Source organism: Pseudomonas sp. PME37.24/006 (assembly GCF_055556635.1).
Window position 1 is genome coordinate 1 of sequence record NZ_JBVHNL010000006.1, and the last position, 206,772, is coordinate 206,772.

Here is a 206,772-nt window from a genome sequence, read left to right on the forward strand (position 1 = left end):
AGGAGTTTTCAGATCAGGCTGCGCCGGAAGTGGTGCGCATTATAGGCAGCCAGAATCTCAGGTCAATGGTTTATTTCGTTTTTGTTGCCGATTCCACCCTTATCCCTGCAATCCGCGGGATTCGGCGCATTACCGGGGGAATCCGCAGCACCAGCAACAGTCCCCCTATAAGTGCATAGACAGCCCATTCTTCAAGATCCGCACGCACAATCCACAACATATGTAGCAATCCTAGGGGCAGGATCAGATAGATAAGGCGATGCAGCTTCTTCCAAGACTTGCCCAGACGTCGCTGGCTGTATCGATTGGAGGTGACTGCCAATAGCAGCAAGCCGAACAAGGCGATGGCGCCGACGATTATATAAGGCCGCTTACGCAACTCGACGGCTAGTTGCGACCAGTCCAGGCCGAGAATGAATACCGCGTAGGCGATCAGGTGCAGTACGCCATAGGTAAAACACCAGAGCCCGAGCTGGCGACGCACGGAAATCCAGCCAGACCATCCACTCACTTTCTGCAAAGGCGTCATGCTCAAGGTGATGAGCAATAGAATCAGCGTTCCCAGCCCGAGACGCTCAACCAGCACTTTGCCCGGATCGGGCCCCAGGGCGAAGAGCCAGGCTTGGTACAACCAATAGAGCGGCCAGACCGCAACCAGCAAGAACACACAAAGCCGCCAGTACGGATGACGCATCAATAGTTCTTCCGCAGATCGAGGTTGCTATAGAGCCCGGCAACTTCTTCCGCGTAGCCGTTGAACATTTGGGTTTCGCGCACATTGGGACTGAACAGCCCACTGGGCAGACGCCGCTCACGAGCCTGCGTCCAACGTGGGTGGTCGACAGTGGGGTTAACGTTGGCGTAGAAGCCATACTCCTGCGCGGCGATGCTTTGCCAGGTGGTCTGCGGCTGCTCGCTGACCAGACTGATGCGCACGATGGACTTGATGCTCTTGAAGCCATACTTCCATGGCACCACCAACCGCAGCGGCGCGCCGTTCTGGTTAGGCAGTTCACGGCCGTACATGCCCACGGCAAGGATGGCCAGCGGATGCATCGCCTCATCCAGACGCAGCCCTTCCACATAGGGCCAATCGATCAAGCCGAAACGCGAGCGCTGCCCCGGCATGCTGTCCGGATCATTGAGGGTTTCGAAACGAATGAATTTAGCCGCGGAGGTTGGCTCGACTTTATTGAGCAACGCAGAGATAGGAAAACCGATCCAGGGAATCACCATCGACCAGGCCTCGACACAGCGCAGGCGGTAGATGCGCTCCTCTAACTGATAGGGCTTGATGAAGTCTTCCAGCGCGTAACGCCCTGGCTTGCCAACCTCACCATCAATTACTACCGACCATGGTTCGGTTTTCAGGCTACCGGCATTTGCCGCGGGATCCGACTTGTCCGGGCCGAACTCATAGAAGTTGTTGTAGTGGGTGGCATCACGAAACGGCGTCACTGGTTCGTCCTTGACGGTCACCGCCTCCCACTTGGTGGCAGCGATACGCTCGCTCAGCCAGGCCGGCGGCTGACCAGCCTCGACATCCGCATAGCGCTCAGCAGTGGCTGACTGCGCCCAAGCTGGAACGCTGCCGAGCGCCACACCGGCGGCAGTAGCTGACATAAAGGTGCGGCGAGAGAGGTAAACGGACTCGGAGGTAACATCCGACGCGTTGCACTCAGATGCCTGGGGGAGCTTGATTAGCATGATGACTCCGCAGTATCGGGACAGACTTACCCAATAGACTACGGAGTCTGGAGGAAATTACATCACTCGTTGGTCTGACGACGACGCAGACGCAGCAGGTACTGGATTGGACCAGAAGCGGCATAAGCGAGGAAAATCAGCAGCAGAATTCGCGGCGGGTCACTGAACACGACAGCGAACACCAGCACGACAGCGAGAATCGCAACAAAGGGCACGCGCCCCTTCAGGTCGAGATTCTTGAAGCTGTTGTACTTGATATTGCTGACCATCAGCATGCCCGAGGCTGCGACCAAGATGGCCACGACAAAGGACATGTTCGAGCCCTGGATACCGTAATCACTGAACGCCCATACGGTACCCGCCACCACACCAGCTGCAGCCGGGCTGGCGAGACCGATGAAGTAGCGCTTATCGACACTGCCAATCTGCGTATTGAAGCGCGCCAGGCGCAACGCAGCACCTGCTACATAGATGAAGGCGACCATCCAGCCGACCTTGCCCATACTGCCGAGTGCCCACTCGAAAGCCAGCAGCGCCGGCGCCACACCAAAGGCGACCATGTCGGACAGCGAGTCGTATTCGGCGCCGAAGGCACTCTGGGTATTGGTCAGACGTGCGACGCGACCGTCGAGGCCGTCCAGCACCATGGCCACGAACACCGCCGCTGCAGCCACGTAGAAATTGCCGTTCATCGCGTTGATGATGGCGTAGAAGCCGGCGAACAGGTTCGCGGTCGTGAACAGATTGGGCAACAGGTAGATGCCGCGATGGCGAACCTTGCGCCCCTCGTCGTCATGCCCTTCCTCAATATGCTCGTCGATGGGCAGTAAGCTCTCATCGTCCTTGGACGATTTTGGCTCTTGCGGACGCTCGCTCATGAACAACACCTTGTTGCGGATTTGAATTTTCGACCGAGTCGCTGGGCAAGCGTTCGCCCTAACGTCGGCATTAGCGTCCGGGCTTTATACCAGAAGCCTGGCCCATAACGAAAAAACGCGGCCAGGGCCGCGTTCTTTCTTGATCGAATCGGACTCAGTTCTTGGACTTGTCGACGATCTTGTTGGCACCGATCCACGGCATCATCGAGCGCAGTTGCTCGCCGATGATTTCGATACCGTGAGCGGCGTTGTTACGACGCTTGGCGGTCATCGACGGATAGTTGGTGGCGCCTTCACTGATGAACATCTTGGCGTACTCGCCGTCCTGGATGCGCTTGAGTGCATTGCGCATGGCCTGACGGGACTCGGCGTTGATGACTTCAGGGCCGGTCACGTACTCGCCGTACTCGGCATTGTTGGAGATCGAGTAGTTCATGTTGGCGATACCGCCTTCGTACATGAGGTCAACGATCAGCTTCAGCTCGTGCAGGCACTCGAAGTAAGCCATTTCCGGCGCGTAGCCAGCTTCAACCAGGGTTTCGAAACCGGCTTTGACCAGCTCGACGGTACCGCCGCAGAGAACGGCTTGCTCGCCGAACAGGTCGGTTTCTGTCTCGTCCTTGAAGGTGGTTTCGATGATGCCGGTACGGCCACCGCCAACGCCCGAAGCGTAGGACAGGGCGACGTTCTTGGCGTTGCCGGAAGCGTCCTGGTAAACCGCGATCAGGTCAGGGATACCGCCGCCTTTGACGAACTCGGTACGCACGGTGTGGCCCGGTGCTTTCGGCGCGATCATGATCACGTCGAGGTCGCTGCGCGGAACAACCTGGTTGTAGTGGATCGCGAAGCCGTGGGAAAAGGCCAGGGTGGCACCTTGCTTGATGTTCGGCTCGATTTCGTTCTTGTACAGCTGTGACTGGAACTCGTCCGGAGTCAGGATCATGACCAGATCGGCGGCGGCAACGGCAGCAGCAACGTCGGTCACTTTCAGGCCATGGGCCTCAGCCTTGGCAACGGTGGCCGAACCTTTACGCAGACCGACAGTGACGTCGACACCGGAGTCTTTCAGGTTGCACGCCTGAGCGTGGCCCTGGGAGCCGTAACCGATGATGGCAACTTTCTTGCCCTGGATGATGGAGAGGTCACAATCTTTGTCGTAATAAACTTTCATGTTCTTGGCTCTTGTGAATCGAAAGGGAGGGGGTGCGAGCACCGCGACGGAGCCACCTTAAGTGATCCGTCCCATTGCGTAAAATGATATATTTGCAACACAACATGCCGATATATGAAACACCAATGGATAGCCACGCGCTTACACTCTTTCTTTCTCTGGCAGACAACCTGCACTTCGGCAAAACCAGCCGCGAGCTGCACGTCAGCCCATCTGCGCTCAGTCGCAGCATCAAGCAACTCGAAGAGGAGCTTGGTGCGCCGCTGTTCATCCGCGATAACCGCTCAGTGCGGCTGACTCGCGAGGGGCAGCAGTTCCGTGAGTACGCCAACGATGTCATGACCGGCTGGCAAGCCATTCGCCAAACCTTCAAGGAAGATCAACTGGTGCTGCATGGGGAGCTCTCCCTGTATTGCTCGGTGACGGCGAGCTACAGCTTCCTCTATGACATCCTGAGCAGCTTCCGCCAGGACTACCCACGCATCGAGATGAAGTTGCACACAGGCGATCCGGCAAAGGCTGTCGAACGCGTGCAGCAGGGGCAGGAAGATCTTGCCATCGGCGCCCTCCCCGACAGCTTGCCAGCCGGCGTCGTCTTCCAATCGATCACCCGTTCGGAGCTGCGCTTCATCGGCCCTCAGTCCCCGCAGCTGTTGAGCGACGAACAACTTAGGCGTCCCGGCGCACAAAGCTGGGAGGATGTGCCGATGATTCTCTCGGAAGAAGGCCTTGCCCGCACTCGCACCGACCGCTGGCTGAAAAGCCACAACATTAAACCGCATATCTATGCCCAGGTGAGCGGCAACGAAGCCATCGTCAGCATGGTGAGCTTGGGGTTCGGTATCGGTGTAGTGCCGCAGATCGTGCTGGACAACAGCCCGCTGGCCGCACGCATCCGCCTCTACGATATCCAGCCGCCACTGACCGCATACGACATCGGCCTGTTCGCGCTGGAAAAGCGCCTCAAGGATCCGCTGATCGCAGCCTTCTGGAACCGCCAACGGTAAATTCCAGGCAAAAAAAACCCCGCACAGGGCGGGGCTTCTTCAGTGCTGCGATCAGATGCTCAGTACCTTATCGCCGCGAGCGATACCGGTGACGCCACTGCGTACGGTTTCCAGGATCAGCGCGGTGCCGATGCCCTGAATGAAACTGTCCAGCTTGTCGCTGGTACCGGCCAGCTGGATGGTGTAGACGCTCGGTGTCACATCGACGATCTGGCCACGGAAGATGTCAGTGGTGCGCTTGACCTCGGCACGCTGGGCGCCAGTGGCCTTGACCTTGACCAGCATCAACTCGCGCTCGATATGCGCGTTTTCCGACAGATCCACCAGCTTGACCACTTCGATCAGCTTATTGAGGTTCTTGGTGATCTGTTCGATCACGTCATCATGGCCAATGGTGGTCAACGTCAGACGCGACAGGGTCGGGTCTTCGGTTGGCGCCACGGTCAGGCTTTCGATATTGTAGTTGCGTTGGGAGAACAGGCCGACCACACGCGACAGCGCTCCCGGTTCGTTTTCCAGCAGCAGGGAAATGATATGACGCATATCAGGTACGCTCCGTCTTGCTCAGCCACATGTCGCGCATCGCCCCACCCCGAATTTGCATCGGGTAGACGTGCTCGCTGGTATCCACGGCGATGTCGAGGAACACCAAGCGATCCTTCATCGCAAAGGCCTCTTCCATCTTCGGCTTGAGGTCTTTCAGGTCAGTGATGCGCATGCCCACGTGCCCGTAAGACTCAGCCAGCTTGACGAAATCAGGCAACGATTCCATGTAGGAGTGCGAGTAACGGCTGCTGTACTGCATGTCCTGCCACTGGCGAACCATGCCCAGCGCGCCATTGTTCAGGTTGATGATTTTTACCGGCAGGTCGTACTGCAGGCAGGTCGACAGTTCCTGAATGTTCATCTGGATGCTGCCCTCACCGGTGACGCAGGCTACGTCGCTATCCGGGAAGTTCAGCTTGACGCCCATGGCCGCCGGGAAGCCGAAGCCCATGGTGCCCAGGCCACCGGAGTTGATCCAACGGTTTGGCTTGTTGAAACGATAGTACTGGGCGGCGAACATCTGGTGCTGACCGACATCAGAGCTGATGAAGGCATCGCCCTTGGTCACTTCAGACAAGGTCTCGATCACGGTCTGTGGCTTGATGATGCTGCCGTCACCCTCGTTATAAGGGAACAGGCGACCACCGCCGCGCCATTCTTCGATCTGCTTCCACCAGGTGGCTTGCGACTCGCTGTCCGGACGCAGCTCGATTTCCTTGAGTGCTGCGACCATCTCGATCAACACGCTATCGACCGGGCCGACGATTGGGATATCGGCCTTGACCGTCTTGGAAATCGACGCCGGGTCGATATCGATATGAATGATCTTCGCATTCGGGCAGAACTTGGCCGCGGTTTCACCGTTGATGACCCGGTCGTCGAAGCGCGCACCGACTGCCAAAATCACATCGGCATGATGCATGGCCAGGTTGGCAGTGTAGCTACCATGCATGCCGAGCATACCGACGAACTGGCGATCATCGCCTGGGTAGGCGCCAAGGCCCATCAAGGTATTGGTGACCGGCACGTTCAGCGCGCGAGCCAGTTCGGTCAGGTGCGCAGACGCGCCACCGAGAATCACACCGCCGCCAGCATAGATGATCGGCCGTTTGGCCGCGATCAGCATTTCTGCGGCTTTGCGAATCTGCCCGGAGTGCCCACGAACCGCAGGGCTGTAGGAGCGCAGCTTGACCTTTTTCGGGTAGCTGTATTCGAACTTCTGCGTCGGGTCGCCCATGTCCTTGGGAATATCCACGACCACAGGGCCGGGACGCCCGGACTCGGCAAGATAGAAAGCCTTCTTGATCACTTCGGGGATTTCCGAAGGATGCTTGATGATGAAGCTGTGCTTAACGATCGGGCGAGAAATACCGACCATGTCGACTTCTTGGAAGGCATCAGTGCCAACCACGGTGCTGGCCACCTGACCGGAGAGGATCACCATCGGGATCGAATCCATGTAGGCGGTGGCGATACCGGTAACGGCATTGGTTGCACCTGGACCGGAGGTAACCAGTACCACACCGGCTTTGCCAGTGGCACGGGCATAACCGTCTGCCATGTGGGTCGCCGCCTGCTCGTGACGAACCAGGATGTGCGTCACTTCCGGCTCTTTGAACAAGGCATCGTAAATGTGCAGGAGGGCACCGCCCGGGTACCCGTAGATGTACTTAACGCCTTCGTCACGCAATGAGCGGACGACCATTTCAGCGCCGGATAAAAGCTCCACGTTGTTCACCTCTAAAACGCCAGAAAACCGCCCTTTTGCAGGTACGGCCCGAGTAGGTTTACTGTCAGCAGAGCATGAGCGACTGTGGTCGCCGACTACGTCAGCTACAACTGAGCAAGTATTGGGACAATCCCTGATGTGTTGCGGGACTTTCCCACCCAGCGCGAGGTAACGCGTTGCGGGTGTAACGAAGGGTCGGCACGGGTAGCGCCTCATGTCTACTGAGCTGGAGCCAGCTTGCGGCTGACCCCACTGCAGCGAGCATTCGATTGTTGTTATTCGAAGACGGCAAGTCAAGTAATCCGTGATGGAATATGCGATTCGCAGGGGATATCCACGCTCGCCGCAGCCAAAGAGTGCCGTGAACCACGAAAATCCCATGCCGATGTGAAGCAGCGCAGGATGGACAACCAACCGATTTGGTTATAGTAATCAGCAGAGACTCCGCACTGCCGCCATGTGCGTCCGCTGCGCGAGGCACTGCCCCTGAAATCCCGTTCCGGCCCTGCAAGGTTCGGCAAAACTGCCCTAAAAGGAATTCCCATGCGCCGCATGCTCATCACCACCAGCTTGGCGCTCGCGCTGAGCACCACCGCCATGGCCGGCCAGGTATACAAGTGGGTCGACGCCCAAGGCGTCACCCATTTCAGCGAACAACCGCCGCAGGGTCAGCAAGCCAGCACCGTCAATAAGGCCACACCGCCACCACCGTCCACGGAGTCGAAGCCAGCACCGACCTTTCAGGACATAGCCGACCCGGAACAGGCAGCAGCCGACGCCAAGGTCAAGAAGGAAGTGGCCGAGCAGCAAGCGCAACTACGCAAGTACTGCGAGAACCAGCGCAACAATCTCGCACAGCTGGAGAACAACCCGCGGGTGCGCGTGGAAGATGGTGGAGAGATGCGCCGTCTCGGCGAAGATGAGCGTCAGCAGCGCATAGCCGATAGCAAGAAAGCGATCGGCGAGAACTGCAAGTAACGAGAAAGGCTGCGGGCTTCAGCCCGCAGTAATCAGCCGGTCGAAATCGCCGAGCGCCTTGAGCAATTCGGCTGCAGCACGGCTGTTCGCACCATAGACCTGCTCAGCCATGGGCAGAATGCCGGATACGGCGGGCAGATCGGCACCAGATTCGATAATGGCCTTCATGCGTGGCAGGAAGATCCACTGCAGCCACTGAGCGAAGTCCAGCGTGTCTACACAGAACGGCTGCTCACTGGCCAGCGCCTCCTCGCTCGGCGGTGCTACGTCCCAACAGCCCTGCACCCGCAACGCGCGCTCGACCAGCAACAGCTGATCGGCGATATGAGTTATTGGTGCAGCCGTCACAGATTGACTCGCGCACGCTCACGAGCCTGGGCCGCACCTGCTGCGTCACCCTGCTGCTCACGGGACTTGGCAATCAGATCCCACAAGCTGGCCTGCAGAGCCGGACGACCGCTGGCGTAGCTAAGGCCACGACGGGCGAACTGCTCGGCTTGAGCGGCATCGCCCTGGGCCAGACGCACCTCGGCAAGACGATAGAGAACCTGCGGTTCACGCGGGGCAATACGCTGCGCGCGCTCCAGACTGGAAGCGGCGCCATTGAGGTCGCCGCCAGTCTGCTGCTGTTGCGCACTGGTCAGCAGTGCCAGTACCGGGCCATCCAGTTGTTCATCGGCAGCCAGGCCACCGCTATTAGCACTGGGGATGCCGCTCGGCGTCGACGGCTGAGACGGCGGCGCACTGCCGTAAGTCGTCGAGCCCAACGGTTCGCTACTCAGCGGTGGCTCGTCGAATGTCAGCCCGCCTCCGCTGGCGGAAGCCCCAGCCGGCGCCGCATAGGTATCGATTGGCGCCGACGGGTTACCGCCGCCTGGCACCATCACCACCACGCCGGCATCATCCGACGAGGGCTGAGCCGGTTGCTGCGTCGCTGCAGGCGCATTGCTGTAGCCATTGCCGGGTCGATCGTCCTGCTCATACGCAGATGTACCGGAATCCACGACCGGAATGGAACCACGCGGCACGCTGGCACAACCTCCCAGCACCACCGAGGCAGTCAAAACGGGAATCAACCACTTACTCACGTCAAACCTCTCTCTATTCCAACCAGCCTTTCACCCAATCCATCACCGAGTCGACGGGGGCCTGAATACCACAACCTGACCCAGGAGCCGGCTCGCTGCCGCGAATATACGGCATCTGTACGGCACCCGGACAATTCTCTGCCGAGCCCTGCCCGGTCGCTGCATCCACCCATGCCTGCACCACGTTGTCCGGCATCGGCATGTCCAGCGGCAGCGGATCGGCGCGGCGCATAAAGCCGGTCCAAGCCTGCAACGCACCGGTAGCACCAGTGAACGGTGTAGGCCCGTTGTCATCACGGCCCATCCACACCACAGCCAGGATGTCTTGGCTGAAACCAGCAAACCAGCTATCACGTGAATCGTTACTGGTACCGGTCTTGCCCGCCAGCGTCAGCGAACTTGGCAGCTGGCTGTACACCGAGCGACCGGTGCCTTCACGCATGGTGCGCTGCATGGCGTTCTGCAGCAGGTAGATCGAACCTGCGTCGAAACGCTGCTGAATCTGATACGGGTAGCGTTTGAGCGGCTCGCCTTCGGCGGTCAGCACGCTGCGGATACCGCGCAACGGCGTATTGAAACCACCGCTGGCCAGCGTCTGGTACATGCCCGTCACTTCCATGGGCGTCAGCGCGCCGGCCCCCAGCAACATCGACGGATAGGCTGGCCACTGTCGCGACACGCCCAAGCGCTCGAGTGTTTTGAGCACGTTCGGTACACCCAGTTCCAAGCCTAATTTGGCGGTGGACAGGTTGTAGGAGTTGGCCAGGCCCTGATACAGATAAATGCTGCCGTGAGCCTTGCGATCGTAATTCTGCGGCTTCCATACCTGACCATCCTGCCCCTTCACCGAGAACGGCTCATCCAGCACGCGACTGGTCAGCGTGTACTGGCTGGGGCGTTCGAGGGCAGTCAGGTAGATGGCCGGTTTGATCAGCGAACCAATCGGCCGCACGGCATCCAACGCGCGGTTGAACCCGGCAAAACGCGGCTGACGACTACCAATCAGCGCCTGAATTTCTCCGGTTTCCGGGTTGGTGACCACCATACCGGCTTCGACCTGATCGGAGCCCTTGCGCCCGGACTGGCGCTTGAAGGTTTCAGCAAGGGCCTCTTCGGCCTTGAGCTGCAGGATCGGATCGAAGCTGGTGAAGATGCGCAGACCTTCTTCGGTCAAATCCTCGTCCTTATAATCCTGACGCAACTGACGTTTAACCAGATCGAGGAAGGCCGGGAACGAACCGTTGGCCATGCTGCCACGCTGGGTCACGCCCAGCGGACGCTCCTTGGCGGCGGCGGAGTCTTCTGGGGACACCACGCCCTGCTCGGCCAGCAGGTCGAGGATCAGGTTACGACGGGCCAGTGCCCGCTCAGGGTTGCGACGCGGGTTATAGAAGGTAGGTCCCTTGACCATGCCCACCAACAACGCGACCTGGTCGAGCTTGAGCTCGGACAGCGGCTGGCTGAAAAAATACTGGCTGGCTAGCCCAAAGCCGTGCACCGCACGCTGGCCATCCTGGCCAAGGAATACCTCGTTGAGGTAGGCCTCGAGAATCTCGCGCTTGTCGTAATGCAACTCCAGCAACACCGCCATCATGGCTTCGGTGATCTTGCGGGTCAGGCTGCGCTCGTTGGTCAGGTAGAAGTTCTTGACCAACTGTTGGGTCAGGGTACTGCCGCCCTGGCGCAGTTGGCCGGCGGATGCGTTGATCCACACGGCGCGAGCGATGCCTTTGGGCGATACACCGAAATGGTCGAAGAAGTCACGATCCTCGACCGCCACCAGGGTTTCCACCAGATAGGCAGGCACCTGATCGAGCTTGATCAGCACGCGGTCTTCCTGATGCGCCGGGTACAGGCCGCCGATCAGCATCGGCTCCAGACGCGCCACGGCCAAATCCTTACCGTCGGCCTTGGTCAACGCGGCGACGTAATCGCCCGAGAAACGCACATTGACCTGCTGAGCCTGTTCAACGCTCTCGTAGAACTGAAACCCACGCGAGTGCAAGGAAATATTGTTACCCGAGACGGCAACGGCGCCTGGGCCATTCGCCGTGCTTTCGCGGCGATAGCCGAGGGCATCCATTTCCTTGAGCAAATCGTCCTTGGCGAGTTTCTGGCCGACGAACAGCTCAAGTGGCCGAGCATAGACCTTGGCCGGAACGGTCCAGCGCTTACCGGAGAATTTCTCTTGGACGATGGCGTCGAGGTAAACCGCGAAACCGGCGAACAGCACCAAGCCAACCAGGCCAAGCTTTACAGCCCAGCCCAGCAAGGGGCGCATGCCACGGGGGCGGCGTTTGGAACGGGAGCGGGAAGATCGGGTACGAGTCATGGCGCGGCATTATACGCACTTTGCGAAACGTCGGCAGGCACTGCCGAGAGGCTGTTCACGTTTCGCAACAGCACTGCAGGTCGCGCTGAAACAGGATTGCCGCCTATCGATTTGCACCCTTGCAGCGAGGCGCCATAATGCGCGCCTGTTCTCCTCCTATCCAAGTCAAGGATCACCCGTGAGCCAAGCCCTGATTACCGCCTTGCAGAACCCGGCCCTTTATCCGCACCCGGTGGACGGTTTCAGTGTCATCGAGACCCATATTTCCTGGGTCGTACTGACCGGCCCTTACGCCTACAAGATCAAGAAACCGGTGGATTTCGGCTTCCTCAACTTCACGTCCCTGGAGTCCCGCCAGCACTTCTGCCAGGAGGAGCTACGCCTCAATCAGCGCCTGACTCAGGATTTGTATCTGGAGGTGCTGCCGATCAGCGGCAGCGCCGATGCCCCACGACTGGATGGCGAAGGCTCAATCATCGAATACGCCCTGAAGATGCGTCAGTTCCCCCAAGAGCAACTGCTGGCTCAGGTACAAGCTCGGGGAGAACTGAACGAAACGCATATCGACGCACTGGCCAAACAGATCGCCGACTTTCACCAGGAAACGCCTCAGGTCGCCAGCGACCACTCGCTGTGCAATGCCACGGCCATCGTTGCGCCGTTACGACAGAACTTCGAGCAGATCCGCCCGATGCTCAACGACAAGGCCGATCTGCAGCAATTGGACGCCCTGGAAAGCTGGGTGGAAACCAGCCTCGAGCGCCTGTGGCCAGATCTTGAGGCCAGAGCCCGCGATGGTTTCATCCGTGAGTGCCACGGTGACATTCACCTCGGCAATGCCACGCTACTGGACGGCCAGGCCACGCTGTTTGACTGCATCGAGTTCAACGAGCCTTTCCGCTTGACCGACATCGCACTGGATACCGCCTTCTTGGTCATGGATCTTGAAGACCGCGGCCTCAAGTGCCTGGCACGGCGCCTGCTCAACGGCTGGCTGGAGCACACTGGCGATTACGGCTCTCTGAAGGTGTTCAATCTCTACAAGACCCACCGCGCGCTGGTACGCGCCAAGGTCGCGCTGTTCCGCCTTGGCCAGGAGCAGGATGCCGTGCAACGAGCGGTGATCCTGCGCCAGTACCGCGGTTACGCCAGCCTGGCGGAAAGTTACAGCGCCATTCCGGCGCGCTTCCTGGCCGTTACTCATGGCGTATCGGCGGTCGGCAAGAGCCAGGTCGCGCTACGCCTGGTCGAGGCCCTCGGCGCAATACGCATCCGTTCGGATGTCGAGCGCAAACGCCTGCTGGGCGAACAAGAGGCGAATGCCGACGATCAGCTGAATACCGGCATTTATAGCGACGATGCCAGCAAGTCGGTGTACGAGCGTCTGAATCAACTGGCCGATCTGGCACTGCATGCGGGTTACCCGGTGGTGCTCGACGCCACCTACCTCAAACGCCCGCAGCGCCAGGCAGCCCAACTGATCGCCGAAGAGACCGGGGTGCCCTTCCTAATCGCCGACTGTCAGGCGCCCGATTCGGTCATCAACAGCTGGCTGCAGCAGCGTCAGCTACAGGGCGATGACCCTTCCGACGCCACGCTGCAGGTGATCGAAGCCCAGCGTGCCGGGCAGGACGCTCTCGACGAAAGCGAACTGGCGCATAGCAAGCGTGTAGACACCCACGACAGCGCTAGCCTCAACGAACTGGTCAACGTCATTCGCCTGCGCTTCCCAAACCTGTAAACCTGTCGAGCAACGCCGCCAAGCCGCTCTATACTGGCAGTGAGCCCCCATCGGATCACTGCCATCATGAGTCAACCCAGCCAGCTGGATAGTCCCCTCTACCGCCTTCTGCATAACGATGATGTCGCCGCCTTCAACGCGCAGCGGCCGCAAGGCGTTGACATCGACCTGAGCGGTGGCGATTTTCGCGGCCTTGATCTGCGTACCCTTAACGCCGAAAGCATCGACTTTCGCAATGCCTACTTCCGTGGGGCCGACCTGCGCGGCGTAGACCTACGTACTGCACAGCTCGAAGGCGCCAGCATTGCCCATGCGCAAATATCCGGCGCCTATTTCCCTGCCGAGTTGAGTGCCGATGAAATTCTCATGTCGATGAACTTTGGCACACGCTTGCGATACCGCACGCATCCCAACCACCTGTAGCAGCGTGTAACGCACCATTCGAGCACCTGCCCCAACGGCCGCTACACTTTCTCCCAATAGGGCGGCCATGCAGCACCCATCTGCAGAACGGCTGCGAAAAGGAGATTCAGTGAACGACGAACTGCAGCATCTTAAAAACTTGGGCAAGACCTCGTCGCAGTGGCTTCACGCCGTCGGCATCCACAATCCAGATGACTTACGCCGCTACGGCGCGGTCGATGCTTATAGAGCCGTCCGGGCACGCGGGTTCAGGGCTTCCAAAGTTCTGCTCTATGCTATCGAAGGCGCCCTGCTGGACGTTCACTGGAGCGAGTTGCCGCCAACCCGCAAGGCGAGCCTCAACCTGCAACTCGAAGAAGCGGCTAACGACGGCAAGATCTAGCGCTGCTGCCACAGGACGTTTCATCGGTGATGATTTGTTTCTCGCCACTCCCGCAACGATCAGTTTGACTGATGCAGCTCGTCAACACGAACGGGGTCTCATAGCAACGATAACGCGGGCTTCGGCACCACGGTGGTGGTGTAGAATACGCGCTGGATCACAACCTCTAGCGAGAGCGATTTACCTGGAGCGCGGTGCAGATTATCGTCTCAGGGATTTTCGTGCGCATCCAGCATGAGTAGCTCAAGGAATCATCATGTATTTACTCGGGGAACAACCGGCCTACGCCGACCAACTGATCAGCCGATTGCAGAGTATCCCCGGGAAATTACTCGACGGGCTAAGCCCATGCGGCGTATCGCTACAAGTCGAGCGCAGCGAGGATCTGGCGAGCGAACTGCCGGGCAACCAATTATTCATCATCGACAACGGCTTGCTGCATGCCCTGGTCGATGAGCGGCCGCTGTTCTACTTGCAGGAAGGCGACCTGGTTGGCTTGCGCCAAGGTATTGATCTACCAACCTGCCGCTATACCAGCGACGAACCAGTGACGCTGATTCCCTATTCGCGCAGCGAAGTGTTCAAGCACATCTATGCCAGCGAGCCTCGTCAGGAACTGTTCATTCAATACCTGGTGGGCCACACCGCCCTGCTTTCAGACGCGCTGGCGCGCATCAAACAGCCGGAAGTACGGCCTGCCACCGGCTTCAAGCACTTTGGCAAAGGCGACTCGCTGATCCATCAGGGCGACGAGGCAGATCACGTATTCATCATCATCGAGGGGCATGCCGAAGCCTTCGTAGACGGTTTGAAGGTAGGCGACGTGCAGAAAGACGAGATTTTCGGCGCCATGGCCGTGTTCACCCATGAAAAGCGCAGTGCCACGGTGGTTGCCAGTGAAGCCTGCACGGTGATGGTGATCCCCAAGGATCAGTTCCTCAGCCTGATGGAAAGCAACCCGCGCATCGCCCATAGCCTCGTCGAGAGCATGGCGCGGCGCATCGACCTGCTCAACAAGGAAGTCACCGGACTGCGTCAGCCTGGTTGAGCCGAAAAGCTGTTATCCAACCCCGGCCAAGTGCCGGGGTTCGTGGTTTCAGCGGCAATAAAAGGCTATCGCTGCGATGAATGAAAATAATTTCCAATCAGCTGTTGACTAAGAAATGAGAATTGCTATTATTTGCATCAGCTGGTCGCGAGATCAGCCGATAAGCTAAAGAGACCTTAGGTCGGACTCTTCAGATTATCTCCTCATCAGGCTAATCACGGTTATTGACCCGGCTCTTTGCCGGGTCTTTTTTTGCCTGCAGGAAATAGCGCTATGACGCCCGTCGCCTCATTGATCCAGTTCCAGCAGTAGCGACTAGACTGTTCGCACGCTCACTGGGAGTCACCCTCATGAATATCCGGACACGTGCGTTAAAAGGCCCTCTCGGCATTCACTGGCAAGTGAGCCTCGGCAAGCATCAGGTCAGTTTTCGCAGCGAAGGAGAAGCGCGCCAGTTCGTGGCGACCCTCGAAGCGAGAGTGCAGGCCCCCCACGCGCTGCCGGAGAGGCAACGCATGGCAAGCTGAACATCGGGTCAGCCGTGGGGGTGCCCAGCGCGCTTCTCAGCCCAGCGGGTGAAGCGCGAAGCCAGCACTGCCAGCACGCCGCAACAGAAGATCACCAACGCCATCGGTACGGCGCTGCCGTCGTGCAGCACGCCGACCATGGACGCGGCAGTGGCGGCGATGGTGAATTGCAGGCTGCCCATCAGTGCCGATGCGCTCCCCGCATGACGCCCCTGCCCTGCCATGGCGCACGCGGAGGTGTTCGGCAGCAGGATGCCCAGCGACGCGATGCAGCCGAACAGTGGCACCATCAGCGGCCACAGCGACGGGGTATGCACCCAGGACAACAGCAGCAACAGTGCGCCACAGCCCAGATAGAACCAAACGATGCGCCTGGCCCAGTAGGCCGGCCCCTGGCGTGATACCAGCCAGGCGTTGACCTGTGCCGCCAGGATGAAGCCAGCGGCGTTGGTACCGAACAGCCAGCCGTAGTGTTCTGGCGCAATGCCATAGAGTTCGATGAACACGAAGGGCGAGCCGGCGATGTACGCAAACATGCCGGCAATCGCCAGCCCCCCCGTCAGGGCATGGCCGATAAAGGGCAGATCGGCGAACAGCCGGCGATATTCACCGAGCGCGCCGCGCAGCGGAGCCGGTTCGACATTGGGGTTCAGGGTTTCCGGCAGCCACAGATACAAGGCGACCAGGCAAGCCGCGCTGAACAGCGTCAGGCAAACGAATATCGATGGCCAGCCGAACAGGTTGAGCAGCAGCCCGCCCGCCACGGGCGCGAGGATCGGCGCTAGCCCCATCACCAGCATCAGTTGCGAGAACACTTTAGCCGAGCTGATCGGGTCACACAGGTCGCGCACCACGGCGCGCGACACCACCATGCCGGCGCAACCGCCCAAGGCCTGCACGAAGCGCGCGACGATCAGCCACTCCAGGCTGGGCGCCACGGCGCAGGCCAGCGAGGCGAGAGTGAACAGTGATACCCCGACGAGCAGCGGAATGCGCCGCCCGAAACGGTCAGCCAACGGGCCATAGAGCAACTGCCCGATGGCCAGACCAGCGAAGTAGGAGGCCAGGGAAAGCTGAACATGCTCGGTGTCAGTATCGAAGGCCAGCGCCAAGGCGGGAAAACTGGGCAGGTAGAAGTCGATGGCCAAGGGGCCGAAGGCACTGAGTGCGCCAAGGATCAGTAACAGGCGAAACGTCATTTGCAAGGTACTCGACGAGAGTCCCGGCTCCGGGCCGGGTCAACGGGCGGAGCGCTGGAGGCTCCTTAAAGAATGGATGCCGACAATTACATACAAGTTCGTCTGTAAAACAAACCTTGGGACAAAAAAATAATTACACTCGCCATTCCTGAACCGATTTGATTCCTGTCGTATGCGTCGAACCAAAGAGCAAGCAGAACTGACCCGCAACACCATTCTGGCATCCGCCGAGATGCTGTTTCTGGAAAAAGGCGTCGCCCACACCAGCCTTGAGCATATCGCTAAGCATGCGGGCGTGACCCGCGGCGCGGTCTATTGGCACTTTCAGAACAAGGCTCATCTGTTTCACGACATGCTCAGCCAGGTGCGCCTGCCCCCGGAGCAACTGGCCAGGCACCTGCAAGAGAGCCAATCCGGCGACGGCTTGCAGTCACTGCGCGAGCTTTGCGTGGAAGGTATCGCGGGTATCGCGCTGGACGAGCAGAAGCGGCGCATCTTCACGATCCTGCTGCATCGCTGCGAGTTCACCGAGGAGCTGCGCGAGGCCGAAGAGCGCCACGAAGCCTTCATCAATCAATTCATCGACCTCTGCGAGGCGATTTTCGCGCATCCGTCCGCGCAGCCTCGGCTTCGACCGGGCATGACGCCGCGTCTCGCAGCGCGCACCTTGCACGCGCTGATCGTCGGCATGCTCAGCGACTGGTTGCGCGACAACAGCCTGTTCGACCCGCAGAACGATGGGCCGGTGATGATCGATGGGCTGTTTCGCGGCCTGATCAGCGATTGGAACTAGCAGCGACTGACAGTGCGACCTGACCTGGCATCACTGTTTGCAGGCCTAGGTTCGCCCCGTAGGCAACGCTTCGGCCTTATAGCCCGAGTCGATGATCGCCTTGAGCACCTGATCGACCGGATGCGAGGTCTGCACCCTGACCTCGCCTGCGCTCAGATCCACCTGCACCTGCGCCGAGGCATCAATCGCCTGTACGGCATCGGTGATCGAGCGCTCACAATGGGCGCATGTCATGCCATCTACCTTGAATATCTGCATCGTCATCTCCTCTGCCCTCGTGGGCAATCATTCGATTAGTGGAAAAGTATCGAGCTTGCCATCGGGTCAAGGTCAACCCTCGAACTTGTTGAACCGGCCAACCTCGGCCAAGCTCTGAAAAACCCCATAGCCATCTGGTCTGACCATGCGCCGCCTCCTCTTCTCATTGTTTCTCGCTCTGCCTTTGCCAGCCCTCGCCCAGGTACTGCCATCGCATACCACCCTGGGAGATGGCTATGCCGTACTGATCATCTCCCGCGAGCGCCTGGAAGTGGCATCGCCATGCGAGTTCGGCGTCTACCTGCAGGATCAGCTGGCCGCACGGCTGTTCCAGGGCCAGTCGGTGTCCTTCAACCTGCCGCCCGGCGATGTGTCGGTGCGCCTGGGCATGATCGGCACCGAAAGCTGCCAGGCCGGTATCACCCCGCTCGACAGCCAGCGGCTGAGCCTGACTGCCGGCGAGATTCGTCGCTATCGCATCGGCCTAAGCCCATCCGGCCCCTACCTGACTCCGGCACCGTCCAGCCAGTAATCCTGCCTGCCACATGAGCATCTCTGGGGCTTGACCTTCCCCATAGGTCAAGGTTGATCCTGTACATACCCGCCAGGATTCGCCGGAGATGATCATGCCCACGCCGCCCACCCTCGACTTGCCGATCGCCGGTATGACCTGCGCAACCTGCGCCGGTCGGGTCGAGCGCGCCTTGCGAGGTGTCCCTCAGGTCACTGAAGCCAGCGTCAACCTGGCCAGCGAGCGTGCGCGTGTCGAAGCACCTGCCGAGCAACTACCGGCATTGGTGGCGGCCGTACAGAAAGCTGGCTACGAGATACCCAGTGAAAGCCTGGATCTGGCTATTTCCGGCATGACCTGCGCCAGTTGCGCGGGTCGCGTCGAGCGCGCGCTGAGCAGGCAGCCCGGCGTGCTGGCGGTCAGCGTCAACCTGGCCACCGAGCAAGCCCGCGTGCAGGTGGTCATCGGTGTCGATACCCAGGCGCTGCTGGCGGCGGTGTCGGCCGTCGGCTATTTGGCCAGCACAGTGGATGCACCAAAGGCGCATGGCGACGCCAACGACCGCCGCTTGCAGGCCGAGCGCTGGCGACTGGCACTGGCCTTGCTGCTCGCCGCGCCGCTGGTCTTGCCGATGCTGCTGGTGCCCTTCGGCGTGCACCTGATGCTGCCAGCCTGGGCACAATTCCTACTCGCTACACCGGTGCAGTTCGTCCTCGGTGCGCGCTTTTACCGAGCCGCCTGGAACGCCCTGCGCAGCGGCTCCGGCAATATGGATCAGCTGGTCGCCCTGGGCACCAGCGCCGGTTACGGCCTGAGCCTCTATCAGTGGGCGATCACCCCGGCGGGGGGCACACCCCATCTGTATTTCGAAGCCTCTGCAGTGATCATCGCCCTGATCCTGCTGGGCAAATACCTGGAAAGCCGCGCCAAGCGTCAGACCACCAGTGCCATCCGTGCGCTGCAGGCGTTACGCCCCGATGAGGCCACGCGCCTGCAGGGCGGCATCGAGCAACGAGTTGCCGTCAGTGCACTGAGCTTGGGCGACCAGGTACTGGTCAGGCCGGGCGAGCGATTTCCGGTCGACGGCAAAGTGCTCGAAGGCGACAGCCACGCCGACGAGGCACTGATCAGTGGTGAAAGCCTGCCGCAAGCCAAGGCACCGGGCGACTCGGTAACAGCCGGGGCGATCAACGGCGAGGGTCGTCTGCTGATCGAGACCACCGCTCTGGGTGCAGAAACCGTGCTTTCACGGATCATCCGCCTGGTCGAGGACGCCCAAGCCGCCAAGGCGCCGATCCAGAAGCTGGTGGACAGGGTCAGCCAGGTATTCGTGCCAGTGGTGCTGCTGATCGCGCTGCTGACCTTGATCGTCTGGCTGAGCCTGGGGGCGGGCCTGGAAAGCGCGCTGCTCAATGCCGTGGCCGTTCTGGTGATCGCCTGCCCCTGCGCCCTGGGCCTGGCAACGCCAACGGCAATCATGGCCGGCACCGGCGTGGCGGCCCGGCACGGCATCCTGATCAAGGATGCCGAAGCCCTGGAGATCGCCCATGGCGTGACGGTGGTGGCGTTCGACAAGACCGGTACCCTGACCTCCGGCGCACCGCGTATCGCCCACCTGCAAACCGTCGACCTCGATGCCGACCAGGCACTACGCCAGGCCGGGGCGCTACAGCAAGGCAGCGAGCACCCACTGGCCAAGGCGGTGTTGCAGGCTTGTCAGGAGGCAGCGTTGACGCTTGCGCCTGTCAGCGCCAGCCAGGCACTGGCCGGTCGCGGCATTGCCGGTCTGGCCGAGGGCCGGTCGCTGCAACTGGGCAATCGTCGCCTGCTGCAGGAAAGCGGCGCCAGCGAGCCACACGAACTGGCCGCGGCGGCCCAGGCCTGGGAAGCCGAGGGGCGCACCTTGTCCTGGCTGATCGAACCGGGTTCCAAGCCGCATGTGCTTGCCCTGTTTGCCTTTGGCGACACCTTGAAAGAAGGTGCCCGTGAAGCGATCGGAGCGCTAAGCAGCCGGCATATCGCCAGCCACCTGATCAGCGGCGACAACCAAGGCAGTGCACACGCTGTCGCCAGGCAGTTGGGGATCGACTCGGTTCATGCTCAGGTTCTGCCTGCGGACAAAGCGCGGATCATCAGTGAGCTGAAAGCCGCTGGTGTGGTGGCCATGGTCGGCGACGGCATCAACGACGCCCCTGCCTTGGCTGCAGCGGATGTCGGCATCGCCATGGGCGGCGGCACCGATGTGGCGATGCAGGCGGCCGGCATCACCCTGATGCGCGGTGATCCGCGACTGGTACCCGCCGCCCTGGATATCGCCCGGCGCACCTACGCGAAAATCCGCCAGAATCTGTTCTGGGCCTTCATCTACAACCTGGTGGGCATTCCCCTGGCCGCCTTCGGGCTGCTCGACCCGATGCTCGCGGGCGCGGCCATGGCGCTGTCGAGCGTCAGCGTTGTGAGCAATGCCCTGCTGCTGAAAACCTGGCGGCCCAAGCACCTCGAGGAGTAAAACGATGAATATCGGCCAGGCGGCCAAGCACACCGGGCTCAGTGCCAAGATGATCCGTTACTACGAAGCCATCGGCCTGCTGCCCAGCGCCGGGCGCAGCGAAAGTGGCTATCGCCAGTACGGCGACGATGACCTGCAGCGCCTGCGCTTCATCCGCCGAGCTCGTGACCTGGGCTTCTCGTTGGCCGAGTCGGGCAAGCTGCTGGCCCTGTGGCACGACCGCGAACGGGCCAGCGCCGATGTAAAAGCCCTGGCAGTGGAGCATATTGACGCGCTCAACGGCAAGATCGCTGAGCTCGAAGCCCTGCGCGACACGCTGCAGAGTCTGGTGGATCACTGTCAGGGCGACCACCGCCCCGACTGCCCGATTCTCGATGACCTGCAGGCTGGTGATGCCTGTTGTCAGACGGCCGGAGCGCCCACGGCCAGACGCTGAAGAGCCGTGCAATCGGCGACGAAGTGATCGCTCAATTCCGGCCAGGAATTGGTCGGCAGATTCACCAGCACGGTAGCGCTGCCGGCGGCACGGCCACAGGCCAGATCATGGCGATGGTCGCCGACCATGACCATGTCCTGGGGCGCCACCTGCCAGCGGTCAGCCAAGTGCAGCAGGCCGCCGGGGTCGGGTTTCGGCGGTGCTTCGTCGCGACCGAGAATGTCGGCCGGTGCGAAGCAGTCGTCCACGCCAATGGCCTGCAGGGTCAACAGCGCCAGCTCACGGGCATTGCGAGTCAGGATGCCGAGGCGCAGGCCACGCGCATGCAGGCCGCGCACCAACGCAACGGCCCCTGCCGCTGGCCGCGCGGCGACGGCCAGTTCGCGCTCATGCTCGAGCAGCCAGGCGTGCTTGGCCCGAGATACATCCGCGGGAAGCGCGGCCAGGTGATGAAGAATGTCGTCCTCTGGCGGGATATCCAGCGCCACGCGGATGGCGGCGAAATCATGCACGGCGATGGTCAGGGTGCCGTCCATATCGAAAACCCAATGGGTGTAGCGCTGCAGACTCATCGCCCCTCCGGCAACCGCAGAATCGAGAGCGCAGCATACCTGCTCAATACATGATGATCACCGTCACGTTATCGGTGTAGGTGCCGACCGGTACGTTGGCCTGGGTGGGGTCGATGATGCCCAGGAACGGCACGCTCTGTTGCAGGCCGTTGCCGACCATCGGTTGCGTCTGGCTGGTAGTCCAGACGGTGGTGGTATTGGGGAAATACAGGTTGTAGTTGAGCCGATTGCTGCCGCTGGCCATGCGCCGCCAAGGCGCCTGGTAGTTCTGGCCGTTGTCGAAGCCCACGGTGTAGCCCTCGGTATTGGTGCAGGTGACACCGATGTTGCGGGTAACCGGCGCGAACTGACTGACCAGCGCCTGGGTACCGAAATCCATCACCAGCTCGCTGTTGCTGATCACACAGGCCTTGGTGACCACCAGGCTGACCGTCACCGTAACCGGGCTGCCCGTTCCCCAGGAGGCCGGCGGGTTGCAGACCAGCACCACACAGGTTGGCAGTGGCACCCCTGGGCTGCGACTCCAGTTCGTGCATATACCCAGAGCGCTGAGGCCTGTGCACACAGCGTACTGCCAGGTCAGGCTCAGGGTGGCGGTATAGGTGCCGGCCGGTACGTTGGCGCCAGTGGCGGTACGGAAATACAGCGGCACCGTCGCGCCACTGCCACCCAGGCTCAACAGGGTCGCGCCATTGAGGGTAACGGGCTGGCCAGGCTGCAGGGCGTTGGTGTAACCGGAGTTGGTGAACACCTGCAACGGAATCTGCCGGCCATCGCGGCTTAGAACCGCTGCGCTGTTGAGAGTGGCGCGCATGAAGTTGTTGGCCAGCAGCGTCAGGCTACCCGTACACAGAATGCCACCGCTACCGGCTGCCTGGGGTGCGGTGGTGATCAGGCTCAGGGAGTTGGTGGTGCCCAGCGACACCGTCGATCCCGGCGCGGTGCATTCCGCCGCGGCAAGCCCCGGCAACGTCAGCAGTAACGCCAGCAGAATCGCTCTCACCTTCGCCTCCTTCAACGACATGTCAGTGGCCCCACCAGGGACATTTCCTCATCGAGGCTTTCCAGTTCAAACCCCGCGGCGCACTGACCGCCATCGGGCAACGCCACCTGCAAGCGATTGTTTTTCTGCAGCCCTTCAAAATACACCAGGCCGTCCCAGCCAACGGTGGCCTGCCGGTCACTATCCTGCAAAGTCACCTGACTGCCACGGGGTAACACTTCACCGCGACTGTCGATCAGCACGATGCTCGCCGCCACCACCCGGCGCAGCTCGAAGTCGAGCATTGCACCGCTGCCCTCGTGCACCGCGATGCTGCGCTCGACCTCCGGGGTGCGAATATTGGCCGGCAGCCCCAGTGAATCGATGGCGTACTGGCCCGGGTAGTAAGAAGGCACCCAGGGCACCAGCAGATGCCCTCGGGAATTGGTTTCGCCGAGCAACTGGTGCTCGAAACTCACCGGCACCCCGGCATAGCCATCGGTGCTGACCAGTACGAAGGCGTCGTCGATGCGGTTGCTGGCATACACCCCGCCGCCCATTGCCACCACGGAGCCGCTGACATCGCCCCAGTAGGTGCGCCGCCCGCCATCGTCGTAGACGCCAGCCTGATACTGGGCATGCCGCGCGCGCCAGGTCATGTCGGCCTGGGCGTAGCGGTCGCCGTTGCCCGCAGCATAGGCCAGGTTGTAGCCCACGCCACCCTCGCTGGGTGCACTGCGCCCGAAGTTGCTGCGCTGCCGATAGCCACCGTTACGATCACGTTCCACGCCGACGCTGAGGGTCGAGCGCAGGTCGAAGGGAATCATCCACTGCAGCAGCGCGGAATAGCCGGGCTCGCCGATTTCGCGGTTGAGCGACAGGAACAGGTTGCTGTTGCCAGGCAGCCCACGTGACCAGGACAAGTTGATCAGGCGGCTGCGGGTACCGTCATGCATCTCGCTGGCAAAATAGCCGATGCCGATATTGCCGATGCGCCTAGGGTTCAGCGACAAGGTCACCTGATCGGTGGTCTTTGCTAGCTCCGAAATCCCACGGCTGCTCTGCAGGGCGCTGATCACGCTGAGGTCGGCATAGGCTTCGTCGCGCTGCACGCGCTGCATGGCGAGGCCGAACAACGGTGAGTAATAGCTGTAGCCCAGGCTCAGTTGCTGGCCGCGCTGGCCGGCGTGCTCGCTGTAGGAAAGTGAGGTTCCCAGGGTGCCCCAGGTGCCTACCGCGAAGGTGCCGCCCAGACCGCCGAGGCGCAGGTCATCACCGCTTTCACCATGACTTTCCAGGGTGAAACCGTCGCTCACGCCATAGCGGAACGTGCCGCTGGCGGCCTGGCTGCCGTAGGCGAAGTTCTCCACACCGTAGTCCTGACGCAGCTTGCCGGCGGACAGCGAGTAATCGTAAAGCCCCTTCTGCAGTAGCGTGTTGGTCACGTAGAACGGCACCTCCGTGGCCACCTGACGTCCCAGTGCATCGGTGGCGACGACAGTCGCGGTGCCCGCGCCGCTGATAAAGGGCACGCTGCTGATGGTGAAGGGGCCGGGGTTGAGCATTTCGCTGCTGACCCGACTGTTGTTGATCAGCAGATCCACCGAGGTCGGTACCGCGGCATCGCCGCTGAAGCTGGGCAACGGATAGGTGATCAGATCCGGGCGCAGACCGAAATTGCGTGACAGCTGCACCCCGCCGATACGCACCGCACGGTTCCAGGTCAGCGCACCGGTGATCAGGTCACCGGCCTCGTAGCTGAGCATCCGCTGCTGGTCGTTGTAGCGCCAGAAGGTGTCGTAGCGAATGTAGCCATCGCCCTGAGCACTGTTGCCTGAGAAGGCATGGCGATATACGCCGCTGTTGCTGAGCCGCCCCATGCTGCCGAACACCCGCTGCTCCAGCCAGCCGTTAAGCAGGCGCGAGCCTTCGTCACTGTCGCTGTAGTAGAAGTCGTAGTTGAGCAGCGCACCGAACGAACTCTGCGCCGCTACCCCGTCATAAACCTGGGTCTGCCCCACCGCCTGGTCAGGCAGCCAATCGCTGGGCAGGGTCAGTTTCAGTTGCTGAAACTCCTGTTGATAGTCGCTCTGCAGCCCCTGGATGTCTGCCAGATCCTGCAACCCGCTGGCATCCTCGGCCAACGGCACGCCGACAGCGCGCAACTCGTCGCTGTCGAGCAGATAGCGGCCGGCGCGATAGGTCACCGGCACGATCCGCTCGGTCGACAGTTCATTGACCACCAGTTCCAGATAGAGAACGTATTCATCGGGCATCTGCTGCGCCTGCAGCCCCTGCCCCACCAGCAACAGCAAAGCGCCGAGCCAATGGGCCAGGGCAACACGCATTCCAAAGGGCATCGTTCAATGACCACCGAACCGCATGATCACTGCCGTGGTATCGACAGGGGCTCTTTGCGGTCATTGACCATGGCCTCCAGCACCGCGCCATCAGCACCCGGGGGCAACGGCCAGCGCATTTGCGCACCGGGCAACACGTAACCGAGCAGACCCTCGGCGATCACCTGCTGTTTGCCGCTGCCAGCGAACCTCACCGCCGACAATCGCGCATGGGCAGTACCGTCGTTGCGCAGTTGCAGGAAGCGTGTGCTGCCTTGCTGCTGAATCTGGTAACCGAGTTTTGGCGCCAGGGTCTGCACGGTCTTGCCCGCCTGTTCGGCGGCGCCCTCCGGCGCGGCGCCGCTACCGAACACGAACAGCGGGATGGAATAGCGCATCTGAAACTTCACCCCCAATTGCGGATCAGGGGCCGCATTGCTGTCGAGCATCTCGTCGATCAGCACCCGGTAGGCTCGCTGCACCCCGGCCTGCGGCGCCTGCATAACCATCAGGCGGATCATCTGCCGCTTGCCCGGAGCGATGGTCACCACCGGTGGGCTACCGACCACTTCACGCTGCGCGTCCAGGCGATCCTCGAAGTCCGACTGTTTCCAGTCCATGACCCGTATCTGCAGATTGACCGGTGCCTGGCCACGGTTTTCCAGCCACAGCGCCACTGCTTTCTGCTCGGCCTCGATCACCGGATTGATCGGCCAGATCAACACCGAACTGGCCGCGGCCGCATGGCCCGCGAACATCAGTAGTAAAACTAAAGCCCCTGCTCTGGCATGAAGAAAATCGAGGTGCTGCCATGCCGCTCGGGCCATGTGGATCTCCCTGTTCAATAACTGACGGTAACGGTGACTACATCGCTGTAAATACCCGCGCTGGGCATGGGGGTGACGCTGAACAACCGGGCATAAACCGGAAAGCTTTGAGTACCCCCAGCAGAGGGAAACGTCGCGCTGAGAGCGGTGGCACCGTTGTTGCCGTCCCCCCAGACATCGCTGAAGGCACTGTCTTTATATAGTTGATAACGCAGACGTTCGCTGCCTTTGGCCAGAAACCGCCCGCCTGTCACGCTGCCGGTGTTGGTCCCGGAACCGATGCCGATGGTCAGCGCGATGCCCGGCGTGCACTGCAGCACGATGGTGCCGCTGCCGGGCGTACTGGTGCGGCTCACCGGGTTGCCGAGGCTGCTGATCTGGCCGAAGTTGATGTTGCCGTAGCTGGTCACATCGCTGCCGCCGCTGCCGAGCAGGCAACCGGCGGTGATCACCGCACGAACCTGAAATTGCCGGTCGACACGTAGCTCGTTGGTGCCGGTATCAGCGAGCGCATCCAGTGCGGCGAGCAGAATCGCGAATGGCCAGGCGCGTCGCATCGACGTCACCACTTCACCGTGACGGTTACCGTATCTCGGTAGATGCCCGCCGCAGGGGAACGCTGCGCCGGTACCCGGCCATAAACCGGCAGCCATTGATCCTGCCCGGTACCGGTGCGGCTGATGCCCACCGTGTTATCCCAGACGGTCTGGTAGCTTGCCGAGGTGTAGAGGTTGTAGGCGATCTGCGCGCTTGGCCCCTGCAGGCGCCGGGCATTGACGTTGCCACTGCTACCGGCGCTGATCAGCACTTGATAGGGCGTGTTGCTCAGGCAATTGACCCGCAATGCGCCATTGCCCGGCTGGCCGACAACGTCGAGTTGGCTGCGCAGAATGGAGTGGGTGCCAAGGTCGAAGGTGCCGAACTGGCCAAGGTCGTTCGCAGCCGTACTGCCCGCGCTGCAGGCCGGCATCACCTCGGCGAATAGGCCGATGGTCGCGGTCTTGGTCGCGGCAGTGAGCAAACCGGGGGCGAGCGCCAGCAGCGCCACGAATTGAACGGGCCGGTAGCCGGTCATGGCAGTTTCCAGACAGAGGGCGGGTTCGCAGGCGATTGGGCGAATCGCCTGCAGGCGTTTACCAGGCCACCGTCACCTGCACGGTATCGGTGTAGGTGCCCACCGACGGCACGGCAGCGCGAGGCGGCACCTGGCCATAGACGACGATCTCCTGCACTTCGCCGTTGCCGGTCGAATCCAGCGTGTCGCCGCCGTTGCTACCGTCGCCCCAAGGCGTGGTGCGGCCGGCATCCTGGAACAGGTTATAGGCGATCAGATCGGTGCCATTGCTCATGTTGCGCTGGCCACCAGCGGGGTTGCCGCCACTGTCTAGGGTCACGCTGTAATCGGTACCGTTGTTGCAGGTCACGCTAAACGAGCCACCGCCACCGGAGCCCACGGACTGCGCCTCCAGCGGCGCAGTGATCGCCGCGACGCTACCGAAATCGATGTTGCCGAAGGTGCCTCCAGCGGCACCACCGTTGCCCACGGTACAGCCATCGGTGATGACCAGTTGAATGCCAAGCTGACCGGTAACGGTACCGGCTGCATGTGCCGTCGAAGCTACGGCCAAGGCCAAAAGGGATGAAACCAGTAGCGCTGAACGCCGCATAACCGTCTCCTGCAGACTCGAGAAACTCCCATGCTCAGAGACCCGGACAGTCACATCCGGGCGTTAAGGGGGAGACAGGACAAGGGTCGATCACGTTCAGGCAATTGCACACGTCAACAAAGCAGCCTTATTTTCGACAGCCGTCCAATATGGCCACCAAAATACTGATTCAAATGGATAATATTTTTTGACGTGAGAGAAGAGCGAGTAAGCCCTGAGCAAATGTCCTACAGAAAAAAAGGACACCCGCTATCAGCGACGATGGAAAAACTGTCCACCAGGTCAAGATTTTGGCGTCATTTCCACATCGCTTCAGCGCCAGTCTTCACGCAGACGAATCAGGCCTTCCTGAGCCACCGAGGCGACCAGTTGCCCCTGGCGATTGAACACGCTGCCGCGGGAAAAACCTCGGGCGTTACCGGCCCAGGGGCTGTCCATGGCGTAGAGCAACCAGTCGTCCATGCGCAGGTTGCCGTGGAACCAGATGGAGTGATCGAGGCTGGCCACCTGCATGAATTTCTGCCACACCGATACGCCGTGGGGCAGCATCGAGGTGGTCAGCAGATTGAAATCCGAGGCATAGCCAAGCAGGTACTTGTGGATGGCAGGTGTGTCCGGCAACTCACCGTCAGCGCGGAACCACACGTACTTGACCGGCTCGCTGACCTTGGGCGCGAATGGGTTATCGACGGTTACCGGGCGAATCTCGATGGGTTTGTCGAACAGCACACGCTCGCGCACCCGAGGCGGCAACGAGTCGGCTACCAGGCTGGCCAGTTCGGTTTCCGAACGCAGCCCTTCAGGGCCTGGGACGTCAGGCATCTGCGCCTGATGGTGAAGCCCTTCCTCGAGGTACTGGAACGAGGCGCTGCAGGTGAAGATCGCCTTGCCCTTCTGCACCGCCGTTACTCGGCGGGTGCTGAAACTGCCGCCGTCACGCACGCGGTCGACCTGATACACCACAGGCAGAGCAGCATCGCCTGGGCGCAGGAAGTAGCCATGCAGTGAATGCACATGGCGATCGGCCTCGACCGTCTGAGTGGCCGCCGACACGCACTGGCCCAGTACCTGACCGCCGAAGAGTTGGCGAAAACCGAGATCCTGGCTGACGCCACGGAACAGGTTTTCCTCGATGGCCTCGAGGCTCAGCAGCGCCACCAATTCTTGCAGGACTTGACTCATACGGCTCTCCAGAACCCCTATCCAGGGCAATACTGCGACACGCGCGGGGTGCGCGGAGGGTGAATGGTAATGCCTTTGCCGCCTGTCAGGAATCGTGGGATGGCGACGGAGGCGACAGGCTCAGCCACGCTTCGGCCATTCGCTACGCGTGATCCGATACAGCAGGTGCTGGCGTAGCCGGTGCCCAGGCGCCAGCGCCGGGTGTTCGAAGCCGCCGGCCGACTGCATGCCGAGCGCCTGCATGACCCGCTGCGAAGGCACATTCACTGTGGCCGTGAAGGACACAACTTGCGGCAGCTCCAGGCGCTCGAAAGCGCAATCCAGTGCCGCACGAGCAGCCTCCTGGGCGTACCCCTTTCCCCAGTGCTCCGGCAGCAAACGCCAGCCGATTTCCACCGCCGGTGTGAAGGCGGCCTCGAAGCCGACATGGGCCAGCCCGGCCATGCCGATGAAGCGCCCGTCCTCTCGAAGCCGCAGCGCCCAGAAACAAAACCCATGCTGGCTGAAGTGCTGCTGCAGGCGCACCAGCAACGCCTGGCTCTGCTCAAGATTCAAGGGCGCCGGAAAATGGCGCATCACCTGCTCGTCAGCGCACAGGGTCGCCAGGTCATTGAGGTCTTCATCATGCCAGGCGCTCATTAGCAGACGCGGCGTCTGCAGCTCGATCACATCCATTTAGCTTCTCGTGCATACTGCCCAGGGTTCACCAAACGCCGCCATTGTATGCCCCTGCCGCTGATCTACCACGACGACTACAGCCCGCCCTTTCCGGAAGGTCACCGCTTCCCGATGGAGAAATTCCGTCTGTTGCGCGACCACCTGGTGGACAGCGGCCTGACCCAGGATGCCGACCTGCTGCGGCCGCAAATCTGTCCTGCGGACATCCTCGCCCTCTGCCACTGCCCCGCCTATATCGAGCGTTATCTGAGCGGCGAGCTGAGCCACGAAGACCAGCGCCGCCTCGGCCTGCCATGGAGCCCGGAGCTAGCGCGCCGCACCGTACGGGCAGTGGGTGGCTCGCTACTGGCAACCGAGCAGGCGCTGCAGCACGGCCTGGCCTGTCACCTGGCAGGCGGCACCCACCACGCCCACTACGACTACCCGGCAGGTTTCTGCATCTTCAACGACCTGGCCGTGATCGCCCGCTACCTGTTGGAAAGTGGCCAGGCGCATCGCGTACTGATCTTCGATTGCGACGTTCACCAGGGTGACGGCACCGCGCGGCTGCTCGAACACGTGGACAACGCCGTTACCGTATCGCTGCACTGCGAGCAGAATTACCCGGCGCGCAAGGCCAACAGCGACTGGGACATCCCACTGCCTCGTGGCATGGGCGACCGCGACTACCTGAAAGTCGTCGACGACACCCTCGACTACCTGCTGCCCCTCTATCAGCCGGATATCGTGCTCTATGACGCCGGCGTCGACGTGCACCGCGACGATGCCCTCGGCTATCTGCAACTCAGCGACGCCGGCCTGGCCGCCCGCGACGAAGCCGTGCTGCATCATTGCCTGGGACGCGACATTCCAGTGGTCGGCGTGATCGGTGGTGGGTACAGCAAGGATCGCCACGCCCTGGCCCGCCGCCACGGCATTCTCCATCACAGCGCCACGCGGGTATGGCAGCAACGAGGGCTCGGGTAAACTTCCCCCTTTGCCCAGCTGACACCGCCATGACCGATATCCCCACGCCCACCTCCCACTCGGTCGCCATCATCGGCGGCGGCCCAGCCGGCCTGATGGCTGCCGAGGTGCTGGCGAGTGCCGGCCTGCGGGTCGACCTCTACGACGCCATGCCCTCGGTGGGCCGCAAGTTCCTCCTGGCCGGCGTCGGCGGCATGAACATCACCCACTCCGAAGCCTACCCGGCGTTCATCAGCCGTTACGGCGAGCGCCAAGGGCAGATCGACAGACTGCTGCAAGGCTTCGACGCCGATGCCCTGCGCGCCTGGATTCATGGCCTGGGCATCGAGACCTTCGTCGGCACCTCGGGCCGCGTGTTTCCCACCGACATGAAGGCAGCGCCGCTGCTACGCGCCTGGCTCAAACGCCTGCGTGAAACCGGCGTGCACCTGCACACCCGGCAGCGCTGGCTGGGCTGGAATGGCGACGGTAGCCTGCGCGTGGGCACCCCCGAAGGCGAGCGCACGGTGCACGCCGATGCGATCTTGCTGGCCCTGGGCGGCGGCAGTTGGCCGCGGCTCGGCTCCGACGGCAGTTGGGTCGCCCACCTGCAGCAGGCCGGCGTACCCGTTGCGCCGCTGCAACCGAGCAACTGCGGTTTCGACGTAGCCGCCTGGAGCCCGCTGCTGCGCGAGAAATTCGCCGGTGCGCCGCTGAAGAACGTGGCCCTGGGGCTGAGCGGTGAGGCGCAGCGCCAGGGTGAGTTCGTGCTTACCGCCACTGGCATCGAAGGCAGCCTGGTGTACGCCCTGTCCGCCGGCATTCGCCAGCGCATCACCCGTGACGGCAGCTGCACGGTGCACCTCGACCTGCTGCCGCAGCGCAGCGAAGACGCCTTGAGCAAGGCCTTGAGCAAGCCCCGTGGCTCACACTCCATGGCCAAACACCTGCACCGTCAGGCCGGGCTGGATGGTGTCAAGGCTGCGCTGCTGCGCGAGCTGACCCCAGCCGAACACTACGCCGATCCACAGCGCCTGGCCGCCTCGATCAAGGCCCTGCCCATCGAACTGCGCCAACCGCGCCCGCTGGAAGAAGCGATCAGCACTGCCGGTGGCGTGCCCTTCGAAACCCTCGATGAAGGCTTGATGCTGACCGCTGTGCCCGGCACCTTCTGTGCGGGGGAAATGCTCGACTGGGAAGCGCCCACCGGCGGCTACCTGCTCACCGCCTGCTTCGCCAGCGGCCGCGTGGCCGGCCAGGGCATCGTCCGCTGGCTACAGGCGAAAACCCGATAACCACGGATCAGGAGGATCCCATGCTGACCAGCGTCGAACTCAAGACCTTCATCCCGGCCAAGGACTACCCGCTCAGCCAGGCCTTCTACACCGCACTGGGTTTCAAACCCGGCTGGCAGTCGGATGAAATGAGCTACTTCAGCAACGGCGAACACAACGCTTTCCTGCTGCAGAATTTTTACGTCAAGGAGCAGGCAGACAACTTCGTCATGCACCTGCTGGTCGATGACGTCGAAGCCTGGTGGGCCAACGTGCAGAAGGAAAACCTCGCCGAACGCTTCGGTGTGCGCACCATCGAACCCCAAGACCAGCCCTGGGGCATCCGCGAGTTCATCATCTTCGACCCGAGCGGCGTGCTGTGGCGGATCGGGCAGAATATCTGAGCGGAAAACAACACGTAGCCTGGATTGAGCACAGCGATACCCAGAAGCTGTTTAGTAATGCACCGTCTAGCTTTCGGGCGAAATCGCCTTTCGAAAGAACACCCGGGCGTAACCGTCCTCAACTGCCCGGCGCGTTTCCCGGTACCCCAAACGCGGGTAGAAGAGGATGTTCTCGGTCATCCGCTCGTTGGTGTACAGCTCGATGGCCACGCAACCCAGTTCCCGAGCCTGGTCTTCGGCGAAGCCCATCAGTTGCCTGCCCAGCCCCTGGCCACGGGCCTGATTGCAGACCGCGACGTTCTGCACATGCAGCACATCGCCCCCATGCTCCAGCACCAAAACGCCCCTCACCGCACCGTCCAATTCCAATACGAACACCCTGCATTGCTCAATGACCTGGCGATAGTCATCGAGCATCGGCGCCGGCTCTTTGCCGATCCGCGGAATGTAGGGGGCGTAGGCTTCGTGAACTGTCGCGGTTATCGCGTCGACATCCACCTCGCTGGCGCGGCGTATCAGCACTAACGCCCGCTCTTCGGCTTACCGCCGAAGCTCGGCACCTTGCGGATGGCCTTGACCGGCGGTGCGGCGGGCTCGTCGTTTTCCATCCAGCGGCCCAGGCTGCCGGATTTACCACCGCCCACCACCTTGGACTTTTTCGGTTTCTTCGGTTTCTTGACTACCTGGCCGCCAGCAAGCGTCTGCGGCACACGGTGATCGGGAATGAAATCCGGCTCGTCGACACGCTGCAGCACCTGCTGGATCAGTGCCTCGATGGCCGAGAGCAACTGCACCTCGTCGGCGCAGACCAGCGACACCGCCTGGCCCGTGGCGCCAGCACGCCCGGTACGGCCGATGCGGTGCACGTAATCTTCGGCAACGATGGGCAGATCGAAGTTGACCACCATCGGCAGGTCGTCGATATCCAGACCACGAGCGGCCACGTCGGTGGCGACCAGCACGTCGACTTCGCCGGCCTTGAAGCGCTGCAGTGCGCGCAGGCGAGTCGGCTGTGGCTTGTCGCCGTGGATCGCGTCGGCGCGAATGCCCGCGGCCAGCAGTTCCTGCTCCAGCTCGTCGACGCCCTTGCGGGTCTTGACGAAGACCAGCACCTGCGACCATTTCTTGCTGCGATACAGATGCAGGAACAGCTCGGCCTTGCGCTTCTTGTCGACCGGAATCAGCCACTGTTTGACCGACTTGGCGGCGGCATTACGCGGGCTGACTTCGATGCTCAGCGGGTCGTGCAGCATTTCGCCGGCCAGGGTGCGAATGGCCTCGGAGAAGGTCGCGGAAAACAGCAGGGTCTGGCGCTTCTTCGGCAAGGCGGCGAACAGGTCATCCAGTTCGCGGGCAAAGCCCAGGTCGAGCATGCGATCGGCTTCGTCGAGCACCAGCACCTGCAACTGGGAAAACTTAACTGCGTTCTGGCGGTACAGGTCGAGCAACCGGCCAGGGGTGGCAACCAGTACGTCGAGGCCTTTGCGCAGTTTCATCATCTGCGGGTTGATGCTCACGCCGCCGTACACCGCGTAACTGCTCAGGGGCAGAAACTGCGAGTAGGTCTGCACGCTCTGCTGCACCTGCTCGGCCAGCTCACGGGTCGGTACCAGCACCAGGGCGCGCACCGAATTGCTGGCGACGGTCGGGCCTTCCATCATCAGGCGCTGCAGGATCGGCAGGGTGAAGGCGGCGGTCTTGCCGGTACCGGTCTGCGCCGCGGCCATCAGATCGCGGCCCTTGATGATCGGGCCGATGGCCTGGGCCTGGACGGGCGTCGGGGTCTTGTAATCGAGGCCGTCGAGGCAGCGCAGCAGGGGTTCGATCAGGCCGAGGGAAGCGAAGGTCATGGCGGGCAACGTGGTGGGCAATGGAGATGCCGCACAGTTTATCCTGTCCGGGTAGCGGCCGCTCAGCAGTTGCAGCGCGGCGATACCCGGAGTGGACATCCTGGGTATCGCTTCGCTCAACGCCAGGCTACGTGTTCCAGCACGCGGCTTAGAACTCGCCGCGCAGGGTCAGCATGTAACTGCGTGGATCGCCGTAGTAATTACCGCGACGCAGCTCACCCACGGACTTGTAGTACTTCTTGTCGAACAGGTTCTTGGCGTCGAGGCCGATAGTCCAGTGCTGGTCGATTTTCCAGGTGGCCAGTGCATCGTAGACCGCACGGCCGGCGTTGCTTACCTCTGGGCCGTAGGTATCGGTGCTGTAGCCGCTCTGTGCGGAAACGGCGCCACCAACGGTCAGGCGATTAAGCGCGCCGGGCAACTGGTAGGTGGTGGAAGCGCGCAGCAGGTGCTTCGGAGTCTGATAGTCGGTGGGGCCACCGCTGGCCTTGCTGGTCTGGTTGAAGGTGTAGCCAGCAGCCACCTGCCAGCCGGACAGCAGTTCGCCGCTGGCCTCCAGCTCGTAACCCTTGCTGCGTTGGATCTCGGCGTTGAGGTAGCAAAGGCCATCGATGTTCGAATCGCAGAGCGCGCCACTGGGGTCTTCTGCCGCCACGTCATCCTGCTTGATGTAGAACAGCGCGGCGGAGAGGTTCAGGCGTCCGTCATACAGCTCGCCCTTGATACCGGTTTCGTAGTTGACGCCAACAGCTGGCTCCAGCAGCGAGCCCGCTGCCGTGCGGTAATCGCTTTGCGGCTGGAAGATATCGGCGTAGCTGGCGTACCAGGACCACTGGTCATTGAGGTCGTAGATGATGCCGACGAAGGGCGTGAATTCATGATCCTGACGATTCGCCGCCTTGACTCCACTGATGGTCTCTTCCGTTTCGTACTCGTACCAGCTCAACCGCCCCCCCAGCACCACGCTCAGTGGCTCGCTCAGATACAGCCGCGTGTTGGCATAAACCCCATAACGCGTCTCGGCGCTGTCGTTGATCGCCGTCCAGCCATTGCGTGTCGGCCTGGTCAGTGCCTGATGATTCGGGTTGAAGACGTCGATGGCGCCAGCACCAGCAGCGGTATTGATATTGGCGTTCTTGCTGTACTGGTTCTCGCGGGACCAGTTGGCGCCAACCATCAGCGTGTGGCGCAGGCCGAAGGCCTCGAAGTTGCCGGATAGGTTGCTGTCGATGCCGGTGTTGGTCACGTCATCGCTGCGGTAAAGCGTTCGAAACAGCCGCGAGCCCGTGTTGGTGGCCGGGTTGATCGCGCCTTGCGGCAGTGCCGAACGCTGATCGAAGCCCCCTTCGGCACGGGTCAGCGAGGTCTTGCTGGTCCAGTCCTCGTTGAGACGATATTCCAGGTCGGCGAAGACTTCCGTCTGCTCGCTTTCGTGGCGGTTCCAGTCCTGCGCCAGCGAGGTGGAACGGGAAACGTCGAGGGCCTTGCCATTGCTGTAACGCGGCAGGCCGAAGATCGAATAGCCACTGGTGACACCCGTCTGCCGACGCAGGCCGACGGACAGGGTCGAGGCATCATTCAGATCGGCTTCGACGATGCCGTAGAACAGCGGCTTGCGGCTGGCTTCGCGGTCGTAGAAATACTGACGATCCTCATAGGCCACCAAGGCACGACCGCGCAGGGTGCGGGACTCGTTCAGCGCACCGCTGCCGTCCAGGTCCATGCGGTAGAAATCATCGGAGCCGGCGCGGGTGGTCACCGAAAAGTGTGGCTCGGCAGTCGGCCGTTTGCGCACCAGATTGACCGCTCCGCCTGGGTTGCCGTTGCCGACCAGCAGGCCGGCGGCGCCGCGAAGAATCTCCACGCGGTCGTAGACGGCGGTGTCCGGAGTCATCCAGCCAGTGGGGCTGTGGATCACGCCAGGCATGCCATCGACCAGATAGGCATCGGCGCCCAACTCGAAGCCCCGGGAGTTGTACTGATGGTCGCCGAAGTTGCGCGTCTGCAGGGTAATACCCGGTGCGCTGTAGAGCACCTGATCCAGGGAGGTGAAGTTGCGGTCGTCCATCTGCTGGCGGGTGATCACGCTCACCGACTGCGGGGTTTCACGCAACGACTGCGCGCCCTTACCCAGGGTGACCGCACGGGTGGTGTAGGAACCGGTACCCTCGGTAGCGCTGCTCGCCAGATCACTGCTGATGGTGGTGGCCTGCAGGTCGAGCGCGGCGGACGGCGCGCGCTCCATGATCAGCCAGACGTCGCCGCTGCGTTGCACCACTAGCCCCGAACCGGCGAGCAAACGCTGCAACGCTTCATCGACGGCGAAGGTGCCCTTCAGCGCAGGCGCCGAGCGGCTTGCGACCAGCCGATCATCGACGGCGAGGGTCACCCCGGCCTGGCTGGCGAGCTGCTTCAAGGTTGCGGCCAGTGGCTGCGCCGGCAGATCCAGTTCGACAGGGGCGGCCTGTACGCCCAGTGCCAGCGTCAGGGCGCTGGCGGTAACCAGTGTTCTCAGGGATGTGCGCAGCATGATGGGTCTCGTGATGATCTCGGATACCCCTTGACGGAGCAGGCCCCGAAAAGCCCAACCTGGAACGCGAAAATTTTTAGCGCGGCAGCAAGAGGGTGCTGTCGGCACGCTCCTGCAGGCGTACCCCGGCAAGCTGCGGCAAGGCCTGAACGAATGCCTCGATATCGGCGATTTGCACAACGGCGGTGATGGTCTGCGGCATGACAGGCTGCTCGAGGTGCAGCGGCTTTTCGCGATAACGGGCAAGACCGGCCACCACCTCGCCCAGGTCGGCCTGTTCAAAAACCAGGCTGCCGCTGCTGAAGCCGAAAGCGCCCGCCGCCTTGCGATCGGAACGCCGCAGCCCGACAGACTCACGATAAAGGCCGACCTGATCAGCACCCAGCTCGATGCGCTGCTCGCCGCTGGTCATCGCGACCCGGCCACGGGCCACGCTGACCTGCACGCGCCGGTCGAACGTCTCGACCACGAAACGGGTTCCCAGCACCCGCACTTGTGCCGCGCCGGCATCCACCACAAAGGGGCGTTGCGGGTCGTGACGCACGTCGAAGATGGCCCGCCCACGCAACAGCGTCAGATGCCGCACGCGGTCATCGAAGAGCACCTGAATGCGTGTATCGGCATCCATCTGCACCTCGCTACCGTCGGCCAGTTGCATGCGCCGCAACGCACCGATGCCGGTGAACAGTTGCAGTTCCTGGCGCGCGGCATTGCGGGCCAGCAGCCAGGCACCCAGGCCGCCGAGCAGCAAGCCGCCGAGCACGCCGTTGCGCAGGAAGCGCCGACGCCCGACATTCTCCATGGCGCCCGCCAGGGCACGGGTCTGGTCGGTGCTGGAGAAGTCGCCCCACAGGCGCTTGAAGCTGTGAAATTCCTGAGCATTGCGCGGGTCGGCGGCCAGCCAGTTGGCGAAGACCTGCCGCTCGGGGTGATCGTCCGGCAACTCGAGCAGCCGCGCGAACCAGTGCGCCGCCTCACGACGCCGCGCGCTCATGGGCAGAGCAGCTCGCGGGCCTCGTGCAGATCGAGCAAGGCACGCACCAGGTGGCGCTCGACCATCGTGGTGCTGATCTGCAGCATCGCGGCGACTTCCACCTGGCGGTGCCCTTCGATGCGCACCAGCCAGAACACTTCACGACAGCGCGGCGGCAGGCAATCGAGAATGCGCTGCAGGGCGTCCAGGCGCTGCTGGATATCGGCCAGATGCTCAGCCGAAGGGACGAACGATGCGCCATCGTCCAAATCCATGCGCGGCTCGCTACCAGCCTCGGGAAACGGCTGATAGCGCGAGGCGTCGCGGTAATGGTCGATCAGTACAGAATGGGCGATGCGCCGCAGGTAGGCATTGGGCTGTTCGATGACGCCACGCTGGTTGGCGAGCACGAAGCGAATGAAGGCATCGTGCAGCACGTCATAGGCGCGCTGCACGCAATGGGTACGCCGGCTCAGGCTCAGCAGCAGGTCGGTGTAGGCCCAGCGCAAATTGATTCCGCCCCACTCCATCATCCACCTCGGCCATGTTTCGACGGCGTCAGCCATCAGGGGGCGGGCAGTATAGAGAGCGGCTCCAGACAAAGTAAATGAGAACTATTAGTAGCCGACTGACTGCTCGACCGGCACTCAGCTCGCTGAGCCGAGCAGCGCGCGTACCTTGGCTGCGGACATGCCCTGCAGCTGGCGCAGAAAATCATGATCGACCACGCTGCGGCCATACTGCTCGCGTAGCAGGCTGCACAGGTGCAGGGTCAGGTTGGCGGCCATTTCCGCGTCGGCCAGCGCCCGGTGAGCCTTGCCGGTATCCGGCAGGCGCGCCCAGCGATTGAGGTTGCCGAGCTTGTGGCTCGGTGCGCCAGGCAGCAGACGCCGCGACAGCAGCAGCGAGCAGGCGAACTGCTGGACACGCGTGCGACCGATCAGGCCCAGCTCTGCGTCCCAGAACTTCTGATCGAAGGAGGCGTTGTGCGCGAGCATCGGAACGTCGCCAACGAACTCGGCGACCTCGTGCATCACCTCGGCTGCCGGGGGTGCGCTGCGCAGCATGGCGTTGCTGATGCCGGTCAGTTGCTCGATGAACGGCGGCACCCAGGCACCGCTGTTCATCAGGCTCTGGTAGCGCGCGGTGATCTGCCCGTTCTCGATGATCACTACACCAATTTCGGTGGCGCGCGCCTGCTGGGCCGGCGACATGCCGGTAGTTTCGAAGTCGATGACAGCAATGGGTTTCACGTAAAGCCTCAGTGTTTCAGCAACAGATGCCCCTCGATGGGCACATAACGAGTGGCCGCGCGCACCAGCGACTGCGCGGTGAGCCCGGGAACGCCGTAGGCCACGGCTTCGACGCCATGACGTTGGCGAATGCGTTCGAGCAGCAGGTCGAAATCACCATCACCGGAAGCCAGCACCACGCTGTCGACGTTCGCCGCCGTATCCATCACGTCGATGGTGATGCCCACGTCCCAGTCGCCCTTGGCCGAGCCGTCACTGCGCTGAATGTACGGCTTGAGCTTCACGGTGAAGCCGAGGTTACGCAGGATCTGCTGGAACTGCTGCTGCTTGGGATCACCGCGGTCGATGGCATAGGCGTACGCCTCGACGATCTCGCCGCCGCCGGCCAGCTCGCTCCACAACGCCGTGTAATTGAAGTGACAGCCATAGGCCTGGCGCACGGTGTAATAGAGATTCTGTACGTCGGCGAACACGGCTATTTTCTTCACCGGACATCCTCACAAGGGCTCGCGCGGTTTGCACGGCGGCCAGTATGCCAGTCTCGCGCCCTTCGGGTCGAAAGCCATTACCCGATGGTAATCGGATCACTGGTCGAGAAACCGACGCCCTCGTATGATGACGGCCTGTTTTTCTGGCCGCGATTTTCCATGAATCCCCTCGACGCCCTGCGTGACGCTTTGTTCTTCTTCAAGCAAAACCTGCTGCAGATCATTCTCCTGTGCCTGCCCTTCCTGCTGCTCGAAGCCGCGCTGAGCATGCAGCTAGAAGGTCTGGTCGCAGCCGCCAAGGTACCGCTCTACGATGTGCTGCTCGGGCTGCTCTTCTATCCGCTGTACAGCGCCGCGCTGATCCTCTTCATCGACGCACGCAGCCGTGGCGAGCAGCCGGCCAGGGGCGCGCTGGTCGCCATGAGCCTGAGCCTGTGGCCGCGCTTCGTGCTGCTGGCCGGCATCGGAACCCTGGCGATCATGCTCGGCGCCTCGCTGTTCATCCTGCCGGGGCTATGGCTGATGGTGCGCCTGGTGTTTTCCGACTACCTGCTGGTGCTGCGCGGGATGTCGCCACTGCAGGCGCTGCACCAGAGCCTGCAACTGACCCAAGGGCATTTCTGGCCGATTCTCACCTGCGTGATGCTGGTCATGGTGCCGCCGTGGCTGGTTGGTTTCTGGGCCGGCGATATCGCGGCAGAGCCTGCCGGGCGCCTGCTGCTGGATCTGCTGCTTGGCCTCTTTCAGCTATTCACCACCGTGGTGGTGTTCCGCCTGTACATGTTGCGCACGGGCGACAACGCCGCGCCCCTGCCGTAACCTGCCGGACAATCCACCGTTCAAGACCGAGACGACCCCGTGGCAAGAAAATCGCGCAGAGAGCTGGCCAAAGACCGCGGAGACCTCAGCGCCCTGCCGATCACGGTCAAGGACGTGGCGCTCAAGGCCGGTGTGTCGCCGATCACCGTGTCGCGGGCGATCCAGCGCCCGGAGCTGGTCAGCGATGCCACCCGCGAGCACGTGTTGGAAGTGGTGCGAGCCATGGGTTACGTGCCCAACCTGATGGCTGGTGGCCTGGCGACCAGCAAAAGCCGCCTGGTGGCCATCGTGCTGCCGACCATCGCCAACTCGATCTACGCCAGCGTGGTGCAGGCAATCATGGATCGCCTCGCCGAAGCCGGTTATCACACCCTGGTCGGGCCAAGTGGCTACACCCCCGAATATGAGGAAGCCTTGCTCGCGGCGATTCTCGGCCGCCGCCCTGACGGCATCGTGCTCACCGGCACCTTTCATACCCAGGCCAGCCGCGAGCGTCTGGCGGCTGCCGGGATTCCGGTGGTCGAAGCCTGGGATTTAAGCGATGACGGGCTGGGTATGCAGGTGGGCTTCTCCCACGAGCGGGTTGGCGCCGCCGTGGCCGAGCACTTCTTCGCCCAAGGGTATCGCCGCTGGGCAGTAATCGGCGTCGATGATCCTCGTGCCTTGCGACGCTGCAACGCGGTGATCGAACGGCTTAGCACCCTGGGCGCCGACACTGTCGCGGTGCAGACACTGCCGCTGCCCGCCACCTGGGAAGTCGGCCGTAAAGGTCTGGCCAACTTGCTGGATGCCGGTGAAACGCCGGACTTCATCTTCTGCAGTTCCGATACCGTAGCCCTCGGCGTGCTGGCAGAGGCTGCGAGCCGAGGCCTGAGTGTGCCCGGCGACCTCGCAGTACTGGGCTTCGGCGACACCCTCAACGGCCAGTTCGCCAACCCCGCGCTTTCAACAGTGAGCGTCAATGCCACGGAGATGGGCCGGCAGGTCGCCGAAGCCCTGCTGCGCCGCTTCGACGGCCAAAGCGCCGAGGCGCCAATGGACACCGGGTTCGCAATCATCGAACGCGGCAGCACGGCCTGACGGGAAGCCGCCTCTCGTAGCCTGGGTATCGCGCGGCTCAACCCAGGCTACGGGCTATCGCATGCGACCACATCTTGAACACTACCGTGAGCAAAAATCACAAAGTTCGTGCTTGAATGATAACGTTATCTGTTTATGATGATAACGTTATCTTTTTCACCACCTGCGACACCGTTACTGCTGCCCGGCGAGGCAGCCAGACCATCCGCAACGCCGACCACGGCAACAGGAGTCAAGCGATGAACAATAACAACACTCATACAGGTACCCCGGTCATCACCTCCCTCGAGGTCATTCCCGTCGCCGGGCACGACAGCATGCTCCTCAACCTGAGCGGTGGTCACGCGCCCTACTTCACCCGCAACCTGCTGATCCTGCGCGACAACGCAGGCCACGTCGGCGTCGGTGAAGTGCCGGGCGGCGAGGCCATTCGCCAGACCCTGGAAGACGCCCGCCAACTGCTGATCGGCCAATCCATCGGCCAGTACCAGAAGCTGCTCGGCCAGGTGCGCCAGGCCTTCGCCGACCGCGATTCCGGCGGCCGTGGCCTGCAGACCTTCGACCTGCGCATCACCATCCACGCCGTCACCGCCGTGGAGGCCGCCCTGCTCGACCTGCTCGGCCAGCACCTGGAAGTCCCGGTGGCCGCCTTGCTCGGTGAAGGCCAGCAGCGCGATGCCGTGGAAATGCTCGGCTACCTGTTCTATATCGGCGACCGCAAGAAAACCGACCTGCCCTATCGCCAGGAAGCCGATGCCGACAACGCCTGGTTCCAGGTGCGCAACGAAGAAGCGCTGGACGCCCAGGGCGTGGTGCGCCTCGCCGAAGCCGCCTACGAGCGTTATGGCTTCAAGGACTTCAAACTCAAGGGCGGCGTGCTGCGCGGCGATGAGGAAATTGAAGCGGTCACCGCATTGGCCGAACGCTTCCCGGATGCACGCATCACCCTCGACCCCAACGGCGCCTGGTCGCTGAAGGAAGCCATCCGCCTGTGCCGTGACCAACATCACGTGCTCGCCTATGCCGAAGACCCTTGCGGCGCCGAAAATGGCTACTCGGGCCGTGAGGTGATGGCCGAGTTCCGCCGTGCCACCGGCCTGCCGACCGCGACCAACATGATCGCCACCGACTGGCGCCAGATGGGCCATGCGATCCAGCTGCAATCGGTCGACATTCCCCTCGCCGACCCGCACTTCTGGACCATGCAGGGTTCGGTGCGTGTGGCGCAGATGTGCAACGACTGGGGCCTGACCTGGGGCTCGCACTCGAACAACCACTTCGACGTATCGCTGGCCATGTTCACCCACGTGGCTGCCGCCGCGCCGGGCAAGATCACCGCCATCGACACCCACTGGATCTGGCAGGACGGCCAGCGCCTGACCAAGGAACCGTTCCGTATCGAAGGCGGCCTGGTCAAGGTGCCTCAGAAACCGGGCCTCGGCGTGGAGCTGGACATGGACGCCGTGGCCAAGGCCCACGAGTGCTACAAGGGCATGGGCCTGGGCGCGCGCAACGACGCCGTGGCCATGCAGTACCTGATTAGCGGCTGGACCTTCGATAACAAGAAGCCCTGCCTGGTGCGCTGAGCAGCCTCCTGAGCGATCGTGATACCCGGGGATATTGCCCTGGGTATCGCTTCGCTCAACCACAGGCTACGGTTCTAAGCGACATTCGCTCTTGTAGCCTGGGTCGAGCGCAGCGACACCCGGGGAATCGCAATCCTGGGTTTCGCTGCGCTCGACCCAGGCTACGTTGCGGAAGTCCCCTTTTACGGGGATCGTCTTACTGAATTTTGTAGGTGAACGTGTTCCTCACGCTCGCCACGGCGACCGCCTGGCCGTTGACCAACTTCGGCTGGTAACGAAAGGTCTTCGCCGCGGCCAACGAAGGTTTGACGAACAGCGGGTGGCAGTCGCCTACCACCTGAGGGTCTTCCACCCGGCCCTGGACGTTCACTCGATAAGCCACGGTGCACTCCCCTTCGATCTTGCGATCCAGGGCGCGCTGGGGATAGTCCGGGGCATCCTTGGCGATCGGCAGGTACTGACGGCTGGCAGCAGCGGCTGCTTCGGCACGCGCGGCCGCGGCGGCTGTTTGTCGCTGCGCCTCAGCCTGCCGGGCCTGGGCGAGTTGCTGTTCCTGCAGGCGCGTCTGACGCTGCTGCTCCTCTCGCACAACCTGCTCTTGGCGCAGGGCTTCGTCACGGCGTTGCTGCTGGCGATCACGTTCGATGCGCTGCTGCTTTTCCTGCTGTTCCTGTTGCACACGCTTGAGCGCCAGATCCGCCTTCTGTACCTGAGGCTTCTCGACCACCGGTTCCGGCATTGGCGCCGGTTCTGGCGCTGTCACTGTCGGCATGGGTGCAGCGGCTGGCGGCGGTGGTTGCACGGCCGGCGCGGGCAGCGAGACCAACTGAGTGGTGATCACCGCAGAAACCACAGGCGGCATCGGTGCGTTGTGCGACAGGTTGAGCAACACGAACGCCAGACCGATATGCAACGCCACCGCCACACCCAACGCGAAACTGTGCTCGCGCCAGGCAGGCCAGGAGAAACGCGGCTCGTGCAGTTCCAGGGTCTGGGTATTCATCTCAGGGCGCCTCGGTGATCAGCCCGAGACGGCTGACGCCGCCACGCTGCAGTTCGGCGATACCAGCGACCACGGCGCCATAGTCGGCATTCTGGTCGGCACGGATATACACCTGGGTCTCCGGGTTTTCGGCAACGATACTGGCGATCTTGGCGCCCATCTGCGCCTTGTCCACTGCGCTGTCGGTTTGCGACTCGGTGTCCACTTCGCTGCCCAGGTTCCAGTAGTAAGTGCCGTCATCCTTGACCGAGAGCGTGACGATGCGCTGCTCGTTCGGCGTCGGCAGCGCTTCGGCGGCCACCTTGGGCAGTTCGATCTGTACACCCTGCACCAGCATCGGCGCGGTGACCATGAAGATCACCAGCAGTACCAGCATCACGTCGATGTAAGGCACCACGTTCATTTCGGCTTTCAGGCCGTGTTTTTTCGTCGGTCTAACCAGCATGGGAAAATCCCTCCTCAGGCAGCGGCGGCCATGCTTGGCGCCGTACCGTTAAGACGACGGTGCAGACGGCCCTGCAGTTCGTTGCCAAAGGCGTAGTAGCGGGCGATCAGGGTCTGGGTGCGCGCCGAGAAACGGTTGTAAGCCATCACCGCCGGGATTGCAGCGAACAGGCCGATGGCAGTGGCGATCAGCGCCTCGGCGATACCTGGCGCCACGGTCGAGAGGGTCGCCTGCTGCACCTGGGACAGACCGAGAAATGAATTCATGATCCCCCACACGGTGCCGAACAGGCCGATGTACGGGCTGACCGACCCCACGGTGGCAAGGAACGGCAGACCTTTTTCCAGGCGCTCCTCCTGCTCGGCGATGGCCACGTGCAGGCTGCGCTCCACGCCGTCGAGCACGCTGTCCGGGTTGTTGCCGGCATGCGGCTGCAACTGGTTGAAGGTCTGATAACCGGCGAGAAAGATACGCTGCAGGGCGGCGTCCGCCGGTAGTTCCTGCTGTGTGCCTTCGCGGTAGAGCCCGCCGATTTCATCACTGCGAAAACGCTTGAGAAAGGTCTTCGCCAGACGCTCGCTACGGCGCAGCACCGCGCCGCGCTGAACGATCAGGTACCAGCTGATCAGCGATGCCAGCACCAGGCAGAGCATCACGGCCTGCACCACGATGCTGGCCTCGGTGATGAGGCCCCAGACGGTCATGTGTTCGAGGTGGGGTTGGTTTTGCATCATGGATTCCTTCGGTTGCACGAGCACCATGGCTCACATTGGAAGACAGGGACGTTGCGCGCTGATGACAGGCGCGACGTCCGGCACCTCATTCCAGCCCCAGCGCGTCGGCGACCGCCGACCAGGGCACGTATTTGTAGTTCTGATTACCTTCGGGCATGCGCTTGCGACCGTCCTGCACCACCAGCAGGCCGGCGCTCCATGGCCCACCAAGGTTGGCCGAGGTGACTTCCAGGCCGTCGGTTTCCGAAGCGCCGTCGATGCCCAGCTCGGCATTCAGGCCAACCTTGAAACTGCCGCGTAGCGTGTAGGGCGCCTTGGCCTCGACCACTACGTAGCTGTCGTTGCCCTGGCTGGAAATCACCAGGTAGTCGCGCTGCTTGCCGTGATAGAGCCCTAGCCCCTCGATGTCGTCCTTGAGCGGGCCACCAATGGCGATGACTTTCTCCAGCGAGGTCTGCGCATCGCCGCGGGCATCCAGCGCCCACACCGCCACGTCTTCCTCACCGATGTACAGGCGCTCGTTACGGTCATCGGCCACGCAGCCTTCCGGCTGGGTCTCGGTCTTGAAGCGCCTCACCAACTGGCCGGTCGCCTTGCCGCTATTACCGGCGAGGCGGTATTGAAGGAAGGTACCGTCCTTGTCGTTGGCGATAGCGTGGATGGCGCCCTGGCGATCCTTGAAAAGACACAGCCCGTAGATTTCCTCGAGCGGCGTGGCGAGCTGGCCGATATCGCTGAGCTCGCCGCTGGCCTGATCGATGGCGAACAGGTGCAGGCTGTTGTGATCGCGGTTACTGGCCACAGCCAGATCCACCTGACGATTGCCAAGCTGGAAGCCGGGACGGATATCGACGTTGTTGAGGCGGCCTACGCGCAGGTTCTGCACCTGCTTGCCCGCCAAGTCATAAGCCAGCAAGCCACCTTTCTTGTCGGTGCCCAGCACGCGGCTGCGTTCGGGATGAAGGGTGTTGACCCAGATCGCCGGATCATCCGCTGCATCGCCAAGGCTGGGCACGCCATCGGTCTGAACCAGCGGGGCGATCTGCGCGATGACTGTCGCTTGCGGCGTCACTTTCGGCGCCCAATTCAGGGTTGCGCTACGTGTTCCGTCATCATCGATCAGTAGTAGCTCAAGGCCCTTGGCCGTGGCCCGGGCGCTGACCTGCTCAGGCTCCTTGAGGCCATCTAGCTTCACCACACCAGCACGCTGCCACTGCTCGGCACTGCGCTGATACAGATGCAGGTTCGCCGCTGCAGAATCGAGCAGCAACAGGGCATCGGGCAGCACCGCCATGCCCGCTGCACTTTCAGCCAGCGCACCAAAAGGTGCGAGCAGCTCGACCGGCTCACGCACTAGCGGCGCTTCGGCGCCAGCCTGGTAACGCCAGACACCGACATTTTCCTCGTTGACGTACAGGCTTTCGCTGCGGTCATCGACCTGACAGAAGCCGCTTTCCGGCGGCAGGCTCAGGGCGCGAACCTGGCGCGCGTCATTCAGCGGCCGGCCGTTCTCGGCAACCAGCCATTGCTCGCCGATGCCCTCCTCGCCCACCAGAAACAGGTAGTCGTTGCGCGCGCTGTCGCGGTAAAGGCACAACCCTTCGATGGCGAAGCGGGTTTTCGGCAGGTAATGGGCGTTGCCCCACGCATCGCCTTGCAGCCTTGCCACCAGCGCCTGCTGACGCTTCTTGTCGAGGGTGGCGACCAGTAGACCGCCGTCATCCGCCCGATGGTCGAGGGTTTCGAAACGGCCGGGCAATTCGCTGAGCACCTGCGCGTTGCGGTCGATCACCTGCAGTGCCTTGGGGCCGACCTGCAGGCGTTCGGCGTTTGCCAGGAATGACTGCGGTGCGAGCCACTGGGTGCTTTCGGTCTCTATCAACACATCGTTGGTAGAGACCGTTGGCGCCAGGGTAGACACCGGTTGTGTCGCGGTCGTGCTCTGGCAAGCGGCCAGCGCAACGCACAGCCCCAACAGGGACAGATTGAACATACGCATGGGAACAAGGAGTCCTTGAGAGGGCGCACCGGGCGCCCTCGATGATCATCAGAAATGCGTTAGGGTCAGGCCAACCTTGTAGGTCGGGCCGTACTCTTCGTACTGGGCGTTGTAGCCATGGCGCCCGGTGTAGACGTAGTAGGACTCGTCGGTGATGTTCTGCGCTTCGAAGGTCAGTTGCAGATCCGGCGTGAGGAAGTAACCGGCCTTGAAGTCGACGAACAGTTGGTCGTCGACATACAGATCCTGATTCTTGTCTTCGATGGAACCGATCTCGTACAGGTAGCTGGACTTGTAGTTGGCCGCCACGCGCATGTTGAAGCGATCGTTCTCCCAGCCGAGCATGACGTTGCCGACGGTATCGGACTGATTCGGCATCTCGATGGAGCGCTTGGCGCCCTGCCCTTCGATGCTCGCGTCGGATTTGCTCATGGTCAGGTTGGCGCCTGCCAGCACGCCATTCCAGGGCTCAGGCAGCCAGTCGAATTTCTGCGAGTAGGCCAACTCGACGCCGTAGAGCTTGGCGCTGCTGCCGTTCTCGAAGCTCAGCGCTTCATCGAAATCGGCCCAGGCTCCGGTGCCGGCGAGGTCGGTGTTGTAGATGAAATTGTCGATGTCCTTGTAGAACACGAACCCGGACAGCACGCCGGCGCGGCCCATGTAATGCTCGATACCAAGGTCGAAGTTCATCGACTCCAGCGGTTTTAGATCCGGGTTGCCGAAGGATGCATCGCCACCATCGATGGCGAAACCCGGCGCCATTTGGCCGAAGGTCGGTCGCACCACGGTATTTGTCCAGGCAGCCCGAATGGCCGTAGACGGCGACAACTGGTAGCGCGCATGCAGGCCCGGCAGCCAATGGTCGTAGCGGTTCTTGCTCTGGGTGCTTTCGTACACCCCGTCGCGCAGGCCGGTGCCCTTGGCTTCGAACTCGGTACCTTCGTAGCGCAGCCCGGCGATGAAGCGCCAGTCATCGACGTCGAGGCTGTTCATCAGGTAGGCGGCGTTGATGTCTTCGCGCATGTCGAAGTCATTGATGCGCGAGTTTTCCTCGTCATAGAACTGGTCGCGATCGAGGCCGCCGATCAAATCCTTGATTGCCCCGGCGCTGATGCCGTTGCCGAAGTTACCCAGTGAGTAATCGACATTACCGCTCTGGAGGCCATCCAGATCGATGCCGGAGAAGTCATCGTAGACCCAGACTTCGGTATCGCTGGTCTTGTCACGCCGGCTGAGCTTGCCGCCGAACTTGACCTGTGCGGCGTTGCCACTGAGGTCGTAATCACGGGCGAGATCGAGACGGATGTTCTTTTCCTTGTCCTTGCCGTCGACTTTTTCCACCTCCACTTCATCGAGGGTGAAGGCGGCAGGATCGTAGAAAGCGCCACCGGCGCTGACCACCGGTTTGCGCGTGCCGTCGAAGCCAACATCGGTGAAATCGCCAACGAATTGCGCACCCGCGATACCACCCGGATCTTTTTCGGTGGCCTGGCTGTAACCGGCCTGGCCACTGAGCGTCCACAGGTCGATCATGCGTTCACCGCCGATCACGTAGGACTGGATCTCCTGAGTGTCCTGGCGCGATTTCAGGTCGCGCCAGCCCTCGGCATCGCCGCGTTCGCCGGAAGCTTGTGGGTCGGCGAACTCGACACCTGCCGCGTTGCGGGTCTCGGTGTCCTTGAACTTGCTGTACAGGGTGCGCAGGTAGTAGTTGGAGTAGTCGTCCGGCTGGTAGTCGAAGTTCAGACCGAAGCCAGTGCGCTCACGGGTGATTTCATAATCACGCTGCTCAACCTCATTGAGCCGGGCGCCATCGGAGAAATCCCAGTTGCCGCCGGTCTCGACGTTTTCCGAGCCGAACTTGCGCTTCTGCCAGCTGAACGCCGCAGCCACGCCAAAGTTGTCGGTGCCGTCACCGAGGCTGAAGCGGTCGCTGATCGCGCCGGAGAATTTCGGGCTGTTCTCGCTGACGTTGGTGTCGTGGCTGCCTTCGGCGGAGAAGGTGTAGAACAGGCCGTCGTGGTCGAACGCCGAGAGACTTTCCACCTCGATGGTGCCGCCGAGGGAGTTGGCATCCATGTCCGGAGTCAGGCTCTTGACCACCGACAGCGACTGCACCAGTTCGGCCGGCAGAACATCGAGCGCCACGGCGCGACGATCGCCTTCCGGGGCAGGTACCAGGGTGCCATTGATAGTCACGCTGTTCAGATCCGGCGCGATACCACGCACGCTGACGAAACGGCCTTCGCCCTGATCGCGCTCGACCGACAGGCCGGGGATGCGTTGCAGCGCTTCGGCGGCGTTGTCGTCCGGCAGCTGGCCCACGCCGTCGGCATGCACCACGCTCTTGATGCTGTCGGCGCTCTTCTGCTCGCGCAGTGCCTTGTCGATACTCGCGGCCTGGCCGATCACCTCGACACGCTCGACCGCTTCTTCCTCTGCCCAGGCTGGCGCAGCGCTTATGGCGATGGTCAGTAGGCTGACCCTGAATCCGGCATTACGGATTTGACGAAAAGGCATTGCCACCTTGAATCCCTCGTTCCAATGGCCCCTGGCGATACCAGGAATGGCTGCGGACGTTAGAAATTATTTGTGGCACTTGCATGACACACGGCGTGGCAATGCCTCTAAAGCGGTATTTTCAAACGCAATTCAGCGCGTTTTGAGCTCGATTGACCCCCGACTCCCGCAGGCGAGCGTGACCTCTCGACGACTGAGCAGCCTTTCATCAACGAGGGATGACAACACCCACAATGCTCGCGAACGGGCGGGCTCGACGCATCTCCCATCAAGAAACATGAGCATCTAACCTTGCCCACGATGGGCCATCCACCTCGCTATCGCCGTGCAGGTGCACACGCGCCAAGCTGAATTCATCCTGAAAAAAGTGCCCTCGCCTGCAGCGATCAGATGAGCCGAATCGACCCCCCATGAATTCACCGAACCGTCATGTGGCTTTGTTTCCGTGACGCCCCATCACGCCGAACGGCTCATGAGGAATCGCGAATGTCTCGCCCCCTGTTGTATGCATCATTGCTCGCCTGTGCACTGGCCGCCTCGTCAACGCTTGCCAACGAGGCCGTACCGCGCTCCGTAGGCCAGCCCTATGCAGCGGGCAATCTCGCCGACCGCATCGTGCTAACGCCCGGCCAGAACGCAGCCGTGCAAATGGCGGTCAGCTTCCGTACGGATGTGCAGCAAAGCGAAGCACTGCTGGAGTTCGGGCCGGCGCTTGCCGGGCCGCAACTCACCGCCCAGGCCAAGCAGCTCAGCGGCACCACCCGCCGCCTGGACAGCGACAACGGCCCGTCCAATTACCACCAGGTGCGCCTAGAACAACTGACGCCCGATACTACCTACGTGTACCGCGTGAAAGGCAGTGCTGGCTGGAGCGAGTGGCAACAATTTCGCACCGCGCGGGAAGACTTCGCGCCGTTCACCTTCCTGTATCTGGGAGATACCCAGAACAACATCCTCGCCGTCGCCTCGCGCACCATTCGCCAGGCGTTACGCAGCGTGGCGCGTCCTGCGCTGGTAGTGCATGCCGGTGACCTGGTCGCCTCACGGGAAGAGCTTGCCCACGACGACGAATGGGGCGAATGGAACCAGGCCGGTGGCTGGGCTTACGCGGCCATTCCGCAGGTGACAGCGGCCGGTAACCACGAATACATCGACACCTTACTGGCCGACGGCAGCGAAAGCCGAACCCTCGGCCCGCACTTTCCCGCCCAGTTCGCCCTGCCACGCAACGGCGCGCAAGGTGTCAGCGACACCAGCTTCTTCACCGATTATCAGGGGGTTCGTTTCGTGGTGCTCGATGGCACCTCGGCACTAGACCTCGGCACGCTCGACGCACAAACCAGTTGGCTGGAGAGCGCGCTGAAAAGCAGCCAGGCAACCTGGAACATCGTGGTCATGCATCAGCCGATCTACACCTGCGCTCGCCCCGAAGACACCGAAGAACTCAAGACTGCCTGGAAGCCGCTGCTCGACCGTTACCAGGTGGACCTGGTGCTGCAGGGCCACGACCACTGCTACAGCCGCCTGACCCACGAAGCAGGCCGCGAGGCCAGCGCCAAGGCACAGCAGACCAATCAGCCTATCGGCCCGGTGTACATGGTCTCGGTTACCGGCTCGAAAATGTACGGCCTCAACGACCGCGCGCATACGCAGCCTGATCGCACTGCCGAAGACACCCAACTGTTCCAGACCATCAGCGTCGAGCAGAACCGCCTGAGCGTGCGCGCCTATACCGCTGACGACCGGCTCTACGACGCCTTCGATATACAGCGCGATGCCAGCGGCAACAAAACCCTGCACGAGCCACGGCTGCAAAAGCAGAACGAGCGCTTCTGCCAGGGCGAGACCGGGCCGGATGGTTTGCCCTGCTCTGCCAAGGACAAGTGAGCGTCATCGTTCTGAGATATTCGCCGGGCATGCTCGGCGCACCCGCAATCGGCGGCAGGAGACGCACCATGAAGTCGCTGTTGAAAATGCATGGCATGACCCTTGGTGGTTTATTCCTGGCGGCCAACGGCGGCCTGCTGATCTACCTGGCGGCCGGCAACATCAAGTACTGGGCCGAGATCAACTGGATGGATGTGGCCGGTGAAGGCGGCACCTGCGTGATTCTCTGTGGCTGGCTGTACATGCTGCTGCATGGCCGACCTGCCGGGCGGGTGACCCGTCTGCTGTCGCTGGGCCTGTGCTGCACCGCGTTTTCAATGTGGATGGACACCTTGGACGAGTTCATTCGCCTGCCATCTGAAGCCGTGTGGGACAACTGGTTGGAAACCGCCCCCATGCCGGTGGGCATGCTGTTGCTGACTCTGGGCATGTATCACCTGCAACAGGAACAACGCGCCATCAATGCGCAGATGAGCAAGCGCGAACAGCTGTTCCGCGAGCATCGTCTGTTCGACACGCTCATCCCCCTCGCCGGCGCTCAATACCTGCGCCAGCACTTGCAACAGGCGCTTGAGCAGGCAGAGGCCGAGCAGCGCCCGTTGTCGCTGATCGCTATCGACCTGGACGATTTCAACCAGATCAACCAGCGCTACGGCCAGGAAGAAGGCGACCAGGTGCTGCAGGTGATGGCGCAGTTGCTGCTGTTCAACCTGCGCCAGCAAGACATGCTCTGCCGACTGGCCGGCGACCGCTTCGTCGCGGTGCTGCCGGACACCGGCGAGAGCCAGGCAAGGATAATGGCCGACGACATGCGCCAGAGCATCGCCAACCTTGCTCATCGCACTCAACGCCACGGTGAGCGCCTGTACTTGCAGGCCACAACCGCTGTGGTAATGGCGCTGGACGAAGACGAAGCGCAGTTGCTCAAACGCCTTAATACCTCCCTCGCTCAGGCCAAACCTCGCCTGGCGCGCAGCGCATGAGCCTGCCCCCGCTGCACGGCGGCTATGACGCCGATAACCGTTTCATCGCCGCGCACCATCTGCCCGCGGTGTTGATAGACCTGGCCAGGTCGCGACGCATCGACACGCATAACCTGTTGCGTGGCTGCGAGCTGTTCTATGACGATGTGGTCACCGGTCGTGCGCTGATCAGCCCGCAACAATTCCTGCGTTTGATTGACAACGCAAGGCGTCTGCTCGGCTCGCCCGACACCAGCTTTCTATTCGGTCAACGTCTGTGGCCCGGGCATTACGGCGCAGGTAGCCAACTACTCGAACAGGCTGACAATCTGCTGCAGGCACTGGATCGGATCAGTGAATACCGGGCACTGCTTTCACCGCTGCTGACGCCCGTCATGCACCTGGACGAGCACTATCTGCACCTCTACTGGCGCGACAGTTGCGGCGCTGGCGAGCTGACCACCTTCTTGCTCGAAGCGAGCATGACCGCAGTGGTCGCCCTCGCCCGACGCCAGCAGCACGAACGCCTGCCATGGCGCTTCCAGTTTGCCTACATGGAGCCTGCCTACGTCGAGCAGTATTGGGTGCACCTGGGCGATAGCCTGAGCTTCGAGCGCCCATCGACCGTCATGAGCCTGCCTCGCGAATACCTGCTGCGCGCCTGGCCAGCCGCTGGTTCCACTGGCGCCTTGGTGGCTCGTCACAGCTGCAGCGAGCAACTGCATGCCTGGGGCTGGCAGGCCAGTTTTCTTGATCGCTTGCACGAGCACCTCAGCCAGCACATCCGCCATCCACTGAGCCTGGAACGGGTCGCCGCAGCCTTCGATACCAGCCCGGCGTCCTTCAAACGCCGGCTCGGCAAACACCACACGCACTTTCAGGAGCAACTCGACCACACGCGTCGCGACCTCGCTCTGTACCTCTACCAGGTAAAGGGCTACAGCAACGAAGAAGTCGCCCAGTACCTGGGCTTCAACGACATCACCAACTTGCGCCGCTCATTCAAACGCTGGACTGGGCGCGTGCCAAGCGACCTGGGCGGGCTGCTGTGTGGGTGAGGATCAAGCCGCGCGACTTCGGCTGACAGAGCCCCGCCAGGTGACCCGAATCCCGTAGCCTGTGGTTGAGCGAAGCGATACCCGGGAAATCGCAACCCTGGGTATCGCTTCGCTCAACCACAGGCTACGAAGCGGCGGTCGCTCTGAATAAAGGCTCGGGCCGCGTGAGTAAAGCTCTCGGCCAGATTGCCCTAGCGCCTAGGTTGAGCCGCACAGTTACTTACGCGGTTTGACCCGCGCCGTGGGCTCGGCGATCAATGGATCGTCCGGCCAGTAGTGCTTCGGGTACCGCCCCTTCAAATCCTTCTTCACCTCGGCATAGGTGGTGCGCCAGAAGTTGGCAAGGTCCTGGGTCACCTGCACCGGTCGGCGTGCCGGGGATAGCAGATGCAGCAGTACCTGCTGCCGGCCATTGGCGATGCGCGGCGTCTCGCCCAGGCCGAACAGTTCCTGCAGGCGCACCGCCAAGACCGGTGGGTGTTCGCTGTAATCCAGGCCGATGCGCGAGCCGGAGGGCACCGGCAGGCTGCGCGGTGCCCATTCGTCCAGGCGCTGGGGCAACGGCCAGGGCAACAGGGTTTGCAGCATCGACGGCAGGTCGAGGTTACCGAAGTGGCTCAGCCGGGTGACCTTGCCCAGGTAGGGCGCCAGCCAGGCATCCAGGCTGGCCAGCAGCGCCGCGTCCGAGACGTCCGGCCACTCGCTGCTTGCCTGGCTCTGCAGATCGAGCCCGCGCAGCAGCATGACCCGCGCCTGCCACTGACGCAGCTCAGGCGTCCACGGCAACAACGCCAGGCCCTTGCGGCGTACCAAATTGACCAGCGCGGCGATGCGCGCTTCAGCACTCAGCCCTGCCAGCGCCTCGCTGGACAACACCAGATCGCCCACCTTGCGCTGCCGCTCGGCACGCAACACACCTTCGCGCTCATCCCACTCGAGCAGATCCTGCTTGGCCACCTGTTCGGCCAGCACTGAATCGAACAACGCCGGCTCCAGTTCAGCGGCCAGGTAGATGCGCTCTTCGCGCTGGCCCTGGCGGCTGCCCAGGTCGGCGACCACCAGCCAGGCGTGCTTCATCAGCGCATCTGCTTCGTTGAACAGCGCCGCGCGGCCATTGGCCAGGCGGTATTCGGCGCCGCCCTCGCGACGCTGCCGGGCGACACGATCCGGGTAGGCGAAGGCCAGTAACGCACCCAACCAGCGGCCATGCTCGGGGTCACTGACCGCCTCGCTGACCGGCACACGGCGCAGGTAACCCTGAAACTGCCGGGCCAGTTGCCGGGCTCGCTGCACGCCACCCCGTGCGGCGCCTCCCCCTGCGCTGCGCTCCCCAGAGAGCAGCACCAGGCGACTGTGCAGATCGGCGCCAGCTCCGCGCAGTATGTCGCGCTCGCCCAGCAGCGCCGCCAGATCACAGGCCAGTTCGCCCAGACCTAGGGCCTGCCCACGCAGCAACAGATGAGCGATACGCGGATGCGCTGGCAGTTCCGCCATGGCCTGGCCGTGGGCGGTCAGCGCGCCACGGGCATCGAGTGCGCCGAGGCGTTGCAGCAGCTCCCGGGCCTGGGCGTAAGCAGCGGCTGGCGGCGGGTCGAGCCACACCAGTTCGTCGACTTCGACGCCCCAGCGCGCCAGTTGCAGCGCCAGCCCCGCCAAGTCGGCCTGGAGAATTTCCGCCGAGGAGTACGCAGACAATTGCTCGTGCTGAGCCTGCGACCACAGCCGGTAGCACACCCCCGGCTGCAGACGCCCGGCACGGCCGGCGCGCTGGGTGGCTGACGCCCGGGAAATGCGCCCGGTATCCAGGCCGGTCATGCCGCTGCCCGGGTCGAAACGCGGCACTCGTGCCAAGCCGGCGTCCACCACCACGCGCACGCCGTCGATGGTCAGGCTGGTCTCGGCGATATTGGTCGCCAACACCACCTTGCGCAGCCTGGCCGGTGCCGGTTCGATGGCCGCACGCTGGGCCGAGAGCTCCAGCTCACCATGCAGCGGGCAGACGAGCACATCAGATCGACCGGCCAGCACCTCACCCAGTTGTTCGGCCACCCGCCGGATCTCTGCCTGGCCGGGCAGGAACACCAGCAGGCTGCCCGGCTCATCGGCCAGCGCCTGCAACACGGTTTGCAATACTTTCGGTTCCAGCCATTCGCCGGCCTGCCAGGGTGCGCCCCAGCGGGTATCCACCGGGTACATACGCCCTTCGCTGCGCAGCACCGGGGCATCGTCGAGCAACTCGGCCAGGCGTTCGCCCTCCAGGGTGGCCGACATCAGCAACACCTTGAGCGGCGCCTCGCCACTGTCGGCGCCGCGAAACATCGCTCGACCGTTGAGGGTCAGCGCCAGGGCCAGATCAGCGTCCAGGCTACGCTCGTGGAATTCGTCGAAGATCACCAGGCCAACGCCCTCCAGCGCTGGGTCATCCTGCAGGCGCCGGGCGAGGATGCCCTCGGTGACCACCTCGATACGCGTGCGCGGGCCGACCTTGCTGTCCAGGCGAATGCGATAACCCACGGTCTCGCCGACCGCCTCGCCAAGCTCGCTGGCCAGCCGCTCGGCAGCGGCACGCGCGGCCAGACGACGAGGTTCGAGCATGATGATGCGCTGCCCGGCCAGCCACGGCTGATCGAGCACAGCCAACGGCACGCGGGTGGTCTTGCCGGCGCCAGGCGGCGCTTCGAGCACCACCTCATCGCGGTCGGCCAGGGCGCGGCAGAGGTCGGGCAGCAGGGAATCGATCGGCAGGTTATTCATCAAGGCTCCATCATCGGCCGGCGATTATACGGCGAACCGCCTCCTGGCTTCGCCGGTCAGATGGCATCGGAAGCTACGTGTTCGCAGCGCCACAGCAGCTTTGCAATCAGTGCCTTGCTATAGTGGCGTCCACTTTTTCTGGAGGTGCTCGATGCGCACGAAATCCCGTGTTATCGGCGGCGTTCTCGCCGTTACGTTGTTCACTCAACTTACCGCCTGCGGCACCCTCTTCTATCCGGATCGTCGCGGGCAGATCGAAGGCCGTGTCGACCCGCTCATCGTCGGCCTCAACGCCATCGGCATCCTGTTCTACGTGATCCCCGGCCTGATCGCCTTCGGTGTCGACTTCGCCACTGGCGCGATCTACCTGCCAGGTGGCCTCAGCGCCCAGGTCAGCCCAGACTCCCTAAAGGACGTGGTCGATGCCGATGGCAAGGTCGACACCGCCAAGCTCAAGGCCCTGATCGAAACCCAAACCGGCCACAGCCTGCCGCTCGACGATCCGCGCCTGATCCAGCACAGCGGCAGCAGCGAACAATTAGCCGCTTACGGCCTGCGCCCCGCTGCCTGACCTGCCTGCGGCCCGTTGCAGACGACGGGCTCGCCCTCCGCTTACAGCATGGATAACCCATGAGCGTCGACCGCCAGCACGCCCGCCTGATGCGTCAAGCTACTGCCGCCGCACTTTGCGTAGCGCTGACGCTGGTGCTGTGCAAGGCCGTCGCCTGGTGGGCCAGTGGCTCGGTCAGCTTGCTGGCCGGCCTCACCGACTCGCTGCTCGACAGCGCCGCCTCACTGCTCAATCTGATCGCTGTAAACATCGCCCTGCGTCCCGCCGATGACGATCACCGTTACGGCCATGGCAAGGCCGAAGCCCTCGCCGGATTGGGCCAGGCACTGTTCATCGGCGCCAGTGCGATACTCGTCGCGGTACAGGGCGTCGACCGCCTGCGCCACCCCGAGCCGCTCAATGCGCAGGCGCTGGGTATCGCGGTGATGCTGCTGTCCATGGCGCTCACCGTGGCCCTGCTGCTATTCCAACGCCATGTGGTACGGCACACTGGTTCGACGGCGATTCATGCCGATTCACTGCATTACCGCTCCGACCTGCTGCTCAACGGCGGCATCCTTCTCGCCCTGCTGCTCGCCTACCTCGGTTGGCAACAGGGCGACGCGCTGTTCGCCATCGGTATCGCCGCCTATATCCTGTGGAGCGCCTTCAGCATCGCCCGCCAGTCGGTCAGCGTGCTGATGGATCAGGAGCTCGACCCCGACGTCAGCACGCGCATGAGCGAACTGGCCTGCGCGGTGCCCGGCGTCATCGGCATCCACGACCTGCGCACGCGCCTGTCCGGCACCCGCTGGTTCGTGCAGTTGCACGTCGATCTGCCGGGCAGCCTGAGCCTCAATGAAGCCCATGCGCTGTGCGAACAGGTCGAGGATGCTATCCGCAGCGAATTCGCCCAGGCAGAGGTGCTGGTACACGCCGATCCACTGGATTTATCTGCACCAACTTGATGCAGGCCATGCGCCACCAGAAAAACACTGAACCCTCGTCACGAAAGGCCAGTCAGCTTCAGTAAGCCCAAATGATTTGGGTTGGTCGCTCCCGGCTCTCCTCACCCTCAAGCAGGGCGGCACCGGGAACCTATTCGTGATGAGAGGATTACCACATGAAGCGCGTATCCATGTTCGTCATTGCTGCCGTACTGGCCGCACCAGCCTTCGCAGCCGATGACCTGTGCACCGTCAACCTGCAGAAACTCGACAATGCCGTGGCCGCCAAAGCCACCATCGCCGACCCGCTGAAATCCCAGGTTGAAGAAGCCAAGAAGCAAGCCACCGATGCTCAGGCTGCTGGCGACCTGAAAGCCTGTGGCACTCACGCTGAGCGTGCTCTGCAACTGCTCGACGCCCCAGGCGACGACGGCAGCGGCGCAACCAGCTGATGAGAACCAGGCCAGCCGTAACGCTGGCCTGATTCAGCAGGGGCAGTGCATGCCGGTCGACTCCACCTGACCTTTGGCGTACACTGCACGCCTTGCACGCTTTTGGGGCCGATTAGGATTCGACGCCGGTAGCGAAGCTCGAGGTGCATGCCGACTTGGTAACAGAAGTCGTAAATCCACTGTTGCAACTTTCTATAGTTGCCAATGACGAAAACTACGAGGGCTACGCTCTCGCTGCGTAAGCGGCGCGACTAGTCCTTCTGGTAGCTTCGGCTCCAGCGATCACTAGGGGATGCCTGTAAACCTGAAGTGATTGTCATGCAGAACAGGATCGCCGCGTAGTACGTTGTGGACGAAGCGGCTAAAACTCACACAACTCGTCCAAAGCACCCTGCCCGTCGGGCGGCTGAGGATTAACTTAATAGACACGGCTAAGCATGTAGTACCGACAGTGGAGAACTGGCGGACGGGGGTTCAAATCCCCCCGGCTCCACCAAATAAACCCCTGATTTTCCTAGCGAAAGTCAGGGGTTTTTCTTTGGGTGTCGAAAAGTCGTCGTAACCTCACTACAGCCGTACCGGTATGCAAGTCATTGTCCAGCAGATCATTGACGCGGGGTTGCCCGCACAACCTCAGTAGACATTACTCGACAAGTACCTGACCTCCCTCTCAAACGTCAGCCCCACTGCGACCTTAATGCTGGCGTTCGCAAGACTGGCAGTGGTGCGAAGTCCCTCACACCATCGCCGTATAGGTTTACGCGGAAAGTCTCGCCATGTGTCGTAGGAAGACTTGGCAAGGGAAAACCCGGGCACTTATCCCTTGCCAGCATGCTGCGCCAAACCAGTCGCCCCCCGGCACGGAGAGATTGCGCAGAGCAACACGACTTACGCTGGAACGGTAACAGCGCTGGCGAAGCACCGTACGACCAAAGTCGTACCTGCATAAAACCGCATGCCTGCTAGTTTCATAGTGCCATAACAAAAATAACAACCTATGGAGGCTCACATGGCCCTGTCCAAGCAAGAGGCTGCCACAGCCTATTGGAAAGAGAACCTACGGCTGATGCTCTGGCTGCTGGTGATCTGGTTCGCCGTATCATTCGGCTGCGGAATACTCTTCGTCGATCAGTTGAACACCATCAATGCGTTCGGCTTCCCCCTGGGATTCTGGTTCGCTCAGCAAGGCTCCATCTACGTGTTTGTGCTCGAGATCTTCTTCTATGTCTGGAAGATGAATCGCCTCGACCGCAAGTACAACGTACACGAAGAGTGAGGCCGCCAATATGAGTACTCAGTTTCTAATCTATTTGTTCGTTGGCGGCACTTTCGCGCTCTATATCGGTATTGCTCTCTGGACCCGAGCAGGCTCCACCAGCGAGTATTACGTCGCCAGCAAAGGCGTGCATCCCGTACTCAACGGTATGGCCACCGGTGCGGACTGGATGTCCGCCGCCTCCTTCATTTCAATGGCGGGGATCATTGCCTTTGCCGGTTACGATGGCTCGGTCTACCTGATGGGCTGGACCGGCGGCTACGTGCTGTTGGCCATGTGCCTGGCGCCCTACCTGCGCAAGTTCGGCAAATTCACCGTTCCAGAGTTTATCGGTACACGCTACTACTCCCAGACGGCACGGATGGTGGCGGTGGTGTGCGTTATCTTCATTTCGTTCACCTATGTTGCCGGACAGATGCGCGGCGTTGGCATCGTGTTCTCGCGCTACCTGGAAGTGGACATCGAAACCGGCGTAATCATTGGCATGGCTATCGTGTTCTTCTACTCCGTGCTCGGCGGTATGAAGGGCATCACCTATACCCAGGTGGCGCAATACTGCGTGATGATCTTCGCCTACATGGTTCCAGCGATCTTCATTTCGATGATGATCACAGGCAATCCGATCCCACAACTGGGTTTCGGTAGCGAGGTTACCGGTACCGGCCAGAGCGTTGTCGAACGCCTCAATGGCCTGGGCGCCGAGCTGGGCTTCACGCCCTACACCGATGGCAGCAAGTCCACCACCGATGTGTTCTTCATCACCATGGCATTGATGGTCGGTACCGCTGGCCTGCCACACGTCATTGTGCGTTTCTTCACCACTCCGACGGTGAAGGATGCGCGCAAGTCAGCGGGCTACGCCCTGCTGTTCATCGCCATCCTCTACACCACGGCGCCAGCGGTTGCGGCATTCGCCCGTATCAACCTGCTGAACAGCGTGCCCAATACAAGCTACGAAGAAGTCCCTACCTGGTTCAAAACCTGGGAAAACGCCGGGCTTATTGGCTGGCTGGATAAAAACAACGATGGCGTCATCCAGTATGGCCCAGGTGCCGCCTTCGCAGGCAAGCCGACCTACACCGCCGAACGAGGCGACGTAGGTCAGCGGTTACTCACCAACGCACCAACTGCGGCTACCAATGAGGTGTATGTCGATAACGACATCATGGTACTGGCCAACCCGGAAATCGCCGGGCTGCCGGGCTGGGTGATCGCACTGATCGCCGCGGGCGGCTTGGCGGCGGCGTTGTCCACCGCTGCCGGTCTGTTACTGGTGATATCCACGTCAATCTCTCATGACTTGCTCAAGAGCAACCTGATGCCTGGCATCAGCGAGAAAAAGGAGCTACTCGCCGCACGTATCGCTGCGGGTGTCGCGGTGGTGATTGCCGGTCTGTTTGGCATCTATCCACCGGGCTTCGTGGCGCAGGTGGTGGCGTTCGCCTTCGGCCTGGCTGCGGCCTCGTTCTTCCCTGCCATCGTCATGGGGATATTCTACAAGCGCATGAACAAGGAGGGTGCAATCGCCGGGATGGTGGTCGGTCTGGCCTTCACCTTCGGCTACATCGTCTACTTCAAGTTCATCGACCCGACGGCAACCGCCGCCGACTGGTGGTTCGGTATTTCGCCAGAAGGGATCGGTACTCTGGGGATGATCTTCAACTTCGTCATCGCGTTCGTGGTTTCGCGCATGACAGCACCGCCGCCGGAGCACATCCAGCACCTGGTGGAAGACATCCGCGTACCACGTGGCGCTGGAGCTGCAGTGGATCACTGAGGTATCTCGAGAAATAAAAGACGCCGGAGAAATCCGGCGTTTTTTTTCGTACCAATTACGCAAAAACGCGTTACCGGACATCGACACGCACCGCACGTGTGGCGACAGCGACTGGCGAAGCCACCGATTCCGGGTTAGTTTGGCCGCCCGTTATCCATGACGATTTCTGCCATGTCTCTACGCAATCTTCATCGCCTGACCATTCTCGGCCTGGTGTTCTTCATCCTTGGCCTGATCGGCGTCGTGTATGCCCTGTACGCCATCTACAACGGGCCGAGCCCGACTGACCCGGATCTGACCCGTAGCCTGATGATAGCTGCGGGCATGCAACTGACCGGTTACGTGCTGCTCAACCGCAACCGCTGGCGGATGATGGTCGGCAAGTCGAAGAAGTAGCTCCAAGCCCACCTCGCTTGAGCCTGGAGCCTTCGGCAACCTTCAGCGGAACGGCGGCTCGTCGAAGCTGCGCAGCTTGCGCGAGTGCAGCGAGTTGAGTTGCCCGCGCAGCAGATCCAGGGCGGCGATACCGATATGCAGATGCTGAGTCACCGCCCGCTCGTAGAAAGCCCCCGCCGCGCCCGGCAGCTTGATCTCGCTGTGCAACGGCTTGTCCGACACGCACAGCAAGGTGCCGTAGGGCACGCGCAGGCGATAGCCTTGCGCTGCGATGGTGCCGCTTTCCATGTCCACCGCCACGGCCCGTGACAGGTTGATCAGCGGACGCTCCTGCGCCCAACGCAGCTCCCAGTTACGGTCGTCGTAGGTCAGTACGGTGCCGGTTCGCAGCCGACGTTTGAGATCATCACCACGCTCGCCGGTCACCTGCGCGGCGGCATCCTGCAGCGCCTGCTGCACCTCGGCCAGCGCCGGCAGCGGAATGTGCGGAGGCAGCACCCGGTCGAGAATGCCGTCGCGACGCATGTAGGCGTGAGCCAGCACGTAGTCCCCGATGGTCTGCGACTGACGCAGGCCACCGCAGTGGCCGATCATCAGCCAGCAATGCGGACGCAGCACGGCCAGGTGGTCGGTGATGTTCTTGGCGTTGGACGGGCCGACGCCAATATTGACCAGGGTGATGCCATCGCCATCGGCGGCCTGCAGGTGGTAGGCCGGCATCTGGTAGCGGTGCCAGACCACGGTCTCGATGATCGCCTGCATCTCGCCTTCGGGCATGCCCCGCTCGATCACCACGTTGCCCGGCAGCACCATGCGCTCGAAGCGCGACTCGCCATTGAGCATGTCCAGACCATTGCGAATGAACTGGTCGACGTAGCGGTGATAGTTGGTCAGCAGAATCCATGGCTGCACATGGCGCCAGTCGCTGCCGGTGTAATGCACCAGGCGACGCAGGGAGAAGTCCACCCGGGCGGCGTCGAACAGCGCCAGCGGCAGCGGGTCGGTATTTTCCCAGTCGTAGAGGCCGTCGGCAGTGCCATCGGTGGCGGCCGACAGGTCGGTGCTGGGGAATACCCGCGCCAGCTCTGCCGCGGTCACGCCGGAGCCGGCCAGCTCATCGCCCTGCTCCACCACGTACGGATAGGGAATGTACTGCTGGCTGACACCCACTTCGACGGTCAGGGTGAAATCCGCCATCAACGGCCGCAGCTGCTCCAGCAAGTATTTGCGGAAGGCAGCCGGATGGGTGATGGTGATGCTGTAGGTGCCAGGTACCTGCACCTTGGCGTAGGCGCGCACCGTGGTCGGCACCTCGCCTTGGCAATCGTAGGTCACACGCAGTTCGGGGTAGCGAAACAGCTCTTGCTGCTCAGCATCAGGACGGATGCGATCTTTCAGGTAGCGCTTGAGCGCCTGGCTCAGGCCTTCGGTGGCACGCTGGTGCAGCTCGGCCAGACGGTCGACGGCTTCTTCGGCAGAGTTGACGACGATAAAAGCACCGTCTGTAGAAAGGGACATGCATGGATCCTTATCGTGGAATTCACGCAGCATAGCTGACACGCATTACAGCCAGGGTGCAAGTGCGCTAGCGTCGCTCATTGCGGCCATGCGCCGACGATGCACTCCAGTGCCTGTTTGAGCTCCACGCGGCTGCGGGCAGCAGCCAGGCTGATGCGAATCGCGCTGGCCGCAGCCGGGCCAACGGCGAACACCTCGGCGGGCACCACGTCGACACCTGCGGCTCGGCAAGCGGTAGCCAGGTCAAGGCTATCGGGCCCCTCCAGCCACAGGTGCGGGGCGACCTCGCGCCCCTGAGGCATACGTGCACCGAGCACCCGCGCGGCGAGCCGCCAGCGCTGCTGCAACTCGTCACGTTGCCAGGCCAGTTTGCGCGCCGCAGTGCCGTCCTCTATCCACTCACAGGCCAGGGTCAAGCACAACGGCGAGACCGCCCAGCCGGTGGCGTGCCCTTGCGGATCGATGCGTTTGAGCAGCGCTTCCGGACCATGCACGAACCCCAATCGCAGCCCCGGCGCAACAGTTTTCGACAGGCTGGTAATCAACAGGCTGCGCGCCTCTATTGCTGCGGTCAGCGGCGCCTGATTGCCCAACGCGCCGTAGACGTCATCCTCGATCAGCCACAGGCCGTGGCGCTCCACCAGTTCGGCGATACGCTGGCGTCGTTCGGCGTCCATGCTGCTGCCCGTGGGGTTCTGCAGGCAAGGCGTGAGCACCAGCACCTTTGCGCCTGTGGCGCGGATCTGGCGATCAAACTCTTGGGGCACAATCCCGCGCTCATCCATTCCCACACCGTGCAGCGGCAGCCGTAGCTGACGCGCGGCGGCTTTGATGCCTGGCGCAGTGAAGGCTTCGACCAACACCGGATCGCCCGGCTCACACAACGCCAGTAGCGCCGCCGTGACACCTTGCTGAGCGCCGGCACAGAGCAGCACCTGCGACGGCGGATAGTGCAGACCGCGCTGCTGCAGCCACAGGCTGCCAGCCAGCCGCCCACGTAGTTCCAGTTCGGCCGGCGCGTAGGCCTGCAACGCATCAATGCGGCCCTCCACGATAAGGTGCTGCAAGGTGCGCGACAGGTCATCGCTGTCGCCGTCGTGCACAGGCACGTTGGTCGACAGGTCGATGCCCTGCGCCGGCTGGCCGGGCTGCTTGAGGTGGAACAGGCTGGCTTCGTGGCTTTCCGCCAATACGTAGGTGCCGCGCCCAACCTCGCCGGACACCAGGTGCCGCCGCGCAGCTTCGCGATAGGCCTGCATCACCGTGCTCGGGTTGATGCCCAACGTCCAGGCGAGCCGGCGCTGCGGTGGCAGACGCTCACCGGGTTTGAGTTCGCCCTTGCCGATGGCGCTGGAAATCGCCTCGACCAGTGCCAGATAAGTCGGCAGCGAGCTGCCTTGCAGATCAGGTAACCACATTGCTTGCCATGCAATATAAACATTTACCCATACAATGACAGGGCCGTAGCATCGGGTCAAAGCCACCCCGGAGCTCCCAGATGTTCGACCTTGCAGCGCTACGCCAAGCCGCCACCCTGATTCGCCCGAACGTCCCGGCGACGCCGCAGTTCGCCTGGCCGCTGCTGGCCGAACGACTGGGCTGCGAAGTGTGGGTCAAGCACGAGAACCACACGCCGACGGGCGCCTTCAAGGTACGCGGCGGGCTGGTCTATGTGGATGCGCTGCTGCGCCGCGAACCGGCAATCGTAGGGCTGGTATCGGCCACCCGGGGCAACCACGGGCAAAGCATGGCCCTGGCCGCCCGCAAGGCCGGGCTGTCAATTAGCATCGTGGTACCGCAAGGCAACGCCCGCGAGAAGAATGCAGCCATGGCCGCCTTGGGCGCCGAGGTGATCGAATACGGTCGCGACTTCGACGAGGCCCGTGCCAAAGCCGCTGAACTGGCAGAGCAGCGCGGCCTACACTTTGTACCCTCGCTGCACCCGGATCTGATCCGCGGTGTGGCCACCTACGCCCTGGAATTGTTCGAGGCCGCACCGCCACTCAAGCGCATCTATGTGCCAATTGGCCTGGGCTCAGGCATCTGCGGGGTAATCCGCACCCGTGACCTGCTCGGCCTGGATACCGAAGTGATCGGGGTGGTGAGCAGTGCCGCCGATGCCTACGCGCAGAGTTTCGCCGCCGGGCGGGTCATCTGTACCGACAGCGCCGACACTATCGCTGATGGCATGGCCTGCCGCATGCCACAGCCAGAAGCGCTGGAGATCATCCGGGCCGGTGCCGCACGCATCGTGCAGGTCAATGACGACGAGATCCGCCAGGCAATTCGCATTCTCCACGAAGACACCCACAACCTCGCCGAAGGCGCTGGAGCGGCCGCCCTGGCGGCACTGATCCAGGAGCGTGAAATAAACCAGGACGCGCGCGCGGCGGTGGTGCTCAGCGGTGCCAATATCGACCGCGCAGCCCTGGCCTCGATTCTCGCGTAACCCGCAGCGGAGCCAGAACTACCGCTGCGACTCAAACGCTGATCGACACCGTCGAACCGACAGAAACCGAAATGGAAACGCCGCCACCACCCATGTCGCTGGCGGCCTTTTCGACGTCGGCTAGCTGCTTGTCGATATCGCCGAGCAGCTTCTTGCTCTCCTCGTCCGGCGCGGCGCTGAGCTGCGCCTTGACCATGGCCAGCAGTTGCTTGAGCTGGCGGGCGACCTTTTTCAGTTCTTCGGCATCTGCGCGGCGTTGCTGATCGTCGCGGTCATTGCGGGTTCGCTCCATGGGGGTTTGCGCCTGCTCATCGCCGTCGGCTTCACCCTCGGCATCGCCATCCTCGGTAGACGGCTCTTCGGTTGCAGCAACAGTAGCCGTAGCGGTTTCGGGGTTGGCGTCGACGTCTGGCTGCACCTCGCTAACCGCCTCTACAGGCGTGGCCGTTTCGGTTGCCTGAGCACCTTCGGCAGCGCTGCTCGACGCCTGAGCGGCGCCAGCATTCAGAGTGCCAGTGCTTCCGCCGGAAGGCTCTTTGAGCACCGAAGCGGCCTGGCCGAGTTCCTGAGCCAGTTGCTTGATCTGCCGCAATGCGCCCTTCGCTGCGGCCGGGCCAAGGGCCATTACCAGTTGCTTGAGCATTTCGATGCGTCTCTTGATGTCTTCGAGGCGCTGCCGGGCGGCTTCCTTGCGAGACTCCTGCTGATTAGCCTGCATGTCGCGCAACTTGGCTGACGCTTCGCGCATGGTTTTCATGCGCTTTTTTGCGTAGTCGCTCAAAGTAACGGTTACTGAGGGCTGCTGCTTTTCGGGCTCGCTGGCAGCGGTCGGCGTTGCCGCGGAAGTGTCACCACTGGCACGAGTTGCCGACGTCTTGACGGGCGTTGTGGTGGTGGGCGTGATAGTCGACATGCGACGTCCTGTGCCTGGCGAATGTGCCAATGTTATCGGCTCATTGCAGGCAAACTTGAACCTGGGGCTCAATCAGGCGACGGCAGTCATCACGCCTGAAAACAAAAAGCCCCGGCATCGCGGCCGGGGCTTTTTGTGAAAACGGTGGCGTATCGAGCGCCAGCGGCAAGTCAGTACTTGCTGCGGAAATCGCGCAACTCGTCTTCTGCCTTTTCCTTGGTCCAGCCGTAGCGTTCCTGCAGCTTGCCAGCCAGGTATTCGCTATGGCCTTCGGCGACATCCACGTCGTCGTTGGTCAGCTTGCCCCAGCGGGTTTTGATATCGCCGCTGAGCTGCTTCCACTTACCTTTGATAATGTCGGAATTCATGATTCAGCTCTCCTGTATCCAGGGAAGAAAGCAGACTCATACGAGCCTGCTCGAAAACATGATCAATCGGCAGATTTCAGGCCATCAGCGGAAACCGCTTGTACGCCTTTGATTTCTTTAGCCTTGGCTACAGCCAGGTCACGCTCAGCATCGGTCTTGACTACACCAGACAGGGAAACCACACCTTTGTTGGTTTCAACCTTGATGTCCAGAGCGCTAAGGCCGTCATCTGCCAGGAATGTGGACTTCACTTTGCTGGTGATCCAGGTATCGGACACAGCTTCTTCAGCTTTGTCCATGGTATTGGCGGCCAGCATGGTTGGCTGGGTGCTGCTGTAGGTATCGGCGAAAGCGGTACCCGCCACGGACAAGCTCAGGGCGGTCGCAGTGATAGCGGCAAAAGCGAACTTATTGATTGGCTGTTTCATGGGTAACACTCCTGATTATTCGAGTTGGCCACATCCAACTACCGGCTGTGGCTTCCCCTTAGTTATCGCAAGTGCTGTGCCACTTTCTATAAACAAAAATAAACCTTAAAAAACAAATACTTATAAAATAATCACAGACTCATTTCCCGTGCAAACTGCATGTTCGAACCAAACAGCTCAGGCAGATTGCACGAAATTTCAAAGCACGCTTACTGCGCTTGATACAGCATGGATAGCAGCCATAAAAAAGCCGATCAATTGACCGGCTTTTCGACTCAAGCACGAGCGCTTCTCTTACTTGACGACCTTGAGGCTCGGTCGTCCGCTGGGCCGTGGCGGCTCATCGTCAGGTGGCCCCTGCTCGTCCTCCACATCTTCGACCTCGGGTTGCGTAACCGGCGGCTCCAGGTCAAATACCATGCCTTGGCCATTCTCCCGCGCATAAATGGCCAGCACCGCAGACGATGGCACGAACAGGCTATGCGCAACGCCACCAAAGCGGCCCTCGAAACTCACTGCTTCGTTTTTGATGGCCAATTCGCGTATAGCGCTAGGCGATACGTTGAGCACGATCTGCCCGTCGCTGACGAAACCCGTAGGTACCTTGACGCCCGGATACTCGGCGTTAACCAGCAGATGAGGCGTGCAATCGTTGTCGACGATCCACTCGTAGAGTGCACGAATCAGATAGGGACGACTGGAGTTCATCAAACCTCCTGGGCTTGGACACGCCGCCTGCGGCGCGCACAGAAAATGGGTTAACGCATGTCACGTTCGACGTCGGACAGGCTCTGGCGAAAACTCTCGCGGGCAAACTGCCGATCCATGTAGTCGAGCAGCGGCTTGGCCGGCTTTGGCAATTCGATCCCCAACACCGGCAGGCGCCAGAGAATCGGTAGCAAGCAGCAGTCTACCAAGCTCAACTCATCACTGAGAAAAAATGACTTCTCGGCAAACAGCGGTGAGACGCCAGTCAGGCTCTCGCGCAACTCCTTGCGCGCCTGCACGCGGGCGGCTTCCTTGCTGCGTGGGTCGAGGATAAGGTCGACCAGCGAGCACCAGTCACGCTGAATGCGGTGCATCAACAGTCGCGTGTTGCCGCGGGCCACCGGATATACCGGCATCAATGGAGGATGAGGGTAACGCTCATCCAGGTACTCCATGATCACCGTCGGCTCGTACAGCGCCAGGTCACGGTCGACCAGAGTCGGCAGGCTCGCGTAGGGATTGGCCTCCAGCAACTTGGTCGGGGAACGCCCCCGCTCGACACTGATGATCTCCGCGGCGACGCTCTTTTCGGCGAGCACGATACGTACGCGGTGGGAATAGTGGTCGGCAGAGTCGGAATAACAAGCCAACCTATTGGTCGCAGCCAAGGCGATCCTCCAGTTTTTAGAGCACAAAAAATCGCCGGGAGAGACGTTCGAAGTCACTCGCGACGGCCCGTAAGGGCGACCGCCAGGGATGGTAGGTCATAACAAATCGCCAGGAGCGTTTTTGACGTTACTCGCGACGGCCTCAAAAGTGGCCAGCGTAAATGGCAGGCCACAAAAAACCTGCGCAACCCCAGAGGAATCGCGCAGGTCGGCCATGATACCGGATGCGGTCAGTGCACGTCTTTCCAGTACTCGCGCTTGAGCAGATAGGCAAAGACGAAGAAGAAGGCCAGGTACAACAACACATAGGTGCCGATGCGCTGCATGTGCAGTTTGTTGGGGTCTGCCGAGTAGGCGAGAAAGGTCACCAGGTTGCGTACTTTGTCATCGAACGCCTGCGGGCTGAGCTTGCCGCTGTTCGGCTCGAGCACCAGTTGATCGCAGGCCTCAATGGTGAGCGGCGTACCGGTCAACGGGTCGTACTGCTTCTTGCCGTTGTCCACCATCTGCACCTGCTTGCAGCCCATGTGCTGACGCCCTTGCAGGCGGCCCAGCACGTTAGGCATGCCAACGTTGGGAAATACCAGGTTGTTGGCACCCAGCGGCCGCTCCGGGTCGTCATAAAAGGTACGCAGGTAGGTGTACAACCAGTCGTTACCGCGCACCCGAGCGACCAGCGTCAGGTCGGGCGGTGCGGCACCGAACCAGCGCTTGGCGTCTTCGGTTTTCATGCCGATGTTCATGTGATCGCCAATCTTGGCATCGGTGAACACCAGGCTTTCCATCATCTGTTCTGCGGAAACGCCAATGTCCGCAGCGACGCGCTCGTAGCGCTGGAACTTGGCACTGTGGCAACCCATGCAATAGTTGGCGAACGTACGCGCGCCATCCTGCAGCGCCGCCTTGTCGGTCAGGTCGATATCAGCCTTGTCCAGCGTCACGCCATGACCACCGGCCGCCAGAGACAGAGCCGGCAGCAATGCGACCACACATGCAGCAAATAGCTTTCTCATCAGCCTGTCACCCTTTCAGGAACCGGTTTGGTCTTTTCCATCCTGGTGTAGAACGGCATCAGGATGAAGTACGCGAAGTACAGGAAGGTGCACACCCGCGACAGCAACGTACCGCCCGGGCTCGGCGGCAAAACGCCCAGCACGCCGAGGATGACGAAGGACACGCAGAACACCAGCAACCAGACCTTGCTGAGCCAGCCCTTGTAACGCATCGAACGAACCGGGCTGCGATCCAGCCAGGGCAGCACGAACAGCACGGCGATGGCGGCGCCCATGGCGATCACGCCCATGAGCTTGTCGGGGATCGCCCGCAAGATTGCGTAGAAGGGTGTGAAGTACCAGACCGGGGCGATGTGCTCGGGCGTCTTGAACGGGTTGGCCTGTTCGAAGTTAGGCTTCTCGAGGAAGTAGCCGCCCATTTCCGGGAAGAAGAACACCACGAAGCAGAACACGAAGAGGAACACCACCACGCCGACGATATCCTTCACCGTGTAGTACGGGTGGAAGGGGATGCCGTCGAGTGGAATGCCGTTCTCGTCCGTGTACTTCTTGATGTCGATGCCATCCGGATTGTTCGAGCCGACTTCGTGCAGCGCCAGAATGTGCAGCACTACCAGCCCGAGAATGACGATCGGCAGGGCCACCACATGCAGGGCGAAGAAACGGTTCAGGGTGATACCGGAGATCAGATAGTCGCCACGAATCCACTCGGTCAGCGCATCGCCGATGAACGGAATGGCGCCGAACAGCGAGATGATCACCTGGGCGCCCCAGTAGGACATCTGCCCCCATGGCAGCAGGTAGCCCATGAAGGCTTCGGCCATCAGCATCAGGTAGATCAGCATGCCGAAGATCCACACCAGCTCGCGGGGTTTCTGGTAAGAGCCGTAGAGCAGACCGCGGAACATGTGCAGATAAACGACGATAAAGAACGCCGACGCGCCGGTCGAGTGCATGTAGCGCAGGATCGCGCCGTGCGGCGTATCACCGGTGCGCACATCACGCATCAAGCCTTCAACCGAGGCGAAGGCACCTTCGGCGGTGGGCGTGTAGCTCATGGTCAGCCACACACCGGTGAGCAGCTGGTTGACCAGCACCAGTAGGGCCAGGGAGCCGAAGAAGTACAGGAAATTGAAGTTTTTCGGTGCGTAGTACTTGGCGAGGTGGTCGTTCCACATCTTGGTGGCGGGAAAGCGTGCGTCCACCCACTCCATGAATTTGCTCATCATGCTTGCTCCTGATCCACGCCGATGATGATCACGTCAGCCGACTCGTAGGTATGCGGCGGCACCGGCAGGTTCAGCGGCGCCGGCTGCGACTTGTAGACACGCCCGGCGAGGTCGTAACGGGAACCGTGGCACGGACAGAAATAGCCACCGACCCAATTTTCGCCGAGCTCGGCAGGCGCTACCTCAGGGCGGAATGACGGTGCGCAGCCCAGGTGCGTGCACAGCCCGACCAGCAGGAGGATTTCCGGTTTTATCGAGCGGGTCTTCGGATCGACGTAGGTGGGCTGCACCGAGCTTTTCGAGTCCGCGTCAGCCAGTTGCCCCTCGATCTTGCCGAGGTTGCTCAATATCTCCTCGGTGCGCCGCATGATGAATACCGGCTGCCCGCGCCACTCGGCGACCATCTGCTGGCCAGGTTCGATCTTGCCAACATTCACCTTGACCGGAGCACCTGCGGCTTTGGCCTTGGCGCTCGGATACCACGACCCCACAAACGGAACTGCAGCCCCCACCGCTCCAGCAGCCCCAACCACTGAAGTGGCTGCCACCAGAAAGCGACGCCGGCCCGCATTCACGCCGTCATTGCTCATTCAGTCGTCTCCCATCGGCTTTCCAGCCTGTTTTTCAGGCCTTTAATAAGTAAGTGTTGGGTGCGCAGAAAAGCGGCCAGACGGTAATGAAGAAGCCATCCAGAAAATGCTTATGCCCGCTTTCAAGAAGCTGAAAACAGTGCAGAACAGAGCGTCACGCGGCCGTATCCATTCAGGGGTCATCGCAGACTTTAATCCATTCCCAGGTCTCAGCCGCTGAAGCAGGTTATTACCTGCTACGTCACTCAAGGGAATTGATGTAAAAGTCCAGATGGTCGCGTACATCGATAAGCCTGACTGCAACCCGGCGCGAGATTCGCACAGGCAGGCACGCTGACTCATGACGCGCATCAACGAAGCGATAGGTAGGCCGAAAACGCAGCGCTCGAGCGGAGCAGGCAAGAAAGCCTGGCCGAAAGTAGAAATGAAAAACGCCCAGCTCCGTGAGGAGACTGGGCGTTTTCGAGTACCGAAGCGAATTAACGCTTGGAGTACTGAGGACGCTTACGTGCTTTACGCAGACCAACTTTCTTACGTTCTACTTCACGAGCATCGCGAGTCACGAAGCCTGCTTTACGCAGAGCTGGACGCAGAGACTCGTCGTAGTCCATCAGAGCGCGGGTGATACCGTGACGGATCGCACCAGCTTGACCGCTCACACCACCACCGACAACGGTGACGTAGATGTCGAATTTCTCGACCATCTCGGTCAGCTCCAGCGGCTGGCGAACTACCATGCGGGCAGTTTCACGACCGAAGAAGGTGTCCAGGGTGCGGTTGTTGATGGAGATCTTGCCAGTGCCCGGACGCAGGAAAACGCGTGCGGTTGCAGTTTTGCGACGGCCAGTGCCGTAATTTTGAGTCGCCGACATAATGAACTATTCCGTTAAAACTTCAGTTCTTGGGGCTGCTGAGCAGTATGAGGGTGAGCAGCGCCCGCATAGACTTTCAGCTTACGGTACATGTCGCGACCCAGCGGGTTTTTCGGCAGCATGCCTTTAACCGCGGTCTCGATCACGCGCTCAGGCGCCTTGGCGATCAGCTTGTCGAAGCTGATCGACTTGATGCCACCCGGGAAACCGGAGTGAGAGTAGTACATTTTGTCGGTGGTTTTAGCACCGGTCACACGAACCTGCTCGGCATTGATAACGACGATGTAGTCGCCGGTGTCAACGTGAGGGGTGTACTCAGGCTTGTGCTTGCCACGCAGGCGGCTAGCGATTTCAGTAGCCAGACGACCCAGGGTCTGGCCAGCAGCGTCGATCACAAACCAGTCGCGCTTTACTGTTTCTGGTTTAGCGGTAAAAGTTTTCATTCTTTATAGCCTCAGGGGCCGCCCTGCAAAATTAGACGGCGGATCTTACTGAATAGTGCTTACTTTGACAAGTCAAAGGCAGCCGAATTCGGGCGCTATCGGGGGCTCGGGTCAGCGCGACCGCGTACGGCAAGATTCTTCGGCAGGCGGCGCATCACTTCCACCGCAGAAAGAGGTGCGGAATTATGACGATTGCGAAAAAAATTTCAACCTGCTTGTATGCGCTTTTTATCAGAGGGCTCTCCAATGGAATACCGCCAGCTCGGCCGAACCGATCTCAATGTCAGCGCCCTTTGCCTGGGCACCATGACCTGGGGCGAACAGAACGACGCCCCTGAGGCGTTTGCGCAGATTGATCGCGCCAAGGCCTACGGCATCAATTTCATCGACACTGCGGAGATGTACCCGGTCCCGCCGCGTGCCGAAACCTACAGCAAGACCGAACAGATCATCGGCGAATATTTCAAGCAGCGTGGCGACCGCGCCGACTGGATCCTGGCCAGCAAGATCGCCGGCCCCGGCAACGGCATCACCCATATCCGCGACGGCCAGCTCAAACACAACCGCCAGCACATCGTTGCTGCCTTGGACGCCAGCCTCAAGCGCCTGCAGACCGACTGGATCGACCTTTATCAGTTGCACTGGCCAGAGCGTCCGACCAATTTCTTCGGTCAGCTCGGCTACAACCATCAGGACAGCGACTTCACGCCCATCGAGGAAATTCTCGATGCCCTGGATGAGCAGGTCAAAGCCGGCAAGATCCGCCACATCGGCCTGTCCAACGAAACGCCATGGGGCACCATGAAATTCCTGCAAGCCGCAGAACGCCGCGGCATGTCCCGCGTGGTCTCCATCCAGAACCCCTACAACCTGCTCAACCGCAGCTTCGAAGTGGGCCTGGCGGAAGTGGCGATTCGTGAACAGTGCGGCCTGCTGGCCTACTCGCCCCTGGCGTTCGGCATGCTGTCCGGCAAATACGAAAACGGCGCTCGTCCGGAAAACGCCCGCCTGACCCTGTTCAGCCGCTTCGCCCGCTACAACAGCCCAGAAACCGTAGCAGCCTGCTCGCGCTATGTGGCCCTGGCCCGCGAACATGGCCTGGATCCAGCACAGATGGCCCTTGCGTTCGTCACCAGCCGCCCGTTCGTGACCAGCAACATCATCGGTGCCACCTCGTTGCAGCAACTGGAGTCAAACCTGGCGAGCAGCGAGCTGACACTTAGCGATGCCGTTCTGGAGGGTATCGAGGCGATCCACAAGACCCAGCCAAACCCGGCGCCATAAAAACTGCGGGCGATGTACCTTCGGGCACATCGCCCCGCCTTCGTAGCCTGCGGTCAACGCCGGGCTACTTGCGCGTATTCAGCTCCTGCGGCTGACATCGCGGCGCGATGCCAAGCGGTCGGCTAGGCGGGTTGGTTCAGGCAGCCGATAACCTTTATCCCAGCTCATCACCAGCTCCACGGCTCGATCCATGCTGACCCGGTGACCCGGCGAGACGATAAGTGGCCGCACCTTGCGCTTGCTGCGCAGCATCCAGGCGATCTGCCGCCCCTGACGGTCGAGCAATTCGACCTTGTCGCCCCGCTCTTCCCCCAACTCTGCGTGATGGCCGGTAAGAATCTTCTTCGCCACGCCGATGGTCGGCCGGCCGCTGACCACCCCTAGATGCGCTGCGATACCCAGCCCCCGAGGATGGGCGATGCCATGACCGTCGACTACGATCAGATCCGGCTCCTGCGGCAAGCCCGCCAGCGCCGTGATCAACGCCGGCAGTTCGCGAAAGGACAGCAGGCCCGGCACGTAAGGCATGCTGGTGGGAATGCGCGCCACGCACTCGGCAAGCGGCTGCAAGGTGTCGGCATCCAGCAATATCGCCGCAGCGCGAGTGATCTCACCGCCGTCCTCGAAGCCGACATCGACACCCGCCAGCAGCCGCAGCGGCGGGTAGTCATCCTCCAGACGAACCTGCTCGGCCAGTTGTTTCTGCAGGGTTCTCGCAGCAGCCGGCGTGCCATCCCAGTCGGCGAATGGCGAAGCGGCAAGTTCGGAAAAGGCAATCATGTCGACGGCTCCCTGGACGAAGATTACAAAACCAGACTGGACGCAGCCGGAATAAAAGAAGACGATTCAGCCACAGCCTGACGGCTTTACCATCAGCTGACCCAATCACTAGAACAAGAAAAACAGCCATGCCCAGCCTGCCCTCCACGCTCACTCGCGTGAGCATTCTCGCCACGCCCGGCGTATTTGCTTCGACCCTCATGCAAGCCAGAGATTTCTTTCATATGGCCGGCCTGCGCCACGGCAAACAGCAGGGACTGGGGTTGGTACCGACCTTCGAGGTTCGCCTGGTCAGTCCGGACGGCTTGCCAGTGCGCAGCTTCAGCGATGTGCAGCTACCCGTCGATGGCCCACTGGACGACAAGGCAGAGCTGATTATTCTGCCGGCATTCTGGGACGATTACGACGCGCTGTGCGAGCGTTACCCGCAGGTGTTCGACTGGCTGCGCGAACGTCATGCCGCGGGCGCCAGCCTGTGCGGGGAAGCTAACGGGGTATTCTGGATGGCGGCCAGCGGCCTGCTCGACGGCAAGGAAGCGACCACCTGCTGGCGCTTCTTCAGTGAGTTCACCACGCGTTTTCCGGCCGTGGTACTTAACCAGGACAAACACCTGACCGACGCCGACAATCTCTATTGCGTGGCTGGCCCGACCTCGGCCTGCGACCTGTATATCTACCTGATCGAACGCTTCTGCGGCACCAGCGTGGCACAGAGCGTAGCCCGCGACATCCTTTACGAGGTGCGCCGCAACTACACGCCAGGGCGCATCGGCTTCGGCGGCCAGAAGCAGCATCAGGATCCAAAGATCCTGCAGATCCAGCAATGGCTCGAAGATCACTTCGCCGAGCGCTTTCGTTTCGAAGACATGGCCCGCGATCACGGCATGAGCATCCGCAATTTCATGCGCCGCTTCCACGCCGCCACGGGTGACAAACCGCTGTATTACCTACAACGGCTGCGCATCGAAACGGCCAAGGGGCTGTTGTCCTCGTCACCGAAAAGCATCAAGACCATCAGCTACGAAATCGGTTACGACGACGCCAGCTTCTTCGCCCGACTGTTCCGACAGCACACGGGCCTGTCGCCGAACCATTATCGCCAGCAGTTCCAGCAACAGGCACAGCAGGCCAGCAGCACCTGAAACGAAAAGGCCGCGAGCCGTGCTTCTAGTCCAGAAGCGGGCTTGCGGCCTTTGGCATTGCAGTCAGCCGATCAGGGCTTGTGCGGGCGTGACAGGAACTCGTGGGACTGCATTTCCAGCAGACGGCTGAGGGTACGCTGGAACTCGAAGCTCAGCCGACCACCGGTGTAAAGATCCTTGAGCTCCACTTCGGCGGAGATGATCAGTTTGACGTTGCGGTCGTAGAACTCGTCCACCAGGTTGATGAAGCGGCGCGCCATGTCTTCCTTGGCTACGCTCATCTGCTCGACGTTGGAAAGGATCACCGAATGGAAGATCTTGCCCAGCTCGATGTAATCGTTCTGGCTACGCGGGCCGTCGCACAGCTCGCGGAAGTCGAACCAGCCCACGTCGCCACCCACACGCCGAGCGGTAATGGCGCGATTCTCGATCATCAGCGCTTCATTTTCCTGCACGCTGGCGTTTTCGTGCAGCAGGCTCTTGAAGCTTTTTTCCAGCCCTTGCTCAGCCGCCTCGTTCAACGGGAAGTGGAACAACTCGGCCTGCTCCAGCGCGCGCAGACGGTAGTCGATACCGCTGTCGACGTTGACGATCTCGGTGTGCACCTTGAGCAGCTCGATGGCCGGCAGGAAGCGAGCACGCTGCAGGCCGTCCTTGTAGAGACCGTCCGGAACGATGTTGGAGGTCGATACCAGGGTCACGCCGTTCTTGAACATTTCCTCAAGAAGGGTCGCCAGGATCATCGCGTCGGTGATGTCGGAAACGAAGAACTCGTCGAAGCAGATCACCCGGAACTGCTCGGAGAAGCGCTTGCCGATCACGGTCAGCGGGTTCTTGACGTCCTTGAGAGTGCGCATCTCTTCGTGCACGCGCTTCATGAAGCGGTGGAAGTGAGTACGTTCCTTTTCCTTGAACGGCAGTGCGTCGAAGAAGGTGTCGACCAGATAGGTCTTGCCGCGGCCGACGCCGCCCCAGAAGTACAGGCCCTTGACCGGGGTGACGGTCTTCTTGCCGAACAACTTGCCGAGCACGCCGGGCTTGCTGCGATCATCAGCGATCAGCTCGTCGTACAGACGCTGCAGGTGGCGCACGGCCTTTTCCTGAGCGGCATCGTGAAAGAAGTCCGGACGTTTGAGGTCGGCCTGGTAGCGTTCGAGCGGAGTCATAGTGCGTAAACCGGGCAAATGAAGCGGGGGCGACACTTTAACGACGCCCCCGAGGATTGGCAAATTGGCCCTATCAGCAGCGGGGCTATGGTCTCAGACCGCCCGACTGCTTATAGGTGTCAGGCTTCTTCCGGCGCCAGCGCTTCGCGCAAGCGCGCGACAGCAGCTTCGGCGGCTGCCGCATCGGCGAATGCGGGGCTTTCGCCGACCCGTTGCTCATCCAGCCACACGCCAAAGGTGTTGCCCTGCACGCGAATATCCAGCGGTTCGCCGGCCTGCAGGCGTTTGCTCACCTGGCCTGCCGCCTTGCCATCGGCGAAGGATGGCGACAGCAGCAGCTGCTCGCCGTCGGCATCCAGCAGACGGAAACGGAAGCTGCCGTCTTCGTCGCGGAAGCTGACGAAACGGGCGCGCTTGGCAGCCTTCTTCTTCACGCTCTCGCTACCTGCTGCCTGGCTACGGAACGAGCGCAGGCCAACCGCTTCGCGCAGCTCACCGAGGAACGGCGTCGCGGTACGCCGAGCCTTGGCGGCGCCAGCCAGCAGAATGTCCTCGAGGTCAGCCGGGCGGGCGATCAGCGTGTGGTAACGCTCGCGCGCTTCACCCAGCTCGGCATCCAGCAGCTCATAAAGCGCATGCTTGGCTTCGCCCCAGGCCAGCCCGCCGATCAGCGCGGCACGGAAGTCGGCCTGCTGGGTCGGTGCGGCAAAAGCTTGGTAGAGGGTGAACAGGTGAGAGTTGTCCGGATCTTTCGCCTCGCCGGGCAGCTTGGAGTCGGTGACGATGCGCGCCACGGCGTCCTTCAACTGCTTGGGGCTGGAGAACAGAGGAATGGTGTTGTCGTAGCTCTTCGACATCTTGCGGCCGTCGAGGCCCGGCAAAGTCGCCACGTCTTCCTCGATCACCGCCTCGGGCAGCTTGAACAGATCCTTGCCCTGGCCAAACAGGTGGTTGAAACGCTGGCCAATATCGCGGGCCATTTCCACGTGCTGGATCTGGTCACGACCGACCGGCACCTTCTGCGCGTTGAACAACAGGATGTCCGCCGCCATCAGGATCGGGTAGCTGAACAGGCCCATGGTCACGCCCGCATCCGGGTCTTCACCGCTCTCGACGTTCTTGTCGACCGAGGCCTTGTAAGCGTGGGCACGATTGAGCAAGCCCTTGCCCGCGACGCAAGTCAGCAGCCAGCACAGCTCGGGGATTTCCGGGATATCGGACTGCCGATAGAACGTCGCCTTGTCGGTATCCAACCCCAGCGCCAGCCAGGTGGCCGCAATTTCCAGACGCGAACGCTGAATGCGCGCCGGGTCATCGCACTTGATCAGCGCGTGATAGTCGGCGAGGAAATAGAAGGAGTCCATATCGGCACTGCGGCTGGCAACGATGGCCGGGCGAATGGCGCCAGCGTAGTTACCCAGGTGCGGCGTGCCGGTGGTGGTGATACCGGTAAGGATACGAGTGGTCATGAAGATCGCTTAAATCAAAAGGGGAAGACGGCTGCGCCTCACAGACGCGGCAGCAGTAAATCTTTGAGATCAGTCAGCTTGCCGTGGAAGAAGTGTCCGCATTCTGCCACTTTCAACAGCTCGTGGGCACGCCCGAGGTTGGCTGACCAGTCGTAGACCAGCTGCGGCTCGACCACTTCGTCGGCATCCGGCTGGATCACCACCAGCGGGCAGCGCTCGGCAGGCGGATTGTCGTCACCCAGGCGCATCACCGCCGGAGCGATCATGAACAGTTGCGCGGGCTCGATGCCCTGCTGTTCCAGGCGCGCGCCGAGGCTGGCGGCGACGAACCCTCCAAAGGAAAACCCGAGCAAGGTCAGCGGCAATTCGGGATAACGCGCGCGCAGCCAGTGAGCGACAGCTTCAGCATCATCGACCTCACCCGTACCCATGTCATGGCTGCCAGCACTGGCACCGACACCACGGTAGTTGAAACGCAGAGTATGAAAGCCCGCATCACGAGCGGTACGCTGCAACGTCGACACCACTTTGTTGAGCATGGTGCCGCCCTGCACGGGATTCGGGTGGCAGATCAGCGCGACACCGCGCGCTTCGGCCACCTCCAGGCAAAGGGCTTCCAGCTGGCCACTCGGGCCATCGATCATTACGGGGGTTTCGCGGATGAGCAACAGTGAACTCCGTGACCTCGAACAGGGTCGACTCGTCTAGCATTTATCCTGCGCACACCAGCACTTAGCGGTGTACAGCGCAGGTTCCAGCCGTTAACGTAAAGCAAAGCCGTTTAGAGAGGAAGGACTCGTGGAACAGACGCTCACCGCCTGGTTGCTACCGGCACTTACCCTGGTCGCTGGCATTGCCATCGGTTTCCTGATCGCTCGCGTGGCACCTCACGCTGCGCCCAGCCGCACCCAGCGCCAACTGGACGAAATGCAGGAACGTTTCGAGGCCTACCAAAGTGAAGTAGTCACCCACTTCACGACCACCGCTAATCTGGTAAAAAAACTGACCCAGAGTTACCACGATGTACAGGAGCACCTGTCCCACGGTGCAGATCGCCTGGCCCTCGACGAAGTGACCCGTCAACGCCTGCTCGCCACCCTGCATGCCGAGCCAAGCACCGAGAAGCGCGAACGCCTGACGCCGCCGCGCGACATGGAAATGCCCAAAGACTACGCACCTAAAACTGCCGACGTTCCCGGCATGCTCGACGAAGGTTACGGCCTGAAGAACCGCCACTAAGTGGCGGCGTGAGCACTCCGAACCCCGCCGCATGGCGGGGTTTTGCTTTACGATTCCGAATCGAGCTGAACAGGGAAGCGATTCGATGGCAGCAAACAGTTCACACCACCCTACCCGCCAGGCGCTGATGGATGCAGCCCGTCAGTTGCTGGACAGCGGCCGCGCCTTCAGCAGCCTCAGCCTGCGCGAAGTGACACGCGTCGCCGGTATCGTGCCGACCGGCTTCTACCGGCACTTCAAGGACATGGACGCCCTGGGCCTCGCCCTGGTGGCCGAAGTGGGCGAAACCTTCCGCATCACCCTGCGCCAGGTACGGCGCAACGAATTCGAGCTGGGCGGCATCATCGACGCCTCGGTGCAGATCTTTCTCAGCGCCGTGGAGCAGAACCGTGGACAGTTCCTGTTTCTCGCCCGCGAGCAGTTCGGCGGCTCGCTGCCCGTGCGCCTGGCACTGGCCACCTTCCGTGAAGACATCGCCGCCGACCTGGCCAGCGACCTCAGCCTGATGCCCAAGCTGCAGCACCTCGATGAGCCGGCGCGCAGCATGCTGGCGGATCTGGTGGTGAAAACCGTGTTCGCCACCCTGCCGGAACTGATCGACGCGCAGTCTTCTTCTCTGCCCCTGCACAAGCGCCCTGAGACCAAGATGATCGAGCAATTGCGCTTCATCCTGATCGGCGCCAAACGCTGGCGTGGGCTGGGCCTGAGCGACTCTGCTGAAGACTGAACCGGCGCCTGCCGCGATTGGCTGAAAAAACATCAGCCCGCGGCAGGCGCCAGATCCATTGGCCTGCACCAGGCTACTCCCACTTTATCCACAGCTTGCTCCACAACTGTCGTGGATAACCCTCCGCTCATCGCTAGATGGTTTTACTCAAGCAGCTGAAATCGTTGAAGTATTTCTTGACTTCGAAAGCCTGTCGCCAGGCTTTTTCCAGCCGCCATGCAACTGATCAGATAATGATCATCGCGCTACAAGCCACGTCGCTCGTGCTCTGCAGACAAGCATGCTCATCTTATCCACAGCCCTGCCCACAGGAGTCGTGGACAATCTGACGCGCATCCGGGCGATGAATATAAGCATCTGTTTTTGATCAAAAAAAATCCTGATCAAAAAAAGCGCTAAAGGCTACAGCCCAGGCGCGAGCGGCGCTACGTCGTGTTGCTCACACCTTCGAAACAGGCTTATCAACAGGCTTTGTGTGTAACTCTGCGGCAGCAAGACTTTTTACACAGATGAAAAAAAGCCGCTGACGAAGCAGCGGCCTTTGCTGTACTCGGGGTGCTTAGTCGACCAGGGTCAGCGCGCCTTTCATCAGTGCCGCGTGGCCTGGGAACGAGCAGAAGAACTGGTAGCTTTGCGCTGCATCCAGCTTGCTGACGTCGAAGGTCACCGAATCCGACTCGCCACCGCCGATCAGCTTGGTATGCGCGATCACACGCTCGTCGCCTTCCTTCAGGTAACCCTTGTCGACGCCGGCCGCGATGCCATCGGTGCTGACGCCTTGTACGTCAGCGGTTTTCGCCAGCACCAGGTTATGGCCCATCACATGCTTGGGCAGATTGCCGACGTGCTTGAGCTCGATGGTGAAGGTCTTGCAGCTCTTGCTGACTTCGATCTCCTTGGTATCGAAGGTCATCTGGTCGGTGGAGTGCACTTCCACCGAACACTCGGCAGCCAACAACGGAGCACTGGCGAGAACCAGCACGGAGGCGACGACAAACTTGCGAATCATGGGAGTCTCCTTGGCAGTAGATGGGTGCAGCGTGCCCTATCGGAACGCAATTGCCCATGACCTGAGGCAACAGACCGCAGCGTCATCCGCAAAACCTATCGACGCGATCCAGACAAACAAACGGCCAGAACGCGTGCGCAGGCTTACCTTGAGGCCGTGTTCGAGAGGAGAAATGTCATGACAATGATGGAAAGCCTGCAGCAGTGGTTTGCCGTTTACGCACAGGGTGCAAGCGGTAGTTCCGATTAAGCGTTTCTTGTGGATGATGCGAGCATGGGCAAACGATGGCATCCATTCAGCAAACAGCGTCGTACCCATCATTCGCCGCGAGGGCGCGGCTCCTACGGGGATTGCGTATCCCGTAGGAGCGTCGCCCTCGGCGCGAAGGGGTTTGGCTAGCCTGCGATGATGCTCAGTGCCCACCTAAATAGGCGTTACGTACTTCCTGGTTGCCGAGCAGCTCCGGCCCTGTACCGGTCATGCGGATTTCGCCGGTGACCATCACGTAGGCGCGGTCGCTGAGGCGCAGGGCGTGGTTAGCGTTCTGCTCGACCAGGAAGATGGTCATGCCGGTTTGCGCCAGCTCGCGCAGCGTGGCGAAGATCTGCTTGACCACAATGGGTGCCAACCCCAGCGACGGCTCGTCGAGCAGCAGCAGCTTGGGTCGGCTCATCAGCGCCCGGGCGATGGCCAGCATCTGCTGTTCGCCACCGGACATGGTCATCGCCCGCTGATTACGCCGCTCCTTGAGCCGTGGGAACAGCTCGAACATGCGCTGCATGTCCTCGGTAGCATGCTGCGTGCCGATGGGGATGGTGCCCATCAGCAGGTTCTCTTCCACGCTCATGTCGGGAAACACCCGGCGCCCTTCCGGGGACTGGGCGATACCGTTGGAGGCCACGAAGTGAGTGCTCTTGCGGGTGATGTCTTGCCCTTGATAGAGAATCTGCCCGCCACTGGCCCGCGGCTGGCCGAAGATCGACATCAGCAGCGTCGACTTGCCCGCACCGTTGGCGCCGATCAGACTCACCGTCTCGCCTGGATTGATGTGCAGGTTGACCTTCTTCAGCGCCTGGATCTGCCCGTAATGCACGTCGACGTCCTTGAACGCCAGAATCGGAGCCATGTTGATGTCGGTCATGCCACCTCCTCCTCGTCCGCACCGAGGTAGGCGGCGATCACTTTCGGGTCGTTCTTGATGGCGTCCGGGCCGCCCTGGGCGATGACTAGGCCATGGTCGAGCACGATGATGTGGTCAGAAATGCTCATCACCATGCCCATGTCGTGCTCGATCAGCAGCACGGTCAGGCCGTGTTCATCACGCAGCAGGCGGATGATCTGACTCAGCGCATGGGTTTCCGACGGGTTGAGGCCCGCGGCCGGTTCGTCCAGGCAGATCAGTTCGGGGCCGGTGCACATGGCCCGGGCGATTTCCAGGCGGCGCTGCTGGCCGTAGGAGAGTTCGCCGGCCAGGTGATTGGCGTGCTCGACCAGGTTGACCACCTCCAGCCAGTAGAACGCCGTGTCCAATAGTTTGCTTTCGCTGCGCCGGTAGCCGCGAGTGTTGAGGATGCCGGCGATCAGGCTGCGCTGGGCGAGCATGTGCTGGGCTACCAGCAGGTTCTCCAGCACGGTCATTTCCTTGAACAGGCGAATGTTCTGGAAGGTGCGCGCCAGGCCGGCGCGGTTGACCAGGTGGGTGCCGCCGAACATCTTGTACCAGAGCCGAGAACCGAACTGCCGGGGCTTGATGAAATCGTCCGCGGCGAAGGGCTCGCCGAGGATGCGGATCACATCGGTCTGCTTGCTCTGCGCATTGAGCAGGATCTTGCCGCCAGTAGCCGAATAGAAGCCGGTCAGGCAGTTGAATACCGTGGTCTTGCCGGCGCCATTGGGGCCGATCAGCGCCGAGATGGTATTGCGCTTTATGGAAAAGTTGACGTCGTTGAGCGCCTTGATGCCACCGAAATGCATCATCAGGCTGTCGACCGAGAGGATGTTGTCGCTCATGGCGCGACTCCTTTACGCGGGGCGATGCCGATGCGGTTGATGCGGATCAGCCCGCGTGGCCGCCAGATCATCATCACCACCATGAGAATGCCGAACAGCAGCACCCGGTAGTCGGCGAAGCTGCGCAGCAGTTCCGGGGTGATGGTCAGCACGAAGGCGGCGATCACCACCCCGACCGTCGAACCCATACCGCCGAGCACCACGATGGCGAGAATCAGCGCCGACTCGAAGAAGGTGAACGAGGTCGGGTTGACGAAGCCCTGATAGGTGGCGAAGAACACCCCGGCGATACCGGCGGTGGAGGCGCCCAGGGTGAAGGCCGAGAGCTTGACCAGTACGTGGTTCAGGCCCATGGAGCGACAGGCGATTTCATCCTCGCGCAGCGCTTCCCAGGCGCGGCCGACCGGCATACGCGTGAGGCGATGCTTGACGTACAGCACCAGCAGCACGACCAGCACCAGCACCGCATAGATGAACAGGAACTTCATGTTGGGGTTGTAGGCCACGCCAAAGAACTCGTGGTACGGCACGCCACCATCCTTGGCACGCCGGGCGAACTCCAGACCGAAGAAGGTCGGAGCCGGCGCGCTCATGCCGTTGGGGCCGCCGGTGAGCTCCAGCCAGTTGGTCAGCACCAGGCGGATGATTTCGCCAAAGCCCAGGGTGACGATGGCCAGGTAATCCCCATGCATGCGCAGCACCGGAAAGCCCAATATCGTCCCGGCGAAGGCCGCCATCAGCGCCGCCAGCGGCAGCATGCTCCAGAAGCCCAGGCCCAGGTACTCATAGCCCATGGTCAGGCCGTAGGCACCGATGGCGTAGAAGCCGACGAAGCCCAGATCGAGCAGCCCAGCGAGGCCGACCACGATGTTCAGGCCCAGGCCGAGCAGCACGTAGATCAGGCCGAGAATGATCACCGTCAGCAGGTACTTGTTGGCGAAGAACGGAAAGATGATCGCCAGCACGATCAGCGCCGGAATGATCCAGCGCATCCGCGACACGTAGCCCGGTGGCTGCACCCCGACACCACCGCCGGAGCGCTCGAAGCCCTCCAGCACCGTGCGCCCCTTGCCGGTCTGCAGAAACAAACTGAGCAGCAGGCGGCCGACCATCACCACGCCGACCATCCACGCCACGCGGTCGATCCGCATGTTGAAGTCATACCCCTGCAGCACTACGCCGACCACGGGGCCAAACACGATGAGCGCGATCAGGCCAGCCATCAGGCTGTCGATCAGGCTCTTTTTCACATCGATAGAAGAAGTCGTACTCACGGCTTACACCTTGGTTACCTGAGGACGGCCCAGCAGGCCCTGGGGACGGAAGATCAGGATCAGCACCAGCAGCGAGAAACTGAACACGTCCTTGTAATCGGAATTCACCATGCCGGAGAACTGCGCCTCGGCCACGCCGAGAATCAGCCCGCCAAGCATCGCGCCGGGCAGCGAACCGATGCCGCCGAGCACCGCTGCGGTGAAGGCCTTGATGCCGATGATGAAGCCGGCGTAGAAGTCGAAGGTGCCGTAGTTGAGGGTGATCAGCACCCCGGCCAGCGCGCCCATGGAAGCGCCAATGACGAAGACGTAGGAAATCACCCGATCGGTATTGATGCCCAGGATCTGCGCCATCTTGCGATCCTGCTGGGTAGCGCGGCACATACGCCCCAGGCGGGTGTTCTGGATGATGTAAGTCAGCGCCAGCATGCCAATGATGGCCGCCGCGATGATGAACAGCTTGGTGTAGGTGATCATCACGTAACCATCACCCACATGCAGACGCAACGCGCCTTCGAGCATGGTTGGAATGCCCTGCTGCCGCGCGCCCTGGCTGAGCTGCACGTAGTTCTGCAGGATCAGCGACATGCCGATGGCGCTGATCAGCGGCGCCAACCGTGTGGAGTTGCGCAGGGGTTTGTAGGCGATGCGTTCGATGGCGAAGCCGTACACCCCGGTGACCACGATGGTGAAGACCAGCGTGCCGAGGATCACCAGCGGGAAGGAATGCACACCGAAGAAACCGAGTAGCGCGATGGCGATGGCCGCCAGGTAGGCGGAGACCATGTACACCTCGCCGTGGGCGAAGTTGATCATGCCGATGATGCCGTAAACCATGGTGTAGCCGATGGCGATCAAACCGTAGACCGAACCGAGGGTCAGGCCGTTGACCATTTGCTGCAGGAAAATACCGTCCATTGAGAAATCTCTGAGTCAGTGACGGAAAAAAGCGCGCAGTCGCCAGGCGACCGCAACAGCCCCGGCAGGCCATGACCCACCGGGTTTGGAGTTTCGTTCACGGGTGACAGGGGCGATGTCCGGAGACCTTTTCGTGAGCGCGCGCTCACGTTCGTCCTCCACTGCGGTCGCATCTGTAGGGTGGACAACGCTCTTTTTGTCCACCATTGCGCTCGCAGAACGGTGGACGGATAGAGCGCCGTCCACCCTACGCGCTAGCGCCCTGAAGACCGTGAACTGGCTCTCTCTTAAAGCTGCTTGTATTTGCCGTCAGCGCCCCACTGATACATCACGTAGTCAGAGACTTTCAGGTCGCCCTTCTCGTCGAACTCCTTCTTGCCCATTACGGTGGCGACTGGGTTGGCCTTCAGCCACTCGGCGGCCTTGACGCCGTCGGTGCCCTTGATGCCGGTGAATGCGGCGGCAACCACTTGCATGGAGGCGTAGGAATACAGGGTGTAACCCTCTGGCTCGTAGCCGTTGGCGCGGAATTTCTCGAGCACTGACTTGCCATCAGGAATCAGACGCGGGTCGGCGCCGAAGGTCATCAGCACGCCATCGACGTATTGCGGGCCGCCAGCGGTGCCGACCAGTTCGTCGGTAACGATGCCGTCGCCGGAGACGAACTTGGCGGTCACGCCCTGCTCGCGCATCTGCCGAACCAGCGGGCCGGCCTCGGCATGCAGGCCACCGAAGTAGACGACCTCGGCACCGCTCGCGCGGATCTTGGTGACCAGGGCGTTGAAGTCCTTCTCGCCACGGGTCAGACCTTCGTACATCACTTCCTTCACGCCACGCTTGTTGAGCTGCGCGCGGGTGGCGTCGGCCAGGCCCTGGCCGTAGGTGTCCTTGTCGTGCACCACGGCGACCTTGGTAGCCTTGAGCTGATCGACGATGTAATCACCGGCGACGATGCCCTGCTGGTCGTCGCGGCCGCACATGCGCAGCATCGCGGACAGGCCGCGCTCAGTGACCTGCGGGTTGGTCGAAGCCGGAGTGATGGCAAGAATGCCCGCCTCGTCATATACCTCGGAAGCCGGCATGGTGGAGGACGAGCAGAAGTGCCCGATCACTGCGACCACCTTGTCGGAGTCGACCATACGGTTGGCTACGGAAACGGCCTGCTTCGGCTCACAGGCGTCATCGCCCTTGACCAGCTTGATCTGCTCGCCATTGATGCCGCCCGCCGCGTTGATATCCGCCGCCGCCTGCTCGGCGCCACGCCACAGCTGATCACCGAAAGCCGCGTTGCCGCCGGTCATGGGGCCGCCCACACCTATAACGATATCGGCATGCGCGAGAGAGGAAAAACCCAATGCGCCGGTAACCGCTAGCGCCAGGAAAGCTTTCTGAAAAGACTTGTGAGGCATGGACGTGCTCCTGAGGAGTTTTAGGATTGGCCCTCCTGCAAGAGCAAGCCCTATGCCACTTCCACGTCCGGCGGCCGAAGGTATAACTGAAATGCGTGCTGGGAATGCCCAACGGCATAAGCCTGAAGAGTCGTCTCAAGGAATGCGTCATTTTCGATTAAAAAGGCGCCACGATCGCTGCAGACTGCTACCAACTGCGCACCTTGACCGAGCAAGGCATCGTCCAAGCTGGTGCAACAATCCGAAACACCGGGTTTATACGTGCACGGTTGGTGAGCGTCAGCTGGGATCGTGTTTGGGAGGTCGGAGGTTGATTCCAGAGCGGTCGCGATGCTGACTGGGCTGCGATAGGGAAAAGCCGCACGTTGTAACCGGTAACAACGCGAAATCGCCCTGCACCGTTGCCGGGCAGGGCGATTTCGTTTCGGTTCAGGCGGGGCTTATTGCGGCCACTTCATTTCGCCCTTGATGACCTTGGCGCTCAGCTCCAGCGATGACTCTTCCGCGAGATTCGGGTAGCGCTCGCGCATCGCTGCGATCAGCTGCGCCGAGTCTTTGGCCTTTTTTGCTTCTTGCTCGAAAGCCAACAGATAGTCGCGGGTATCGGTAATCGCTTGCGGCGAATCCGGCACGCTGCCATCGGCATTGTTCAGGTAATGGCCCGGTACCACCTTGGTCAGCTTCAGCGCAGTGATGGCGTCCAGGGTGCCCAGCCAGTCGCGGCGCGATTGTTCGGTCTGGGTATCGGCCAGCCACACATGGATATTGGCCGACACCGGAATGCCGCCCACAACGGTCTTCAGCGACGGGATCCACACGAAGGTACGCTTCGGCTCCGGCCCACGAATCTCCAGTACCTGACCGTCCACCGTCAGCTTCGGCTCGCTCAGCGCCTGCGGCACCACCAGGGCTTTTGGCGCGTTGTCCTTGAGGATCGGCCCCCAATGCGCCAGCTTGCCGTCCTTGTTCGCCTCGATGGCCGTCACGGTGTCGGCGGTGGCAACGATCTTCGCGTCCGGGAAGGCGCGGTGAATCACATCCAGGCCAAAGTAGTAATCCGGGTCACTGTGGCTGATATAGACAGTGGTCAGCTTCTTGCCCGTGGCACGCACCTTGTCGACCAGCGCCTGCGCATCGTTGCTCTGGAACTGCGCATTGATCAGCACCGCTTCGGTCGGTCCGGAAACGATCTGCGACGACACCGGGAAAATCGAGCGCTCGCCCGGGTTGTACAACTCCAGCTTCAACGGCCCGGCCGCCAACGCATGGCCAGCCAGAGACAACACGACACTACCGAACAACAACGGGCGCAACAGACGTAGAGCACTCATGGCATAGCCTCGGAGAGAAAGATTCTGGGCCATCATAGGGCGGCAGATTGATTCGAAATACGGCCTTATCTGCAATGCTTTGTTGCTTATACCAGAGCAAATTACAGCCCAGCGGGAGCACTCTCGCTCAACCTCTTGCAACGCTCTGCGACCAAAAGCCATCAGCAGCTAGTGGCGCACCGCCAGTATTTCGCAGTAAGGTCGGCCATCGCCTTTCAAGGAAGAACCATGGCCAGCAAGAACGCACCTGCCGCCCACCAGTATTTGTTGAAAAAACATCTCTCCGCAGACGAAGAAAGCTAGCTGTTATTCATAAATTCAAATAACGATTAACAAAAGACAGTTTTGGAAAGATTTTTAGTCCTCTAACACTTGAACCAACAACAGGGAACGTCATGATTGAATCAATAAATAGCTTAAAAGGATTTGGCATATTCAACAATTACCAAAAAGCCCCAGAACTGAAAGACTTGAATAAATACAATTTAATTTACGGCTGGAATGGAAGCGGAAAATCTACACTATCAAAAATATTTGAATGTATTTCAAAAAAGAACATCATTGATGATTTTCCTGAAGCAGATTTTGAGATAAAGTCCAGCAAAGGGAAAATAACATCAAAAAATCTAGACTCCTCAGGGCTAGATGTATGCGTATTCAATAGCAATTTTATAAAAGAAAACATAAACTGGGACTCAATCGTAAAAAGCATCCTCTTAATCTCCCAGGAAAAGATAGCAGACAAACAACTATTAAAGGAAAAGCTTGCACAATTCAAAACAGAGAACGCCAAGCTAGGCGCTTCAATAGAAAAGAAGAATAAAACAGAAGAAGACAAAGCTAAAATCTTAAGCTCAATTGCAAAAAACATTAAACAAAGATTTGAAATACTAGACAGCTCTGACTCTTACTATGTCAGCTACAATCGCACCAAGGTTCAAACAAGGCTCAACCTTCTCAACAACCAAATCAAAGAAAAATCCTTGCTCTTATCGAAAGATCTCATAGAGGACATGAAACAGAGCGCTTCTCCAAAATTTAAGAACACCATCAGCCACACCTTCAACATGTTGAATCCTGAAGTTTATGAAGAAGCAGCAAAGCGCCTTAACAACTTACTCTCCCAAACAGCAGCATCTAAAACCATTGATTCGTTGAAGGAAAACCCTCCTATACAAAGCTGGATTGAGACTGGTTTAGAGCTGCACAAAAACCACGACAACTGTTTATTCTGCGAGGGCGACTTAAAAGCAGAACGGCTGCAGGCTCTCAATGAGCATTTCAGCCAAGCATTCCGCGAATTGAAAGAACGACTTGAACGTGCCAAGTCATGGCTCAGTTCTCAAGAGTTACCCACGCAACCGAACCTGACTGAAGCCGACTTTTACGATGAATTCTACAAAACAATCCCAACATCTTTAGAAGAAATGCTCCAGGCTAAGATTTCAATAGAAAGCTCTATTAACTCATGGAAACTAGAACTTCAAAAGAAAATAGAAAATCCATTCGACGCTGAAGAGAGAATCCAATCGCTTCCTGCAGAAGCGATAAATAACTACAACACCCACTGTACGCATATCAATTCAAAAATTGCCGCTCACAACATTAAAGCCAGCAACTTCAAAGACCAAGTAGATCGTGCAAAGAAAAAGCTCGAAGATCACTTTCTTACAGAAGAATACAACGACAGCGACTATGAAGAATTATCCTCAACATTAAAAAAACTTGAGCCCGAAATTACTATCCAAACCGGGCTAACGAAAGCGCTCACCTCAGAGATCAATGCTTTAGAAGCCTCATTAAGTGATGAGGCGATCGGTGCGGACAAATTCAATGGACTGCTACACAAATTCTTAGGCAGAAACCACATCGAACTGAAGTTCGACGAGACACAAAAAGGGTATCGGATCGTCCGGCAACCTGAAAGCAAGGTTGCAAGAAATCTCAGTGAGGGTGAAAAGAATGCAATTGGCCTGATCTATTTCTTAACAAAACTGGATGAGAATGATAGAGACATAGAAAACTGCATTATTGTGATGGATGACCCTGTTTCAAGCTTCGACTCTAACAACCTATTCAACACGCACTCGTTTTTAAGGAATCACTGCCAAGCAGCTCAACAACTAATTATTCTCACGCATAACTTTAGCTATTTTAAGCTAGCGAGAGATTGGCTGATCAATAAAAACAAGAAACGCGACTCTAACGGAAACCCGATTATCAGATCTCACTTCTATAATATTGAAGCCACCACTACCACACCAAGATCATCTTCAATCAAAAATGCTCCATCAAGCTTGCTTGAGCACAACTCCGAGTATCACTACACATTTAAGATGCTCCAGCAGTACATAGAAAAACAAGAGTTAAACATTGAGGAGTCATTTGCGGTAGCAAATATAGCAAGAAAACTAATGGAGGCATTTCTGACCTTCAAGTATCCAGACGCACGCGGAGACTTTAATAGCTTAATGGCAAAAGCCATTAAAGATGAAGCTCTGCGAGAGCGCATTTACAGATTTATAAATAAATACTCCCATAATCAAATCATAGAATTCGATAGCATTGGCGCCGACAACGTACTCCATGAAACGCAGTATATTGTTAGAGATATATTCCAAGAAATTGAGCGACTGGATAAAAGCCATTATGATGGAATGATCTCATCTGCTAAAGATTAGCAAGTAGGGTGGACAACGCGAAGCTTGTCCACCATTGGGCTAAACGCAATACATTAGGCATACGCCAATCGCCCCTTCATAAGGCCGAACCGAATCGTTGTGTAGAGGGTTGAGCGGCATGGATGCCGCGAGAGCCGCGATGGGCCGGGGATGGCCCTTCGCGGCGGGCCCTCGGAGCAATGATGGAGTGAGGGAGTAAAGCGTAGCGAGACCCGGATGCAGGGGCACAGACCTTTTGGTTCCTTTTGGGGCGCTTGCCAAAAGGGACTCGCCGTAAGGGCGAAACCAGTTTGGCAGGCGATAAATAGGCGGCGCCGGAGTGCGATCCCAAGTAGAGTGGATACAACCGCAAGAAATGCGTCGCTGCTGATAGAGATTCGCGGGCATGGCCCGCTCCCACAAGTTGCCGCTCCACACTTTATCTCCCCCAGGAATAGGCTATACGCCGACTTCCCGGGCACCAATAAAAAGGCCGATCAACTGATCGGCCTTTTCGTTACCTCACATCCCCTCAGCTATTACTCGGAAACGCGAATTGCGCGGCCTCATGGCTCTTGCGCTGCGGCCAGCGCTGGGTGATGGATTTGCGGCGGGTGTAGAAGCGCACGCCGTCGGGGCCGTAGGCGTGCAGGTCACCAAACAGCGAGCGCTTCCAGCCGCCGAAGCTGTGGTAGGCCACCGGTACCGGCAGCGGTACGTTGACGCCCACCATGCCGACTTCGATCTCGTCGCAGAACAGCCGCGCCGCTTCGCCGTCTCGGGTGAAGATGCAGGTGCCGTTGCCGTACTCGTGATCGTTGATCAGTTGCATGGCCGCCTCCAGGCTGTCCACACGGACGATGCACAGCACCGGGCCGAAGATCTCGTCGGTGTAGATGGTCATGTCCGCCGTCACCCGGTCGAACAGGGTGCCGCCGAGGAAGAAGCCATTTTCATTGCCGGACACGCTCAGGCCACGGCCATCCACCACCAGCTCGGCGCCCGCCTGCACGCCGGCGTCGATATAGCCGGTGACCTTGTCCTTCGCCGCAGCGGTGACCAGCGGGCCCATGTCGAGGCCGCACTGGGTGCCGGCGCCGATCTTCAGGGCCTTGATCTGCGGAACGATCTTGTCGACCAGCGCATCTGCGATCTGGTCGCCCACGCACACGGCCACGGAGATGGCCATGCAGCGCTCGCCGCAAGAGCCGTAGGCGGCGCCCATCAGTGCGCTGACGGCGTTGTCCAGGTCGGCATCGGGCATCAGCACCGCGTGGTTCTTGGCTCCGCCCAGGGCCTGCACGCGTTTGCCGCGCTTGCTGCCTTCGGCATAGATGTATTCGGCGATCGGCGTGGAGCCGACGAAGCTCAGGGCCTTGACCTCGGGCGCCTGGATCAATGCATCCACTGCGGTCTTGTCGCCGTGCACGACGTTGAGCACGCCGTTGGGCAGGCCGGCTTCGTGCAGCAACTGGGCGATGTAAAGGGTGGAGCTGGGGTCGCGCTCGGAAGGTTTGAGGATGAAGCAGTTGCCGCAGACGATGGCCAACGGATACATCCACAGCGGCACCATGGCCGGGAAGTTGAACGGGGTGATGCCGGCGACCACGCCCACTGGCTGGAAGTCGCTCCAGGCGTCGATGTTGGGGCCGACGTTGCGGGTGTATTCACCCTTGAGAATTTCCGGCGCAGAGCAGGCGTACTCGACGTTTTCGATACCGCGCTTGAGTTCGCCGGCCGCGTCTTCGACGGTCTTGCCGTGCTCTTCGCTGATCAGTTTGGCGATCGCGTCCTCATGCTGCTCGAGCAGTTGCTTGAAGCGGAACATGACCTGGGCGCGCTTGGCCGGCGGCGTGTTGCGCCAGGCCGGGAACGCCTCCTTAGCGGAGTCGATGGCCTGCTGCACGGTGGCCACATCGGCCAGGGCGACGCGGCGTACCGCTTCCCCGGTGGCGGGGTTGAAAACGTCGGCGCTGCGGCCGCCCTGGCCATCGGTGAGTTCGCCGTGGATCAGGTGCTGGATGGTGGTCATGGAGCGTCCTCGATTGGAGACGTTGCGTAGGAGCTGGCTTGCCGGCGATCAATCCTGCAAGCATCGCCGGCAAGCCGGCTCCTACAGAAATGGGTTCAATGCGCTTTGATTTCGGTTTCGACGAAGACCACTTCATGGTCGCTGGCATTGATCACGTTGTGTTCCACCCCCGCCTTGCGGAAGTAGCTCTGCCCGGCCACCAGCGGGGCGTGCTTGTCGCCCTCCGGGGTTTCCAGCAGCAGCGTGCCGTCGGTCATGGGCACCACCACGTAATCGTAACCATGCCGGTGGCGACCGGTTTCGCTACCCGGCGCGAACCGCCATTCGGTGACGATCACCTCGTCGTTATCCACCTGCACGGTGGCTACCGCCTGCTGTCGGACAGCCATCAGTCGATCCTTTGCAGGACATCGCCCACGGCGCTGAACACGCGGTCGAGGTCTTCGATCTTGGCGTTGAACATCGGCCCGAACTGCAGGCCGTCGCCGCCGAAACGGACATAGAAGCCGGCTTTCCACAGTGCCACACCGGCCTCGAAGGGACGGATCGACGGGTCGCCATCACGGGGCGCCAGCTGGATCGCGCCAGCGAGGCCGCAGTTGCGGATGTCGACGACGTGCTTGGCGCCCTTGAGGCCATGGATGGCGTTCTCGAACTTGGGCGCCAGCTCGGCGGACTGCTGCACCAGGTTCTCGCGTTTGAGTAGCTCCAGCGAAGCCAGGCCGGCAGCGCAGGCTACCGGGTGGGCGGAGTAGGTGTAGCCGTGGGTAAATTCGATCATGTGCTCGGGCGTCGGCTGGCCCATGAAGGTCTGGTAGATCTCGCGGGTGGCGATCACCGCGCCCATGGGCACGGCGCCGTTGGTGATCTGCTTGGCGACGTTGACGATGTCCGGGGTGACGCCGAAGTACTCGGCGCCGGTCCATTTGCCCATGCGCCCGAACGCGGTGATCACTTCGTCGAAGATCAGCAGGATGTTGTGCTGGGTACATATCTCGCGCAGGCGCTGCAGGTAACCGGCAGGCGGCACGAGGACGCCGGCCGAGCCGGACATTGGCTCGACGATCACCGCGGCGATATTGGAGGCGTCATGCAATTCGATCAGCTTGAGCAGCTCGTTGGCCAGTTCGACGCCGCCGGTTTCGGCCGCGCCTTTGGTGAAGGCCATGCCCGGCTGCAGGGTGTGCGGCAGGTGGTCGACGTCCATCATCTGGCCATACATCTTGCGGTTGCCGGCGATGCCGCCGAGGCTGGTGCCCGCGATATTCACGCCGTGATAACCGCGGGCGCGGCCGATGAACTTGGTCTTGCTGGCTTGGCCCTTGAGGCGCCAGTAGGCCTTGGCCATCTTCACGGCGGTATCGGCGCACTCGGAACCGGAGCCGGTGAAGAATACGTGGTTGAGGTCGCCCGGCATCAGGTCGGCCATTTGCTCGGCCAGCTTGAACGACAGCGGGTGGGCGTACTGAAAGCCCGGCGAGTAATCGAGGGTACCGAGCTGCTTGGCCACGGCCTCCTGAATCTCCTTGCGGCAATGACCGGCGCCGCAGGTCCACAGACCGGACAGGCTGTCGTAGACCTTGCGACCGGAGTCGTCGGTCAGCCAGGAGCCTTCGGCGCTGACGATGATCCGCGGGTCGCGCTGAAAGCTACGATTGGCGGAAAACGGCATCCAGTGGGCGTCCAACTTGAGCTGGCTGGCCAGGGGCAGCGTGGCGGTCTGCGGCATGTTCATGGCGATGGCCTCGGCAATGGCGGCGTGATCGGGAGTAACGTGGGAGGGGCTTTAGCCGCGAGAATCGACAGCAATCGCGGCTAAAGCCGCTCCCACAAGTAAGTGCATCAGTTGCCTGGAAAGGTGCCACAGGCATAAAGTCACTCAAACCCGACTCTTCTTATCCTCAGTTCACTGGTGACTAAACAATGAGCGTTCGACGCCCGGAGCCCCTGGCCCAGGTCAGCGATTTCGATATACGCCTGCTCAAGCTGTTTCGCAGCGTGGTCGAGTGCGGTGGTTTTTCCGCTGCGGAGAGCGCGCTGGGCATCGGTCGCTCGGCGATCAGCCAGCAGATGAGCGACCTGGAGCAGCGCCTCGGCCTGCGCCTGTGCCAGCGCGGCCGCGCCGGCTTCGCGCTGACCGAAGAAGGGCGCGAGGTGTACCAGTCGACCCAGCAGTTGCTGGCCGCGCTGGAGAGTTTTCGCACCGAGGTCAACGGCCTGCACCAGCACCTGCGCGGCGAGCTGAATATCGGCCTGACCGACAACCTGGTGACGGTGCCGCACATGCGCATCACCGGCGCCCTCGCCCGCCTCAAGGATCGCGGCCCGGACGTGCGCGTGCATATCCGCATGACGCCCCCCAGCGAGGTCGAACAGGGCGTGCTCGACGGGCGCCTGCACGTGGGCGTGGTGCCGATGGTCGGCGGCCTTTCCGGCCTCGATTACCAACCGCTGTACGATGAGCGCTCGCTGCTCTACTGCGCGGTCGGCCACCCGCTGTTCTATGTGGATGACAATGAACTGCCGGACGAACGCCTGAATGCCCAGGACGCCATCGCCCCGACCTTTCGCCTGCCACCGGACATTCAGAACCACTACCAGGCCCTGAACTGCACAGCCAGCGCCTCGGATCGCGAAGGCATGGCCTTTCTGATCCTCACCGGGCGCTATATCGGCTACCTGCCGGATCACTACGCCGCCGCCTGGATCAAGGAAGGCCGCCTGCGTGCGCTGAAAGCCGACACGCGCTTCTACGACCTCAACCTGGCCTCGGTGACGCGCAAGGGCCGCCGCCCGCACCTGGTGCTGGAGACCTTTCTCGAAGAGCTGGCGGCGAGCGCGTGAGAGGTCGTTTTTGATCAATTAGATGTGCGTTTGAATTGGCTGCTACAAGGCGAAAGCGGCCGTTCGTGATCTCGTGGGAGGGGCTTTAGCCGCGAGCTTTTTATCAAGGCAAACAAAGAGCTCGCGGCTAAAGCCGCTCCCACAAAAGCAGCAGAGCTCTATGTCCGCCCCCGCCACCACCCTGCCATGCAGCGCTTAATCGATTTTCTCGTAGCTGCCGCCACATGTGACGAAGCAGTTCTTGTAGACCTCCGAGCAGGTTCGGTAGTCAGGCCCGTCGATTGCCGTGGGCTTCGGGCACAGCGTTTTGAGATTGGGATCTTCGGTGGAATGCAGGCAGTTCTGGTAGCTCTGGTTCTGGCTGTCATAGATGACTTTGAAGCCTTGGTAGGACTCATCCTCACTGCGCTCACAGGCCCGCTGCGTTTCGTTGCACTGCTGGACGCAGGCCTGGCCTTCGGCAGTTTGCGGGGGCACTTCGCGGTACTGGGTACAACCGCCCAGCAGTGTCAGCAGAGCAAATACGGGTAAAAACAGATGGCGAGACAACACGGGTTGCAGGATCCTTCGGCAACGGTTCAGGCAGGCAACCTAAACATTCCAGACGTATCAGAGAAGCTGATGGGCTCTGCTGTGATGGCCTTCGCAAAGGTTGGTTCCCTCTTCGCAGGCCAATCGCTAGCGACATACTCGGTAACAGGCTGTCGACAATCCATGAGGCTGGGCGTCTAGTCTCAAGCCATCGTCTCTTCGATCAGCCAACGGAGCACGTCATGCCCAATCGTCGCCATTTCCTGCAGGGCAGCGCTGCCCTGATGACCCTCGCGGCCGGTAGCCAGTTGTTGCCGGGTTTCGCTTTCGCTGTGAATCCGGCCCCGCTGCTGCAGCGCAAGATTCCGTCGAGTGGCGAGGCGCTGCCGGTGATCGGCCTCGGCACGTCGCAAACCTTCAACGTAAGCCTCGACGACGCCAGCCTGAAACCGCTGGACGAAGTGGTACGCGCCTTCATCAATGGCGGCGCCACGCTGATCGATACCGCGCCCAGTTACGGCTCTGCCGAGGCGGTGACCGGCGAGCTGCTCAAGCGCACCAACACCCAGGGCAAGGCATTTCTCGCCTCCAAGCTGTCGAGCACCGGGCGCGAGCGCGGCCTGGCGCAGTTCGAGGCGAGCCTGAAAGCCCTGCAGACCGACAAGATGGACTTGCTGCAGGTGCACAACCTGCAGGACACCACCACGCAGTTGGCGTTGGCCCGTGAGCTGCGCGAACAGGGCAAGGTGCGCTACATCGGCATCACCCATTACATCGAGTCGGCCCACGACGACCTGCTCGAGGTGCTGGCCAAGGAGAAGGTCGATTTCGTCCAGCTCAACTATTCGGTGGCCGAGCGCAATGCCGAGAAACGCCTGCTGCCTTACTGCGCCGAGCACGGCATCGCCACGCTGATCAACCGCCCGTTCCAGCGGGCGCAATTGCTCAGCCGGGTCAAAGGCAAATCGCTGCCGGAGTGGGCCACCGAAATCGACGCGACTTCTTGGGCGCAGTTGCTGCTCAAGTTCATCCTCGCCAACGAAGCGGTTACCGCAGTGATTCCGGCCACCTCGAACCCGCGTTACGTGGTCGACAACCTCAAGGCAGGCCAGGGCCGGCTGCCCAATGCCGAGCTGCGTGAGCGCATCGTCCAGGCCTTCAGTTGAGCGAATACAGTGGCCGGCAGTGAGACCGGCCAGATATTTTCGGCGGCAAGCGCTTGTCACGTCGGCGGGTTCTGGAGTATCTGTTCTTGCGCTGTGCCCTCTGACCAGAACGGAAGCCTCCGATGTCCCTCGACGCCCCCGCCAATAGCGCCACCTCCGGCAAGCCGAATGGCCGGATCCGGCAGAAGAACATAGAAGCGATCATCACCGCTGCCGAAGACGAGTTCGCCCGGCACGGCTTCAAGGGCACCAGCATGAACACCATCGCCCAGGCGGTGGGCCTGCCCAAGGCCAACCTGCATTATTACTTCAGCAGTAAGCAGGGCCTGTATTTGGCGGTGCTGAACAACATACTCACCCTGTGGGACAGCGCCTTTAGCAACCTGCGCGCCGAGGATGACCCGTCCGAAGCCCTTGAGCGCTACATTCGCGCCAAGATGGAATACTCGCGCCGCTACCCCAAGGCCTCACGCATCTTCGCCATGGAAGTGATCAGCGGCGGCGCATGCCTGTCGCAGCATTTCGGCAAGGATCACCAGAGCTGGTTTCGCGAGCGTGCGGCCGTGTTCGAAAGCTGGATCGCCGCCGGCAAGATGGATGCGGTGGATCCCATGCACCTGATTTTTCTGCTCTGGGGCAGCACCCAGCATTACGCCGATTTCGCCTCCGAGATCTGCCGTGTCAGTGGCCGCTCGCGCCTGACCAAGCAGGATTACCAGACAGCTGCCGATAATCTGGTGCGCATCATCCTCAAGGGCTGCGGACTGAAACCGAGCGTCTGATGTCCTTTCTGTTACTCGCTCCTTGCGACTACCGCGAGGAAATACGCAAGAGCCGCTTTCTCGCCCAGGCTCGCGCCATCAACAATACAGCGGATGCTCAGGCGTTCATCGAGCAGCTCAGCGACCCGAGCGCATCGCACAACTGCTGGGCCTGGAAGCTCGGCCAACAGTATCGTTTCAGCGACGACGGCGAGCCCGGTGGTACCGCAGGCCGACCGATCCTCGCCGCCATCGAAGCTCAAGGTTTCGATGGCGTGGCCGTGGTGGTGACGCGCTGGTACGGCGGCATCCAGCTCGGTACCGGCGGCCTGGCCCGCGCCTATGGCGGCAGCGCCAACAAATGCCTGCAGAACGCCGAGCGCCAGGAGCAGGTTGCGCGCCTCTCCTGCGCCTGCCATTGCGGGTTCGCCGAACTGGCATTGCTCAAATCGCGCCTCGGCGAATTCGACGCCGTACTGGAGCAGGAAACCTTCGACGCCCATGGCGCCGAACTGCACCTGGCCGTACCGCAGGCGCACATCGAGGCCCTGCAGCGTCTGCTCGCCGACATCAGCCGTGGGCGCAGCCGCCTGCAATTGCCTGATTGAGGCTTGACCTCGCCGCGCATGACGCGACATGGTTGTGGCTTTGCACCGGGAGCCGCCCCATGAGCCTGCAATCCGTTCGTGCCTTCTTCGCCGAGAAGGCGCCAGACCTGCACGTCATCGAACTCGACACCAGCACCGCTACCGTGGCCCTGGCCGCCGAGGCCCACGGCGTGGAGCCCGGGCAAATCGCCAAGACCCTGGCCTTTCGCATGGGCGAGCGCAATCTGCTGATCGTAGCCCGCGGCGATGCGCGCATCGATAACCGCAAGATCAAGGAAACCTTCGGCAGCAAGGCCAAGATGCTCGATGCCGATGCCGTACTCGCCCTGACCAGCCACCCGGTCGGCGGCGTCTGCCCGTTCGGCCTCGCCACGCCACTGCCGGTGTATTGCGACGTGTCGCTGCGCGCGTTCGAGGAAGTGGTGCCGGCTGCTGGCAGTATCCACAGCGCAGTGCGTATCAGCCCGACGCGCATGGCCGAGCTGGTCGGAGCCGAGTGGGTGGACGTGTGTCAGTCGCTGCCCGTCGAAAGCCACGAAGTCGCGTCCCCTTGAAACTGGAGAAACCATGAAGCCGCATCTGCTGATTCTCAACCCGCTCAGCGAGGCCAGCCTGGCGCGTATCGCCGAGCGCTTCGAGGTAACCCATGCGCCGGACGCCATAGCGCGGGAAGCGGCCATCTCGGAGCACGCCGACAGCGTGCAGGCGGTACTGACCATTGGCACCATCGGCCTGACCGGCGCAGAAATCGCCCGCCTGCCGAAACTGGGCTTCGTCGGCACCCTTGGTGTGGGCTATGAAAAGGTCGACCTCGAGGCAGCCCGTGCCCGTGGCATCGCCATGAGCAATGGCGCCGGCAGCAACGCCGACTGCGTCGCCGATCACGCCATGGCTCTGCTGCTGGCCGCCATTCGTGATGTGCGTCGCCTGGACGTCGCCTGCCGCGCCGGCATCTGGCGCGATGCGCTGCCGATGACCGATGGTGTGTGCGGCAAGCGCCTGGGCATTCTCGGCCTCGGTGCCATCGGCGAAAAACTCGCCCGCCGCGCCGCGGCCTTCGACATGCCGGTGGGCTATCACAATCGCTCGGCCAAAGCTGACAGCCCACACAGCTACTTCGCCAGCGCCCTAGAACTGGCGCGCTGGAGCGACTGCCTGGTGGTGGCGATTCCCGGCGGTGCCTCAACCTTCCATCTGGTCAACGCCGAGGTGCTCGACGCACTGGGGCCGCAGGGTTATCTGGTCAACGTGGCGCGCGGCAGCGTGGTGGACACCACAGCGCTGGGCAGCGCACTGCGCGCAAAACGCATCCGTGCAGCGGCGCTGGATGTCTACGACAGCGAGCCGCTGCCGCCCAGCGAACTGCTCGACCTCGACAACCTGATCGTCACCCCTCACGTCGGCGGCAACTCGCCCCAGGCGCTGGAACAGTCATTGACGCTGTTCCTCGAAAATATCGACCGGCACTTTCGCGGCGAGCCACTGCTGACGCCGATCTGAGCCTGAAGCGAGCGCGGTCTCACACCAATTCATAGGGTGGATCGGGGCGCGTAGCTGACGCTTCACCCATCCACCGTTTCTATGACCGCAATGGTGGACAAAAGAGCGTTGTCCACCCTACGGGTCGACAGGCCGTCTCCGCCTGTAGAGAGTTGTGCGAGCGGGCGGGGATGCCCAGTCCATGCCCGCGAAAAATCACGGGCATGGCCCGTTCCCACAGGTGATCCACTCCGGCCGTAGGATGGGTCGGGCCGCGTAGGTGCAACCCATCAAAAACCACTCTCGCCCAGGAAAAACGCCCTACCCACCACCCCTGACCTGCAAACCAATGCCTAGGGCCTTGGCGAGCGAAAGCGGCAACAGCAGGGTATCGAGCAAGGCGCTGGCCGGAAGGTCTACGGCGGCATAGGCAGGTGCTTCGGCACCGAAACGCTCGACCGGGCAGCAACCACCCTGCAGCGCGTACCAGTCCAGCCGAGTACCGGCGTAAACCACTGGGGCACCGGGTTTGGCGGCGTCCAGCGTGCGCGCGGTGGCGCAGCCGCCCACCTGCAGGCAGGCCAACAAGACTACGCAGAGTGCGGGCTTATTCATCGCCACTGTTGAGGTGATGCTCGCCCCAGCGCGGCAGCATGTCCTGAGGGATATTCAGGCAGTTGAGAATCCGTGCGACCACGAAGTCGACCAGGTCATCCACCGTCTGCGGCTGGTGATAGAAACCTGGCGAGGCCGGCAGGATGGTCACACCCAGGTTGGAAAGCTTGAGCATGTGTTCCAGATGAATGCTCGAGTACGGCGCCTCACGAGGCACCAAAATCAGCTGGCGGCGCTCCTTGAGGGCAACGTCGGCGGCACGCTCAATCAGGTTGTTGCAGGCTCCGGTGGCGATCGCCGACAGGGTGCCGGTGCTGCACGGCACCACCACCATGGCCGAGGGTGCGCCGGAACCGGAGGCCACCGGGGCCATCCAGTCTTCCTTGCCGTAGACACGAATCTGCCCGTCGGTCGCGCCGGTATATTCGGTGAGAAACGCCTGCATGGCCTGGGGTTTGGCCGGCAGGCTGACGTCCGTTTCGGTGGCCATCACCAACTGCGCAGCCTTGGAGATCAGGAAGTGCACTTCCCGATCCTCACGCACCAGGCAGTCGAGCAGCCGCAACCCATACTGCGCGCCGGAGGCGCCGGTCATGGCGAGAGTGATGCGCTCCGGGCCAGCCACGCTCATGCCTCCAGCGCCGCGGCCAGCTTGCCGTGCAAGCCGCCGAAGCCACCATTGCTCATGATCACTACTTGGGTGCCGGGACGCACCAGCGCCTTGACCCCCTCGATGATCGCCTCCAGCGAATCACAGACCTGAGTCGGATTGGAAGCGCCAGCCACGGTGGCCGCCAGATCCCAGCCCAGATTCGGCGGTGCGTACCAGAACACCGCATCGGCCTGCAGGGCAGATTCCGCCAGGCCATCGCGATGGGCGCCGAGTTTCATGGAATTGGAACGCGGCTCGATGATCGCGATGACCTGCTCATCGCCAACCCGCTTGCGCAGGCCGTCGAGGGTGGTGGCGATGGCTGTCGGGTGGTGGGCGAAGTCGTCATAGACGGTCACGCCCTTCACGTCGGCGACCTTTTCCATACGCCGCTTGGCATTGATGAAACGCCCCAGCGCCTCGACGCCCAGCGCCGGCACGACACCGACATGCCGCGCCGCAGCCAGCACAGCCAAGGCATTGGCGACGTTGTGCTGGCCGGTCAGGCCCCACTCCACCACACCCTCGACCTTGCCATCGAAACTCACCTCGAACCGAGAGCCGTCGACAGCCAGCAGGCGCGCCTGCCACTGACCACCCTCGCCAGTGGTCTGCACGGGCGTCCAGCAGCCCATGCCGATCACCCGCGCCAGCGCGGCTTCGCTGGCCGGATGGATGACCAGGCCTTCGCCGGGAATAATCCGTACCAGGTGATGGAACTGGCGCTCGATGGCCGCCAGATCAGGGAAGATATCCGCGTGGTCGAACTCGAGGTTGTTGAGGATCGCGGTACGCGGGCGGTAGTGGACGAACTTGCTGCGCTTGTCGAAGAACGCGCTGTCGTATTCATCGGCCTCGACCACGAAGAACGGCGTATCGCCCAGACGCGCGGAAATGCCGAAGTTCTGCGGCACGCCACCAATCAGGAAGCCCGGCGCCATGCCCGCATGCTCGAGCACCCAGGCGAGCATGCTCGAACTGCTGGTCTTGCCGTGGGTGCCGGCAACCGCCATCACCCAACGGCCCTGCAGCACATGGTCGGCCAGCCACTGCGGTCCGGACACGTAGGGCAGCCCCTTGTTGAGCACGTACTCCACCGCCGGGTTGCCGCGGCTCATGGCATTGCCTACCACCACCAGATCGGGAGCCGGCTGCAGGTGGGCGGGATCGTAGCCCTGCATCAGCTCGATGCCCTGAGCTTCGAGCTGGATACTCATGGGCGGATAGACGTTGGCATCGGAACCGGTGACGCGATGGCCCAGCTCCTTGGCCAGTACTGCCAGCGACCCCATGAACGTGCCGCAGATGCCGAGAATGTGGATATGCATGAAAACCTCGAAAACAGGCGCGCCGAAAGCCGGGCGAACCGAGTGAAAACATGGCCGCAGATTAGCACAGCAGCGCCCCGCATCCTGCCTGCCAGGAGTCCCCAGGCGAGCAAGACTCAGTCGCGTGGCGCTGCCAGGTGCACCTGTCTGGCAAACAGGCATCCCTTTGCCCTTCAACAGCGCGTAACGCCTGCGCGCTTGCGGTAAGCGGATGGCCTGCTTAAGGTGACGCCACCCTGCAACCGAGCTTTTGTCATGTGGTCGTTTAGCGCCTGGCGCCGTCGGCGCATCCTCTCCCGCAACCCTGTCAGCGACAGCAGCTGGGCCGTCGTGCGCCAGCGCCTGCCGATTCTCGACGGACTCAGCGAAGAAGAGCAGCAGCGCCTGCGCGAGCGCGCCGTGCTGTTTCTGCACAACAAACACCTGACTACCCTGCCCGGCCTCGAACTCGACCACGACGACCGCCTGGCCCTGGCGGCCCTGGCCGAATTGCCGCTGCTCGGGCTGGCCGAGCTGAACTGGTACCAGGGCTTTCACGAGGTCATCCTCTATCCGGACGACTTCGTCAGCCCGCAACGCCATCGCGACTCAGGCGGTATCGAACATGAATGGGATGGCGAACACAGCGGCGAAGCCTGGCAACAAGGCCCGGTGATTCTCGCCTGGCCCGGCGTGCAGGCCAGCGGCGGCTGGGAAGGCTACAACCTGGTGATCCACGAACTGGCGCACAAGCTGGACATGCTCGGCGGCGACGCCAACGGCCTGCCGCCGCTGCACAGCAATATGGATATCCAGCAGTGGGCCCTTGCCATGCAGCAAGCGTTCGACAGCATGAACGCCGAGCTGGACGCCGATGAGGAGGCGCAGACCGCTATCGATCCCTATGCAGCGGAAAACCCCGCCGAGTTCTTTGCGGTGACCAGCGAGTATTTCTTCAACGCTCCCGACCTGCTCGAAGAGGCCTTTCCAGCGGTCTACGCGCAGTTGCGTCTGTTCTATCGACAGGATCCGCTGGCACGTTTGCGCCGCCTGCAGGTCGAACACCCGGACTATCAGGAACCCAACCCCGCCCAGCCGGATACGACCAATGGCTGTAATGGCAACGACGCGGGAATCCACCTATAATCGCGCCACTTTTTTTGGCGCACATCAGGGAGTCACCCATGAGCTACAGCAAGGTTCCGGCCGGTAAAGACCTGCCGAATGACATCTACGTCGCTATCGAGATCCCGGCCAACCACGCGCCGATCAAATACGAAATCGATCACGACACCGACTGCCTGTTCGTCGACCGTTTCATGGCCACCCCGATGTTCTACCCGGCCAACTACGGTTTCATCCCGCACACCCTGGCCGACGACGGCGACCCCCTCGACGTGCTGGTCGTGACGCCGTACCCAGTAGCACCAGGCTCGGTGATCCGCGCCCGTCCGGTCGGCGTGCTGCACATGACCGACGAAGCCGGTGGCGACGCCAAGCTGATCGCCGTCCCGCACGACAAGCTGACCACCATCTACAAAGACATCAAGGAATACACCGACCTGCCCCCGCTGCTGATCGAGCAGATCAAGCACTTCTTCGAGAACTACAAAGATCTCGAGAAAGGCAAATGGGTCAAAGTCGAAGGCTGGGGCAACGCAGAAGCCGCCCGCGCCGAGATCACCAAGGCAGCTGCTGCTTACCAAAAATAAGCACAACCTGCCTTACGAAAGCCGGCCACAAGCCGGCTTTTTTATGCCTGCGTTTTGATCTATACAAATTCGGGACACTGCATCCCCCCTGTAGCACCATCAGCGCCAATGATGGCAATATGCCAAAAAGCATGGATCGCGGAGGTAATCATGGCAGCCGAAACAGTCATCAACATCCCCATCTCGAACCCTATTCGTCGAGATATCGATTGGAAACAAACCTGGCAGGGCTCCGACCAAGGGCTAATCAAATGCTGGGAAACAGGTCGCAAGCTCGCCGAATCAAATCCTGGGCTGGTTGATCACTGTAAAGCAGGGGCGCTACCTCTTCTTAATTGGAAAGGTGGAGTCAGCCGTGCGCTGAAGAAGAAAGAAAAGTTTGGCGCCTTGCAGTACTTGGCACAGTGGCAGGGCTTGCGCGGCGAAGATCTGCTCATAGATTTGTCACTGGAGTTGGTACTTAACTGCAGCGCCACGGGGATGGTTGTCACGTTCACCCCGGACTTGGGCAAGCTAGGCGTAGCCGATCAGGGAGAAGCAAATGGCTGATCTTCACGAAGAGTTCAAAAATAGCCGCTTCTTTCACGAGGCCCGTATTGATAAGCGCTCCGCTGATGCCTTGTCAGGGCTGGCTACAGGAATCATTGCAGACGGCCTAGTCAATCAGCGGGAAGCCGAGTTTCTGGAAAGTTGGATCGTCCAGAATCTATCCCACCTCGAAGATCCTGTGATCAACCTGCTCTACCGACGCCTTTCCGATATGCTCGCTGACGGCATCTTGGATGCCGAAGAGTCTGAAGAACTGCTTGGCATGCTGCGCTGCTTCAGCGGCATGAATAAAGGCAGGACTAATCCTCGAGACAATGCCTTCACAACACCGAATTCACTTCCACTCAATCATCCGGCTCCCGCAATGGAGTGGAGTGGTCGCCTGTTCGTATTCACGGGAGTGATGGCTTACGGCCCCCGTAAGAACTGCGAAACCCTTGTCCTCGAACGTAATGGACAAATCGGCTCAAGCATCAGCAAGAAAATCCACTACTTGGTGGTCGGTAGCATCGGCAACGAACAATGGCTGCACAGCACCTATGGCACCAAGATCAAGAAAGCCGTCGAATTAAGAGAGGCCGGTTCTCCTATCGCCATCGTCAGTGAAGAGCACTGGCAAAGCGCGGTATTCGGATAGCACGTGGCTCATGACCGATATCATCGGCCCTAAATAAAAAGGCCCGGGGCACTTCCAAGTGCCCCGGGCCTTTTCAGCTATGAATATGGTGACTACACCGCTTTCAGGCGCAGCTCCTTGGGCATGGAGAAGGTCACGTTCTCGGGGCGGCCGTCGAGTTCCTGGACGTTGCTGGCGCCCCACTCGCCAAGCTTGTCGATCACACCGCGCACTAGCACTTCAGGGGCAGAGGCGCCGGCGGTGATACCGATGCCCTTGGCACCCTCGAACCATTCGCGCTTGAGGTCATCGGCGCCGTCAATCAGGTAAGCAGGCGTGCCCATGCGCTCGGCCAGTTCGCGCAAGCGGTTGGAGTTGGAGCTGTTGGGGCTACCGACTACCAGCAGCACATCGCACTCGTCGGCCAGTTGCTTGACCGCATCCTGGCGGTTCTGGGTGGCGTAGCAGATGTCGTCCTTACGCGGACCGCCGATAGTGGGGAAGCGTGTGCGCAGGGCATCGATGACCTTGCTGGTGTCGTCCATCGACAGCGTGGTCTGGGTGACGAAGGCCAGGGAGTCGGGGTCGCGCACCTGCAGCTTGGCGACATCCGCCTCGTCTTCGACCAGGTAGATGGCGCCGCCATTGCTGGCGTCGTACTGGCCCATGGTGCCTTCGACTTCCGGGTGACCGGCATGGCCGATAAGGATGCACTCGCGGCCGTCTCGACTGTAGCGCACCACTTCCAGATGCACCTTGGTGACCAGCGGGCAGGTGGCGTCGAACACTTTCAGGCCACGGTTGGTGGCTTCGTTGCGCACGGCCTGGGATACGCCGTGGGCGCTGAAGATGACGATGACGTCATCGGGCACCTGATCCAGCTCTTCGACGAATATGGCGCCGCGGGAGCGCAGATCCTCGACCACGAACTTGTTGTGCACCACTTCGTGACGCACGTAGATCGGCGGACCGAACACCTCGAGGGCGCGGTTGACGATCTCGATGGCGCGGTCGACACCGGCGCAGAAACCGCGGGGATTGGCGAGTTTGATATGCATGGCACGCTCGGCACGGAAGCTTGAGTGGAGAGTGTATCGCGTAAGCCCAAAAGACCTTACGCGATAGACAGCGCGTTCACGAGGAATGTCCGTCTGATCCGCTGGCGTCTCGTCAGATCGCCTGGACGTCGATGATCTCGACGTCGAACGTCAGCGTCTTGCCAGCCAGCGGGTGATTGAAGTCGATGGTCACCTGAGCGTCATCGAAGGCTTTGACCACACCGGGCAGTTCGGTATTGGCGGCGTCGTTGAAGATCACCAGCAGCCCCTCGGACAATTCCATGCCCTGAAACTGCGAACGCGGCATGACCTGCACGTTCTGCGGGTTCGGCTGACCGAAGCCCTGCTCCGGTAGCACGGTCACGCTGCGCTTGTCGCCGGCCTTGAAGCCGTACAGCGCGGACTCGAACCCCGGCAGGAGGTTGCCATCGCCGACCTTGAAGGTGGGTGGCTGCTTGTCGAAGGTGCTGTCGACGACATCGCCGTTATCCAGCTTCAGCGCGAAATGCAGGGTTACCTGCCGATCCGGGCCGATACGTACATCAGTCACGTGCCACCTCTTCTTCCGATTTCTTGCTCTTGAACATGTCCAGCGCCAGCAGCACGGCACCGACGGTGATCGCGCTATCGGCCAGGTTGAACGCCGGGAAATACCAGCGGTTCTGCCAGTGCACCAGAATGAAGTCGACCACGTGGCCGAACACCACGCGATCCACCAGGTTGCCCAGCGCGCCGCCGAGTACCAGGGCCAGGCCGACGGCCAGCCAGGTTTCGTCGGACTTCAGACGCTTGAGCCACACCACCAGCACCACGCTGACCACCAGGGCGATCAGGGTAAACAGCCAGCGCTGCCAGCCGCCCGCACCGGCCAGGAAGCTGAAGGCAGCGCCGGTGTTGTAGGCCAGCGTCCAGCTGAAGTAGTCGGGAATGACCACGATGCGCTCGTACATCTGCAGGTTGTTATCGAACCAGTACTTGGTGATCTGATCGACCACGAAGATCACCACGCTCAACCACACCCAGCCGAGCTTGCCGAAACGCGCGCTCATGAATGCATCTCCGCGATGCGGGCCAAAGCCTTACGCATGGTGGCGCACCTCGCCCTTGCCTTCGATGTTGTCCACGCAACGGCCACAGATCTCCGGGTGGTTGGCATGGGTACCGACGTCGGCGCAGAAGTGCCAGCAGCGCGCGCACTTAGTCAGGCCGGATTTGACGATCTTCAGCTTCAGCCCGCTGACTTCGGTCTGCACCGCATCAGCCGGCGCGGCGGCCAGAGGTGCCAGACTGGCACCGGAGGTGATCAGCACGAAGCGCAGTTCATCGCCCAGACGGGTCAGGTCGGCAACCAGCGACTCTTCACCGTACAGGGTCACTTCGGCCTGCAGGTTGCCACCGATCAGCTTGGCGCTGCGCTGGTTCTCCAGTTCCTTGTTGACCGCGGTCTTGACCGCCATGACGCGATCCCAGAAGGCGCGATCCAGCTCGAAACCGGCTGGCAGCTCGCTCAAGCCTGCGTACCAGGTATTGAGCATTACCGACTCGTTGCGCTCGCCCGGCAGGTACTGCCAGATTTCGTCCGCGGTGAACGACAGGATCGGCGCGATCCAGCGCACCAGCGCTTCGGCGATATGGAACATGGCGGTCTGGCAGGAGCGACGCGCCACGCTGTCGGCGGCGGTGGTGTACTGGCGATCCTTGATGATGTCGAGGTAGAAGCCACCCAGCTCCTGCACGCAGAAGTTGTGCACCTTCTGGTACACGTTCCAGAAGCGATAGCTGGTGTAAGCCTCTTCGATCTCGCGCTGCAGCAGCAGGGCGCGATCCACAGCCCAGCGATCCAGGGCCAGCATGTCTTCGGGGGCCAGCAGGTGCTGAGCCGGATCGAAGCCGCTGAGGTTGGAGAGCAGGAAGCGTGCAGTATTGCGGATACGCCGGTAAGCATCGGCGCTGCGCTGCAGGATCTGGTCGGAGACCGCCATCTCGCCCGAGTAATCGGTGGAGGAAACCCACAGGCGCAGGATGTCGGCGCCCAGGCTGTCGATGACCTTCTGCGGAGCGACCACGTTGCCCAGCGACTTGGACTGCTTGCGGCCCTGCTCGTCGACGGTGAAGCCGTGGGTCAGCAGTTCCTTGTACGGCGCGTGACCGTCGATGGCACAACCGGTCAGCAGCGAGGAGTGGAACCAGCCGCGGTGCTGGTCGGAGCCTTCCAGATAGAGGTCGGCGGCCGGGCCATTCGGATGCGCCAGCTCGGCATGGGAGCCGCGCAGCACATGCCAGTGAGTGGTACCGGAATCGAACCAGACGTCCAAGGTGTCACGACTCTTGTCGTACTGCCCGGCTTCGTCACCCAGCAGCTCGGCGGTGTCGAGCTTGAACCAGGCTTCGATGCCTTCCTGCTCGACGCGCTGCGCCACCTGCTCCATCAGCTCGGCGGTACGCGGGTGCAGCTCGCCGCTTTCCTTGTGCGTGAAGAACGGGATCGGCACGCCCCAGTTACGCTGACGCGAGATACACCAGTCAGGGCGGCCAGCGATCATGCTGTGCAGACGCGCCTGGCCCCAGGCCGGTACGAATTGGGTTTCTTCGATGGCTGCCAGCGAGCGCTCACGCAGGGTGGAACCCTCGTTCGGCTGCTTGTCCATGCCAATGAACCACTGCGCGGTGGCGCGGTAGATCAGCGGCGTCTTGTGGCGCCAGCAGTGCATGTAGCTATGGTTGATCGCTTCGTGCTTGAGCAGCGCGCCAACTTCTTCGAGCTTGGCGACGATGGCCGGGTTGGCCTTCCAGATGAACTGGCCACCGAAGAACGGCAGCGACTCGACGTAGACGCCGTTGCTCTGCACCGGGTTGAGGATGTCGTCGTTGCTCATGCCGTAGCGTTTGCAGCTGTAGAAGTCGTCCTCACCGTAGGCTGGCGCGGAGTGCACGATACCGGTGCCGGCACCCAGTTCGACGTAGTCGGCCAGGTAAAGCGGCGACAGGCGATCGTAGAACGGATGACGGAAATTGATCAGTTCCAGCTTGGCGCCCGCCGCGATGGCGACGACTTCGCCCTGCAGGCCATAACGTTGCAGGCTGCTCTCGACCATTTCTTCGGCCAGCAGCAACAGGCGATCACCGACGTCCACCAGGGCGTAGTTGAACTCTGGGTGCACGTTCAGCGCCTGGTTGGCCGGGATGGTCCAGGGCGTGGTGGTCCAGATGACGATGCTGGTCGGCTTGCTCAGGCTGGCCAGGCCGAATGCGGCGGCCAGCTTGTCGGCGTCTTCGATCGGGAAGGCAACGTCGATGGCATCGGACTTCTTGTCCTGATACTCGACCTCGGCCTCGGCCAGTGCCGAACCGCAATCGAAACAGAAGTTGACCGGTTTCAGGCCCTTGAACACGAAGCCCTTCTTGACGATCTCCGCCAAGGCACGGATTTCACCGGCCTCGTTGGCGAAGTTCATGGTCAGGTAGGGGTTGTTCCACTCGCCCAGCACGCCGAGGCGGATGAAGTTGCCCTTCTGCTCTTCGACCTGCTCGCCGGCGTAGGTACGGCAACGCTCGCGGGTCAGATCGGCCGGCTGGTTCTTGCCAAAGGTGGTTTCAACCTTGTGCTCGATCGGCAGGCCATGGCAATCCCAGCCCGGTACGTAAGGCGCATCGAAGCCCGCGATGGTCTTGGAGCGGGTGATGATGTCCTTGAGAATCTTGTTCAGCGCGTGACCGATATGAATGCTGCCGTTCGCATAGGGCGGGCCGTCGTGCAGGACGAACTTCGGCCGGTCGGCGCCAATCTCACGCAGCTTCTGATACAGACCAATGTCGTCCCAGCGTTGCAGGATTTGCGGCTCGCGCTGCGGCAGGCCAGCCTTCATCGGGAACTGGGTATCAGGAAGATTCAACGTGGCTTTATAGTCGGTCATCTCGGCTCTTCACTTAAGCGGTTGGCCGTGCCAATGGGCGCGGGCGGCGGCAATATCGGCAGCAATTGCCGTCTTCAGTGCCTCGAGTGAGGCGAAACGCTGCTCATCGCGCAGCTTGTGGTGGAATGCCACCGTCAAACGCCGGCCATACAGGTCGCCGGCAAAATCCAGCAGGTGCACCTCGAGGTGGGCGCTCCCGTCACCGGCCACGCTGGGGCGCACGCCAATATTGGCGACGCCAGGCCATGGCCGGCCATCTATCTCGGCGCTGACCAGGTAAACCCCGGTCAGCGGCGCGCGCTTGCGCTTGAGCTGCACGTTGGCGGTCGGCGCATTCAATTGACGCCCAAGCTTCTGCCCGTGCAGCACCCGCCCGACGATCCGGAAGGGCCGCCCGAGCATGCCTTCGGCAACCTTGAAATCACCGTTGGCCAGGGCCTCACGCACGCGCGTACTGCTGACCCGCTGACCATCGACCTCCACGGTCTTGGCCGCCTCGACAGTAAAGCCTTCGCGCTGTGCGGCCTCGGCCAGAAAGGCGAAATCACCCGCGCGGTCGCAACCAAAGCGGAAATCGTCACCCACTTCCAGATGCAGAACACCCAGGCCGTCGAGCAATACGCGCTGCACGAACTCCGCCGCGCTCAACTCACGCAAGCGTGGGTTGAAGGTCAGGCACAGCACGCGGTCGACACCTTCGGCAGCCAGTAGCGCGAGCTTGTCGCGCAGGCGGCTCAACCGGGCGGGTGCGCCATTGGGGTCGAAGTATTCACGCGGCTGCGGCTCGAACAGCACCACGCAGCTCGGTACGCCAAGCTCCGCCGAACGCTCACGTAAACGCGCCAGAATCGCCTGGTGGCCACGATGAACGCCGTCGAAATTACCGATGGTGGCGACGCAGCCCCGATGCTGGGGCCGCAGATTATGAAGGCCTCGAACCAGCTGCATAACGCACTTCTTGCTCACAAAGTGGCCAATTATACGCACAGCGGCTGGCGCCGGGTAGGTTGATACGGTGCTCTATTACTGGCACCACAGATTAGCGCGGCACACTCACTCAACCAACCGAACGACGGGCGAAGTCGCGCAGACGGAAACCGAGAATGCCCAGCACCGCGAAATAGCTCAACGCCCCAGCCGCAACCAATGCGCCCAGCCGCAGCAAGCGCTGCAACATATTGCCATCGGCCCAAGCCGGCATCAGCCACAGCATGCCGCTCAGCACCACAACCATCACCAGCACCGCCGCCAGCAGCTTGCCGGCAAACAAACCCCAGCCAGGCTGCGGCTGGTAGAAGCCGCGAGAACGCAACTTCCAGAACAGCAGCCCCGCATTCAGGCAAGCAGCCAGGCCAATGGACAAGGCCAGCCCGGCATGCGCCAGCGGGATAACGAAGACAAATAGCACGTTCATCACCTGCGTCATCAGCAGGGTGAACATGGCGATGCGCACGGGGGTGCGAATATCCTGACGAGCATAGAACGCCGGGGCCAGCACCTTGACCAGCAGCATGCCGAGCAGGCCTACCGAATAGGCGAGCAACGCGCGCTGGGTCATATCGGCATCGGCGGCAGTGAACTTGCCGTACTGAAACAGCGCCACCACCAGCGGCTCGGACAGCAGCGCCAAAGCCAACGCACAGGGCAGCGCGAGCAGGACGCAAAGGCGCAGGCCCCAGTCGAGCAGTTTCGAGTAGGAAGCTGGATCTTCGGCGGCATGGGTCTTCGCCAGCGACGGCAGCAGAATCGTGCCCAGCGCCACGCCCAGCACACCGGCCGGCAACTCCATCAGGCGGTCGGCGTAATACATCCACGACACCGAGCCGGCCACCAGAAAGGAAGCAAACACGGTGTTGATGATCAGGGAAATCTGCGCCACCGATACGCCGAGGATCGCCGGCCCCATCTGCCGCAGCACACGCCACACGCCACTGTCGCGAAGATTGAGGCGCGGCAGCACCAGCAGACCGATCTTGCGCAGGTGCGGCAGTTGATACAGCAACTGCAGCAACCCGCCGACCAGCACCGCCCAACCCATGGCCATGATCGGTGGATCGAAATAGGGCGTCAGGAACAGCGCAAAGAAAATCATGCTGACATTGAGCAGCGTCGGCACGAAAGCCGGTACGGCGAAGCGGTTCCAGGTGTTGAGCAACGCGCCGACGAAGGACGACAGCGAAATCAGGAATATATAAGGAAAGGTCACTCGCAAAAGATCGCTGGTCAGCTCGAAGCGCTCGGGGTTATCGCTGAAGCCCGGCGCCGATGCCCAGACGATCCACGGCGCGGCCAGCACGCCGAGCAGCGTCACCAGAGCCAGCACCAGAGTCAGCTGACCAGCCACATAAGCGACAAAAGTGCGGGTTGCTTCCTCGCCCTTCTGCGTCTTGTACTCTGCCAGGATCGGCACGAAGGCTTGAGAAAAGGCGCCTTCGGCAAATATACGACGCAGCAGGTTAGGCAGCTTGAATGCCACCACGAAGGCATCCGAGGCGATACCAGCACCAAAGATCCTGGCCATGATGGTGTCGCGCACGAAACCGAGAACCCGCGACAGCATGGTGATCGAGCTGACTGCAGCCAGCGACTTGAGTAAGTTCATTCAGCGAAAGCGCCCTGATTCAGGTTCGAAGCGTTGGTCAACGCCATGCACACCGACCAGAGGCGGTTGCTGCATTGCGCCAGACACAGACCACAAAATTTCCTGCTCGTGCGGCATTCACCTGCACGGGCGGCGAGTGTAGAATCCCCACGCCGAGAAAGCACCCTTCCCGTCCGGCAGTTCGTAATGATCGAGCAGTGATCCGCCTTGACAAGCACGCCACTCGCCTGCATGATTCGCGGCCTTATTTGTTTGTAACCCATAGTTTTCGAGGAGCTTGACGGTGGCCAATACACCTTCTGCCAAAAAACGCGCAAAACAGGCTGAGAAGCGTCGTAGCCATAACGCCAGCCTGCGCTCCATGGTTCGTACCTACATCAAGAACGTAGTCAAGGCTATCGACGCCAAAGACCACGAGAAAGCACAAGCTGCTTACGTTCTGGCTGTGCCTGTTATCGACCGTATGGCCGACAAAGGCATCATCCACAAGAACAAGGCTGCTCGTCACAAGAGCCGCCTGAACGGTCACGTAAAAGCACTCAGCCAAGCTGCTGCTTAAGCGTCCCGTTTCGTGAAAAACCGACCTCAGGGTCGGTTTTTTATTGCCTGTAGAAAAGTACAGCCGACCAGCCCCCGAACCACTTCAAGCCCAAGATCGATCTGCCGATATCCTGACATCGTCCGCTGCATGGTGCGCGGATAACGAAAGGGATGTCCGTTATGTGGCTGAGAGGATTGAATATAGGAAAGCGCGCTGGCCTGGCGTTCGCATTACTGGCAGCCCTGCTGCTGGGGCTTGGGGTCTTTGCGCTGTCACAGATGAACCGCATGGACACCGCGTCGGATCAGATCCGCGATAACTGGCTGCCATCACTGATCACCGCCGAAGGCCTGGCCACCAACATAGGCCGCATCCGCGCCCTGACACTGCGTAGCGTTTTGTTGACCGACGAAGCCGAACGACAAAGCACAGTCAACACAATCGACGGCCTGGTAAAGGCGGTTCCGCAACAGTTCGACGCTTACGCCAAGCTGGTCGGCTCGCCGCAGGAGCAGGCACTGCTCGATCAACTTCACAAGGCCTACGACGAATACGCCAACCTGCAGCAGCAGGTGACAGGCGCGGCACGCGCCGGACGCCTCGACGAAGCCACTAGCCTGGCCAACGGCCCCTTGTCCACTTATGCCGACGGGTTGGCGGCGGCCATAAAGAACATTTCCAGCTTCAACAATGACGGCGCCATAAAGTCTACGGACGCCAGCCAGGCTGCCTTCGACAACGCCGAACGGATGGTCATCACCACGCTGGTCATCAGCCTTGCCCTCACCGCGCTACTGGCCGTCGTACTGACCCGCAGCATCGTCGGACCACTAGGCGAATCCCTGCGCGTCGCCGAGGTCATCGCCGCCGGCGACCTGACCCAAAGCATTCAAGTGAAAGGCACGGACGAGCCGGCTCGCCTGATGACCGCCCTGCAGGTTATGCAGAAGAACCTGCACGCCGCCATCCAGAGCATTTCCGACTCCTCGAACCAGCTGGCGTCGGCCTCCGAAGAACTGCATGCGGTTACCGAGGACTCCACACGCGGCCTGCATCAGCAGAACACCGAAATCGAACAGGCCGCCACCGCCGTCAACGAGATGACCGCCGCCGTGGAAGAAGTGGCGCGCAACGCAGTGAGCACCTCGGAAGCCTCCCAGGCCTCGAACACCACGGCGCTGAGGGGCCGCGAGCAGGTACGCGAAACCGTCGAGTCGATCAGCCAGCTGACCCGGGATGTAACTGCCACCTCCAGCGAGGTCGAGCAACTCGCCGAGCGGATTCGTGAAATCAGCAAGGTGCTCGATGTGATTCGCTCGATTGCTGAACAGACCAACCTGCTCGCCCTGAACGCCGCCATCGAAGCGGCACGGGCCGGCGATGCCGGGCGCGGATTCGCGGTGGTCGCCGACGAGGTTCGCGCTCTGGCGCATCGCACTCAGCAGTCGACCCAGGAAATCGAGGGCATGATCGGCGGGATTCAGGCGGGCACCGAGAAAACCGTCGTCGCCATGCAGAACAGCAATGACCGGGCACGCTCGACACTGGAAGTGGCAAAAGGCGCCGGTAGCGCACTGGAGCAGATCACCGAAGCGATCGCCATGATCAACGAACGCAACCTGGTGATCGCCAGCGCCTCGGAAGAACAGGCTCAGGTAGCCCGGGAAGTCGACCGCAACTTGGTGAACATTCGCGACCTGTCGCTGCAGACATCCGCTGGCGCCAACCAGACCAGCGCCGCCAGCCAGGAGCTCTCGCGCCTGGCCGTCGACCTCAACACACTGGTCGCGCGGTTCCGGATCTGAAGCTCGCCAAGGGAAAGAGGTTCGCGGGCAGACGCTCACGAACCCAAAGCGCCGCGACGAAGGTCGCGCGCTCGGAGACTTACTGCGCCTTCTGCCAAGGCAAAATCGGAATGGCGGTCACCGCATTCTGTGGACTGCCTTCGATGATCCGGTCGCTATAGACCAGATACACCAGGGTGTTGCGTTTCTGATCGAAGAACCGCACCACCTGCATGGTCTTGAACACCAGCGAGGTACGCTCGCGGAAAACTTCTTCGCCATCCTTGAGCTCACCCGCGAAGCTGATCGGGCCGACCTGCCGACAGGCAATCGATGCCTCGGCACGGTCTTCCGCCAGACCGAGACCACCCTTCACGCCACCGGTCTTGGCGCGCGACAGGTAACAGGTCACGCCCGCCACCTTCGGATCATCAAACGCCTCGACCACGATTTTGTCGTTCGGCCCCACCCATTTGAAGACGGTAGACACCTGCCCGATCTCTTCGGCCACAGCCCCCAGGGGTAGAGCCATCAATGTTGCTGCAACCAACAGAAGCCTACGCATCGCAACCTCCAAAGCAGCCATTTACACCAGAATCAGATTATCGCGATGCACCAGCTCGGTTTCATCGACGTACCCCAGCAGCCGCTCGATTTCATCCGAAGGGCGGCCAATGATCTTCTGCGCCTCGAGCGCACTGTAGTTGGCCAGGCCGCGGGCGATCTCACGACCGTCCGGCGCCACGCACACCACCATCTCACCGCGGCGGAAACTGCCCTGCACCGCCTTCACGCCAACCGGCAGCAGGCTCTTGCGATCAGACACCAGCGCCTTGACCGCACCGGCATCCAGCACCAGAGTGCCACGCGTCTGCAGATGCCCCGCCAGCCACTGCTTGCGCGCCGCCAGCATGCCGCGCTCCGGCACCAGCAGCGTGCCGAGCAGCTCGCCAGTTTTGAGCCGCGCGAGTACCTGCTCGATGGCGCCACCAACGATCACCGTGTGTGCACCGGAACGGGCCGCCAGTCGCGCAGCGCGGAGCTTGGTCTGCATGCCACCGCGCCCCAGCGCGCCGCCGACACCGCCGGCAACGGCATCCAGCGCCGGATCATCGGCGCGCGCCTCGTGGATCAGCTGGGCATCGGGGTTGCTACGTGGATCAGCATCGAACATGCCGTCGCGGTCGGTAAGGATCACCAACAGGTCGGCTTCCACCAGGTTGGCCACCAGCGCCGCCAGAGTGTCGTTGTCACCGAAACGAATACCGTCGGTCACCACAGTATCGTTCTCGTTGATCACCGGCACCACATCGAGATCGATCAGGGTACGCAAGGTGCTGCGTGCATTGAGGTAGCGCTTGCGATCGGACAGGTCGTCATGGGTCAGCAGGATCTGCGCTGTGCGTCGGCCATGCTCGCCGAAACTCGACTCCCAAGCCTGCACAAGCCCCATCTGCCCGATGGCGGCCGCAGCCTGCAGCTCGTGGATGGCACTCGGTCGCGCAGTCCAGCCGAGACGGCTCATGCCCGCCGCCACCGCACCGGACGATACCAGCACCAGCTCGACGCCCTGCGCACGCAGCGCCACCATCTGCTCGACCCACACCGCCATGGCGCCGCGATCCAAGCCTTTGCCATCAGCAGTCAGCAAGGCACTGCCGATCTTCACCACCCAGCGCTGCGCACCACTTACCTTGTCACGCATGTTGTCCAACCCTAGCCAGAAGCACATTTTCGCAAGCCATCGCCGACGGCAACAGCCGAACTTACAAAAACGCCGCTAAAAAGCGGCGTCTGTCGTCCCATCAGTCCCGGACGTAAATGATTTCCGGGCCATCCTCTTCATCTTCCTCATCCCAGAAGCTGTCATCCTCTTCAGCCTCCGCGACAGGCCGGACACCGGAGCGGCGCAGGGCACGCTTATCATCCAGCGCCTGCAACTGAGCGCGGGCCTCATCTTCGATTCGGGTATCGAGTTCAGCCAGCTCAGATGCATATTCCGGATTTTCCTGGATGCGCTCAGCGCGCGCCTCGAGGAAATCCATGATGTCATAGCACAGCTGCTCAGTGCCCTCTCGCGCCAGCGCAGAAACCACATACACAGGACCGGCCCACTCGATCCGCGCAACGATTTCAGCGACCCGCGCCTCCTGCTCCTCATCGAGGATCTGGTCGGCCTTGTTCAGCACCAACCAACGCTCACGCTCCGCCAGCGACGGGCTGAACTTGGTCAGTTCGGCAACGATGACGGCAGCCGACTCTGCCGGATCGGTCAGATCCAGCGGCGCCATATCGACAAGATGCAGCAGCAAGCGAGTACGCGACAAATGCTTGAGGAAACGAATCCCCAGGCCAGCACCGTCGGAAGCACCTTCGATCAGCCCTGGAATGTCGGCAACCACGAAGCTCTTGTAGCGGTCGACACTCACCACACCCAGATTCGGAATCAAGGTGGTGAAGGGATAATCAGCGACCTTCGGCTTGGCCGCCGAAATCGAACGGATCAAGGTGCTCTTGCCGGCATTGGGCAGGCCAAGCAGGCCAACATCCGCCAGCACTTTCAATTCCAGCTTGAGGTCACGCGCATCACCCGGCTTACCTGGCGTGGTCTGCCGCGGCGCACGGTTGGTACTGGATTTGAAGCGGGTATTACCCAGACCATGCCAGCCACCCTGAGCGACCAGCAGCCGCTGCCCGGCTTTGGTCAGGTCGCCAATCACTTCCTGAGTGCCAGCATCGATCACCGTGGTGCCAATCGGCACCGGCAGAATCAGATCCTCACCCTTGGCCCCGGTGCAATCGGTGCTACCACCCTTGTCACCATTGGGCGCCTGGAAGCGACGGGTATATCGGTAGTCCACCAACGTATTGAGGTTCGCGGCAGCCTCGATAAAGATCGAGCCGCCGTCACCACCATCACCACCGTTGGGGCCACCGTTCTCGATGAACTTCTCGCGTCGGAAGCTCATCATGCCGTTACCACCATCACCAGCCTTTACAGAAATCGATACTTCATCGACGAATTTCATGGATACGCCTCCCGCTTAAAACGCGGGTCACTGAAACAAGAAACACCGGGTGCTTGCAAAATTGCCCTGAAACCGCCCGCGTTAACCCAGGACAGTTTGGCAAGAACCCACGAAGTACGTGCCTTGCAGCCACTTCCCAAACAGGAAAGCAGAGCCAAGCCACGCCATAGGATACAGAAACAAAAAAGCCCCGTCGCAGGACGGGGCTTTTCCAGCAACGTCGCGATTAAGCTGCGACGACGCTCACGTAACGGCGGTTGAACGCGCCTTTTACTTCAAACTTGATCACGCCTTCGATTTTCGCGAAGAGGGTGTGATCTTTACCCATGCCAACGCCGTAACCAGCGTGGAATTGGGTACCGCGCTGACGCACGATGATGTTGCCAGGAATGATTTTCTGGCCGCCATACATCTTCACGCCAAGGCGTTTGGCTTCTGAGTCGCGACCGTTGCGGGTACTACCGCCAGCTTTTTTGTGTGCCATGAGTTCAATACTCCTATAAAGGGCTCAGACGAGACGTATCAGGCCTGAATACCGGTGATTTTGATCTCAGTGAACCACTGACGGTGGCCCTGACGCTTCATGTGGTGCTTACGACGACGGAACTTGATGATGGTAACTTTATCGTGACGACCTTGCGAAACGACTTCAGCTACAACCTTGGCGCCGTCAACGACAGGTGCGCCGATGGTCACGTCATCACCGTTGCCGATCAGCAACACGCGGTCAAAAGTCACTGCTTCGCCAGTGGCGATTTCCAGTTTCTCGACCTTGAGGTATTCGCCTTCGGTGACTTTGTATTGCTTGCCACCAGTAACAATTACTGCGTACATGGTAAATCTCCGTTAATCCTGCTCACCCAGCGCTTTATAGGAATAAGTGTCGGCTGGCATGGCTGCTTGGGGCCGGAAGGACACCCTTGCAATTGCGTAAGGCAGGGAAATACCCAGGGGGAAGTTCAGGGTGCGCGATTGTACGCAAGCCCCCAGGGCTGTGCAAGCGCCATAAGCGCTCACCTTGACGCCACCACCGCGCCACATAGGCTTTGCCGCCTTTATCAGAGCGCCCCAGTTGCCCTTCGGCTTGCACTGAAACCTCAACAGCACCTAACATGCCGCGCAACCTAGAAGGAGCACGTGTCGCTGATGCAACCCCAGGCTTTTTACAGTGTGGTAGCGGATGACTTTATCGCCGTGGACGGCATTATCCGTCAGCAGCTGGTTTCCCGCGTCCCGCTGGTCGAGAAGATCGGCGACTACATCATTTCCGCTGGTGGAAAACGCCTGCGCCCATTGCTCGTGCTACTCAGTGGCAAGGCTCTGGGCATGAGCGACGACCGGCTGCGCTTACTGGCCGCCACCATCGAGTTCCTGCACACCGCCACCTTGCTGCACGACGATGTGGTCGACATGTCCGACATGCGCCGCGGCCGCAGCACGGCCAACGCGCAATGGGGCAACGCACCGAGCGTGCTGGTCGGCGACTTCCTCTATTCACGCTCGTTCGAGATGATGGTCGAACTCGGCTCGATGCCGGTGATGAAGATCCTCTCCAAGGCCACGCGGGTGATTGCCGAAGGCGAAGTGCTGCAGCTGTCGAAGATCCGCGATGCCAGCACCACCGAAGAAACCTACATGGAAGTCATCCGCGGCAAGACCGCCATGTTGTTCGAGGCCTCGACCCAGAGCGCTGCCGCGCTGGCCGAGGCCACGCCCGAGCAGAACGAAGCACTGCGCACCTTCGGTGACCACCTGGGCGTCGCCTTCCAACTGGTCGACGATCTGCTCGATTACAAGGGCGATGCGGCCACCCTGGGCAAGAACGTCGGTGACGACCTGGCCGAAGGCAAGCCCACCCTGCCGCTGATCTACACCATGCGCGAAGGCCAGCCGGAACAGGCTGCCCTGGTACGCAAGGCGATTCAGAAAGGTGGCCTGGAAGACCTGGAAAGCATCCGTAATGCCGTGGAAGCGGCTGGCGCCCTGGATTACACCGCCAACCTGGCCCGCGACTACGCCGAGCGCGCCATCACCTGCCTGGAAGTCCTGCCAGCCAGCAAGTACCGCGACGCGCTGGTGGAGCTGAGCCACTTTGCGGTAGCTCGCACGCACTAGCTAGCAAGAGCAGCGTACCGAAGCCCGTCTACATGACGGGCTTTTTTGTGGCCCGCGCTCTGAGTTTGCCGTCCGCCGCACATCATCAGAGACTGGAAACCACTGCTGACGATTGGATCGACGAAAGGCCACGATTAAAGCTTGCTATTAACGTAATAAGAATTATTCTCATATCTACCACTGACTCAGGGAGATGATGAGCATGACTTACTTGATAGATGCCTGGCTGGATCGCCCTCATCCCTATCTGCGCATCCTGCACAGGGAAACAGGCGAAGTCTGCGCCGTTCTCGAGGAAGAGGCGCTGGATGAACTGCGTAAACAGGGTGACCTGGATCTGCACGAACTGAGCTCCAGCGAGCCGCTGGTACTCAAGGAGCTGGTTCGTAGCCTGTTCCTGTACTGCTATGCACGAGCCTTGCGCCCGTGACAGGTGGCGATAGTCGCCTCAAAGCTTAAGGTGGACGTTTCACCGCCCACCTTGTGCCATCGCGATGGTGGGCGGAAGGAACGGGCCAAGCGCCCGATCCGCCCCATGCAACGATTACAAAATGTCGAGCAGCTCGACATCGAAAACCAGCACGCTGTGCGGTGGGATGCTGCCAACGCCCTGGGCGCCGTAGGCCAGTTCGCTCGGCACGTACAGGCGCCATTTGCTGCCGGTACCCATGAGTTGCAGGGCCTCGGTCCAGCCAGCGATCACGCCACCGACCGGGAATTCGGCCGGCTGGCCGCGCTCGTAGGAGCTGTCGAATACGCTGCCGTCGATCAGGGTGCCATGGTAGTGAGTGCGCACGCTGTCGTCACGCGATGGCTTGGCGCCCTCGCCTGCGGTCAGTACTTCGTACTGCAGGCCGGACCCCAGCACGGTGATGCCCTGACGTTTTGCGTTCTCGGCCAGGAAGGCCAGGCCTTCACCGGCAGCCGCGTCGGCCTTGGCCTTGGCTTCAGCCTGCATGACATCGCGGATCACCTTGAAGCTGGCCGACAGTTCGGCTTCGCTGACACGGCTTTCCTGACCGGCGAACGCATCGGACAGACCAGCCAATACTGCGTCAAGGCTGACGCCCGGCGGCGGGTTGTCACGCAGCTGGCCACCGAGTTGACGGCCAATGCCGTAGCTGACGCGCGCTTCGTCAGTAGAAAGATTGAGTTCGGACATATTGCCGCTCCGCAAGCTGGGAAAAAGGCCGGCTAGCCTAGCACGGCTCACCAGCTACTGCGCAGGCTGACAGGCACGCGTAGCGCGTCGCGGGTTCCGCCTGGCAGGCCGCACATTTCGTCGTAGGCCGACGCATGCACCAGGAACAACGGCACCTCCGGCAACTCCTGCAGCAGATCCCTGGCGTGCTCAACCGAACGCAGGCGCAGATTGCGGCCGGCGTCATCGACGAGGTGACAACGCCGCTGGGCACCAATGATCTGCAGCAGGTAGATGCCGCCTTCCAGGGAAATCAGTTCGAGTTCGCTTACCGCGCCACTGCGAGCCGAGCGCAGCAATTCGGGCAAAGTCATGGCATGTCCTCGATAGCGGGAGCAGCCACTATACGATTACTGCCACACAGATAACAAAACGCCCGGCCTTCCAGTGGAAAGCCGGGCGTCCTTGACCATGTCAACGATCAGTCGTGCTTGGTCAGTTTGTCTAGATAACCCATGGCGAAGGCTGAAACGACGAAGGTCATGTGGATGATCACATACCACTTCAGGTGCTCGGGATCGTGGTTACGCGCATCCATGAACACCCGCAGCAGGTGAATCGAGGAGATCGCCACGATGGAGGCCGCCACCTTCATTTTCAGCGAGCTGGAATCCATCTTGCCCAGCCAGCTGAGCTTTTCCTTGCCTTCGTCGATATCCAGCTGCGAAACGAAGTTCTCGTAGCCGGACATCATCACCATCACCAGCAGACCACCGACCAGGGCCATGTCGACCAGCGACAGCAGCACCAGAATCAACTCGGCTTCAGCCATGGCGAAGATGTTGGGCAGGATGTGGATGATTTCTTGGAAGAACTTCAATGCCAGCGCCAGCAGGCCAAGCGACAGGCCGAAATAGATGGGGGCCAGCAGCCAGCGCGATGCGTACATCGCGTTTTCGATAAAGCGTTCCATGGACTCTCACAGATGATTGAAACAGCGCGCGAGTATACCCAGCGCTGGAGCGCAGGCAAGCCACCACCGGCAGTCGCAAAGACGCCCATATAACGCAAAGCGTGGCTGTCATGCAGATTGTGGATAAAAACTGCGACGCAACGCCGCAGCAGACCGTTTGCCGCCCCGAAAAGGTGCCTGATACGCCTTGCGGTCAGTTATCGGGCCCGGACAAGTGGATGACACTTGAATGGCTACTGTCACCATTGAGGCGGCGTAACTCCGCCTGGGCATGCAGGCGCCAGATAAGCGGTTCGTTGCAGGCACCGTAGCCTTGCACAGCCAGGCTTTCGGCGATCTCATCAAGCAATTCTTCGACCACCAAAGGCCCGTGGAATGGGCCTTGCGCCTTGACAGCGGAGGGTTGTCTGGCAGACATGCCGGCGATGCAGATCAATGTCCACAGCCCGCGCTCACCCGCCAGCGGCAGCACCGCGCATTCGATGCGGGTGGTTACGCCCAGGTACTCGCGGGTCAGGCAGAGGCTACGCGACATGGCGGCAATCCTCGCGGGAACAGACTTGCAGCCTACACCCGTAACCCTCATCGGCAAAGGTAGCTTTATTCACAGAACCTGTGGATAACTCTGTGCATGACAGGTGAGCAAGCGCGGCCATCTAGCAGACTGGGTAGCCGCGGGCGAGGCGTTCATGAATTGATCAACTTGCCCGCGTCCCCACTCACTCGACCGACGGCTTTTTCACCCGCGGCTTCTTCGGCGCCTTCTCTGGCAGCGCAGCGGTCAGCGCTTCCTTGGCCTGCTCGGGTTTGTCTTCCTCGCCCATGCCGATTTCGGCGATCTCACGCAGGCGCTCGACCACTCGGGCATTGACGCTGCCTTTTGGGAACACACCCTTGTCGTCCGGCGTACCCGCATCTTCGCCGACCAGCAGGCTCAGGGCCTCGTCGACATGGCGCACAGAATAGACATGGAATTGTCCGGCACGCACGGCCTGCAGCACGCGCTCGTCGAGCATCAGGGTGGAGACGTTCGAGTGCGGGATGATCGCCCCCTGCTCACCGGTCAGCCCACGCGCCTCGCAGAGACGGAAGAAGCCTTCGATCTTCTCGTTGACCCCACCGACCGCCTGCACTTCGCCGAACTGGTTGATCGACCCGGTGATTGCGAAACACTGCTTGAGCGGCGTGCGCGAGAGGGCCGAGATCAGCGTGCAGACTTCGCCGAGCGAGGCGCTGTCACCGTCCACATAGCCGTAGGACTGTTCCAGGGCAATGCTCGCGGAAATCTCCAGGGGGAATTCTTGGGCGTAACGGCTGCCGAGGAAGCCGGTGAGGATCATCACCCCCTTGGAGTGGATCGGCTGACCGAGATTGACCTCACGCTCGATGTCGACGATACCCGAACCACCCGGATAGACGGTCGCGGAAATACGCGCCGGCACGCCAAAGGCCGAGTCGCCAACTTCGAGCACGGTCAGGCCGTTGCACTTGCCGATGGCCGCACCGGCGGTGTCGATGAGAATGATACCGGCCAGCATGTCGTCGATGATCCGCGCGGAGACCCGCCCGGTGCGCGTGGCCTTGGCCTTGAGCGCGCGCTCGATATGATCGGCGTCGGTGACGGCTTCACCCGCCAGGTTGCGGATGAAGTCGGCCTCGCTGACCAGTTGGAACAGATCACCGATGCGCGCCGACAGCCGGCCCTGATGTTCTGCCAGGCGTGCGCTGTAGGTCGCCAGACGAGCCACGGCCGCGGCGCTCAACGGCGCCATGCCCTCCTCGTTGGTGCGGGTTTTCATCAACTGGGCGAACTGCTCCAGGCTGTCGTCTGCCAGGGGAATGTCCTCGTCGAAATCGACCAGCACCCGGAACATCTCCTGGAAGTCCGGATCGGCGTCCTGCAGCGCGTAATAGAGCTGACGCGAGCCGATGATCACCACCTTGAGCTGCAGCGGGATGGTTTCCGGGTTGAGGGTGACCGTGGCGATACGGCCCAGATCGGCCAACGGCGATTCCATCTTCAGTTTGCGTGACTGCAGGGCGCGCTTCAGGGCCTCCCATACGAACGGCTCGCTGAGAAACTTCTCCGCTTCGAGAATCAGGAAGCCGCCATTGGCACGGTGCAACGCGCCCGGGCGCAGCTGACGATAGCTGGTGTAGAGCGCCCCCTGATCGGTGTTGTATTCGATACGGCCGAACAGGTTGTCGTAGGTCGGGTGGGGTTCGAACACCACCGGCGCACCGCCGTTAGCGTGGTGGCCGACGATCAGGCTGGGGGCGTACAGCTCTTCGAGCATCTTGCGGGTCTGCGCGTCGGCTTTTTCCACTTCGATGAGCAGGTCGACCACGCTTTTCAGCAAGTCCACCTGCATCGCTTGCAGGTAGGCACATACGCCTGCGTTCTCGGCGTATTTCTGCGAGAGCGGCGCCAGCAGCGGCTGCAGCGCGACGGTGATGGTGTCCTCGTTGAGCTGGCGCAGCTGGTTGCTCGATTCGCGCTTCCATTGCGGCAGGCTGGCCAGCTCCTCGTTGAGGCGCTCCTCCAGCATGGAGATATCGGCGTGAAAACGCTCGCGATCCGCTTCCGGCAACTGGGCGAATTCGGTCTCGTCCACGGATTTGCCTTCGAGCATCGGCGTGAAGGCGATGTTGGTGCTGTCCCGGTACAAGGCAATGCCGCGCTCCAGCGACAGCCGCTCGATCACATCCAGTGCCTGGTCGTAGCGCTTGTTAAACGCGCGGTCGATGGCGCTCTTTTTCTGCTGAAACGATGGGTGCTCGAACACTGCGGGAAAGGTCGCCAACAGGTTGTCGATCAGCACGTTGATATCAGCGATGAACTCCCCGGCGGTACCGGCAGCCAGTTCCACGGCACGGGGCTCGCGGGGCTCGTCGAAGTGATTGACGTAGACGCGGTCCGGCGGGGTTTCCAGGCGCTTGCCCTCGGCCCGCAGGTAGCGCTTGACGAAGGAGAACCGCCCGGTGCCCGGCTCGCCCATGACGAATACGTTGTAACCGGGGCGCGGCATAGCCACGCCGAACTGCAGCGCCTGGACGGCACGTTCCTGGCCAAGCACGCCACGGAAAGGTTCCAGATCATCGGTGGTGGTGAAGGCGAACTGCTGAGGCGAGAAGGGACGAGTGAGTGCATCGGGCGCCAGGCGCAGGCCGGCTGCAACGGGATCGGGCATCGGAGATCCTTAATTACCGCAGAGAAGTGTCTGCATTCTCGCGCCGCCCGCTTCCCCCTGGCAAGGCACCGATGCCAACCGGTATCGACCTGCCCCGCAGAAACCAAAACGCCCGCAGCAAGTGCGGGCGTCTGGTGTCAGCGTAAGGCTTACAGGTAGAAGGATTTCAGCGGCGGGAAGCCGTTGAACTCCACCGCGCTGTAGCTGGTGGTGTAGGCGCCGGTGGAGAACCAGTACAGGCGATCACCACTGGCCAGGTTCAGCGGCAGGCCGTACTTGTAGTGCTCGTACATGATGTCGGCGCTGTCGCAGGTCGGCCCGGCGATGACCACCTCTTCCATCTCGCCCTTCTTCTCGGTCCAGACCGGGAACTTGATGGCTTCGTCCATGGTTTCGATCAGGCCGCTGAACTTGCCCACATCGGTGTACACCCAACGCTCGACGGCGGTACGCGACTTGCGCGCGACCAGCACCACTTCGCTGACCAGGATACCGGCGTTGGCGATCAGCGAGCGGCCTGGCTCGAGGATGATTTCCGGCAGTTCGTCGCCGAAATCGTCCTTGAGGAAGCGGATGATTTCTTCAGCGTAGGTTTCCAGGCTGTTGGTACGGGTGATGTAGTTGGCCGGGAAGCCGCCACCCATGTTGATCATCTGCAGCACGATGCCGTCTTCTTCCTTCAGGCGCTCGAAGATCACTTTGACTTTGGCGATGGCAGCGTCCCACACGTCGATGTCGCGCTGCTGCGAGCCCACGTGGAAGGAGATGCCATAAGGCACCAGGCCCAGTTGCTTGGCGAGGATCAGCAGGTCCATGGCCATGTCGGTCTGGCAGCCGAACTTGCGCGACAGTGGCCAGTCGGCCGAGGTCGAGCCTTCGGTGAGGATACGTACGTAGATCTTCGAGCCCGGCGCGGCCTTGGCGATGTTGCGCAGGTCGGCTTCCGAGTCGGTGGCGAACAGGCGCACGCCCTTCTCGTAGAAGTAGCGAACGTCACGGGCTTTCTTGATGGTATTGCCGTAGCTCATGCGATCCGGGGTGACGCCAGCCGACAGCACCTTGTCCAGCTCGTAGATCGAGGCGATGTCGAAGTTCGAGCCTTTGTCGCGCAGCAACTCGATGATCTCGATCGCCGGGTTGGCCTTGACGGCGTAGTACACCTTGGCGAATTCGAAACCGGCGCGCAGGTCATCATAGGCCTGCTTGATGATCGCGGTATCGATCACCACGAACGGGGTTTCATGCTGGTCTGCGAAGTTCTTCATGCGGTTGAAGGTTTCGCGTGGGTAGTAATCTTCGACCTTGATCGACATGCGGGGCTCCAAATGGCTAAACCATGAACACTATGATTCGGGCAGTTGAACCGGGCACAGGTTCAACCGGGTGTCGGGGGCGGCCATTAACAGCAGGCCGGAAAGCCTGTTGCCAGGCCTGGAACGTCTGATCAGTTTCCCCACTTTGGTTCGCCTACTTCCCAAGGCATGTCGCCGAGAATTGCCGTGCCTGGAATCAGGCGCCGCAACCTCTCGTCGTCAGTACTTGAGCCGGATGGATCGTTGCCAGCATGGACGTTCGGCCGCGGACTTTAAGACCATGCCCCGCTCAGATCAATCAAAAATTGTCCCTGAGGGCACTGTCGTTTCCCAAGCGTTTTGGATTCCACACGAAACACAGCGAAATGCTGCACAGCCGCGGCCCCCACACGAAAACCTCGTGCCCGGCATTGAGCCTGGCACAGAGTGCTTTCACGACGATGACAGCGGGGTTTCAGATGCCCAGAACAGGGCAGCAAGGTGGCAAACGCAACTGCCAGACAGTTGCGCGTGCCGTAGCGAGCGCTTAGCGGAAGCGCTCGACTTCGCGGTGCAGATCGGCGGCCAGGGTCTCCAGTTCCTTGGAAGTGTGGGCCAGGTTGGCAATCACTTCACGCTGCTCGCCGTTGGCCTGGGCGATGCTCTGCAGGTTGCTGCTGAGCACCGTAGCGGTGCTGCTCTGCTCGCTGGTGGCGGTGGTGATGGCGGCGAACTGCTCGCCGGCGGCGTTGGTCTGCTCGGCGATATGGGTCAACGCCGCGGCGACCTTGGCGTTCAGCTGTAAGCCGTTCTGCATCAATTGGCGGCCCTGCTCCATGCTGCTGATGGCGCTGCTGGTTTCGCCCTGGATGCTACCGATCATGCTGGAGATTTCGGTGGTCGCTTCACGGGTACGACCCGCCAGGCTGCGCACTTCGTCGGCGACCACGGCGAAACCACGGCCCTGCTCACCGGCTCGGGCGGCCTCGATGGCCGCGTTGAGCGCCAGCAGGTTGGTCTGGTCAGCGATCGAGGTGATGACGCTGAGGATGCCGCCGATCTCCTGGGAACGCTGACCCAGGCTGTCGATGACCTTGGCGGCGCTGTTCAGCGAGGTAGAAATCTGCTCCAAGGCGTTGGACGCCTCATCCATGGAGGTACGCCCGATACGGGTCTGGCTGGCGTTCTCGCTGGCCATGCGTTCGGTGCTGCGCATGTTGTCGGCGATGTTCAGCGAGGTGGCGCTGAACTCTTCCACTGCACCGGCCATGCTGCTGATCTCACCGGACTGCTGTTCGATCCCTTCATAGGCACCGCGCGACAGACCGGACAGCGCCTCGGCGCGCTGGCTGACATTGCCGGCGGAGCTACGGATGCGGGCGACCATGGTCGACAGCGCTTCGCTCATCTGGTTGAAGCTGCGCGACAGCTCACCGATCTCGTCATGGCTGCTGACTTGCAGACGCACGCTCAGGTCGCCGGCGCCCAGCGCCTGAGCCTGACGCACCAGATCGCCAAGCGGGCGCAGCTTGCGACGCAACAGCCAGATCACCGCGAGCACGGCGAGTACCAGGGTCACCAGGCTGCCGATCGCCAATTGGCTGCCGACGCGCCAGGTCACCGCCTGGATTTCCTCTTCCGGCATGCTCGCCACGACCGTCCACGGGCCACCGGGAAACGGCACGGCGACGCTGTAGAACTGCTGCTCGCCATCGCTCCAGAAACCACCTTTGCCCGGTTTGCCCAGCACGCTGGCCATGTTGGCGGTCAGTTGCTCGGGGCGCTGTGCGGCATAAGGGGGAACCAGCCACTTGCTCTGATCGTCGAGCAGCGCCAGGGAGCCGGTGCTGCCAATACGGAAGCGCTGCAGGTTGGCGAACTGGGCGTTCTGCGCATCGGTGTAATCGAAACCGACGAACAGCACGGCGATCACTCGACCCGCGCTGTCACGCACCGGGGTGTACTGGGTCATGTAGAAGCGCTCGAACAGCAGCGCCCGGCCAACATAGTTGTTGCCGGCCAGCAGCCGTGCGTAGGCTGGATGATTGCGGTCAAGCACGGTGCCGATGGCACGGCCGCCGTCCTGCTTGGTCAGCGAGGTGGTCACACGGACGAAATCATCGCCGTCGCGCACGAAGATGGTCGCCACACCCGCGGTGAGCTGGCGGAACTCGTCGACTTCCGTGAAGTTGTTATTCAACAACGTGCTGCCCAGGTACAACGCTGGAGCCTGCAGTGAACCGACCGCAACCCGCTCGTCCGGGCTGACGTTCAACCCGCTGCTGAAGCGCCGCTCGAACAACCCGGCCAGCCGCTGTGTGCTCTCGCGCAGGCTGTCGTGAAAGGTGCTCAGTTGGTCAGCCAGCAGACGCGCTTCGCTGCCCAGGTGTTCTTCACGGGTAACGAGGTTGGCGCTGCTCAGCGAGCGCAGGGCGAACAGCGTGCTGACGCTGATCAGTAGCACCAGCATGGCGGCAAGGGCCGTCGCCAGTTGCCAGGCGATACGGGAACGAGGTTGGTTCATGAATATCTCCGAGCTCCATCGTCCCTGTATGGAGTAATTGAATAAATTGTGATCAGCCTGTACGTCGGCGAGCGCGGAGAATACTTGAGAGTTTTAGTGCGTCAATGGCCATCATGACGCTATCACCCCATTTTTTACGTGGAGTAATAAAAACGTCTCGTCGATGAAAGTTTTCAGCGTTTACTAGGCTCTGTTGCCGTTTCACGCACGGCCGCGCCGGAACCCGTTTTGCCGCGAGGCAAGGTACGAGCCGCGAAGTTTAGTGAGCTAAATGAGCCGGCGAGAAACGCTGCATCACGGCAAAACGGGCCCGGCCCTGCGGGTTGCGCGTTAAATCTCGCCATGCGTCGTTGAAGGACTTGAAAAGGGAACGCCATTCCCTACGTCCTCCGCCTCGCCTGGCGAGATTTAACGCGGCAACGCGGCTCGCGTTGAAACGGCAACAGACCCTTAGCGGCGCAACTCGACCTCGGGCAATTGCATGGCCGCCACTTCGGCGAGCAGGAACTCGGCCAGCCGCTCGAAACGCTCCTGACCGCGGCGGGCTTTGGGCCACACCAGATAATAGCTTTCGCCGCTGGACACGGCGGTCGGCCAGGGCAGCGCCAGGCGGCCCAGCAGCACGTCCTCGGCGACCATGGCCAGATCGCCGATCGACACGCCGTAGCCACGGGCGGCAGCGACGATGCCCAACTCCAGGGTGTCGAACACCTGGCCGCCCTTGAGCGACACCTGGTCGGTCAGGCCCATGGCCTGCAGCCAGCGGCGCCAGTCACGCCGATCGGGCGTCGGGTGTACCAGCTCGGCCTGCTGCAGGCGGCTGACGTCCCACGGCTTTTCGCCAGAGGCGCTGGGCGCGTAGACCGGGATCAACCATTCTTCGAACAGTCGCACGCTATGCCATTCGTTGCTGAAGGTGCCTGCACTGAGTAACACGGCGCAGTCAAAAGGCTCATGGAGAAAATCCACACGATCGAGATCCATCCATGCGCTGGTGAGTTGCACCTCGAAGCCTACATGCCGGGCGCGAAACAGCGACAGGCGCGCCAGCAGCCAGCGCATGGTCAGGGTCGAAGGCGCCTTGAGACGCAAGGTGCCATCCTCCACGAGCAGGGTCGCGCAGGCCCGCTCCAGGGACTCGAAACCTTCGTGTACACCCGGCAACAGCAGACTCGCCGGCTCGGTCAGGTGCACCGCCCGGCCGCGGCGCTCGAACAGCCGGCAGGCGAAGTAATCCTCCAGGCTGCGAATGTGCCGGCTCACCGCGCTCTGGGTGATCGCCAGCTCATCAGCGGCACGGGTGAAAGAGCAATGCCGCGCCGCGGCCTCGAAGGCGCGCAGGGCATAGAGAGGTGGCAGGCGCCGCGTCACTGCATTGAACCATGAGTTTTAATCATGCTTGGCATCGCTATTTTCCTTTTGTGGGCACTGGCTACAAACCGGAGAATAGCCGTCATTGATCATCTCCCGACAGTCTGGGGATGCTTACCCTACCGAAGTTTTACTCATCATGAAAAACCCCCTTGGTCACGAGCTGCGTGCGCTGCTGCGCCTGGCAGGCCCGCTGATCTCCGCGCAGCTGGCCCATGCGCTGATGATCTTCACCGACACATTGATGATGGCCATGCTCGGCCCCGGGCAGTTGGCCGGCGGCGCGCTGGGCGCGACCTGCTACTTCATTTTCTCGATCTTCTGCACGGGGGTGATCGCCGCCGTGGGCAGCATGATCGCCATTCGCCACGGCGCTGGCGACCCTGAGGGCGTCACCCGCCTGCTGCGCAACGGCCTGTGGCTGGCCCTGCTGCTGGGCGTCATCAGCGCGCTGTGCCTCAATGGCCTTGGCCCGCTGCTGCCGCACCTGGGTCAGGATCCCGACGCCGCCAGTCAGGCCATGAATTTCCTGCGCCCGCTGTCGTTGGGCCTGCCCGCTTACCTGTGCTTTATGGCCCTGCGCGGCTTCACCAGCGCCATCGGCCGTCCCGGCCCGGTGATGACCATCAGCATCGTCGGCACCCTTGCCAACTTTGTCATTAACTATGCGTTGATCAAAGGCTGGTTGGGCGTAGACCTGGGCCTGAGCGGTATCGGTCTGACCACCGCGCTGGTCAGCAGCGCCATGGCGCTGGCCCTGGGGCTGTACATTCTGATGTCGCCGAACTACCAGCGTTACAAGCTGCGCGGCGGCCTGGGTCGCCCGCAGCGCGCCGAGATCCGCGCCCTACTTCACCTCGGCCTGCCGATTGGCGGCACCTATGCCGCGGAGCAAGGCCTGTTCACCTTCGCCACCCTGTGCATGGGCGCCCTGGGCAGCGTGCAGTTGGCGGCGCACCAGATCGCCATGCAGTCGGTCGCCCTGGCCTTTATCGTGCCCCATGGTCTTTCTTATGCGGTGACCTTTCGGGTCGGCATGCATTACGGCGCCGACCGCCTGCACATGTCGCGCCTGGCCGGCCACCTGGGCATGGGTATGGGCGCTGCGCTAATGCTGCTGTTCGCCCTGGCGTTCTGGCTACTGCCGGAGTGGATCATCGGCCTTTTCCTCGACCGCCACGATCCGGCGTTCGCCGATATCGTCACCCTGGCGGTGAGCCTGCTGGCGATCGCCGCCTGGTTCGAGCTGTTCGACGGCCTGCAGAGCATCGCCATGGGCGCGATACGTGGTCTTAACGACGGCCGTCTGACCCTGGTGATCGGCCTGACCGGCTACTGGTGCATTGGCGCGCCGCTGGCCTGGCTGCTGGCCTTCCCGGCCGGCTGGGGCGCCCACGGCGTGTGGTGGGGCTTGGCTGCGGGCCTGGCGGTGACGGCCAGCGGCCTGGTGCTGGGCTTTCGCTGGAAGACTGCGCGCCTACAAAGGCCGAAAGCCATGCAGGCCTACCTGTCATAAGCGGCTGCCTGCGAATCCGGATTGCAGCGGCTAGGGTCGACCGCAGCGTAGCGACTGGTGCACGCCCGCCGACAGAAAGCGCGCCAGCTCGGCCAACGGCATCGCCTTGCTAACCAGATAACCCTGCACCTGATCGCAGCCGAACTCACGCAGCAGTTGCAGCTGCTCGGCATTCTCCACGCCTTCGGCCACCACCTGCAGATCCAGGTTGTGAGCCAGGTTGATCATCGCCTGCACCAGTTGCTGGCTCTGCGGGCGCAACTCCATGCCGGTGACGAAACTACGGTCGATCTTCAGCAGGGCGATGGGCAGATTGCTCAGGTGTTCGAACGACGAGAAGCCGGTACCGAAATCGTCCAGGGAAAAGCGCACACCGAGATGGCCAAGGCGCCGCATGGTCTGCTGCACGTATTCGCTACGGCGCATCACGGCGGTTTCGGTAAGTTCGAACTCCAGCCAACTACTGTCGATGCCACAGCCCTCGATCAGACGCTCCAGGGTCGGCAGCAACTGGCTGTCCTGAAACTGGCGAAACGACAGGTTGACGGCCATGTGCAGCGCCGGGTGGCCGCGCCCGTTCAACCATTGCATGTCGCGCAGCGCACGGTCGATCACCCAATAACCGAGCGGCACGATCAGCCCACACTCCTCGGCCTGCGGGACGAACTCGCCAGGCATCAACAAACCGTGCTGCTCATGCTTCCAACGCACCAGCGCTTCCAGGCCGACGATTTCGCCCGTATGCAAGCAAAGCCTAGGCTGATAGTGCAGCTGCAACTCCTCACGACGTAGCGCCCGACGCAACTCACGCTGCAGATCGGCCTTGCTGCGCATGTCGCGATCCAGGCGCTCGTCATATAGGTGAAAGGTACAGCCCTGGCGGCTCTTGGCCTGTTGCATGGCAACATGGGCATGCCACATCAGGGTATCGGCATTGCTCTCCGGTTTGGCGTGAACCACGCCGAGACTACACCCCAGCAGCAGGCTTTCTCCCTCAAGCCAATAAGGCTCACCCAAGGCGTCGGCTACCCGCTGCACCCAGCGTTTAGCACGCGCGGGATCGTCCCGGGTATCGAGCAGCAGAGCGAATTCGTCACCACCGAGCCGTGCCAGTTGATCGCCACGCCCGAGGTGCCCCTTGAGGCGCGCGACCACCTGCAAGATCAGATGATCACCAGCACGGTGCCCAAGGGTGTCGTTGGCCTGGTGGAAGTTGTCCATATCCAGATGCACCAGCGCCAAGCCGCGACGACGGTGATCAGCGAGGCGAGTTGCCAGCAGGGTATGGAAACCCTGGCGGTTGGCGATCCCGGTTAGCGCGTCCAGCTCGGTCAGGTGCTGCAGGGTGGCCTGCAAGCGACCCTGCTCGCGCACATAGCGTAGGCAGCGACGCACAACGTCATCGCTCAGTTGATCGCGCACCAGCCAATCACACACCTGAGTCGGCGCGTGTTCGGGCTCGCTTTCCAGTAACAGGATAATGGGGGCGCGACATTGCTGCGGGGCAGGCAGATGAGCCGCAGTGGTCAGCAATACCACGTCATGGCTCTGCTCGAGTAACGCTACGGCGGCAGGCCAATTGGCGGCACATATTAACGTGGCTGTGGCGCCCAGAGCCACCAGGCGCTCGTGCAGCAACTCGCTCCACTGCGGCGTTTCAGCCAGCAGGATCAGGCGCGATGGCTCGACGAATGCGCTCAAGAAACTCCCCCGTTGCACGAAAGTACGGACGAAAAAATCGCCTCTAAATGCGCCATATCCGGCGTCAAATCAAGCACTTCCATGTGAAACGCGGGACATCCTGCGACAAACGCGCAGAGCCGACAAGCCCAGCGGCGAAACTCGCCGCAAACCCGGTCACATAAGCGCAAGGGATCGAGCACCGTAAAAGCGCGGCCGTCGGCGGTGGCTAACTTCCGTCATCAAAGCCACGAATGACATAAGACTTTCAGCTAAAATGCGCGGCCATTTCCCTTAGCGGTAGCCTCGATGTCCCGACTCAATCCCCGGCAGCAAGAAGCCGTGAACTACGTCGGCGGCCCTCTTTTGGTGCTTGCCGGCGCAGGCTCCGGCAAGACCAGCGTGATCACCCGCAAGATCGCCCACCTGGTGCAGAATTGCGGTATCCGTGCCCAGCACATCGTCGCCATGACCTTCACCAACAAGGCCGCTCGCGAGATGAAAGAGCGTGTCGGCACCCTGCTCAAAGGCCCCGAGGCCCGCGGCCTGACCGTGTCGACCTTTCACAACCTGGGCATGAACATCATCCGCAAGGAATACGCGCGCCTGGGCTACAAACCCGGCTTCTCGATCTTCGACGACGGCGACATCAAGGCGCTGCTGACGGACATCATGCAGAAGGAGTACGCAGGCGACGACGGTGCCGATGAGGTGAAAAACACCATCGACAGCTGGAAGAACGACCTGATCCTGCCCGACGAAGCCCTGGCCAATGCCCGCGGCCCCAAGGAGCAGACGGCCGCCATCGTCTACCTGCATTACCAGCGCACGCTCAAGGCGTACAACGCAGTGGATTTCAACGACCTGATCCTGCTGCCGGTGAAGCTGTTCCAGGAGCACACCGACATCCTTGAGAAGTGGCAGAACCGCATCCGCTACCTGCTCGTCGACGAATACCAGGACACCAACTCCAGCCAGTACCTGCTGGTGAAGTTGCTGGTGGGCATGCGCAACCAGATCACCGTGGTGGGCGACGACGACCAATCAATCTACGCCTGGCGCGGCGCACGACCGGAGAACCTCAACCTGCTCAAGGAGGATTACCCGTCGTTGAAGGTGGTGATGCTCGAGCAGAACTACCGTTCCACCAGCCGCATCCTCAAGTGCGCCAACACCCTGATCGCCAACAACCCTCACGCCTTCGAGAAGCAGCTGTGGAGCGAGATGGGCATGGGCGACGAGATCCGCGTGATTCGCACCCGCAACGAAGACGCCGAGTGCGAGCGCGTGGCGCTGGAGATTCTCACCGAGCACTTGCGCACCCAACGCCCCTACAGTGATTTCGCCATCCTCTATCGCGGCAACTACCAGGCCAAGCTGATGGAGCTGAAGCTGCAGCACCACCAGATTCCCTATCGCCTCTCGGGCGGCACCAGCTTCTTCGCCCGTCAGGAGGTGAAGGATCTGATGAGCTACTTCCGCCTGCTGGTCAACCCGGACGACGACAACGCCTTCCTGCGGGTCATCAACGTGCCGCGCCGGGAGATCGGCTCCACGACCCTGGAAAAGCTCGGCAACTACGCCAACGAACGCAAGATCAGCATGTACGCCGCCAGTGACGAAATCGGCCTCGGCGAACACCTGGACAGCCGCTACACCGATCGCCTGGCGCGCTTCAAACGCTGGATGGATGGCGTGCGCGAACAGTGCGTGGTCAACGAGCCAATCGCCGCCATCCGCAGCATGGTGATGGACATCGACTACGAGAACTGGCTGCGCCAGAACGCGTCCAGCGACAAGGTCGCGGACGCGCGCATGGGCAACGTCTGGTTCCTGGTCGATGCATTGAAGAACACCCTCGACAAGGACGAAGAGGGCGACATGACCATCGAGGACGCCATCGGCAAGCTGGTACTGCGCGACATGCTCGAACGTCAGCAGGAAGAGGAAGAAGGCGCCGACGGTGTGCAGATGATGACCATGCACGCCTCCAAGGGGCTGGAATTTCCCTCGGTGTACATCATCGGTTTCGAGGAGGAGATTCTCCCCCACCGTTCCAGCATCGAAGCCGACACCATCGAGGAAGAGCGGCGCCTGGCCTACGTAGGCATCACCCGCGCCAAGCGCAACCTGGCCCTGACCTTCGCCGCCAAGCGCAAGCAGTATGGCGAGATAATCGACTGTTCGCCGAGCCGTTTCCTCAACGAACTGCCACCCGAAGACCTTATCTGGGAAGGCATGGAAGAGGCGCCGGTGGAGGTCAAAGCCGCTCGCGGCAACGACGCCCTGGCCAGCATGCGCGCCATGCTCAAGCGCTAAGCCGCCTGGGTCGAGCGCAGCGACATACGGTTAGATTTACCTGGGTATCGCGCAGCTCAACCCAGGCTACGTTTTCACCGAGCCCACTACCTCGACGGGCACCTGCGTAACATTTCGTAGTCAGAGTGAGAGGCCGGCCATTGCTGCCGGCCATCCGTTATCGTCCAGCTATTTTTTGCAAGAGGCCCGGAACCATGCGCACGCTCACTCTCGACCTCGACACCCTGACCCAGTTGATCAATGGTCGCGAAACCCTGGAGCACTGGCTCGACCTGGAGGCCGGTACCGTGCTGACCTTGTCACCGGAAGATCAGGGCAGCGATGAACATCAGCAGATCCAGCTGAACCCCGAGCGCTACGCCGCCGTGCCCAACCTCGACGGTGCCCAGCGCGTGGCCATGCGCGAGTCCTTTCTGTTCACTCTCAACGACCTCAACGCTCACCCGCTGCTCAGCGCTGCTCTGACCGGGCGCAAGCCGCTGCGCGCTTTCGATTACGAAATCGACTATTTCCCTGCGCTGCGCCAGCAATGGCACGGCTATGAACAGAAGCAACTGCGCGAATACGCCCTCAACTGGCTGTTCGAACTGGGCCTGGAACCGGCGCCGGACAAGTTGCCACTGGACACCCGCGGCATCCCCACGGATATCCTGCGGCGGCTGACCAAAAGCGCATGAGCGCTGAACGCATGCCTGCAATGGATGAACGGAGCACTGCGCATGCGGTTTCGCTACAAATGATCGGCAATTTGAGGGAAAATCCGCCGCTTTGCTCTTGAGCCCAGAGGATCGATCGTGGAGTCGTTGAAACAGAAGATATGCAGTGAAGGTACCGTCCTGTCCGATCAGGTGCTCAAGGTCGATGCCTTTCTCAATCACCAGATCGACCCACAGTTGATGCAGCAGATCGGCCACGAGTTCGCCGAGCGCTTCAAAGATCAGGGCATCACCAAGATCGTCACCATCGAGGCCTCCGGTATCGCCCCGGCGGTGATGGCTGGCCTGGAGCTGGGTGTGCCGGTGATCTTCGCCCGCAAATACCAATCGCTGACGCTCACCGATAACCTCTACATCTCCAAGGTGTTCTCGTTCACCAAGCAGACCGAGAGCACCCTGGCGATTTCCTCCAAGCACCTGAACGCCAATGACCACGTGCTGCTGGTCGACGACTTCCTGGCCAACGGCCACGCCGCCAAGGCGCTGATCGATCTGGTCGGTCAGGCCGGCGCCAGCATCGCCGGGATTGGCGTGGTGATCGAGAAGTCGTTCCAGAGCGGCCGAGCCACGCTGGACGCCGAGGGCTATCGCATCGAGTCCCTGGCGCGCATCCAGTCCCTGGCCGGCGGCAAGGTTACGTTTCTCGAGTAACCGTCGCTTTCAATCCTGAGAGCAGCAGCCGTTGGTACAGCTCCTCGCGCAAGCCGTCGGGCTGTTCCAGCCCCATGCGCTGCAGATGGGCGGGAAAGTCTTCGGCAGGCGGTGGATCGAGCGCCGCCTTGCCCAGTTCCAGCACTTCGCTTAGCCGGAACTTGCCCTTCAACCAGGTCAGCGCGCGCAACAAGTCCTGCTCCTCCGGGCTGAAATCGCTGCCCAGCGGATACTCCGCGAATGACGCCCCATGCCGATTGGCAATCGCCTGCAGGCGCTCGGGTGTGTTGTCTGTGAAGCGCGGGTCGAGCCGGAAATCCTTCGGCAGCTTGCCGGCCTCGATGGCTTGTTCCATCAGCTGCGCCTGAAAGCGTGAGTCGCTGACGCCCAGCAGGGCTTCGATTACTTGGGCGTCGGTCTTGCCGCGCAGATCGGCGATGCCATATTCGGTGATCACCACGTCGCGCAAATGCCGTGGGATGGTCACGTGACCATATTCCCAGACGATGTTCGAGCTCACCTCGCCTGCGGATTCGCGCCAGCTGCGCAGCAGCAGAATCGAGCGTGCATCCGGCAACGCGTGGCCCTGGGCGACGAAGTTGTACTGCCCGCCCACGCCGCTGAGCACGCGACCGTCTTCCAGCTGATCGGCCACCGCCGCGCCAAGCAGGGTGACGGTGAACACGCTGTTGATAAAGCGCGCCTCGACGCGCTGCAGGCGCTTGAGCTCCTCCTCGCCGTACAGCTCGTTGATGAAGCCGATGCCGGTCATGCCGAAGCGACTGCGCTGCCCGGCATCCATATCGGCGAGACGCTGATAGAACGACTGCGGGCCCAGAAAGAAGCCGCCATGCACCCACACGCCATGCTTGGCCGGCGTCAGGTAATCGCGCAGGGCCGCTTGACTGAGCGGGTCGGAGAGTTCGGTGGAGCATTGCTGATCGGTCGGCAACAACAGGTTCTCGCCCTGCAGCTTGAGGTTGGCATCCAGCAGCCCGCCCTCCTGCATCCAGTTCAGGATCGCTTCATCCAGGCGCTCCGGCAGCCCGGCGTCGAGCATGGCCTGCACGCCGCGTGGATGACCATTGGCATCCAGCGCACCGGCGCTGGCCAGGCGCTGTACCCGCACATCCGGGTAAACGACACGACGGATCACGCCGGCGTCGGTCAGCGCCAGCAGGCCGTTGACGAACATTTCGCTGCAGCCGTAAAGCCCCACGTCGAACGGTTGCTGATCGCCAAGCAACGCGGTCAGCGGATGCGCCTGCCCTTCCTGTAGATCGGCCAGCACCGCGCGGTAGCTGGGGTTATCGGCGTGGCGGCTCAGCAAGGCAGCGCTGACCGCATCGCCCATCGCGCCAATACCGATCTGCAGGGTGCCGCCATCACGCACCAAGCTGCTGGCGTGCAGGCCGATACAGTGATCCTGCACCGTCACCGGCATGTTCGGCGTGGAGAACAGCGTGCTGGCTTCGCTTTCCTGCAGCTGAATATCGAAGGTTTCCCGGGGCAATTCGGCATCGCCTGGCATGTACGGCAGATGCTCGTGAACCTGGGCAAGGCAGAGGATGGTTTCGCCGCGCTCGCGCCTTGCCTGCAGCAGGGGCAAAAGATCGAGGGTGATATCCGGGTTGCAGCTCAGGCTGAAGTGGCCGGGCCGGCTGGCGTCTTCGGCAACCAGTTGCGCCACCACGTTGACGCCCTTGGCGTTGATGTCGCGGGCGGCGTGGCTGTAATTGCTGCTGGTGTAATCCTGCTGCGCCGAGGCGCTGTCGAGCAGGCTGCCGGGCTGCAGAAAGAACTGCTCTACGCGCACGTTGGCCGGCAGCGTGTCGCCCTGCAGGTCGGTGAGAAAATCCAGCTCTAGGTAATCGCCATATACACGCTCGACGAAGGGGTCGAGAAAGCGTCGCTGCAAATCCTGCCCTGCCCGAGGCCGTCCCAAACAGAGCGCGGTGTAGATGGTTAGCTCGCGCTCCGGCATGTCGCGCACCCTTGCATAGAGTGCATTGACCCAGCGATTGGGTTTGCCCAGGCCGAGTGGCAAACCCAGATGGATAGGCCCGTCAATTTCGTCCAGAACGTGGTCAACGGCTTGCTCGATAGAACACTGTTGGGGCATGCAGCTCTCCAGGCAAATGGTCACGGCAGTGTGCGTTGGACTGCCTGATCTTGCCTTTTGCTGCAATTTTGTCATCACGCTGAAACAACAAAGCCGCCCTGGGGCGGCTTTGAGCTGTGCGCAAATCGCCGTTTACAGCCCGGACATTTTTTCGATGGCGCCGCGCAATTCGTCGTCCGAACAGTCGCCACAGGTGCCCCTAGGCGGCATGGCGTTGATGCCGGCAATCGCCTTGGCGAGGATGCCGTCGACACCACCCTGCTTGTCCGCGAGGACTTTCCAAGCGGCCGTATCGCCAATCTTCGGCGCACCGAGCAGCCCCGGCGTGTGGCACGCTGTGCAGTGCCTGGCGATGATGTCATCGGCGCTGCGTGAAGCACCGCCAGTAGCAACCGCAACAGCCTCGATACCTTTGCATTCCTGCCCGGAGACACACACCTGGCCGACGGGCTTGATCCGCTCGGCTATCGCCTCGTCGGTAGTCGCCTGGGCATTCAAGGCCCATAGCGCCAGGGCAAGTGCCGGCACCGCCAGCATGCTTCTAATTGGGTTCACACAGATGCCCTCATGGGTGGCTAGTCACGCTTGCGGCCACGGTTTCGCAAGCCTGCGAATTATAACGACTGGCCCAGATGGCGGAAATGACCCAACTTGTCGCAGGGATATTGAACCCATGACGTAGATCAACGGCAGCGTGAATTGCCACGCTGCCGCTCACGGTTTTAAAAGTTTGCCGGGGTGGTGGCACTGATCAACCGGGCCGGTTGATCGAAGGGATTGCGAAAACGATGAGGCTTGCTGCTCTCGAAGTAATAGCTGTCGCCGCTCTCGAGAACGAACACTTCATCACCGACGGTGAGCTCAAGGCGACCCTCGACCAGCATGCCAGTCTCCTCGCCCTCGTGGGCGTACATCTCCAGGCCGGTGTCGCTGTGCGGCGGGTAGGTTTCGTCGAGAAAGGAAATGGCCCGGCTGGGGTGCGCCTTGCCGATCAGCTTCATGGTGATCGCACCACTGTGGATGTCGGTCAACTCGCTGGCGCGGTAGACCACCTGTATCTGATTGTCCTGCTCAGCTTCGGGAGAAAAAAACTCCACCAGCGACATGGGAATGCCAGCCAGTACCTTCTTCAACGAGCTGATCGAGGGGCTTACGCTGTTCTTCTCGATCATCGAGATGGTGCTGTTGGTAACCCCCGCCCGCTTGGCGAGTTCGCGCTGGGAAAGCCCTTTGAGCTTACGGATCGATTGCAGGCGTAGACCGACGTCCAATGTTGGATGCCCTCAGGAAAGACATGGAATTGGCCGCATCATGGCAACAGTGTTCAGTATTTACAACAGCCTGAACACTTTGAAACAGCCTAGCCTTCGCTGTAGATGAGCGGCACGCGCCGCACGTTGCAGAACAACTGATAGGGAATGGTGCCTGCGGCGATGGCGACATCGCTGGCCAGCACGCCGGAGCCCCAGAACTCGACGCGACTGCCCAGCCCGGCAGCGGGCAGATCACTGAGGGCGACGGTCAGCATGTCCATCGACACACGGCCGATGATCTGCGAAGGCTGACCATCGATAAGTACCGGTGTGCCGGTAGGTGCGTGACGCGGGTAACCGTCGGCATAGCCCATGGCGACCACACCCACGCGGGTCGCGCGTTCACTGGTGAAGCGCGCGCCGTAGCCGACCGGCTCGCCAGCGGGCAGGTCGCGCACGCTGATAACCCGCGACTCCAGCGTCATGACCGGCTTTAACCGGGCAGCGATATCGTGAGCCTGCTCAAAAGGCGTGGCGCCGTAGAGCATGATGCCGGGGCGCGACCAGTCGCTGGGAATGCTTGGCCAACCGAGCAGCGCTGGCGAGTTGCGCAGGCTGACCTCGGCAGCAAGCCCTTCGCGGGCCTTGAGGAACACCGCCAGTTGCTCGTCGCTGCGGACGTTGTCGAGTTCGTCGGCGCGGGAGAAGTGGCTCATCAGCACGATCTTCGCCACCTTGCCGCTGGCCAGCAGGCGCCGGTAGGCCGCCTGATAATCCGCAGGATGAAAGCCGACGCGGTGCATGCCGCTGTCGAGTTTCAGCCAGACGTTGAGCGGGCGCTTGAGCGTCGCCTGCTCGATGGCTTCGAGTTGCCACGCTGCATGCACTACGCACCACAGTTCGTGCCTGTCGATCAGCTCCAGCTCGGCCGCTTCGAAAAACCCTTCGAGCAGCAGGATGGGCCCGCTGATCCCCGCCTCACGCAGTTGCAAGGCCTCTTCGATGCAGGCCACGGCGAAACCATCTGCATCAGGTTGCAGCGCCTGGGCGCAGCGCACCGCCCCGTGCCCGTAGGCATCAGCCTTGACCACCGCTAGCGCGCGCGCGCCGGACAGTTCACGAGCCAGTTGATAGTTGTGACGCAGGGCTTGCAGATCGATCAGGGCACGGGCGGGACGCATGGTTATCTCGAATAACGGAAGAAGACACACTACAAGGCGGTGGCGGTCATTTGTAGGGTGGACGACGCTTCATCCGTCCACCGCTCTGCGATGGCAATGGTGGATGAAAAGAGCGCCATCCACCCTACGTCTGCTTCCGCCTTATTGCAGTCGGGACATCTCGGTAGATCGTGAGCCGGCCCTTAGGGTAAAGCAGCAATCACGGTCATCTCCACAAGCACATCCGGCGAATACAGTTTGGCTTCGACGCAGGCGCGGGCCGGAGACTGGCCAGCCGGTACCCAAGCGTCCCAGACCTTGTTCAGGCCTTCACGATCATCGATGTTCTTCAGGAAGATGGTGATCGACAGGATGCGCGTCTTGTCGGTGCCGGCTTCGGCAAGGAACGCGTCGATGCTGTCCAGGGTCGCCTTGGTCTGGGCCTCGATGCCTTCGCTGTGGTCTTCATCCAGCTGGCCGGCCAGGTAGACGGTGCCATTGTGAATGACGATTTCGCTCAGGCGCGGTTCAGTTCGCAGGCGCTGTATGGACATGGGTGTTCGACTCCTTGGTTGTGCCATAACGGGAAATATCCAGGCCTTCGCTGCTGATCTGCGGGCGCTTTCTGGCGATGATGTCCGCCAGGAAACGTCCGGAGCCGCAGGCCATGGTCCAGCCTAGGGTACCGTGTCCGGTGTTCAGAAACAGGTTTCGATAGGGTGTTGCGCCAACGATCGGCGTGCCGTCCGGGGTTGCCGGGCGCAGGCCCGTCCAGAAATCGGCCTGGCTCAGGTCACCGCCCTGCGGATACAGGTCACCGACGATCATCTCCAGGGTTTCCCGGCGACGTGGATCGAGGCTGAGATCGAAGCCAGCGATTTCGGCCATGCCGCCAACGCGAATGCGCTGGTCGAAACGGGTGATCGCCACCTTGTAGGTCTCGTCGAGGATGGTCGAGGTCGGCGCCATGTCCGGGTTGGTGATCGGCACGGTCAGCGAATAGCCCTTGAGCGGATACACCGGCGCGCGCACGCCCAGCGGCTTGAGTAGTTGCGGGCTGTAGCTGCCCAGCGCCAGCACGTAACGGTCGGCGGTTTCCAGCTTGCCGTCGATCCACACGCCGTTGATGCGGTCACCTGCGAAATCCAGGCGCTGGATGGTCTCACCGAAACGGAACTGCACACCCAACGCAACTGCCATCTCGGCTAGCTTGCGGGTAAACATCTGGCAATCGCCAGTCTGGTCGTTGGGCAGACGCAGGGCACCAGCGAGCTTGTCGGTGACGCCGGCCAGCGCCGGCTCGACCTTGGCGATGCCGGCCCGGTCGAGCAACTCGTAGGGCACGCCGGACTGCTCCAGCACGGCGATGTCCTTGGCCGCGTTATCCACCTGCGCCTGGGTGCGGAAGATTTGCGTGGTGCCCAGCTGACGCCCTTCATAGGCAAGACCGGTTTCCGCACGCAGCTCGTCGAGGCAGTCGCGGCTGTACTCGGACAGGCGCACCATACGCTCCTTGTTCACCGCGTAACGGCTGGCGGTGCAGTTGCGCAGCATCTGCGCCATCCACAGATACTGGTCAATATCGCCGGTCATCTTGATCGCCAGTGGCGCGTGCTTCTGCAGCAGCCACTTGATGGCTTTGAGCGGCACACCTGGCGCCGCCCACGGTGAGGCATAGCCCGGCGACACCTGGCCAGCGTTGGCGAAGCTGGTTTCCATGGCAGGGCCATTCTGGCGATCCACGACCACCACCTCGAAACCCTGACGGGCCAGGTAATACGCACTGGCCGTACCGATCACACCACTACCAAGCACCAGAACCCGCATATTTTCTCCTCGCCGCGACGATGCACTGGCGTATTACGTTCTGAGAAGTCGATGCGTACAGTATAGAAAGTGAATAGCAGTGCTTTTCACTGTATATAGGCCTATATTCAAAAGGAGTTCTTGGTTTAATTGCCTTTCATGGAGGAGGCCGACCATGCGCACCCAACACCAGAGCCGCCGCGAGCTGGACAAGATCGATCGCAACATCCTGCGCATCCTCCAGGAGGACGGCCGCATCTCCTTCACCGAGCTGGGCGAACGGGTCGGCCTGTCCACCACACCCTGCACGGAGCGGGTACGCCGCCTGGAGCGCGAAGGCATCATCATGGGCTACCACGCCCGCCTCAATCCGCAGAACCTCAAGGCCAGCCTGCTGGTATTCGTGGAGATCAGCCTGGACTACAAATCCGGCGACACCTTCGACGACTTCCGCCGCGCCGTGCTCAAACTGCCGCACGTACTGGAGTGCCACCTGGTCTCCGGCGACTTCGACTACCTGGTAAAGGCGCGCATCAACGAAATGGCCAGCTACCGCAAACTGCTCGGCGACATCCTCCTCAAGCTGCCCCATGTGCGCGAGTCGAAGAGCTATATCGTGATGGAAGAAGTGAAGGAGAGTTTGGCGCTGCCGGTACCGGAATAAGCAGCGGCAAGTTGCTAGGCGAACGGCAACAGACCGTAGGGTGGAAAACCGCGAAGCGTTTTCCACCGGTTGACCCAACGTCGGCACAGCCTTATGCCGTGATGGGTGGATAAGCTTCGCGTTATCCACCCTACTTGATGTCCGACGCAGCGCCCCCGGTTAAAGTTCTCACACGGGAGCGTGGGTACCATCAGAGCCCCGCCAAATGCCTAGACCAACACCTGCCGCGTACTGGCGATGAGCTGGTGCACCTGGCGCTCGACGCTCGCCTCGATAGGCTGCTCGGGGCCACGCCCATGGGGGCACGGCAGGCTGGCGGTAGTGCCGAACAGGCGGCAGATCAGCGGGCGTTGGTCGTAGACCTGGCAGCCCTGAGGCCCGAGATGGACGCAGTTGTACTCGGCCAGTGCGGCCTCCTGCTCGGCGGCGGTCTTGCGCGGCAGCCGTGACATTTCTTCCGAGGATGCGGTCACCGGGCCGCAGCAATCGTGACAACCCGGCACGCAGTCGAAACGCGGAATCTGTCGGCGCAGCAGGTCGATCTTACGGCTGGTGCAGCTCATGGTCACGGCTCGGAAATGGATGGCGCGCATGGTACAGGCGAGCCCGCCTGCGGCAAAGGATGCGACGCCAGCATCCTCTGCGCGCCATCGCGGGTTGGCGCAGGGCAAAGTCAGCGCTTATGCTTCGTCAATTTTTACAAACACAAAACTCAGGATTTCGCACATGACCGCCCGTGCCCACCCGCCGGTTCATAGCGCCGAGCATGCCCCGTCCTACTACGCCGCGAGCGCCAACCTGCAGGTCGATTATCCGCCGTTGCAGGGCGAGCAGCGCGCCGATGTGTGCATCGTTGGCGGTGGTTTCTCCGGCCTGAACACGGCCATCGAACTTGCCCAGAAGGGCCTGTCGGTGGTGTTGCTGGAGGCCCATCGGATCGGTTGGGGCGCCAGCGGGCGTAACGGCGGGCAGTTGATTCGCGGCGTCGGCCACGACGTCGAGCAGTTCGAGTCGGTGATCGGCGCCAGCGGCGTGCGCGAACTAAAACTGATGGGCCTCGAAGCGGTGGAGATCGTGCGCCGCCGGGTCGAGCAGTTCGGCATCGCCTGCGACCTGACCTGGGGGTATTGCGACCTGGCCAACAAGCCCCGCGACCTCGCCGGTTTCGCCGAGGACGCCGCCGAGCTGCAAAGCCTCGGCTATCGTCACGAACTGCGTCTGCTGCAACCGGAACAAATGCACGAAGTGGTCGGTTCGGGCCGCTATGTCGGCGGACTGATCGACATGGGTTCGGGGCACCTGCACCCACTCAACCTGGCCCTCGGCGAAGCCGCTGCGGCGCACAGCCTGGGCGTGCGGCTGTACGAGCATTCGGCGGCCACACGCATCGACTACGGCAGTGAAATCCGTGTGCACACGGCTCAGGGCGTGGTGCGTGCCGGGCAACTGGTGCTGGGTTGCAATGCCTATATCCGCGACCTGAACCCGACCCTGGGCGGCAAGGTGCTGCCGGCCGGTAGCTACATCATCGCCACCGAGCCATTGAGCGAAGAGCAGGCCAGCGCGCTGATCCCGCAGAACATGGCGCTCTGTGATCAACGGGTGGCGGTCGATTATTACCGCCTGTCCGCCGATCGCCGCCTGCTGTTCGGGGGCGCCTGCCATTACTCCGGCAGTGATCCTGCGGATATTGCCGCCTACATGCGGCCAAAGATGCTGGCCGTCTTTCCGCAGCTGGACGATGTGCGTATCGACTTCCAGTGGGGCGGGATGATCGGCATCGGCGCGAACCGCCTGCCGCAGATTGGTCAACTGAAGGATCAGCCCAACGTCTTTTATGCCCAGGCCTACGCGGGCCACGGCGTGAACGCCACGCACCTGGCCGGCAAGCTGCTCGCCGAGGCCATCACCGGGCAGGCTGGCGGCGGCTTCGAGCTGTTCGCCAAAGTGCCGCACATGACCTTTCCTGGCGGCCGCTACCTGCGCTCGCCACTGCTGGCGCTGGGCATGCTCTGGCACCGACTAAAAGAGCTGGCCTGAGCGCCAGCGCTCCAAACGCGGGTGGTGATTGTTGTCCGTAGCCTGCGGTTGAGCGCAGCGATACCCAGGGCATCCCATCCCGGGTATCGCTACGCTCAACGCCGGGCTACGTGACCTACTCAGAGTTTCCAGAACGGCAGCGAAGCTTCTCTGCGGGCTTGATCCTGGGTCAGACCGATATCGCGAAGTTGCGCATCGCTCAGCTCGAGCAGCGCGCGGCGGGTCACCAGGCGGCGCATGAACAGTTTCCAGCGATGGGTCAGCACCTCATGTGATGGCACCAGCGCCGCCACAGGTTGCCGTGCCGAGCCATTCAGTTCGCTGCTACTGAGGGTCAATCGCACATCGCTTAATCCGTTCATCTTGCTCTCCTGCACCGGGTGGTCATGGGAGATCATGATGGCAAGTGATGAAAGTGCATGACAGATCCAAAAAAACGGAATTAAATCCATACAGATCTCAGCGAAACCCAACTGAATGGTTGGTTGCGCGGCCATCTGTACCGGTCTCCGATTCACTTTCTGCATACAGGCGCTGCCCATGACCCTCTATACCAACCTGGCCGAGCTGATTGGCGAGCGGATCGAACAGGGGCTGTATCGCCCGGGCGATCGCCTGCCGTCGGTACGCGCCCTCAGCCAGGAGCACGGGGTCAGCCTGAGCACCGTGCAGCAGGCTTATCGGCACCTGGAAGATCGCGGCCTCGCCCTGCCGAAGCCGAAATCCGGCTATTTCGTCCCCCAGGGCCGTGCCAAACCAGCGCTGCCGAAGATCAGTCGGGCACCCCAACGACCAGTCGAGGTGTCGCAGTGGGATCAGGTGCTGGAGCAGATCGCCTTTGCACCGCGCAACGATTTCATCCAACTGGGTCGCGGCCGACCGGACATCGACAGCCCGACCCTCAAGCCACTGCTGCGCTCGCTGTCGCGCCTGAGCCGCAAGCAGGATCTGCAGACCCTGACCTACGGCAGCATTCACGGTGACCAGCGCCTGCGCGAACAGATCGCCCGCCTGACGCTCGACTCAGGCTGCCAGCTGAGCCATGAAGACATCGTCATCACCACCGGCTGTCATGAAGCGCTATCCGCAGCGATCCGCGCGATCTGCGAGCCTGGCGATATCGTCGCCGTCGACTCGCCGAGTTTCCATGGCGTGATGCAGGCGCTCAAAGGCTTCGGAATGAAGGCCCTGGAGCTGCCGACCGACCCGCTCACCGGCATCAGCCTGGAAGCGCTGGAGTTGGCTCTGGAGCAGTGGCCGATCAAGGCCATACAGCTCACCCCCACCTGCAACAACCCGCTGGGCTATATCATGCCGGAGGCCAACAAACGCGCACTGCTGGCACTCGCCCAGCGCCACGACGTGGCGATCATCGAAGACGATGTATATGGCGAGCTGGCCTTCCACTACCCGCGCCCGCGCACCATCAAATCCTATGACGACGACGGCCGGGTACTGCTCTGCAGTTCGTTCTCCAAGACCTTGGCGCCGGGCTTTCGGGTTGGCTGGATCGCGCCAGGCCGCTACCTGGATCAGGTGCTGCACATGAAGTACATGGGCACCGGCGCCACCGCCCAGTTGCCGCAGCTGGCGCTGGCCGAGTACATCGAAGGCGGTCATTACGAGCCGCATCTGCGCCGTATGCGCGCGCAATACGCCCGTGGCCTGGATCAGATGAGCGACTGGGTAAGCCGTTACTTTCCGCCTTCGGTACGGGTCAGCCAGCCCCAGGGCGGTTTCATGATCTGGGTGGAGATGCCGGAAGGCTTCGACAGCCAGCGCCTGAACCGCGAACTGGCGGTGCACAAGGTGCAGATCGCGCCGGGCAGCATCTTTTCCGCCGCCGGCAAATACCGCAACTGCCTGCGCATGAACTTCGCCTCACGGCATACCGCGAGCATCGAGGCGGCCGTGCGCAAGGTCGGCGAAACCGTGGCGGCCATGTTGGAAGAATCTAGAGACTGAATCTTTTCAAGCGCAGCGGCGTCCTATCAGCACTCCCCCAGACAGCCGATGGAGGCTGCGACTGTGCCCTTGCGCTTGCTCTTTATTCTTCTGCTGAGCCTCGCTGGCTGCGCCAATCAGGTGCCCATCGTGCCCAGCCAGGCCATCCCCGCAGCCGACTCCTCGTTCGGCGCAGCGCTTGAAGCACGTGCAGCCGAGCATCAGGGCCACTCGGGGTTTCGCCTGTTGCCGGCGAGCAACGAGGCCTTCGCAGCCCGCGCCGAACTGATTCGCGCGGCGCAGCACAGCCTCGATCTGCAGTACTACATCGTGCATGACGGCTTGAGTACTCGGGCCTTGGTCAAGGAGTTGCTGCAAGCGGCGGATCGTGGCGTGCGGATTCGCTTTCTGCTCGACGACACCACCAGCGACGGCAAGGATTATCAGATCGCCCTGCTGGCGGCTCACCCGAACATCCAGATCCGCGTGTTCAACCCGCTGCACCTTGGCCGCATGACCGGCGTCACGCGCCTGCTCGGCCGTGGTCTGAACCTGTCACAGCAGCACCGGCGCATGCACAACAAACTGTGGCTGGCCGACAGCGCCGCGGCCATCGTCGGTGGCCGCAACCTGGGCGACGAATACTTCGACGCCGAGCCGAACATGAACTTCACCGACATCGACATGCTGGCCGTCGGCCCCGTGGCGCATGATCTGTCGCAGAGTTTCGACCAGTACTGGAACAGCTCGCTGAGCAAACCCATCGAGCAGTTCGTCTGGCAGCAACCTTCGCAAAAGGATCTGGACAAGGCACGCAAGGGACTGCGTGATTACCTGGACACCGCCCGCGTGGAGCAGCCGACACTCTACAAGCGCCTGCTCGCCTATCAGCAGGAACCACAGTTGCAGAAGTGGCTGGGGGAGCTGATCTGGGCGCCCGGCTTCGCCCTGTGGGATGCGCCAAGCAAGGTGCTGGCCAGCGGCGAGCCGGCCCCGCACCTGCTGCTGACCACCCAATTAGGCCCCCATCTGCAGGCCACCCAAAGTGACCTGGTGATGGTGTCGGCCTACTTCGTACCGGCCCAGGCGGGCTTGGAGTTCCTCACCGGCCTGGCCGACCAGGACGTGGATATCCGCTTGTTGACCAATGCCCTGGAGGCCACCGACGTACCCGCCGTGCACGGTGGCTACGCGCCCTACCGGCAGGCAATGCTCGAGCACGGCATCCGCCTGTTCGAGCTGCGCCGTCAACCGGGCGCCGACTCACCCCCGGCTTACAGTTTCAGTGGCGGTTCCGATTCCAGCCTGCACAGCAAGGCGCTGGTGATCGACCGGCAGAAATCCTTCGTCGGCTCCTTCAACGTCGACCCGCGCTCGGTGCTCTGGAACACTGAGGTGGGCGTGCTGGTGGACAGCCCCAAGCTGGCGGCCTACCTGCGTGAACTGGCCCTACAGGGCATGAAACCCTCGGTCAGCTACGAAGTGCGCCTGCAGCCTGACGGCGACGGCACACGCATGGTCTGGGTCGGTGAGGACGACGGCAAAACCTTCGAGCTGCACGAAGAACCCGGCAACCGCTGGCAGCATTTCAACGCCTGGTTCTCGCGGGTTATCGGGCTGGAGAAGATGCTATAGGGTGACGCGCTCGTCGAACGCATCAGGCCGCCAGGCCAGCCACACGAACCCCGCCGCGCCGAGCGCCATGAGGATCGGCAAGGCATGCCCGCTGACCCACTGGCTAACCGCCCCGGTCGCCAGCGGGCCGATCAGGCAGCCGATGCCCCATAGCTGAGCCACGTGGGAGTTGGCTCGAACCAATTGATCATCTCGAAAGCGCTCGCCGATCAGAATCAGCGACAGGGTGAACAGGCCGCCAGCACTGGCGCCGAACAGCACCAGCACCGGCCAGATCAGCGGTGTATGCAGGAGCAGCGGAATGCCCAGGCTGGAGAACAGCAGCACCACGCCGCAGCCACGGAACAGCGTGACCCGCGAGATGCGATCGGCGAGCAGGCCGATGGGTAACTGCAACGCCGCATCACCAACCACCACCACACTGGCCATGAACAGCGCGACTTCCTGGGTGAAGCCCTGACGCAGACCGTAGATCGGCAGCAGGGTGAGCATCATCGCCTCGAAGGCCGCGAACAGCGCCACCGCCCAGGCGATTGCCGGCATACGCTGGCAGAACACCAGCAAACCGCGCCCCGAAGCGCTGTGGGCATCGACCACGGGTGCGCCGGTACGGCCGAGCAGCAACAGTGACCCGCCGATCAGCAGGGTAATACCGAACCAGAAGCCCAGATCCGTATCGGTGCCGAGCACGCTCAGCAGCAACGGCCCGCAGAGCTGGCTCAACGCATAACCGGTGCCATACAGCGCGACCAGACGGCCACGCCACTTCTCCACGGCCAACTGGTTGATCCAGCTTTCACCGAGGATGAACACCACGGTCAGGGTCACGCCCAGCAGCAGGCGCAACAGCAGCCACACGGCGTAGCTCTGCATCAGCGCCAGCCCGGCGACCGACAGCGCACCGACCAGCAGACACAGCTGCATCAGCCGCGGCGTGGGGCACCTCGAAGCCAGCCGCCCGGCCAGCGAGGCGCCCAGCAGCACGCCGATGGCCGGCGTGGCCGCCATGATGCCGATGGCGAACGAGCCATAACCCCAGCTCTCCAGACGCAAGGACACCAGCGGCATGGTGGTGCCCATCGCCAGGCCGATACTGATCACCGCCGCGCAAACGGCGAAGTAGGTTCCCCAACGCATTGCTGACTCCAGAGACAAAGCACAGCGGCCGGGCTCCATGGAGCCCGGCCGCCGAGTCGATCGAGCCCGCCTGCTGGCGAGCTTACCCGTGGAGGATCAGAGTTTGATCCAGGTGGCTTTCAGTTCGGTGTACTTGTCGAAGGCGTGCAGCGACTTGTCACGGCCGTTGCCCGACTGCTTGAAGCCACCGAACGGTGCGGTCATGTCGCCACCGTCGTACTGGTTGACCCACACGCTGCCAGCGCGCAACGCACGAGCCGTCAGATGCGCCTTAGAAAGATCCGCCGTCCACACCGCCGCGGCCAGGCCGTAAACGGTGTCGTTGGCGATCTGCACGGCCTGCTCGGCGCTCTCGAAACCGATCACCGAAAGCACCGGCCCGAAGATTTCCTCGCGGGCGATGGTCATGGCATTGGTCACGCCGTCGAAGATGGTCGGTTCGACATAAGTGCCGCCGCTCTCTTCCAGGGTGCGTTTGCCGCCGATCACCAACTTGGCGCCGTCCTTGTGGCCGGCCTCGATGTAACCGAGCACGGTATTCATCTGCTGGGTATCGACCAGCGCACCGACATTGGTATCCGGATCGAGTGGGTTGCCGGCCTTCCAGCCTTTCAGGGCCTCGACCACCATGGGCACGAAGCGCTCCTTGATGGAGTTTTCCACCAACAGACGCGAGCCTGCAGTACACACCTCGCCCTGATTGAAGGCGATGGCGCTGGCGGCGGATTCGGCCGCGGCCTGCAGATCCGGCGCATCGGCGAAGACGATGTTCGGGCTCTTGCCGCCGGCCTCCAGCCACACGCGCTTCATGTTCGATTCGCCGGCATAGATCATCAGTTGCTTGGCGATCTTGGTGGAGCCGGTGAACACCAGGGTATCGACGTCCATGTGCAGCGCCAGGGCCTTGCCCACGGTGTGGCCATGGCCGGGCAGCACGTTGAGCACACCAGCCGGAATACCTGCTTCCACAGCCAGAGCCGCAACACGAATGGCGGTCAACGGGGATTTCTCGGACGGTTTGAGGATCACCGAGTTACCGGTGGCCAACGCCGGACCGAGCTTCCAGGAAGCCATCGTCAGCGGGAAATTCCACGGCACGATGGCGGCCACTACGCCGACCGGTTCACGGGTGACCAGACCGAGCTGATCGTGGGGCGTCGGCGCGACTTCGTCGTAGACCTTGTCGATAGCCTCGGCGCTCCAACGGATGGCACTGGCCGCAGCAGGAATGTCGATGTTCAAGGAGTCGCTGATCGGCTTGCCCATGTCTAGGGTTTCCAGCAATGCCAGTTCCTCGGCATTGGCCAGCAGCAGTTCGGAGAAGCGGATCATCTTCTGCTTGCGCTTGGCCGGTGCTAGGCGCGACCAGGCGCCCGAGTCGAACGCCGCACGCGCCGACTTGACCGCCAGCTCGGCGTCAGCCAGATCGCAACTGGCGACCTGGCCCAGCACCCGGCCGTCGACCGGGCTGATGCACTCAAAGGTTTCGCCACTCTGGGCAGCCTGATACTTACCCTGCACGAAGGCACGGGTCTCGATCTTCAGATCCTTGGCACGCTGCTCCCAGTCGGCACGAGTCAAACGGGTCATTCGGTCATCCTCATTCGTCGGTAAAGGCGCCTAACGCCTTGGAAACTGCGAGCCACACTAAACCAGCGCCCGCAGGATTTTCAATATTCTTGACACTTCGTCGGGGAATCCCCTTGTTACGTTCAATTTATTAAACATAGACTCGAGCAAATCGTTAGCGGCCCGTTGAAAAGCGCAGGTGGTTTTCAACAGCCTGTTACGCCGCGCCGCCCCGGGCCGTCGATGGGCATGGGATGATCGCTGCACGTTCTCGGATTGACCACGGAAGCGAATATGAATATCCAACAGATTGTCGATTTCGCCCAGGGCGGCAGCAGCGCCGAAGAGTACCGCCCCGCCCCTGAAAAAATCCTCAAGGGCGACCCGCTGCAGCAGGTACGCAACCATTACGCCAGCCCTTGCGGCCAGTTCAATGCGGGCGTCTGGGAGGGCGACGTCGGCCAATGGACGGTGAGCTACACCGAGCACGAATACTGCGAAATCCTCCAGGGCGTTTCCGTGCTGCGCGACGGCGAAGGCAATGCCAAGACCGTGCGCGTCGGCGACCGCTTCGTGATCCCGGCCGGCTTCGTCGGCACCTGGGAAGTGCTGGAGCATTGCCGCAAGGTCTATGTAATCTTCGAGCAGGCCTGACTACTGCCGCTGGTTGAAGCGGAGCCTTAAACGGTTACCGCTCGATCCGCCAGCACCAGCGGCCAGCCGGCGGAGCAACGCTCGATACGCGCCTCGACGCCATATGCCAGCCGTAGCCAGTCGGGATCCAGTACTTGATCTGCCGTGCCCAGCCGATAGTGGCCGCCGGGCGCCAGCAACAGCAGGCGATCACAATGGCGCAGCGCCAGGTTGAGGTCATGGCAGGCGACCAGGGCGATGCAGCCTTGCTCCTGAGTGAGTTCACGTACCACCTGCAACACCCGCAACTGCCAGCGCAGATCCAGGGCGCTGGTCGGCTCGTCGAGCAATAACAGACGTGGCTCGCTGACCAGCACCTGGGCCAGGCCGACCAACTGGCGCTGCCCGCCGGACAGCTCACTGAGGCGCCGCAACGCCAGCGACTCGATGCCCAGCCGTGACAGCACGGCGGAAATGCGAGCGTCCGTATCCCCTGCTGCGCCGCGAGCCCGGCAAGCGCCCTGCAGCAGTTCATAAGCCAGCAGCGAGGTCGCCTGGGGCAGATGCTGCGGCAGATAGCCGACGCGCGAGCTCTGTCGCCAGGGCGCAATACCGAGCAGCGCCTTGTCTCCCAACAGCGCCTCTCCTGTCGCCTTGTGCATGCCCGCCAGGGCTCGGATCAGGGTCGACTTGCCCACCCCGTTCGGCCCCAACACCGCCACCATGGCGCCGGGTTCGATAGGCGCCAGGCTGAGGTTTTCCATCACCAGTCGCTTGCCGTGGGCCAGGCGCAGATTGCGAATCAGCAGGTTCATCCACTCACACTCCGCCCACGAGCCAGGATCAACGCCACGAACAGCGGCACCCCGACCACTGCGGTCACCAGGCCGACCGGCAAGATGACACCGGGCAGCAAGGCGCGACTGGCCAGCGATGCCAGCGACAGCAGCAAGGCGCCGGCCAGGGCGCTACCAGGCAGGAAGAAGCGGTGATCCTCGCCCAGCAGCAGGCGTGCCACATGGGGCCCGACCAAGCCGACAAAGCCCACTTCACCAACGAAGGCCGTCGCCACCCCGGTCAGCAGGCTGACCCGTAACAGCGCCAGCGCGCGCAGGCGCTCGACACGAATACCCAGGCTGCGCGCCTGCTCCTCCCCTGCTCGCAGGGTGGTCATCGCCCAGGCCTGACTCATGGCCCACAACAGGCACAGCGACAACACCCCGGCAACCAGCGCGACCCGCTGCAGATCGGCACGCGCCAGGCTGCCGAGCGTCCAGAAGACGATCTGCTGCAGGGCGTCGGCGCTGGCTAGAAACTGCAACATGCCGACCAGCGCGTTGAGCCCGAACAACAGGGCAATCCCGAACAGCACCAGGGTGTTCAACGCGGGGCCAAGCAGGCGCGCCATCAGTAGTAGCAGCAGGCAGGCGAGCAAGGCGCAGACGAACGCTGCCAGCGGCAACAGCACCTGCTGGCCCAGGCTGCCAAGCGACGGGTTGAACACGATGACCAGCGATGCACCCAGTGTTGCGGCGGCGCCAACGCCCAGGGTGAAAGGGCTGGCCAGGGAGTTATTCAAGGCGGTCTGCATTTCCGCGCCGGCCAGCCCGAGGCTGGCACCGACCGCCAGGGCCATCAACGCGTACGGTACGCGTACTTCATGAATGATCACCCACTGCGCAGGCGCCAGACTTTCCGGCTGCAGCAACCCCTGCAGCACCTGCCACCAGCCGAGGCCCGCCGGGCCGGTGGCCAGGTCGCTGATGAAGGACGCGCCAAGCAGCATGCTCAGAATCCCCAGGCAGATCACCCGGCGCCAGGCCAGTCGCCGATAACCACGGCGCAGTTCGCTGGCACTCACAAGCTGATCCAGTAGGTGCCTTGCAGCGGCACTGGTTGAAACTCGGCGTACAACTGCGCGAGCGTGACTTGAGGGTCGAGGTTGACGAATACGTCGGGATACAGCCAGCGGGCGAATACCTGCACCGCCACCACATTGAAGGGGCTGTTGTAGAAACCGTGCCAGATGGCATGGGTCTGCCCATTACGGATCGCCGCCAGGTGGCGGATGCCGCCCTTGCTGACCAACCGCTGCAACGACTCACGGGCCGGCTCGGCTTGCACGCCAGGCCCCAGGGCAATGTAGGGCGCGCCCTCGGCCAGGCTGTTCGCCGAACCCACCGCGCTGGCCACGTAATGATCCACCGGCTGGCTGAGCAGCAATTCGAGACTCAACACACCGGCATGCCCCGGCAGATAGTCCGTTGCCAGGCTACGGCCACCGGCTGCTTCCAGCAGGCCGGCGAGCATGCCGCGCGCCATGCTTTCGCAGCAGCCATCGCCCAGCCCGGCTCGGCTATGCAGAAACACCTGGGGGCCGGGCAGGCCGGGCAACGCATCGCTGACAGCGGCAAGCGCCCTGGCGTGGGCGGCGACGAATGCCTCTGCACGTGCTTCGCGCCCCAGGGCCTGGCCGAGCAGGCGGATGCTCAACGGGGTATTGATCAGCGGCTGCTCGCGGAAATCCACGAACAACACCGCGACGCCTGCGCGCTGCAACTGCTTGGTAAGACGCTGCTGGTGGCTGCCGGGGCCATGACCGGACAGGCTGAAGATCGCCAGATCCGGCGCCAGGCTCAGCACCTGTTCCAGGCTGAAGGTATCGGCCGAGCCCTGGCCAATGCGCGGCACCTGCTGCAACGCCGGAAAGGCTTCGCGGTACTGCCGGTCGGTGCCGGGATCGATCAGCGCCAGGTCAGCCGGCATACCCACCAGACGGTCGAGCACCTGCTGGCCCTCGAGAATCCCCAGCACCGGCAACAGGCGCCCCTCGCCGAGGACGATGCGCTGCACCTGCGCGGGCACTTCGACCTGACGCCCGGCGATATCGGTGAGCACCTGCCCGGCGCTAGCCAAGGTGGACTGCAGTGCCAGCAAGATGAGCAAAACGCCCGGCATCACACCGGGCGCACGGATCGACCAACCCATCAGATACGCAGCGCCACACCGAGGCGCACTTCACGACCTGGCTCGTAGGAACCACGAACGCCCTCGAAGTCGGGTATGTGGGTGAAGTCTTCGTTGCTGGCGTGATCCAGGTACTGCTTGTCGAACAGGTTCTTCAGGGTCAGGGTCAAGGTCAGGCGATCCGCCGCCAGCGGCAGCCACTCCGCGTACAGGTCATGCACGCCATACCCCGGTTTGCTCACCGTGCCCTCCCCGGTGTGCAACGAGTCGATGCTCTCCACGAAACGGCCCTGCCAGCCAACCGTGAGGTTCTCGGTGGCACGGTAGTCGGCGAAGGTCGTCCAGGTATCACCGAGGCTGGTGCCCTGGCCGTTGTGTTCGTAGACGTTCAGGCGGCGGCCATCGAGCCGGGCATTGTTGTGGTGATAGCTAAGGCCGGCACTCACGCGCTGCCAGTGGTAGGCGGTCTGCAGCAGCACGCCTTCGCTCTTCAGGTCACCGATGTTGCCGTAAACGTTGGGCGCGCCGATGGGGTCGGCGACGGCGTCCTTGATGCGCGTCTCGTAGAGTTTGCCGGACAGCTCCCAGCTGGCCAGCCGATACTCGAAACCGACCTCGCTGGTGCGAGCGCGCTCGGCCTTGGTGTTCGGGTCATTGCGCGAGGAGTCCATCTTGAAGGCATCGCGTACCTGCGGGCCACGCAGGGCGCGAGTATGGCCGGCAAGCAGGGTCAGCTCCGGAGTCAGCGCATAGCGCGCACTGAGGTTGGGGCTGACGCCGTCTTCGCGGAAGCGCTGGTCGTCGCGATCATCGAGCTTGTAACGGTCGTAGCGCAGGCCGGCACCGATCTGCAGGCGCTCGGTCAGTTGCAGGCTGTCCTGCACATAGAGGCCGAGAATGCTGCCATCTTCGCTGGTCTCTTCACGATTACCCTCTGGGCCGAGGGTGCCGCGGTCGTCGCGATAATCGACGCCGTAGGTGAGTGTATGACGCCCCAGGTGGCTGGTGTTGCGCAGGTCGAAACCGCTGCTGCGCGTGCCGCCGAAGTACAGGCCGAAACGCCCGTCCTGCTGCAGCTCGACTTCGTTATGGAAGGTGGTCAGCTCGACATCGACGAGGTCGTTGTCCAGCGGTTTGAAGGCGTAGTTGAGCGTCCAGGTTTCCCGCTCGCTGCGCATCGGATACAGCCGGTTGAAGCCGCTGGGAATCCACTGCGGGCGCTGGCTGCGCTCGCCGTCGTCAGTGCGCTGCTCGTAGCTCAGACGCAGGGTCTGGGACTCGCTGAGCTTGCCCACCAGCTTGGTGAAGCCGAGCTTCTGCCGCGCGCCGGTACCCAGCACGTCGTCATTGTTGCCGTCCTCGTAATCGTTCTGATCCTGATAACTGGCCACCGTCAGCGCCGACCAGTTCTCGTTGAAGCGCCCGTACAGGCTGGTGCTGCTCTTGTAGCCTTCGCCGTTGCTGAAGTAACCGCCCTTGACCAACGCGCCAAAGGACTCGCCCTCGCGCAGCAGATCGTCCGGATCCTTGGTCACGAAACGGATGGAGCCGCCCAGCGCACCAGGCCCAGCGGTGGCGTCGCCGGTACCGGCCTGCACCTCGGCGCGCTTGAGCAGCTCGGGCTCGATGCCGATGCGACCGGTGTGGTGGAAGGTCTGCCCGGCCTGGCTGGCACCGTCGATGGTGATGTTCAGTTGGGTATCTTCGAAACCGCGCAGGTAGAGCTTCTGGGCGATCCCTGCGCCGCCACCGACGGTGACTTCCGGGTTGCTCTCGAACACGTCCTGCAGATCATTGGCTTGCAGGCGCTCGATCTGCTCGGCTTCGACGATTTCAGCGCGCTCGCTGGCCACCGCCGTCACCGAACTGGGTGCCAGCTCCAGCGACGAAGCAGTGCTCTGCGCCTGGGCATTGCCCAGAAAACCGCCGGTGACCAAGGCGCCCAGCAATGACAGTCGATAAGGACAACGGTGCATGAATGATCCCTCCCCAAGAAAGATGCAAATATTTCGTATTTGCAAATTCTTATCGAATACAGCGTTGGGGACGTACAACTTTTACAACTGTTACGACTGGCCGTTCGGCTGCTGCGGCAGGCAGATGGTCATCTGCAGGCCGCCGCACTCTCGATTGCTCGCCTGAATGCTGCCGCCAGTGGCACGAATCTGCCGTTGCGCCAGCGCCAATCCGAGGCCGTAACCGGCACGCTCGCTGCCCGCCCGGAAGAACGGCTGGAAGATCCGCTCCAGCCACTGTTCGTCAACGCCCGGGCCCTGATCACGGATCTGCAACTGCCAGGCCTGCTCATCGGCCTGCAGGTCGACCTCGACCACCCCACCTGACGGCGTGTGGTCGAGGGCATTGCGCACCACGTTCTCGATGGCCTGGCCAAGCGCTCGATGGCTGCTGCCGCCCAGCACCGCCTGCCCCGGCAGATGCGCCAGCAGTTGGCGATCCGGGTACTCGAAGCGGGCATCATCGAGAATGCTGTCGAGCAACTCGGTGAGATCGAGGGTTTCGTCACGTAACTGCGGCCGTTCGTTCTCCAGCCAGCTGAGGGTCAGGGCATCCTCGACCAACTGGCGCATGCCGTTGCAATCGTCACGGATGCGCTCGAGCAGCACGCGGCTGTCGGCGCCCTGCTCAGCCAGGCTGACCGCCATTTCGATGCGGGTCAGCGGCGTGCGCAATTCGTGGGACATGTCCGCCAAGCGCTGGCGCTGGTCGATGATCAGTTGCCCGGTGCGCTCGGCCATGGCGTCGAAGGTATCTGCCAGACTGGCCAGCTCGTCGTTGCGCGAGCCGAGCAACGAGCGCACCCGTACGTCGTAGCGGCCCTCGCTGAACTGCCGTGTGGCCTGCTCCAGCCGCCGCAGGGGCTGCATCAAGTGGCGGTACAGCACCAGGCAGACGATCAGCAGCAGCACCAGCGGCACCACCAGTTGCAGCAGCAGTTTGGCGTAGTGCCAGTTGAGGCCGGGGCGCATGCGCTGGGGCAGCTGGATGAGAAAGCTGGCACTGCGATCACTGAAGGGAATATCCATGATCGGGTTTTCAGCGAAGTACAGATGGATCTTCCAGCTGACATCACGGCCCAGGCCGAAACCCTCGAGAAACCGTGGCGACAACTCGCCGACCAGCGGGCGTACCTCGGCTTGTACCACGGCGGCCCAGGTCTGCTCCTGCTGCTGCAGCGTGTTGAGCCAGCGCTCCAGCGCCTGATGATCGCCACCGCGATACAGCGACTCGGCCTGCTCGCCGTAATGGCGCAAGGTGCGCTGGTGCTCCGCGTCGATAAAGCTCATGCGCTCTTCGGTCTGCCAGGCGACCCGGGCGATGATCCAGAACAGCCCGACGCTGCCCACGGCGATGACGACGCACAGTTTCCAGAACAAACGCCGGTTCATTGGAATACGTAACCCCGCCCATGCAGGGTTTGCAGACGATCCGTCGCGAGGCCCGCCTCCCCCAGCAGGCGACGGATGCGGCTGATGTGCATGTCCAGGCTACGGTCATAGCTGCTGTATTCGCGCTCCAGCACCGCGCGATACAGGTAGGGCTTGCTGAGCGCTTCACCACGGTGAGTGACCAGGTGCCAGAGCACACGAAACTGGATCGGCGTGAGGCTGACCTCGCGCTCGTTGACCGTGACCCGCTGGGCGTGACGTTCGAGCCGCAATTCGTCGATCTGCAGTTGCTGCACATCTGCCGGGCGCACGCTGTCGGTCACCCGGGTACGCCGCAACACGGCATCGATGCGCAGTTGCAGCTCGGTGATATTGAATGGCTTGGGCAGATAGTCATCGGCACCATGGCGCAGGCCACGAATGCGTTCTTCCTCGGCGCCGCAGGCGGTCAGCATGATCACTGGCGTCTGCTGTTGCTCACGCAGGCGACGCAGAACGGAAAAGCCGTTGAGATCCGGCAGCAGCACGTCCAGCAGCACCAGATCCGGCGCATCACTGATCGCCATGCCAAGCCCCGCTTCGCCCAAGTGACTGGAGCTGGTGGCATAGCCCTGGCCGCGCAGCAACTCACCAAGCTGTGCGCACAGGGTACGGTCGTCCTCGATGATCAGAATGCGTGCCAGGCTGGCCGACATGGGCCCCTCCCAGGGGCCGGGAGCGGCACCCATCAAAGATAATAATTCTCAGATAGATTACGCGAGTTGCGGTCACGAGGTAATGGCATCATCAGGAGACCAAGCCATTGCAGCTACGCCGCTCTGCGCAACGATGGCAGGCGTGCCTTGAGTTTCGCCGAGCATCGTCAATCGCTTCGCCCCGAGGTCGGGGCTCCTACGGAGTTGCGGATACTCAAGATCCTGTAGGAGCCGCGACCCCGCGGCGAATAATGGGCATACCGTGATTTCGCGGAGCGGCCACGGCCACTGCGCCCCAAGGCAGGGCGCCACCACCCTGTTTAGACCGCCACCTGCTCCGCCGGCGAAACGATGCTGCTCTTGCCGCGCGAGCGCCCGGAGCTGAGGTAGTCGGCGATGGATTCCTGGGTGACTTCGCCGAGGAAGTCGTTGTCGGCGCTGAGCACCGGCAGCCAGGAGCGGTTGAACTCGTACATGCGCGACAGCAGGATGCGCAGGTGTTCGTCGTGGGAGGCGGTGGCGTTGAATGGCTGCAGGAATGGCTGTACCGAGCCGCCCTGCCCGCGCAGGTCACGGCGGCGAATGTAGCCCAAGGCCTTTTTCTGCGCATCGGTCACCACCAGGTGGCGGCGGTCGTGCTCTTCCATCAGTTCCACGGCATCGGCGACTGCGGTTTCCGGCAGCACCGACGGTGCATCGTCGGCGGCGTCTTCGGCACGGATCAGCAGCAAGCGCTTGAGGGTGCTGTCCTGACCGACGAAGCCGCTGACGAAGTCGTCTGCCGGATGTGCCAACAGGGTATCCGGGTGATCGAACTGGAGCAGCTTGCCGTCCTTGAAGATGGCGATCTTGTCGCCCAGTTTGATGGCTTCGTCGATGTCGTGGCTGACCATGATCACGGTCTTGTTAAGCGCCCGCTGCATCTGGAAGAACTCGTTCTGGATGGCGTCGCGGTTGACCGGGTCGACCGCGCCGAAGGGTTCGTCCATCAGCAGTACCGGTGCATCGGCTGCCAGGGCACGGATCACGCCGATACGCTGTTGCTGACCACCGGACAGCTCACGGGGATAGCGCGACAGGTATTGCTTGGGCTCCAGTTGCACCATGCTCATCAGCTCGACCGCCCGCTCGTGGCAGCGTTTCTTGTCCCAGCCGAGCAGCTTGGGCACCACGGTGATGTTTTCCTCGATGGTCATGTTGGGGAACAGACCTATCTGCTGGATCACGTAGCCGATATTGCGACGCAGGGTCACTTCGTCGATGCCGGTGGTGTCTTCGCCGTTGATCAGCACCCGCCCGGAGGTCGGTTCGATCAGCCGGTTGATCATCTTCAGGGTGGTGCTCTTGCCGCAACCGGATGGGCCGAGGAACACGCAGATCTGCCCTTCGTCGACGGTCAGACTGACTTCGTTGACGGCAACGACGTCCTTGCCCTTCTGGTGGAATGTCTTGGTGAGTTTGTCGAGTTCGATCATGTTCGGGTCCTCAGTGGGCGGCTTTCAGGCCACGGGGAGTGAGCGTTTTCTGCAGCCACTGCAAAAACAGGTCGGCGACGATGGCAAGCAGACTCACCAGCACCGCGCCGACGAAAAGGGTGGCCATGTCGCTGCGACTGATGGCCGTGAGAATCAGCACGCCAAGGCCGCCGGCGCCGATGGTGGCGGCGATGGTCATCACGCCGATGTTCATCACCACGGCGGTGCGCACACCGGCCAGGATCACCGGCACGGCGATGGGCAGATCGACCATGCGCAAACGCTGCCAGAAACTCATACCGATACCTTTACCCGCCTCGCGGATGCCCGGTTCGACGCTGGTCAACGCCAGGTAGGTGTTGCGCAGGATCGGCAGCAGCGAATAGAGGAACACGGCGGTGACGGCCGGCAGCGGGCCGAGGCCCTGACCGAACTGCGAGTAGAACGGCAGCAACAGGCCGAACAGCGCGATGGCCGGCAACGTCAGTACGACGGTAGCGGCGCCCTGCAGCGGCCCGGCAATCCATGGGAAACGGGTCATCAGAATGCCCAGCGGCACGCCGATGATGATCGCCAGGCCGACGGCAATGCCCACCAGGGCGATGTGCTCGCCGGTCAGGCTGACGACTTGCGCCCAGTCGATGTGCTGGAAAGCGGTCATGAAATCCATATCAACGATCCCCCTCGATCAGTTTTTGTTCACGAAGGAAATCGGCGGCCACCGTAGCAGGCGTCACGCGATCGACATCGACGCGGGCGTTGAGGCGACGCATGGTGGCGTCATCCAGGCTCTCGGCCAGGGGTTTGAGCAGCGCTTCCAATTCGGGGTGTTCCTTCAGGTAGTCGGCATTCACTACCGGAGCGGCGGTGTAGTCCGGGAAGTAACCCTTGTCGTCCTCAAGCAGGCGCAGGCCAAAGGAGTCCAGACGGCCATCGGTGGTGTACACCAGGCCAACGAACACCTGGCCATTGCGCAGTGCGGTGTAGACCAGGCCAGGATCCATCTGGCGAATCTCGTTACGGGTGAAGGTCAGACCGTATTCCTTGACCAGCCCATCGAGGCCGTCGGAGCGGTTGGCGAATTCGATATCCAGTGCCAGCAGGCGATTGCCATCACCCGGCTGCCTGGTGACCGCAGCCAGGTCGCTGATGCTGTTGATATCAGGGTGTTCCTCGGCGACCTTTTCCGGCAGCGCCAGGGCATAGGTATTGTTGAAGCGGGTAGGCGCCAGCCAGATCGCGCCGGTCTTGGCATCCAGCTCCTTGACGCGCTGGTAGGCGGCTTCCTTGTCGAGGCGTTCGGTGACCTTGTTGTAGGCCACCAGCGAAGTGCCGGTGTATTCCCAGGTCAGATCCAGCTGGCCGCTCTTCATGGCGTTCCAGGCGATGGTGCTGCCCAGGTTACCGACGATGCGCGACTGATAGCCGTGGGGCCGCAGATACTGCGCGGTGAGCTCGGAGAGGATCGCCTGCTCGGTGAACACCTTGGCGCCGATACGGATCTCGGCCGCCTGGCTGGTCGTAGCCAGCAGCAGGCCGAGGTACAGAACTAAAGACTTCATCATGGATTCCTTCAACGGACCACCCCACGCTCGAACCAGAAACGGCTGACGGCCGCTACCAGGCCGTCGAGCAGCAGTGCCAGCAAGGCAGTGGCTGCCGCGCCGAGAATCAGCAACGGCTGGTTCTCCAGGGCGATGGCCGGGAAGATCAGGCTACCCAGGCTGTTGGCGCCGATCAGGAATGCCAGTGGCGCGGTACCGACGTTCAGCGCCAGCGCGACGCGCACGCCGCCGACCATGATCGGCACGGCACTCGGCAGTTCGACCTGCCAGAGCACCTGGCCGGGCGTCATGCCAATCCCGGTGGCCGCTTCCTTGAGCGAGCTCGGTACGTTGCGCAGGCCTTCATAGGTGTTGCGCACGATAGGCAGCAACGAGGCGAGAAACAGCGCTAGCACGGCCGGGCCATTGCCGATACCGACGATGGACAGGGCAATCGCCAGCACCGCCAGCGGCGGCACGGTATTGCCCACGTTGAACACCTGCATGAAGCGTTCGGCGCTGTGCTCGCGGCCGGGTCGGCTCAGCAGGATGCCGGCAGGAATGCCCACGGCCAGTGCAGCGAACATCGACATGAACACCAGATACAGATGCGCCTGCAGGTAGTACGCCAGGTCTTCGCGGTGCTCTTCGAACACAGCGGGGGTGATCCAGTGGATCAGCAAGGCCAGTACCGCAACCAGCGCCACCGCGCCCAGCAGCACCTTACCCAAGCTTTTCAGCATGTTTCGACTCCAATCGACAACGGGCAACAGCCCGTCGAGCTGGCCGAACGCGTTGCGCGCCAGCCGTCAAACACCGGAAGGGAAAATCGCTCGCCAGACGTTCTGCATGCCTCTGCAAATACGCCTCGCAGCCTCCCGGCCCATGTGTACTCGACCCCTCATACGCCGCTACGGTTCAACCCTTTTGCCATCGTTCTGCCATGTACAAACGCCCACTATCGCCACACATCCAGTTACAAGGCAGGTATCATCGGGCCTCCAAGGTATTCGCCGGGATGGCGAACACCAGCCCTCAAAGGAGACCCTGTGCTCGACCTCGTAGCCGCCTTCATCGTCCTCACCACCCTGCTCACCTACGTCAACTATCGCTTCATACGCCTGCCGCCGAGCATCGGTGTGATGGCCACCGCGCTGATCTTTTCGCTGATCGTTCAGGGCCTGAGCCAACTCGGCTACCCGCTGATCGAGATCGAAGCACAGGAAATCATCCGCCGCATCGATTTCTCCGACATCCTCATGACCTGGTTCCTACCGGCACTGCTGTTCGCCGGCGCGCTGCACGTGGACTTGAGCGACCTGCGCAGCTACAAATGGCCCATCGGCCTGCTGGCCACCGTGGGCGTACTGATCGCCACCAGCGTGATCGGCACACTGGCGTTCTACATCTTTGCCCTGTTCGGCTGGCACGTGAACTTCATCTACTGCCTGCTGTTCGGCGCATTGATCTCGCCTACCGACCCGATTGCGGTGATGGGCATTCTCAAGTCGTCGGGCGCGCCGAAGCCGCTGGCGACCACCATCGTGGGCGAGTCACTGTTCAATGACGGCACCGCTGTCGTGGTGTTCACCATCCTGCTCGGCATTCTGCAACTGGGTAGTACGCCGACGCTGGGCGCTATCAGTTGGCTGTTCATCCACGAAGCGATTGGCGGGTTGCTGCTTGGCGCGGCGATGGGCTACGGCGTGCTGCTGATGATCCGTAGCATTGATCAGTACCAGGTCGAAGTGATGCTGACCCTGGCGCTGGTGTTCGGCGGCGCGGCACTGGCTGCACGGCTGCACGTTTCCGGGCCGATCGCCATGGTGGTGGCCGGTCTGATCATCGGCAACATGGGCCGCAAGCATGCGATGTCGGACGAATCACGCCGCTACGTGGACGGTTTCTGGGAATTGATCGATGAAATCCTCAATGCCCTGCTGTTCGCCCTGATCGGCCTAGAGCTGCTGCTCCTGCCGTTCTCCTGGCTGCACATCATCGCGGCTTTCGTGCTTGGCGGCGCGGTGCTGGTGGCACGCCTGCTGACCGTGGCACCGGCCATTCTGATCATGCGCCGCAGCGCTGGCGGGCGCCGGCAGGTATCCCACGGGGCGATCCGCATTCTCACCTGGGGCGGCTTGCGGGGTGGCGTGTCGGTAGCTCTGGCGTTGTCGCTGCCGCTGGGTGAGGAACGTGATCTGCTGCTGAGCCTGACCTACATCGTCGTGCTCACGTCGATCCTGCTGCAGGGATTGTCCATCGGGCCATTGGTCAGCCGGTTGTACCGCGACATGCCGAAAGCCGCTACGGACGATCATCACTAGCCGTGCAAGGAAACTGGCGACATGCGTGTCGCCAGCTCTTCACGCTTAAAGACGTGACTCCAGCACCAGCAGGTTATTTTCCACCCGCCAACCAACCCGGTTGAGATAGCTCATGCCAAGCAGTGCCTCCTTCGGCGATGAGCCTTCCAGCACGACGGCTTCAACGCCCAGCACCTGCAGTGCGCCGACACTCACCTTGTCGAGCGTGATGCGCCATCCGCGGGCGGTACCACTCGCAGTATTGACCTGAATCGGCTGCCCGCGCGTGCGGTAGTCGATGCCAAGACGGCGGGCCTGGGTTTCGTTGAGGGCAACAGAAGTAGCACCGGTATCGACCAGAAACTGCTGCGAGCGGCCATTGATCGCGCCCTCAGCCCAGTAATGGCCACCGTTGCTGCGGGCTATACTCAGGGTCTGTTTCTGCGGCTCAACGAAACCGCTGGTGTTGTATTCACGGCTCAGGCTGTAGCTGCGCTCCACGCCGTCGACTCGCAACACGGCGCTGCGGCTGTCGGCGCTCACCACCTGCACGCCCCCAGGCCCACTTTGCCCAACACGCACCAACTTGCGCTGGCCATCGACCGAAATGACTGCAGCGCCCGGGAACAGGCCGACGACCTGCACCTGCGGCGCAGCCAGAGTCAACTGAGCAGCCAACAGGCCTGCTATGCCACAGATCAATCGACGCATCCCTGCCTCTCTTGCCTAATCGAAGGGGTAGTGTTGGCCCCAGCGCTCGAAGACCGGACGCAACGCGTCGTGCTCAACGAGCTCGGCCATGCGCTGGTCATACAGTTTCGCCAGTGCTCGGCCGCGCGGGGTATCGGCAAAGCCGATGTACAACGGTAAACGAATCAGGTCGGTGACCCGGTACTTCGACGGCTCGGAAGCACCCGCAAGCACCTCCTGAACCTCGGGCTGGGCATCGATGTAGTAATCGGCATGATCGTAGGCAAGCATCGGCAGGATGCCGCCACGGCGCAGCAGCTCGTTGTAGTGTTTGAGGCCAGGAATGTAGCGCTGGTACTCGTAACCGCGCATCCACACCAGACGGGAAGCGGAGAGCGCTTTCTGATCTGGCAGGGGCTTGCTGGCCAGACTCAGGGCGCTGATCAAGTCCGAGTCGTAGTGCCAGGTCGGGTACACCACACCGCCGCTGACCTCGTTCTGGTAGGACGCCACCCAGGCATCCGCCTCACCACGCTGCACAAGGCCTACAGAGCGGGTGTAGGGCACGATCTGCATGTCCAGCTTGACCCCGGCGGGCTCGAACACCAGGCGCAGGATGTCCCAGGACAGGCCCGTGCCGTCAGCATTGATGCGATCCACCCAGACATCGCTGGCCATGCGGATGTTCGCGGGCACCTCGCTGCTCGCCTGGGCGCAGACGCTCAACGACAACAGTAAAGCCAGCCAGAAACCGTGAATCATCGCACCTCCAGGGTTAGGCGAAACCCAGGCTGGTCGCCAGGCCGTTGCCCCAGCCCCACACCAGCAACTGCATGGCCAGCCAGGCGAAAACACCTGCCAACACATCATCAAGCATGATGCCGAAACCGCCGTGAACGTGCCGGTCAATCCAGCGAATGGGCCATGGTTTGAGGATGTCGAAAAAGCGGAACATCAGGAAACCCACCAGCACCCAGCCCCAACCTTCCGGGACCAGCCACAGGGTGATCCACATACCGACCATTTCGTCCCAGACGATGCCCTCGTGGTCGTGTACGCGCAGATCTTCGGCCACCTTGCCGCACAGCCAGACACCGAACAGCATGGTGACGCCCAGCATCAACCAGTACCCCCAGTCCGGCAACATCTGCCACAGCGGGATGAACGGCACCGCGACCATCGAGCCCCACGTGCCAGGCGCTTTCGGCAGAGTACCTGAGCCGAAGCCAAAGGCGAGGAAATGCCAAGGGTTGCGCCACACGGAGGGCGGCACGAATTCCGCGGGGACTTGTTTAGGATGATCAGTCACAGTGCGATCCGAAATGTTGGTAGCCGCGTTGCTGCGGCTGAATGGCTCGGCCTTCGGCGTCCTGCACATGTACGCCCTGTCCGGCCTCGACCCGACCGATCACGTGTACAGGCTGCCCCATGGCGCGCAGCCCGTCCAGTTTCTCGGCAGGCAGAGTAAAGGCAAGCACGTAGTCATCGCCACCGGCAAGCGCCAGCTGGCGTGCGGTTTCGTCGTCGACAGAGGCCCGCAGGGCTGCAGAAATCGGCAGGCGTTGTTGTTCGATGATCAGTGCCACGCCAGATGCCAGGGCGATATGCCCGCAGTCGGCGAACAGGCCGTCGGAGATGTCCAGCGCCGCCGTGGCCAGCCCACGCAAGGCCTGGCCGAGTATCAGCTGCGGTAACGGCGACCAGTAGTGCGCCAGCAATTCACGAGTACCGTCCTGCTCCTCACGCTCGCCCAGCACGAAGGGCAAAGCGCCCGCCGCATCGCCAAGCGAACCACCGACACACAGCAGATCACCTGCGCGCGCCCCGGAGCGGGTCAGCGCAAGGCCTTTCGGCACTCGGCCGAATACGGTGAGGGTCAGGCTCAAGGGCCCGCGCGTGGTATCACCACCGACCAAGCACATGCCGCACTGGCTCGCCATGCTTTCCAGCCCGGCGGTGAAATCGGCCAGCCAGTCAGGAGACACATCGGGGAGCGTCAGGGCCAGGGTGAAAGCCAGAGGCGCCGCGCCCATGGCGGCCAGATCACTGACCGAAACGGCCAGTGCACGCTGGCCCAGCAATCGCCCAGCAGCATCGGCAGGAAAATGCACGCCAGCGACCAGGGTGTCGGTGGACACCGCCAGTTGTTCACCAGCGGGCACTTCCAGCAGGGCGCAGTCGTCGCCAATCCCCAGCACCACACCATCGGCCGCCCGCGCGCAGGCGGCAGCAGCGAAGTAATGACGGATCAGCTCGAACTCGCCCAACACACTCAGCGCTTGCTGTTGAAGTCGCGGACTTCGTCGGCACGCAGCGTCGGCGCCAGCTTGTCCAGCACGCCATTGACGAACTTGTGCCCGTCGGTGGCACCAAAGATCTTGGCCAGCTCGATGCCTTCGTTGATCACCACGCGGTACGGCACGTCGATGCGGTTACGCAGCTCGTAGGTGGACAGACGCAGGATGGACAGCTCGACCGGGTCGATCTCGGCCAACGGACGATCGAGCAATGGCTCGAACGCGCTGTCGATCTCGGTCTTCTGACGCGGCACGCCATGCAGAATTTCGTGGAAGTAAGCCCCGTCGACCGCACTGAAGTCGTTGTCGACCCGGAACTGGGCCTCGATCTCGTTGAGCGCCTGCCCGGCGATATGCCAGGAGTACAGTGCCTGCATTGCCAGCGTACGCGCCTGACGGCGGGCAAGTACCTTGGCGCTTGGGCCCTTTTTGACTGGCTTACTGTCGTTCTGGCTCACTTGGCCTCCAACTGTGCCAGCAGGCTGACCATTTCCAGAGCAGACAAGGCAGCTTCAGCGCCCTTGTTGCCGGCCTTGGTGCCGGAACGCTCGATGGCTTGCTCGATGGAATCGACAGTCAGCACGCCGAAAGCGACCGGTACGCCGAACTCCATGGATACCTGGGCCAAGCCCTTGGTGCACTCGCCTGCCACGTATTCGAAGTGCGGCGTGCCGCCACGGATCACTGCGCCAAGGGCGATGATCGCGTTGTACTCGCCGCGCTGGGCGACTTTTTGAGCGACCAGCGGAATTTCGAAGGCGCCTGGCGCACGGATGATGGTGATGTCGCTTTCGCTCACGCCATGGCGTACCAGGGCGTCGACGGCGCCGCTGACCAGGCTCTCGACCACGAAGCTGTTGAAGCGGCCGACCACCAGGGCGAAGCGACCCTCGGGAGCGATGAAATTACCTTCGATAGTCTTGAGTGTCATAGCGAGTTCTCGAGCTGTCTTTTAAAGAGCCAGGGCCTGCCATGGCAGGCCCTGAAAATAGTGGCGGTGGGCTAAAGGTAGCTCACCGCGATAGTCACCCGTTATTTCGGGGGCAGGTATTCTACAACTTCCAGATCGAAACCGGATATCGCATTGAACTTCATCGGCGCACTCATCAGGCGCATCTTGCGCACACCGAGGTCACGCAGGATCTGCGAACCGGCACCGACCGTGCTGTAGGTACTAGGCGTCTTGCTGGTGGCACCATCCGCTTCACGGATATGCGCCAGCACTTCGTCGCCGTCCAGCGAATGGCCGAGCAGCAGCACCACGCCGCTACCGGCATTGGCCACTTCGGTCATCGCCGCACGCAGGCTCCAGCGGCCCGGCTGACGCACCATCAGCAGGTCGCGCATCGGATCCATGTTGTGTACGCGCACCAGGGTCGGCTCTTCCGGGCAGATGGTGCCCAGGGTCAACGCCATGTGCACATCGCCTTCCACCGAATCGCGATAGGTGACCAGATGGAACTGACCGACTTCGCTATCCAGCGGCTGCTCGGTCACGCGGGTAACGGTGCGCTCGTGCAGCATGCGGTAGTGGATCAGGTCGGCGATGGTGCCGATCTTGATGCCATGTTGCTCGGCGAATACTTCCAGCTCCGGGCGACGAGCCATGGTGCCGTCGTCATTCATGATCTCGCAGATCACCCCACTCGGCTCATAGCCGCCCATGCGAGCCAGGTCGCAGGCCGCTTCGGTGTGGCCGGCGCGCGACAACACGCCACCTGGCTGAGCCATCAGCGGAAAGATATGGCCGGGGCTGACGATGTCTTCGGCAACCGCGTTCTTCGCGGCAGCAGCCTGCACGGTGCGAGCGCGGTCAGCGGCGGAGATACCGGTGGTGACGCCCTCGGCGGCTTCGATGGAGACGGTGAACTTGGTGCCGAAACCCGAGCCGTTGCGTGGTGCCATGAGCGGCAGCTTGAGGGTTTCGCAGCGCTCACGGGTCATCGGCATGCAGATCAGGCCACGGGCGAAGCGCGCCATGAAGTTGATGTGCTCGGCGGTCACGCATTCCGAGGCGATGATCAGGTCGCCTTCGTTCTCGCGGTCTTCGTCATCCATGAGGATAACCATCTTGCCGGCACGAATGTCTTCGACCAGCTCTTCGATACTGTTGAGTGCCATGGTGGCGGTGTCCTTAATTCTTCAGGTAGCCGTGTTCGGCGAGAAAACCTTCGGTGAGCCCGGCACTGCTGGGCTCGGCGGCCTTGTCACCGAGCAGCAGGCGCTCCAGGTAACGGGCCAGCAGGTCGACCTCGAGATTGACCCGGCGCCCTGGGCGGTAGTCGGCCATGATGGTTTCGGCCAGGGTGTGCGGCACGATGGTCAGCTCGAACTCGGCGCCATCCACGGCGTTCACCGTGAGGCTGGTACCGTCGACGGTGATCGATCCCTTGTGGGCGATGTACTTGGCGAGCTCACGCGGGGCGCGCACCTTGAACTGAATGGCGCGGGCGTTCTCCTCACGAGAGACGATCTCGCCGACGCCATCGACATGGCCGCTGACCAGGTGACCACCCAGGCGGGTGGTAGGCGTCAGGGCTTTTTCCAGATTGACCGGGCTACCGGTCTTGAGATCGATAAAGGCAGTACGCGCCAGGGTTTCGCGGCTGACATCGGCCCAAAAGCCGTCGCCTGGCAATTCGACCGCGGTCAGGCACACACCATTGACCGCGATGCTATCGCCCAGAGCCACATCAGCCAGATCGAGCTTGGCGGCCTTGACGTAGACACGCACATCGCCGCCCTTGGGGGTGATGGCGGCAATGCTGCCGATGGATGCGATGATTCCAGTGAACATTAAGTGCTCCTCGTCAGACCGGCAGTTCTTTGAGCTTGCGCAGCGTATCGGCACAAGTACGCGCCGCTTCGGCACCCTTGACCAGGAAATGCTCGCGGAAGAACGTCTGGTGCTCTTCGCCGGCATGGAAATGGTGGGGCGTAAGCACTGCAGAGAACACCGGTACGTCGGTTTCCAGCTGCACCTGCATCAGGCCCTCGATCACCGCCTGGGCGACAAACTCGTGACGGTAGATGCCGCCATCAACCACCAGCCCGGCAGCGACGATGCCAGCATAGCGGCCGCTCTTGGCCAGACGCTTGGCATGCAGGGGAATTTCGAAGGCGCCGCCGACTTCGAAGCAGTCTATCTCGCTCGCGGCATAGCCTTGGCGTTGCATCTCTTCGAGAAAGGCATTGCGGGACTGATCGACGATTTCGCGGTGCCAGCAGGCCTGCACGAAGGCGACCCGGCGTACTTGAGAAGTAATGGACATGTTCAACTCCTGTTTATGGCTAAAACAGGGCAGTTTTGATCGATAGGGACAGTACAGACATGCGGCAGCCACAAGGGCGCCCAGCCAGGCAATCCCGCTCTCTCTTCATCCGGACTATACCGTCGGCTCCGGAATCACACCGGATCTGCTTGTCCCCGGGCGGCTGGTGGCCGTACCGGGCGCTCGCGGGCTAGGAGCATTGCGCGCCATTACCGCCGGTGGGGAATTACACCCCGCCCTGAGAACGTTGTGGCCGCGCTGTGCGGCCGAGAGGCGTTTTACCATAGTTGCCGTGGCGGTGCACGGAGGGCGTGTGCCAACGGCGAACCTTACGTGGCGGACTCGGGCACCGCGATTATCCGCCAATCGTCGCCCACAGCACGTATGTCGACGATCTTCAACGGTTTGGCCTCGGCCATCCGCGCCAGAGGTAGATCGAGTAGCGGCCTGGCGCTGGAGCCAAGGAATTTGGGTGCGACGAACAACTGATATTCATCGACCAGGCCCAGCCGGGCGAAAGCGCCAGCCAGTTTCGGCCCGGCCTCGACCAACACCTCATTGGCCCCCCGGCTAGCAAGCTCTAGCAGCAGCTTGCGCAGATCGACATGGCCGTTGTTGCCCGGTATCGCCAGCAGTTCGTGACCCTCATCGAGGTAGCGATCCCGCGAGGCCGCCGCCGCGCATGTCGCCACCAGCGCCGAACCGGCCTGGAAGAACGGCGCACTCAGCGGAACACGCAAACGCCCATCGACCAGTACGCGCAGCGGCGGACGCGCCTGAGCCAAGGCCGTGAGTTCGGCGCCCAGACCCAGTTCGTCGGGCCTTACCGTCAAGCGGGCGGCATCGGCCAACAGCGTATCGGCACCACTCAGAACCACGCTCGAACGCGCGCGCAGCCGTTGTACTGCTGCACGAGCAGCCGGCCCAGTGATCCATTGGCTTTCGCCGCTGGCCATGGCCGTGCGCCCGTCCAGGCTCATGGCGAGCTTGACGCGCACCAGCGGCAGGCCCTTTTCCATTCGCTTGACGAAGCCGGCGTTCAGCGCCCGCGCCTCACTTTCCAATACACCGCCTTGCACCGAGATGCCGGCATTCATCAGCCTCAACAGCCCCCTGCCGGCCACCTGCGGGTTGGGATCCTGCATCGCCGCGACCACGCGGGCGACACCGGCCTCAAGCAGAGCGTCGGCACAAGGCGGCGTACGCCCATGGTGGCTACAGGGTTCCAGGGTGACGTAGGCGGTGGCGCCGCGCGCTTTGTCGCCAGCCTGACGCAAGGCGTACACCTCGGCATGGGGCTCGCCAGCCTTGGCGTGCCAACCTTCGCCGATGATCTTGCCGTCGCGCACGATCACACAACCGACACGGGGATTAGGGTGAGTGGAATACAGCCCCTTGCGCGCCAACTCGAGCGCGCGAGCCATGAATGCCTGATCGCTGGTGCTCATCTCAGTCCTGATTGGGCTCGCGGGAAAGACGGTCGATTTCCTCACGGAATTCATTGAGATCCTGGAAGCGGCGATACACCGAAGCGAAGCGGATATAGGCCACTTCGTCGAGTTTCTGCAGCTCGGTCATCACCAGCTCGCCAAGCACCAGCGACTTGATCTCGCGCTCGCCAGTGGCCCGTAGTCGATGCTTGATATGGGCGATGGCCGCCTCCAGCCGCTCGATGCTCACCGGGCGTTTTTCCAGCGCACGCTGCATGCCGGCGCGCAGCTTGTCTTCGTCGAAGGGCTGGCGGCTGCCGTCCTGCTTGATCAGGCGCGGCATCACCAGCTCGGCGGTCTCGAAGGTGGTGAAACGCTCACCACAGGCCAGGCATTCTCGCCGGCGACGCACCTGATCGCCCTCGGCGACCAGACGCGAATCGATGACCTTGGTGTCGTTGGCAGAGCAGAAGGGGCAGTGCATGGTCGGAACAGCCAGGCGGGAAAGCCCGCATGGTAGCGCATCCACCCAACCCGGTGCCAAGCGCCGCAGGGCCACTTTCCTTTGCATTCGCCGGTGGCTATGGGGAGAATCCAGGCATTGCCCGCCTGCCAGGATCCCTCCATGCCATTGCGCCCGCTCGCCCTGCTCAGTTTCGCCGCCTTGCTCGTCGCTTGCGCCGGCGAAACACCACCACCTGCGGCCCCACCCGCAGCGCCTGCGCCCAAACAGGAGCCTGCTGCGACGCCGGCGCATCTGCGCGACCTCACTGGCACCCTGCTCGACGTGCCCGCGGGCGCCGATGTGGAACTGGCCCTGCTGACCATCAACGAACGCGGTCTACCTCACAAACTGCTGGGCAATATCCAACTGCGTGGAACGGGTACGCCGCTGCCGTTCCGCCTGCAGTTCAACCCCGAGAACTTCGACCAGGGCATTCGCGTGGAGCTGCGCGGTCGCGTGCATCAGTCGGGCAAGCTGGTGTTGCACATGCCTAGCCAGTTGATCCGTGAGCCGCAGAGCCAGACGCTCGGTGAAATCCGCGTAACGCCTGCGCTGTGACTCCACCGCACCACCTGCAAGCAGCCCTGGGCGAATTGCTCGGCGATGCCCGCCTGAGCGCGACCATTCTGCCGGGTACCGACCTGCGCCTGTGGTTAATCGACCCGGCGAACATGGATCGCTGCTTTAGCCCCGAGGAAACCCGACGGATTCTCGAGGAGCCGCCTTACTGGTGCTTCTGCTGGGCCAGCGGCCTGGTGCTGGTGGACTGGCTGGCCCAGCACCCGGAATGGGTGCGCGGCAAGCGGGTTCTGGATGTCGGCAGCGGCTCGGGTGTGGCAGCCATCGCTGCCGCGCGGGCTGGTGCGGCGCAGGTGGTAGCCTGCGACCTTGATCCGCTGGCGCTTGCCGCCTGCCAGGCCAATGCCGAACTCAATGGCGTGCAGCTGGAGTATTCGAGCGATCTGTTCGCCGAGCGCCGCGACTACGATCTGGCGATCGTCGCCGACGTGCTCTACGACCGCGCCAACCTGCCCCTGCTCGACCGCGTTCTCGAACATGCCAGCCAGGTGCTGGTGGCCGACTCTCGCGTGCGGGATTTCAGTCATCCGGCCTATCGACGCATCGGCGGCCTGGAGGGTTGTACCTGGCCGGATCTGGCAGAGCCGGAAACCTTCCGCCACGTCAGCCTCTATCATGCCGACGGTGGCCCCTTGTAGCCGCGCACCTGCGCCCGCATTTATAGTCATACCCATTTTCGCCCAGACAGAGACCGACCATGAGCGACACCCCCTATATCTTCGAGATCAACGGCGCCGCCCAGTTTGAGCAACTGGTCATCGAGAACTCCTTCACCAAGCCTGTGCTGGTGGACTTCTGGGCCGAATGGTGTGCGCCCTGCAAGGCACTGATGCCGTTGCTGACCCAGATCACCGAGGGCTATCAGGGCGAGCTGCTGCTGGCCAAGGTGAACTGCGATATCGAGCAGGAAATCGTCGCCCGTTTCGGCATCCGCAGCTTGCCGACAGTGGTGCTGTTCAAGAATGGCCAGCCGGTCGACGGTTTCCAGGGCGCGCAACCCGAATCGGCGATCCGCGCCTTGCTGCAGCCCCATGTCGCCGAGCCTGCTGCGCCTGAGGCCGACCTGCTGGAAGTAGCCCAGCAAGCCTTCGCCGATGGCCGCATCGGCGAGGCCGAAGCCCTGCTCAAGCAGAAGCTCGGCGAGGACAACAGCAACGCTGCCGCGCTGATTCTGTATGCCCGCTGCCTGGCAGAGCGCGGCGAGCTGGGCGAGGCGCAACAGGTACTCGATGCAGTCAAGGGTGATGAACACAAACAGGCCCTGGCCGGAGCCCGCGCGCAACTGACCTTCTTGCGTGAAGCGGCCAACCTGCCGGATGCCGCCACGCTGAAAAGCCGCCTGGCGCAGAATGCGGAGGACGACGAAGCCGCCTACCAGTTGGCCATTCAGCAGCTCGCCCGCCAGCAGTACGAACCGGCTTTGGACGCCCTGCTGAAACTCTTCGTGCGCAACCGCAACTACGCTGATGGCCTGCCGCACAAGACCCTGCTGCAAGTGTTCGACCTGCTCGGCAATGACCACCCGCTGGTGACCTCTTACCGTCGCCGGGTGTATCAGGCTCTCTATTAATTCCGAGAACCTGTCCCGTAGGAGCCCGCTTGCCGGCGATGCAAGGCTGATGTCGACATCGCTATCGCCGGCAAGCCGGCGCCTACACAGACTTGCTGGTTACGGCTGTTCTACCCAGCAATAAACCGGCGCATCCGGGCCGGTTTCCATGCGTACCTGCTCGCAATGACGCAGGCGCACCAACAAACGCTTACCCGCCACCTCACCGCCAGCCAGAGCGGCCAGCTGCGCCAGCAACTGCGGCCCCTCGACACGTCCGGCACGGCGCAACAGCTCAAGCACCGTTTGCCATTGCACGTCCTGATCCGGCTGAACGGCCTGGGGTGTAACAACCGGCGACACCGGTACAGCGGCCGCCAACTGCGCCCAGTCCTGTGGATCGAGTTCCACCGTCAAATCCACCGGCCAGTCGCCGATCCGTCCACGAATACGCACCATCACCACCTCCAAACTATCCGGATGCCATGCTCCCACAGGCAGGCAAACCAAGCATCCCCCTCTATCTCCGCCCATAAATTTGTTATAACGTATCAATACCTTCAACGCATCGGAGCCTTTTCATGCGCCGCCTATTGCTCGCCCTGCCCTTCGCCCTGCTTCCTCTGGCCGCTGCTCACGCGCAGAACCATGACCACGATCACGACCATGAACACGGTAGCCTCGGCAAACATGAGCACGGTGTCGCCACGCTGAACGTCGCGCTGGAGGGCAACACCCTGGAGATCGAACTGGAGAGCCCGGCCATGAACATCGTCGGCTTCGAGCATGCCGCAACCAGCGAGGCCGACAAGAAAACCGTCGCCGCCGCCCGCGCTCTGCTGGAAAAGCCACTCGCGCTGTTCAGCCTGCCCGCTGCAGCCGGTTGCAGCCTCACCGAGCATGAACTGCAAAGCCCGCTGTTCGGCAACGCTGAAGCCGACCACGACCACGACCACGACCACGACCACGATGAACATGCTGACGGCGACGAGCATCACCACGAGCACAGCGATATCGATGCCGACTACAGCTTTACCTGCAAACAGCCGGGCGCTCTGAAGACGCTCGACCTGTCGGCCTTCTACAAGCAGTTCCCGGCGACCCAGAAGATCAACGTGCAACTGATCGGCCCAAGCGGCCAGCAGGGTGTCGAGTCGACGCCGGCCAATGCACAACTGACGTTCTGATCGGCTTGGCGGATGCCTCCAGCAGGAGGCATCCGCATTCGCACACGTCCTGCAACACCCCTCGGGTCAGCATTTCGCGCCCATGACTGGCACACTTGCCCCTTTCATCTCCAGCGCCAGCAGTCCCCATGACCTCAGCACTGATCGAACTCACCGACCTCGGTTTCTCCTGGCCCGGCCAGGACGAGCTTCTGGATATCCCGAATTTTCACCTGCAGCGCGGCGAAACCCTGTTTCTCAAGGGCCCCAGCGGCAGTGGCAAGACCACCCTGCTCGGCCTGCTCGGCGGCGTGCAGAAGCCTGGCCGAGGCAACATTCGCCTGCTCGGCGAGGATCTCGCCGCCCTCTCGGCAGCGCGCCGGGATCGCTTCCGTGTCGACCACACCGGCTACATCTTTCAGCAATTCAACCTGCTGCCCTTTCTGAGCGTTCGCGCCAACGTCGAACTGCCCTGCCGCTTCTCCAGCCTTCGTGCACAACGTGCAACGCAGCGCTATGGCAGTGTGGATCAGGCCGCGGCGAAACTGTTGGAGCACCTGAGCCTGCCCCCAGAGTTGCTCGAACGGCGTGCGGACTCGCTGTCCATCGGCCAGCAGCAGCGCGTAGCCGCGGCTCGCGCGCTGATTGGTCAGCCGGAACTGGTGATCGCCGACGAACCGACTTCGGCGCTGGACGCCGACGCGCGCCAAGCCTTCCTCGAACTGCTGTTCGGCGAATGCCGTGATGTCGGCGCCAGCCTGCTGTTCGTCAGCCACGACCAGAGCCTGGCCCCATTGTTCGACCGCAGCCTGTCGCTGGCCGAACTCAACCGCGCCAGCAAACCCCAGGAGGTCTGAGGTGTTCCTGTTACGACTCGCTCTGGCCAGCCTGGCCAACCGCCGCTTCACCGCTCTGCTAACGGTCTTCGCCATCGCCCTGTCGGTGTGCCTGCTGCTCGCCGTGGAGCGGGTGCGTACCGAAGCCCGCGCCAGCTTCGCCAATACCATCAGTGGTACCGACCTGATCGTCGGTGCCCGCTCTGGCAGCGTGAACCTGCTGCTGTACTCGGTGTTCCGCATCGGCAACGCTACCAATAACATCCGCTGGGACAGCTTCGAGAAGCTCGCCGCGCACCGCCAGGTCGACTGGGCCATCCCGATTTCCCTGGGCGATTCGCACCGCGGCTACCGGGTGATGGGCACCGATGCGGGTTACTTCGACCATTACCACTACGGGCGTGGACAGTCGCTGCAACTGGCCCAGGGCGAACGCTTCCACGACCTCTTCGAGGTGGTACTGGGCGCCGAAGTGGCCCAGGCCCTGAACTACAAGCTCGGCGACAAACTGGTGCTGTCCCATGGGGTCGCGACCATCAGCCTGCAGCAGCACGATGACAAGCCGTTCGTGGTCAGTGGCATCCTTGCCCGCACCGGCACGCCGGTGGATCGCACCCTGCATATTTCTCTGGAAGGCATGGAGGCGCTACACGTCGACTGGCAGAACGGCGTACCTGCCCGCGGCGCCGGCAAGATAAGCGCCGACCAGGCTCGGGAGATGAACCTGCAGCCCAAGGCCATCACCGCGGTGATGCTCGGTCTGAAGAGCAAGATCGCAACCTTCGCAGTACAGCGCGAGGTCAACGAGTACCGCGGCGAACCGCTGCTGGCGATTCTCCCTGGCGTTGCCCTGCAGGAGTTGTGGAGCCTGATGGGCACGGCAGAAAAGGCGCTGTTCGTGGTGTCGCTGTTCGTGGTGCTGACGGGGTTGATCGGCATGCTCACGGCCATCCTTACCAGCCTCAACGAGCGGCGCCGGGAGATGGCCATCCTGCGCTCGGTGGGCGCACGGCCGTGGCACGTCGCCAGCTTGCTGATCCTCGAAGCCTTTTCCCTGGCCGTGGCGGGCGTCGTCGCCGGTATCGCCCTTTTATACGGCGGCATCGCCAGCGCACAGGGCTATGTGCAGGCCAACTACGGGCTGTATCTGCCATTGAGTGCACCGACACCCTATGAGTGGACGCTGCTCGGCGCTATTCTGGCGGCCGCTCTGCTGATGGGCTGCGTGCCGGCCTGGCGGGCCTATCGGCAGTCGTTGGCAGATGGTCTGTCCATCCGCCTCTGAGAACCTACTCACGATCGGCTGCGCGTCGGCCCTGCGGCGTTGAAAACAAGCTCGGAAAGCTCATTTACATCAGTAAACTCCGCTTCCTCACTTATTTTCGCCTTGCAGGGCTCTAGCTCGCACAATCGTGAATAGGTTCTGAATATTCGGAGCCGGCAGCGGCTCCGTTTTCAATCAAGAGGTAGTGTCATGTTTCGCGCTCTGCTCATCGCCCTTCTCATGACCCTGGCGGCTCCGCTATGGGCAGCCGAACTGCGTACGCTGAACTGGCAGGAGCTGATCCCCAAGGATGCACCGCCGCAGATCGCCCAGATGACGCCGATGCATGACATGTCGCAGTTGGGTGACGCGCTGTCCGAAGGGGGCGCCGCTTCTCTGCAGCAGTTTCCGTCCGCGCCGGTGGTCAAGGACATGGACGGCCAGCAGATCAAGATTCCGGGCTATATCGTGCCGCTGGACGTGACCGAGGAAGGCCGCGTTACGGAGTTCCTGCTGGTGCCCTACTTCGGCGCCTGCATCCACGTGCCACCACCGCCGTCCAACCAGATCATCCATGTCACCGCCGAACTGGGCGTGCTGCTCGACGCGCTGTACCAGCCGTTCTGGATCGAGGGCCCCGTGAAGGTCGAGCACAGCAGCAGCGAGCTGGCCGAAGTCGGTTATCAGATGGCAGCGGACAAGATCTACCCCTACGAGCTGCCGGCCAACTGACATCGTGGCGAAACGTCGCACCCTGCAGTCCACGAGCATTGAGCTGAGTCAAAGGACGCTTCGCCAGGCGCCCTAACCTGACGTCACCCGAGATTACTCGCATGACCCGTTAGGAGCTCACCATGTACAAGTCGCTGTTCTCTGCCTCTCTGATCGCCCTGGCGATGGCTGCCCCTGCGGCGCAGGCACACCAGGCCGGAGATATTCTCGTGCGCGCTGGCGCCATCACGGTCAACCCGAAAGCCGACAGTTCCACGGTCAAGGTCGACCGCGGCGGCCTTGCCGGTACCGACCTAAACGGTAAGGCGACCATGAGCAGCGACACTCAGCTGGGCCTCAACTTCGCCTACATGCTCACCGACAACATCGGCATCGAGCTGCTCGCCGCCACGCCGTTCGAACATGACGTGAAAATCAAGGGCACCGCGCTGGATGCGGCCAACGGCAAGCTCGGCACCTTGAAACACCTGCCGCCGACCCTGAGCGTGGTCTACTACCCGCTCGACTCGAAATCGGTGTTCCAGCCCTATGTCGGCGCCGGCATCAACTACACCTGGATCTACGACGAGCACGTGGGCAGCCGCGCCAGCACGGCCGGCTTCGATAACTTCCGGGCGAAGAACTCCTGGGGCCTGGCCTGGCAGATCGGTGCCGACTACATGCTCACCGACAACCTGCTGATCAACGCCCAGGCGCGCTACATCGACATCGACACCACCGCGTATGTCGACCACCCCGGCCTCGGCGTGCGCGCCAAGGTAGACGTCGACGTCGATCCGTTCGTCTACATGGTTGGCCTGGGCTACAAGTTCTAGGAACCTGCTTACGAGCGCAATGTGGCGGGAGCGGCCGTTCTCGATCTCGTGGGAGGGGCTTTAGCCGCGAGCTCTTTACGCCTAGCTAGGCAAAATCGAGGCTAAAGCCTCTCCCACAAAAGCTCTGCTCACCGTCCGCTTTCGCCTTGTAGCGGCCATTTGCCCAGGTCGAAAGTCCGTGCACAGCTGCCAAGCCCCCCTAAAACGCAGAAAGCCGGCAACGCCGGCTTTCTGGTATCTGACGACTCAGCTATTGAGCAAAGCAGCCAACCCATCGCGCAGTGTGGTCTGCGCCGGCAACTGGTAGTGCTCGGCCAGGCGACCATTGTCTGCACGGGAATGACGGATATCACCCGCGCGTGGATCGAGGTAGGTAACTGCCGGCAGGCCGCCAAGCAATTCGCCGATCTGCGCCAGCAGTTGCTTGAGGCTCACCGTCTCGTTCCAGCCGACATTTACCGCGCCCTGTGCCACCTGCTTGGCGTCCAGCGCCTGCTGCAGCAACTCGACCAGATCGGCGACATAGAAGAAATCGCGGGTCTGCTCGCCGTCACCGAACACACTGATCGGCAGGCCCTGCTGGGCACGCTGGGTGAAGATGCTGATCACCCCGGAATACGGCGAGGACGGATCCTGACGCGGGCCGAATACGTTGAAGAAGCGGAAGATCGCCGGCTCCAGGCCATGCTGACGCGCGTAGAACTCCAGGTAATGTTCGCTGGCCAGCTTATCGGCCGCATAGGGGGTCAGCGGCGCCTTGGCGGTGTTTTCATCGATCGCCTGACCTGCCCCATTGTTACCGTAGACCGCGGCGCTGGAGGCGAATACCACACGGCGCACGCCGTGCTCGCGCATCGCTTCGCAGATGTTCAGGGTACCGATGAAATTGCTCTGGTGAGTACTGACCGGATCGTCCACCGACGCCTGCACCGACGCCACGGCAGCGAGATGCACCACTGCGCCACAGCCGGCAACAGCGCGGCTGACGAGGCCTGCATCGGCCACATCACCTTCGATGAAGGTCAGCCGCGGATCATCCACCGGCAGATTGGCCAGTTTGCCCATGGACAGGTTGTCCAGCACGCGCACGCTATGGCCGCGCGCCAGCAAGGCATCGACCAGGTTGGAGCCGATGAAACCGGCACCGCCGGTAACGAGAATGGGTCGATCAGACATGACGATAGTACTGCTCCAGCAGGCTCGGCAGACCGGCACGCCAGGCGCGCGGCTTGACGCCGAAAGTGTGAAGGATCTTCTTGCACGACAGCACCCCGTGCTGCGGCTCATCAGCGGCATCCCCGCGCACGGCATGGGCCTGGCCGGATATCTCCTCGAGCAGGTTTTGACGGATGTGTCTGGCTTCGCTCAGGATCGCCTGGCCGAGCGCCAGCGACGTAGTCGCCTCATGCCCGCCGTAGTGGTAGGTGCCCCACAGCGGCGCGGCGCAGTCGAGCTGCTTGAGCACGGCCAGGATGACCCGCGCAGCATCGTCTACCGGAGTCGGATTGCCCCGCCGATCATCGGCCAGGAATAGCGCCTCTGCACGCTCGGCTCGAACCAGGAAGCGCGCCAGCAACCCGTCCGGGCTGTCATCGAGCACCCAGCCGAAGCGCAGCAACACATGCCGCGGGCACAGGGCGCGAACGCTCTGCTCCATGCGCGCCAGCACCTGCCCACGCAGGCCAAGTGGCTGCGCCTCATCCTTCTCGCTGTATGCGGTGGCGCGGGCGCCATCGAACACGCGATAGCTGGAGGGCTGCAGCAGACGAATATCATGGTGCTGACACAGCTCAGCCAGGCGCTCCACAGCACGTTCCTGAGCAACGAAGCGCTCCTCGCTGACCTGCGAGGCCTGAAACCAGTCGAAATAATAGGCGAGGTTGATCACCGCATCGGGGCGGGTATCGTCGACCAACTGAGTCAGGCTGGCGGCATCCCAACCCTGGGCCGGCGGACGGGGTGCGAGGAAACCGATATCTTCTTCGGCTCCCAGGCGAATCAACGCCCGACCCAGCGTACTGCCACCACCCAGCAACAACAGGCGCATGCGCATAACGAAACTAGAGGCTCCACAATCAGGTTTAAGCGTGCACCGCGCAATGGCGCGCCAACCGCTAAATTCTCGGCAGATCCCGGACGGTTCAGCCCTATGGCCTGCATTTTGCTGTTTTTACCCCGCGGCGTCATCAACCACGCACAACCTTGACGCCCATCGATGAATCGAGGACACCTGATCACCCAATCGGCATCGCCGGCAACCCGAGCCGGATGCAGTGGTCATAGTGCCAAGCAAAGAGACAATGAAAGGACGAAAAATTTGAGAAAGCTGATGTTCCTGGCCTGCTGTGCGGTGCTCGCCTACGGCCTGTTCCGCCCCGAGCCACCGCCGGATCTGTTCGACGAATCGGACAAGTTCCTGCACCTGCTGGCCTTTGCCGGCCTGTCACTGGTCAGCCGTATCGCGTTCCCTACGGTACCCGGCTGGCTGCTGTGGAGCCTGCTCTACATCCAGGCGCCGCTACTGGAATGGCTGCAGCACTACTTGCAGCCTAGTCGCGAATTCAGCCAGCTGGACGTTCTTGCCAACCTGTGCGGCATCAGCATCGCGCTGGTGTTATGGATCTGCCAGGGTCTGCTGCGTAAACGCCTCTTCAGCCCTGCCTGAACGCGGGCAACAAGCAGAACGGAAAAGGCCCCGCATTGCGGGGCCTTTTGCTGTCACGGCTGACGATCAGAACGGGATATCGTCATCGAAGCTGTCGTAGTCCTGAGCCGGCTGCGGCTTCTGCTGCTGCGGAGCGGACTGACGCGGAGCCTGTTGCTGCGGCTCGCGCTGCGGTGCCGGGCGCGACTGACGCGGGGCGGAGTCGCCACCGCCAGCGTTGTCTGGACGGCCGCCAAGCAGCTGCATGGTGCCCTGCATGTCGACGATGATTTCGGTGGTGTAACGCTTCACACCGTCTTTTTCCCACTCGCGGGTCTGCAGCTTGCCCTCGATGTAGACCTGAGAACCCTTGCGCAGATACTCACCGGCAATTTCCGCAACCTTGCCGAACAGCGAAACGCGGTGCCACTCAGTCTTTTCGACCTTCTGCCCAGTCTGCTTGTCCGTCCACTGCTCGCTGGTAGCCAGGCTCAGGTTGGTCACGGCATTGCCGCTGGGCAGATAGCGCGTTTCCGGATCCTGTCCGCAGGTACCGACCAGAATAACTTTGTTAACCCCACGGGCCATAACGCTCTCCTACTTTCAGCACGTCACCGGCGCCGCTTCGATCAAGCGCTGCAGCGACGTGCGATCCAATTGTTGGGTATCCACTTTCACATAGATGGCAGCCTCTTCGGCCACCACTACGGCATCCGCCACTCCGGGCACTGCCTGAATTCGCTCGGCCAAGCCTGCTTCCTGCAACGCCGCGATTGATAGCGGCAAACGCAGGCTGGTTACATACGGCGGTTCGCGCATAGTAACAGCAAAGGCAAGCCAAAGAAGCGTCAACAGCGCACAGCCGCCGAACACGCCGGCCAACCCGTAATGCTGATACAGCCAGCCGCCCATGATGCCGCCAAGGGCCGAGCCGAGGAACTGGCTGGTCGAATAAACGCCCATGGCCGTGCCTTTGCCGCCCGCTGGCGCCACCTTGCTGATCAGTGATGGCAGCGAAGCCTCCAGCAAGTTGAACGCGGTAAAAAACACCACGATGCCAAGCACCAGGTTGCGCAAGCCATGGCCGAACGCCCAGAAATACAGTTCACAGCAAAGCAGTACGATCACCGAGCCGATCAGCACGCGGCGCATCTGGCGCTTCTTCTCGCCGTAAATGATGAACGGCACCATCAGGAAAAAACCACCGAGCAGTGCGGTCAGGTAAACCCACCAGTGCTGCTCCTTGGGCAGGCCGCCCTGCTCCACCAGCGCCAGCGGCAGAGCGATGAAGCTGGCCATCAGAATGGCGTGCAGTGCGAAGATTGCGAAATCCAGCCGCAGCAGATCCGGATGCTTCAGGGTCGGCCACAACGCCTGCTTGGCGACCCCGGATTCACGGTGCTGCAGCGGCCCGGCGCTGGAGGGCACCAGGCCAGCAACGATGATGATTCCCAGCAGCGCCATGGCGCCAGTGGCCAGGAACAGACCGGACAGGCCGAAGGCGCGGGTCAGCAGCGGCCCGACCACCATGGCGATGGCGAAGGACAGACCGATGCTCATGCCGATCATGGCCATGGCCTTGGTGCGGTGCTGTTCGCGGGTCAGATCGGACAGCAGGGCCATCACCGCCGCAGAGATCGCACCGGCGCCCTGTAGCACGCGACCGGCGATCACCCCCCAGATGGAATCGGCATTGGCTGCCAGCAAACTGCCCGCCGCGAACACCACGAGGCCGAAGTAGATCACCGGTCGCCGACCGATACGATCGGACAGCACACCGAAGGGAATCTGCAGAAAGGCCTGGGTCAGGCCGTAGGCGCCAATGGCCAGTCCGATCAGAGCCGGGGTTGAACCGGCGAGCTCTTGCCCATAGGTAGCCAATACCGGCAGTACCATGAACATGCCCAGCATGCGGAATGCGAACACCAGTGCCAGCCCACCGGCTGCCCGAGTCTCCGCGCCACTCATGCGTTCGCTGTGCGAATCGCGCATCGTCGATAACCTGTTGAAACAAGCCGGCGATTCTACCAGTCGAAGCCCTATGGGCACAGCAGCGGCGCTTTGCCGCACGGCTGTCGCCCCCCGTATACTCGGCGGTTTATCCGCCCGCCACGCGAGGCTGTTTTGGACAAGATTCTGATCCGGGGTGCACGCACCCATAATCTCAAGAACATCGACCTGACCCTGCCACGTGACAAACTGATCGTGATCACCGGTCTGTCTGGCTCGGGCAAGTCGTCCCTGGCCTTCGACACCCTGTACGCCGAGGGCCAGCGCCGCTACGTCGAATCGCTATCGGCCTACGCCCGGCAATTCCTGTCGATGATGGAAAAGCCTGACGTCGACACCATCGAAGGCTTGTCGCCAGCAATCTCCATCGAGCAGAAATCGACCTCGCACAACCCACGCTCGACGGTCGGCACCATCACCGAGATCTACGATTATCTGCGCCTGCTCTACGCCCGCGCTGGCCAACCACGCTGCCCGGATCACGACCTGCCACTGGAAGCACAAACCGTCAGCCAGATGGTCGACCAGGTGCTGGCCCTGCCCGAAGGCAGCAAGCTGATGCTCTTGGCCCCGGTGATTCGCGAGCGCAAAGGCGAGCACCTCGCCGTGTTCGACGAACTACGCGCCCAGGGTTTCGTGCGCGTACGGGTCAACGGCAAGCTTTACGAACTCGACGAACTACCGAAGCTCGACAAGCAGAAGAAGCACAGCATCGATGCCGTGGTCGATCGCTTCAAAGCCCGCGGCGATCTGCAGCAGCGCCTGGCCGAATCCTTCGAGACGGCCCTCAAGCTGGCCGATGGGCTGGCGCTGATCGCGCCGATGGAGGGCGAAGAAGGTGAAGAAATCATCTTCTCCGCGCGCTTCGCCTGCCCGGTTTGCGGTCACTCGATCAGCGAGCTGGAACCCAAGTTGTTTTCCTTCAACAACCCGGCTGGGGCCTGCCCGACCTGCGACGGTCTGGGTGTGAAGCAGTTCTTCGATAACAAACGTCTGGTCAACGGTGAGCTCACCCTGGCCGAAGGCGCAATACGCGGGTGGGACAGACGTAACGTCTACTACTTCCAAATGCTCGGCTCCCTGGCCTCCCACTATGGCTTCAGCCTGGAGAAACCCTTCGCGGAGCTGGACAGCGATCACCAAAAAATCATTCTCAGCGGTAGCGGCTCACAGAACGTCGACTTCAAGTACCTCAACGACCGTGGCGACATCGTCAAACGCTCGCACCCGTTCGAAGGCATCGTGCCCAACCTCGAGCGGCGCTATCGCGAGACCGAATCGACCAGCGTGCGCGAAGAGCTCGCCAAGTTCCTCAGCACCCAGCCCTGCCCTGACTGCCGCGGCACTCGCCTGCGCCGCGAGGCTCGCCACGTGTGGGTCGGTGAAAAGACCCTACCAGCGGTCACTGGAATGCCGATCGGTTCGGCCAGCGACTACTTCGGCAGCCTGACCCTGGAAGGTCGACGTGGTGAGATCGCCAGCAAGATTCTCAAGGAAATCTGCGAACGCCTGCAGTTCCTGGTCAACGTCGGCCTCGACTACCTGACCCTGGATCGCAGCGCCGATACCCTGTCCGGTGGCGAGGCGCAGCGTATCCGTCTGGCCAGCCAGATCGGCGCCGGTTTGGTGGGTGTCATGTACATCCTCGACGAGCCCTCCATCGGTCTGCACCAGCGCGATAACGAACGCCTGCTCGGCACCCTGCGCCACCTGCGCGATATAGGTAACACGGTGATCGTGGTCGAGCACGACGAGGACGCAATCCGCATGGCCGACTACGTGGTCGATATCGGCCCAGGCGCTGGCGTGCATGGCGGCCAGATCGTCGCAGAAGGTACCGCCGCCGAAGTCATGGCTCACCCGGACTCGCTGACCGGCATGTACCTGTCAGGTCGCAAGAAGATCGCCGTACCGGCCAAACGCACACAGCGTGATAAGAAGCTGTCGCTGAAAATCAAAGGCGCTCGCGGTAACAACCTGCAGAACGTCAACCTGGATATTCCCATCGGCTTGCTGACCTGCGTGACGGGCGTATCCGGTTCAGGCAAGTCGACGCTGATCAACAACACCCTGTTTCCGCTCAGCGCCACCGCCCTGAACGGCGCCACTACGCTGGAAGCAGCAACTCACGACAGCATCGACGGCTTGCAGCATCTGGACAAGGTCGTGGATATCGATCAGAGCCCGATCGGCCGTACGCCACGTTCAAACCCGGCCACTTACACCGGGCTGTTCACGCCGATTCGCGAGCTGTTCGCCGGCGTGCCTGAATCCCGCTCGCGGGGTTACGGTCCTGGCCGTTTTTCATTCAACGTCAAGGGTGGGCGCTGCGAGGCTTGCCAGGGCGATGGTCTGATCAAGGTGGAGATGCACTTCCTGCCGGATATCTACGTGCCCTGTGACGTGTGCAAGAGCAAGCGTTACAACCGCGAAACGCTGGAGATCAAGTACAAGGGCAAGAGCATCCACGAAGTGCTGGAGATGACCATCGAAGACGCCCGTGGCTTCTTCGATGCAGTGCCGGCGCTGGCGCGCAAGCTGCAGACACTGATGGACGTGGGCCTTTCGTACATCAAGCTCGGGCAATCGGCGACCACTCTTTCCGGGGGCGAGGCGCAGCGGGTCAAGCTGTCACGCGAGCTGTCCAAGCGTGATACCGGCAAGACGCTGTACATCCTCGACGAACCGACCACTGGTCTGCACTTCGCCGATATCCAGCAGTTGCTGGACGTGCTGCACCGCCTGCGCGATCACGGCAACACAGTGGTAGTGATCGAGCACAATCTGGACGTAATCAAGACCGCCGACTGGTTGGTGGATCTGGGCCCCGAAGGTGGCTCCAAGGGCGGGCAGATCATCGCCGTGGGCACGCCTGAAGAAGTAGCGCAAATGCCGCAATCGCATACCGGCTACTTCCTCAAGCCACTGCTGGAGCGTGACCGGATCTGATCATCCGGCAAGAAAAAGCCCCGCATGTGCGGGGCTTTTTCTTGCCAGCGATTTACATCTGGCCCTGCAGATACTTTTCCAGGCCCAGCTTGCCGATCAGCTGCAGCTGAATCTCCAGCCAGTAGGCGTGATCCTCTTCGGTATCCTTGAGCTGCAGCAGCAGAATATCGCGGCTCTGGTAATCCTGATGCCGCTCGCACAGCTCGATGCCTTTGCTCAGCGCAGCACGCACCTGGTACTCCAGCGCCAGATCCAGCTTCAGCGCATCGGGCACGGTTTGGCCGAAGGTGAAGGCGTCGGGCACCATGTCCGGCACACCCTCGAGGAAGATGATGCGCTTGAGCAGCGCGTCAGCGTGCTGCGTCTCTTCTTCCATCTCGTGATTGATGCGCTCGTAGAGCTTGCTGAAACCCCAGTCCTCGTAAAGCCGCGAGTGAATGAAGTACTGATCGCGCGCCGCCAGCTCACCCTTGAGCAGCACTTTCAGATAATCGATAACTTCAATATGGCCTTTCATGCCTAGGAATCCTTGCTGCACTCGGTGGAATGGATGAATGCTCCGCTCCACATACGCTACGGTCAAGTAAAAAGCACAACGCCTCCATTAAGGAGGCGCTGGCTGTATCGACTCGAAAGACCGGGCGGGCGCCCGGTCAGCCGTCAGGCAAGATCGAAACGGTCGAGGTTCATCACCTTGGTCCATGCCGCCACGAAGTCCTCGATGAAGCGAGCGTCGGCACTGGCATAGACTTCCGCCTGAGCACGCAGGATGGCGTTGGAGCCGAACACCAGATCGACACGGGTGCCAGTCCACTTCAGCTCACCGCTCTTGCGGTCACGTCCTTCATAAAGGTTGTCATTACCCGGCACTGCCTTCCACGCCGTGCCCATGTCGAGCAGGTTGACGAAGAAGTCGTTGCTCAGCGCCCCCGGCTTGTCGGTGAACACCCCATGGCCCGCTCCACCCACGTTGATATTGATCGCACGCAGGCCGCCGATCAGCACCGTCAATTCCGGCGCGGTCAAGGTCAACAGCTGCGCCTTGTCGATCAGCAACGCCTCGGCAGGCACGCTGTAGCGCCCCTTGAGGTAGTTGCGGAAACCGTCGGCGATCGGTTCGAGCACAGCGAAGGACTCGACGTCAGTCTGCTCCTGCGAGGCATCTACCCTCCCGGCAGAGAACGGTACGCTTACCGCGTGACCGGCCTTGCTGGCGGCCTGCTCGATACCGGCACTACCGGCCAGCACGATCAGATCGGCCAGACTCACCTGCTTGCCGCCGGTGGCGGTGCGGTTGAACTCGCCACGGATACCCTCAAGAATCGCTAGAACGCTGGCCAGCTGCTCAGGCTGGTTGGCGGCCCAGTCCTTCTGTGGCCCGAGGCGCAGACGTGCACCATTGGCACCGCCGCGTTTGTCGGATCCACGGAAGGTAGACGCCGAAGCCCAGGCCGTTCCGACCAGCTCGGACACCGAAAGACCAGAGGCCAGTACACGTTCTTTGAGCGCCGCGACGTCAGCATCGTCAATCAATGGGTGATGGACGGCCGGCAGTGGGTCTTGCCAGAGCAGGTCTTCCTTCGGTACTTCCGGCCCCAAGTAGCGCGACTTCGGACCGAGGTCACGGTGGGTCAGCTTGAACCAGGCGCGGGCGAATGCTTCCGCGAATGCCTGCGGGTTCTCCAGGAAACGTCGGGAGATTTTCTCGTATGCGGGGTCGACACGCAGCGACAGGTCGGTGGTCAGCATGGTCGGCAGATGCTTCTTCGAAGGATCGTGCGCATCAGGAATGATCGCATCCGCGCCCTTGGCTACCCACTGGTGGGCGCCCGCCGGACTCTTGGTCAGCTCCCACTCGAACTTGAAAAGGTTCTCGAAGAAGTTGTTGCTCCACTGCGCAGGCGTGGTCGTCCAGGTCACTTCAAGGCCGCTGGTGATCGCATCACCGGCCTTGCCGCTACCAAACGAACTCGCCCAGCCCAGGCCCTGCTCTTCGAGACCAGCAGCCTCGGGCTCGGCGCCGACGTTGTCCGCAGGCCCGGCGCCATGGGTCTTGCCGAAGGTGTGGCCGCCAGCGATAAGCGCGACGGTTTCTTCATCGTTCATGGCCATGCGCGCGAAAGTCTCGCGGATGTCATGGGCCGCCGCGAGCGGATCGGGATTGCCTTCTGGGCCTTCAGGGTTGACGTAGATCAGCCCCATCTGCACGGCAGCGAGCGGATCTTCCAGGTTGCGGCCCTGGTCGTCGGTGCGATCATGCTCCTGGCCATGCAGCTCTTCATCGGCCACGACCACGCCTGTATCGTCATTACTGCCGGCCGCACCCTTGCCATAGCGGTTATCGCCGCCCAGCCAGGTCTTCTCGGTACCCCAGTAGACGTCCTGATCCGGTTCCCACGTGTCCACACGTCCGCCAGCAAAGCCGAAAGTCCGGAAGCCCATGGTCTCCAGGGCGACATTGCCGGTGAGCACCAGCAGATCGGCCCAAGAAATCTTCTGGCCATATTTCTGCTTGATCGGCCACAGCAGACGGCGTGACTTGTCGATATTGACGTTGTCCGGCCAGCTGTTGAGCGGTGCGAAACGCTGCTGTCCACGCCCGGCACCGCCACGGCCATCGCCGGTACGGTAGGTGCCGGCGGCGTGCCAGGCCATGCGGATGAATTGCGGGCCGTAGTGGCCGAAGTCGGCCGGCCACCAGTCCTGCGTGTCGGTCATCAACGCTCGCAAATCTTTTTTCAGCGCTTCGTAATCAAGCGACTGAAAGGCTTCGGCATAGTCGAAAGTCTCGCCTAATGGGTTGGACTTGGAGGAATGTTGGTGCAGCAGGTCGACACGCAGCTGGTTCGGCCACCAGTCGCGGTTACCGGTGCCGCCGCCAGCGGTATGCTTCGGTGTTTTCTCGGAAGCGCTCCCTGAGAAAGGGCATTTGCCTTCAGTCTTCTCACTCATCGTCTATCTCCTTACCAAGCCTAATCGTTCCCGACTGAGCGGGATTGGCATTGAGTATCGACGAGCGATAGCGAACTCTCAAATGAATAAGGCCTTACAGACCGATAGTTTTTAACTAAAAATGAGGCATAAAAAAACCGGGCCTAAGCCCGGTTCTTCTTGCAACGATGCCTTACTCGGCAGCTTCTACTGCGCCGCCGACCGGACGGTCAACCAGCTCAACATAAGCCATCGGAGCATTGTCGCCAGCGCGGAAACCGCACTTGAGGATACGCAGGTAACCGCCCTGACGGGTGGCGTAGCGCTTACCCAGATCGTTGAACAGTTTACCGACGATTTCTTTCGAACGAGTACGGTCGAAAGCCAGACGACGGTTGGCAACGCTGTCTTCCTTGGCCAGGGTGATCAGCGGCTCGGCAACGCGGCGCAGTTCCTTGGCTTTCGGCAGGGTAGTTTTGATCAACTCGTGCTCGAACAGCGACACCGCCATGTTTTGAAACATAGCTTTACGGTGAGAGCTGGTACGGCTCAGGTGACGTCCACTTTTACGATGACGCATGGTTCAATTCCTTACCAAACTTCACGTTCGGTGATGATGACGATCAGGCAGTAGCCTTATCGTCTTTCTTCAGACTTGCCGGCGGCCAGTTGTCGAGGCGCATACCGAGGGACAGACCACGGGAAGCCAGAACGTCCTTGATTTCAGTCAGGGATTTCTTGCCCAGGTTCGGCGTTTTCAACAGCTCTACTTCGGTGCGCTGGATCAGGTCACCGATGTAGTAGATGTTTTCTGCCTTGAGGCAGTTGGCCGAACGAACGGTCAGTTCCAGGTCATCAACCGGGCGAAGCAGGATCGGATCGATCTCGTCTTCCTGTTCGATTACAACAGGCTCGCTGTCACCTTTGAGGTCGACGAATGCAGCCAACTGCTGTTGCAGAATGGTTGCAGCACGACGGATGGCCTCTTCAGGATCCAGGGTACCGTTGGTCTCGAGGTCGATAACCAGTTTGTCCAGGTTGGTACGCTGCTCAACACGAGCGTTTTCCACCACGTACGACACGCGACGCACCGGGCTGAAGGAAGAGTCGAGCTGCAAGCGACCAATGCTGCGGCTTTCGTCTTCATCACTCTGGCGCGAATCAGCTGGCTCATAGCCGCGACCACGAGCTACGACGAGCTTCATGTTCAACGCGCCATTAGAGGCCAGGTTGGCGATTACGTGGTCGCCATTGACGATTTCAACATCATGATCCAGCTGAATATCGGCAGCGGTTACGACGCCAGAGCCCTTCTTCGCCAGAGTCAGTGTAACTTCGTCTCGACCGTGCAGTTTGATTGCCAGACCTTTAAGGTTAAGCAGGATTTCAATTACGTCTTCCTGAATACCTTCGATGGCGCTGTACTCATGGAGTACACCATCAATCTCGGCCTCGACTACTGCACAGCCAGGCATGGAGGACAACAGGATGCGACGCAGCGCGTTGCCCAGGGTATGGCCGAAACCACGCTCGAGAGGCTCGAGAGTGATCTTGGCGCGGGTCGGACTGACCACCTGCACATCGATATGGCGGGGGGTCAGGAACTCATTTACCGAAATCTGCATGGATGCACCTATTTTCTAGCCCTTACTTGGAGTAGAGCTCGACAATCAGGCTTTCGTTGATGTCAGCGGAGAGATCACCACGAGCCGGGACGCTTTTGAAAACGCCAGACTTCTTCTCGGTGTCTACATCTACCCATTCAACGCGGCCACGCTGGGCACACAGCTCGAGAGCTTGAACGATGCGCAGCTGATTCTTCGATTTCTCACGAACTGCAACCACGTCGCCAGCTTTAACCTGGTACGACGGTACGTTTACAGTTTTACCGTTAACGCTGATCGCTTTGTGCGAAACCAGCTGACGGGACTCAGCGCGGGTAGCACCGTAGCCCATGCGGTAAACAACGTTATCCAGACGGCATTCGAGCAGTTGCAGCAGGTTCTCACCAGTAGCGCCTTTCTTGCCGGCAGCTTCTTTGTAGTAACCGCTGAATTGACGCTCGAGTACGCCATAGATACGACGAACTTTTTGCTTCTCACGCAGCTGGGTGCCGTAGTCGGACTGACGGCCACGGCGCTGGCCGTGAATACCTGGGGCTGCTTCGAGGTTGCACTTCGATTCCAGGGCGCGAACGCCGCTTTTCAGGAAAAGATCTGTGCCTTCACGACGAGACAGTTTGCATTTGGGACCAATGTAACGAGCCATTTCTCACTGTCTCCTGATTACACGCGACGCTTCTTCGAAGGACGGCATCCGTTATGCGGGATGGGCGTCACATCGGTGATGCTGGCGATCTTGTAACCGCAACCGTTAAGAGCACGGACTGCGGACTCACGACCCGGACCTGGGCCCTTGACGTTTACGTCGAGGTTCTTCAGGCCATATTCCAGCGCAGCTTGACCAGCACGCTCAGCAGCCACCTGGGCAGCGAACGGGGTGGACTTGCGAGAACCGCGGAAACCCGAGCCACCGGAGGTAGCCCAAGACAGGGCGTTACCTTGACGGTCGGTAATGGTCACGATTGTGTTGTTGAAAGAAGCGTGGATGTGGGCGATGCCATCAACCACCGTCTTTTTGACTTTCTTACGAGTACGAGCAGCAGGTTTTGCCATGACTAAATTCCTGTCGATTCGCGAACGCGATTACTTGCGGATCGGCTTACGCGGGCCCTTACGGGTGCGCGCGTTGGTCTTGGTACGCTGACCGCGCACCGGGAGGCCGCGACGATGACGCAGACCGCGGTAGCAGCCCAGATCCATCAAGCGCTTGATTTTCATGTTCACTTCACGGCGCAGATCACCTTCGGTATTAACCTTGGCGACTTCACCACGCAGCTGCTCGATCTGCTCGTCAGAGAGATCCTTGATCTTTGCCGCCGGATTTACACCGGTAGCTGCACAGATTTTCTGTGCGGTGGTGCGACCAACACCAAAGATGTAGGTCAACGAGATAACAGTGTGCTTGTTATCCGGAATGTTAACGCCTGCAATACGGGCCATTCAGTGGAACTCCAATTGACAGCTACCTACGCCCCGGAAGCCAAGAAATGGGGCGCAAGATATTATCGCTGTAGAAACAAATAATCAACCCGGCAGCGCACTAGCTGCCGGGCTTATAGCTTCGATCACACTCAGCCTTGGCGCTGTTTGTGACGCGGTTCCGAGCTGCAAATCACTCGCACAACACCTTCACGGCGAATAATTTTGCAGTTACGGCACAGCTTTTTCACCGATGCACGAACTTTCATCACCAACTCCTCGAACCTTATGGACACTTCAGCGGAGCATGCCGCTGCCGTAGCCCTTCAGGTTGGCTTTCTTCATCAGGGATTCGTACTGGTGCGAAACGAGGTGCGATTGTACTTGCGACATGAAGTCCATCACAACCACTACCACGATCAGCAACGAGGTCCCGCCAAGGTAGAACGGTACGTTGGCCGCCACCACCAGGAACTGGGGCAACAAGCATACGGCCGTCATGTACAGAGCACCGAACATGGTCAAGCGAGTCAGAACGCCATCGATATAGCGTGCAGACTGCTCACCGGGACGGATACCCGGAATAAAGGCACCGGACTTCTTCAGGTTTTCCGCTACGTCTTTCGGGTTGAACATCAGCGCTGTGTAGAAGAAGCAGAAAAAAACGATCCCTGCACTAAACAGCAAAATGTTCAACGGCTGACCAGGAGCGATAGCCTGCGAAATATCCTGCAGCCAGCCCATACCTTCGGACTGACCAAACCAGGCACCCAGCGAGGCCGGGAACAACAGAAGGCTGCTAGCGAAAATGGCCGGGATTACGCCCGCCATGTTCACCTTCAACGGCAGGTGGCTGGTCTGCGCCGCGAAGACCTTGCGGCCCTGCTGACGCTTGGCGTAGTGCACAGCTATACGACGCTGGCCACGCTCAATGAACACCACAAAACCGATAATCGCTACTGCCAACAAACCGATGGCGATGAGGGCGAAGATATTGATATCGCCCTGCCGAGCAGACTCGAAAGACTGCCCAATCGCCGACGGCAGACCGGCTACGATGCCCGCAAAAATCAGCATCGAAATACCGTTGCCAACACCGCGCTCGGTGATTTGTTCGCCCAACCACATCATGAACATCGCACCCGCCACAAACGTGGTGACTGCAACGAAGTGGAAGCCGAAATCGACCGAAAACGCTACACCCTGACTCGCCAGACCAACGGACATGCCGATAGCTTGGACGAAAGCCAGGATCAAGGTGCCGTAGCGGGTGTATTGACTGATCTTGCGACGACCAGCCTCACCTTCCTTCTTCAACTGTTCCAGCTGCGGACTGACGGCGGTCATCAACTGCATGATGATCGATGCCGAGATGTACGGCATGATCCCCAATGCAAAGATGCTCATCCGTTCCAGCGCGCCGCCGGAAAACATGTTGAACAAGCTAAGAATGGTCCCCTCATTCTGTCGAAACAGATCAGCCAGACGATCAGGGTTTATGCCTGGAACTGGGATATGCGCACCGATTCGATAGACGATGATCGCCATGAACAGAAAGCGCAGACGAGCCCAGAGCTCGGACAACCCGCCACCAGCCAGCGCAGAGAGAGCACCTTGCTTAGCCATTTATTCCTCGAACTTACCGCCAGCTGCTTCGATAGCCGCGCGCGCACCTTTGGTGGCGGCGATACCTTTAAGGGTGACCGCACGAGTAATCTCACCGGACAGCATGACTTTCACACGCTGTACGTTTTGATTAATCAGATTGGCATCCTTCAGCGCTTGCAGAGTAACTACGTCGCCTTCGATCTTGTTCAGCTCGGAAGTACGCACTTCTGCGCGATCCATAGCTTTCAGAGACACGAAACCGAACTTAGGAAGACGACGGTGCAGAGGCTGCTGGCCGCCTTCGAAACCCGGAGCAATAGTGCCACCGGAGCGGGAGGTTTGACCCTTGTGGCCACGGCCACCAGTCTTACCCAAGCCACTACCGATACCACGGCCCGGACGGTGCTTCTCGCGACGGGAACCCGGCGCTGGACTCAAATCGTTCAGGTACATGGATCAACCCTCCACACGGAGAAGGTAATAAGCCTTGTTAATCATGCCGCGATTTTCTGGGGTATCCAGAACTTCGACGGTGTGATTGATGCGACGCAGGCCAAGACCCTTGACGCAGGCTTTATGGTTGGCCAAACGGCCATTGGTGCTCTTGATCAGAGTCACTTTGACGGTATTAGCCATGATTAGAGAATCTCCCCGACACTCTTGCCACGCTTGGCTGCAACCGAATCCGGAGACTGCATAGCCTTCAGACCTTTGAAAGTGGCATGAACCACGTTCACAGGGTTGGTAGAGCCGTAGCACTTGGCCAGAACGTTCTGCACACCGGCGACTTCCAGGACGGCACGCATTGCGCCACCAGCGATGATGCCGGTACCTTCGGAAGCAGGCTGCATGTACACCTTCGAAGCGCCATGGGCGGACTTCATTGCGTACTGCAGGGTGGTGCCGTTCAGATCGACTTGAATCATGTTGCGACGAGCAGCTTCCATAGCTTTCTGGATAGCAGCCGGCACTTCACGAGATTTGCCACGGCCGAAACCTACACGACCCTTACCATCACCTACCACGGTCAACGCGGTGAAAGTGAAGATACGGCCGCCTTTAACGGTCTTGGCAACGCGGTTCACTTGAACCAGCTTCTCGATATAGCCTTCGTCGCGCTTTTGGTCGTTATTTGCCATAACTTAGAACTCCAGCCCGCCTTCACGAGCAGCATCAGCCAGCGCTTTGACGCGGCCGTGGTACTTGAAGCCAGAACGGTCGAATGCAACCTGAGTCACACCTGCGGCTTTCGCACGCTCAGCAACCAGCTCACCAACTTTCTTGGCCGCGTCAACGTTGCCAGTGGCTTCGTCACGCAGTGCTTTGTCCAAGGTAGAGGCGCTGGCCAGAACCTTGCTGCCGTCGGCCGAGATGACCTGGGCATAGATGTGCTGCGAAGAGCGGTACACGCAGAGACGCACGGCTTCGAGCTCGTGCATTTTCAGGCGTGCTTTGCGAGCGCGACGCAGACGAGTAACTTTTTTGTCGGTCATTTCCTAGCCCCTTACTTCTTCTTGGCTTCTTTACGGCGGACGACTTCGTCAGCGTAACGAACACCTTTGCCCTTGTAAGGCTCAGGACGACGGAAATCACGAATCTCCGCAGCAACCTGACCAACCAGCTGCTTGTCGACACCCTTGATGAGGATCTCGGTCTGGTTCGGGGTTTCGGCCACAACGCCTTCCGGCAGTTGATAGTCGATAGGGTGAGAGAAGCCCAACGCCAGATTGAGTACCTGGCCCTTGGCCTGTGCCTTGTAACCAACACCCACCAGCTGGAGCTTGCGCTCGAAGCCTTGGCTTACGCCGATGACCATGTTGTTAACCAATGCACGGGTAGTACCAGCCATCGCACGAGTCTGCTGATCACCATTGCGAGCAGCGAAACGCAGCTCACCGGATTCTTGCAGAACTTCAACGGACGAGTGAACGTTCAGTTCCAGAGCGCCCTTGGCACCCTTCACCGAAAGCTGTTGGCCGGCGAGTTTGATCTCTACACCAGCTGGCAGCTTGACGGGGTTTTTAGCAACGCGAGACATGCTTATCCCCCCTTAGAACACAGTGCAAAGCACTTCGCCGCCGACACCGGCAGCGCGCGCAGCGCGGTCCGTCATCACACCTTTGTTGGTGGAGACGATGGAAACACCGAGACCGCCACGAACTTTCGGCAGATCATCGACGGATTTGTACTGGCGAAGGCCAGGACGGCTGACGCGCTTCACTTCTTCGATAACCGGACGGCCTTCGAAGTACTTAAGCTCGATGGACAGCTGCGGCTTTGCTTCGCCGCTGATCTGATAACCCGCAACATAACCTTCGTCTTTGAGAACTTTGGCTACGGCCACCTTCAGGGTAGAAGAAGGCATGCTTACGACGGACTTTTCAGCCATCTGGGCATTACGGATACGAGTTAGCATGTCCGCTAACGGGTCCTGCATACTCATGGGCTAGACGCTCCTGATACAAAAAGAATTAGCCTCTCGGCTAAGAATCACCAGAACTCACGGAAATCCGGACTCAGGCGAGCCGGGCATTCTAGAGACTGATCAAAAATGAATCAAGCCCCAAAAGGGGCTTGATTCATTTTGCTTGTCCGCCGGAGCTAACTCCGGCGGTTTCCGCAGCGGCTTACCAGCTGGCTTTAACCAGACCTGGCACGTCGCCACGCATGGCTGCTTCACGCAGCTTGATGCGCGACAGACCGAACTTACGGAAGACACCGTGCGGGCGGCCAGTGATACGGCAGCGGTTGCGCAGGCGCGAAGCGCTGGCATCACGGGGTTGCTTCTGCAGGGCGACCTGAGCTTCCCAACGCGCTTCCGGAGAGGCCTCCGGATTGACGATGGTAGCTTTCAGCTCGGCACGCTTTTTGGCGTACTTGGCGACCGTGAGCTGACGCTTCAGCTCGCGGTTTTTCATGCTCGTCTTGGCCATGTTCCTACTCCAATCAGTTACGGAACGGGAATTTGAAAGCACGCAGCAGAGCGCGGCCTTCATCATCCGAACGGGCGGTAGTGGTCAGAGTGATGTCCAGACCACGCAGCGCATCGATCTTGTCGTAATCGATTTCCGGGAAAATGATCTGCTCTTTCACGCCCATGCTGTAGTTACCACGACCATCGAAGGACTTGGCATTCAGGCCGCGGAAGTCACGCACGCGCGGCAGGGAGATAGACAGCAGACGATCCAGGAACTCGTACATACGCTCGCGACGCAGAGTAACCTTGACGCCAATCGGCCAGCCTTCACGAACCTTGAAACCAGCGATCGACTTACGGGCATAAGTCACGATGACTTTCTGACCGGTAATCTTCTCGAGGTCGGCAACTGCGTGCTCGATGATTTTCTTATCACCGATCGCTTCGCCCAAGCCCATATTCAGGGTGATCTTGGTGATGCGCGGAACTTCCATCACGTTACCCAGCTTCAGTTCTTCCTTCAGCTTGGGCGCGATTTCCTTCCGGTAAATCTCTTTTAGTCGTGCCATGGTGTTTTACCTATGATTCTCAAGCGCCAACCGGCTTCTGGGTGGACTTGAAGACACGAATTTTCTTGCCGTCTTCAACTTTGAAACCAACGCGATCAGCCTTGTTGGTTTCGCCGTTGAAAATGGCAACGTTGGAAGCACTCAGCGGCGCCTCTTTCTCGACGATACCGCCTTGAACGCCCGACATCGGGTTCGGCTTGGTATGACGCTTCACCAGGTTGATACCACCGACGACCAAACGGTCGTCAGCGAGAACCTTGAGCACCTTACCGCGCTTACCTTTGTCTTTGCCGGCGATCACGATGATCTCGTCGTCACGACGAATCTTTTGCATGTCGGATCTCCTTAAAGCACTTCAGGGGCGAGCGAGACGATCTTCATGAACTTCTCAGTACGAAGTTCACGGGTCACTGGCCCGAAGATACGGGTACCAATCGGCTCTTGCTTGTTGTTCAGAAGAACAGCAGCGTTGCCGTCGAAGCGGATGATCGAACCGTCGGCACGGCGAACGCCGTGACGGGTGCGAACCACAACCGCGGTCATGACCTGACCTTTCTTCACTTTGCCGCGCGGAATTGCTTCCTTGACGGTGACCTTGATGATGTCGCCGATGCCAGCGTAGCGGCGATGCGAGCCACCCAGCACCTTGATGCACATGACGCGGCGTGCACCACTGTTGTCGGCCACATCGAGCATGGATTGAGTCTGAATCATATAATTTCTCCGACCCCTAGTCCTTAGACTTCCACTGCGCGTTCGAGAACTTCAACCAGAGCCCAAGACTTGGTCTTGGCCAGCGGACGTGTTTCGGTAATCGAAACTTTGTCGCCGATCTTGCACTGATTGCTTTCGTCGTGCGCGTGCAGCTTGGTCGAACGCTTGACATATTTACCGTAGATCGGGTGCTTAACGCGACGCTCGATCAGTACGGTGATGGTCTTGTCCATCTTGTCGCTGACAACACGGCCAGTCAGCGTACGGACTGTTTTTTCGGCTTCAGCCATGATTACTTACCTGCCTGCTGGTTGAGCACAGTCTTCACACGAGCGATGTCGCGCTTAACTTGCGAGAGCAGGTGAGACTGCCCCAACTGGCCAGTTGCTTTCTGCATACGCAGATTGAACTGGTCGCGCAGCAGGCCGAGCAGCTGCTCGTTCAACTGCTGTGCTGATTTTTCACGAAGTTCATTCGCCTTCATCACATCACCGTCCGCTTAACAAAAGTGGTGGCGAGCGGCAGCTTTGCAGCAGCCAGGGCGAAAGCCTCACGCGCCAACTCTTCAGAAACGCCTTCGATCTCGTACAGGACTTTACCTGGCTGGATCTGGGCTACCCAATACTCGACGCTACCCTTGCCTTTACCCATCCGCACTTCGAGAGGCTTCTTGGAAATTGGCTTGTCAGGGAACACGCGAATCCAGATTTTCCCGCCACGCTTAACGTGACGAGTCAGAGCACGACGAGCGGACTCGATCTGACGGGCGGTGAGACGACCGCGGGCAACAGACTTCAGCGCAAACTCGCCGAAGCTGACTTTGCTACCGCGCTGTGCCAGACCACGGTTGTGGCCTGTCATCTGCTTGCGGAACTTCGTACGCTTTGGTTGCAACATGTGGCGTACCCCTTACTTAGCAGCTTTTTTACGAGGCGCAGGTGCTTGCGGTTTCAGTTCTTCATGGCGGCCACCAATGACCTCACCCTTGAAGATCCAAACCTTGACACCGATCACACCGTAGGTGGTGTGCGCTTCGTACGTGGCATAGTCGATATCGGCACGCAGGGTGTGCAACGGCACACGACCTTCGCGATACCATTCGGTACGTGCGATTTCCGCACCGCCGAGACGACCGCTCACCTGGATTTTGATGCCCTTGGCACCAATACGCATGGCGTTCTGTACCGCGCGCTTCATAGCACGACGGAACATCACACGACGCTCCAGCTGCTGAGCAACGCTCTGCGCAACCAACATACCGTCGAGTTCCGGTTTACGGATCTCTTCGATATTGATGTGCACAGGCACGCCCATTTGCTTGGTCAGGTCCTGACGCAGCTTCTCAACATCTTCACCTTTCTTGCCGATCACGATGCCGGGACGAGCGGTGTGGATGGTGATGCGTGCGGTTTGAGCCGGACGAGCGATCTCGACACGGCTTACGGACGCGCTTTTTAGTTTGTCGAGGAGGTATTCACGCACCTTCAGATCAGCGAACAGATAGTCCGCATAAGTCCGGCCGTCTGCATACCAGACGGAGGTGTGTTCCTTGACGATTCCCAGGCGTATGCCAGTGGGATGTACTTTCTGACCCATCTGAACGACTCCGTTACTTGTCGGCAACCTTGACAGTGATATGGCAAGACCGCTTGACGATGCGATCAGCGCGGCCTTTGGCACGCGGCATGATGCGCTTAAGCGAACGCCCCTCGTTGACGAAAACGGTGCTGACCTTCAGGTCATCAACGTCTGCGCCTTCGTTGTGCTCGGCGTTGGCTACTGCCGACTCCAGCACTTTCTTGATGATTTCCGCGGCTTTCTTACTGCTAAAAGCCAGCAGGTTGAGCGCTTCGCCCACCTTCTTCCCGCGGATCTGGTCGGCGACCAAGCGGGCTTTCTGGGCGGAGATGCGAGCGCCCGACAACTTAGCGGCTACTTCCATTTCCCTACCCCTTAACGCTTGGCTTTCTTGTCAGCCACGTGCCCACGATAGGTACGAGTGCCGGCAAATTCGCCCAGTTTGTGGCCGACCATGTCTTCGTTCACAAGAACTGGGACGTGTAGGCGACCGTTATGCACGGCGATGGTCAAACCGACCATTTGCGGCAGAATCATCGAACGACGCGACCAGGTTTTAACCGGCTTGCGATCATTCTTTTCTGCTGCCACTTCGACCTTCTTCAGTAGGTGAAGATCGATGAAAGGACCTTTTTTCAGAGAACGTGGCACTGTCGTATCCCTCTAGTTACTTGCGACGACGGACGATCATGTTGTCGGTGCGTTTGTTACCACGAGTCTTCGCGCCCTTAGTCGGGAAGCCCCATGGAGACACCGGATGACGACCACCAGAGGTACGACCTTCACCACCACCGTGTGGGTGGTCGACCGGGTTCATGGCAACACCACGAACGGTCGGGCGAACGCCACGCCAGCGTTTGGCACCAGCTTTACCCAGCGAACGCAGGCTGTGCTCGGAGTTCGAGACTTCACCCAGGGTCGCGCGGCATTCAGCCAGCACTTTACGCATTTCACCACTGCGCAGACGCAGGGTGACGTAGACGCCTTCACGAGCGATCAGCTGAGCCGAAGCACCAGCGGAACGAGCGATTTGAGCACCTTTGCCCGGCTTCAGTTCGATACCGTGAACGGTCGAACCAACCGGAATGTTACGCAGCGGCAGGCTGTTACCGGCCTTGATCGGCGCCATCGAACCTGCGACCAGCTGATCGCCGGCGCTCACACCTTTCGGTGCGATGATGTAACGACGCTCACCATCTGCATATTTCAGCAGAGCGATGTGCGCGGTACGGTTCGGGTCATATTCAACGCGTTCGACAGTGGCAGGGATGCCATCTTTGTCGTTGCGACGGAAATCGACCAGACGATAGTGCTGCTTGTGACCACCACCGATATGACGGGTAGTGATACGGCCGTTGTTGTTACGACCGCCAGTCTTCGACTTCTTCTCGAGCAGTGGAGCATGAGGAGCGCCTTTATGCAGCTCCTGATTGACCACCTTGACCACAAAACGGCGGCCCGGGGAAGTCGGTTTGCATTTAACGATTGCCATGATGCACCCCTTCCTTACTCAGCACTGCTGGTGGCGAAATCGAGATCCTGGCCTGGCTGAAGGGAGATGATCGCCTTCTTCCAGTCGTTACGCTTGCCCAGACCGCGAGCGGTACGCTTGCTCTTACCCAGAACGTTCTGAGTAGTGACATGCTGAACCTTCACGCTGAACAGGCTTTCGACGGCCTTCTTGATTTCCAGCTTGGTTGCGTCAGTTGCAACCTTGAAAACGAACTGGCTTTTCTTGTCTGCCAGAGTCGTGGCCTTCTCGGAGATGTGCGGGCCAAGCAGCACTTTGAATACGCGTTCCTGGTTCATCCCAGCAGCTCCTCGAATTTCTTCACGGCAGAAACGGTGATCAGCACCTTTTCATACGCGATCAGACTGACCGGATCGGAACCCTGCACGTCACGAACATCGACATGCGGCAGGTTGCGAGCAGCCAGGTACAGATTTTGATCGACAGCGTCAGACACGATCAGAACGTCAGTCAGACCCATGTCGTTCAGCTTGCCCAGCAGCTCTTTGGTTTTCGGAGCTTCGACAGCGAAGTCTTCAACCACTACCAGACGGTCGCTACGGACCAGCTCAGCAAGAATCGAACGGATCGCAGCGCGATACATCTTCTTGTTCAGCTTCTGATCATGGTTCTGCGGACGAGCTGCGAAGGTCACACCACCGCCACGCCAGATCGGACCACGAGTGGTACCAGCACGCGCACGGCCAGTACCCTTCTGACGCCACGGGCGCTTACCGCCACCGGAAACGTCGGAACGAGTCTTCTGCTGCTTGCTGCCCTGACGGCCGCCAGCCATGTAGGCTACGACAGCTTGGTGAACCAGGGTCTCGTTGTAGTCGCCACCGAAAGTCGCATCAGAGACTTCGATCGCTTGAGCGCCATTTACATTTAATTGCATGTCAGCTTCCCCTTAACCGCGAGCCTTGGCAGCCGGACGTACAACCAAGTTGCCGCCAGTAGCGCCAGGAACGGCACCCTTGACCAGCAGCAGGTTGCGTTCAGCATCCACGCGCACTACTTCCAGGGACTGCACAGTCACGCGCTCAGCACCCATGTGACCGGACATTTTCTTGCCCTTGAAGACACGACCGGGAGTCTGGCACTGGCCAATCGAACCCGGAACGCGGTGGGACACGGAGTTACCGTGAGTATTGTCCTGGCCGCGGAAATTCCAACGCTTGATGGTACCGGCAAAGCCTTTACCTTTGGACTGACCAGTCACATCGACCAGTTGACCAGCTTGGAATATTTCAGCGTTGATCAGATCACCAGCCTGGTAGTCGCCTTCTTCAAGACGGAATTCCAGAACAGTGCGACCTGCCGCGACGTTCGCCTTGGCGAAGTGACCTGCCTGAGCAGCGGTAACGCGAGAAGCACGACGCTCACCGACAGTGACTTGCACTGCACGATAGCCATCGGATTCTTCAGTTTTGAACTGGGTGACGCGATTCGGCTCGATCTCAATGACCGTAACCGGAATGGAGACACCTTCTTCGGTGAAAATACGGGTCATACCCGCCTTTCGACCGACTACACCAATAGTCATGTTGTAACCTCATGAGTGTACGGGGCTTTCACCCGCTATGGCCGCCCATTTCAGAGCGTTACACGACTAAAACCGACAGGTTTTAGCCGAGGCTGATCTGCACTTCCACGCCAGCCGCAAGATCGAGCTTCATCAGCGCATCAACGGTTTTATCCGTTGGCTGGACAATGTCCAGTACGCGCTTGTGAGTACGGATTTCGAACTGATCGCGCGCGTCTTTGTTGACGTGCGGCGAAGTCAGAACGGTAAACCGCTCTTTGCGAGTTGGCAGAGGAATCGGACCACGCACCTGAGCACCAGTACGTTTCGCGGTTTCCACGATTTCCTGGGTTGATTGATCGATCAGGCGATGGTCAAAAGCCTTCAACCGTATACGGATTTGTTGGTTTTGCATTTTGACCTCAGATTCCAAGCTGCTATTCCCAACGGACGCAATACGCCCGTTAAAAGGAGGCGTGATTCTATAGACGCCCCTAGCAGGTGTCAACCCAATAAAAAAGCCCCCGCAAGCGGGGGCTTTTTCTTAAATCATCACTTACGCGATGATTTTGGCTACGACGCCAGCGCCGACGGTACGACCGCCTTCACGAATGGCGAAACGCAGACCTTCTTCCATTGCGATGGTTTTGATCAGAGTGACAGTCATCTGGATGTTGTCACCTGGCATTACCATTTCAACGCCTTCCGGCAGCTCACAGTTACCAGTCACGTCAGTAGTACGGAAGTAGAACTGAGGACGGTAGCCTTTGAAGAACGGAGTATGACGGCCGCCTTCTTCTTTGCTCAACACGTACACTTCTGCAGTGAAGGTAGTGTGCGGCTTGACAGAACCCGGCTTGACCAGAACCTGACCACGCTCTACGTCGTCACGCTTGGTGCCGCGCAGCA

At 61.4% G+C, this 206,772-nt stretch carries 215 protein-coding genes, 1 other RNA gene, 1 pseudogene and 1 riboswitch; of the genes and pseudogenes, 66 read left to right on the forward strand and 151 right to left on the reverse strand.

What is annotated here, in order from left to right; genetic code table 11:
* Positions 1–70: 70 nt before the first annotated feature.
* From msrQ to ilvC, 4 genes are all read right to left on the reverse strand, one after another.
* Positions 71–694: a protein-methionine-sulfoxide reductase heme-binding subunit MsrQ gene (gene msrQ / locus ACZ3GY_RS22215; RefSeq protein WP_463562224.1), complete on the reverse strand. Its 624-nt coding sequence runs from the start codon at positions 692–694 to the stop codon at positions 71–73.
* Positions 694–1,707, reverse strand: coding sequence for a protein-methionine-sulfoxide reductase catalytic subunit MsrP (gene msrP / locus ACZ3GY_RS22220; RefSeq protein WP_463562225.1), 1,014 nt, complete (start codon positions 1,705–1,707; stop codon positions 694–696). Before msrP ends, msrQ begins: the two co-directional genes overlap by 1 nt.
* A gap of 62 nt (positions 1,708–1,769) precedes the next feature.
* The gene (gene pssA / locus ACZ3GY_RS22225) at positions 1,770–2,585 is read right to left on the reverse strand and encodes a CDP-diacylglycerol--serine O-phosphatidyltransferase (RefSeq protein ID WP_463562226.1); all 816 of its coding nucleotides are present in this window, start codon (positions 2,583–2,585) and stop codon (positions 1,770–1,772) included.
* 154 nt (positions 2,586–2,739) lie between these two features.
* A complete protein-coding gene (ilvC, locus tag ACZ3GY_RS22230; protein WP_463562227.1) occupies positions 2,740–3,756 on the reverse strand; it encodes a ketol-acid reductoisomerase in 1,017 nt (338 codons plus the stop codon).
* A 125-nt stretch (positions 3,757–3,881) separates the two neighbouring features.
* Between ilvC and ilvY the strand changes: the two genes are divergently transcribed.
* Complete coding sequence (gene ilvY, locus ACZ3GY_RS22235; RefSeq protein WP_465912011.1) at positions 3,882–4,763, forward strand: HTH-type transcriptional activator IlvY; 882 nt, start codon at positions 3,882–3,884, stop codon at positions 4,761–4,763.
* A gap of 51 nt (positions 4,764–4,814) precedes the next feature.
* Here the strand turns inward: ilvY and ilvN are convergent, their stop codons facing one another.
* The gene (gene ilvN / locus ACZ3GY_RS22240) at positions 4,815–5,306 is read right to left on the reverse strand and encodes an acetolactate synthase small subunit (RefSeq protein ID WP_463562229.1); all 492 of its coding nucleotides are present in this window, start codon (positions 5,304–5,306) and stop codon (positions 4,815–4,817) included.
* Between the two features lies 1 nt (position 5,307).
* Positions 5,308–7,038, reverse strand: coding sequence for an acetolactate synthase 3 large subunit (locus ACZ3GY_RS22245; protein ID WP_465912012.1), 1,731 nt, complete (start codon positions 7,036–7,038; stop codon positions 5,308–5,310).
* Between the two features lie 543 nt (positions 7,039–7,581).
* Here ACZ3GY_RS22245 and ACZ3GY_RS22250 point away from each other — a divergent pair.
* Positions 7,582–8,016 carry a DUF4124 domain-containing protein gene (locus tag ACZ3GY_RS22250; RefSeq protein ID WP_463562231.1) on the forward strand — a complete coding sequence of 145 codons (435 nt, stop codon included), beginning with the start codon at positions 7,582–7,584 and terminating at the stop codon, positions 8,014–8,016.
* Positions 8,017–8,034: 18 nt separating this feature from the next.
* Here ACZ3GY_RS22250 and ACZ3GY_RS22255 read toward each other — a convergent pair whose 3' ends face one another.
* The 3 genes from ACZ3GY_RS22255 to mrcB are packed head-to-tail and all read right to left on the reverse strand — an operon-like array spanning position 8,035 to position 11,436.
* Complete coding sequence (locus ACZ3GY_RS22255) at positions 8,035–8,364, reverse strand: YqcC family protein (RefSeq protein WP_465912013.1); 330 nt, start codon at positions 8,362–8,364, stop codon at positions 8,035–8,037.
* The gene (locus tag ACZ3GY_RS22260) at positions 8,361–9,104 is read right to left on the reverse strand and encodes a tetratricopeptide repeat protein (RefSeq protein ID WP_465912014.1); all 744 of its coding nucleotides are present in this window, start codon (positions 9,102–9,104) and stop codon (positions 8,361–8,363) included. The genes ACZ3GY_RS22255 and ACZ3GY_RS22260 overlap by 4 nt, the downstream gene beginning before the upstream one ends.
* Before the next feature lie 13 nt (positions 9,105–9,117).
* Positions 9,118–11,436, reverse strand: a complete 2,319-nt coding sequence (mrcB, locus tag ACZ3GY_RS22265) for a penicillin-binding protein 1B (RefSeq protein ID WP_465912015.1) — start codon at positions 11,434–11,436, stop codon at positions 9,118–9,120.
* A 178-nt stretch (positions 11,437–11,614) separates the two neighbouring features.
* Here mrcB and ACZ3GY_RS22270 point away from each other — a divergent pair, with 178 nt between their 5' ends.
* The 4 genes from ACZ3GY_RS22270 (at position 11,615) to ACZ3GY_RS22285 (ending at position 15,030) form a co-directional block, all read left to right on the forward strand.
* On the forward strand, positions 11,615–13,177 hold the full coding sequence (locus tag ACZ3GY_RS22270; RefSeq protein ID WP_463562235.1) for a bifunctional aminoglycoside phosphotransferase/ATP-binding protein: 1,563 nt from the start codon (positions 11,615–11,617) through the stop codon (positions 13,175–13,177).
* Between the two features lie 66 nt (positions 13,178–13,243).
* Complete coding sequence (locus ACZ3GY_RS22275; protein WP_463562236.1) at positions 13,244–13,600, forward strand: pentapeptide repeat-containing protein; 357 nt, start codon at positions 13,244–13,246, stop codon at positions 13,598–13,600.
* A 109-nt stretch (positions 13,601–13,709) separates the two neighbouring features.
* The gene (locus tag ACZ3GY_RS22280; protein WP_465912016.1) at positions 13,710–13,982 is read left to right on the forward strand and encodes a TfoX/Sxy family protein; all 273 of its coding nucleotides are present in this window, start codon (positions 13,710–13,712) and stop codon (positions 13,980–13,982) included.
* Between the two features lie 256 nt (positions 13,983–14,238).
* Positions 14,239–15,030, forward strand: a complete 792-nt coding sequence (locus ACZ3GY_RS22285; protein WP_465912017.1) for a Crp/Fnr family transcriptional regulator — start codon at positions 14,239–14,241, stop codon at positions 15,028–15,030.
* A gap of 535 nt (positions 15,031–15,565) precedes the next feature.
* Here the strand turns inward: ACZ3GY_RS22285 and ACZ3GY_RS22290 are convergent.
* Complete coding sequence (locus tag ACZ3GY_RS22290; protein ID WP_465912018.1) at positions 15,566–16,756, reverse strand: multidrug effflux MFS transporter; 1,191 nt, start codon at positions 16,754–16,756, stop codon at positions 15,566–15,568.
* 172 nt (positions 16,757–16,928) lie between these two features.
* On the opposite strand from ACZ3GY_RS22290, the gene ACZ3GY_RS22295 reads away from it, so the two are divergent.
* Positions 16,929–17,549 (forward strand): TetR family transcriptional regulator, encoded by a 621-nt coding sequence (locus ACZ3GY_RS22295; RefSeq protein ID WP_465912019.1) that lies wholly within the window; start codon positions 16,929–16,931, stop codon positions 17,547–17,549.
* Between the two features lie 45 nt (positions 17,550–17,594).
* Here ACZ3GY_RS22295 and ACZ3GY_RS22300 read toward each other — a convergent pair whose 3' ends face one another.
* Positions 17,595–17,807: a heavy-metal-associated domain-containing protein gene (locus ACZ3GY_RS22300; protein ID WP_465912020.1), complete on the reverse strand. Its 213-nt coding sequence runs from the start codon at positions 17,805–17,807 to the stop codon at positions 17,595–17,597.
* Positions 17,808–17,952: 145 nt separating this feature from the next.
* On the opposite strand from ACZ3GY_RS22300, the gene ACZ3GY_RS22305 reads away from it, so the two are divergent.
* The 3 genes from ACZ3GY_RS22305 (at position 17,953) to cueR (ending at position 21,263) form a co-directional block, all read left to right on the forward strand.
* Positions 17,953–18,339 (forward strand): hypothetical protein, encoded by a 387-nt coding sequence (locus ACZ3GY_RS22305; RefSeq protein WP_225838505.1) that lies wholly within the window; start codon positions 17,953–17,955, stop codon positions 18,337–18,339.
* Positions 18,340–18,433: 94 nt separating this feature from the next.
* Positions 18,434–20,827: a heavy metal translocating P-type ATPase gene (locus ACZ3GY_RS22310; protein ID WP_465912021.1), complete on the forward strand. Its 2,394-nt coding sequence runs from the start codon at positions 18,434–18,436 to the stop codon at positions 20,825–20,827.
* Between the two features lie 4 nt (positions 20,828–20,831).
* Positions 20,832–21,263: a Cu(I)-responsive transcriptional regulator gene (cueR, locus tag ACZ3GY_RS22315; protein WP_463562242.1), complete on the forward strand. Its 432-nt coding sequence runs from the start codon at positions 20,832–20,834 to the stop codon at positions 21,261–21,263.
* On the opposite strand, the gene ACZ3GY_RS22320 is transcribed toward cueR, so the two are convergent.
* The 9 genes from ACZ3GY_RS22320 to ACZ3GY_RS22360 form a co-directional block, all read right to left on the reverse strand.
* On the reverse strand, positions 21,230–21,835 hold the full coding sequence (locus tag ACZ3GY_RS22320; RefSeq protein ID WP_465912022.1) for an HAD family hydrolase: 606 nt from the start codon (positions 21,833–21,835) through the stop codon (positions 21,230–21,232). The genes cueR and ACZ3GY_RS22320 overlap by 34 nt on opposite strands.
* A gap of 43 nt (positions 21,836–21,878) precedes the next feature.
* The gene (locus ACZ3GY_RS22325; protein ID WP_465912023.1) at positions 21,879–22,838 is read right to left on the reverse strand and encodes a Csu type fimbrial protein; all 960 of its coding nucleotides are present in this window, start codon (positions 22,836–22,838) and stop codon (positions 21,879–21,881) included.
* An 11-nt stretch (positions 22,839–22,849) separates the two neighbouring features.
* Positions 22,850–25,165, reverse strand: coding sequence for a fimbria/pilus outer membrane usher protein (locus tag ACZ3GY_RS22330; protein WP_465912024.1), 2,316 nt, complete (start codon positions 25,163–25,165; stop codon positions 22,850–22,852).
* Positions 25,166–25,203: 38 nt separating this feature from the next.
* On the reverse strand, positions 25,204–25,983 hold the full coding sequence (locus ACZ3GY_RS22335; protein WP_465912025.1) for a fimbrial biogenesis chaperone: 780 nt from the start codon (positions 25,981–25,983) through the stop codon (positions 25,204–25,206).
* Between the two features lie 14 nt (positions 25,984–25,997).
* Complete coding sequence (locus ACZ3GY_RS22340; protein WP_463571635.1) at positions 25,998–26,540, reverse strand: Csu type fimbrial protein; 543 nt, start codon at positions 26,538–26,540, stop codon at positions 25,998–26,000.
* 5 nt (positions 26,541–26,545) lie between these two features.
* Positions 26,546–27,058 carry a Csu type fimbrial protein gene (locus ACZ3GY_RS22345; RefSeq protein WP_465912026.1) on the reverse strand — a complete coding sequence of 171 codons (513 nt, stop codon included), beginning with the start codon at positions 27,056–27,058 and terminating at the stop codon, positions 26,546–26,548.
* 58 nt (positions 27,059–27,116) lie between these two features.
* Positions 27,117–27,650 (reverse strand): Csu type fimbrial protein, encoded by a 534-nt coding sequence (locus ACZ3GY_RS22350; protein WP_465912027.1) that lies wholly within the window; start codon positions 27,648–27,650, stop codon positions 27,117–27,119.
* Between the two features lie 312 nt (positions 27,651–27,962).
* Entirely contained in the window at positions 27,963–28,832 is an 870-nt protein-coding gene (gene tesB, locus ACZ3GY_RS22355) for an acyl-CoA thioesterase II (RefSeq protein ID WP_042553013.1), read from the reverse strand.
* Between the two features lie 120 nt (positions 28,833–28,952).
* Complete coding sequence (locus ACZ3GY_RS22360; RefSeq protein WP_465912028.1) at positions 28,953–29,507, reverse strand: GNAT family N-acetyltransferase; 555 nt, start codon at positions 29,505–29,507, stop codon at positions 28,953–28,955.
* 48 nt (positions 29,508–29,555) lie between these two features.
* On the opposite strand from ACZ3GY_RS22360, the gene ACZ3GY_RS22365 reads away from it, so the two are divergent.
* From ACZ3GY_RS22365 to ACZ3GY_RS22375, 3 genes are read left to right on the forward strand one after another with little or no spacing between them, the layout of a single operon-like run.
* Positions 29,556–30,476: a histone deacetylase family protein gene (locus ACZ3GY_RS22365; protein WP_465912029.1), complete on the forward strand. Its 921-nt coding sequence runs from the start codon at positions 29,556–29,558 to the stop codon at positions 30,474–30,476.
* 29 nt (positions 30,477–30,505) lie between these two features.
* Complete coding sequence (locus tag ACZ3GY_RS22370) at positions 30,506–31,750, forward strand: TIGR03862 family flavoprotein (protein ID WP_465912030.1); 1,245 nt, start codon at positions 30,506–30,508, stop codon at positions 31,748–31,750.
* A 20-nt stretch (positions 31,751–31,770) separates the two neighbouring features.
* A complete protein-coding gene (locus ACZ3GY_RS22375) occupies positions 31,771–32,133 on the forward strand; it encodes a VOC family protein (RefSeq protein WP_463562253.1) in 363 nt (120 codons plus the stop codon).
* 66 nt (positions 32,134–32,199) lie between these two features.
* Here ACZ3GY_RS22375 and ACZ3GY_RS22380 read toward each other — a convergent pair whose 3' ends face one another.
* From ACZ3GY_RS22380 to ACZ3GY_RS22410, 7 genes are all read right to left on the reverse strand, one after another.
* Entirely contained in the window at positions 32,200–32,655 is a 456-nt protein-coding gene (locus ACZ3GY_RS22380; protein WP_465912031.1) for a GNAT family N-acetyltransferase, read from the reverse strand.
* Positions 32,655–33,983, reverse strand: a complete 1,329-nt coding sequence (gene rhlE1 / locus ACZ3GY_RS22385; protein WP_463565935.1) for an RNA helicase RhlE1 — start codon at positions 33,981–33,983, stop codon at positions 32,655–32,657. Before rhlE1 ends, ACZ3GY_RS22380 begins: the two co-directional genes overlap by 1 nt.
* 148 nt (positions 33,984–34,131) lie before the next feature.
* Positions 34,132–36,513: a TonB-dependent siderophore receptor gene (locus ACZ3GY_RS22390; RefSeq protein WP_465912032.1), complete on the reverse strand. Its 2,382-nt coding sequence runs from the start codon at positions 36,511–36,513 to the stop codon at positions 34,132–34,134.
* 76 nt (positions 36,514–36,589) lie between these two features.
* Positions 36,590–37,507 (reverse strand): FecR family protein, encoded by a 918-nt coding sequence (locus tag ACZ3GY_RS22395; RefSeq protein WP_465912033.1) that lies wholly within the window; start codon positions 37,505–37,507, stop codon positions 36,590–36,592.
* Complete coding sequence (locus ACZ3GY_RS22400) at positions 37,504–37,995, reverse strand: sigma-70 family RNA polymerase sigma factor (protein WP_465912034.1); 492 nt, start codon at positions 37,993–37,995, stop codon at positions 37,504–37,506. The genes ACZ3GY_RS22395 and ACZ3GY_RS22400 overlap by 4 nt, the downstream gene beginning before the upstream one ends.
* Before the next feature lie 138 nt (positions 37,996–38,133).
* Complete coding sequence (locus ACZ3GY_RS22405; protein WP_465912035.1) at positions 38,134–38,739, reverse strand: 3'-5' exonuclease; 606 nt, start codon at positions 38,737–38,739, stop codon at positions 38,134–38,136.
* 8 nt (positions 38,740–38,747) lie between these two features.
* Entirely contained in the window at positions 38,748–39,227 is a 480-nt protein-coding gene (locus tag ACZ3GY_RS22410) for an NYN domain-containing protein (RefSeq protein ID WP_465912036.1), read from the reverse strand.
* Between the two features lie 159 nt (positions 39,228–39,386).
* Here ACZ3GY_RS22410 and ACZ3GY_RS22415 point away from each other — a divergent pair, with 159 nt between their 5' ends.
* From ACZ3GY_RS22415 to gudD, 3 genes are all read left to right on the forward strand, one after another.
* Entirely contained in the window at positions 39,387–40,046 is a 660-nt protein-coding gene (locus ACZ3GY_RS22415) for a YciC family protein (protein ID WP_465912037.1), read from the forward strand.
* 39 nt (positions 40,047–40,085) lie between these two features.
* Entirely contained in the window at positions 40,086–41,126 is a 1,041-nt protein-coding gene (locus ACZ3GY_RS22420) for a LacI family DNA-binding transcriptional regulator (RefSeq protein ID WP_463562262.1), read from the forward strand.
* A gap of 239 nt (positions 41,127–41,365) precedes the next feature.
* The gene (gene gudD, locus ACZ3GY_RS22425) at positions 41,366–42,712 is read left to right on the forward strand and encodes a glucarate dehydratase (protein ID WP_465912038.1); all 1,347 of its coding nucleotides are present in this window, start codon (positions 41,366–41,368) and stop codon (positions 42,710–42,712) included.
* 196 nt (positions 42,713–42,908) lie between these two features.
* Here the strand turns inward: gudD and ACZ3GY_RS22430 are convergent, their stop codons facing one another.
* The 5 genes from ACZ3GY_RS22430 to ACZ3GY_RS22450 all read right to left on the reverse strand — a co-directional run bounded on the left by ACZ3GY_RS22430 (position 42,909) and on the right by ACZ3GY_RS22450 (position 49,413).
* Positions 42,909–43,715 (reverse strand): energy transducer TonB, encoded by an 807-nt coding sequence (locus tag ACZ3GY_RS22430; protein ID WP_465912039.1) that lies wholly within the window; start codon positions 43,713–43,715, stop codon positions 42,909–42,911.
* A gap of 1 nt (position 43,716) precedes the next feature.
* Positions 43,717–44,160, reverse strand: a complete 444-nt coding sequence (tolR, locus tag ACZ3GY_RS22435; RefSeq protein ID WP_465912040.1) for a protein TolR — start codon at positions 44,158–44,160, stop codon at positions 43,717–43,719.
* Positions 44,161–44,174: 14 nt separating this feature from the next.
* On the reverse strand, positions 44,175–44,891 hold the full coding sequence (gene tolQ, locus ACZ3GY_RS22440; protein ID WP_463562266.1) for a protein TolQ: 717 nt from the start codon (positions 44,889–44,891) through the stop codon (positions 44,175–44,177).
* An 88-nt stretch (positions 44,892–44,979) separates the two neighbouring features.
* Positions 44,980–46,893: a phytase gene (locus ACZ3GY_RS22445; RefSeq protein WP_465912041.1), complete on the reverse strand. Its 1,914-nt coding sequence runs from the start codon at positions 46,891–46,893 to the stop codon at positions 44,980–44,982.
* 48 nt (positions 46,894–46,941) lie between these two features.
* Positions 46,942–49,413 carry a TonB-dependent receptor gene (locus tag ACZ3GY_RS22450; protein ID WP_465912042.1) on the reverse strand — a complete coding sequence of 824 codons (2,472 nt, stop codon included), beginning with the start codon at positions 49,411–49,413 and terminating at the stop codon, positions 46,942–46,944.
* 486 nt (positions 49,414–49,899) lie between these two features.
* Here ACZ3GY_RS22450 and ACZ3GY_RS22455 point away from each other — a divergent pair, with 486 nt between their 5' ends.
* The 3 genes from ACZ3GY_RS22455 (at position 49,900) to ACZ3GY_RS22465 (ending at position 53,320) form a co-directional block, all read left to right on the forward strand.
* Entirely contained in the window at positions 49,900–51,300 is a 1,401-nt protein-coding gene (locus ACZ3GY_RS22455) for a purple acid phosphatase family protein (RefSeq protein WP_465912043.1), read from the forward strand.
* Positions 51,301–51,368: 68 nt separating this feature from the next.
* Positions 51,369–52,283 (forward strand): GGDEF domain-containing protein, encoded by a 915-nt coding sequence (locus ACZ3GY_RS22460; RefSeq protein WP_465912044.1) that lies wholly within the window; start codon positions 51,369–51,371, stop codon positions 52,281–52,283.
* The gene (locus ACZ3GY_RS22465) at positions 52,280–53,320 is read left to right on the forward strand and encodes an AraC family transcriptional regulator ligand-binding domain-containing protein (protein WP_465912045.1); all 1,041 of its coding nucleotides are present in this window, start codon (positions 52,280–52,282) and stop codon (positions 53,318–53,320) included. Before ACZ3GY_RS22460 ends, ACZ3GY_RS22465 begins: the two co-directional genes overlap by 4 nt.
* A gap of 216 nt (positions 53,321–53,536) precedes the next feature.
* Here ACZ3GY_RS22465 and hrpB read toward each other — a convergent pair whose 3' ends face one another.
* A complete protein-coding gene (hrpB, locus tag ACZ3GY_RS22470) occupies positions 53,537–56,074 on the reverse strand; it encodes an ATP-dependent helicase HrpB (protein ID WP_465912046.1) in 2,538 nt (845 codons plus the stop codon).
* Between the two features lie 151 nt (positions 56,075–56,225).
* Between hrpB and pmcY the strand changes: the two genes are divergently transcribed.
* The 7 genes from pmcY (at position 56,226) to ACZ3GY_RS22505 (ending at position 61,472) form a co-directional block, all read left to right on the forward strand.
* The gene (gene pmcY, locus ACZ3GY_RS22475) at positions 56,226–56,645 is read left to right on the forward strand and encodes a periplasmic Zn2+ metallochaperone PmcY (RefSeq protein WP_463562272.1); all 420 of its coding nucleotides are present in this window, start codon (positions 56,226–56,228) and stop codon (positions 56,643–56,645) included.
* A 59-nt stretch (positions 56,646–56,704) separates the two neighbouring features.
* On the forward strand, positions 56,705–57,592 hold the full coding sequence (locus tag ACZ3GY_RS22480; RefSeq protein WP_465912047.1) for a cation diffusion facilitator family transporter: 888 nt from the start codon (positions 56,705–56,707) through the stop codon (positions 57,590–57,592).
* Positions 57,593–57,747: 155 nt separating this feature from the next.
* On the forward strand, positions 57,748–58,023 hold the full coding sequence (locus tag ACZ3GY_RS22485; protein WP_225838458.1) for a PA2433 domain-containing protein: 276 nt from the start codon (positions 57,748–57,750) through the stop codon (positions 58,021–58,023).
* A gap of 104 nt (positions 58,024–58,127) precedes the next feature.
* Positions 58,128–58,519, forward strand: a transfer-messenger RNA (tmRNA) gene (gene ssrA, locus ACZ3GY_RS22490).
* A 513-nt stretch (positions 58,520–59,032) separates the two neighbouring features.
* Positions 59,033–59,299, forward strand: a complete 267-nt coding sequence (locus tag ACZ3GY_RS22495; RefSeq protein WP_463562274.1) for a DUF4212 domain-containing protein — start codon at positions 59,033–59,035, stop codon at positions 59,297–59,299.
* 10 nt (positions 59,300–59,309) lie between these two features.
* Positions 59,310–61,076, forward strand: coding sequence for a sodium:solute symporter family protein (locus tag ACZ3GY_RS22500; RefSeq protein ID WP_463562275.1), 1,767 nt, complete (start codon positions 59,310–59,312; stop codon positions 61,074–61,076).
* 171 nt (positions 61,077–61,247) lie between these two features.
* Entirely contained in the window at positions 61,248–61,472 is a 225-nt protein-coding gene (locus ACZ3GY_RS22505; RefSeq protein ID WP_465912048.1) for a hypothetical protein, read from the forward strand.
* Between the two features lie 42 nt (positions 61,473–61,514).
* On the opposite strand, the gene amn is transcribed toward ACZ3GY_RS22505, so the two are convergent.
* Entirely contained in the window at positions 61,515–63,023 is a 1,509-nt protein-coding gene (amn, locus tag ACZ3GY_RS22510) for an AMP nucleosidase (RefSeq protein WP_463562277.1), read from the reverse strand.
* Positions 63,024–63,067: 44 nt separating this feature from the next.
* The gene (locus ACZ3GY_RS22515) at positions 63,068–64,408 is read right to left on the reverse strand and encodes an aminotransferase-like domain-containing protein (RefSeq protein ID WP_465912049.1); all 1,341 of its coding nucleotides are present in this window, start codon (positions 64,406–64,408) and stop codon (positions 63,068–63,070) included.
* Positions 64,409–64,488: 80 nt separating this feature from the next.
* Here ACZ3GY_RS22515 and ACZ3GY_RS22520 point away from each other — a divergent pair, with 80 nt between their 5' ends.
* Positions 64,489–65,439: a threonine dehydratase gene (locus tag ACZ3GY_RS22520; RefSeq protein ID WP_465912050.1), complete on the forward strand. Its 951-nt coding sequence runs from the start codon at positions 64,489–64,491 to the stop codon at positions 65,437–65,439.
* Between the two features lie 31 nt (positions 65,440–65,470).
* Here the strand turns inward: ACZ3GY_RS22520 and ACZ3GY_RS22525 are convergent, their stop codons facing one another.
* The 10 genes from ACZ3GY_RS22525 to rplM all read right to left on the reverse strand — a co-directional run bounded on the left by ACZ3GY_RS22525 (position 65,471) and on the right by rplM (position 72,671).
* Positions 65,471–66,352: a hypothetical protein gene (locus ACZ3GY_RS22525; RefSeq protein ID WP_465912051.1), complete on the reverse strand. Its 882-nt coding sequence runs from the start codon at positions 66,350–66,352 to the stop codon at positions 65,471–65,473.
* 170 nt (positions 66,353–66,522) lie between these two features.
* Positions 66,523–66,720: a CsbD family protein gene (locus ACZ3GY_RS22530; RefSeq protein WP_042556357.1), complete on the reverse strand. Its 198-nt coding sequence runs from the start codon at positions 66,718–66,720 to the stop codon at positions 66,523–66,525.
* Positions 66,721–66,782: 62 nt separating this feature from the next.
* Entirely contained in the window at positions 66,783–67,148 is a 366-nt protein-coding gene (locus tag ACZ3GY_RS22535) for a BON domain-containing protein (protein WP_463562281.1), read from the reverse strand.
* Positions 67,149–67,442: 294 nt separating this feature from the next.
* Entirely contained in the window at positions 67,443–67,856 is a 414-nt protein-coding gene (locus tag ACZ3GY_RS22540) for a ClpXP protease specificity-enhancing factor (RefSeq protein ID WP_465912052.1), read from the reverse strand.
* 50 nt (positions 67,857–67,906) lie between these two features.
* Positions 67,907–68,524: a glutathione S-transferase N-terminal domain-containing protein gene (locus tag ACZ3GY_RS22545; RefSeq protein WP_463562283.1), complete on the reverse strand. Its 618-nt coding sequence runs from the start codon at positions 68,522–68,524 to the stop codon at positions 67,907–67,909.
* A gap of 230 nt (positions 68,525–68,754) precedes the next feature.
* Positions 68,755–69,537 carry a cytochrome c1 gene (locus tag ACZ3GY_RS22550; protein WP_465912053.1) on the reverse strand — a complete coding sequence of 261 codons (783 nt, stop codon included), beginning with the start codon at positions 69,535–69,537 and terminating at the stop codon, positions 68,755–68,757.
* On the reverse strand, positions 69,537–70,763 hold the full coding sequence (locus ACZ3GY_RS22555; RefSeq protein ID WP_465912131.1) for a cytochrome b: 1,227 nt from the start codon (positions 70,761–70,763) through the stop codon (positions 69,537–69,539). Before ACZ3GY_RS22555 ends, ACZ3GY_RS22550 begins: the two co-directional genes overlap by 1 nt.
* Positions 70,763–71,356, reverse strand: coding sequence for a ubiquinol-cytochrome c reductase iron-sulfur subunit (gene petA, locus ACZ3GY_RS22560; protein ID WP_465912054.1), 594 nt, complete (start codon positions 71,354–71,356; stop codon positions 70,763–70,765). Before petA ends, ACZ3GY_RS22555 begins: the two co-directional genes overlap by 1 nt.
* 479 nt (positions 71,357–71,835) lie before the next feature.
* Positions 71,836–72,228, reverse strand: a complete 393-nt coding sequence (gene rpsI / locus ACZ3GY_RS22565) for a 30S ribosomal protein S9 (protein WP_225838388.1) — start codon at positions 72,226–72,228, stop codon at positions 71,836–71,838.
* 14 nt (positions 72,229–72,242) lie between these two features.
* A complete protein-coding gene (gene rplM / locus ACZ3GY_RS22570; RefSeq protein ID WP_225838386.1) occupies positions 72,243–72,671 on the reverse strand; it encodes a 50S ribosomal protein L13 in 429 nt (142 codons plus the stop codon).
* A gap of 246 nt (positions 72,672–72,917) precedes the next feature.
* Here rplM and ACZ3GY_RS22575 point away from each other — a divergent pair, with 246 nt between their 5' ends.
* Complete coding sequence (locus ACZ3GY_RS22575; protein ID WP_465912055.1) at positions 72,918–73,955, forward strand: NADP(H)-dependent aldo-keto reductase; 1,038 nt, start codon at positions 72,918–72,920, stop codon at positions 73,953–73,955.
* A 78-nt stretch (positions 73,956–74,033) separates the two neighbouring features.
* Here the strand turns inward: ACZ3GY_RS22575 and nfi are convergent, their stop codons facing one another.
* Positions 74,034–74,735 carry a deoxyribonuclease V gene (gene nfi, locus ACZ3GY_RS22580; RefSeq protein ID WP_465912056.1) on the reverse strand — a complete coding sequence of 234 codons (702 nt, stop codon included), beginning with the start codon at positions 74,733–74,735 and terminating at the stop codon, positions 74,034–74,036.
* A gap of 224 nt (positions 74,736–74,959) precedes the next feature.
* Between nfi and ACZ3GY_RS22585 the strand changes: the two genes are divergently transcribed.
* Positions 74,960–75,877, forward strand: a complete 918-nt coding sequence (locus tag ACZ3GY_RS22585; protein WP_463565937.1) for a GlxA family transcriptional regulator — start codon at positions 74,960–74,962, stop codon at positions 75,875–75,877.
* Positions 75,878–75,948: 71 nt separating this feature from the next.
* Here the strand turns inward: ACZ3GY_RS22585 and zapE are convergent, their stop codons facing one another.
* The 3 genes from zapE to ACZ3GY_RS22600 all read right to left on the reverse strand — a co-directional run bounded on the left by zapE (position 75,949) and on the right by ACZ3GY_RS22600 (position 79,180).
* A complete protein-coding gene (zapE, locus tag ACZ3GY_RS22590) occupies positions 75,949–77,043 on the reverse strand; it encodes a cell division protein ZapE (protein ID WP_463562288.1) in 1,095 nt (364 codons plus the stop codon).
* Between the two features lie 119 nt (positions 77,044–77,162).
* A complete protein-coding gene (locus tag ACZ3GY_RS22595; RefSeq protein ID WP_465912057.1) occupies positions 77,163–78,512 on the reverse strand; it encodes a tryptophan--tRNA ligase in 1,350 nt (449 codons plus the stop codon).
* A 38-nt stretch (positions 78,513–78,550) separates the two neighbouring features.
* The gene (locus ACZ3GY_RS22600) at positions 78,551–79,180 is read right to left on the reverse strand and encodes an alpha/beta hydrolase (RefSeq protein WP_465912058.1); all 630 of its coding nucleotides are present in this window, start codon (positions 79,178–79,180) and stop codon (positions 78,551–78,553) included.
* A gap of 130 nt (positions 79,181–79,310) precedes the next feature.
* Between ACZ3GY_RS22600 and ACZ3GY_RS22605 the strand changes: the two genes are divergently transcribed.
* Both ACZ3GY_RS22605 and ACZ3GY_RS22610 read left to right on the forward strand, forming a co-directional pair.
* Positions 79,311–79,751, forward strand: a complete 441-nt coding sequence (locus ACZ3GY_RS22605) for a Z-ring associated ZapG family protein (RefSeq protein WP_463562291.1) — start codon at positions 79,311–79,313, stop codon at positions 79,749–79,751.
* Between the two features lie 85 nt (positions 79,752–79,836).
* Entirely contained in the window at positions 79,837–80,478 is a 642-nt protein-coding gene (locus ACZ3GY_RS22610; RefSeq protein ID WP_225838376.1) for a TetR family transcriptional regulator, read from the forward strand.
* Positions 80,479–81,037: 559 nt separating this feature from the next.
* Here the strand turns inward: ACZ3GY_RS22610 and azu are convergent.
* The 7 genes from azu to ACZ3GY_RS22645 all read right to left on the reverse strand — a co-directional run bounded on the left by azu (position 81,038) and on the right by ACZ3GY_RS22645 (position 88,429).
* Positions 81,038–81,487, reverse strand: coding sequence for an azurin (gene azu, locus ACZ3GY_RS22615; protein ID WP_463562292.1), 450 nt, complete (start codon positions 81,485–81,487; stop codon positions 81,038–81,040).
* Positions 81,488–81,899: 412 nt separating this feature from the next.
* Positions 81,900–82,613, reverse strand: a complete 714-nt coding sequence (locus ACZ3GY_RS22620; RefSeq protein WP_465912132.1) for an ABC transporter ATP-binding protein — start codon at positions 82,611–82,613, stop codon at positions 81,900–81,902.
* An 11-nt stretch (positions 82,614–82,624) separates the two neighbouring features.
* Entirely contained in the window at positions 82,625–83,497 is an 873-nt protein-coding gene (locus ACZ3GY_RS22625; protein ID WP_465912059.1) for an ABC transporter ATP-binding protein, read from the reverse strand.
* On the reverse strand, positions 83,494–84,771 hold the full coding sequence (gene livM, locus ACZ3GY_RS22630) for a high-affinity branched-chain amino acid ABC transporter permease LivM (RefSeq protein WP_465912060.1): 1,278 nt from the start codon (positions 84,769–84,771) through the stop codon (positions 83,494–83,496). Before livM ends, ACZ3GY_RS22625 begins: the two co-directional genes overlap by 4 nt.
* Before the next feature lie 3 nt (positions 84,772–84,774).
* Positions 84,775–85,689 carry an ABC transporter permease subunit gene (locus ACZ3GY_RS22635; RefSeq protein ID WP_465912061.1) on the reverse strand — a complete coding sequence of 305 codons (915 nt, stop codon included), beginning with the start codon at positions 85,687–85,689 and terminating at the stop codon, positions 84,775–84,777.
* A 287-nt stretch (positions 85,690–85,976) separates the two neighbouring features.
* Entirely contained in the window at positions 85,977–87,098 is a 1,122-nt protein-coding gene (locus ACZ3GY_RS22640; protein WP_465912062.1) for a branched-chain amino acid ABC transporter substrate-binding protein, read from the reverse strand.
* A gap of 440 nt (positions 87,099–87,538) precedes the next feature.
* Positions 87,539–88,429: an MBL fold metallo-hydrolase gene (locus tag ACZ3GY_RS22645; protein ID WP_465912063.1), complete on the reverse strand. Its 891-nt coding sequence runs from the start codon at positions 88,427–88,429 to the stop codon at positions 87,539–87,541.
* Between the two features lie 395 nt (positions 88,430–88,824).
* Here ACZ3GY_RS22645 and ACZ3GY_RS22650 point away from each other — a divergent pair, with 395 nt between their 5' ends.
* The gene (locus ACZ3GY_RS22650) at positions 88,825–91,110 is read left to right on the forward strand and encodes an AAA family ATPase (protein ID WP_465912064.1); all 2,286 of its coding nucleotides are present in this window, start codon (positions 88,825–88,827) and stop codon (positions 91,108–91,110) included.
* Between the two features lie 511 nt (positions 91,111–91,621).
* Here ACZ3GY_RS22650 and ACZ3GY_RS22655 read toward each other — a convergent pair.
* The 3 genes from ACZ3GY_RS22655 to aptA form a co-directional block, all read right to left on the reverse strand.
* Positions 91,622–93,121: a CoA-acylating methylmalonate-semialdehyde dehydrogenase gene (locus tag ACZ3GY_RS22655; RefSeq protein ID WP_465912065.1), complete on the reverse strand. Its 1,500-nt coding sequence runs from the start codon at positions 93,119–93,121 to the stop codon at positions 91,622–91,624.
* Positions 93,122–93,216: 95 nt separating this feature from the next.
* On the reverse strand, positions 93,217–93,510 hold the full coding sequence (locus tag ACZ3GY_RS22660; RefSeq protein ID WP_465912066.1) for a cupin domain-containing protein: 294 nt from the start codon (positions 93,508–93,510) through the stop codon (positions 93,217–93,219).
* Entirely contained in the window at positions 93,510–94,856 is a 1,347-nt protein-coding gene (aptA, locus tag ACZ3GY_RS22665) for an omega-aminotransferase AptA (protein ID WP_465912067.1), read from the reverse strand. The genes ACZ3GY_RS22660 and aptA overlap by 1 nt, the downstream gene beginning before the upstream one ends.
* Before the next feature lie 188 nt (positions 94,857–95,044).
* On the opposite strand from aptA, the gene ACZ3GY_RS22670 reads away from it, so the two are divergent.
* Positions 95,045–95,965, forward strand: coding sequence for a LysR family transcriptional regulator (locus tag ACZ3GY_RS22670; protein WP_465912068.1), 921 nt, complete (start codon positions 95,045–95,047; stop codon positions 95,963–95,965).
* A 195-nt stretch (positions 95,966–96,160) separates the two neighbouring features.
* Here the strand turns inward: ACZ3GY_RS22670 and ACZ3GY_RS22675 are convergent, their stop codons facing one another.
* On the reverse strand, positions 96,161–96,517 hold the full coding sequence (locus ACZ3GY_RS22675) for a hypothetical protein (protein WP_465912069.1): 357 nt from the start codon (positions 96,515–96,517) through the stop codon (positions 96,161–96,163).
* 221 nt (positions 96,518–96,738) lie between these two features.
* Here ACZ3GY_RS22675 and ACZ3GY_RS22680 point away from each other — a divergent pair, with 221 nt between their 5' ends.
* From ACZ3GY_RS22680 to ACZ3GY_RS22700, 5 genes are all read left to right on the forward strand, one after another.
* Positions 96,739–97,662 (forward strand): aldo/keto reductase, encoded by a 924-nt coding sequence (locus tag ACZ3GY_RS22680; protein WP_465912070.1) that lies wholly within the window; start codon positions 96,739–96,741, stop codon positions 97,660–97,662.
* A 122-nt stretch (positions 97,663–97,784) separates the two neighbouring features.
* Positions 97,785–98,444, forward strand: a complete 660-nt coding sequence (locus tag ACZ3GY_RS22685) for a TetR/AcrR family transcriptional regulator (protein ID WP_465912071.1) — start codon at positions 97,785–97,787, stop codon at positions 98,442–98,444.
* The gene (locus ACZ3GY_RS22690; RefSeq protein WP_465912072.1) at positions 98,444–99,031 is read left to right on the forward strand and encodes an IMPACT family protein; all 588 of its coding nucleotides are present in this window, start codon (positions 98,444–98,446) and stop codon (positions 99,029–99,031) included. Before ACZ3GY_RS22685 ends, ACZ3GY_RS22690 begins: the two co-directional genes overlap by 1 nt.
* 59 nt (positions 99,032–99,090) lie before the next feature.
* The gene (locus ACZ3GY_RS22695; RefSeq protein WP_465912073.1) at positions 99,091–99,585 is read left to right on the forward strand and encodes a YbaK/EbsC family protein; all 495 of its coding nucleotides are present in this window, start codon (positions 99,091–99,093) and stop codon (positions 99,583–99,585) included.
* A 13-nt stretch (positions 99,586–99,598) separates the two neighbouring features.
* Complete coding sequence (locus tag ACZ3GY_RS22700; RefSeq protein ID WP_465912074.1) at positions 99,599–100,531, forward strand: 2-hydroxyacid dehydrogenase; 933 nt, start codon at positions 99,599–99,601, stop codon at positions 100,529–100,531.
* Positions 100,532–100,831: 300 nt separating this feature from the next.
* Here ACZ3GY_RS22700 and ACZ3GY_RS22705 read toward each other — a convergent pair whose 3' ends face one another.
* Genes ACZ3GY_RS22705 through mpl form a run of 3 tightly spaced genes read right to left on the reverse strand, consistent with a single transcriptional unit; the run spans position 100,832 to position 103,105 of the window.
* A complete protein-coding gene (locus ACZ3GY_RS22705; protein ID WP_465912075.1) occupies positions 100,832–101,125 on the reverse strand; it encodes a YceK/YidQ family lipoprotein in 294 nt (97 codons plus the stop codon).
* Positions 101,118–101,750 carry a flavin prenyltransferase UbiX gene (gene ubiX, locus ACZ3GY_RS22710; RefSeq protein WP_225839624.1) on the reverse strand — a complete coding sequence of 211 codons (633 nt, stop codon included), beginning with the start codon at positions 101,748–101,750 and terminating at the stop codon, positions 101,118–101,120. The genes ACZ3GY_RS22705 and ubiX overlap by 8 nt, the downstream gene beginning before the upstream one ends.
* Before the next feature lie 2 nt (positions 101,751–101,752).
* A complete protein-coding gene (gene mpl, locus ACZ3GY_RS22715) occupies positions 101,753–103,105 on the reverse strand; it encodes a UDP-N-acetylmuramate:L-alanyl-gamma-D-glutamyl-meso-diaminopimelate ligase (protein ID WP_465912076.1) in 1,353 nt (450 codons plus the stop codon).
* Between the two features lie 255 nt (positions 103,106–103,360).
* Between mpl and ACZ3GY_RS22720 the strand changes: the two genes are divergently transcribed.
* From ACZ3GY_RS22720 to ACZ3GY_RS22735, 4 genes are all read left to right on the forward strand, one after another.
* Positions 103,361–104,230, forward strand: coding sequence for a M90 family metallopeptidase (locus ACZ3GY_RS22720; protein WP_465912077.1), 870 nt, complete (start codon positions 103,361–103,363; stop codon positions 104,228–104,230).
* Positions 104,231–104,268: 38 nt separating this feature from the next.
* A complete protein-coding gene (gene ppa / locus ACZ3GY_RS22725; protein WP_225838331.1) occupies positions 104,269–104,796 on the forward strand; it encodes an inorganic diphosphatase in 528 nt (175 codons plus the stop codon).
* Positions 104,797–104,946: 150 nt separating this feature from the next.
* Entirely contained in the window at positions 104,947–105,345 is a 399-nt protein-coding gene (locus ACZ3GY_RS22730) for a hypothetical protein (RefSeq protein WP_465912078.1), read from the forward strand.
* A complete protein-coding gene (locus tag ACZ3GY_RS22735; RefSeq protein ID WP_465912079.1) occupies positions 105,338–105,982 on the forward strand; it encodes a BRCT domain-containing protein in 645 nt (214 codons plus the stop codon). Before ACZ3GY_RS22730 ends, ACZ3GY_RS22735 begins: the two co-directional genes overlap by 8 nt.
* A 92-nt stretch (positions 105,983–106,074) precedes the next feature.
* Here the strand turns inward: ACZ3GY_RS22735 and ispH are convergent, their stop codons facing one another.
* The 6 genes from ispH to murJ form a co-directional block, all read right to left on the reverse strand.
* Entirely contained in the window at positions 106,075–107,019 is a 945-nt protein-coding gene (gene ispH, locus ACZ3GY_RS22740) for a 4-hydroxy-3-methylbut-2-enyl diphosphate reductase (RefSeq protein ID WP_465912080.1), read from the reverse strand.
* A gap of 112 nt (positions 107,020–107,131) precedes the next feature.
* Entirely contained in the window at positions 107,132–107,569 is a 438-nt protein-coding gene (locus ACZ3GY_RS22745; RefSeq protein WP_465912081.1) for an FKBP-type peptidyl-prolyl cis-trans isomerase, read from the reverse strand.
* A complete protein-coding gene (gene lspA / locus ACZ3GY_RS22750) occupies positions 107,562–108,068 on the reverse strand; it encodes a signal peptidase II (RefSeq protein ID WP_465912082.1) in 507 nt (168 codons plus the stop codon). Before lspA ends, ACZ3GY_RS22745 begins: the two co-directional genes overlap by 8 nt.
* 30 nt (positions 108,069–108,098) lie before the next feature.
* The gene (ileS, locus tag ACZ3GY_RS22755) at positions 108,099–110,933 is read right to left on the reverse strand and encodes an isoleucine--tRNA ligase (protein ID WP_465912083.1); all 2,835 of its coding nucleotides are present in this window, start codon (positions 110,931–110,933) and stop codon (positions 108,099–108,101) included.
* A 9-nt stretch (positions 110,934–110,942) separates the two neighbouring features.
* Entirely contained in the window at positions 110,943–111,881 is a 939-nt protein-coding gene (ribF, locus tag ACZ3GY_RS22760) for a bifunctional riboflavin kinase/FAD synthetase (protein ID WP_465912084.1), read from the reverse strand.
* A gap of 109 nt (positions 111,882–111,990) precedes the next feature.
* Entirely contained in the window at positions 111,991–113,535 is a 1,545-nt protein-coding gene (gene murJ / locus ACZ3GY_RS22765) for a murein biosynthesis integral membrane protein MurJ (protein WP_465912085.1), read from the reverse strand.
* A gap of 283 nt (positions 113,536–113,818) precedes the next feature.
* Between murJ and rpsT the strand changes: the two genes are divergently transcribed.
* Both rpsT and ACZ3GY_RS22775 read left to right on the forward strand, forming a co-directional pair.
* The gene (gene rpsT / locus ACZ3GY_RS22770) at positions 113,819–114,094 is read left to right on the forward strand and encodes a 30S ribosomal protein S20 (protein ID WP_042556309.1); all 276 of its coding nucleotides are present in this window, start codon (positions 113,819–113,821) and stop codon (positions 114,092–114,094) included.
* Between the two features lie 161 nt (positions 114,095–114,255).
* Positions 114,256–115,881 carry a methyl-accepting chemotaxis protein gene (locus ACZ3GY_RS22775; RefSeq protein WP_465912086.1) on the forward strand — a complete coding sequence of 542 codons (1,626 nt, stop codon included), beginning with the start codon at positions 114,256–114,258 and terminating at the stop codon, positions 115,879–115,881.
* A gap of 79 nt (positions 115,882–115,960) precedes the next feature.
* Here ACZ3GY_RS22775 and ACZ3GY_RS22780 read toward each other — a convergent pair whose 3' ends face one another.
* The 5 genes from ACZ3GY_RS22780 to rplU all read right to left on the reverse strand — a co-directional run bounded on the left by ACZ3GY_RS22780 (position 115,961) and on the right by rplU (position 119,723).
* A complete protein-coding gene (locus ACZ3GY_RS22780) occupies positions 115,961–116,425 on the reverse strand; it encodes a CreA family protein (RefSeq protein WP_465912087.1) in 465 nt (154 codons plus the stop codon).
* A 21-nt stretch (positions 116,426–116,446) separates the two neighbouring features.
* Positions 116,447–117,565 (reverse strand): glutamate 5-kinase, encoded by a 1,119-nt coding sequence (gene proB / locus ACZ3GY_RS22785; RefSeq protein ID WP_465912088.1) that lies wholly within the window; start codon positions 117,563–117,565, stop codon positions 116,447–116,449.
* A gap of 100 nt (positions 117,566–117,665) precedes the next feature.
* A complete protein-coding gene (gene cgtA, locus ACZ3GY_RS22790; protein WP_465912089.1) occupies positions 117,666–118,889 on the reverse strand; it encodes an Obg family GTPase CgtA in 1,224 nt (407 codons plus the stop codon).
* A gap of 226 nt (positions 118,890–119,115) precedes the next feature.
* Positions 119,116–119,373 (reverse strand): 50S ribosomal protein L27, encoded by a 258-nt coding sequence (rpmA, locus tag ACZ3GY_RS22795; protein ID WP_003176049.1) that lies wholly within the window; start codon positions 119,371–119,373, stop codon positions 119,116–119,118.
* A 38-nt stretch (positions 119,374–119,411) separates the two neighbouring features.
* On the reverse strand, positions 119,412–119,723 hold the full coding sequence (gene rplU, locus ACZ3GY_RS22800) for a 50S ribosomal protein L21 (RefSeq protein WP_225838316.1): 312 nt from the start codon (positions 119,721–119,723) through the stop codon (positions 119,412–119,414).
* Between the two features lie 312 nt (positions 119,724–120,035).
* On the opposite strand from rplU, the gene ACZ3GY_RS22805 reads away from it, so the two are divergent.
* The gene (locus tag ACZ3GY_RS22805) at positions 120,036–121,004 is read left to right on the forward strand and encodes a polyprenyl synthetase family protein (RefSeq protein ID WP_465912090.1); all 969 of its coding nucleotides are present in this window, start codon (positions 120,036–120,038) and stop codon (positions 121,002–121,004) included.
* A 202-nt stretch (positions 121,005–121,206) separates the two neighbouring features.
* A complete protein-coding gene (locus ACZ3GY_RS22810; protein WP_084306976.1) occupies positions 121,207–121,434 on the forward strand; it encodes a PA4570 family protein in 228 nt (75 codons plus the stop codon).
* A 114-nt stretch (positions 121,435–121,548) separates the two neighbouring features.
* Here ACZ3GY_RS22810 and bamJ read toward each other — a convergent pair whose 3' ends face one another.
* From bamJ to ACZ3GY_RS22855, 9 genes and pseudogenes are all read right to left on the reverse strand, one after another.
* Positions 121,549–122,166, reverse strand: a complete 618-nt coding sequence (gene bamJ, locus ACZ3GY_RS22815; protein ID WP_463570020.1) for a BamJ family beta-barrel-assembly machinery protein — start codon at positions 122,164–122,166, stop codon at positions 121,549–121,551.
* Between the two features lie 47 nt (positions 122,167–122,213).
* Positions 122,214–122,519: a DUF6482 family protein gene (locus tag ACZ3GY_RS22820; RefSeq protein WP_465912091.1), complete on the reverse strand. Its 306-nt coding sequence runs from the start codon at positions 122,517–122,519 to the stop codon at positions 122,214–122,216.
* Between the two features lie 107 nt (positions 122,520–122,626).
* Positions 122,627–123,118, reverse strand: coding sequence for a TIGR00645 family protein (locus ACZ3GY_RS22825; protein WP_463562324.1), 492 nt, complete (start codon positions 123,116–123,118; stop codon positions 122,627–122,629).
* Positions 123,119–123,311: 193 nt separating this feature from the next.
* Complete coding sequence (locus tag ACZ3GY_RS22830) at positions 123,312–123,653, reverse strand: PA4575 family protein (protein ID WP_465912092.1); 342 nt, start codon at positions 123,651–123,653, stop codon at positions 123,312–123,314.
* 184 nt (positions 123,654–123,837) lie between these two features.
* Positions 123,838–126,309, reverse strand: a complete 2,472-nt coding sequence (locus ACZ3GY_RS22835) for a Lon protease family protein (RefSeq protein WP_463562326.1) — start codon at positions 126,307–126,309, stop codon at positions 123,838–123,840.
* A 149-nt stretch (positions 126,310–126,458) separates the two neighbouring features.
* Entirely contained in the window at positions 126,459–127,622 is a 1,164-nt protein-coding gene (locus ACZ3GY_RS22840) for a type III PLP-dependent enzyme (RefSeq protein WP_225838302.1), read from the reverse strand.
* A 526-nt stretch (positions 127,623–128,148) separates the two neighbouring features.
* Complete coding sequence (locus ACZ3GY_RS22845; RefSeq protein ID WP_465912133.1) at positions 128,149–129,009, reverse strand: methyl-accepting chemotaxis protein; 861 nt, start codon at positions 129,007–129,009, stop codon at positions 128,149–128,151.
* A pseudogene (locus ACZ3GY_RS22850) lies at positions 129,004–130,125 on the reverse strand (Cache 3/Cache 2 fusion domain-containing protein); the annotation flags it as partial. The pseudogene ACZ3GY_RS22850 and the gene ACZ3GY_RS22845, both read right to left, overlap by 6 nt.
* 450 nt (positions 130,126–130,575) lie before the next feature.
* On the reverse strand, positions 130,576–131,496 hold the full coding sequence (locus ACZ3GY_RS22855) for a LysR substrate-binding domain-containing protein (RefSeq protein WP_465912093.1): 921 nt from the start codon (positions 131,494–131,496) through the stop codon (positions 130,576–130,578).
* Between the two features lie 139 nt (positions 131,497–131,635).
* Here ACZ3GY_RS22855 and ACZ3GY_RS22860 point away from each other — a divergent pair, with 139 nt between their 5' ends.
* On the forward strand, positions 131,636–133,012 hold the full coding sequence (locus ACZ3GY_RS22860) for a NorM family multidrug efflux MATE transporter (protein WP_465912094.1): 1,377 nt from the start codon (positions 131,636–131,638) through the stop codon (positions 133,010–133,012).
* Positions 133,013–133,042: 30 nt separating this feature from the next.
* On the opposite strand, the gene ACZ3GY_RS22865 is transcribed toward ACZ3GY_RS22860, so the two are convergent.
* Positions 133,043–134,713: a putative bifunctional diguanylate cyclase/phosphodiesterase gene (locus ACZ3GY_RS22865; protein ID WP_465912095.1), complete on the reverse strand. Its 1,671-nt coding sequence runs from the start codon at positions 134,711–134,713 to the stop codon at positions 133,043–133,045.
* A gap of 288 nt (positions 134,714–135,001) precedes the next feature.
* On the opposite strand from ACZ3GY_RS22865, the gene rep reads away from it, so the two are divergent.
* The 3 genes from rep (at position 135,002) to ACZ3GY_RS22880 (ending at position 138,378) form a co-directional block, all read left to right on the forward strand.
* On the forward strand, positions 135,002–137,011 hold the full coding sequence (gene rep, locus ACZ3GY_RS22870) for a DNA helicase Rep (RefSeq protein ID WP_463562330.1): 2,010 nt from the start codon (positions 135,002–135,004) through the stop codon (positions 137,009–137,011).
* A 194-nt stretch (positions 137,012–137,205) separates the two neighbouring features.
* Positions 137,206–137,688: a UPF0158 family protein gene (locus ACZ3GY_RS22875; protein ID WP_465912096.1), complete on the forward strand. Its 483-nt coding sequence runs from the start codon at positions 137,206–137,208 to the stop codon at positions 137,686–137,688.
* Between the two features lie 117 nt (positions 137,689–137,805).
* The gene (locus tag ACZ3GY_RS22880) at positions 137,806–138,378 is read left to right on the forward strand and encodes a xanthine phosphoribosyltransferase (protein WP_463562332.1); all 573 of its coding nucleotides are present in this window, start codon (positions 137,806–137,808) and stop codon (positions 138,376–138,378) included.
* Here ACZ3GY_RS22880 and ACZ3GY_RS22885 read toward each other — a convergent pair.
* The 6 genes from ACZ3GY_RS22885 to dadA all read right to left on the reverse strand — a co-directional run bounded on the left by ACZ3GY_RS22885 (position 138,362) and on the right by dadA (position 144,740).
* Positions 138,362–140,500, reverse strand: a complete 2,139-nt coding sequence (locus ACZ3GY_RS22885) for an acetyl-CoA hydrolase/transferase C-terminal domain-containing protein (protein WP_465912097.1) — start codon at positions 140,498–140,500, stop codon at positions 138,362–138,364. The two genes, ACZ3GY_RS22880 and ACZ3GY_RS22885, sit on opposite strands and share 17 nt — an antisense overlap.
* Positions 140,501–140,632: 132 nt before the next feature.
* Entirely contained in the window at positions 140,633–141,055 is a 423-nt protein-coding gene (locus tag ACZ3GY_RS22890; RefSeq protein ID WP_465912098.1) for a c-type cytochrome, read from the reverse strand.
* A gap of 167 nt (positions 141,056–141,222) precedes the next feature.
* Entirely contained in the window at positions 141,223–141,771 is a 549-nt protein-coding gene (locus ACZ3GY_RS22895) for a cupin domain-containing protein (RefSeq protein ID WP_225838279.1), read from the reverse strand.
* Between the two features lie 89 nt (positions 141,772–141,860).
* Positions 141,861–142,934: an alanine racemase gene (gene alr, locus ACZ3GY_RS22900; RefSeq protein ID WP_465912099.1), complete on the reverse strand. Its 1,074-nt coding sequence runs from the start codon at positions 142,932–142,934 to the stop codon at positions 141,861–141,863.
* Positions 142,935–143,116: 182 nt separating this feature from the next.
* Positions 143,117–143,467 (reverse strand): RidA family protein, encoded by a 351-nt coding sequence (locus ACZ3GY_RS22905; protein ID WP_042553259.1) that lies wholly within the window; start codon positions 143,465–143,467, stop codon positions 143,117–143,119.
* Complete coding sequence (dadA, locus tag ACZ3GY_RS22910; RefSeq protein ID WP_225838276.1) at positions 143,442–144,740, reverse strand: D-amino acid dehydrogenase; 1,299 nt, start codon at positions 144,738–144,740, stop codon at positions 143,442–143,444. Before dadA ends, ACZ3GY_RS22905 begins: the two co-directional genes overlap by 26 nt.
* 154 nt (positions 144,741–144,894) lie before the next feature.
* Here dadA and ACZ3GY_RS22915 point away from each other — a divergent pair, with 154 nt between their 5' ends.
* Positions 144,895–145,383: an Lrp/AsnC ligand binding domain-containing protein gene (locus ACZ3GY_RS22915; RefSeq protein ID WP_070882667.1), complete on the forward strand. Its 489-nt coding sequence runs from the start codon at positions 144,895–144,897 to the stop codon at positions 145,381–145,383.
* Between the two features lie 209 nt (positions 145,384–145,592).
* Here the strand turns inward: ACZ3GY_RS22915 and ACZ3GY_RS22920 are convergent, their stop codons facing one another.
* Positions 145,593–145,946, reverse strand: coding sequence for a YkgJ family cysteine cluster protein (locus ACZ3GY_RS22920; protein WP_463562336.1), 354 nt, complete (start codon positions 145,944–145,946; stop codon positions 145,593–145,595).
* Positions 145,947–146,109: 163 nt separating this feature from the next.
* Here ACZ3GY_RS22920 and ACZ3GY_RS22925 point away from each other — a divergent pair, with 163 nt between their 5' ends.
* On the forward strand, positions 146,110–147,423 hold the full coding sequence (locus ACZ3GY_RS22925; RefSeq protein WP_463562337.1) for an NAD(P)/FAD-dependent oxidoreductase: 1,314 nt from the start codon (positions 146,110–146,112) through the stop codon (positions 147,421–147,423).
* Positions 147,424–147,542: 119 nt separating this feature from the next.
* Here ACZ3GY_RS22925 and ACZ3GY_RS22930 read toward each other — a convergent pair whose 3' ends face one another.
* Positions 147,543–147,785: a DUF1127 domain-containing protein gene (locus ACZ3GY_RS22930; RefSeq protein WP_463565939.1), complete on the reverse strand. Its 243-nt coding sequence runs from the start codon at positions 147,783–147,785 to the stop codon at positions 147,543–147,545.
* A 178-nt stretch (positions 147,786–147,963) separates the two neighbouring features.
* On the opposite strand from ACZ3GY_RS22930, the gene ACZ3GY_RS22935 reads away from it, so the two are divergent.
* Together ACZ3GY_RS22935 and ACZ3GY_RS22940 are read left to right on the forward strand one after the other, a co-directional pair.
* On the forward strand, positions 147,964–149,388 hold the full coding sequence (locus ACZ3GY_RS22935) for an aminotransferase-like domain-containing protein (RefSeq protein WP_225838269.1): 1,425 nt from the start codon (positions 147,964–147,966) through the stop codon (positions 149,386–149,388).
* 48 nt (positions 149,389–149,436) lie between these two features.
* Complete coding sequence (locus ACZ3GY_RS22940) at positions 149,437–151,002, forward strand: phospholipase D family protein (protein ID WP_465912100.1); 1,566 nt, start codon at positions 149,437–149,439, stop codon at positions 151,000–151,002.
* Here ACZ3GY_RS22940 and ACZ3GY_RS22945 read toward each other — a convergent pair.
* Entirely contained in the window at positions 150,997–152,139 is a 1,143-nt protein-coding gene (locus ACZ3GY_RS22945; protein WP_465912101.1) for an MFS transporter, read from the reverse strand. The two genes, ACZ3GY_RS22940 and ACZ3GY_RS22945, sit on opposite strands and share 6 nt — an antisense overlap.
* Before the next feature lie 96 nt (positions 152,140–152,235).
* Entirely contained in the window at positions 152,236–153,729 is a 1,494-nt protein-coding gene (locus ACZ3GY_RS22950; protein WP_225838264.1) for an aldehyde dehydrogenase, read from the reverse strand.
* 273 nt (positions 153,730–154,002) lie between these two features.
* Here ACZ3GY_RS22950 and ACZ3GY_RS22955 point away from each other — a divergent pair, with 273 nt between their 5' ends.
* Entirely contained in the window at positions 154,003–154,362 is a 360-nt protein-coding gene (locus tag ACZ3GY_RS22955) for a cupin domain-containing protein (RefSeq protein ID WP_225838262.1), read from the forward strand.
* 26 nt (positions 154,363–154,388) lie between these two features.
* Here ACZ3GY_RS22955 and ACZ3GY_RS22960 read toward each other — a convergent pair whose 3' ends face one another.
* From ACZ3GY_RS22960 to ACZ3GY_RS23005, 10 genes are all read right to left on the reverse strand, one after another.
* The gene (locus tag ACZ3GY_RS22960; RefSeq protein WP_465912102.1) at positions 154,389–155,156 is read right to left on the reverse strand and encodes an ABC transporter ATP-binding protein; all 768 of its coding nucleotides are present in this window, start codon (positions 155,154–155,156) and stop codon (positions 154,389–154,391) included.
* Positions 155,153–156,202: a FecCD family ABC transporter permease gene (locus tag ACZ3GY_RS22965; protein ID WP_465912103.1), complete on the reverse strand. Its 1,050-nt coding sequence runs from the start codon at positions 156,200–156,202 to the stop codon at positions 155,153–155,155. Before ACZ3GY_RS22965 ends, ACZ3GY_RS22960 begins: the two co-directional genes overlap by 4 nt.
* Positions 156,199–157,329: an ABC transporter substrate-binding protein gene (locus ACZ3GY_RS22970; protein WP_465912104.1), complete on the reverse strand. Its 1,131-nt coding sequence runs from the start codon at positions 157,327–157,329 to the stop codon at positions 156,199–156,201. The genes ACZ3GY_RS22965 and ACZ3GY_RS22970 overlap by 4 nt, the downstream gene beginning before the upstream one ends.
* Positions 157,329–159,284, reverse strand: coding sequence for a TonB-dependent receptor domain-containing protein (locus ACZ3GY_RS22975; protein WP_465912105.1), 1,956 nt, complete (start codon positions 159,282–159,284; stop codon positions 157,329–157,331). The genes ACZ3GY_RS22970 and ACZ3GY_RS22975 overlap by 1 nt, the downstream gene beginning before the upstream one ends.
* Positions 159,285–159,374: 90 nt before the next feature.
* On the reverse strand, positions 159,375–160,703 hold the full coding sequence (locus ACZ3GY_RS22980; protein WP_465912106.1) for a sensor histidine kinase: 1,329 nt from the start codon (positions 160,701–160,703) through the stop codon (positions 159,375–159,377).
* 8 nt (positions 160,704–160,711) lie between these two features.
* Positions 160,712–161,410 carry a response regulator gene (locus tag ACZ3GY_RS22985; protein WP_465912107.1) on the reverse strand — a complete coding sequence of 233 codons (699 nt, stop codon included), beginning with the start codon at positions 161,408–161,410 and terminating at the stop codon, positions 160,712–160,714.
* Between the two features lie 320 nt (positions 161,411–161,730).
* Entirely contained in the window at positions 161,731–162,885 is a 1,155-nt protein-coding gene (locus ACZ3GY_RS22990) for an ABC transporter ATP-binding protein (protein WP_465912108.1), read from the reverse strand.
* 10 nt (positions 162,886–162,895) lie between these two features.
* Positions 162,896–163,555, reverse strand: coding sequence for an ABC transporter permease (locus ACZ3GY_RS22995; RefSeq protein ID WP_465912109.1), 660 nt, complete (start codon positions 163,553–163,555; stop codon positions 162,896–162,898).
* A 1-nt stretch (position 163,556) separates the two neighbouring features.
* Positions 163,557–164,447, reverse strand: coding sequence for a glycine betaine ABC transporter substrate-binding protein (locus tag ACZ3GY_RS23000; protein ID WP_465912110.1), 891 nt, complete (start codon positions 164,445–164,447; stop codon positions 163,557–163,559).
* 11 nt (positions 164,448–164,458) lie between these two features.
* Positions 164,459–165,172 carry an ABC transporter permease gene (locus ACZ3GY_RS23005; protein ID WP_465912111.1) on the reverse strand — a complete coding sequence of 238 codons (714 nt, stop codon included), beginning with the start codon at positions 165,170–165,172 and terminating at the stop codon, positions 164,459–164,461.
* Positions 165,173–165,478: 306 nt separating this feature from the next.
* On the opposite strand from ACZ3GY_RS23005, the gene ACZ3GY_RS23010 reads away from it, so the two are divergent.
* Positions 165,479–166,753 carry a cation:proton antiporter gene (locus tag ACZ3GY_RS23010; protein ID WP_465912112.1) on the forward strand — a complete coding sequence of 425 codons (1,275 nt, stop codon included), beginning with the start codon at positions 165,479–165,481 and terminating at the stop codon, positions 166,751–166,753.
* 45 nt (positions 166,754–166,798) lie between these two features.
* On the opposite strand, the gene ACZ3GY_RS23015 is transcribed toward ACZ3GY_RS23010, so the two are convergent.
* The 11 genes from ACZ3GY_RS23015 to nrdR all read right to left on the reverse strand — a co-directional run bounded on the left by ACZ3GY_RS23015 (position 166,799) and on the right by nrdR (position 174,905).
* The gene (locus tag ACZ3GY_RS23015; RefSeq protein ID WP_465912113.1) at positions 166,799–167,443 is read right to left on the reverse strand and encodes a retropepsin-like aspartic protease family protein; all 645 of its coding nucleotides are present in this window, start codon (positions 167,441–167,443) and stop codon (positions 166,799–166,801) included.
* Positions 167,444–167,458: 15 nt separating this feature from the next.
* Positions 167,459–168,184 carry a transporter substrate-binding domain-containing protein gene (locus ACZ3GY_RS23020; protein ID WP_463562353.1) on the reverse strand — a complete coding sequence of 242 codons (726 nt, stop codon included), beginning with the start codon at positions 168,182–168,184 and terminating at the stop codon, positions 167,459–167,461.
* Positions 168,185–168,197: 13 nt separating this feature from the next.
* A complete protein-coding gene (locus ACZ3GY_RS23025; RefSeq protein ID WP_225838237.1) occupies positions 168,198–168,731 on the reverse strand; it encodes a phosphatidylglycerophosphatase A family protein in 534 nt (177 codons plus the stop codon).
* A complete protein-coding gene (gene thiL / locus ACZ3GY_RS23030; protein ID WP_465912134.1) occupies positions 168,724–169,689 on the reverse strand; it encodes a thiamine-phosphate kinase in 966 nt (321 codons plus the stop codon). Before thiL ends, ACZ3GY_RS23025 begins: the two co-directional genes overlap by 8 nt.
* 5 nt (positions 169,690–169,694) lie before the next feature.
* Positions 169,695–170,177, reverse strand: coding sequence for a transcription antitermination factor NusB (nusB, locus tag ACZ3GY_RS23035; RefSeq protein ID WP_463562354.1), 483 nt, complete (start codon positions 170,175–170,177; stop codon positions 169,695–169,697).
* Positions 170,174–170,650, reverse strand: a complete 477-nt coding sequence (ribH, locus tag ACZ3GY_RS23040; RefSeq protein WP_225838233.1) for a 6,7-dimethyl-8-ribityllumazine synthase — start codon at positions 170,648–170,650, stop codon at positions 170,174–170,176. The genes nusB and ribH overlap by 4 nt, the downstream gene beginning before the upstream one ends.
* Before the next feature lie 101 nt (positions 170,651–170,751).
* A complete protein-coding gene (ribBA, locus tag ACZ3GY_RS23045; RefSeq protein WP_465912114.1) occupies positions 170,752–171,840 on the reverse strand; it encodes a bifunctional 3,4-dihydroxy-2-butanone-4-phosphate synthase/GTP cyclohydrolase II in 1,089 nt (362 codons plus the stop codon).
* A gap of 13 nt (positions 171,841–171,853) precedes the next feature.
* The gene (locus tag ACZ3GY_RS23050; RefSeq protein WP_465912115.1) at positions 171,854–172,516 is read right to left on the reverse strand and encodes a riboflavin synthase; all 663 of its coding nucleotides are present in this window, start codon (positions 172,514–172,516) and stop codon (positions 171,854–171,856) included.
* A 13-nt stretch (positions 172,517–172,529) separates the two neighbouring features.
* Positions 172,530–172,991, reverse strand: coding sequence for a 6,7-dimethyl-8-ribityllumazine synthase (locus tag ACZ3GY_RS23055; protein WP_465912116.1), 462 nt, complete (start codon positions 172,989–172,991; stop codon positions 172,530–172,532).
* Positions 172,992–173,083: 92 nt separating this feature from the next.
* Positions 173,084–173,241: riboswitch (FMN riboswitch) on the reverse strand.
* Positions 173,242–173,320: 79 nt separating this feature from the next.
* Positions 173,321–174,439: a bifunctional diaminohydroxyphosphoribosylaminopyrimidine deaminase/5-amino-6-(5-phosphoribosylamino)uracil reductase RibD gene (ribD, locus tag ACZ3GY_RS23060; protein WP_463562358.1), complete on the reverse strand. Its 1,119-nt coding sequence runs from the start codon at positions 174,437–174,439 to the stop codon at positions 173,321–173,323.
* A 1-nt stretch (position 174,440) separates the two neighbouring features.
* Positions 174,441–174,905 (reverse strand): transcriptional regulator NrdR, encoded by a 465-nt coding sequence (gene nrdR, locus ACZ3GY_RS23065; RefSeq protein ID WP_042553289.1) that lies wholly within the window; start codon positions 174,903–174,905, stop codon positions 174,441–174,443.
* Positions 174,906–175,046: 141 nt separating this feature from the next.
* Between nrdR and ACZ3GY_RS23070 the strand changes: the two genes are divergently transcribed.
* Genes ACZ3GY_RS23070 through trxA form a run of 3 tightly spaced genes read left to right on the forward strand, consistent with a single transcriptional unit; the run spans position 175,047 to position 177,075 of the window.
* Positions 175,047–175,484, forward strand: a complete 438-nt coding sequence (locus ACZ3GY_RS23070; protein WP_463562359.1) for a YbaY family lipoprotein — start codon at positions 175,047–175,049, stop codon at positions 175,482–175,484.
* On the forward strand, positions 175,481–176,143 hold the full coding sequence (locus tag ACZ3GY_RS23075) for a class I SAM-dependent methyltransferase (protein WP_465912117.1): 663 nt from the start codon (positions 175,481–175,483) through the stop codon (positions 176,141–176,143). Before ACZ3GY_RS23070 ends, ACZ3GY_RS23075 begins: the two co-directional genes overlap by 4 nt.
* Positions 176,144–176,202: 59 nt before the next feature.
* Positions 176,203–177,075, forward strand: a complete 873-nt coding sequence (gene trxA / locus ACZ3GY_RS23080; protein ID WP_465912118.1) for a thioredoxin — start codon at positions 176,203–176,205, stop codon at positions 177,073–177,075.
* Between the two features lie 99 nt (positions 177,076–177,174).
* Here trxA and ACZ3GY_RS23085 read toward each other — a convergent pair whose 3' ends face one another.
* Positions 177,175–177,513, reverse strand: coding sequence for a hypothetical protein (locus tag ACZ3GY_RS23085; protein ID WP_465912119.1), 339 nt, complete (start codon positions 177,511–177,513; stop codon positions 177,175–177,177).
* 122 nt (positions 177,514–177,635) lie between these two features.
* Between ACZ3GY_RS23085 and ACZ3GY_RS23090 the strand changes: the two genes are divergently transcribed.
* From ACZ3GY_RS23090 to ACZ3GY_RS23110, 5 genes are all read left to right on the forward strand, one after another.
* Positions 177,636–178,241 (forward strand): DUF2796 domain-containing protein, encoded by a 606-nt coding sequence (locus tag ACZ3GY_RS23090; RefSeq protein ID WP_465912120.1) that lies wholly within the window; start codon positions 177,636–177,638, stop codon positions 178,239–178,241.
* A gap of 128 nt (positions 178,242–178,369) precedes the next feature.
* On the forward strand, positions 178,370–179,077 hold the full coding sequence (locus ACZ3GY_RS23095; protein WP_465912121.1) for an ABC transporter ATP-binding protein: 708 nt from the start codon (positions 178,370–178,372) through the stop codon (positions 179,075–179,077).
* A 1-nt stretch (position 179,078) separates the two neighbouring features.
* Complete coding sequence (locus ACZ3GY_RS23100; protein WP_465912122.1) at positions 179,079–180,341, forward strand: ABC transporter permease; 1,263 nt, start codon at positions 179,079–179,081, stop codon at positions 180,339–180,341.
* A gap of 189 nt (positions 180,342–180,530) precedes the next feature.
* The gene (locus ACZ3GY_RS23105; RefSeq protein WP_465912123.1) at positions 180,531–181,052 is read left to right on the forward strand and encodes a DUF3299 domain-containing protein; all 522 of its coding nucleotides are present in this window, start codon (positions 180,531–180,533) and stop codon (positions 181,050–181,052) included.
* A gap of 122 nt (positions 181,053–181,174) precedes the next feature.
* On the forward strand, positions 181,175–181,867 hold the full coding sequence (locus ACZ3GY_RS23110) for an OmpW/AlkL family protein (protein ID WP_465912124.1): 693 nt from the start codon (positions 181,175–181,177) through the stop codon (positions 181,865–181,867).
* 246 nt (positions 181,868–182,113) lie between these two features.
* On the opposite strand, the gene ACZ3GY_RS23115 is transcribed toward ACZ3GY_RS23110, so the two are convergent.
* Together ACZ3GY_RS23115 and ACZ3GY_RS23120 are read right to left on the reverse strand one after the other, a co-directional pair.
* Entirely contained in the window at positions 182,114–183,043 is a 930-nt protein-coding gene (locus ACZ3GY_RS23115) for an NAD-dependent epimerase/dehydratase family protein (RefSeq protein ID WP_465912125.1), read from the reverse strand.
* The gene (locus tag ACZ3GY_RS23120) at positions 183,036–183,920 is read right to left on the reverse strand and encodes a sugar nucleotide-binding protein (RefSeq protein WP_465912126.1); all 885 of its coding nucleotides are present in this window, start codon (positions 183,918–183,920) and stop codon (positions 183,036–183,038) included. Before ACZ3GY_RS23120 ends, ACZ3GY_RS23115 begins: the two co-directional genes overlap by 8 nt.
* Before the next feature lie 264 nt (positions 183,921–184,184).
* Between ACZ3GY_RS23120 and ACZ3GY_RS23125 the strand changes: the two genes are divergently transcribed.
* Positions 184,185–184,532, forward strand: coding sequence for a VanZ family protein (locus tag ACZ3GY_RS23125; protein ID WP_463562369.1), 348 nt, complete (start codon positions 184,185–184,187; stop codon positions 184,530–184,532).
* Positions 184,533–184,598: 66 nt separating this feature from the next.
* Here the strand turns inward: ACZ3GY_RS23125 and ACZ3GY_RS23130 are convergent, their stop codons facing one another.
* Complete coding sequence (locus ACZ3GY_RS23130) at positions 184,599–185,099, reverse strand: single-stranded DNA-binding protein (RefSeq protein WP_042553302.1); 501 nt, start codon at positions 185,097–185,099, stop codon at positions 184,599–184,601.
* A gap of 15 nt (positions 185,100–185,114) precedes the next feature.
* Positions 185,115–186,503, reverse strand: coding sequence for an MFS transporter (locus tag ACZ3GY_RS23135; protein WP_465912127.1), 1,389 nt, complete (start codon positions 186,501–186,503; stop codon positions 185,115–185,117).
* A 132-nt stretch (positions 186,504–186,635) separates the two neighbouring features.
* On the opposite strand from ACZ3GY_RS23135, the gene uvrA reads away from it, so the two are divergent.
* Positions 186,636–189,470 (forward strand): excinuclease ABC subunit UvrA, encoded by a 2,835-nt coding sequence (uvrA, locus tag ACZ3GY_RS23140; RefSeq protein ID WP_465912128.1) that lies wholly within the window; start codon positions 186,636–186,638, stop codon positions 189,468–189,470.
* Between the two features lie 52 nt (positions 189,471–189,522).
* Here the strand turns inward: uvrA and bfr are convergent, their stop codons facing one another.
* From bfr to ACZ3GY_RS23295, 31 genes are all read right to left on the reverse strand, one after another.
* Entirely contained in the window at positions 189,523–189,987 is a 465-nt protein-coding gene (gene bfr, locus ACZ3GY_RS23145; RefSeq protein ID WP_225838200.1) for a bacterioferritin, read from the reverse strand.
* Between the two features lie 143 nt (positions 189,988–190,130).
* Positions 190,131–192,422 (reverse strand): catalase/peroxidase HPI, encoded by a 2,292-nt coding sequence (gene katG, locus ACZ3GY_RS23150; protein WP_465912129.1) that lies wholly within the window; start codon positions 192,420–192,422, stop codon positions 190,131–190,133.
* Positions 192,423–192,594: 172 nt separating this feature from the next.
* On the reverse strand, positions 192,595–192,981 hold the full coding sequence (gene rplQ, locus ACZ3GY_RS23155) for a 50S ribosomal protein L17 (RefSeq protein ID WP_116549740.1): 387 nt from the start codon (positions 192,979–192,981) through the stop codon (positions 192,595–192,597).
* A gap of 43 nt (positions 192,982–193,024) precedes the next feature.
* Positions 193,025–194,026: a DNA-directed RNA polymerase subunit alpha gene (locus ACZ3GY_RS23160; RefSeq protein WP_131182235.1), complete on the reverse strand. Its 1,002-nt coding sequence runs from the start codon at positions 194,024–194,026 to the stop codon at positions 193,025–193,027.
* Between the two features lie 22 nt (positions 194,027–194,048).
* Complete coding sequence (gene rpsD / locus ACZ3GY_RS23165) at positions 194,049–194,669, reverse strand: 30S ribosomal protein S4 (RefSeq protein WP_070882618.1); 621 nt, start codon at positions 194,667–194,669, stop codon at positions 194,049–194,051.
* A 17-nt stretch (positions 194,670–194,686) separates the two neighbouring features.
* On the reverse strand, positions 194,687–195,076 hold the full coding sequence (gene rpsK / locus ACZ3GY_RS23170) for a 30S ribosomal protein S11 (protein WP_013789773.1): 390 nt from the start codon (positions 195,074–195,076) through the stop codon (positions 194,687–194,689).
* 30 nt (positions 195,077–195,106) lie between these two features.
* Entirely contained in the window at positions 195,107–195,463 is a 357-nt protein-coding gene (rpsM, locus tag ACZ3GY_RS23175; protein WP_010487012.1) for a 30S ribosomal protein S13, read from the reverse strand.
* Between the two features lie 131 nt (positions 195,464–195,594).
* The gene (gene rpmJ / locus ACZ3GY_RS23180) at positions 195,595–195,711 is read right to left on the reverse strand and encodes a 50S ribosomal protein L36 (protein ID WP_046788135.1); all 117 of its coding nucleotides are present in this window, start codon (positions 195,709–195,711) and stop codon (positions 195,595–195,597) included.
* A 28-nt stretch (positions 195,712–195,739) separates the two neighbouring features.
* Positions 195,740–197,068: a preprotein translocase subunit SecY gene (gene secY / locus ACZ3GY_RS23185; RefSeq protein WP_042552933.1), complete on the reverse strand. Its 1,329-nt coding sequence runs from the start codon at positions 197,066–197,068 to the stop codon at positions 195,740–195,742.
* Entirely contained in the window at positions 197,069–197,503 is a 435-nt protein-coding gene (gene rplO / locus ACZ3GY_RS23190; protein WP_013789770.1) for a 50S ribosomal protein L15, read from the reverse strand.
* 3 nt (positions 197,504–197,506) lie between these two features.
* On the reverse strand, positions 197,507–197,686 hold the full coding sequence (gene rpmD / locus ACZ3GY_RS23195; protein WP_013789769.1) for a 50S ribosomal protein L30: 180 nt from the start codon (positions 197,684–197,686) through the stop codon (positions 197,507–197,509).
* A 2-nt stretch (positions 197,687–197,688) separates the two neighbouring features.
* Positions 197,689–198,189 (reverse strand): 30S ribosomal protein S5, encoded by a 501-nt coding sequence (rpsE, locus tag ACZ3GY_RS23200; protein ID WP_225838194.1) that lies wholly within the window; start codon positions 198,187–198,189, stop codon positions 197,689–197,691.
* Positions 198,190–198,192: 3 nt separating this feature from the next.
* Positions 198,193–198,543, reverse strand: a complete 351-nt coding sequence (gene rplR, locus ACZ3GY_RS23205; RefSeq protein WP_225838192.1) for a 50S ribosomal protein L18 — start codon at positions 198,541–198,543, stop codon at positions 198,193–198,195.
* 11 nt (positions 198,544–198,554) lie between these two features.
* Positions 198,555–199,088: a 50S ribosomal protein L6 gene (gene rplF, locus ACZ3GY_RS23210; protein WP_463562374.1), complete on the reverse strand. Its 534-nt coding sequence runs from the start codon at positions 199,086–199,088 to the stop codon at positions 198,555–198,557.
* Positions 199,089–199,100: 12 nt separating this feature from the next.
* A complete protein-coding gene (gene rpsH, locus ACZ3GY_RS23215) occupies positions 199,101–199,493 on the reverse strand; it encodes a 30S ribosomal protein S8 (RefSeq protein ID WP_463562375.1) in 393 nt (130 codons plus the stop codon).
* Between the two features lie 184 nt (positions 199,494–199,677).
* The gene (gene rpsN / locus ACZ3GY_RS23220) at positions 199,678–199,983 is read right to left on the reverse strand and encodes a 30S ribosomal protein S14 (RefSeq protein WP_225838190.1); all 306 of its coding nucleotides are present in this window, start codon (positions 199,981–199,983) and stop codon (positions 199,678–199,680) included.
* A 13-nt stretch (positions 199,984–199,996) separates the two neighbouring features.
* On the reverse strand, positions 199,997–200,536 hold the full coding sequence (gene rplE, locus ACZ3GY_RS23225) for a 50S ribosomal protein L5 (protein ID WP_090243100.1): 540 nt from the start codon (positions 200,534–200,536) through the stop codon (positions 199,997–199,999).
* Between the two features lie 19 nt (positions 200,537–200,555).
* Positions 200,556–200,870 carry a 50S ribosomal protein L24 gene (rplX, locus tag ACZ3GY_RS23230; protein ID WP_225838188.1) on the reverse strand — a complete coding sequence of 105 codons (315 nt, stop codon included), beginning with the start codon at positions 200,868–200,870 and terminating at the stop codon, positions 200,556–200,558.
* 11 nt (positions 200,871–200,881) lie between these two features.
* Positions 200,882–201,250 (reverse strand): 50S ribosomal protein L14, encoded by a 369-nt coding sequence (gene rplN, locus ACZ3GY_RS23235; RefSeq protein WP_002555479.1) that lies wholly within the window; start codon positions 201,248–201,250, stop codon positions 200,882–200,884.
* 23 nt (positions 201,251–201,273) lie between these two features.
* Positions 201,274–201,540, reverse strand: coding sequence for a 30S ribosomal protein S17 (gene rpsQ / locus ACZ3GY_RS23240; RefSeq protein WP_131182239.1), 267 nt, complete (start codon positions 201,538–201,540; stop codon positions 201,274–201,276).
* 2 nt (positions 201,541–201,542) lie between these two features.
* Positions 201,543–201,734: a 50S ribosomal protein L29 gene (gene rpmC / locus ACZ3GY_RS23245; RefSeq protein ID WP_002555481.1), complete on the reverse strand. Its 192-nt coding sequence runs from the start codon at positions 201,732–201,734 to the stop codon at positions 201,543–201,545.
* Positions 201,734–202,147, reverse strand: coding sequence for a 50S ribosomal protein L16 (rplP, locus tag ACZ3GY_RS23250; protein WP_090255798.1), 414 nt, complete (start codon positions 202,145–202,147; stop codon positions 201,734–201,736). Before rplP ends, rpmC begins: the two co-directional genes overlap by 1 nt.
* Before the next feature lie 12 nt (positions 202,148–202,159).
* A complete protein-coding gene (gene rpsC / locus ACZ3GY_RS23255) occupies positions 202,160–202,846 on the reverse strand; it encodes a 30S ribosomal protein S3 (protein ID WP_463562376.1) in 687 nt (228 codons plus the stop codon).
* Between the two features lie 13 nt (positions 202,847–202,859).
* A complete protein-coding gene (gene rplV, locus ACZ3GY_RS23260) occupies positions 202,860–203,192 on the reverse strand; it encodes a 50S ribosomal protein L22 (RefSeq protein WP_003210077.1) in 333 nt (110 codons plus the stop codon).
* An 11-nt stretch (positions 203,193–203,203) separates the two neighbouring features.
* Positions 203,204–203,479: a 30S ribosomal protein S19 gene (rpsS, locus tag ACZ3GY_RS23265; RefSeq protein ID WP_225838186.1), complete on the reverse strand. Its 276-nt coding sequence runs from the start codon at positions 203,477–203,479 to the stop codon at positions 203,204–203,206.
* Positions 203,480–203,495: 16 nt separating this feature from the next.
* A complete protein-coding gene (gene rplB, locus ACZ3GY_RS23270) occupies positions 203,496–204,320 on the reverse strand; it encodes a 50S ribosomal protein L2 (protein WP_042552941.1) in 825 nt (274 codons plus the stop codon).
* 14 nt (positions 204,321–204,334) lie between these two features.
* A complete protein-coding gene (gene rplW, locus ACZ3GY_RS23275) occupies positions 204,335–204,637 on the reverse strand; it encodes a 50S ribosomal protein L23 (protein WP_013789759.1) in 303 nt (100 codons plus the stop codon).
* Positions 204,634–205,236: a 50S ribosomal protein L4 gene (gene rplD / locus ACZ3GY_RS23280; protein ID WP_463562377.1), complete on the reverse strand. Its 603-nt coding sequence runs from the start codon at positions 205,234–205,236 to the stop codon at positions 204,634–204,636. Before rplD ends, rplW begins: the two co-directional genes overlap by 4 nt.
* A gap of 12 nt (positions 205,237–205,248) precedes the next feature.
* Positions 205,249–205,884: a 50S ribosomal protein L3 gene (gene rplC, locus ACZ3GY_RS23285; protein WP_463562378.1), complete on the reverse strand. Its 636-nt coding sequence runs from the start codon at positions 205,882–205,884 to the stop codon at positions 205,249–205,251.
* A gap of 82 nt (positions 205,885–205,966) precedes the next feature.
* Complete coding sequence (gene rpsJ / locus ACZ3GY_RS23290) at positions 205,967–206,278, reverse strand: 30S ribosomal protein S10 (protein WP_010486970.1); 312 nt, start codon at positions 206,276–206,278, stop codon at positions 205,967–205,969.
* A 141-nt stretch (positions 206,279–206,419) separates the two neighbouring features.
* On the reverse strand, positions 206,420–206,772 hold a 353-nt coding region (locus tag ACZ3GY_RS23295; RefSeq protein WP_465912130.1), incomplete at its 5' end, for an EF-Tu C-terminal domain-related protein.

Bases quoted from the DNA above. Each gene is read 5' to 3' on its own strand.
- ilvC (WP_463562227.1), bottom strand. From the start codon at position 3,756: ATGAAAGTTTATTACGACAAAGATTGTGACCTCTCCATCATCCAGGGC.
- ACZ3GY_RS22515 (WP_465912049.1), bottom strand. From the start codon at position 64,408: ATGTGGTTACCTGATCTGCAAGGCAGCTCGCTGCCGACTTATCTGGCA.
- zapE (WP_463562288.1), bottom strand. From the start codon at position 77,043: ATGACTCCGCTCGAACGCTACCAGGCCGACCTCAAACGTCCGGACTTC.
- ACZ3GY_RS23050 (WP_465912115.1), bottom strand. From the start codon at position 172,516: ATGTTCACTGGAATCATCGCATCCATCGGCAGCATTGCCGCCATCACC.
- rpsM (WP_010487012.1), bottom strand. From the start codon at position 195,463: ATGGCCCGTATTGCAGGCGTTAACATTCCGGATAACAAGCACACTGTT.
- ACZ3GY_RS22365 (WP_465912029.1), top strand. From the start codon at position 29,556: ATGCCCCTGCCGCTGATCTACCACGACGACTACAGCCCGCCCTTTCCG.
- ACZ3GY_RS22535 (WP_463562281.1), bottom strand. From the start codon at position 67,148: ATGAAACAGCCAATCAATAAGTTCGCTTTTGCCGCTATCACTGCGACC.
- ACZ3GY_RS22525 (WP_465912051.1), bottom strand. From the start codon at position 66,352: ATGTCGACTATCACGCCCACCACCACAACGCCCGTCAAGACGTCGGCA.
- hrpB (WP_465912046.1), bottom strand. From the start codon at position 56,074: ATGAATAACCTGCCGATCGATTCCCTGCTGCCCGACCTCTGCCGCGCC.
- lspA (WP_465912082.1), bottom strand. From the start codon at position 108,068: ATGAGCGCGCGTTTCGGCAAGCTCGGCTGGGTGTGGTTGAGCGTGGTG.
- ACZ3GY_RS23070 (WP_463562359.1), top strand. From the start codon at position 175,047: ATGCCATTGCGCCCGCTCGCCCTGCTCAGTTTCGCCGCCTTGCTCGTC.
- ACZ3GY_RS22940 (WP_465912100.1), top strand. From the start codon at position 149,437: ATGGAGGCTGCGACTGTGCCCTTGCGCTTGCTCTTTATTCTTCTGCTG.
- rpsN (WP_225838190.1), bottom strand. From the start codon at position 199,983: ATGGCCAAGACGAGCATGAAAAACCGCGAGCTGAAGCGTCAGCTCACG.
- ACZ3GY_RS22830 (WP_465912092.1), bottom strand. From the start codon at position 123,653: ATGTCGCGTAGCCTCTGCCTGACCCGCGAGTACCTGGGCGTAACCACC.
- rpmA (WP_003176049.1), bottom strand. From the start codon at position 119,373: ATGGCACACAAAAAAGCTGGCGGTAGTACCCGCAACGGTCGCGACTCA.
- ACZ3GY_RS22395 (WP_465912033.1), bottom strand. From the start codon at position 37,507: ATGAGCGCGCGGCGTCGTGAGGCGGCGCACTGGTTCGCGCGGCTGCTC.
- rplP (WP_090255798.1), bottom strand. From the start codon at position 202,147: ATGTTGCAACCAAAGCGTACGAAGTTCCGCAAGCAGATGACAGGCCAC.
- ACZ3GY_RS22430 (WP_465912039.1), bottom strand. From the start codon at position 43,715: ATGAATACCCAGACCCTGGAACTGCACGAGCCGCGTTTCTCCTGGCCT.
- ppa (WP_225838331.1), top strand. From the start codon at position 104,269: ATGAGCTACAGCAAGGTTCCGGCCGGTAAAGACCTGCCGAATGACATC.
- aptA (WP_465912067.1), bottom strand. From the start codon at position 94,856: ATGAACATGCCGCAGACCGCCACGCTGCCCCTGGCCAGCCAGCTCAAG.
- ACZ3GY_RS23005 (WP_465912111.1), bottom strand. From the start codon at position 165,172: ATGCTGAAAAGCTTGGGTAAGGTGCTGCTGGGCGCGGTGGCGCTGGTT.
- rpsK (WP_013789773.1), bottom strand. From the start codon at position 195,076: ATGGCAAAACCTGCTGCTCGTACTCGTAAGAAAGTCAAAAAGACGGTG.
- ileS (WP_465912083.1), bottom strand. From the start codon at position 110,933: ATGACCGACTATAAAGCCACGTTGAATCTTCCTGATACCCAGTTCCCG.
- ACZ3GY_RS22695 (WP_465912073.1), top strand. From the start codon at position 99,091: ATGAGCCTGCAATCCGTTCGTGCCTTCTTCGCCGAGAAGGCGCCAGAC.
- ACZ3GY_RS22295 (WP_465912019.1), top strand. From the start codon at position 16,929: ATGCGTCGAACCAAAGAGCAAGCAGAACTGACCCGCAACACCATTCTG.
- ACZ3GY_RS22530 (WP_042556357.1), bottom strand. From the start codon at position 66,720: ATGAATTCCGACATTATCAAAGGTAAGTGGAAGCAGCTCAGCGGCGAT.
- ACZ3GY_RS22645 (WP_465912063.1), bottom strand. From the start codon at position 88,429: ATGAGTGCTCTACGTCTGTTGCGCCCGTTGTTGTTCGGTAGTGTCGTG.
- ACZ3GY_RS22915 (WP_070882667.1), top strand. From the start codon at position 144,895: ATGCGCACCCAACACCAGAGCCGCCGCGAGCTGGACAAGATCGATCGC.
- ACZ3GY_RS22990 (WP_465912108.1), bottom strand. From the start codon at position 162,885: ATGATCGAACTCGACAAACTCACCAAGACATTCCACCAGAAGGGCAAG.
- rplX (WP_225838188.1), bottom strand. From the start codon at position 200,870: ATGCAAAAGATTCGTCGTGACGACGAGATCATCGTGATCGCCGGCAAA.
- ACZ3GY_RS22330 (WP_465912024.1), bottom strand. From the start codon at position 25,165: ATGCGTGTTGCCCTGGCCCATTGGCTCGGCGCTTTGCTGTTGCTGGTG.
- ACZ3GY_RS22390 (WP_465912032.1), bottom strand. From the start codon at position 36,513: ATGCTGCGCACATCCCTGAGAACACTGGTTACCGCCAGCGCCCTGACG.
- ACZ3GY_RS22455 (WP_465912043.1), top strand. From the start codon at position 49,900: ATGTCTCGCCCCCTGTTGTATGCATCATTGCTCGCCTGTGCACTGGCC.
- ACZ3GY_RS22655 (WP_465912065.1), bottom strand. From the start codon at position 93,121: ATGACCACCATCCAGCACCTGATCCACGGCGAACTCACCGATGGCCAG.
- rplV (WP_003210077.1), bottom strand. From the start codon at position 203,192: ATGGAAGTAGCCGCTAAGTTGTCGGGCGCTCGCATCTCCGCCCAGAAA.
- ACZ3GY_RS23115 (WP_465912125.1), bottom strand. From the start codon at position 183,043: ATGTCTGATCGACCCATTCTCGTTACCGGCGGTGCCGGTTTCATCGGC.
- ACZ3GY_RS22375 (WP_463562253.1), top strand. From the start codon at position 31,771: ATGCTGACCAGCGTCGAACTCAAGACCTTCATCCCGGCCAAGGACTAC.
- rpsJ (WP_010486970.1), bottom strand. From the start codon at position 206,278: ATGCAAAACCAACAAATCCGTATACGGTTGAAGGCTTTTGACCATCGC.
- rpmJ (WP_046788135.1), bottom strand. From the start codon at position 195,711: ATGAAAGTTCGTGCATCGGTGAAAAAGCTGTGCCGTAACTGCAAAATT.
- rpmD (WP_013789769.1), bottom strand. From the start codon at position 197,686: ATGGCTAATACCGTCAAAGTGACTCTGATCAAGAGCACCAATGGCCGT.
- rplO (WP_013789770.1), bottom strand. From the start codon at position 197,503: ATGTACCTGAACGATTTGAGTCCAGCGCCGGGTTCCCGTCGCGAGAAG.
- ACZ3GY_RS22720 (WP_465912077.1), top strand. From the start codon at position 103,361: ATGTGGTCGTTTAGCGCCTGGCGCCGTCGGCGCATCCTCTCCCGCAAC.
- rpsE (WP_225838194.1), bottom strand. From the start codon at position 198,189: ATGGCAAATAACGACCAAAAGCGCGACGAAGGCTATATCGAGAAGCTG.
- ACZ3GY_RS22975 (WP_465912105.1), bottom strand. From the start codon at position 159,284: ATGCACCGTTGTCCTTATCGACTGTCATTGCTGGGCGCCTTGGTCACC.
- ACZ3GY_RS22625 (WP_465912059.1), bottom strand. From the start codon at position 83,497: ATGAGCGACAACATCCTCTCGGTCGACAGCCTGATGATGCATTTCGGT.
- ACZ3GY_RS22505 (WP_465912048.1), top strand. From the start codon at position 61,248: ATGTCTCTACGCAATCTTCATCGCCTGACCATTCTCGGCCTGGTGTTC.
- ACZ3GY_RS22595 (WP_465912057.1), bottom strand. From the start codon at position 78,512: ATGACCACTCGTATCCTTACCGGTATCACCACCACCGGCACGCCGCAC.
- msrQ (WP_463562224.1), bottom strand. From the start codon at position 694: ATGCGTCATCCGTACTGGCGGCTTTGTGTGTTCTTGCTGGTTGCGGTC.
- ACZ3GY_RS22705 (WP_465912075.1), bottom strand. From the start codon at position 101,125: ATGAATAAGCCCGCACTCTGCGTAGTCTTGTTGGCCTGCCTGCAGGTG.
- ACZ3GY_RS23015 (WP_465912113.1), bottom strand. From the start codon at position 167,443: ATGCGTCGATTGATCTGTGGCATAGCAGGCCTGTTGGCTGCTCAGTTG.
- ACZ3GY_RS22670 (WP_465912068.1), top strand. From the start codon at position 95,045: ATGAGCGTTCGACGCCCGGAGCCCCTGGCCCAGGTCAGCGATTTCGAT.
- rpsQ (WP_131182239.1), bottom strand. From the start codon at position 201,540: ATGGCTGAAGCCGAAAAAACAGTCCGTACGCTGACTGGCCGTGTTGTC.
- ACZ3GY_RS22995 (WP_465912109.1), bottom strand. From the start codon at position 163,555: ATGGATTTCATGACCGCTTTCCAGCACATCGACTGGGCGCAAGTCGTC.
- ACZ3GY_RS23130 (WP_042553302.1), bottom strand. From the start codon at position 185,099: ATGGCCCGTGGGGTTAACAAAGTTATTCTGGTCGGTACCTGCGGACAG.
- ACZ3GY_RS22415 (WP_465912037.1), top strand. From the start codon at position 39,387: ATGAATCCCCTCGACGCCCTGCGTGACGCTTTGTTCTTCTTCAAGCAA.
- tolQ (WP_463562266.1), bottom strand. From the start codon at position 44,891: ATGCAAAACCAACCCCACCTCGAACACATGACCGTCTGGGGCCTCATC.
- pssA (WP_463562226.1), bottom strand. From the start codon at position 2,585: ATGAGCGAGCGTCCGCAAGAGCCAAAATCGTCCAAGGACGATGAGAGC.
- ACZ3GY_RS22320 (WP_465912022.1), bottom strand. From the start codon at position 21,835: ATGAGTCTGCAGCGCTACACCCATTGGGTTTTCGATATGGACGGCACC.
- ACZ3GY_RS22775 (WP_465912086.1), top strand. From the start codon at position 114,256: ATGTGGCTGAGAGGATTGAATATAGGAAAGCGCGCTGGCCTGGCGTTC.
- ACZ3GY_RS22905 (WP_042553259.1), bottom strand. From the start codon at position 143,467: ATGTCCATACAGCGCCTGCGAACTGAACCGCGCCTGAGCGAAATCGTC.
- ACZ3GY_RS22585 (WP_463565937.1), top strand. From the start codon at position 74,960: ATGGCCGGCCTGCGCCACGGCAAACAGCAGGGACTGGGGTTGGTACCG.
- pmcY (WP_463562272.1), top strand. From the start codon at position 56,226: ATGCGCACGAAATCCCGTGTTATCGGCGGCGTTCTCGCCGTTACGTTG.
- ribBA (WP_465912114.1), bottom strand. From the start codon at position 171,840: ATGGCACTCAACAGTATCGAAGAGCTGGTCGAAGACATTCGTGCCGGC.
- rplC (WP_463562378.1), bottom strand. From the start codon at position 205,884: ATGACTATTGGTGTAGTCGGTCGAAAGGCGGGTATGACCCGTATTTTC.
- ACZ3GY_RS22610 (WP_225838376.1), top strand. From the start codon at position 79,837: ATGGCAGCAAACAGTTCACACCACCCTACCCGCCAGGCGCTGATGGAT.
- nrdR (WP_042553289.1), bottom strand. From the start codon at position 174,905: ATGCACTGCCCCTTCTGCTCTGCCAACGACACCAAGGTCATCGATTCG.
- azu (WP_463562292.1), bottom strand. From the start codon at position 81,487: ATGATTCGCAAGTTTGTCGTCGCCTCCGTGCTGGTTCTCGCCAGTGCT.
- ACZ3GY_RS22370 (WP_465912030.1), top strand. From the start codon at position 30,506: ATGACCGATATCCCCACGCCCACCTCCCACTCGGTCGCCATCATCGGC.
- cueR (WP_463562242.1), top strand. From the start codon at position 20,832: ATGAATATCGGCCAGGCGGCCAAGCACACCGGGCTCAGTGCCAAGATG.
- ACZ3GY_RS22460 (WP_465912044.1), top strand. From the start codon at position 51,369: ATGAAGTCGCTGTTGAAAATGCATGGCATGACCCTTGGTGGTTTATTC.
- bamJ (WP_463570020.1), bottom strand. From the start codon at position 122,166: ATGTCCGAACTCAATCTTTCTACTGACGAAGCGCGCGTCAGCTACGGC.
- ACZ3GY_RS22310 (WP_465912021.1), top strand. From the start codon at position 18,434: ATGCCCACGCCGCCCACCCTCGACTTGCCGATCGCCGGTATGACCTGC.
- ACZ3GY_RS22285 (WP_465912017.1), top strand. From the start codon at position 14,239: ATGTATTTACTCGGGGAACAACCGGCCTACGCCGACCAACTGATCAGC.
- ACZ3GY_RS22340 (WP_463571635.1), bottom strand. From the start codon at position 26,540: ATGCGACGCGCCTGGCCATTCGCGATTCTGCTCGCCGCACTGGATGCG.
- ACZ3GY_RS22935 (WP_225838269.1), top strand. From the start codon at position 147,964: ATGACCCTCTATACCAACCTGGCCGAGCTGATTGGCGAGCGGATCGAA.
- rplB (WP_042552941.1), bottom strand. From the start codon at position 204,320: ATGGCAATCGTTAAATGCAAACCGACTTCCCCGGGCCGCCGTTTTGTG.
- ACZ3GY_RS22250 (WP_463562231.1), top strand. From the start codon at position 7,582: ATGCGCCGCATGCTCATCACCACCAGCTTGGCGCTCGCGCTGAGCACC.
- ACZ3GY_RS22540 (WP_465912052.1), bottom strand. From the start codon at position 67,856: ATGAACTCCAGTCGTCCCTATCTGATTCGTGCACTCTACGAGTGGATC.
- ACZ3GY_RS22780 (WP_465912087.1), bottom strand. From the start codon at position 116,425: ATGCGTAGGCTTCTGTTGGTTGCAGCAACATTGATGGCTCTACCCCTG.
- ACZ3GY_RS22620 (WP_465912132.1), bottom strand. From the start codon at position 82,613: ATGGCTCCGATTCTGGCGTTCAAGGACGTCGACGTGCATTACGGGCAG.
- msrP (WP_463562225.1), bottom strand. From the start codon at position 1,707: ATGCTAATCAAGCTCCCCCAGGCATCTGAGTGCAACGCGTCGGATGTT.
- rplR (WP_225838192.1), bottom strand. From the start codon at position 198,543: ATGACCGACAAAAAAGTTACTCGTCTGCGTCGCGCTCGCAAAGCACGC.
- ACZ3GY_RS22495 (WP_463562274.1), top strand. From the start codon at position 59,033: ATGGCCCTGTCCAAGCAAGAGGCTGCCACAGCCTATTGGAAAGAGAAC.
- katG (WP_465912129.1), bottom strand. From the start codon at position 192,422: ATGAGTGAGAAGACTGAAGGCAAATGCCCTTTCTCAGGGAGCGCTTCC.
- ACZ3GY_RS22845 (WP_465912133.1), bottom strand. From the start codon at position 129,009: ATGAGCGAAGCGCTGTCGACCATGGTCGCCCGCATCCGTAGCTCCGCC.
- ACZ3GY_RS22730 (WP_465912078.1), top strand. From the start codon at position 104,947: ATGGCAGCCGAAACAGTCATCAACATCCCCATCTCGAACCCTATTCGT.
- ACZ3GY_RS22985 (WP_465912107.1), bottom strand. From the start codon at position 161,410: ATGTCGGCCAGCCTGGCACGCATTCTGATCATCGAGGACGACCGTACC.
- ACZ3GY_RS22840 (WP_225838302.1), bottom strand. From the start codon at position 127,622: ATGTCGATCAAGGTCGAAGATTACTACCCACGCGAAACCTTCAACCGC.
- rpsH (WP_463562375.1), bottom strand. From the start codon at position 199,493: ATGAGTATGCAGGACCCGTTAGCGGACATGCTAACTCGTATCCGTAAT.
- ACZ3GY_RS22450 (WP_465912042.1), bottom strand. From the start codon at position 49,413: ATGCCTTTTCGTCAAATCCGTAATGCCGGATTCAGGGTCAGCCTACTG.
- ACZ3GY_RS22945 (WP_465912101.1), bottom strand. From the start codon at position 152,139: ATGCGTTGGGGAACCTACTTCGCCGTTTGCGCGGCGGTGATCAGTATC.
- ilvY (WP_465912011.1), top strand. From the start codon at position 3,882: ATGGATAGCCACGCGCTTACACTCTTTCTTTCTCTGGCAGACAACCTG.
- rplU (WP_225838316.1), bottom strand. From the start codon at position 119,723: ATGTACGCAGTAATTGTTACTGGTGGCAAGCAATACAAAGTCACCGAA.
- rplQ (WP_116549740.1), bottom strand. From the start codon at position 192,981: ATGCGTCATCGTAAAAGTGGACGTCACCTGAGCCGTACCAGCTCTCAC.
- ACZ3GY_RS23160 (WP_131182235.1), bottom strand. From the start codon at position 194,026: ATGCAGATTTCGGTAAATGAGTTCCTGACCCCCCGCCATATCGATGTG.
- tolR (WP_465912040.1), bottom strand. From the start codon at position 44,160: ATGCTGGTTAGACCGACGAAAAAACACGGCCTGAAAGCCGAAATGAAC.
- ispH (WP_465912080.1), bottom strand. From the start codon at position 107,019: ATGCATATCAAACTCGCCAATCCCCGCGGTTTCTGCGCCGGTGTCGAC.
- ACZ3GY_RS22305 (WP_225838505.1), top strand. From the start codon at position 17,953: ATGCGCCGCCTCCTCTTCTCATTGTTTCTCGCTCTGCCTTTGCCAGCC.
- ACZ3GY_RS23020 (WP_463562353.1), bottom strand. From the start codon at position 168,184: ATGATTCACGGTTTCTGGCTGGCTTTACTGTTGTCGTTGAGCGTCTGC.
- ACZ3GY_RS22685 (WP_465912071.1), top strand. From the start codon at position 97,785: ATGTCCCTCGACGCCCCCGCCAATAGCGCCACCTCCGGCAAGCCGAAT.
- ACZ3GY_RS22860 (WP_465912094.1), top strand. From the start codon at position 131,636: ATGAAAAACCCCCTTGGTCACGAGCTGCGTGCGCTGCTGCGCCTGGCA.
- ACZ3GY_RS23135 (WP_465912127.1), bottom strand. From the start codon at position 186,503: ATGCGCGATTCGCACAGCGAACGCATGAGTGGCGCGGAGACTCGGGCA.
- ACZ3GY_RS22555 (WP_465912131.1), bottom strand. From the start codon at position 70,763: ATGAGCAAATTCATGGAGTGGGTGGACGCACGCTTTCCCGCCACCAAG.
- ACZ3GY_RS22575 (WP_465912055.1), top strand. From the start codon at position 72,918: ATGGAATACCGCCAGCTCGGCCGAACCGATCTCAATGTCAGCGCCCTT.
- gudD (WP_465912038.1), top strand. From the start codon at position 41,366: ATGAACAATAACAACACTCATACAGGTACCCCGGTCATCACCTCCCTC.
- petA (WP_465912054.1), bottom strand. From the start codon at position 71,356: ATGAGCAATGACGGCGTGAATGCGGGCCGGCGTCGCTTTCTGGTGGCA.
- ACZ3GY_RS22550 (WP_465912053.1), bottom strand. From the start codon at position 69,537: ATGAGAAAGCTATTTGCTGCATGTGTGGTCGCATTGCTGCCGGCTCTG.
- ACZ3GY_RS22835 (WP_463562326.1), bottom strand. From the start codon at position 126,309: ATGCCCGATCCCGTTGCAGCCGGCCTGCGCCTGGCGCCCGATGCACTC.
- ACZ3GY_RS22680 (WP_465912070.1), top strand. From the start codon at position 96,739: ATGCCCAATCGTCGCCATTTCCTGCAGGGCAGCGCTGCCCTGATGACC.
- ribD (WP_463562358.1), bottom strand. From the start codon at position 174,439: ATGAGCACCAGCGATCAGGCATTCATGGCTCGCGCGCTCGAGTTGGCG.
- ACZ3GY_RS23085 (WP_465912119.1), bottom strand. From the start codon at position 177,513: ATGGTGCGTATTCGTGGACGGATCGGCGACTGGCCGGTGGATTTGACG.
- ACZ3GY_RS22960 (WP_465912102.1), bottom strand. From the start codon at position 155,156: ATGAACCTGCTGATTCGCAATCTGCGCCTGGCCCACGGCAAGCGACTG.
- ACZ3GY_RS22875 (WP_465912096.1), top strand. From the start codon at position 137,206: ATGCGCACGCTCACTCTCGACCTCGACACCCTGACCCAGTTGATCAAT.
- bfr (WP_225838200.1), bottom strand. From the start codon at position 189,987: ATGAAAGGCCATATTGAAGTTATCGATTATCTGAAAGTGCTGCTCAAG.
- ribF (WP_465912084.1), bottom strand. From the start codon at position 111,881: ATGCAGCTGGTTCGAGGCCTTCATAATCTGCGGCCCCAGCATCGGGGC.
- ribH (WP_225838233.1), bottom strand. From the start codon at position 170,650: ATGACACTCAAGACTATCGAAGGTAATTTCATCGCTCCCGAGGGTCGC.
- ACZ3GY_RS22480 (WP_465912047.1), top strand. From the start codon at position 56,705: ATGAGCGTCGACCGCCAGCACGCCCGCCTGATGCGTCAAGCTACTGCC.
- ilvN (WP_463562229.1), bottom strand. From the start codon at position 5,306: ATGCGTCATATCATTTCCCTGCTGCTGGAAAACGAACCGGGAGCGCTG.
- ACZ3GY_RS22885 (WP_465912097.1), bottom strand. From the start codon at position 140,500: ATGCCCCAACAGTGTTCTATCGAGCAAGCCGTTGACCACGTTCTGGAC.
- ACZ3GY_RS23110 (WP_465912124.1), top strand. From the start codon at position 181,175: ATGTACAAGTCGCTGTTCTCTGCCTCTCTGATCGCCCTGGCGATGGCT.
- ACZ3GY_RS22485 (WP_225838458.1), top strand. From the start codon at position 57,748: ATGAAGCGCGTATCCATGTTCGTCATTGCTGCCGTACTGGCCGCACCA.
- ACZ3GY_RS22825 (WP_463562324.1), bottom strand. From the start codon at position 123,118: ATGGAACGCTTTATCGAAAACGCGATGTACGCATCGCGCTGGCTGCTG.
- ACZ3GY_RS23105 (WP_465912123.1), top strand. From the start codon at position 180,531: ATGTTTCGCGCTCTGCTCATCGCCCTTCTCATGACCCTGGCGGCTCCG.
- ACZ3GY_RS22690 (WP_465912072.1), top strand. From the start codon at position 98,444: ATGTCCTTTCTGTTACTCGCTCCTTGCGACTACCGCGAGGAAATACGC.
- ACZ3GY_RS22290 (WP_465912018.1), bottom strand. From the start codon at position 16,756: ATGACGTTTCGCCTGTTACTGATCCTTGGCGCACTCAGTGCCTTCGGC.
- cgtA (WP_465912089.1), bottom strand. From the start codon at position 118,889: ATGAAATTCGTCGATGAAGTATCGATTTCTGTAAAGGCTGGTGATGGT.
- ACZ3GY_RS22810 (WP_084306976.1), top strand. From the start codon at position 121,207: ATGACTTACTTGATAGATGCCTGGCTGGATCGCCCTCATCCCTATCTG.
- murJ (WP_465912085.1), bottom strand. From the start codon at position 113,535: ATGAACTTACTCAAGTCGCTGGCTGCAGTCAGCTCGATCACCATGCTG.
- ACZ3GY_RS22700 (WP_465912074.1), top strand. From the start codon at position 99,599: ATGAAGCCGCATCTGCTGATTCTCAACCCGCTCAGCGAGGCCAGCCTG.
- ACZ3GY_RS22650 (WP_465912064.1), top strand. From the start codon at position 88,825: ATGATTGAATCAATAAATAGCTTAAAAGGATTTGGCATATTCAACAAT.
- ACZ3GY_RS22500 (WP_463562275.1), top strand. From the start codon at position 59,310: ATGAGTACTCAGTTTCTAATCTATTTGTTCGTTGGCGGCACTTTCGCG.
- tesB (WP_042553013.1), bottom strand. From the start codon at position 28,832: ATGAGTCAAGTCCTGCAAGAATTGGTGGCGCTGCTGAGCCTCGAGGCC.
- trxA (WP_465912118.1), top strand. From the start codon at position 176,203: ATGAGCGACACCCCCTATATCTTCGAGATCAACGGCGCCGCCCAGTTT.
- rplN (WP_002555479.1), bottom strand. From the start codon at position 201,250: ATGATTCAGACTCAATCCATGCTCGATGTGGCCGACAACAGTGGTGCA.
- ACZ3GY_RS22950 (WP_225838264.1), bottom strand. From the start codon at position 153,729: ATGACCCGTTTGACTCGTGCCGACTGGGAGCAGCGTGCCAAGGATCTG.
- ACZ3GY_RS22640 (WP_465912062.1), bottom strand. From the start codon at position 87,098: ATGCCTCACAAGTCTTTTCAGAAAGCTTTCCTGGCGCTAGCGGTTACC.
- ACZ3GY_RS22445 (WP_465912041.1), bottom strand. From the start codon at position 46,893: ATGCGTATGTTCAATCTGTCCCTGTTGGGGCTGTGCGTTGCGCTGGCC.
- ACZ3GY_RS22920 (WP_463562336.1), bottom strand. From the start codon at position 145,946: ATGAGCTGCACCAGCCGTAAGATCGACCTGCTGCGCCGACAGATTCCG.
- ACZ3GY_RS22930 (WP_463565939.1), bottom strand. From the start codon at position 147,785: ATGAACGGATTAAGCGATGTGCGATTGACCCTCAGTAGCAGCGAACTG.
- rplW (WP_013789759.1), bottom strand. From the start codon at position 204,637: ATGAACCAGGAACGCGTATTCAAAGTGCTGCTTGGCCCGCACATCTCC.
- dadA (WP_225838276.1), bottom strand. From the start codon at position 144,740: ATGCGGGTTCTGGTGCTTGGTAGTGGTGTGATCGGTACGGCCAGTGCG.
- ACZ3GY_RS22925 (WP_463562337.1), top strand. From the start codon at position 146,110: ATGACCGCCCGTGCCCACCCGCCGGTTCATAGCGCCGAGCATGCCCCG.
- rplD (WP_463562377.1), bottom strand. From the start codon at position 205,236: ATGCAATTAAATGTAAATGGCGCTCAAGCGATCGAAGTCTCTGATGCG.
- rplF (WP_463562374.1), bottom strand. From the start codon at position 199,088: ATGTCTCGCGTTGCTAAAAACCCCGTCAAGCTGCCAGCTGGTGTAGAG.
- rpsC (WP_463562376.1), bottom strand. From the start codon at position 202,846: ATGGGTCAGAAAGTACATCCCACTGGCATACGCCTGGGAATCGTCAAG.
- ACZ3GY_RS22275 (WP_463562236.1), top strand. From the start codon at position 13,244: ATGAGTCAACCCAGCCAGCTGGATAGTCCCCTCTACCGCCTTCTGCAT.
- ACZ3GY_RS23095 (WP_465912121.1), top strand. From the start codon at position 178,370: ATGACCTCAGCACTGATCGAACTCACCGACCTCGGTTTCTCCTGGCCC.
- alr (WP_465912099.1), bottom strand. From the start codon at position 142,934: ATGCGTCCCGCCCGTGCCCTGATCGATCTGCAAGCCCTGCGTCACAAC.
- amn (WP_463562277.1), bottom strand. From the start codon at position 63,023: ATGCTGCGTGAATTCCACGATAAGGATCCATGCATGTCCCTTTCTACA.
- ACZ3GY_RS23000 (WP_465912110.1), bottom strand. From the start codon at position 164,447: ATGAAGTCTTTAGTTCTGTACCTCGGCCTGCTGCTGGCTACGACCAGC.
- ACZ3GY_RS22335 (WP_465912025.1), bottom strand. From the start codon at position 25,983: ATGGCCCGAGCGGCATGGCAGCACCTCGATTTTCTTCATGCCAGAGCA.
- ACZ3GY_RS23055 (WP_465912116.1), bottom strand. From the start codon at position 172,991: ATGTCCATTACTTCTCAAGTACGCCGGGTCGCCTTCGTGCAGGCCTGC.
- ACZ3GY_RS22955 (WP_225838262.1), top strand. From the start codon at position 154,003: ATGAATATCCAACAGATTGTCGATTTCGCCCAGGGCGGCAGCAGCGCC.
- ACZ3GY_RS22345 (WP_465912026.1), bottom strand. From the start codon at position 27,058: ATGACCGGCTACCGGCCCGTTCAATTCGTGGCGCTGCTGGCGCTCGCC.
- ACZ3GY_RS22520 (WP_465912050.1), top strand. From the start codon at position 64,489: ATGTTCGACCTTGCAGCGCTACGCCAAGCCGCCACCCTGATTCGCCCG.
- ACZ3GY_RS22660 (WP_465912066.1), bottom strand. From the start codon at position 93,510: ATGGCTGTCCGACAGCAGGCGGTAGCCACCGTGCAGGTGGATAACGAC.
- ACZ3GY_RS22360 (WP_465912028.1), bottom strand. From the start codon at position 29,507: ATGGATGTGATCGAGCTGCAGACGCCGCGTCTGCTAATGAGCGCCTGG.
- rplM (WP_225838386.1), bottom strand. From the start codon at position 72,671: ATGAAAACTTTTACCGCTAAACCAGAAACAGTAAAGCGCGACTGGTTT.
- ACZ3GY_RS22300 (WP_465912020.1), bottom strand. From the start codon at position 17,807: ATGCAGATATTCAAGGTAGATGGCATGACATGCGCCCATTGTGAGCGC.
- rpmC (WP_002555481.1), bottom strand. From the start codon at position 201,734: ATGAAGGCGAATGAACTTCGTGAAAAATCAGCACAGCAGTTGAACGAG.
- secY (WP_042552933.1), bottom strand. From the start codon at position 197,068: ATGGCTAAGCAAGGTGCTCTCTCTGCGCTGGCTGGTGGCGGGTTGTCC.
- ACZ3GY_RS23090 (WP_465912120.1), top strand. From the start codon at position 177,636: ATGCGCCGCCTATTGCTCGCCCTGCCCTTCGCCCTGCTTCCTCTGGCC.
- proB (WP_465912088.1), bottom strand. From the start codon at position 117,565: ATGCGTGACAAGGTAAGTGGTGCGCAGCGCTGGGTGGTGAAGATCGGC.
- rpsI (WP_225838388.1), bottom strand. From the start codon at position 72,228: ATGTCGGCGACTCAAAATTACGGCACTGGCCGTCGCAAAACTGCAACC.
- rep (WP_463562330.1), top strand. From the start codon at position 135,002: ATGTCCCGACTCAATCCCCGGCAGCAAGAAGCCGTGAACTACGTCGGC.
- rhlE1 (WP_463565935.1), bottom strand. From the start codon at position 33,983: ATGACCTTCGCTTCCCTCGGCCTGATCGAACCCCTGCTGCGCTGCCTC.
- ACZ3GY_RS22805 (WP_465912090.1), top strand. From the start codon at position 120,036: ATGCAACCCCAGGCTTTTTACAGTGTGGTAGCGGATGACTTTATCGCC.
- mrcB (WP_465912015.1), bottom strand. From the start codon at position 11,436: ATGACTCGTACCCGATCTTCCCGCTCCCGTTCCAAACGCCGCCCCCGT.
- ACZ3GY_RS22735 (WP_465912079.1), top strand. From the start codon at position 105,338: ATGGCTGATCTTCACGAAGAGTTCAAAAATAGCCGCTTCTTTCACGAG.
- rpsD (WP_070882618.1), bottom strand. From the start codon at position 194,669: ATGGCTCGTTACATTGGTCCCAAATGCAAACTGTCTCGTCGTGAAGGC.
- ACZ3GY_RS22350 (WP_465912027.1), bottom strand. From the start codon at position 27,650: ATGCGGCGTTCAGCGCTACTGGTTTCATCCCTTTTGGCCTTGGCCGTA.
- ACZ3GY_RS22970 (WP_465912104.1), bottom strand. From the start codon at position 157,329: ATGGGTTGGTCGATCCGTGCGCCCGGTGTGATGCCGGGCGTTTTGCTC.
- mpl (WP_465912076.1), bottom strand. From the start codon at position 103,105: ATGCATATCCACATTCTCGGCATCTGCGGCACGTTCATGGGGTCGCTG.
- ACZ3GY_RS22465 (WP_465912045.1), top strand. From the start codon at position 52,280: ATGAGCCTGCCCCCGCTGCACGGCGGCTATGACGCCGATAACCGTTTC.
- nfi (WP_465912056.1), bottom strand. From the start codon at position 74,735: ATGATTGCCTTTTCCGAACTTGCCGCTTCGCCATTCGCCGACTGGGAT.
- rplE (WP_090243100.1), bottom strand. From the start codon at position 200,536: ATGGCACGACTAAAAGAGATTTACCGGAAGGAAATCGCGCCCAAGCTG.
- ACZ3GY_RS23120 (WP_465912126.1), bottom strand. From the start codon at position 183,920: ATGCGCATGCGCCTGTTGTTGCTGGGTGGTGGCAGTACGCTGGGTCGG.
- ACZ3GY_RS22635 (WP_465912061.1), bottom strand. From the start codon at position 85,689: ATGGACGGTATTTTCCTGCAGCAAATGGTCAACGGCCTGACCCTCGGT.
- ACZ3GY_RS22820 (WP_465912091.1), bottom strand. From the start codon at position 122,519: ATGACTTTGCCCGAATTGCTGCGCTCGGCTCGCAGTGGCGCGGTAAGC.